The organism is Streptomyces sp. NPDC025784 (assembly GCF_055558435.1).
The window spans coordinates 229,030-401,846 of sequence record NZ_JBVHMN010000008.1; the positions used below are offsets into that span (position 1 = coordinate 229,030).

Annotated in this window: 148 protein-coding genes, 1 tRNA gene and 2 pseudogenes (1 of these 151 running past the window's edge); 54 read left to right on the forward strand and 97 right to left on the reverse strand. The window is 71.6% G+C overall.

Going from position 1 to position 172,817, the window contains the following annotated elements:
- A protein-coding gene (locus ACZ4IF_RS20135; protein WP_028801519.1) for a hypothetical protein crosses the window boundary here: on the reverse strand, positions 1-15 show its beginning. Its footprint begins 195 nt before the window's first position; 15 of the gene's 210 nt are visible here — the first part of the coding sequence; it begins with the start codon at positions 13-15; its stop codon lies off the left edge, out of view.
- A 199-nt stretch (positions 16-214) separates the two neighbouring features.
- Entirely contained in the window at positions 215-490 is a 276-nt protein-coding gene (locus ACZ4IF_RS20140; protein WP_028801520.1) for a hypothetical protein, read from the reverse strand.
- 196 nt (positions 491-686) lie between these two features.
- Here ACZ4IF_RS20140 and ACZ4IF_RS20145 point away from each other — a divergent pair, with 196 nt between their 5' ends.
- Complete coding sequence (locus tag ACZ4IF_RS20145; RefSeq protein ID WP_467564592.1) at positions 687-1,991, forward strand: serine/threonine-protein kinase; 1,305 nt, start codon at positions 687-689, stop codon at positions 1,989-1,991.
- A 77-nt stretch (positions 1,992-2,068) separates the two neighbouring features.
- Here ACZ4IF_RS20145 and ACZ4IF_RS20150 read toward each other — a convergent pair whose 3' ends face one another.
- The 9 genes from ACZ4IF_RS20150 to ACZ4IF_RS20190 all read right to left on the reverse strand — a co-directional run bounded on the left by ACZ4IF_RS20150 (position 2,069) and on the right by ACZ4IF_RS20190 (position 14,437).
- Complete coding sequence (locus ACZ4IF_RS20150) at positions 2,069-2,887, reverse strand: TrmH family RNA methyltransferase (protein ID WP_467564594.1); 819 nt, start codon at positions 2,885-2,887, stop codon at positions 2,069-2,071.
- A 64-nt stretch (positions 2,888-2,951) separates the two neighbouring features.
- On the reverse strand, positions 2,952-4,196 hold the full coding sequence (gene cobA, locus ACZ4IF_RS20155; protein ID WP_359503733.1) for a uroporphyrinogen-III C-methyltransferase: 1,245 nt from the start codon (positions 4,194-4,196) through the stop codon (positions 2,952-2,954).
- A 238-nt stretch (positions 4,197-4,434) separates the two neighbouring features.
- Positions 4,435-8,166 (reverse strand): nicotinate-nucleotide--dimethylbenzimidazole phosphoribosyltransferase, encoded by a 3,732-nt coding sequence (cobT, locus tag ACZ4IF_RS20160; protein ID WP_467564597.1) that lies wholly within the window; start codon positions 8,164-8,166, stop codon positions 4,435-4,437.
- 345 nt (positions 8,167-8,511) lie between these two features.
- Positions 8,512-9,723, reverse strand: coding sequence for a precorrin-6y C5,15-methyltransferase (decarboxylating) subunit CbiE (cbiE, locus tag ACZ4IF_RS20165; protein ID WP_467564599.1), 1,212 nt, complete (start codon positions 9,721-9,723; stop codon positions 8,512-8,514).
- Between the two features lie 136 nt (positions 9,724-9,859).
- On the reverse strand, positions 9,860-10,495 hold the full coding sequence (locus tag ACZ4IF_RS20170) for a GNAT family N-acetyltransferase (RefSeq protein WP_467564601.1): 636 nt from the start codon (positions 10,493-10,495) through the stop codon (positions 9,860-9,862).
- A 202-nt stretch (positions 10,496-10,697) separates the two neighbouring features.
- Positions 10,698-11,528, reverse strand: coding sequence for a MetQ/NlpA family ABC transporter substrate-binding protein (locus tag ACZ4IF_RS20175; RefSeq protein ID WP_467564603.1), 831 nt, complete (start codon positions 11,526-11,528; stop codon positions 10,698-10,700).
- Between the two features lie 117 nt (positions 11,529-11,645).
- The gene (locus ACZ4IF_RS20180) at positions 11,646-12,392 is read right to left on the reverse strand and encodes a methionine ABC transporter permease (RefSeq protein WP_467564605.1); all 747 of its coding nucleotides are present in this window, start codon (positions 12,390-12,392) and stop codon (positions 11,646-11,648) included.
- Positions 12,389-13,480: a methionine ABC transporter ATP-binding protein gene (locus ACZ4IF_RS20185; protein WP_345647519.1), complete on the reverse strand. Its 1,092-nt coding sequence runs from the start codon at positions 13,478-13,480 to the stop codon at positions 12,389-12,391. Before ACZ4IF_RS20185 ends, ACZ4IF_RS20180 begins: the two co-directional genes overlap by 4 nt.
- A gap of 315 nt (positions 13,481-13,795) precedes the next feature.
- On the reverse strand, positions 13,796-14,437 hold the full coding sequence (locus ACZ4IF_RS20190) for an HAD family hydrolase (protein WP_467564607.1): 642 nt from the start codon (positions 14,435-14,437) through the stop codon (positions 13,796-13,798).
- A gap of 69 nt (positions 14,438-14,506) precedes the next feature.
- Between ACZ4IF_RS20190 and ACZ4IF_RS20195 the strand changes: the two genes are divergently transcribed.
- Together ACZ4IF_RS20195 and ACZ4IF_RS20200 are read left to right on the forward strand one after the other, a co-directional pair.
- Positions 14,507-14,866 (forward strand): hypothetical protein, encoded by a 360-nt coding sequence (locus ACZ4IF_RS20195; RefSeq protein ID WP_467564609.1) that lies wholly within the window; start codon positions 14,507-14,509, stop codon positions 14,864-14,866.
- Position 14,867: 1 nt separating this feature from the next.
- On the forward strand, positions 14,868-15,350 hold the full coding sequence (locus tag ACZ4IF_RS20200) for a hypothetical protein (protein ID WP_467564611.1): 483 nt from the start codon (positions 14,868-14,870) through the stop codon (positions 15,348-15,350).
- A gap of 181 nt (positions 15,351-15,531) precedes the next feature.
- Here the strand turns inward: ACZ4IF_RS20200 and ACZ4IF_RS20205 are convergent, their stop codons facing one another.
- The 3 genes from ACZ4IF_RS20205 to ACZ4IF_RS20215 all read right to left on the reverse strand — a co-directional run bounded on the left by ACZ4IF_RS20205 (position 15,532) and on the right by ACZ4IF_RS20215 (position 17,826).
- Positions 15,532-16,035, reverse strand: coding sequence for a GNAT family N-acetyltransferase (locus ACZ4IF_RS20205; protein ID WP_467564613.1), 504 nt, complete (start codon positions 16,033-16,035; stop codon positions 15,532-15,534).
- 58 nt (positions 16,036-16,093) lie between these two features.
- Positions 16,094-16,588 (reverse strand): RNA polymerase sigma factor, encoded by a 495-nt coding sequence (locus ACZ4IF_RS20210; RefSeq protein WP_467564615.1) that lies wholly within the window; start codon positions 16,586-16,588, stop codon positions 16,094-16,096.
- Positions 16,589-16,662: 74 nt separating this feature from the next.
- On the reverse strand, positions 16,663-17,826 hold the full coding sequence (locus ACZ4IF_RS20215; protein WP_467564617.1) for a glycerophosphodiester phosphodiesterase: 1,164 nt from the start codon (positions 17,824-17,826) through the stop codon (positions 16,663-16,665).
- 409 nt (positions 17,827-18,235) lie between these two features.
- On the opposite strand from ACZ4IF_RS20215, the gene ACZ4IF_RS20220 reads away from it, so the two are divergent.
- Positions 18,236-18,907 carry a lysophospholipid acyltransferase family protein gene (locus tag ACZ4IF_RS20220; protein WP_467564619.1) on the forward strand — a complete coding sequence of 224 codons (672 nt, stop codon included), beginning with the start codon at positions 18,236-18,238 and terminating at the stop codon, positions 18,905-18,907.
- A gap of 80 nt (positions 18,908-18,987) precedes the next feature.
- Here ACZ4IF_RS20220 and ACZ4IF_RS20225 read toward each other — a convergent pair whose 3' ends face one another.
- The 5 genes from ACZ4IF_RS20225 to ACZ4IF_RS20245 all read right to left on the reverse strand — a co-directional run bounded on the left by ACZ4IF_RS20225 (position 18,988) and on the right by ACZ4IF_RS20245 (position 25,196).
- Positions 18,988-20,505, reverse strand: coding sequence for an MFS transporter (locus tag ACZ4IF_RS20225; protein WP_467564621.1), 1,518 nt, complete (start codon positions 20,503-20,505; stop codon positions 18,988-18,990).
- On the reverse strand, positions 20,502-21,053 hold the full coding sequence (locus ACZ4IF_RS20230) for a TetR/AcrR family transcriptional regulator (RefSeq protein WP_467564623.1): 552 nt from the start codon (positions 21,051-21,053) through the stop codon (positions 20,502-20,504). The genes ACZ4IF_RS20225 and ACZ4IF_RS20230 overlap by 4 nt, the downstream gene beginning before the upstream one ends.
- 86 nt (positions 21,054-21,139) lie before the next feature.
- Positions 21,140-22,111, reverse strand: a complete 972-nt coding sequence (locus ACZ4IF_RS20235) for an aldo/keto reductase (RefSeq protein WP_467564625.1) — start codon at positions 22,109-22,111, stop codon at positions 21,140-21,142.
- Between the two features lie 342 nt (positions 22,112-22,453).
- Entirely contained in the window at positions 22,454-23,893 is a 1,440-nt protein-coding gene (gene argH, locus ACZ4IF_RS20240; protein WP_467564627.1) for an argininosuccinate lyase, read from the reverse strand.
- Between the two features lie 109 nt (positions 23,894-24,002).
- Positions 24,003-25,196 (reverse strand): argininosuccinate synthase, encoded by a 1,194-nt coding sequence (locus ACZ4IF_RS20245; protein ID WP_095933104.1) that lies wholly within the window; start codon positions 25,194-25,196, stop codon positions 24,003-24,005.
- Between the two features lie 397 nt (positions 25,197-25,593).
- Between ACZ4IF_RS20245 and ACZ4IF_RS20250 the strand changes: the two genes are divergently transcribed.
- The 5 genes from ACZ4IF_RS20250 to ACZ4IF_RS20270 all read left to right on the forward strand — a co-directional run bounded on the left by ACZ4IF_RS20250 (position 25,594) and on the right by ACZ4IF_RS20270 (position 29,994).
- On the forward strand, positions 25,594-26,181 hold the full coding sequence (locus ACZ4IF_RS20250; RefSeq protein WP_359503707.1) for a pyridoxamine 5'-phosphate oxidase family protein: 588 nt from the start codon (positions 25,594-25,596) through the stop codon (positions 26,179-26,181).
- A gap of 3 nt (positions 26,182-26,184) precedes the next feature.
- Complete coding sequence (locus ACZ4IF_RS20255) at positions 26,185-26,874, forward strand: L,D-transpeptidase family protein (RefSeq protein WP_467564630.1); 690 nt, start codon at positions 26,185-26,187, stop codon at positions 26,872-26,874.
- A 193-nt stretch (positions 26,875-27,067) separates the two neighbouring features.
- Positions 27,068-28,405 (forward strand): ferredoxin reductase family protein, encoded by a 1,338-nt coding sequence (locus ACZ4IF_RS20260; protein ID WP_095933154.1) that lies wholly within the window; start codon positions 27,068-27,070, stop codon positions 28,403-28,405.
- Between the two features lie 19 nt (positions 28,406-28,424).
- Complete coding sequence (locus ACZ4IF_RS20265; protein ID WP_467564632.1) at positions 28,425-29,213, forward strand: FMN-binding protein; 789 nt, start codon at positions 28,425-28,427, stop codon at positions 29,211-29,213.
- Entirely contained in the window at positions 29,206-29,994 is a 789-nt protein-coding gene (locus ACZ4IF_RS20270) for an FAD:protein FMN transferase (protein WP_359503701.1), read from the forward strand. The genes ACZ4IF_RS20265 and ACZ4IF_RS20270 overlap by 8 nt, the downstream gene beginning before the upstream one ends.
- Before the next feature lie 191 nt (positions 29,995-30,185).
- On the opposite strand, the gene ACZ4IF_RS20275 is transcribed toward ACZ4IF_RS20270, so the two are convergent.
- The 6 genes from ACZ4IF_RS20275 to ACZ4IF_RS20300 form a co-directional block, all read right to left on the reverse strand.
- Positions 30,186-30,728 (reverse strand): arginine repressor, encoded by a 543-nt coding sequence (locus ACZ4IF_RS20275; protein ID WP_095933109.1) that lies wholly within the window; start codon positions 30,726-30,728, stop codon positions 30,186-30,188.
- 17 nt (positions 30,729-30,745) lie between these two features.
- A complete protein-coding gene (locus tag ACZ4IF_RS20280; RefSeq protein ID WP_345647566.1) occupies positions 30,746-31,945 on the reverse strand; it encodes an acetylornithine transaminase in 1,200 nt (399 codons plus the stop codon).
- On the reverse strand, positions 31,942-32,850 hold the full coding sequence (gene argB, locus ACZ4IF_RS20285; RefSeq protein ID WP_467564635.1) for an acetylglutamate kinase: 909 nt from the start codon (positions 32,848-32,850) through the stop codon (positions 31,942-31,944). The genes ACZ4IF_RS20280 and argB overlap by 4 nt, the downstream gene beginning before the upstream one ends.
- Complete coding sequence (gene argJ / locus ACZ4IF_RS20290; RefSeq protein WP_467564637.1) at positions 32,847-34,016, reverse strand: bifunctional glutamate N-acetyltransferase/amino-acid acetyltransferase ArgJ; 1,170 nt, start codon at positions 34,014-34,016, stop codon at positions 32,847-32,849. The genes argB and argJ overlap by 4 nt, the downstream gene beginning before the upstream one ends.
- On the reverse strand, positions 34,013-35,041 hold the full coding sequence (gene argC, locus ACZ4IF_RS20295) for an N-acetyl-gamma-glutamyl-phosphate reductase (RefSeq protein WP_467564639.1): 1,029 nt from the start codon (positions 35,039-35,041) through the stop codon (positions 34,013-34,015). Before argC ends, argJ begins: the two co-directional genes overlap by 4 nt.
- Before the next feature lie 203 nt (positions 35,042-35,244).
- Complete coding sequence (locus ACZ4IF_RS20300; protein ID WP_467564641.1) at positions 35,245-35,649, reverse strand: DUF5997 family protein; 405 nt, start codon at positions 35,647-35,649, stop codon at positions 35,245-35,247.
- Between the two features lie 85 nt (positions 35,650-35,734).
- Between ACZ4IF_RS20300 and ACZ4IF_RS20305 the strand changes: the two genes are divergently transcribed.
- From ACZ4IF_RS20305 to ACZ4IF_RS20315, 3 genes are all read left to right on the forward strand, one after another.
- The gene (locus tag ACZ4IF_RS20305) at positions 35,735-36,535 is read left to right on the forward strand and encodes a LysR family transcriptional regulator substrate-binding protein (RefSeq protein WP_467564643.1); all 801 of its coding nucleotides are present in this window, start codon (positions 35,735-35,737) and stop codon (positions 36,533-36,535) included.
- Positions 36,536-37,065: 530 nt separating this feature from the next.
- On the forward strand, positions 37,066-37,485 hold the full coding sequence (locus ACZ4IF_RS20310) for a MerR family transcriptional regulator (RefSeq protein WP_467564645.1): 420 nt from the start codon (positions 37,066-37,068) through the stop codon (positions 37,483-37,485).
- A complete protein-coding gene (locus ACZ4IF_RS20315; protein ID WP_467564647.1) occupies positions 37,482-37,919 on the forward strand; it encodes a carboxymuconolactone decarboxylase family protein in 438 nt (145 codons plus the stop codon). Before ACZ4IF_RS20310 ends, ACZ4IF_RS20315 begins: the two co-directional genes overlap by 4 nt.
- Here ACZ4IF_RS20315 and ACZ4IF_RS20320 read toward each other — a convergent pair.
- Positions 37,906-40,386, reverse strand: coding sequence for an alpha-L-arabinofuranosidase C-terminal domain-containing protein (locus ACZ4IF_RS20320; protein ID WP_467564649.1), 2,481 nt, complete (start codon positions 40,384-40,386; stop codon positions 37,906-37,908). The two genes, ACZ4IF_RS20315 and ACZ4IF_RS20320, sit on opposite strands and share 14 nt — an antisense overlap.
- 137 nt (positions 40,387-40,523) lie before the next feature.
- On the opposite strand from ACZ4IF_RS20320, the gene ACZ4IF_RS20325 reads away from it, so the two are divergent.
- The gene (locus tag ACZ4IF_RS20325; RefSeq protein WP_467564651.1) at positions 40,524-40,976 is read left to right on the forward strand and encodes a DUF6314 family protein; all 453 of its coding nucleotides are present in this window, start codon (positions 40,524-40,526) and stop codon (positions 40,974-40,976) included.
- Positions 40,977-41,082: 106 nt separating this feature from the next.
- Here ACZ4IF_RS20325 and ACZ4IF_RS20330 read toward each other — a convergent pair whose 3' ends face one another.
- From ACZ4IF_RS20330 to ACZ4IF_RS20340, 3 genes are all read right to left on the reverse strand, one after another.
- A complete protein-coding gene (locus ACZ4IF_RS20330) occupies positions 41,083-41,655 on the reverse strand; it encodes a histidine phosphatase family protein (protein WP_467564653.1) in 573 nt (190 codons plus the stop codon).
- Positions 41,656-41,717: 62 nt separating this feature from the next.
- A complete protein-coding gene (locus tag ACZ4IF_RS20335; RefSeq protein ID WP_467564655.1) occupies positions 41,718-42,155 on the reverse strand; it encodes a GNAT family N-acetyltransferase in 438 nt (145 codons plus the stop codon).
- A 118-nt stretch (positions 42,156-42,273) separates the two neighbouring features.
- Entirely contained in the window at positions 42,274-43,710 is a 1,437-nt protein-coding gene (locus tag ACZ4IF_RS20340) for an aminotransferase-like domain-containing protein (RefSeq protein ID WP_467564657.1), read from the reverse strand.
- Between ACZ4IF_RS20340 and ACZ4IF_RS20345 the strand changes: the two genes are divergently transcribed.
- Both ACZ4IF_RS20345 and ACZ4IF_RS20350 read left to right on the forward strand, forming a co-directional pair.
- Positions 43,709-44,869 (forward strand): DMT family transporter, encoded by a 1,161-nt coding sequence (locus ACZ4IF_RS20345; protein WP_467564659.1) that lies wholly within the window; start codon positions 43,709-43,711, stop codon positions 44,867-44,869. The genes ACZ4IF_RS20340 and ACZ4IF_RS20345 overlap by 2 nt on opposite strands.
- A 93-nt stretch (positions 44,870-44,962) precedes the next feature.
- On the forward strand, positions 44,963-45,166 hold the full coding sequence (locus tag ACZ4IF_RS20350; RefSeq protein ID WP_095933123.1) for a DUF1918 domain-containing protein: 204 nt from the start codon (positions 44,963-44,965) through the stop codon (positions 45,164-45,166).
- A gap of 21 nt (positions 45,167-45,187) precedes the next feature.
- Here the strand turns inward: ACZ4IF_RS20350 and ACZ4IF_RS20355 are convergent, their stop codons facing one another.
- Positions 45,188-46,468 carry a glycoside hydrolase family 10-like protein gene (locus tag ACZ4IF_RS20355; RefSeq protein WP_467564662.1) on the reverse strand — a complete coding sequence of 427 codons (1,281 nt, stop codon included), beginning with the start codon at positions 46,466-46,468 and terminating at the stop codon, positions 45,188-45,190.
- 169 nt (positions 46,469-46,637) lie between these two features.
- Here ACZ4IF_RS20355 and ACZ4IF_RS20360 point away from each other — a divergent pair, with 169 nt between their 5' ends.
- Together ACZ4IF_RS20360 and ACZ4IF_RS20365 are read left to right on the forward strand one after the other, a co-directional pair.
- A complete protein-coding gene (locus ACZ4IF_RS20360) occupies positions 46,638-47,498 on the forward strand; it encodes a 3-hydroxybutyryl-CoA dehydrogenase (RefSeq protein WP_345647611.1) in 861 nt (286 codons plus the stop codon).
- Between the two features lie 237 nt (positions 47,499-47,735).
- Entirely contained in the window at positions 47,736-47,993 is a 258-nt protein-coding gene (locus tag ACZ4IF_RS20365) for a hypothetical protein (protein WP_028801562.1), read from the forward strand.
- 26 nt (positions 47,994-48,019) lie between these two features.
- Here ACZ4IF_RS20365 and ACZ4IF_RS20370 read toward each other — a convergent pair whose 3' ends face one another.
- From ACZ4IF_RS20370 to infC, 10 genes are all read right to left on the reverse strand, one after another.
- Positions 48,020-48,565, reverse strand: a complete 546-nt coding sequence (locus ACZ4IF_RS20370) for an NUDIX hydrolase (RefSeq protein WP_095933127.1) — start codon at positions 48,563-48,565, stop codon at positions 48,020-48,022.
- 117 nt (positions 48,566-48,682) lie between these two features.
- Positions 48,683-50,023: a transcriptional regulator gene (locus ACZ4IF_RS20375; RefSeq protein WP_359498144.1), complete on the reverse strand. Its 1,341-nt coding sequence runs from the start codon at positions 50,021-50,023 to the stop codon at positions 48,683-48,685.
- 252 nt (positions 50,024-50,275) lie between these two features.
- Positions 50,276-51,271 (reverse strand): PP2C family protein-serine/threonine phosphatase, encoded by a 996-nt coding sequence (locus ACZ4IF_RS20380; RefSeq protein ID WP_467564815.1) that lies wholly within the window; start codon positions 51,269-51,271, stop codon positions 50,276-50,278.
- A 434-nt stretch (positions 51,272-51,705) separates the two neighbouring features.
- On the reverse strand, positions 51,706-54,210 hold the full coding sequence (gene pheT, locus ACZ4IF_RS20385; protein WP_467564665.1) for a phenylalanine--tRNA ligase subunit beta: 2,505 nt from the start codon (positions 54,208-54,210) through the stop codon (positions 51,706-51,708).
- Entirely contained in the window at positions 54,210-55,334 is a 1,125-nt protein-coding gene (gene pheS, locus ACZ4IF_RS20390; RefSeq protein WP_467564667.1) for a phenylalanine--tRNA ligase subunit alpha, read from the reverse strand. Before pheS ends, pheT begins: the two co-directional genes overlap by 1 nt.
- 180 nt (positions 55,335-55,514) lie before the next feature.
- The gene (locus tag ACZ4IF_RS20395) at positions 55,515-56,687 is read right to left on the reverse strand and encodes a sensor histidine kinase (protein WP_467564669.1); all 1,173 of its coding nucleotides are present in this window, start codon (positions 56,685-56,687) and stop codon (positions 55,515-55,517) included.
- 51 nt (positions 56,688-56,738) lie between these two features.
- Complete coding sequence (locus ACZ4IF_RS20400; RefSeq protein WP_467564671.1) at positions 56,739-57,599, reverse strand: TrmH family RNA methyltransferase; 861 nt, start codon at positions 57,597-57,599, stop codon at positions 56,739-56,741.
- A gap of 200 nt (positions 57,600-57,799) precedes the next feature.
- A complete protein-coding gene (rplT, locus tag ACZ4IF_RS20405) occupies positions 57,800-58,183 on the reverse strand; it encodes a 50S ribosomal protein L20 (RefSeq protein ID WP_018103794.1) in 384 nt (127 codons plus the stop codon).
- A 97-nt stretch (positions 58,184-58,280) separates the two neighbouring features.
- Entirely contained in the window at positions 58,281-58,475 is a 195-nt protein-coding gene (gene rpmI / locus ACZ4IF_RS20410) for a 50S ribosomal protein L35 (protein WP_007829094.1), read from the reverse strand.
- A 152-nt stretch (positions 58,476-58,627) separates the two neighbouring features.
- The gene (gene infC, locus ACZ4IF_RS20415) at positions 58,628-59,326 is read right to left on the reverse strand and encodes a translation initiation factor IF-3 (RefSeq protein WP_467564817.1); all 699 of its coding nucleotides are present in this window, start codon (positions 59,324-59,326) and stop codon (positions 58,628-58,630) included.
- Between the two features lie 368 nt (positions 59,327-59,694).
- Here infC and ACZ4IF_RS20420 point away from each other — a divergent pair, with 368 nt between their 5' ends.
- A complete protein-coding gene (locus ACZ4IF_RS20420; protein WP_028801570.1) occupies positions 59,695-60,051 on the forward strand; it encodes a DUF1844 domain-containing protein in 357 nt (118 codons plus the stop codon).
- 7 nt (positions 60,052-60,058) lie between these two features.
- Here ACZ4IF_RS20420 and ACZ4IF_RS20425 read toward each other — a convergent pair whose 3' ends face one another.
- The gene (locus ACZ4IF_RS20425; protein WP_095933134.1) at positions 60,059-60,790 is read right to left on the reverse strand and encodes an SseB family protein; all 732 of its coding nucleotides are present in this window, start codon (positions 60,788-60,790) and stop codon (positions 60,059-60,061) included.
- A gap of 148 nt (positions 60,791-60,938) precedes the next feature.
- Here ACZ4IF_RS20425 and ACZ4IF_RS20430 point away from each other — a divergent pair, with 148 nt between their 5' ends.
- Positions 60,939-61,907: a serine hydrolase gene (locus ACZ4IF_RS20430; protein WP_467564674.1), complete on the forward strand. Its 969-nt coding sequence runs from the start codon at positions 60,939-60,941 to the stop codon at positions 61,905-61,907.
- Between the two features lie 238 nt (positions 61,908-62,145).
- On the opposite strand, the gene mycP is transcribed toward ACZ4IF_RS20430, so the two are convergent.
- Complete coding sequence (gene mycP / locus ACZ4IF_RS20435; protein ID WP_467564676.1) at positions 62,146-63,372, reverse strand: type VII secretion-associated serine protease mycosin; 1,227 nt, start codon at positions 63,370-63,372, stop codon at positions 62,146-62,148.
- Complete coding sequence (locus ACZ4IF_RS20440; protein WP_467564678.1) at positions 63,369-65,402, reverse strand: hypothetical protein; 2,034 nt, start codon at positions 65,400-65,402, stop codon at positions 63,369-63,371. Before ACZ4IF_RS20440 ends, mycP begins: the two co-directional genes overlap by 4 nt.
- A gap of 270 nt (positions 65,403-65,672) precedes the next feature.
- Here ACZ4IF_RS20440 and ACZ4IF_RS20445 point away from each other — a divergent pair, with 270 nt between their 5' ends.
- Positions 65,673-66,875 carry an amino acid deaminase/aldolase gene (locus ACZ4IF_RS20445; RefSeq protein ID WP_467564681.1) on the forward strand — a complete coding sequence of 401 codons (1,203 nt, stop codon included), beginning with the start codon at positions 65,673-65,675 and terminating at the stop codon, positions 66,873-66,875.
- 31 nt (positions 66,876-66,906) lie between these two features.
- Here the strand turns inward: ACZ4IF_RS20445 and ACZ4IF_RS20450 are convergent, their stop codons facing one another.
- Genes ACZ4IF_RS20450 through ACZ4IF_RS20470 form a run of 5 tightly spaced genes read right to left on the reverse strand, consistent with a single transcriptional unit; the run spans position 66,907 to position 72,684 of the window.
- A complete protein-coding gene (locus ACZ4IF_RS20450; protein WP_467564683.1) occupies positions 66,907-67,824 on the reverse strand; it encodes a DUF2510 domain-containing protein in 918 nt (305 codons plus the stop codon).
- A 29-nt stretch (positions 67,825-67,853) separates the two neighbouring features.
- Positions 67,854-69,110, reverse strand: a complete 1,257-nt coding sequence (locus ACZ4IF_RS20455) for an HAD family hydrolase (RefSeq protein ID WP_467564685.1) — start codon at positions 69,108-69,110, stop codon at positions 67,854-67,856.
- A 27-nt stretch (positions 69,111-69,137) separates the two neighbouring features.
- Complete coding sequence (locus ACZ4IF_RS20460; RefSeq protein WP_467564687.1) at positions 69,138-69,929, reverse strand: 3-oxoacyl-ACP reductase; 792 nt, start codon at positions 69,927-69,929, stop codon at positions 69,138-69,140.
- Complete coding sequence (locus ACZ4IF_RS20465) at positions 69,926-71,305, reverse strand: aldehyde dehydrogenase family protein (RefSeq protein ID WP_467564689.1); 1,380 nt, start codon at positions 71,303-71,305, stop codon at positions 69,926-69,928. The genes ACZ4IF_RS20460 and ACZ4IF_RS20465 overlap by 4 nt, the downstream gene beginning before the upstream one ends.
- A gap of 8 nt (positions 71,306-71,313) precedes the next feature.
- Positions 71,314-72,684, reverse strand: coding sequence for a glutamine synthetase family protein (locus tag ACZ4IF_RS20470; protein ID WP_095933161.1), 1,371 nt, complete (start codon positions 72,682-72,684; stop codon positions 71,314-71,316).
- Positions 72,685-72,761: 77 nt separating this feature from the next.
- On the opposite strand from ACZ4IF_RS20470, the gene ACZ4IF_RS20475 reads away from it, so the two are divergent.
- The gene (locus ACZ4IF_RS20475; protein ID WP_467564691.1) at positions 72,762-73,532 is read left to right on the forward strand and encodes a FadR/GntR family transcriptional regulator; all 771 of its coding nucleotides are present in this window, start codon (positions 72,762-72,764) and stop codon (positions 73,530-73,532) included.
- Between the two features lie 97 nt (positions 73,533-73,629).
- Positions 73,630-74,352: a gamma-glutamyl-gamma-aminobutyrate hydrolase family protein gene (locus ACZ4IF_RS20480; protein ID WP_467564692.1), complete on the forward strand. Its 723-nt coding sequence runs from the start codon at positions 73,630-73,632 to the stop codon at positions 74,350-74,352.
- 418 nt (positions 74,353-74,770) lie between these two features.
- Here ACZ4IF_RS20480 and ACZ4IF_RS20485 read toward each other — a convergent pair whose 3' ends face one another.
- A complete protein-coding gene (locus ACZ4IF_RS20485; protein ID WP_467564693.1) occupies positions 74,771-75,742 on the reverse strand; it encodes a LysR family transcriptional regulator in 972 nt (323 codons plus the stop codon).
- A 70-nt stretch (positions 75,743-75,812) separates the two neighbouring features.
- Here ACZ4IF_RS20485 and ACZ4IF_RS20490 point away from each other — a divergent pair, with 70 nt between their 5' ends.
- Positions 75,813-76,946 carry a TDT family transporter gene (locus tag ACZ4IF_RS20490; protein WP_467564695.1) on the forward strand — a complete coding sequence of 378 codons (1,134 nt, stop codon included), beginning with the start codon at positions 75,813-75,815 and terminating at the stop codon, positions 76,944-76,946.
- Here ACZ4IF_RS20490 and ACZ4IF_RS20495 read toward each other — a convergent pair.
- The 4 genes from ACZ4IF_RS20495 to ACZ4IF_RS20510 form a co-directional block, all read right to left on the reverse strand.
- Positions 76,915-77,736: a helical backbone metal receptor gene (locus tag ACZ4IF_RS20495; protein ID WP_467564697.1), complete on the reverse strand. Its 822-nt coding sequence runs from the start codon at positions 77,734-77,736 to the stop codon at positions 76,915-76,917. The genes ACZ4IF_RS20490 and ACZ4IF_RS20495 overlap by 32 nt on opposite strands.
- A gap of 51 nt (positions 77,737-77,787) precedes the next feature.
- Positions 77,788-78,369: a helix-turn-helix domain-containing protein gene (locus ACZ4IF_RS20500; RefSeq protein ID WP_345647674.1), complete on the reverse strand. Its 582-nt coding sequence runs from the start codon at positions 78,367-78,369 to the stop codon at positions 77,788-77,790.
- Between the two features lie 836 nt (positions 78,370-79,205).
- Entirely contained in the window at positions 79,206-81,815 is a 2,610-nt protein-coding gene (locus ACZ4IF_RS20505; protein WP_467564699.1) for an ABC transporter permease/substrate binding protein, read from the reverse strand.
- Positions 81,808-82,905, reverse strand: coding sequence for a quaternary amine ABC transporter ATP-binding protein (locus ACZ4IF_RS20510; RefSeq protein ID WP_467564701.1), 1,098 nt, complete (start codon positions 82,903-82,905; stop codon positions 81,808-81,810). The genes ACZ4IF_RS20505 and ACZ4IF_RS20510 overlap by 8 nt, the downstream gene beginning before the upstream one ends.
- 181 nt (positions 82,906-83,086) lie before the next feature.
- On the opposite strand from ACZ4IF_RS20510, the gene ACZ4IF_RS20515 reads away from it, so the two are divergent.
- Both ACZ4IF_RS20515 and ACZ4IF_RS20520 read left to right on the forward strand, forming a co-directional pair.
- Positions 83,087-84,025 carry a 5'-3' exonuclease gene (locus tag ACZ4IF_RS20515; RefSeq protein ID WP_467564819.1) on the forward strand — a complete coding sequence of 313 codons (939 nt, stop codon included), beginning with the start codon at positions 83,087-83,089 and terminating at the stop codon, positions 84,023-84,025.
- 101 nt (positions 84,026-84,126) lie between these two features.
- Positions 84,127-84,963, forward strand: a complete 837-nt coding sequence (locus ACZ4IF_RS20520) for a siderophore-interacting protein (RefSeq protein WP_467564704.1) — start codon at positions 84,127-84,129, stop codon at positions 84,961-84,963.
- 145 nt (positions 84,964-85,108) lie between these two features.
- On the opposite strand, the gene ACZ4IF_RS20525 is transcribed toward ACZ4IF_RS20520, so the two are convergent.
- From ACZ4IF_RS20525 to ACZ4IF_RS20535, 3 genes are all read right to left on the reverse strand, one after another.
- The gene (locus ACZ4IF_RS20525) at positions 85,109-85,885 is read right to left on the reverse strand and encodes an ABC transporter permease (RefSeq protein WP_467564706.1); all 777 of its coding nucleotides are present in this window, start codon (positions 85,883-85,885) and stop codon (positions 85,109-85,111) included.
- Complete coding sequence (locus ACZ4IF_RS20530) at positions 85,882-86,898, reverse strand: ATP-binding cassette domain-containing protein (protein WP_467564708.1); 1,017 nt, start codon at positions 86,896-86,898, stop codon at positions 85,882-85,884. Before ACZ4IF_RS20530 ends, ACZ4IF_RS20525 begins: the two co-directional genes overlap by 4 nt.
- A gap of 184 nt (positions 86,899-87,082) precedes the next feature.
- On the reverse strand, positions 87,083-87,733 hold the full coding sequence (locus tag ACZ4IF_RS20535) for a PadR family transcriptional regulator (protein WP_467564710.1): 651 nt from the start codon (positions 87,731-87,733) through the stop codon (positions 87,083-87,085).
- Positions 87,734-87,984: 251 nt separating this feature from the next.
- Between ACZ4IF_RS20535 and ACZ4IF_RS20540 the strand changes: the two genes are divergently transcribed.
- Positions 87,985-89,535, forward strand: coding sequence for an amino acid permease (locus ACZ4IF_RS20540; RefSeq protein ID WP_359498060.1), 1,551 nt, complete (start codon positions 87,985-87,987; stop codon positions 89,533-89,535).
- Between the two features lie 4 nt (positions 89,536-89,539).
- Positions 89,540-90,514 (forward strand): RluA family pseudouridine synthase, encoded by a 975-nt coding sequence (locus ACZ4IF_RS20545; RefSeq protein ID WP_467564712.1) that lies wholly within the window; start codon positions 89,540-89,542, stop codon positions 90,512-90,514.
- 117 nt (positions 90,515-90,631) lie between these two features.
- Here the strand turns inward: ACZ4IF_RS20545 and ACZ4IF_RS20550 are convergent, their stop codons facing one another.
- From ACZ4IF_RS20550 to ACZ4IF_RS20575, 6 genes are all read right to left on the reverse strand, one after another.
- Entirely contained in the window at positions 90,632-92,098 is a 1,467-nt protein-coding gene (locus tag ACZ4IF_RS20550) for a cytochrome P450 (protein WP_467564714.1), read from the reverse strand.
- Between the two features lie 80 nt (positions 92,099-92,178).
- Positions 92,179-92,799, reverse strand: a complete 621-nt coding sequence (locus tag ACZ4IF_RS20555; protein WP_359498054.1) for a GTP-binding protein — start codon at positions 92,797-92,799, stop codon at positions 92,179-92,181.
- Positions 92,780-93,232, reverse strand: coding sequence for a DUF742 domain-containing protein (locus ACZ4IF_RS20560; RefSeq protein ID WP_467564717.1), 453 nt, complete (start codon positions 93,230-93,232; stop codon positions 92,780-92,782). The genes ACZ4IF_RS20555 and ACZ4IF_RS20560 overlap by 20 nt, the downstream gene beginning before the upstream one ends.
- The gene (locus tag ACZ4IF_RS20565; protein ID WP_345647711.1) at positions 93,229-93,636 is read right to left on the reverse strand and encodes a roadblock/LC7 domain-containing protein; all 408 of its coding nucleotides are present in this window, start codon (positions 93,634-93,636) and stop codon (positions 93,229-93,231) included. Before ACZ4IF_RS20565 ends, ACZ4IF_RS20560 begins: the two co-directional genes overlap by 4 nt.
- Positions 93,633-95,222, reverse strand: a complete 1,590-nt coding sequence (locus ACZ4IF_RS20570) for an ATP-binding protein (RefSeq protein ID WP_467564719.1) — start codon at positions 95,220-95,222, stop codon at positions 93,633-93,635. The genes ACZ4IF_RS20565 and ACZ4IF_RS20570 overlap by 4 nt, the downstream gene beginning before the upstream one ends.
- Positions 95,223-95,677: 455 nt before the next feature.
- Positions 95,678-96,325, reverse strand: coding sequence for a TetR/AcrR family transcriptional regulator (locus ACZ4IF_RS20575; RefSeq protein ID WP_467564721.1), 648 nt, complete (start codon positions 96,323-96,325; stop codon positions 95,678-95,680).
- 158 nt (positions 96,326-96,483) lie between these two features.
- Here ACZ4IF_RS20575 and ACZ4IF_RS20580 point away from each other — a divergent pair, with 158 nt between their 5' ends.
- From ACZ4IF_RS20580 to atzF, 4 genes and pseudogenes are all read left to right on the forward strand, one after another.
- Positions 96,484-97,308 carry an urea amidolyase associated protein UAAP1 gene (locus tag ACZ4IF_RS20580; protein WP_467564723.1) on the forward strand — a complete coding sequence of 275 codons (825 nt, stop codon included), beginning with the start codon at positions 96,484-96,486 and terminating at the stop codon, positions 97,306-97,308.
- Positions 97,305-97,904: an urea amidolyase associated protein UAAP2 gene (locus ACZ4IF_RS20585; protein WP_467564725.1), complete on the forward strand. Its 600-nt coding sequence runs from the start codon at positions 97,305-97,307 to the stop codon at positions 97,902-97,904. Before ACZ4IF_RS20580 ends, ACZ4IF_RS20585 begins: the two co-directional genes overlap by 4 nt.
- Positions 97,901-101,416 (forward strand): 5-oxoprolinase/urea amidolyase family protein, encoded by a 3,516-nt coding sequence (locus ACZ4IF_RS20590; protein ID WP_467564727.1) that lies wholly within the window; start codon positions 97,901-97,903, stop codon positions 101,414-101,416. The genes ACZ4IF_RS20585 and ACZ4IF_RS20590 overlap by 4 nt, the downstream gene beginning before the upstream one ends.
- Positions 101,417-101,456: 40 nt before the next feature.
- Positions 101,457-103,121, forward strand: a pseudogene (gene atzF / locus ACZ4IF_RS20595) (allophanate hydrolase); the annotation flags it as partial.
- Positions 103,122-103,371: 250 nt separating this feature from the next.
- Here atzF and ACZ4IF_RS20600 read toward each other — a convergent pair.
- From ACZ4IF_RS20600 to ACZ4IF_RS20655, 12 genes are all read right to left on the reverse strand, one after another.
- Positions 103,372-106,230: a DEAD/DEAH box helicase gene (locus tag ACZ4IF_RS20600; protein WP_467564729.1), complete on the reverse strand. Its 2,859-nt coding sequence runs from the start codon at positions 106,228-106,230 to the stop codon at positions 103,372-103,374.
- Between the two features lie 40 nt (positions 106,231-106,270).
- Positions 106,271-107,161 (reverse strand): diacylglycerol kinase, encoded by an 891-nt coding sequence (locus tag ACZ4IF_RS20605; RefSeq protein ID WP_467564731.1) that lies wholly within the window; start codon positions 107,159-107,161, stop codon positions 106,271-106,273.
- A 30-nt stretch (positions 107,162-107,191) separates the two neighbouring features.
- A complete protein-coding gene (tatC, locus tag ACZ4IF_RS20610; RefSeq protein WP_467564733.1) occupies positions 107,192-108,139 on the reverse strand; it encodes a twin-arginine translocase subunit TatC in 948 nt (315 codons plus the stop codon).
- A 47-nt stretch (positions 108,140-108,186) separates the two neighbouring features.
- Positions 108,187-108,471 carry a Sec-independent protein translocase subunit TatA gene (tatA, locus tag ACZ4IF_RS20615; RefSeq protein WP_028801604.1) on the reverse strand — a complete coding sequence of 95 codons (285 nt, stop codon included), beginning with the start codon at positions 108,469-108,471 and terminating at the stop codon, positions 108,187-108,189.
- A gap of 238 nt (positions 108,472-108,709) precedes the next feature.
- The gene (locus tag ACZ4IF_RS20620) at positions 108,710-108,904 is read right to left on the reverse strand and encodes a hypothetical protein (protein WP_345647741.1); all 195 of its coding nucleotides are present in this window, start codon (positions 108,902-108,904) and stop codon (positions 108,710-108,712) included.
- A gap of 19 nt (positions 108,905-108,923) precedes the next feature.
- Complete coding sequence (locus tag ACZ4IF_RS20625; protein WP_425589241.1) at positions 108,924-109,184, reverse strand: hypothetical protein; 261 nt, start codon at positions 109,182-109,184, stop codon at positions 108,924-108,926.
- Between the two features lie 65 nt (positions 109,185-109,249).
- A complete protein-coding gene (locus ACZ4IF_RS20630) occupies positions 109,250-110,275 on the reverse strand; it encodes a helix-turn-helix transcriptional regulator (RefSeq protein WP_095933190.1) in 1,026 nt (341 codons plus the stop codon).
- A 16-nt stretch (positions 110,276-110,291) separates the two neighbouring features.
- On the reverse strand, positions 110,292-111,245 hold the full coding sequence (locus ACZ4IF_RS20635; protein WP_345647749.1) for a helix-turn-helix transcriptional regulator: 954 nt from the start codon (positions 111,243-111,245) through the stop codon (positions 110,292-110,294).
- A gap of 124 nt (positions 111,246-111,369) precedes the next feature.
- A complete protein-coding gene (locus tag ACZ4IF_RS20640) occupies positions 111,370-111,741 on the reverse strand; it encodes an FKBP-type peptidyl-prolyl cis-trans isomerase (RefSeq protein ID WP_028801609.1) in 372 nt (123 codons plus the stop codon).
- A 69-nt stretch (positions 111,742-111,810) separates the two neighbouring features.
- Positions 111,811-112,812 carry an FKBP-type peptidyl-prolyl cis-trans isomerase gene (locus ACZ4IF_RS20645; protein WP_467564737.1) on the reverse strand — a complete coding sequence of 334 codons (1,002 nt, stop codon included), beginning with the start codon at positions 112,810-112,812 and terminating at the stop codon, positions 111,811-111,813.
- Positions 112,813-112,941: 129 nt separating this feature from the next.
- The gene (pafA, locus tag ACZ4IF_RS20650) at positions 112,942-114,303 is read right to left on the reverse strand and encodes a Pup--protein ligase (protein ID WP_062672158.1); all 1,362 of its coding nucleotides are present in this window, start codon (positions 114,301-114,303) and stop codon (positions 112,942-112,944) included.
- Between the two features lie 9 nt (positions 114,304-114,312).
- Positions 114,313-115,572 carry an MFS transporter gene (locus tag ACZ4IF_RS20655; protein WP_467564740.1) on the reverse strand — a complete coding sequence of 420 codons (1,260 nt, stop codon included), beginning with the start codon at positions 115,570-115,572 and terminating at the stop codon, positions 114,313-114,315.
- A gap of 107 nt (positions 115,573-115,679) precedes the next feature.
- On the opposite strand from ACZ4IF_RS20655, the gene ACZ4IF_RS20660 reads away from it, so the two are divergent.
- The gene (locus ACZ4IF_RS20660; protein WP_467564742.1) at positions 115,680-116,699 is read left to right on the forward strand and encodes a LacI family DNA-binding transcriptional regulator; all 1,020 of its coding nucleotides are present in this window, start codon (positions 115,680-115,682) and stop codon (positions 116,697-116,699) included.
- A gap of 99 nt (positions 116,700-116,798) precedes the next feature.
- Here the strand turns inward: ACZ4IF_RS20660 and prcA are convergent, their stop codons facing one another.
- From prcA to arc, 5 genes are all read right to left on the reverse strand, one after another.
- Positions 116,799-117,548: a proteasome subunit alpha gene (gene prcA / locus ACZ4IF_RS20665; RefSeq protein ID WP_359492492.1), complete on the reverse strand. Its 750-nt coding sequence runs from the start codon at positions 117,546-117,548 to the stop codon at positions 116,799-116,801.
- A 57-nt stretch (positions 117,549-117,605) separates the two neighbouring features.
- Positions 117,606-118,451: a proteasome subunit beta gene (gene prcB, locus ACZ4IF_RS20670; protein WP_467564744.1), complete on the reverse strand. Its 846-nt coding sequence runs from the start codon at positions 118,449-118,451 to the stop codon at positions 117,606-117,608.
- Positions 118,452-118,598: 147 nt separating this feature from the next.
- On the reverse strand, positions 118,599-118,817 hold the full coding sequence (locus ACZ4IF_RS20675) for a ubiquitin-like protein Pup (protein ID WP_028801616.1): 219 nt from the start codon (positions 118,815-118,817) through the stop codon (positions 118,599-118,601).
- 156 nt (positions 118,818-118,973) lie between these two features.
- Entirely contained in the window at positions 118,974-120,485 is a 1,512-nt protein-coding gene (dop, locus tag ACZ4IF_RS20680; protein WP_345647765.1) for a depupylase/deamidase Dop, read from the reverse strand.
- Between the two features lie 234 nt (positions 120,486-120,719).
- Positions 120,720-122,486 (reverse strand): proteasome ATPase, encoded by a 1,767-nt coding sequence (arc, locus tag ACZ4IF_RS20685; RefSeq protein ID WP_095933197.1) that lies wholly within the window; start codon positions 122,484-122,486, stop codon positions 120,720-120,722.
- A gap of 254 nt (positions 122,487-122,740) precedes the next feature.
- Here arc and ACZ4IF_RS20690 point away from each other — a divergent pair, with 254 nt between their 5' ends.
- Entirely contained in the window at positions 122,741-123,046 is a 306-nt protein-coding gene (locus ACZ4IF_RS20690; RefSeq protein WP_359492495.1) for a ferredoxin, read from the forward strand.
- 127 nt (positions 123,047-123,173) lie between these two features.
- Here ACZ4IF_RS20690 and ACZ4IF_RS20695 read toward each other — a convergent pair whose 3' ends face one another.
- The 3 genes from ACZ4IF_RS20695 to ACZ4IF_RS20705 all read right to left on the reverse strand — a co-directional run bounded on the left by ACZ4IF_RS20695 (position 123,174) and on the right by ACZ4IF_RS20705 (position 126,407).
- Positions 123,174-123,749: a hypothetical protein gene (locus tag ACZ4IF_RS20695; RefSeq protein ID WP_467564748.1), complete on the reverse strand. Its 576-nt coding sequence runs from the start codon at positions 123,747-123,749 to the stop codon at positions 123,174-123,176.
- 191 nt (positions 123,750-123,940) lie between these two features.
- Positions 123,941-124,843, reverse strand: coding sequence for a tRNA (adenine-N1)-methyltransferase (locus tag ACZ4IF_RS20700; RefSeq protein ID WP_028801621.1), 903 nt, complete (start codon positions 124,841-124,843; stop codon positions 123,941-123,943).
- Positions 124,844-124,958: 115 nt separating this feature from the next.
- Positions 124,959-126,407, reverse strand: a complete 1,449-nt coding sequence (locus ACZ4IF_RS20705; RefSeq protein WP_467564821.1) for a site-2 protease family protein — start codon at positions 126,405-126,407, stop codon at positions 124,959-124,961.
- 568 nt (positions 126,408-126,975) lie between these two features.
- Between ACZ4IF_RS20705 and ACZ4IF_RS20710 the strand changes: the two genes are divergently transcribed.
- Positions 126,976-127,884, forward strand: a complete 909-nt coding sequence (locus tag ACZ4IF_RS20710) for a RecB family exonuclease (protein ID WP_095933202.1) — start codon at positions 126,976-126,978, stop codon at positions 127,882-127,884.
- A 14-nt stretch (positions 127,885-127,898) separates the two neighbouring features.
- Positions 127,899-128,570 carry a response regulator gene (locus ACZ4IF_RS20715; protein WP_010988071.1) on the forward strand — a complete coding sequence of 224 codons (672 nt, stop codon included), beginning with the start codon at positions 127,899-127,901 and terminating at the stop codon, positions 128,568-128,570.
- A gap of 131 nt (positions 128,571-128,701) precedes the next feature.
- Here ACZ4IF_RS20715 and ACZ4IF_RS20720 read toward each other — a convergent pair whose 3' ends face one another.
- The 4 genes from ACZ4IF_RS20720 to metH form a co-directional block, all read right to left on the reverse strand.
- Positions 128,702-130,285: an ABC transporter substrate-binding protein gene (locus tag ACZ4IF_RS20720; protein ID WP_467564751.1), complete on the reverse strand. Its 1,584-nt coding sequence runs from the start codon at positions 130,283-130,285 to the stop codon at positions 128,702-128,704.
- A gap of 67 nt (positions 130,286-130,352) precedes the next feature.
- Positions 130,353-131,957 (reverse strand): ABC transporter substrate-binding protein, encoded by a 1,605-nt coding sequence (locus tag ACZ4IF_RS20725; RefSeq protein ID WP_467564753.1) that lies wholly within the window; start codon positions 131,955-131,957, stop codon positions 130,353-130,355.
- A 627-nt stretch (positions 131,958-132,584) separates the two neighbouring features.
- Complete coding sequence (locus tag ACZ4IF_RS20730; RefSeq protein WP_028801627.1) at positions 132,585-133,286, reverse strand: HAD family hydrolase; 702 nt, start codon at positions 133,284-133,286, stop codon at positions 132,585-132,587.
- 141 nt (positions 133,287-133,427) lie between these two features.
- On the reverse strand, positions 133,428-136,955 hold the full coding sequence (metH, locus tag ACZ4IF_RS20735) for a methionine synthase (protein WP_467564756.1): 3,528 nt from the start codon (positions 136,953-136,955) through the stop codon (positions 133,428-133,430).
- A gap of 269 nt (positions 136,956-137,224) precedes the next feature.
- On the opposite strand from metH, the gene ACZ4IF_RS20740 reads away from it, so the two are divergent.
- The 9 genes and pseudogenes from ACZ4IF_RS20740 (at position 137,225) to ACZ4IF_RS20780 (ending at position 149,200) form a co-directional block, all read left to right on the forward strand.
- Positions 137,225-137,989: an IclR family transcriptional regulator gene (locus ACZ4IF_RS20740; RefSeq protein ID WP_467564758.1), complete on the forward strand. Its 765-nt coding sequence runs from the start codon at positions 137,225-137,227 to the stop codon at positions 137,987-137,989.
- Positions 137,990-138,854: 865 nt separating this feature from the next.
- Complete coding sequence (locus ACZ4IF_RS20745) at positions 138,855-139,649, forward strand: MIP/aquaporin family protein (protein WP_028801630.1); 795 nt, start codon at positions 138,855-138,857, stop codon at positions 139,647-139,649.
- Between the two features lie 141 nt (positions 139,650-139,790).
- The gene (glpK, locus tag ACZ4IF_RS20750; RefSeq protein ID WP_467564761.1) at positions 139,791-141,329 is read left to right on the forward strand and encodes a glycerol kinase GlpK; all 1,539 of its coding nucleotides are present in this window, start codon (positions 139,791-139,793) and stop codon (positions 141,327-141,329) included.
- Positions 141,330-141,337: 8 nt separating this feature from the next.
- Entirely contained in the window at positions 141,338-142,954 is a 1,617-nt protein-coding gene (locus ACZ4IF_RS20755; RefSeq protein ID WP_467564763.1) for a glycerol-3-phosphate dehydrogenase/oxidase, read from the forward strand.
- Between the two features lie 199 nt (positions 142,955-143,153).
- A pseudogene (locus tag ACZ4IF_RS20760) lies at positions 143,154-144,210 on the forward strand (LLM class flavin-dependent oxidoreductase).
- A 139-nt stretch (positions 144,211-144,349) separates the two neighbouring features.
- Positions 144,350-145,021, forward strand: a complete 672-nt coding sequence (locus tag ACZ4IF_RS20765; RefSeq protein WP_028801633.1) for a FadR/GntR family transcriptional regulator — start codon at positions 144,350-144,352, stop codon at positions 145,019-145,021.
- Positions 145,022-145,211: 190 nt separating this feature from the next.
- Positions 145,212-146,339, forward strand: coding sequence for a PAC2 family protein (locus ACZ4IF_RS20770; protein ID WP_467564766.1), 1,128 nt, complete (start codon positions 145,212-145,214; stop codon positions 146,337-146,339).
- Positions 146,340-146,775: 436 nt separating this feature from the next.
- The gene (locus tag ACZ4IF_RS20775; protein WP_467564768.1) at positions 146,776-148,527 is read left to right on the forward strand and encodes a S8 family peptidase; all 1,752 of its coding nucleotides are present in this window, start codon (positions 146,776-146,778) and stop codon (positions 148,525-148,527) included.
- A 55-nt stretch (positions 148,528-148,582) separates the two neighbouring features.
- Positions 148,583-149,200 carry a hypothetical protein gene (locus ACZ4IF_RS20780; RefSeq protein ID WP_467564770.1) on the forward strand — a complete coding sequence of 206 codons (618 nt, stop codon included), beginning with the start codon at positions 148,583-148,585 and terminating at the stop codon, positions 149,198-149,200.
- A 90-nt stretch (positions 149,201-149,290) separates the two neighbouring features.
- Here ACZ4IF_RS20780 and mshC read toward each other — a convergent pair whose 3' ends face one another.
- From mshC to ACZ4IF_RS20800, 4 genes are all read right to left on the reverse strand, one after another.
- Positions 149,291-150,520 carry a cysteine--1-D-myo-inosityl 2-amino-2-deoxy-alpha-D-glucopyranoside ligase gene (mshC, locus tag ACZ4IF_RS20785; protein ID WP_467564772.1) on the reverse strand — a complete coding sequence of 410 codons (1,230 nt, stop codon included), beginning with the start codon at positions 150,518-150,520 and terminating at the stop codon, positions 149,291-149,293.
- A gap of 95 nt (positions 150,521-150,615) precedes the next feature.
- Entirely contained in the window at positions 150,616-151,434 is an 819-nt protein-coding gene (locus ACZ4IF_RS20790) for an SCO1664 family protein (RefSeq protein ID WP_359492525.1), read from the reverse strand.
- Positions 151,398-151,988: a DUF3090 domain-containing protein gene (locus tag ACZ4IF_RS20795; RefSeq protein WP_467564774.1), complete on the reverse strand. Its 591-nt coding sequence runs from the start codon at positions 151,986-151,988 to the stop codon at positions 151,398-151,400. The genes ACZ4IF_RS20790 and ACZ4IF_RS20795 overlap by 37 nt, the downstream gene beginning before the upstream one ends.
- Positions 151,989-152,108: 120 nt before the next feature.
- The gene (locus tag ACZ4IF_RS20800) at positions 152,109-152,795 is read right to left on the reverse strand and encodes a histidine phosphatase family protein (RefSeq protein WP_095933215.1); all 687 of its coding nucleotides are present in this window, start codon (positions 152,793-152,795) and stop codon (positions 152,109-152,111) included.
- Between the two features lie 97 nt (positions 152,796-152,892).
- On the opposite strand from ACZ4IF_RS20800, the gene corA reads away from it, so the two are divergent.
- A complete protein-coding gene (gene corA, locus ACZ4IF_RS20805) occupies positions 152,893-153,891 on the forward strand; it encodes a magnesium/cobalt transporter CorA (RefSeq protein WP_467564776.1) in 999 nt (332 codons plus the stop codon).
- 27 nt (positions 153,892-153,918) lie between these two features.
- Here the strand turns inward: corA and ACZ4IF_RS20810 are convergent, their stop codons facing one another.
- Both ACZ4IF_RS20810 and ACZ4IF_RS20815 read right to left on the reverse strand, forming a co-directional pair.
- Positions 153,919-154,707, reverse strand: coding sequence for a ferritin-like domain-containing protein (locus ACZ4IF_RS20810; RefSeq protein WP_467564778.1), 789 nt, complete (start codon positions 154,705-154,707; stop codon positions 153,919-153,921).
- Positions 154,708-154,932: 225 nt separating this feature from the next.
- Positions 154,933-155,988, reverse strand: coding sequence for an LLM class F420-dependent oxidoreductase (locus tag ACZ4IF_RS20815; protein WP_426681895.1), 1,056 nt, complete (start codon positions 155,986-155,988; stop codon positions 154,933-154,935).
- Positions 155,989-156,140: 152 nt separating this feature from the next.
- On the opposite strand from ACZ4IF_RS20815, the gene ACZ4IF_RS20820 reads away from it, so the two are divergent.
- Both ACZ4IF_RS20820 and ACZ4IF_RS20825 read left to right on the forward strand, forming a co-directional pair.
- On the forward strand, positions 156,141-157,124 hold the full coding sequence (locus ACZ4IF_RS20820) for an aldo/keto reductase (protein WP_467564781.1): 984 nt from the start codon (positions 156,141-156,143) through the stop codon (positions 157,122-157,124).
- Positions 157,121-159,424: a helix-hairpin-helix domain-containing protein gene (locus ACZ4IF_RS20825; protein ID WP_467564783.1), complete on the forward strand. Its 2,304-nt coding sequence runs from the start codon at positions 157,121-157,123 to the stop codon at positions 159,422-159,424. The genes ACZ4IF_RS20820 and ACZ4IF_RS20825 overlap by 4 nt, the downstream gene beginning before the upstream one ends.
- Before the next feature lie 131 nt (positions 159,425-159,555).
- On the opposite strand, the gene ACZ4IF_RS20830 is transcribed toward ACZ4IF_RS20825, so the two are convergent.
- On the reverse strand, positions 159,556-160,242 hold the full coding sequence (locus ACZ4IF_RS20830) for a hypothetical protein (protein ID WP_467564785.1): 687 nt from the start codon (positions 160,240-160,242) through the stop codon (positions 159,556-159,558).
- A 47-nt stretch (positions 160,243-160,289) separates the two neighbouring features.
- Between ACZ4IF_RS20830 and ACZ4IF_RS20835 the strand changes: the two genes are divergently transcribed.
- Entirely contained in the window at positions 160,290-160,478 is a 189-nt protein-coding gene (locus ACZ4IF_RS20835) for a DUF5703 family protein (RefSeq protein ID WP_028801646.1), read from the forward strand.
- A gap of 123 nt (positions 160,479-160,601) precedes the next feature.
- Here the strand turns inward: ACZ4IF_RS20835 and ACZ4IF_RS20840 are convergent, their stop codons facing one another.
- The 3 genes from ACZ4IF_RS20840 to ACZ4IF_RS20850 form a co-directional block, all read right to left on the reverse strand.
- Entirely contained in the window at positions 160,602-161,429 is an 828-nt protein-coding gene (locus ACZ4IF_RS20840; protein WP_467564787.1) for a chaplin, read from the reverse strand.
- Between the two features lie 164 nt (positions 161,430-161,593).
- A complete protein-coding gene (gene chpH / locus ACZ4IF_RS20845; protein ID WP_028801648.1) occupies positions 161,594-161,827 on the reverse strand; it encodes a chaplin ChpH in 234 nt (77 codons plus the stop codon).
- 157 nt (positions 161,828-161,984) lie between these two features.
- Positions 161,985-163,310, reverse strand: a complete 1,326-nt coding sequence (locus ACZ4IF_RS20850; RefSeq protein ID WP_345647843.1) for a M20/M25/M40 family metallo-hydrolase — start codon at positions 163,308-163,310, stop codon at positions 161,985-161,987.
- 187 nt (positions 163,311-163,497) lie between these two features.
- On the opposite strand from ACZ4IF_RS20850, the gene ACZ4IF_RS20855 reads away from it, so the two are divergent.
- The 4 genes from ACZ4IF_RS20855 to ACZ4IF_RS20870 all read left to right on the forward strand — a co-directional run bounded on the left by ACZ4IF_RS20855 (position 163,498) and on the right by ACZ4IF_RS20870 (position 169,632).
- Positions 163,498-163,582 (forward strand) — tRNA-Leu (locus ACZ4IF_RS20855).
- 328 nt (positions 163,583-163,910) lie between these two features.
- Positions 163,911-167,786, forward strand: coding sequence for a Pls/PosA family non-ribosomal peptide synthetase (locus ACZ4IF_RS20860; RefSeq protein ID WP_467564789.1), 3,876 nt, complete (start codon positions 163,911-163,913; stop codon positions 167,784-167,786).
- A 77-nt stretch (positions 167,787-167,863) separates the two neighbouring features.
- A complete protein-coding gene (locus ACZ4IF_RS20865; protein WP_467564791.1) occupies positions 167,864-169,243 on the forward strand; it encodes a M1 family metallopeptidase in 1,380 nt (459 codons plus the stop codon).
- Positions 169,244-169,257: 14 nt separating this feature from the next.
- Complete coding sequence (locus ACZ4IF_RS20870) at positions 169,258-169,632, forward strand: YchJ family protein (RefSeq protein WP_345647850.1); 375 nt, start codon at positions 169,258-169,260, stop codon at positions 169,630-169,632.
- A 133-nt stretch (positions 169,633-169,765) separates the two neighbouring features.
- Here ACZ4IF_RS20870 and ACZ4IF_RS20875 read toward each other — a convergent pair whose 3' ends face one another.
- Positions 169,766-170,467, reverse strand: a complete 702-nt coding sequence (locus tag ACZ4IF_RS20875) for a FadR/GntR family transcriptional regulator (protein WP_095933227.1) — start codon at positions 170,465-170,467, stop codon at positions 169,766-169,768.
- 130 nt (positions 170,468-170,597) lie between these two features.
- Between ACZ4IF_RS20875 and ACZ4IF_RS20880 the strand changes: the two genes are divergently transcribed.
- Both ACZ4IF_RS20880 and ACZ4IF_RS20885 read left to right on the forward strand, forming a co-directional pair.
- Positions 170,598-171,122 (forward strand): gluconokinase, encoded by a 525-nt coding sequence (locus tag ACZ4IF_RS20880; RefSeq protein WP_467564794.1) that lies wholly within the window; start codon positions 170,598-170,600, stop codon positions 171,120-171,122.
- A 200-nt stretch (positions 171,123-171,322) separates the two neighbouring features.
- Positions 171,323-172,720, forward strand: coding sequence for a GntP family permease (locus ACZ4IF_RS20885; RefSeq protein ID WP_467564796.1), 1,398 nt, complete (start codon positions 171,323-171,325; stop codon positions 172,718-172,720).
- Positions 172,721-172,817: the final 97 nt, after the last annotated feature.

The following is a 172,817-nucleotide window of genomic DNA, read 5'->3' on the forward strand; positions in this document are numbered from 1 at the left end:
TGCCGTGTGGGCCATGGTCCCTCTCCTGACCGAATTTCTGTTGTGCTTGGCAGCGGCGGGCGTCTGACCTCGGGGGACGAGTGCTGCACCCGCCGCTTGACCTCAAATCTAGGGGCGCGGCACCCAGGGGTCGTCATGCCTTCGTACCGATTGCCGGGCCTCCCGGAGGATGAGCGATGACCTGCGGTGTACTCCCCAGGGTGGAGATGAGGACCTAGGACTCAGGGTCTTCCCCGAGGGGACGTCCGGTCTGCCCCGACTGTTCCGAGCTGTCCTCCCTGGGGACCGGCTGCTCCACCAGAGCCAGCACCCGGGTCGCCATGAAGCGGGCGGTACGCACCACCGATCCGCTTCGGGTGACTTCGCTCACTTCCACCACACCTCGGCGTACCGCCGTCTCCACCCGGCGGCCCGCCCTGCTCGCCACCACCTCGTACGTACGCGTCGTGTCACCGGCGTCCACGACTATCTCCACACGGTCACCCTTCACGGGCCCAATCCCCCTTCTGCGACGGACGGTTGGGATCACGGGCAGCCCAAAGCGGTGCTGCCCGCAAGCTCCCTGACCACCCTTCAAGTTTCCCACCCGGCACTGACAATCGATCGGGCCGAGAGGGCGCGGCCTCTGCGCGCACCCGGCCGCGGAAACGTAAGCTGTGGCTCGTCAAACGGACAGGGCAGCGGGGATGGACATGGCGATGATGCGCCTGAGGCGCGAGGACCCGCGTGTCGTCGGCTCGTTCAGGCTTCACAGGCGGCTCGGCGCGGGCGGGATGGGCGTTGTCTACCTGGGCTCCGACCGGCGTGGCCAGCGGGTCGCACTGAAGGTGATCCGGCCGGATCTGGCGGAGGACCAGGAGTTCCGGTCGCGTTTCGCCCGCGAGGTCTCGGCGGCCCGGCGCATCAGGGGCGGCTGTACGGCACGGCTCGTCGCCGCCGACCTGGAGGCGGACCGCCCCTGGTTCGCCACCCAGTACGTGCCCGGCCCCTCGCTGCACGACAAGGTCGCCGAAGAGGGCCCGATGGCGGCCGCGGACGTCGCCGCCGTGGGCGCCGCGCTGTCCGAGGGTCTCGTCGCCGTGCACGAGGCCGGTGTCGTGCACCGCGACCTCAAGCCGTCCAACATCCTGCTGTCCCCGAAGGGGCCGCGGATCATCGATTTCGGCATCGCCTGGGCGACGGGCGCCAGCACGCTCACGCACGTCGGCACGGCGGTCGGGTCCCCCGGTTTCCTCGCCCCCGAACAGGTGCGCGGCGCCGCGGTCACCCCGGCCACCGACGTCTTCGCGCTGGGCGCCACCCTGGCCTACGCCGCGACCTCCGACTCACCCTTCGGTCACGGCAGTTCCGAAGTGATGCTCTACCGGGTGGTGCACGAGGAGCCCCATCTCCAGGGTGTCCCGGACGCCTTGGCCCCGCTGGTCAGGGCCTGTCTGGCGAAGGACCCCGAGGAGCGGCCCAGCACGCTCCAACTGTCCCTGCGGCTCAAGGAGATCGCGGCCCGCGAGGCCCAGGGGATGCCGGACGCGCGGCCGCCCGCGCCCCGCACGGACCCCGACCGGCCGACCGGCCGCCTGGCGGAGCAGTACGCCGAGCAGCGCACCCAGCGCCGTACACAGGGCACTCCCCCGCCGCGCACCGGTGGCACGAACGGCGGCTCCCGGTCGGGCGCGCGGCCGACGCCCGTGCGGAACACCGGCCGCTCGGGGGCCAGGCCCGGCCCGCGCAGCGGTGCCGGGCGCCCCGCGCCCCGGACCACCGGCACCGGCAGGCGGCCCGCCAACCCGCGGCTGCTGCGCCAGCGGCTGTTCGTGTTCGTCGTCGTGACCCTGCTCGTGGCGCTGGGCATCGCGGCGGCGCAGGGCTGCCAGGGGCCCGCCCGGGGCCTGGACGGCGACGGCGGGCGCAAGGACGTACGGCAGGAGCAGGCGTCACCCCCGGCACTGTCCGCCACAGGGGCCACGGCCGAGCGGTACCACGAGGGCGTCTGACCGGTGCGGCGCGCTGTCGAGGAGTGACGGCGGGCCGCACCACGGTCAGGCGCGAACGTCCGGTGGGTCCGAGGGCGTCAGACCTGGGGGCGGCCCGTGGCCACCGCGTAGAAGGCGACGGCCGCCGCGGCGCCCACGTTGAGGGAGTCGACGCCGTGGGCCATCGGGATGCGGACCCACTCGTCGGCGGCCATCAGGGCCTTCGTGGACAGTCCGTCGCCCTCCGCGCCGAGCATCAGGGCGACCCGGTCCATACGGTGGGGGGCGGCCTCGTCGAGGGACCTGGCCTTCTCGTCCGGGGTGAGCGCGAGCAGCGTGAAGCCCGCGTCGCGCACCGTCTCCAGACCCTTGGGCCAGGAGTCGAGGCGGGCGTACGGGACGGAGAAGACGGCACCCATCGAGACCTTCACGGACCGCCGGTACAGCGGGTCCGCGCAGTCCGGCGAGAGCAGGACCGCGTCCATGCCGAGGGCGGCGGCGGAGCGGAAGATCGCGCCGATGTTGGTGTGGTCGTTGACCGACTCCATGACGACGACGCGGCGCGCCGACCGGAGCAGTTCCTCGGCCGTCGGCAGCGGCTTGCGCTGCATGGAGGCGAGCGCGCCGCGGTGCACGTGGTAGCCGGTGACCTGCTCGGCGAGCTCCGGGCTGACCGCGTACACGGGTGCCGGGAGCTCGTCGATGACGTCGCGCATGACGTCGACCCACTTCGCGGACAGGAGCATCGAGCGCATCTCGTACCCGGCGTCCTTGGCCCGTCTGATGACCTTCTCGCCCTCGGCGATGAACAGACCTTCCGCGGGTTCGCGCTTGCGGCGCAGCTCCACGTCCGTGAGGCCCGTGTAGTCGCTCAGACGCGGGTCGTCGGGGTTCTCGACGGTGATGAGATCGGCCACAGGGTGATACTGCCTTGTCCTGGGTTCGGTGCCAACGGCTGGGAACGGGTTGGGTTACCCGTGGTTACTCGGATGTCTTCGGGGAGCTCTGCACGCCCACGTTCACGACCTCTCCGACGACGATCACCGCCGGGGGCTTCACGTCCTGCTCGCGGACGGTCTCGGCGACGGTGGCCAGGGTCGCGTCGACGCGGCGCTGCGCGGCGGTCGTGCCCTCCTGGACCAGGGCGACGGGGGTGTCGGCCGGCTTGCCGTGCGCGACGAGGGTCTCGGCGATCCGGCCGATCTTGTCGACACCCATGAGGATCACGAGGGTGCCGGTCAGCTTGGCCAGGGACGGCCAGTCGACCAGGGAGCGCTCGTCGTCGGGGGCCACATGCCCGCTGACCACGGTGAACTCGTGGGCGACACCGCGGTGCGTGACGGGGATGCCGGCCGCGCCCGGCACCGAGATCGAGCTGGAGATGCCGGGGACGACCGTGCAGGCGATGCCTTCCTCGGCCAGCGCCTGCGCCTCCTCCATTCCGCGGCCGAAGACGAACGGGTCACCGCCCTTGAGCCGGACCACGGACTTGCCCTGCTTGGCGTGCTCGATCAGCGCGTTGTTGATCGCCTCCTGCGCCATGTAGCGGCCGTAGGGGATCTTCGCAGCGTCGATCACCTCGACGTGCGGCGGAAGTTCGGCGAGCAGGTCGCGGGGGCCCAGCCGGTCCGCGATGACCACATCGGCCTCGGCGAGCAGCCGACGGCCGCGGACGGTGATCAGGTCCGGGTCGCCGGGGCCGCCGCCGACCAGGGCCACGCCCGGCGTGCGGGTCCGGTGGTGCGGCGCGACCAGGGTGCCGTCGCGCAGGCCCTCGACCACGGCGTCCCGGATCGCGGCGGTGTGGCGGGGGTCGCGGCCCCGGGCGTCCGTCGTGAGGACGGCGACCGTGACGCCTTCGCTGTGGCCCGTCGCCGGGGTCCAGGCGGTCGCCGCGTCCGCGTCGTCCGAGCGGACGCACCACACGCGGTGCCGCTCGGCCTCGGCCGAGGCGGCCGTGTTCGCCCCGTGGTCGCTCGTGGCGATCAGCGCGTACCAGGCGTCGGCGAGGTCGCCGTCCTCGTACGGTCGCCGCGTCCACGCGATCTCGCCCGCGTCGGCCATCGCCTCGACGGACGGGGTCGCCTGCGGGGACACGAGATGGACGTCCGCGCCTGCCGCGATGAGCGCCGGGAGACGGCGTTGGGCCACCTGACCGCCGCCGAGGACGACTACGCGGCGGCCGGCGAGGCGGAGGCCTACGGGGTAGGCGGGGTGTTCGGCCATGGGAGGTGCGGCTCCTCGTGCAGAGCGGTGCGGGGTGAGGCCGCTGCGGCGTTGGAGTGGCCCCTGACGTGCGGATTTTATGGTGCGGGCCGGTGAGCGGCGGGGGCGGGTGGGATTTTTCACCTGCCCCGCCGCTCCTCGGACCTCGGGACCGCGCCCGGGGCTCCGCAGGTGCGGACGGGCGCGTGGTGGTGTCCGGGCGCTTCACTCGATGCACCCGGACAGCACCGCCGATCGCCTACTTCTCAGTTACTCCCGCGGAGTCGAACGTCGCCACTTCGTGCATCGCGCGCGCCGCGCTCTGCACGACCGGCAGGGCGAGCAGGGCGCCGGTGCCCTCGCCGAGGCGCAGGTCCAGGTCGACCAGCGGGCGCAGGCCCAGCTTGTTCAGGGCGGCCACATGGCCCGGCTCGGCGCTGCGGTGACCCGCGATGCAGGCGGCGAGGACCTCGGGGGCGATGGCACGGGCCACCAGGGCGGCGGCGCCGGCGCTGACGCCGTCCAGGATGACCGGCGTACGCAGGGACGCGCCGCCGAGGAGCAGCCCGACCATCGCGGCGTGTTCGAGCCCTCCGAGGGCCGCGAGCACACCGATGGGGTCGGCCGGGTCCGGCTGGTGGAGCTCGATGGCGCGGCGCACGACCTCGGTCTTGCGGGCCAGGGTCTCGTCGTTGATGCCGGTGCCGCGGCCGGTCACCTCGGAGGGGTCGGTGTCCGTGAACACCGAGATGAGGGCGGCGGACGCGGTGGTGTTGGCGATGCCCATCTCGCCGGTGAGCAGCGCCTTGTTGCCGGCCGCCACCAGGTCGCGGGCCGTCTCGATGCCCACCTCGATGGCGGCGACAACCTCCTCGCGGGTCATCGCGGGGCCCGTCGTCATGTCGGCGGTGCCCGCGCGGACCTTGCGGGGCAGCAGGCCCGGCGTGGCCGGCAGGTCGGAGGCGACGCCCACGTCGATGACGCAGACCTCGGCACCCACCTGGTTGGCGAACGCGTTGCAGACCGCTCCGCCGCCCAGGAAGTTGGCCACCATCTGCCCCGTGACCTCCTGCGGCCAGGGGGTGACGCCCTGCGCGTGCACGCCGTGGTCGCCCGCGAAGATGGCGACGGCGGCCGGCTCCGGGATGGGCGGCGGGCACATCCGGGACAGGCCCGACAGCTGCGCGGAGATGATCTCCAGCATGCCGAGCGCGCCCGCGGGCTTGGTCATCCGCTTCTGGCGCTCCCACGCCTCGCCGAGCGCCTTGGCGTCCAGGGGGCGGATGTTGGAGACGGTCTCGGCGAGCAGGTCGTGCGGCTCCTCGCCGGGCAGCGCGCGACGGCCGTAGGTCTCCTCGTGGACGACCCAGGACAGCGGGCGGCGCTTGGACCAGCCGGCCTGCATCAGCTCGGGCTCGTCCGGGAACTCGTCGACGTAGCCGACGCACAGGTAGGCGACGACTTCGAGGTGCTCCGGCAGGCCGAGGGCGCGGACCATCTCGCGCTCGTCGAAGAAGCTGACCCAGCCGACGCCGAGGCCCTCGGCGCGGGCGGCGAGCCAGAGGTTCTCGACCGCGAGCGCGGAGGAGTACGGGGCCATCTGCGGCTGCGTGTGGCGGCCCAGGGTGTGGCGGCCGCCGCGGGTCGGGTCTGCGGTGACGACGATGTTCACCGGGGTGTCGAGGATGGCCTCGATCTTCAGTTCCTTGAACTGCTTGGCGCGCCCCTTGGGCAGCGACTTCGCGTACGCCTCGCGCTGACGGGCCGCCAGTTCGTGCATCGCGCGCCGGGTGTCGGCGGAACGGATGACGACGAAGTCCCACGGCTGGGAGTGACCGACGGAGGGTGCGGTGTGCGCGGCCTCCAGGACGCGCAGCAGCACGTCGTGCGGGATGGGGTCGTTGCGGAAGCCGTTGCGGATGTCGCGGCGTTCGCGCATCACGCGGAGCACCGCCTCGCGCTCGGCATCGTCGTAGCCGGGGGCCGCCGGACCGGTGGACTCTCGTACGTCTTCCACTGCGGCCGTGCTCTCTTCCTGGTCGGCGACCTGGGTGTCCAGGTCGTCCGCTTGCTGTGCGACTACGGGCTCCGGGTCCGCGGTGGGCGGCTCGGGTTCGGCGGTGGGTGCCTCGGCCGGAGCGTCGGCCCCGGTCCCGGGCTCGCCCTCGCGGGGCGCCGGCACGACGACCGGAGCGACCGTCTCCGGCTCGGCGGCGGGGGCCTCGGCGAGGTCCGCGGCGGCTTCCTCCACCGGCGCGGGCGCGGGTGCGACCACGATCATCTCGTCGGCCGGTTCCTCGGCCGCGGGCTGCTCCTCCTCGGGCAGCGGCGGCACGGTCATGGCGTGCGGCGGGGTCGGGGCCAGGTGCGGGGTCGTCGGCACGGTGCCCTCCACGGGCACGAACTGGCCGAGCGTGTGGTCCTCCTGGGCCTCCGGCGGGGTGGCGAGCGGGAGTCCGGCGCCACCGGTGCTCTCGCCGGAGAGGTACGGCTCCCCGTGCGGCCGGCCGGCCGACGCCCCGGGGGTCTGCCCGTGCGCGGCCACACCCACCGGAACACCATGCAGCGACTCGGCGGGCTCGCCCTGCGCGAACACGGCGGGGTCCTCGAACTGCTGGGCCGCGACGGCTTCGAGGCCGGGGACCGGCTGCCCGTGCGAGGCGTCGGCGGAGAGCGCGTGCTGCACGGCCTCGGGGGCGTGCGCGACAGCCGGCGGGAACGTCTGCGCGGCCTCGGCCTGGGCGGCGATGTCCGCGTACTGGACGGCCTGTTCCGGGTCGTGGACGGCAGGAGTCCCGAGCTGACCGGCCTGGGCCACCGGGTCGGCCACCGGCGCCTGGCCCTGCGGCGGCGCCTGATGCACCGCGTCGGCGGGCGTGAAGTCCTGGACGGGGGTGCCCTGGGCGGGCGTGAAGTGCTCGCCCTCGGACGGAAGCAGGCCGGGCACGGCGATGTGGACGCCGTCGGTGTGCCCCGTCTCCTGCGGCACCGGCGGGAGGAGCGGTGCGTCCGTGGCGGGGAAGGCCACCGGCTCGGGAGCCTGCGCGACGCGCGGGTCCTGGACGCGCGGGTCCTGCGGGGCCGAGGCGTCCTCGGCGTGGTGCGTCTGCGCGGCCGGCGGCGCCATGTGCGGCTCCTGCGGCCCGTCGGCGACGGGTGCCTGCGCGTCCGGCACGTCCTGGGCGGCCGGCGCACCGTCCACGGCCTGGACGGCGTCCGGGGCCTGGATCTGGACGGGAAGCTCGACGGCGTCCGGCACGGGGGCCTCGGCGGTCTCCGGCATCTGGCCCTGTGCCGGAACCTGGGCCTCGGGGGCCTGCTCGAACCCGGGCGCCAGGGCGCCTTCGGCGGCCTGCGGGGCCCGGGGCACCCCGGTGCCCGGCACGGCCTCCGGGACCGGCACCTGCGCCGCCTCCGGGACGACCGTTTCTGTGGCGCCCGCCTCCGGGGCCACCGGTGGAGCGCCCCACGGAACCGCGCCCTGCGGCGGGGTCTCGCCCAGTTGCGGGACGTCGAGGTACTCGGGCCCGACCGTCGGCGGACCGGCGTGCCGGACGGACGGGGCGGGAGCGGAGGGAGCCATGGGGTTCACCGGGGAACCCGCGGGCCCGCGGTCGGCCAGCGAGCGCACCGGGCTCGCGGAGACGTCAGGGGTGGGCGGTCCGAGATGCAGCGGGCGGCGCGGGGTCACCGGCTGCGGGGCGGGCCCCGGCTCCTGTGCGCGGACGGCCCCGAGGTCGACCGCGCCGCTGTCCCGGCCGGCAGCCTCGTGCGGGCCGGGTTCGTGGACGAAGGGCATGGGCGCCGGGGGCGCCACTTCGTTGCCCCACGCGCCCTGCGCTCCCGGCATCAGGAGCAGGTCGTCGTCCTCGGCGGGGGTCTCGGAGGGGTCGAGGTAGGTGTACGCGCCCGGCGCGGAGACGCCCGGCTGCTCCACCATGCCTGCGCTCTCCGGCAGCCCGTCGCCCGGGACCTGGCCGGTGTCGGTCATGCGTACCCCTCGCCCATCGGTTAGTGCTTCCAAGTCCAGCTCGCCCGGAACGGCGCACCGACCGCCCCACAGTGAAGAACGAGCGTGCGTGCCCAGCGGCACGAACGACCGGCCAACAAAGACGACAAAGCCATTAACTGGCATTGTCCCGGTCGTTCCGCCCTCGCGACAGCGTGATCCGCGAGTGCCCGCTGTGGACTGCGCCACGTTGCGCGCCCTCCGGCTCTGCCGTACCACACACGCCTCAAAACGGGCGCGTTTTCCGGACATTGACCCACGAAAGGCTGATCACCCGGGAGCGGTACAACGATCGGCCAGCCTACCGCGCGCAGTACGACAACAGGATCACGGGGCGCGATCCGGCAGACGGCCGCTGAGCAGGAACGCGACGCTCCGTTCCTTCTCCGTCCAGGCCCTCGTGTCGAGTTCGACGGACTGGATGAGCGCGCACTCGACCTCGTAACCGTGTTCGGTCAGGTCCCTGCCGACGAGTTCGGCGTCGTCACGGGTCGCGGCATGCGTCACGATGCGCTGGGGACGCCGGTCGGCGACGGCCGAGACGACCGCCGCTCCCCCGCCACCGACGCGTACTACGTCGGGTTCGGGAAGGTTCTCCAGGACGTGCGGGGCGGTCCCGTGCACGATCTGCATCTGGACGCCGAAGCGGCGGGCGGAACCCTCGGTGCGCGCGCAGGCGCCCGGACTGCGGTCGACCGCGATGACGGCGGCGCCGGTGCGCGCGGCCTCGGTGGCGAAGGCTCCGCTGCCACAACCGATGTCCCAGACGAGGTCGCCGACGCGCGGTCCCAGACGGGCGAGTTGGGCGGCACGGAGCAGATCCGTTTCGCCTTCGCCGAGCGCGCCGCCGTACGCCGCGGCGGGCAGCCCCCAGCCGCGCAGTCCCTGGGCGGGGTCGCGTCCGGCGATCCAGCCGCCGTCCTCCGCCGCGGCCACGAAGCCGCCGATGACGATGACGACGTTGGGGTCGCGCCAGGTGTGGTCGGCGGCCTTGTCCGAGGTCAGGATCGTGACCTGTTCGCGGGCCGTACCGAGTTCCTCGCAGATGACGAAGGTGCGGTGCACCCCTTCGAGGAGCAGGCCGAGTTCGGCGGGCCCGGCGCCCGGCGAGGTGAGTACGGCGACCTTGGTGTGGGCTCGACACACATTCACCGCGCGTCGCAGGGTGCGGGGGTGTGCGACGACCACCTGAGCGTCGTCCCAGGGCATGCCGGCCCGCGCGAATGCGGCGGCCACCGAGGAGACGGCGGGCACCACTTCGACCTCCAGGCCGAACTCGGGGGCCCGCAGGGTCCGTACGACGCCGAAGAAGCCCGGGTCGCCGTCGGCGAGGACCACGGCGGTGCCCCGGTGGTTCGCGATCCGGCGGGCGGCCAGGGCGACGCTGCCGAGGCGGATGCGCTCGGCGGCCCCGGGGACTTCGGGCAGCCCCAGATGGTGGGCCGCGCCGGCCACCAGCGTCGCGGCGCCGAGGGCGGAGCGCGCCGCGGCGGTCAGCGGCGAGCCGTCCCAGCCGATCACCGTGACCCGGTCGGCCATCGTCGTCAGTCTCCAGAGGGTCTTCGCAGGTAGTCGGGCAGCCCGAGAGCGGGCTCCGTGAGGGTACCTGGTGCGCCTGGGCGGGCGCCGCGAGGGTCCGGGCCGGTGTGAGCGGTCCCGGGGTCCGGGGCCTCCGTCAGTTCCAGTCGGAGAACGACGTGAACCCGCCGGCGTCGGCGAGCTGATCGACCACGCCTTCGAGGTCCTCCGGCAGCAGGCTCCACACGATGAAGTCGGTACGGACGTCGGCCCAGCCGTCGTCCGTCCGCACGTGCACTATGCAGGCGTTGCGCAGGACGCCCTCGCTGATGCAGCCGATCTTCTGGGCGACCTGCTGGGACGCGGTGTTGTCGGCCGCGGTGCGGATCTCGATGCGCTCGAACTTCTGGTCGCCGAACAGCCATTGGGCGGTGGCGAGCGCCGCCTCGGAGGCGTAGCCCTCGCCGCGGGCCCAGGGCGCGATGATGTACGACAGCTCGGTGGAGCGGATGTGCCAGTTCGTCTTGCCGAGCTGGACGATGCCGACGAGGCGCTGGGTGAGGAACTCCGTGACGGCGAGGTCGAGGCCGCGACCCGCGGCGCGTTCGGCGGGCGCGTACTCGGTGACCCAGTTGCGGGCCCCGTCCTCGCTGAAGGGCTGCGGCACATCGGTCCAGGCCGCGACCTGCTCGTCGTTCATCATCTCGGCCAGCGCGGGGACGTCGTCCTCGTCGAGGGGACGCAGCACCAACCGCTCCGTGCTGATGGAGATGTTGGGGAAGGTGCTCGTCATGCGCCGCTCCGTAACCGTCGGGAACTTCGGGCCTTCAAAACCGTCGGGCCTGCTGAACTGCCCAGCATGCAGCATGAAAGCACTGAACCGCACCACGGGGTCCACCCCGGGCAGGGAGTGGACCCCGTGCGGTGACGGAGGGGCCGGACGACGGGGGACGGCTCGGGGGCCGTCCCCCTGGCGCGGCGGCCGTGCGGGACGACTAGAACGACGGCAGGACGGAGCCGGCGTACTTGTCCTCGATGAACTTCTTGACCTCGGGCGAGGTGAGGAGCTTGGCGAGCTTCTCGACGCGCGGGTCCTTCTCGTTGCCCTGCTTCACGGCGAGAACGTTGTTGTACGCGTTGTTCTTCGTGGACTCCAGGGCGAGGGCGTCCTTGGCGGGCGAGAGACCGGCACCGATGGCGTAGTTGCCGTTGATCACCGCGGCGTCGACGTCCTTCAGGGAGCGCGGGGTCTGGGCCGCCTCGATCTCCTTGAACTGAAGGTCCTTCGGGTTCTTCGCGATGTCCTGCGGGGTCGCGGTGCCCTCCGAGCCGCTCTTGAGCGTGATGATGCCGCTGGCCGCGAGGAAGCGGAGGGCTCGCGCCTCGTTGTCGGCGTCGTTCGGGAGGGCGACGGTGCCGCCCTTCTTCAGGTCGTCGGCCTTCTCGACCTTCTCGGAGTAGAGGCCGAGGGGCTCCAGGTGGACCGTCGCGACCGAGGCGAGGTGCGTACCGTTCTTCTTGTTGAAGTCTTCCAGGTACGGCTGGGTCTGGAAGTAGTTGGCGTCCACGGACCCGTCCTCGGTCGCCGTGTTCGGCGTGACATAGTCGGTGAACTCCTTGACCTCCAGCTTGAGGCCGGCCTTCTTCGCCAGGTGGTCCTTGACGTACTCGAGGATCTCGGCGTGCGGCACGGGAGTGGCCGCGACGACGAGGGGATCGGACGCCTTGGCCTTGGTGTCGGCCTTGTCGGAGCCGCAGGCGGTCAGACCCAGGGTGAGGGCGCCGGTGGCGAGGACAGCTGCGGTGATCTTGGTGGTGTTACGCACGAAAAGTGCCTTTCTCCATGGGTGGTGCAACCCGCCGGGTGGGACGGGGAGTCGGGGTTGCGGCGGCTCCTGGCCGGCATGCGCCGGCCGGGCCGCCGGGGGGCGGGACGTCCGGTGTCAGCGGGTCTTGGTGGGCGTGGCGCCGACCGGGCCGCCGGGCAGGAACCCGGCGAGGACACGGAAGCGGAGCGGCTCGCCGCCCTTGCCCGCGCGGCGGTGCAGGACGCGGGCACCGGAGTCGCCCGCGAACTGGATGACGGCGATGGCGACGGCGAGGACGGCGACGATGAGCCACATCAGTTCGGACTCGAAGCGCTGGTAGCCGTACCGGATCGCGAGGTCGCCGAGGCCGCCCGCGCCGACGGTGCCGGCCATCGCCGAGTAGCCGATGATGGCGACGACCGTGGTCGTGGTGGCCGAGATCAGCGACGGCAGGGACTCGGGCACGAGCACCTTGCGGACGACGGTCCAGGTGTTGCCGCCCATCGACTGCACGGCTTCGACCAGACCGCCGTCGACCTCACGCACGGACGTCTCGACGAGCCGCGCGAAGAACGGGATGGCGCCTACGGCGAGCGGCACGATGGCGGCCTCGCGGCCGATGGTCGTACCGACGACCCAGCGGGTGAAGGACATCAGAGCGACCATCAGGATGATGAAGGGCATCGAGCGGACGATGTTCACGACCTGCCCGATGACCTTGTTCGCGACGGTGTTCTGCACCAGGCCGCCGCGGTCCGTGAGAACCAGCAGGACACCCAGCGGAAGGCCGGCGAGGACGGCGATCAGCGTGGACCAGCCGACCATGTAGAGCGTGTCCCAACACGCCTGGGACAGCAGCGGCTGCATCTCGGACCAGGTCACTTGGCACCTTCCTCGACCAGTACGGGCTCCTGGCCCAGGACGTCGATCTGCAGACCCTGCTCGCGGAGGAAGCCGATCGGTACGACGTTGTCCTCGTAGCGGCCGGGCAGTTCGATGCGCATACGGCCGACCTGCTTGCCGCCGACGGTGTCCATCGCGGCGCCGAGGATCGAGATGTCGATGTTGTACGTACGGGCGAGCTGCGAGACGACGGGCTGGGTGGCCGCCTCGCCGTGGAAGGTGACGTCGATGACGGTGCGGTCGTCGCCGGAGGCGTCGCCGCTGACCGGGAAGAGCGCGGAGGCGAGCTCGGAGCCGGGCGTGGCGAGCAGTTCGCTGACGGTCCCGGACTCGACGATCCTGCCCTTCTCCATGAGCGCGGCGGAGTCGCAGATGCTCTTGACGACGTCCATCTCGTGGGTGATGAGCAGGACGGTCAGGCCCAGTTGCCGGTTCAGGTCGCGCAGCAGCTGGAGGATGGAGCGGGTGGTCTCCGGGTCGAGGGCGCTGGTCGCCTCGTCGGACAGGAGCACCTTGGGGTCGCCGGCGAGGGCACGGGCGATGCCGACGCGCTGCTTCTGGCCGCCGGAGAGCTGCGCCGGGTAGGCCTTGGCCTTGTCGGAGAGGCCGACCAGGTCGAGGAGTTCGAGTGCCTTGCGGCTGCGTTCCCTGCCGGAGACGCCGAGGATCTCGAGCGGCAGCTCGATGTTGTCCTGGACGGTGCGCGAGGACAGCAGGTTGAAGTGCTGGAAGACCATGCCGATGCCGCTGCGCGCCTGGCGCAGTTCCTTGCCTGCGCGGGGGCCGCGGCCGGCGAGCGCGGTGAGGTCCTGTCCGGCGACGGTGACCGTGCCGGAGGTGGGGCGCTCCAGGAGGTTGACGCAGCGGATGAGCGAGGACTTGCCGGCGCCGGACTGGCCGATGACGCCGTACACCTCGCCTTCGCGGACGTGCAGATCGACGCCGTCGAGGGCGACGACCTCTCGGCCGCGCGAACGGTAGACCTTGGTGAGGCCCGTTGTCGTGATCACTGGGGTTTCCGTCACTGTCGAGTGCAGGGCGTGGGTGTGCGCCGGGCACGGGTGCATGCGGTGGGGAACGCGGCACGGTTCTCGCGATGGCGAAGGAACCGGAAGGAGAACGTGTGCGCGGGGCAGCCGGTGTCACGTACGCGGTACGGACACGGCGCGGCGGTCTCGCTTCGGGGCGCGAGACCAGGCGGTGGTGCGGGGGCCCTCTAGAAGGCGCACATTCGACACATACAACGAGCACCGGGCGTCATGGTCGCCTCGGTCGCAAGGATGCGGCTGCTCGTCGTGGTCATGGATGCAAGTAAAGCAGACCCACAGGCGGGGCCTGCCACCGCTGTCCGAATAGCGGACAGCGGTGGACACGTCGTTCCGTCAGGCGGAGATCTCCACGCCGTGGTCGGTGACCAGTACGGACAAGGCGGAGAGGTCCTCGACCACCAGGTCGGCGTCCAGCTCGTGGGCGCGGTGCGTTGTGGTCAATGCCACTGTCGTCATTCCGGCCGCGCGGCCGGCCTGGAGACCGGCCGGGGCGTCCTCGAAGACGACGCAGCGCGCCGGGTCGACGCCCAGCTCACGGGCCGCGAGGAGGTAGGGCTCGGGGTCGGGCTTGCCGCGGGTGATGTCGTCCGCGGCGATCATCGTCTTGGGGCGGATGCCGACCTCTTCGAGCCGGGCCTCGGCCAGCCGGCGGGTGGCCGAGGTGACCACGGCCCAGCGCTCGGCGGGCAGTGCGTCGAGCAGCGCGAGGGTTCCGGGCAGCGCCACGACCCCGCCGGGCACGTCCTCGACCTCCAGCTGTTCGATGCGCGCGAGGGCCTCGGGCACGATGCCGGCGGGCAGCAGGTCGGCGGCTATCTCGACGGCGGGGCGGCCGTGCAGCTCGATCCGGGCGAAGTCGTCAGCCGTGATGCCGTACTCCGTCGCCCATCGCGTCCAGCAGCGGTTCACCGACTCGAGGGATGAGACGAGCGTTCCGTCGTTGTCGAACAGGAGGGCATCAGCATGGATCTTCATGCCGTCGACCCTACGGGGCACCCCGGGGGCGAGCGCATCGGGCCTTTTGGCCCGTAATAGGGTCACGGCATGCTTGATGCCCTGACGGTCGCCACCGCCGTCGCCGCGCTCGCGCTCGCCGCCTGGTGCGGCTGGGCCGCCTACCGTGATCAGCCCACCAAGGACTGGCACTTCATCGGCATGGCCGTGGTGTCGCTGCTCGCCGTGGTCCAGCTGGTGATCGGCATCGTCCAGCTGGCCCGCGGCGAGAAGCCGGAGCAGGGCACGACGATCTTCGTGGCGTACCTGCTCGGCGCCTTCGCGTGCGTTCCGGCCGCGGGCTTCATGTCGCTCGCGGAGCGCACCCGCTGGGGTTCGGTCACGGTGGCGGCCGGCGGTGTGGTCCTCGCCGTCCTCGAGGTGCGGCTCTATGACATCTGGGGAGGCTGAGATGACGGCCACGGACGAGAACGGGATCGTGCCCGGCGGGACGGGCGTGCCGGACGGGACGCCGAAGAAGCGGACACGGCTCATCAGCGGCCCCGGAATGCTGCTGCTGTGGCTGTACGGCGTGATGGTCGTCGGCGCCGTCTCGCGGTCCGCCGTGCAGATCTCCACGGAGTTCGGCAAGGCACCGCTGGCCTACTCGCTGTCCGCGGTGGCGGGTGTCGTCTACGGCTTCATCACGTACTCGCTGGTGCGCGGCGGCGAGACGGCCCGCAGGGCGGCGCTGGTGTGCTGTGCCGCCGAGCTCGCGGGCGTGCTGATCGTGGGGACCTGGACGCTGGTGGAGCCCTCCGCCTTCCCCGACGCCACGGTGTGGTCGGACTACGGGATGGGCTATCTGTTCATTCCGGTGCTGCTGCCGCTGTCGGCGATGTACTGGCTGCGCAAGGCCCGCACGGCGACCCGGCCCGACGCTGAACAGGCCTGACGCTGAACCGGCCTGAGCGTGACCGCTGAACCCGGTCGGCCGCCGAGTCCGACAAGCCGCACGGCCACGGGGGGCGGGCGCACCGGAGAGCCGACCCGTTGCCCTCCCGAGTCGCGGTGACACCCGGCCGTTCGCGGGTGGGCCCGCGGTGGCCCCGGTCGGCGACCGGGGCCGGAGCCGGTCAGGCGCTGGTCGCGTACGCGCTCGCGTCGGCGCCCTTCGCCAGTGTCACCAGCGTGAGCCGCTCGTCGACGCGCTCGGTGGAGACGGGCGCGTAACCGTGCTTGCGGTACAGGCGCAGATTGCGGTCGCTGCGGTGCCCGGTGAAGAGCTGGAAGGACTTGGCCGCGCCGTCCGCGCCGAGCTGTGTCTCGATCGCGGCGAGCAGCCGTCCGCCGAGCCCGTGCCGCTGCATGCGCGGGTGGACGATGAGCTTGTTGATGCGGGCCGTGCCGTCGTCGTCCACCGCGCCGCGGACGGAGGCCACCACCTCCGCCCCGAGCCGCGCCACGAGGACGGTGCCGCCGGCGAGTTCCGCCCTGAGGGAGTCGAGCGGCTGGGTGAGCGGCTCGATTCCGTAGTCGCCGTAGAGCTCGGCCTCGCTCTGGTAGCAGAGGTACTGCAGCTTGAGGATCTGTTCGGCGTCCTCTTCGGTCGCCGCCGAGATGGTCACGCTCATGCCCATGTGTGCATGCCTCCCGCTCACCTGTTCCACCGGTAGTCCCTCACTCCTATCCCCGCCGTCAGCGAGCCGCAACCTCCACCGTCAGCAATCGCCGCAGACATCCCAGGCATCTGGAACGTTCCGGGCCCAGACTGCCCTGTGAGATACCCAACTCCCCCGCGATCTCCCGGTATGTGAGGTCTTTCGGCGAGAGCAGCGCCGCCATGAGGCTCGGGCAGCGGCCCGGCAGCCGGCGCACCGCCTCGTGCAGCGCGCGCCGTCGTTCGGACGTCATCGCCTGCTGCTCGGGCCCGGGCCCGCCGAGGTCCGCGGGCTCGGCGGAGAAGGGCTGCTCGACACGGGCCGTGCGACGGCTGCGGCGGGCCTCGGAGCGCACGGCGCGGCGCAGCCAGCCCTGCGGGTCCTCGGGCGGACCGCCCGCGTCGAGGCGCTCCAGCAGGCGGAGCCAGACGGCCTGTTCGAGGTCTCCCTGCTCGGCGCCGGAGGCGTACGCCTCGGCCGAGGCCTCGGCGGCGAGGAGCGGGCGCAGGGTGGAAACCATCTCGTGGGTCATGTGCGGCACGACGCGGCCGCCCCGGCGTCAGGTTGCCGGGGCGGCCGTCTGTCACCCCATCCAGGGTGACCGGGTCATCCGTTGACGAAGTCGGCGCGGGCCAGCAGCGCGGTGTCCGCGTTGTCGGAGAAGACGCCGTCGATGCCTGTCGCGAAGTACGTCTTGAAAGCACCGAACGCGTCGCCGTAGGCGGTCGGATCGGTGCCCTTCCGGAAGTTCGCGGGGAGGAAGGGGTTCTCGTTGCGCATGGTGTAGGGGTGCAGGATCAGGCCCGCCTGGTGCGCGTCGGCGACGAGCGTGGTCGGCGTGGTGAGGTTGCCGCTGGCGTCCTTGGGGATGACCAGGTCGAGCGTGGGGCCGATGCCCTGCGCGTACGAGGCGATCCACTTCAGCCCCTCGGGTTCGACCAGGTCGGCGACCGTGCGTGGGTCGCCCGCCTCGACGAAGTCCCAAGGGCGGCTGCTCGCGCCGGACAGCAGCACGACGAGCGGGTTGTCGACCAGCTTGTCCAGCCGCTGCATGCTGCTCGGCTCGAAGGACTGGAGGATGACCGGCGCGTTCTTCCCGTCCTTGCCGTACTTGCGCAGCAGCTTGGCGACCCGCTCCTCCAGCCCGAGACCGAGCTTGCGGAAGTAGGTGGGGTGCTTGGTCTCGGGATAGATCCAGACCTGCCTGCCGCGCTTGCGGGTCTGCTCGTCCTGCCAGCGGAGCACCTCCTCGAAGGTCGGTATCTCCCAGCGGCCGTCGTAGAGCGTGTTGTGCGGACGGTTGGCGGGGATGCGCTCGACGGCCCGCAGCGTCTTCAGCTCGGCGAGGGTGAAGTCCTCGGTGAACCAGCCGGTGGTGGCGACGCCGTCGAGCGTCTTCGTGGTCTTGCGGTCGGCGAACTCGGGATGTGCCGCGACGTCCGTCGTCCCGCCGATCTCCGGTTCGTGCCGGCACACGAGGTGGCCGTCCTTGGTGGGCACCAGGTCGCCCGCCTCGACGACGTCGGCGCCCATGTCGAGGGCCAGCTGGTACGAGCCGAAGGTGTGCTCCGGCCGGTAACCACTCGCCCCGCGATGTCCGATGACGGTCGGTTTGGGCAGGCTCCGGTAGCCGCCCGAGCCGTGCCGCCCGTCCGCTCTCGCCGTGCCCGTCGCGCCGAGGACGGCTCCGCCCGCCCCGAGCACCGCCGCACCGAGCAGCGCGCGCCGCGCCGTGCCCCGTCCCTGTCCGTCCGACTCCTGCGCCACCATGAGCGCTCCTCCCGCTGTAGGGCCCCGCCTGTCGAAAGCGGGACGATCGTAGGTGCCGCGGTGTGACCGGAGGGAGGCCTGCGGTCGAACACGTGGGTGACCCTGGATGTCGTACGGGAAGCGGAAGATGACGGTCCGTCGGCTTCGCGGCGGCAGCGGCGGGTAGGCGGGAGGGCAGTGGCGGACGACGGCCGACCGCGACACGTTCACTCGTTCGCCGCCGCGACGCGCGATGTCCGTCACATCGTGTCGACCGCGTGACAGCCGCCCGCTGAGGCGGCACCGCAGGTAAACAGGTGTCAACAGTGCGTATCCACTCGGTGAACCCGATGTGCAATCACCGGGTGGCCGCGAGTATCGTCCTCACCTGCACAGACTTCATACCGATCCCTTGACACCGGAGGGCCCGTTGTCCCGCTTCGCGCTCATCAAGGCAGTGCTCGGACCGATCATGCGCCTGATGTTCCGCCCACGGGTGGAAGGCGTGGAGAACATCCCGGGCGAGGGCCCGGTGATCCTGGCCGGCAACCACCTCACGTTCATCGACTCGATGATCATGCCGCTGTTCTGCGACCGTCAGGTCTTCTTCATCGGCAAGGACGAGTACGTCACCGGCAAGGGCATCAAGGGCAAGGTGATGGCCTGGTTCTTCACCGGCGTCGGCATGATCCCGGTCGACCGCGACGGCGGCCGCGGCGGTGTCGCGGCGCTGATGACCGGCCGCCGGGTGCTGGAGGAGGGCAAGGTCTTCAGCATCTACCCGGAGGGCACCCGCTCCCCCGACGGCCGGCTCTACCGGGGACGCACGGGCATCGCCCGTCTGACCCTGATGACCGGCGCTCCCGTCGTCCCCTTCGCCATCATCGGCACCGACAAGATCCAGCCGGGCGGCGCCGGCATCCCGCGCCCGGGACGCGTCACGGTCCGCTTCGGCGAAGCCATGGAGTTCTCTCGGTACGACGGTATGGACCGTGACCGCTACGTCCTGCGGGCGGTGACCGACTCCGTGATGGCCGAGGTCATGCGGCTGTCCGGCCAGGAGTACGTGGACATGTACGCCACGAAGGCGAAGGCCGCCTGACGCCTCGCACGAGGCACCGCGAATCTCACGGGTGAGCCCCGGCCGGCGACTGCCGGCCGGGGCTCACCCGTTTCGTACGGTCATGCCTCCAGCTTCTGCCCGCGCAGCAGGAACCACGCGGCCACCGCCGTGGCGAGCAGCACCAGCGCTCCGGCGCCCGCCGCGATCGCGAGGCCGTCGACGAACGCGGTACGGGCCGAGTCCATCAGGGCCGCCGCGGTGTCCGCGGGCAGCTCCGCGGCCGACTCGACGGCGCCGCCGAGCGATTCGTGAGCCGCGGCCGGTGTGCCCGCGGGGCCCGCGAAGCCGGCGTAGACGCTCGTCACGATGGAGCCGAGCAGGGCGATGCCCAGTGCGGCGCCGAGTTCGTACGCCGTCTCGGAGACCGCGGAGGCGGCACCCGCCTCCTCCTTCGGGACGCTGGAGAGGATGACGTCGGCGGTGACGGTGAAGGAGAAGCCCGCACCGACGCCGACCACCAGCAGGGCGGTACCCAGCAGTGGATAGCCGGTCGACTGGCTCAGCAGGGTCAGCGAGCCCAGCGCCAGACCCACCGCGGCGAGACCACCGGAGACCACGGCGCGCACCGAGAAACGCCGGGCGACGCTGCCCGCGACCAGACCGGCCGCGACCGCGCCCACAGCGGCCGGGATCTCGGCGAGCCCGGCCTCGAACGGCCCCCTGCCCTGCACGAGTTGCAGGTACTGGGAGAGGAAGAAGACGAGCCCGGACATCCCGAGGACGGTCAGCAGGTCGGCGAGCACGGCTCCCGAGAAGCCGCGGTTGCGGAACAGCCTGACGTCCAGCAGCGGTGCGGGCAGGGTGAGCTGGCGGCGCACGAACCAGTAGAGGGCGGCGGCCCCCAGCAGGCCCGCGCCGGCCGGCTCCGGGGAGAGCCCGTGCGCGGCGGCCTCCTTGACGGCGTAGACGACGCCGATCACACCGACGAGCGAGAGGACGACGCTGGACAGGTCCCAGGGCCCGTGGTCCGGGTTCCTCGACTCGGGCAGCAGCTTGATGCCGACGAGGACGAGGACGACCATCACCGGCAGGTTGATGAGGAAGACGGAGCCCCACCAGAAGTGTTCGAGCAGGAACCCGCCGACGACGGGGCCGACCGCCGTACCGGCGGAGGCCGTCGCACCCCAGATGCCGACGGCGAGGCTGCGCTCGCGCGGGTCGTGGAAGAGGTTGCGGATCAGGGCCAGCGTGGCGGGCATCAGGGTCGCGCCCGCGACACCGAGGAGGGCCCGCGCCAGGATCATCATCTCCGGCGTCGTGGCGTAGGCGTTGAGCACCGATATCAGGCCGAACACCGTGGCACCGACGAGCAGCAGCCTCTTGCGGCCGATGCGGTCGCCGAGGCTGCCCATGGAGACGAGCAGTCCGGCGATGACGAAGGAGTAGACGTCGCCGATCCACAGGAGCTGGGTGCCCGAGGGCCTCAGGTCCTCGCTGATGTACGGGGTGGCCAGGCCGAGGACGGTCGCGTCGACGGCCACCAGCAGCACGGCCAGGACGAGGACGCAGAGCGCGAGCCAGCGGCCCGGACGCTTCTCCGCCTCCGCCGTGAACGCCGGCTGCAGGGTGCTGGTCATGGTTCCTCTCTCCGTAGTGCGCCGCCGAGCAGCAGCTCGGCGATCATGTGGTGGAAGTCCTTGGCGGCGACCCGGCCCTCGGCCACGGCCCAGGCCGCCGAGGCCATGAGTCCGTAGAGCGCTTCGGTGAGCCAGGCCGGGGTGAGGTCGATGCGGAACTCGCCGCTGTCCTGGCCGCGCCGGAACAGCGCGGCGATACGGGCGTCGAGCCGGGCCCAGCCCTCGTTCTGTCCGTCGCCCTCGAAGAGCTGGTTCTCGGTGTAGAGGAAGGCGAGCAGGCCTGCCGCCGTCTCGAGCTCCTTCACCAGGCGGCTCACGGCCTCCCGAGCGGTGCCCTCGCCGAGGCGTGCGGCGTCCAGGGCTGCCTCGCACTCGGCGATGCCGAGCGACTCCAGCGCGCGCACGAGCGCGTCCCGGCCCGCGAATTGGCGGTGCAGGGTGGCCCGGCTGATCCCGGCCGCCTTGGCGACCTCGTCCATGGTGGCGGTGGATTTGCGGGTGAGCAGGGCGGCTGCACTGCGCAGCACGTGTTCACGGTCGACGGCCATGAGACAAGGATAGCGCATATGAGACACGAGCGTCTCATTAAGTATGTGAGCGTCTCACCGATGTGTGCGGGTGGGACGCCTGCCGCTCAGTGCCAGGGCAGCCGGCCGCGCCGCTCCCAGTACGCCTGCGGGCCCTCGACGAGTTCGTCGAGGCGGGCGAGCTGGTCGTCGTCGAGGTCGACGACCGCGGCGTGCAGGTTCGACGCGAGCTGGTTCGCGGTGACCGCGCCGGAGAGGACGACCCCGGCCCAGGGCTGCCGCAGGACCCAGGCGAGGGCGACGGCGTCCGTGCCCAGGGAGGCCTCGGCCGCGACGGCCTTCAGCTCCTCCGGCGCGTTCGGGTCGGCCAGCCGGCCGTTCCCCAGGCCCTCCTTGACGATCACCGTCAGCCCCGCGTCGTGGGCCTCGGCGAGCGCGGGGGCGGCGGAGGTCTCCAGCATGTTGTACGTCGACTGGACGGTACGGAAGAGGGGCTCGCCGTCGACCGTCACGGCGAGCGCGGCGCGGATGGCGTCCGCCTGGGCCGGCCCGCTGGTGGAGAAGCCGACGGTGATGCCCGCCGCGGCGGCCTCGGCCAGCCCGGCGTGCAGCTCTTTGTCGGTGAGGGCCGGACTGTCCGGGGTCACCGAGTGGATCTGGTAGAGGTCGAGCCGGTCACCGAGCAGCTCGGCGGTCTCCGCGCGCTGACGCTCGTACGTCGCCGCGCTGTGGTCCTTCACCTCGTGGCTCTCGGCCTCGATGGTCCAGCCCGCCGTGTAGGTGTAGCCCCATTTGCTGCCGACCACGACGTCGTCGGCGTTCGGCCGCTCGTTCAGCCACTCGGCGAGGAACTCCTCCGAACGGCCGTAGGAGCGGGCGACGTCGAAATAGCGCACGCCCTGCGCGTAGGCGGCGTCGAGGAGCTCGTGGGTGCGGGCGCGCAGCACGTCGACGCTGCGCACGGAGGGCAGGTCGGCCTCACGGCCGAGGTTGATGTAGCCGGGGCGGCCCACGGCGGCGAGCCCCAGACCGATGTGGCAGGTGGGAGTCGTCGCAGTGGCGAGACGGGCGAAGGACATCGCTGGCTCCGTTTCGGTCGGCTCCGGTACGGCTCATGACCAACGTAACCGCGATGACGGTGCTTCACGCGTGGGTCGGGCCGCGAATGCCGTGCGGCGGCCCCGCGAGGGCGCGCCCTGGGCGCCGCCTCCGCGGGATACGCGCGCGGCCCGCGACCGGCGCACGCGCACGGGGTCACCGAAGAGGGGTCACCGAAGGGCCTATCTCGCGCGGCCCGCTGACACCCGTACGGGTTCCGGCGAACGGCACGCGCCGCGGTGTCCGCGAACCCCCGTACGAGGCAAGGTGAACGGCACGCGCGCGTGGGGCTCCGTGAACCCCACGCGCGCGTGCCGACCGTCTCAGTCCTGCTTCGCGTCCTTCGCCGTCGCCCACGCGTGCTGGGCCGCCACGTCCGCCTTGACCTCGGCGAGCTGGACGGCGACCGCCTCGGGTGCCGTACCGCCGCGGCCGTTGCGGGAGGCGAGGGCGCCCGGGACGTTCAGGACGGAGCGCACCTCGGGAGTGAGGTGGGCGGAGATCTTCGCGAACTGCTCGTCGGTCAGGCCGTCCAGCTCCTTACCCTCGGCCTCGGCGACCTTCACGCACTCGCCGGCGACCTCGTGCGCGACCCGGAAGGGGACGCCCTGCTTGACCAGCCACTCGGCGATGTCGGTGGCGAGCGAGAAGCCGGCCGGGGCCAGCTCCTCCATGCGCTCGCGGTGGACGGTGAGCGTGGCCATCATGCCGGTGAAGGCGGGGAGCAGGACCTCCAGCTGGTCGCAGGAGTCGAACACCGGCTCCTTGTCCTCCTGGAGGTCGCGGTTGTACGCGAGCGGGAGGGCCTTGAGGGTCGCCATCAGGCCGGTCAGGTTGCCGATCAGACGGCCCGACTTGCCGCGCGCCAGCTCGGCGATGTCCGGGTTCTTCTTCTGCGGCATGATCGACGAGCCGGTCGAGAACGCGTCGTGGAGGGTGACGAAGGAGAACTCCTTCGTGTTCCAGATGATGACCTCCTCGGCGATCCGGGAGAGGTTCACGCCGATCATCGCGGTGATGAACGCGAACTCCGCCACGAAGTCGCGGGAGGCCGTGCCGTCGATGGAGTTGGCGGCGCTGCCGTGCTCGAAGCCGAGGTCCTTCGCCACCGCCTCCGGGTCCAGGCCGAGGGAGGAGCCGGCCAGGGCGCCGGAGCCGTAGGGCGACACGGCCGTCCGCTCGTCCCACTGGCGCAGCCGCTCCGCGTCCCGGGAGAGGGACTGGACGTGGGCGAGGACGTGGTGCGCGAAGAGGACCGGCTGGGCGTGCTGGAGGTGGGTGCGGCCGGGCATGGCCACGTCCGGGTGGGCCTCCGCCAGGCCGACCAGCGCGTCCTGGAGCTCGGCGACGAGTCCGCCGATGATCCGGGCGTGGTCGCGCAGGTACATGCGGAAGAGGGTCGCGACCTGGTCGTTGCGGGAGCGGCCGGCGCGCAGCTTGCCGCCGAGATCGGGGCCGAGGCGCTCCAGCAGGCCGCGCTCCAGGGCGGTGTGCACGTCCTCGTCGGCGATGGTGCCGACGAACGAGCCGTCGGCGACGTCGGCCTCCAGCCGGTCGAGCCCCGCGATCATGCGCGTGAGCTCGTCCTCGGTGAGCAGGCCCGCCTGGTTCAGCACGCGCGCGTGGGCACGCGAACCGGCGATGTCGTACGGCGCGAGACGCCAGTCGAAGTGGACCGACGCGGACAGCTTGGCCAGGGCCTCGGCGGGACCGTCGGCGAAACGGCCGCCCCAGAGCCGAACGTCACCGCTGTTGCTGCTCACTTGCGTTGCTCCTCGGAAGGTCTGGATGTGCCGCCGCCTCCCCACCCAGGAGTGAGGAGGCGGTTGTCAGGCTAGTGCGTGTGAGGTGTCTCGCAGGCCGTGCCGGGCCCTAACCGAGGTCCCGCTTCGCGGCGATCTTCGACGACAGGCTGTAGATGTCGATGAAGCCCTTGGCCGCGGCCTGGTCGAAGGTGTCGCCCGTGTCGTACGTCGCGAGGTTGAAGTCGTAGAGCGACGACTCGGAACGCCGGCCGGTGACGACGGCGCGACCGCCGTGCAGGGTCATCCGGACGTCGCCGTTGACGTGCTGGTTGGCCTCGTCGATGAAGCCGTCCAGGGCGCGCTTGAGCGGGGAGAACCACTGGCCGTCATAGACCAGTTCGCCCCAGCGCTGCTCGACCTGCCGCTTGTAGCGGGCCAGTTCACGCTCGACGGTGACGTTCTCCAGCTCCTGGTGGGCGGTGATCAGGGCGATCGCGCCCGGGGCCTCGTACACCTCGCGGGACTTGATGCCCACGAGCCGGTCCTCGACCATGTCGATCCGGCCGATGCCCTGGGCGCCGGCGCGCTCGTTGAGCTGCTGGATGGCCTGCAGGACGCTGACGGCCTTGCCGTCGATGGCGACCGGGACGCCGTGCTTGAAGGTGATGATCACCTCGTCGGCCTCGCGGACCTCGGCCGGGTTCGAGGTGTACTCGTAGATGTCCTCGATCGGCGCGTTCCAGATGTCCTCCAGGAAGCCCGTCTCCACGGCACGCCCGAAGACGTTCTGGTCGATGGAGTACGGGGACTTCTTGGTGGTGGCGATCGGGAGCTGCTTCTCCTCGCAGAAGGCGATCGCCTTGTCCCGGGTCATCGCGTAGTCACGGACCGGGGCGATGCACTTGAGGTCGGGGGCGAGGGCGACGATGCCGGCCTCGAAGCGGACCTGGTCGTTGCCCTTGCCGGTGCAGCCGTGGGCGACCGTGCTGGCGCCGTGCTTCTGGGCGGCGGCGACCAGGTGCTTGACGATGGTCGGCCGCGAGAGGGCGGAGACCAGCGGGTAGCGGTCCATGTAGAGAGCGTTGGCCTTGATCGCCGGGAGGCAGTACTCGTCGGCGAACTCGTCCTTGGCGTCGGCGACCTCGGCCTCGACGGCACCGCAGGCGAGCGCGCGCTTGCGGATGACGTCCAGGTCCTCGCCGCCCTGGCCGACGTCCACGGCAACGGCGATGACCTCGGCGCCCGTCTCCTCGGCGATCCAGCCGATGGCGACGGAGGTGTCCAGGCCGCCCGAGTAGGCGAGTACGACGCGCTCGGTCACGGGTTTCTCCTCACAGTGCATTCGCTGACATGCATGAGTATGCAGGACTCTGCATGGTTCGTCAATCCGAGTGGGCCGGGCATGCCGGGCCGGACGGCAGGGGCAACCCGCCGGGGATGCCGGAAGGCCAGGTCAGCCGGGCATGCGCGGGGTGACGACCCCACAGTGGGGACGTGACGGGATGCGCCGCACGGGTGATGACCCGGACCCGTCGGACCCGGCGCCCCGGCGCCGGCCACAGGCGCCACGTGGCGATGACCGGCGGCGCGTCCGCCGTGGCGTTGTCCGGAGCGGTGATCGCCGGCTCCACGCTCGCGGGGGAGGCGCCCGGTCGCGGGCCATCGGAACGCGCAATTCCCTTAGACAGACGAAAGACTTTCCCCGATAATCGTTAGACATGGGAAAGACCTATGAGCGCATCGACGGCCGCCTGCGCACCTTCATCGAGGCGCAGCCCCTCTTCTTCACCGCGACCGCGCCCCTGTCCGGGGACGGCACGATCAATCTCTCCCCCAAGGGCCTCAGCGGATCGTTCGCCGTCCTCGACGAGCTGACCGTGGCCTATCTGGACTTCGCGGGCAGCAACGCCGAGACCATCGCGCACCTGCGCGAGAACGGCCGTATCACCCTCATGTGGTGCGCCTTCCAGGGGCCGCCGAACATCGTCCGGGTGCACGGCCACGGCGAACCGGTCTTCCGCGACGACCCGCGCTTCGGCGAACTGCTCGGGCACTTCCCGGACATCGACCCGGCCTCGCACGGCCTGCGCGCGATCATCGTGGTGAGCGCCGAGCTCGTCCGGGACACCTGCGGCTACGCGGTGCCCTTCATGGAGTACGAGTCGGACCGCGATCTGCACGGGAAGCGCTTCGCCCGCGAGGACGACGCCTCGCTGAGCGCGTACTTCACCAAGAAGGAGCACATCGCGAGCAGCCTCGACGGCCTTCCCGGACTGCCGTTGCCGCTGCCGCCCAGTACGTTCTGAATCATGCGCCTCGGAGCCGTCGCCCTCGCGTCCGTGTCCCTTCTCGCCATGGCTCCGGGCGGTCCGCCGCCCCTGCCCGACCGGATGACGGACACGGGCGGCGGCACCCAGCTGATCACCGCCGAGGCGTCCCGCGCCGACGCCACGTCGGGCACGCTCACCTGGTGGGACCTGCGCGACGGGCACTGGGTGAAGTCCGGTTCGGCGGCGGCCCGCTTCGGCGCGAAGGGGCTGACCGAGGGCGCATCACGCCGCCAGGGCACGAACACCACCCCCACGGGGCTGTACGACCTCCCCTACGCCTTCGGCATCGGGCCCGCGCCCGGCGGGACACGGGCCCCTTACCGCCGGGTGCACCAGGGCTCCTGGTGGTGCCAGGACAACGACTCCCGCTCGTACAACCGCTGGACCGAGCCGCGCCCCGCCGACTGCCGCGCCGCCGAGTCCGAGCACCTGATCGCGTACACGACGCAGTACGAGCACGCCTTCGTGATCGGCTTCAACTACGCGCGGCCCGTGCGCGGGCGCGGCGCCGGAATCTTCCTGCACGTCAATGGGCGCGGCGCGACCGCCGGTTGTGTGTCCGTGTCCCGGGAGGCGATGCGGCACGTGCTCGCGTGGGCCGATCCGGCGCGACACCCGCACATCGCGATCGGAACGGCGGACGGCCCCACGGCGATCACCAAGTACTAGTGCCGCGGCACGGGCACCGGCGGCACGGGGCTCCGGGCTGTGGTCGGCACGTCCTCGGCGGTCCGCTGAACACACAGCGGCCGTGGGCCGTATCTCTGGGCCAGGGAGCCACTCCCCTCGCCCCGTCCCCACGGACGCACACGGAGGAACCGTGTCCACGATCGCCGGTGGTCGCGCCGCGCGGCGCCAGACCATGCGCCGAATCCGCCCACGCCGCTCGCCCGCCGTCCCCTTGCTCGTCGCCGTCTGGGCGGGTGCGGCAGGTGTCGTCTGGCTGTGGTGGAACAACACCCCGTCCATCGCGGACGACAACAGCAGGATCCTGAACGCGGGCCGGATCACCGGGCTGCTCGCCGGCTATCTGATGGCACTGGTGGTGCTCCAGATGGCCCGAGTGCCCGCCCTGGAGCGGCGGGTGGGCTCGGACCGGGTCGCCCGCTGGCACGCCATGAGCGGCCGCTACACGATCTGCCTGGTCCTCGCCCACCTCTTCCTCACGATGTGGGGCTACGCCCTGCAGTCGGGCAAGGGGCTCGGCGGGATCGTGCAGCAGACGGTCGACTCCGTCAACCAGCTGCCCGACATGGGCAAGGCGGCCATCGGCACGGGCCTGCTGGTGCTCATCGCGTTCATCTCGATCGGCGGTGTCCGCCGCCTGATCCCGTACGACACCTGGTACCACGTCCACCTGCTGACGTACGCGGCCGTGTTCCTGACGTTCTGGCACCAGCTCTCCACCGGCAACGACTTCGCCGTCGAGCCGACCGCGAAGACCGTCTGGTACGGGCTGTACGGGTCGGTGACCGCGCTCGTGCTCTGGTACCGGATCCTGGCGCCGATCCGCCTCAACCTGAAGCACCGGCTGCGGGTCGAGGCGGTGATCGAGGAGACGCCCGGGATCGTGTCGGTGCTGATCAGCGGGCGCAAGCTGCACCGGATGGGTGCGGAGGCGGGACAGTTCTTCCGCTGGCGCTTCCTGGCGCCCGGGATGCGGCTGAGCTCCCACCCGTACTCGCTGTCCGCGGCGCCCCGGCCCACCATGCTGCGCATCACCGTGAAGGCGATCGGCGACCACAGCGAGGCGCTGCGCGACCTGGAGCCCGGCACCCGGGTGTGGGCCGAGGGCCCGTACGGGGCGCTGACGGCGTCCAGGCGCAGCCGCGGCAAGGTGCTCCTGGTGGCGGGCGGTGTCGGCATCACGCCGATGCGGGCGCTGTTCGAGACGCTGCCCGGCGCGTCCGGCGACCTGACGCTCCTGTACCGGGCCAACAGCACGCAGGACCTGGCCCTGTGGGACGAGCTCGCCGCCATCGCCAAGGAGCGCGGAGCCCGCCTGATGTACGCGGTGAACAGTCCCGAGGGTGAGCGTCCGGACATCTCGCCGGACAGCCTGCGCCGGAAACTGCCGGACATCGAGCGCCACGACGTGTTCCTGTGCGGGCCGCCCGGCTTCGCACAGCAGGTCTACGAAGCACTGCGCGGGGCGGGCGTTCCCGCCCGCCGCATCCATCACGAGTCGTTCGAGATGTGAGCGACGGGAGTCAGGAGCGATGAAGAAGAGTCACCCCATTCGGCGTGCCGTGCTCGCCACCGCCGCCACCGTGTCCGGGATCGTCCTGCTGCTGTCGCTGAAGCCCGCGTCCGACCCGGCCTCCGCGTCGGCGGCGGGCGGCCCGGCACCGCAGCAGAGCGCCGCGGCCCAGGAATCGCCCCAGGGAGGTGCCTCGAACGCACAGTCCGGCAGCGTCACCGGAGACGTGGTGAAGACGCAGTACGGGCCCGTCCAGGTCCGCATCACCATGAACGGCGGGAAGATCACCGAGGCCGAGGCCGTGCAGGCGCCGAGCGGCGGGACCAGCGACCAGAAGACCGAGCTGGCCGTGCCCAGGCTCAACCGGGCGACGGTGGCGGCACAGAGCGCGGACATCGACGTGGTCTCCGGAGCCACCTACACCAGCGGCGGCTACAAGCAGTCACTCCAGTCCGCCCTGGACAAGGCGAGGACCGCGGGCGGCGGAGCGGCGTCCACGCCGTCCTCCCCCGCCGGCGGCGGTGCGGCGACGCAGGCGAAGACGGTCACCGGAGACGTGGCGAAGACCCAGTACGGGCCCGTCCAGGTCCGTATCACGGTGAGCGGCGGGAAGATCACCAAGTCGGAGGCCGTGCAGGCCCCGAGCGGCGGACGCAGCAGCGAGGTGACGAACGATGCCGTACCGAAGCTCGACCAGGAGGCCGTCGCCGCAGGCAGCGCGGACATCGACGCGGTCTCCGGAGCCACCTACACCAGCGGCGGCTACAAGGAATCCCTCCAGTCCGCCCTGGACAAGGCCGGTGGCTGAGCCGGCCGAGGCTCCGCCCGCGCTGCGCCATGCCGAGGAGGTCATGGGCACGGTCTTCTCCTTCGACGTACGGGGAGGCGAGCCGCAGGCCGTGCGGACGGCACTGGAGGAGGCGGTCGCCGGACTCCACCGGGTGGACGAGGTGTTCAGCACCTACCGCGACGACAGCCAGATCACCCGGCTCGTACGCGGTGAGCTGAGCGTCGAGGAGTGCGACCCGGAGGTGGCCGAGGTGCTCGGCCTCGGCGCGGAGGCGGAGCGCCTGAGCGACGGCTGGTTCAGCACGACGTACGAGGGACAGCTGGATCCGACGGGGATCGTCAAGGGCTGGGCCACCGAGCGTGCGGCGGAGCGTCTCGTCGCGGCCGGGGCGAGCGGGGTGAGTGTCAACGGCGGCGGTGACGTCCAGCTGTTCGGCGTTCCCGGGCCGCACCGCCCGTGGCGGGTCGGGGTGTCGGACCCGTTGCGGCCCGGGTCGCTCGCCGCGGTGGTCTCCGCGGCCGGCGCCGCTGAGCTGGCCGTGGCCACGTCCGGGACCGCCGAGCGCGGCGCCCACATCGTCGATCCGCGCACCGGCAAGTCCGCCGTCACCGATCTCGTCGCGGTGACCGTGGTGGGCCCCCGGCTCACCTGGGTGGACGCCTGGGCCACGGCGGCCTTCGCGATGGGCTCGCGGCAGGCTCTGGACTGGCTGGAATCGCTCCCCGACATCGAGGCGCTGCTCATCACGGCGGGCGACGAGGTCAGGTGCACGGGCGGTCTCGCCCACCGCCTGGGGTGAGCAGAGGGGCCCGCGGGCCGCACGGCCCGGCGCCGCGTGGGCGTACCGACCGCCCGCGGCCGGGATCACGAACGTGGGAAGCGGGGGGGGGGCCCCGGGGCGGGGGGGCCCCCCCCCGGGCCCCCCCCCCCCCCCCGGGGCGGGGGGGGGGGGCCCCCCCGCCCCGGGGCCCCCCCCCCGCTTCCCACGGATCAGTGCCCGTTGCCGTTCTGGGCCAGCCGCAGCAGGTGGTCGGCCAGTGCCTGACCGCCCGTGGGGTTGCGGCTGATCAGGAGCAGCGTGTCGTCACCGGCGATGGTGCCGAGGATGTCGTGCAGTTCGGCCTGGTCGATCGCGGAGGCCAGGAACTGTGCGGCCCCCGGCGGGGTGCGCAGGACCACGAGGTTCGCGGACGCCTCCGCGGAGATCAGCAGCTCCGCGGAGAGGCGCCGCATCCGCTCCTCCTTCGCCGACTCGCCCAGCGGGGCGCGCGGGGTGCGGAAACCGCCCTCGCTCGGCACCGCGTAGATGAGGTCGCCGTCGTTGTTGCGGATCTTCACCGCGTTCAGCTCGTCCAGGTCCCGGGAGAGCGTCGCCTGGGTGACGCTCAGTCCGTCGTCGGCGAGGAGTTTCGCCAACTGGCTCTGCGAGCGCACCGGTTGCCGGTTGAGGATGTCCACGATCCGGCGGTGGCGTGCGGTGCGGGTCTGCGGCACGGCAGGCCCGACGGGCTCGTGGTCGTGCGCCTGACTCATCGTCGTCGTCCCATTTCTCAGGATCCGTCCCCGTTGGCTGCGTCGAGGACGCCGGGAAGGGCCTGGAGAAACGCCTCCACCTCGTCGTCGCCGAGGTTCAGCGGCGGCATCAGCCGTACGACATCGGGGGCGGGCGCGTTCACCAGGAAACCGGCGTCCTGAGCCGCCTGCTGCACCTGAGGCGCGAGCGGCTCGGTGAGCACGATACCCAGGAGCAGCCCCGCACCTCGGACATGGTCGACCAACGGGTGGCCCAGGGACTCGATCGAGCCGCGCAGCTTCTCGCCCTGCCGCTTCACGTTGTCGAGCAGGCCCTCGCCCGCGATCGTGTCGAGCACGGCGAGCCCGGCGGCGCAGACGACCGGGTTGCCGCCGAAGGTCGTGCCGTGGTGGCCGGGCTTGAGCAGGGCGGCGGCCCGGCCGAAGGCGACGGTGGCGCCCAGGGGCAGCCCGCCGCCGAGGCCCTTGGCGAGCGTGACGACGTCGGGCAGGACGCCCTCGTGGGCCTGGTACTCGAACCAGTGGCCGGTCCGTCCGATGCCGGTCTGCACCTCGTCGAGGACGAGGAGGGCTCCGGTGGCGGCGGTGATGGCGCGGGCGGCCTTGAGGTAGCCGGCGGGCGGCACGACGACGCCGTTCTCGCCCTGGACGGGCTCGATGATCACCAGCGCGGTGTCCTCGGTGACCGCTTCGGCGAGTGCCTGAGCGTCGCCGTACGGGACGTGCGTGACGTCGCCGGGCAGCGGCAGGAAGGGCTCCTGTTTGGCCGGCTGCCCGGTGAGCGCGAGGGCGCCCATGGTCCGGCCGTGGAAGCCGCCCGTGGTGGCGACCATGTGGGTGCGGCCGGTGAGCCGGCCGATCTTGAAGGCGCCCTCGTTGGCCTCGGCGCCCGAGTTGCAGAAGTAGACCTTGCCGTCGCGGCCGAAGAGCTGGAGGAGCCGTTCGGCGAGGGCGACGGGCGGTTCGGCGATGAACAGGTTGGAGACGTGGCCGAGGGAGGCGATCTGCCTGCCGACGGCCTCGACGACCGCGGGGTGGGCGTGGCCGAGCGCGTTGACCGCGATGCCGCCGACGAAGTCGACGTACTGCTTGCCGTCGGCGTCCCAGAGCTTCGCGCCCTCGCCGCGCACCAGGGGCAGCCGCGGGGTTCCGTAGTTGTCCATCAGCGCGCCCTGCCACCGCTGGGTGAGTTCGGCGTTCGTCGCGTTGCCGGTCATACGGCGTCCCCCTCTGCGTCGGGCACGACCATCGTGCCGATGCCCTCGTCGGTGAAGATCTCCAGCAGGATCGAGTGCTGGACCCGGCCGTCGATGACGCGGGCCGTGTTGACGCCGTGGCGGACGGCGTGCAGACAGCCCTGCATCTTCGGCACCATGCCGCTGGCCAGCTCGGGCAGCAGTTTCTCCAGCTGGGAGGCGGTGAGGCGGCTGATCACCTCGTCGCTGTCGGGCCAGTCCTCGTAGAGACCCTCGACGTCCGTGAGGACCATGAGGGTTTCGGCGCCAAGTGCCGCAGCGAGAGCCGCAGCCGCCGTATCAGCATTGACGTTGTAGACATGTCCGTCGTCCTGGGAGCGGGCGATCGAGGAGACGACCGGGATCCGGCCGTCGGCGAGCAGCGCCTCGATGGCACCCGTGTCGATGTCGGTGATCTCGCCGACCCGTCCGATGTCGACGCGTTCGCCGTCGATCTCGGGCCGGTGCTTGGTGGCGGTGATGGTGTGGGCGTCCTCGCCGGTCAGTCCGACCGCGAGCGGTCCGTGCTGGTTGAGCAGTCCGACGAGCTCGCGCTGCACCTGTCCGGCGAGCACCATCCGTACGACGTCCATGGCGTCCTCGGTGGTGACGCGCAGGCCGGCCTTGAACTCGCTGACGATGCCGTGCCGGTCGAGAGCGGCGCTGATCTGCGGGCCGCCGCCGTGCACCACGACGGGCTTGAGGCCCGCGTGCCGCAGGAAGACGACGTCCTGGGCGAAGGCGGCCTTCAGCTCGCCGTCGACCATGGCGTTGCCGCCGAACTTGATGACGACGGTCTTGCCGTGGTGCCGGGTCAGCCAGGGCAGCGCCTCGATGAGGGTCTGCGCCTTGGGCAGGGCGGTGTGTTTCCGGGTCAAGTTCGTCATGAGGAGTACGCGCTGTTCTCGTGGACGTAGTCGGCGGTGAGGTCGTTGGTCCAGATCGTGGCGGTCTCGGCGCCCGCGGCCAGGTCGGCGACGATGTGGACCTCGCGGTAGCGCATGTCGACGAGTTCGCGGTCCTCGCCCACGCCGCCGTTCTTGCAGACCCAGACGCCGTTGATGGCGACGTTCAGCTGCTCGGGTTCGAATGCGGCGCCGGTGGTGCCGATCGCGGACAGCACCCGGCCCCAGTTGGGGTCCTCGCCGTGGATCGCGCACTTGAGGAGGTTGTTGCGGGCGATCGAGCGGCCCACCTCGACGGCGTCGGCCTCGCTCGCCGCGTTCACCACCTCGACCTTGATGTCCTTGCTGGCGCCTTCCGCGTCGCGGATGAGCTGCTGGCCGAGGTCGTCGCAGACGGTGCGGACGGCCTCGGCGAACGCCGCGTGGCCGGGGGTGACGCCGGAGGCACCGGAGGCGAGCAGCAGCACCGTGTCGTTGGTGGACATGCAGCCGTCGGAGTCGACCCGGTCGAAGGTGACCCGGGTCGCGTCGCGCAGCGCCTGGTCCAGCGTCCGACTGTCGACGTCCGCGTCCGTGGTGAGGACGACGAGCATGGTGGCGAGTCCGGGGGCGAGCATGCCCGCGCCCTTGGCCATGCCGCCCACGGTCCAGCCGTCCTTCGTCACCACGGACGTCTTGTGGACGGTGTCGGTGGTCTTGATGGCGATGGCGGCCTTCTCGCCGCCGTGCGCGCTGAGCTGGGCGACGGCCTGGTCGACGCCCGGGAGCAGCTTGTCCATGGGCAGCAGGACGCCGATCAGGCCGGTCGAGCACACGGCGACCGTGCCCGCGCCCACCTCGCCGGTGCCCGCCGCGGTGAGGGACTCGGCGACCTTCTCGGCGGTGGCGTGCGTGTCCTGGAAGCCCTTCGGTCCGGTGCACGCGTTGGCGCCCCCGGAGTTGAGGACGACGGCGGTCAGCTCGCCGCTGCTGAGGACCTGCTGCGACCAGAGCACCGGCGCGGCCTTCACACGGTTCGAGGTGAAGACGCCCGCGGCGGCGCGGCGCGGACCGTCGTTGACCACGAGGGCCAGGTCCGGATTGCCGTTCTCCTTGATCCCGGCGGCGATGCCCGCCGCCTGGAATCCCTTGGCTGCCGTGACGCTCACGGTGCGACTCCGATCGTGGAAAGCCCTGTGGTCTCGTCGAGGCCTAGGGCGATGTTCATGCTCTGGACGGCACCGCCCGCGGTGCCCTTGGTCAGGTTGTCGATGGCGCTGATCGCGATGATGCGGTGCGCGGCGGCGTCATACGCGACCTGGATCTGAACGGCGTTGGAACCGTGGACGGACGCAGTGGCGGGCCACTGCCCCTCGGGCAGCAGGTGCACGAACGGCTCGTCGGCGAACGCCTTCTCGTACGCGGCCCGCACGGACTCGGCGGTGACGCCGTCCCGCGCCTTGGCGCTGCACGTGGCGAGGATGCCGCGGGGCATCGGCGCGAGGGTGGGCGTGAAGGAGACGGTGACCGGCTCGCCCGCCGCCCCGCCGAGGTTCTGGATCATCTCGGGGGTGTGCCGGTGGACGCCGCCGACGCCGTACGGCGACATGGAGCCCATGACCTCGCTGCCGAGGAGGTGCGTCTTGGGCGCCTTGCCGGCACCGGACGTGCCGGACGCGGCGACGATCACGGCCTCGGGCTCGGCGAGCCCGGCCGCGTACGCCGGGAAGAGTGCGAGCGTGGCGGCCGTGGGGTAGCAACCGGGCACCGCGATGCGCTTGGACCCCTCCAGCGCAGCGCGGGCACCCGGCAGTTCGGGGAGGCCGTAGGGCCAGGTCCCGGCGTGCGCGGAGCCGTAGAACCGTTCCCAGTCGGCCGGGTCCTTCAGCCGGAAGTCGGCACCCATGTCGACCACGAGGACGTCCGGGCCGAGCTGCTCGGCGACGGCGGCGGACTGTCCGTGCGGGAGGGCGAGGAACACGACGTCGTGACCGCCGAGCACCTCGGTCGTGGTCTCCTGCAGCACGCGGTCCGCGAGCGGCAGCAGATGCGGCTGGAGCGCGCCCAGGCGCTGGCCCGCGTTGGAGTTGCCGGTCAGGGCGCCGATCTCGATGCCGGGGTGCACGAGGAGCAGGCGCAGCAGTTCTCCGCCCGCGTACCCGCTCGCTCCCGCCACTGCCGCTCGTACCGTCATGGAACCCTCCTCTTGGATGGCATGACTATACGTATCGATGCACGTTTATGCAATCCACTGCATGAATACGCGCGCTCTATTCATGCTCATGACAATCGTTGGGCCCGGAATCGCGTCGACACACTCGGGGCACGGCGCGAGGCGTGCCCCGACGACGGGACGGGGCGCGCCGCCGCCCCGGCGACGGCGACGGACCAGGAACGTTAGTCGCGGGCTCCCGCGGCGCGGGCCGCCTGCTCCGCCTTCTTCTCCTTGATCCGGGCGGCCTCCTTGCGGACGTCCGCCTGCGTGGCGCGCTCGCGCCGCAGCCACTCCGGGTCCTCCGCCTTCAGCGCCTCGATCTGCTCGGTGGTGAGCGCCTCGGTGACCCCGCCCCGGGCGAGCCCGGCGATGGAGACACCCAGCCTGGACGCGACCACGGGCCGCGGGTGCGGGCCGTCACGGCGCAGGTCACGCAGCCACTGCGGAGGGTCGGCCTGCAGCGCACTCAGCTCGGCACGCGAGACGACACCCTCCCGGAACTCGGCGGGGGTGGCCTCGAGGTACACACCCAGCTTCTTGGCCGCGGTGGCGGGCTTCATCGTCTGGGTGGTCTGGTGCGACGTCATGCGTCAAGGGTAACGAGCGTGCGAGGCGCCACCGACCAGGACCTCCGCCCGCCGCCGCGGCCCTCACGACCGGTAGCCTGACGAGGTGACTGGCTCCGAAGCACCCCCCTCGTTCCGGCTCGCCTACGTTCCGGGGGTCACACCCGCCAAGTGGGTGCGGATCTGGAACGAGCGGCTTCCCGACATCCCCCTGACCCTGGTCGCGGTGACGGCCGCCGAGGCGTTCGGGCTGCTGCGCGGCGGGGGCGCCGACGCGGGCTTCGTCCGCCTGCCGGTCGACCGGGCCGATCTCAGCGCGATCCCTCTCTACACCGAGACCACGGTGGTCGTGGTCCCCAAGGACCACGTCGTGGCGGCCGTCGACGAGGTCACCACGGAGGATCTCGCCGACGACATCGTGCTGCACCCCCTGGACGACACCCTCGAATGGGAGCGTCTGCCCGGGAAGCCGGCCTTCGAGCGGCCGGCCACCACGTTGGACGCCGTCGAGCTGGTGGCGGCGGGCATCGGCGTCCTCGTCGTGCCGCAGTCGCTCGCCCGTCTTCACCACCGCAAGGACCTCACCTACCGGCCGGTCACGGACGCGCCGGAGTCGCGCGTCGCCCTGTCCTGGCCCGCGGACGGGACCACCGACATGGTGGAGGACTTCATCGGGATCGTCCGCGGCCGCACCGTGAACAGCTCGCGCGGGCGCACTCCGGCCGCCGCCCGGCCGAAGGCCGAGCCCGCCGCCAAGACGTCGCCCAAGCGGTCCGGCACCGGGAGCGGCTCGCGGCAGAAGTCCACGGGCGGCACGTCGGGCGGGCAGGGCCGGCGCGGCGGCGCGCAGGGCGGGGCGGGCGCGAAGGGCGGGGCACGGCGGGGCAAGCCGCGCCGCCGCTCCTGACCCGGGCGGTCGCGCACACCGTTCGTCCAGCGGCAGTCGCGGGCGGCGGCCGTACGAGGCGGGGTGTGCCGCCTACGGCGGACGCGGGGGCGGCGTAGGCCGCCGATGACGGACGCGGGGGCGGCGTAGGCCGCCGATGACGGACGCGGGGACGGCGTAGGCCGCCGATGACGGACGCGGGGACGGCGTAGGCCGCCGATGACGGACGCGGGGGCGGCGTAGGCCGCCGATGACGGACGCGGGGACGCGGGATGCCGCCGACGGCGCGGTGGTTCGCCGCTTTCGGCGCCCGCGCACAGAGGGGGCCGACGCCGAGCACCTGCCCGCAGCGGCTCGACGCCTACGGCGCGAACACCAAGACGGCCGGTGCCGAGCACCCGTCGGAGCGGCTCGACGCCTACGGCGCGAACTCGCAGAGGGCTGGTGCCCAGCACTCGCCCCCCCCGTCCCGGAGCCTCGCGACCGGCCCGTCGGAAGTGATCGCCGACGGCGCTTGACCTGGAGCGTGCTCCAGGTTCTACGGTCTTGTCATGACCAGCGGACAGCCCCTTCCGGGCGGCCAGGAGCCGACGCTCACGATCTCAGAGGTCGTGGAGCGCACCGGCCTCTCGCACGACACGCTGCGGTACTACGAGAAGGCCGGCCTCATCGAACGGGTCGGCCGGACCACCGGGAACCAGCGGCGCTACGCGGCGGCCGACCTGGCCTGGCTGGAGTTCCTGATCCGGCTGCGCGGGACGGGCATGTCGATCGCGGACATGCAGCGGTTCGCCGAGCTGCGCTCGCGGGGCGGGACCACCGTCCCCGACCGGCTGACGATGCTCCGCGCGCACCGCGCCGACCTCGCGGAGCGCATGCGCGCGCTGCGCCGCAACGCGGCCGCCCTCGACGACAAGATCGACCACTACGAACGGCTGCTCGACCAGCCGGGAACGGACGACGAGACATGAGCGACGCCACCACCCGCGAAGAGCGTTTCGAGCACGGCATGGACGTCCTGAAGCGGGTCGACGGCGAGGTCGGGCAGCGGGTCGTCGACTCGCTCTCCGACATCAGCCCCGAACTCGGCCACCAGATCGTCGCGTGGGCCTTCGGCGAAATCTACGACCGGCCCGGACTCGTCGCGCGTGACCGCCAGTTGGTGACGCTCGGCATGCTCACCGCTCTCGGCGGCTGCGAGCCCCAGCTCGAAGTGCACGTCAACGCCTCGCTGAACGTCGGGCTTTCGCCCGAGCAGATCGTGGAGGCGATGCTGCACTCGGTGGTGTACTGCGGGATACCGAAGGCGCTGAACGCGACGCTGGTCGCGAAGAAGGTGTTCGCCGAGCGTGGGCTGCTGCCCGTCGGGCAGCGGCCCACGCCGGCCGCCGCTACCTCTGCCTGATCCGCAGGAAGGTGACGGAGCTCGCCGGGAAGGTGTACGTGAACCTGCCGGCGACCCCTTCGAGGGTGGACGTCACCGGAGCGACCGGTGTGGCCGTCTCCGTGTTCACCGCCTCGGGCGCGGCGGCGAGGGTGGTCACCCGGGCCTTGGCGGCGACCTTCGCGCCACCGAGGTCGATCGCCGTACGGGCGGCCGCCGCCTGGGCGTTGACCACCTTGACGACGAGGTCGCCGCTCTTCGCGTCACGCGTGACGACCTGGCGGAACGGCTCGGCGGGCTTGTCGTCGGTGAAGCTCCCCCACTCCTGGCCGTCCAGGTAGAGGGTCACCTGGCGTCCGCGGATCTTGATGTCGATGTCGTAGGCGCGGCCCGTCTCGATCGAGCCGGGCTTGGAGATCAGCGACGACTTGCCACCGTCCACGGCCTGTTCGACGGCGGAGGTGGTGTTGTTCCAGCCGCCCAGGTTCCACCAGTAGTAGTTCCCGGTGTCCTTGACGCCGAAGGCGACGAGGAAGCCCTCCTTGCCGGACTTCTTGGTGGCCCTCACGTGCAGGTCGTAGTCGTGCCAGGCCGGATCGCCCGCCGTGACCATGGTGTTCTCGGCGGCCACGTCGGTCTGCACGTACTGCCCGTCCTGCACGCTCCAGCTGCCGCCGCCCGTGTGGGTCCACTGCGAGGCGTCGCCGCCGAAGTCGTCGCCGAGCAGCGTGCCGCCGTCGGCCCCGGTGACCAACACGTCGTCGTACGCCGCCGTGGTCGCCCAGGTCGACAGGCCGACGGCGCCCGACAGGGGTCCGTTCAGCGCGGGTGTGCCGGTGGCGGTCGACGGTACGACGCGGTCGCCGACGTTGTTCATGAAGAGCTTCTGCACCTCGTAGTCGGCCGAACCCCAGGATGCGTGGTTGTTGAACCAGATCATGTCCGGACGCCACTGCACGTAGTCCTCGTTGGCGAGCAGCGGGGCGTACGAGGCGAGCTTCACGACGTCCGCGTTGCGCTCCAGGCCGGTCATGTACGCGGCTTCGGAGAGGGCGTTCTTGAAGGTGTTGCCGCCGGAGGCGTACTCGCCGAGGAAGACCTTCGGGCCGTTCCTGTCGTAGGAGTCGTAGCGGTCGTTGTTCTGCAGGAACCACTGCGGGCTGTTGTAGTAGTGCTCGTCGACCATGTCGACGTTCGCGTCCCTGTTGAGCTGCCAGGCCGTGTCGAAGATGCTTCCGGAGTCGTCGGGGCCCGCGTTCGAGATCACGGTGACGTCGGGGTACGCGGCCTCGACGGCGGTGCGGAACTTCTCGAATCGGGTGAAGAACTCGCGGGGCAGGTTCTCCTCGTTGCCCACTTCCAGGTGGGTGAGGTGGAAGGACTCGGGGTGGCCCATGCGGGCGCGTCGCGCGCCCCACTCGCTCGTCACCGGCCCGTTGGCGAACTCGATGAGATCCAGGGTGTCCTGGATGTGCCGCTGGAGCAGGGCGTCGTCGTCGACGGCCTTGTTCTGGCCGCAGCCGGTGACGAGTGCGGGCACCACGGGCAGCGGCAGCGCGCCGATGTCCTCGGCGAACTGGAAGTACTCGTAGTAGCCGAGTCCGTAACTCTGGTTGTAGCCCCAGAAGTTGGCGTTGGTGGCGCGCTGCTCGACCGGGCCGACGGTGTCCTTCCACTGGTACGCGCGTTTGCGCTGGTAGCCGGACGCCTCGTCGTACCCCTGCATGCTGCCGGTGTTGACGAGGCAGCCGCCCGGGAAACGCACGAAACCCGGGTGGAGGGCGGCGATCTTCTCGGCGAGGTCCTTGCGCAGGCCGTGCCCCTTGTAGGTGTCCCGGGGCAGCAGCGAGATCATGTCCAGCGCGACGGCGCCCTCGGCCCCGACGGTGAGGCGGCCGGTGGTGGTGGTGCGGTCGGGTGTGAACCGCGCCCGGTACCGGGCCCAGCCGCCGCGCACCGTGAGCCGGCGGGCCTCGGCGAGCGTGCCCTCGGCGTCCCGCAACGTCACGGTGAGGGGGGTGCTCACGTCGGCGCGGGCCCGGACGGAGAAGTCGTACGCCTTGCCGCTCTCGACCCTGATGCCGGTGTTGTAGCCCGCGTTGGTGACGGACGAGCCGCCGTCCAGGGCGAGGTAGGTGCGGTTGCGGGCGCCGAGGCGTCCGTCGTCGCTGACGGCGCGGGCGGCGCCGGAGACGGTCCACGAGGTGAGTGGCGTGTAGGAGGAGTTGTCCGCGGTGCTGTACTCGAACGACCGGTTCTGCACGAGCTCGGGGTAGAGGCCGCCGTCCGCGGCGCGGTTGATGTCCTCGAAGAAGACGCCGTACATGGTGTCGTCGATCTTCGCGCCGGACCGCTCGGGGTGCACGGTGATCGCGTAGTCGGTGACGTCGTCCGCGGCGGCTCGCGCCGGTCCCGGGGCGACGGTGGAGGCCACCAGGAGGGCGGTGGCGGTGAGTGCGAGTCTCCAGCGGGTGCGGGTGAGTGACATGAATACTCCGCGGCTCTGAGGTGTGGAGTTGTTCGAAATATCGCACGTCGATCAGTACTTCGAACGGCAAGATAGGGAGGGGGCAGGAGCGCGTCAATGGGCCGCGCGGCATCGCACGGGACGGAGAGCGGGACATCATGGGCGAGTTCTGGCCAGTGCCGGACGTGCTCTCGTACCTGGCCGGGAACTGGCGGGTGAGGCGCACCGTGCGCGACCTCGCGAGCGGCGCGGAGGGACACTTCACCGGCATGACGGTTTTCGGACCGCCGGAGGGTGCGGAACACGCGGGGCTGCTGCACCACGAGTCGGGCACGTTCACCTGGCAGGGCGTCGCCCGGCCCGCCGAGCGGACGCTGCGGTTCCTGCCGGGGGCGGTCCCGGCTGCCGCCTTCGTGCGGTTCTCCGACGGCCGTCCCTTCCACGACCTGGATCTGACGACCGGCCGGCACATCGCCGACCATCCCTGCTCGGCCGACCTCTACCGGGGCGAGTTCTCGGTGTACTCGGAGGACCGCTGGCGCACGGTGTGGCGGGTCGGGGGGCCGGCCAAGGACCTGGTGCTGACCACGGACTACGCGCGCGGGGACTGACCGGCCGGGGTCGGGGAGCCGGGGCGCGACGGACGGACGGGGTCGGCGGACACACGTGAACGCCGGGATCCCCTGCCCGGAGGCGGTGTGCGCGCCGCACGCGTCGCTACGCCGCCTCCAGGCGCATGTTCCAGCGGCGGTTGTTGCCGGTGAGGGTGACGGTCGACAGGGGGCGCACGTCGATGTTCCAGTACGTCGACGGCTGGGCCTTGAGCGCGTAGACGAGGGCGGCGCGCACCACCGACGGCTCCGCCACCGCGACGATGCGGCTCCCGTCGTCGACGGGCCGGGTGTCGAGCCATCCGCCGACGCGCTGGATGAAGCTCAGCAGCGACTCGCCGCCGTGCGGGGCCGAGCGCGGGTCGGTGAGCCAGGCGTCCACGGCGTCGGGCTCGCGGGCCATCGCCTCGCCGAGCGTGAAGCCGCGCCACCGGCCCATGTCGCAGTCGCGCAGCGCGAGCTGCACGAGGGGCGCGTAGCCGAGGGCGTCGCCGGTGGCCCTGCTGCGAGGGGTCGGCGAGCAGTAGCGCAGCTCGGACGCCGCCAGAGGCACCAGCCCGGCGGCCGAACGCTGCACCTCGTCCCAACCCGCCTGGTCCAACGGCCTGTCGTCCTCGAAGCGCTCCGCGAGCAGCGAGGAGCTGCGCGCGGCGGCGACGAACGTGACCCGAAGATGCATGGGCAGATCGTGGAACGCGGGACTCCGCAGGTCAAGGGCCGTTACGCAAGGTATACGCGGACTTACCGAAGCATGAGCGTCATCCACTGGTCCGGCCGGTCGAGCGGCGTGAAACCCAGCTTCTCGTAGACGCCGTGCGCGTCGTGCGTGGCGAGCAGGACGCGGCGCAGCGCCAGCGGGCCGAGGTGGTCGCGGACCGCTGCGACCAGCGCGGTGCCCAGTCCCCTGCCGCGCGCCGAGGGGGCGACGTAGACGTCGCAGAGCCACGCGAAGGTGGCCTCGTCGGTCACCACCCGGGCGTAGGCGACCTGCTCGCCGGACGCCTCCTCGTACACACCGAAGTCGAGCGACCCCGCGATCGCGCGGTCCTGCTTCTCTCGGGGGCGGCCGAGCGCCCAGTACGCGTCCGCGGCCAGCCACCGGTGGACACGGTCGACGTCGATCCGGGCGGTGTCGGCGGATATCTCGTAGCCCTCGGGGAGGGGGTGCACATCGCTCATGGCGGGGAGGGCCGCAGTCACGGGCCCGGGGCGTCGAGCCGTTTTCGTCGCTCCGCCCGGTTGCCCGGAGACCGCCGAGGGTCCGTTCCACCCGGTCGGCGCGGGCCCGCGCCGGCGGTCAGCCGAGCACCTCGTCGCAGGCGGCCCGGAGCCTGCGCACGCCCTCGGCGATCTCCTCCGCGTTCGCGACCGCCGCGAAGCTCAACCGGAGGTGCGCGGCGGGGGGTTCGGCGCTGAAGTAGGGACGGCCGGGCGTGACGGCCACGCCGCTGCGCAGGGCCGCGGCGACCAGCGTGGCCTCGTCCGTGCCGTCCGGCAGCCGCAGCCAGAGGTGGTAGCCGCCGGACGGGACGTGGGGCAGGGCGAGTTCGGGCAGTCGCAGCCGCAGCGCGGCGGTCATCGTGTCGCGGCGCGCCTTCAGCTCGGCCGACAGGGAGCGCAGATGACGCGGCCAGGCGGGCGAGCCGACGAGTTCGAGCGCGGCCTCCTGGAACGGGCGCGGCACGAAGAAGCTGTCGACGATCTGGATGGCGCGCAGCCGCTCCAGGACCGGACCGCGCGCCACGAGCGCGGCGACCCGGAAGCTCGGCGAGGTCGCCTTGGTCAGGGACCCGACGTGCACGACGACCCCGTCGGGGTCCTCGGCGGCCATCGGGCGCGGCAGCGGACCGCTGTCCTCGTGCACGAGGCGCCGCACGAAGTCGTCCTCGACGACGAAGGCGCCGGCGTCGCGCGCGATGCGCACCACCTCGCCCCGGCGCTCGGGGGCGAGGACGGCTCCGGTCGGGTTCTGGAACAGCGGCTGGCAGACGAAGACCCGCGCGCCGGTCGCGGCGAAGGCGTCGGCGAGCAGGGCGGGCTTCACGCCGTCGGCGTCGACGGGCACCGGCACGGGCCGCAGCCCGGCCGCGCGGGCGATCGCCAGCATGCCCGGATACGTGGGTGACTCGACGAGCACGGGCGCGCCGGGCGGTGCGAGCGCGCGCAGGGCGGTGGTCAGCGCCGACTGACCGCCCGCGGTGACGAGCACCTCGGCCGCGGTGATCGTGCCGCCGATGCCCCGCGCGAACCATTCGCGCAGGTCCGCGAGTCCCTCCATGGGCGGCCGCGACCAGGCGCCGGGGCGGCGCCCCGCCCGGGACAGGGCCGCGCCCATCGCCCGCTCGGGCTGGAGCGAGGGGTGCAGATAGCCGCCGTTGAACTCGACGACGCCGGGGGCCGGGGCGTCCAGGGAGACCAGGACTCCGGACGCGTCCACCGTGCGCGGTACGAGTTCGGCGGCCGCGTCGGCACTGAGCGCCACCTCCTGCCAGGAGGTGTCCCCGGTGGGCTCGACAGCGACGCGCGGCCGGGCGCGGAACGCCCCCGCGCCGGGGCGGGTGACGACGAGTCCTTCGGCGGCGAGCTGTGCCAGTGCCCGTGACACGGTCACCGGGCTGACGCGGAACCGCTCGACCAGCGCGCGACTCGACGGCAGCTTTCCACCTGGCGAGTAGCGGTCGAGTTCTCGCCGCAGCTGATTCGCCAGCTCGGCCACACTGCTACGCTCTTGCATGAGAGCACAGGATAGCGCTACTGCCGAAACCCCGATAGCGGTCACCACCGCCGGGGCCGGCACCGCCGGAGACGGCCACGAGACCCCGGACAGCGGCGCCGCGACCGCCCGGGACGACCGCCCCGCCGGTCCCGTCGCCACGGCACGCACCATCGCCACCGTCGAAAGCACCTGCGCCGGCACCGTCACCGCCCGGAGCACGTCCGCCGCGGGCCGCGATCAGGTGCCGGGCCGCACCGACGCCCACCGCACGCCCACGGACGGCAGCGCACCCACCGCCGACAGCGGAGCCGGCCGCGCGATCCGCCGCGCCGGCACCCTCCAGGCAGCCCTCGGCGTCACCGCCTTCTCCCTCACCTTTCCGGCCACCGCCTGGGGCCTGGAGGGCTTCGGCCCCTGGTCCCTGGTCGCCGTCCGCAGCGTGCTGGCGGCGGTGATCGCCGGCGGCTGCCTGGTGGCGCTGCGAGTGCCGTTGCCGGGCCGTCGGCACTGGGCGGGGCTCGCCGTCGTGGCAGCGGGCGTCGTGCTCGGCTTCCCCCTGCTGACGACGCTCGCCCTGGAGACCTCGACCACCGCGCACGCCGCCGTGGTGGTGGGGCTGCTGCCACTGACGACGGCGCTGTTCTCCACGCTGCGCACCGGCGCGCGGCCCTCACGGATGTTCTGGATCGCGGCCCTCGCGGGAGCGGCGGCGGTGATCGCGTTCACCGTGCAGCAGAGCGGCGGCGCCCTGACCGGGGCGGACGCCTATCTCTTCGGCGCGCTGCTGGTCTGCGCGGCGGGCTACACGGAGGGCGGCCGGCTCGCCCGGGTCATGCCGGGCTGGCAGGTCATCGGCTGGGCGCTGGTCCTGTGCCTGCCGCTCACCGTGCCGGGCATGCTGGTCGCGCTGTCCCACGAGCCGGTCCGGCTGACCGCGCACAGCGTGACGGGTCTGCTGTGGGTGGCGGCCGGTTCGCAGTTCCTCGGTATGGTCGTCTGGTACCGGGGCATGGCGTCCATCGGGATTCCGAAGGCCAGCCAGTTGCAGCTGGCGCAGCCGCTGCTCACACTGGTGTGGTCGGTACTGCTCCTGGGCGAGCAGCTCACACCGGCCGCACCCCTGACGGCCGCCGCCGTTCTGGTCTGCATCGCGCTCACCCAGCGGGCGCGGAGCTGACCGGCACGCACGGGCCGGTCCAACCGGCGCCACCAGCCGTAGACTTGCGGCCACGGACCGCACACTCCCGTACACGACGAGGAGACCGTTCAGATGCGTGCAAACAAGGGCGACCAGCTTGTGCAGCACGGCAGGGTTGTCGGTCAGCACGACAAGGTCGCGGAGATCACCGAGGTGATGGGAGCGCAGGGCGCTCCCCCGTACCGCGTGCGATTCGAGGACGGGCACGAGGCCGTGTGCTCACCGGGCCCCGACTCCGAGATCCGCCACAAGGACATGAGGCAGCAAAGGACCTGAGGCAGCAGCGACGATCGGCTCTCAGACCCGGCGCGCTCGGCGCGGAGGTGTCGCCGGCCGCTGGTAGTGGTCGGCGACGACCCGCGCCATCGCGCCGATGCGGTCGGAGCCTGCCTCCGTCGCCGAGAAGAAGGCGTGCCCTCGCACCTCGGCGCAGTCACCGGCGAGGGTGAGGTGCCGGGAGAGTTCGGCCGGGTCCCGCCAGGCTTCGGGCTGCCCCGGTGCGCCGGCCTTGTACAGCGCCTCTCCGACGTAGAGCCGCACGCGCGTGCCCCGGGTGACGTCCGCCCACCAGGGCAGCAGCTCGGCGTAGTCCGCGTCGGCGAAGCCGATGTTCCAGTAGAGCTGGGGACAGATGTAGTCGATCCACTGCTCCTCGACCCACTTCCTGGTGTCGGCGTGCAGGTCGTCGTACGTCTGGATGTGGGCCGTCGTCGACGATCCGAGCGGGTCGGTCGTCATGTTGCGCCACACCCCGAAGGGGCTGATCCCGAAGCTCGCGGCGGGCCGGGCACACGCGAGGGCCTCGGACATCTCCCGCACCAGCCGGTCGATGTTGTGACGCCGCCAGGAGGCCCGGTCCGCGAAGCCGACGCCGTGTTCCGCGTACGCCGCGTCGTCGTCGAAGGCCTCGCCGTCGACCGGATACGGATAGAAGTAGTCGTCCCAGTGGACGGCGTCGACCGGGTATCTGCGCACCGCGTCGAGCATCGCCTCCTGCACGAAGGCCCGGACCTGCGGCAGTCCGGGGTTGTAGTAGAGCCGCCCGCCGTACGGCACGATCCAGTCGGGGTGTCTGCGGGCGGGGTGCGCGGGGGCCAGCCGGGCGGGGTCGGTGTGATTCGCGACGCGGTACGGGTTGAACCAGGCGTGCAGCTCCAGACCTCGTAGGTGCGCCTCGCGGACCGCGGTGTCCAGCGGGTCCCAGCCGGGGTCCTGACCCTGGACGCCGGTGAGTACCTCGGACCACGGCTCGTACGGCGAGGGCCACAACGCGTCCGCCGCGGGGCGCACCTGGAACATCACCGTGTTCAGCCTCAGCCGTACGGCCGTGTCGAGACGGTCGAGGAGCTCGGCGCGCTGCTGGTCGCTGCTCAGTCCGCCGCGCGAGGGCCAGTCGCGGTTGGAGACCGTGGCCAGCCACAGGCCGCGGAACTCGCCCGCCGTCCGGCGAGGCCGCGTCGGAGCCGGCCTCGGGACCGGGGCGGGGTCCGGGCCTGCCGCGGCGTCCCCCTGGGCCGCCAGCCCCGACAGTGCCCCCACCGCGGTCGCCGCGAACGCCCGGCGTGACAACAGCCCCATCTCCGCGTCCCTTCACGCACCCGGTCCGCGCCGTCACGGACCGCCATTTCGCCCCAGGATGCCGGACCCCGGCGATCGATCATCGATACTTGGCGGTAACGTGCACGTTCGGAGCAGGCACCGAAACACGGACGTCCTGCCGGCCGTGCAGATCAGCGAAGGGGACGATGTGACCGACATCGAACGCGTCGGAGTGGTGGGCTGCGGGCAGATGGGTGCGGGCATTGCCGAGGTGTGCGCCCGCGCCGGTCTGGACGTCAAGGTCGCCGAGACCACCGGCGAAGCCCTGGAGATCGGCCGTACCCGGCTCTTCAACTCCCTCTCCAAGGCCGCCGAGCGCGGGAAGATCTCCGAGGAGGAGCTCAAGGCCACCCAGGACCGGCTCAGCTTCACCACGGACCTCGGCGAGTTCGCCGACCGCGACCTGGTGATCGAGGCCGTCGTCGAGAACGAGCAGGTCAAGACCGAGATCTTCCAGGTCCTCGACCAGGTGGTGACACGGCCCGACGCGATCCTGGCCTCCAACACCTCCTCGATTCCGCTGGTGAAGCTCGCGGTCGCCACCTCGCGGCCCGACCAGGTCATCGGCATCCACTTCTTCAACCCGGCGCCGGTCCAGAAGCTCGTCGAGCTGATCCCGGCGCTGACCACCTCCGAGGGCACCCTCAGCCGAGCCCAGCTGTTCGCCGAGAAGGCGGTCGGCAAGCACGCCATCCGCGCCCAGGACCGCTCGGGCTTCGTGGTCAACGCGCTGCTCATCCCGTACCTCCTGTCGGCGATCCGGATGTTCGAGTCGGGGATCGCGAGCCGCGAGGACATCGACAACGGCATGGAGCTCGGCTGCGCCCACCCGATGGGCCCGCTCAAGCTGTCCGACCTGATCGGCCTCGACACGGTCGCCTCGGTCGCCCACTCGATGTACGAGGAGTACAAGGAGCCGCTGTACGCCGCTCCCCCGCTGCTCCAGCGCATGGTGGACGCGGGTCGCCTGGGCCGGAAGTCGGGATCGGGCTTCTACACCTACGCCTGACACGGACTGCACGGTCCACGGCCGACACCCCTGGCCGACTACGGATCGTGAGCTGATCACGAGCATCGGCTCGCGCGGGCCCGGCACCCTTTTCGGTGCCGGGCCCGCGCCATTCACACACCGTGTGCGCGCCGGGCCCGCATATGCCCGTCGCACACGCTCCCCACGCGTCCACCAGGCGAGTTGACTTTCCGTGCGCAGGTAAGGGATGGCACGACTACGGAAAGGAGCGGACTCGTGACCGCCGACCCCGAGCATCCCGTGGTCCCAGGGGAACTCGCAGAGTTACGCCGGTCCCTCGAAGTGGGGCTCACTCGCATAGAGGGGGGACTGGCACTGCTCACTCAGCGCGACGACCAGACCGCCAAGGATCTCGACGACCTGAGCGCACGGGTCGTCGCCCTCGAACACACCCGCTGGCCACTGCCCACCCTCGCCGTCCTCGCGGCCGTGGGCGCGCTGGCCGTGGCGGTCTGGCAGGCTCTGGGCCACTAGGTCCCCGGACGCCGTGGGGGGACGGATCAGGGCAAGGCGTCCTGCCCGAGCCTGAGATGGTGCAGAAGGAGCAGTGCGGCAGCCATGTTGGCGGCCGGGACCTCGCCGCGGGCGACCATGTCGGGGACGAGCTTCAGGGGAACCCATTCCCGACGGTCGGACTCGAAGTCGTCCACGGGGTGTCCGATGTACGCACCCTCGTCGGCCCAGAAGATGTGGTGCCGGGCGTCGGTGAGCCCGTTGGAGGGCTCGACGCTCATCAGATGCCTCAGGGGTCCCGGCCGCCAGCCGGTCTCCTCCTCCAGTTCGCGGGCCGCCGCGACGGCGATGTCCTCGCCGTCCTCGACGACACCCGCAGCAAGCTCCCATCCCCAGCTGTCGGTGATGAAGCGGTGCCGCCACAGGAGCAGCACTTCGTTGGCCTCATTCACCACAGTGGCCACGGCCACGGGCCGCAGCCGTATCAAAAAGTGATCGAGGTGCCGACCGTCCGGCAGCTCGACATCTGCGAGATTGACGCTGAACCAGCGGTTTGCGTACACAGTTTGTTCGTTCTGTTTCGTCCACTGCACGGTTCTGCCACCTTCCGCCGAGTAGATGGCAATATCGCAGCAGGAGCGTCCTGACAGCAGGCTCACAGCGGTCGGGGCACGGTGCAGCGGCGGTCGAACCTTTTCCTGGCGCCTTCCCTACAGCGGTACGCGCAATGCCCCGTCGATGAGCTCGGCGGCCTCGGCCGTGCCCGCGCAGCCGCTGCGCACCAGGTGCTCGCGCACCGCGCGCAGTCTGTCGCGCAGCCGCTGGGACTCCATTCCCCGCGCCTGTTCGGCCATTTGAACGGCGGTGGCCACCGCCTTGTCGGCGTTGCCCTGGCGCAGCTCGATCTGGCTGAGCATCGCCAGCCGGTGCACCCGCCCCCGGTCGTGCGCCGGGTTGTCCACGGCGGCCGCGGCGTGCTCCCCCGCCGCCACCAGGTCGCCGAGGCTGAGCAGGGCCTCCGCCACCTGCACGTTGACCAGGCCCGGCTGAACATAGCCGGTCTCGTCCGGTTCGTACCCGCGCCGGATGCGCTCGGCGGCCTGCTCGGCACGCCGTATGCAGGACAGCGCGCTGCTGCCGTCGCCGAGGTGTGCGTACGCCTTGGCCTGCATCGCGTAGAGGTCGGAGGCGAGCGCCGGCGTGATGTGCCGCCCGGCGGCGCGCAGCGCGGCCTCGGCGAAGGCCACCGCCTGCCGGTACTCGCGCATGAACAACGACTGGTTGACCAGCAGGGCTATGACGTAGGCCCCGAGTCCCCTGTCCCCGCTGGCCTTCGCCAGGCGCAGCGCCTGGTGGAAGTAGCGCTGGGCGAGTCCGTGCGCGTCGGAGTCGTAGGCGCAGATGCCCGCGATGGCGACCAGGCCGCCCGTGGCACGGTGCAACTGACGGCCGGTGGCATCGGTGTAGCTGCCGCGCAGCAGCGGCGCCGTCTCGGAGTTGAGGAACCCGACGATCCGGGTGCGGGTCGCGATGCCGCCCGCCTTGCGGTACATCTGCTCGTAGTGGGCGCGGGCCGCCCGCAGCATGTCGATGTCCGCCATGCTGACGCGGTGCCGTCCACCGCGCGAGACGTCCACGTCCTCGGGCGGGTTCTCCCACTCCCACACCGGCATCACGGCGGGCGTACCGGTGACGGCGGGCGCGCCGAGTATGTGCGGGCGCTGCTGCTCGTCGGAGCGCCACAGGGCGGTGGCCCGCTCCACGAAGCCGGACAGCGAGGTGCCGTGCGCGGTGGCCGGTTCACCGGGCACGCCCAGTCCGATGTCGTCGAGCGTGACGGGCCGGTGCAGCCGGCCCGCGAGCACCTCGCAGATCAGGTCGGGTACCTGGCCACGGGGGCGCTGCCCCTTCAACCAGCGCGCCACGGCCGTGTGTTCGTACCGCAGCGCCAGTCCACGTGCTCTGCCCGCCTGATTGACATGGGCGGCGAGTCCCGCGTGCGAGATGCCGGCCTCGTCGAGTATCGCGTCGAGCAGTGTGTTGGGCTGCATGGAGGCCCCCCGGGTGGCTCGGTGCCGTCAGACTAGTGCGTCCGCTTTCACACGGGGTGTGAAAGGAATGCCCGTATCCGGGCAGTGCGCGCGCTGTCGCAGAGCGTTTCTGGCCGGTTGACTGAAATGCCTCGCAAGAGGCCGGCCGGGCCGCCGGCTCCCCCTCGTACAGTGCGGCGGCCCGCTTCCGCGCCGTCCGCCCAGCTGCCTGCCCGACACTCCGTGGCGGGGCGGACGGCGCACGCCGCGGCGTCAGGTCACCTGCTGGGCGACGGAGGCGCCCTGTTGCACAGGCACACGTCGGCGGTCGTTGCGCAGCACGAGCAACGCGACGTCGTCGGCGGGCGTTCCGCCGGCATGGCGCAGGACCCGGGCGAGCACACCACGCAGGACGGATCGGGGTGAGGCGGACTGGACACGGACCACGTCGGCGAGCACGGCCTGCAACGGGAAGAAGCGGCCGTGCCCGTCGCGCGCGTCCTCCACCCCGTCGGTGTACAGGAAGAGCCCTTCCCCGGGCAGCAGTCGGCCGCAGTGCTCGGCGGGCAGCTCGGCCGGCAGCGGGAACGGCCCGAGCGGCGGCAGGGGTTCAGCCGTGGACAGCCGTTCGACGTGACCGGACGCACCCGCCCGTTCCGTGTGGCTGCGCAGCAGATACGGCCAGGGATGGCCGCAGTTGAGGGCGTACATGTCGCCGTCTCGGCGGATCTCCAGCAGCAGCACGGTGACGAACTCCTCGGCGACCGGACTGTCCGGATCGGTCCCGGCCGAGGGGTGCTCGGCGCGGGCCCGCTCACGCAGATACCGGGCCAGCGCGCGTTCCAGCCGCTGGAGGACGGAGCCGAGTTCGGGCTCGTCGTGCACGGCCTCGCGGAAGCTGCCGAGGACGGCGGCGACGGTTCCGATGGCACCGATGCCGTGGCCCCGGACGTCGCCCATGACGATCCGTACCCCGTGCTCGGTGGCGATCACCTCGTACAGGTCGCCGCCCACGTTCGCGCCGCGGTCGGCGGACAGTTGTGCCGCCGCGACGTTCAGCCCGTCGATATGCGAGGGCAGGGGGCGCAACAGCACGTTCTGGGCGGCGCCCGCGACCTTGCGGATCTGCCGCAGCTCTCGCAGCAGCGCGCCCCTGACGTGCAGTATCAGGCCCGTGCCCACCGCGAAGAAGACCGCGCTGGTGACGATCCGAGCGCCCAGCCCGTCCTCCTGCGCGAGCGGGCAGGCCATCTTGTACGTGATCGCCATCGCGCCCCACACGGTGGGCAGCCCCAGGCTCAGCACCCGGCGCAGCGGGCGTCGCCCGTCGCGGCGGACCGTCGTCCCGGGGCCCGGGTACGCGACACGCCCCCGGCCGATCCGGGGCCCTCTTCGCCGCACGGCCCGGGTGAGTCCGGCTCGCAGTCCGTCGCCTCTGCCCCGCGACCCCAGGCCCGCCCGGGCCGGCACCCGCGAATGCGTCCGGGGCTTCGCCCTGCGGGGAGCCCCAGCCTTGATACGGATCACGCCGATTGGCCCCCCAATAGGCCCTGACAGCACGGAAGGCCTCCGAGAGACCGGTCCGATTCTTTCGACCGCATGCCCCGATCGGGCCAGATCGCCCGGAGTTGTCACCCCAAAGAGTGAGGGGTACATCCGGACTACCGGATGTACCCCTCATCACGCCTTCGACTGTGCCGGGCTCACGCCCCGCGCAGCACCGCCCCGGTGCGCTCGGCCGCCAGGGCGACGGCCGCGTCGCGGGCCGCGGAGGCCTCGTCGACGGTCAGGGTGCGGTCGGTGGCACGGAACCGCAGCGCGTAGGCGAGGGACTTCTTGTCCCCGCCGAGCTGCTCGCTCTCGTAGACGTCGAAGAGCCGGATGGACTCCAGGAGCTCACCCGCGCCCTCGCGCAGCGCGGCCTCGACGTCGGCGTGCGGGATCTCGCGGGAGACCACCAGCGCGACGTCCTGCGTGGCGACCGGGAAGGTGGAGATCTTCGGGCCCTTGGGCAGGCCCGCGCTCGCCTCCTCCAGCGCGTCCAGGTCCAGCTCCATCGCACAGGTGCGCGGGGCCAGGCCCAGGGTCTTCAGAACGCCCGGGTGCAGCTCACCGGCGTAGCCGATGACCTTCTCGGCGCCGTCGACGAGCACGGCGAGCTCGGCGCAGCGGCCCGGGTGCCACGGCCCGTACTGGCCGGAGCGGACGAGGAGTTCGGTCCCCGCCTCACGGGCCAGGATGCGCGCGGCCTCGACGGCGTCCGCCCAGTCGGCAGGGCGGCCCCTGCCCCACCAGCCGGCCTGCTCGCGGGCGCCCGCGAGGACCACGGCGGCGTGCCGGGGCTGGAAGGGCAGCGCGGCGGTGAGCGACGCGATCTCCTCGTCGGTGGGACGGCGGTCGACCGGCAGCCGTCCCGCGACGCGCAGCTCCCGCTGCGGGTGGAAGACCAGACCGGTCTCGAAGAGCGCCAGGTCGTGGCTGCCGCGGCCGTCGTTGCGGCGCAGCGCGCCGAGCAGGCCCGGCAGCAGCGTCGTACGGAGCGCGGGCTCCTCGTCGGAGAGCGGGTTGACCAGCTTGACGACCTTGCGCTTCGGGTCGTCGGCGGCGAGGCCGAACTGGTCGAAGACGTGCTCGCCGATGAACGGGTAGTTCAGCGCCTCGACGTATCCGGCACCCGCCAGGGCGCGGCCGATACGGCGGTGCAGGCGCTGCCGGCCGGTGAGGCCGAGGCCCGCCGGGGGCTTGGGCAGCGTGGAGGGCAGGTTCTCGTAGCCCTCCAGCCGGATGACCTCTTCGGCCAGGTCGTTCGGGTCGGTCAGGTCGGGCCGCCAGGACGGCACGGTGACGATCAGCTCGTCCTGTCCGTAGACGTCGCAGCCGACCTGCTGGAGACGGCGGACGACGGTCTCGCGGCCGTAGTCGACGCCCGCGACCTTGTCCGGGTGGTTCGCCGGGATGGTGATGGTGTGCGGCGCGGACGGCGCGATGACCTCGGTGACGCCGGCGTCGGCGGTACCCCCGGCCAGCAGCACGAGCAGGTCGACGGTCCGCTGGGCCGCGGCGGACGCGGCCTGCGGGTCGACACCGCGCTCGAAGCGCTTGGACGCCTCGGAGGCCAGCTTGTGACGGCGGGCCGTCCGCGCGATCGAGATCGCGTCGAAGTGCGCGGCCTCGACGACGACCTCGGTGGTGGTGCCCTCGGTGTCGTCGATCTCCGTGTTGGCGCCGCCCATCACGCCCGCGAGGCCGATGGGACCGCGGTCGTCGGTGATCACCAGGTCCTCGGCGTCGAGGGTGCGCTTGACGCCGTCGAGGGTGGTGAGCTTCTCGCCCTGCTCGGCGCGGCGCACACCGATCGCGCCCTGGACGCGGGAGCGGTCGTAGGCGTGCAGGGGCTGGCCGAGCTCCAGCATCACGTAGTTGGTGATGTCGACGGCGAGCGAGATCGGGCGCATGCCCGCCTTCTGCAGGCGGCGCCGGAGCCAGATCGGGGAGCGGGCCTCGGGGTCGAGACCGGTCACCGTGCGCGCCGTGAAGCGGTCGCAGCCGGCCGGGTCGCCGACCTGCACCGGGTAGCCGAACGCGTTCGGGGCCGGTACGTCGAGGAGCGCCGGGTCGCGCAGCGGCAGGCCGTACGCGATGGCGGCCTCGCGGGCGATGCCGCGCAGCGAGAGGCAGTAGCCGCGGTCGGGGGTGACCGCGATGTCGAGGACCTCGTCGACGAGCTGGAGCAGCTCGATCGCGTCGGTGCCGACCTCGACCTCGGGCGGCAGCACGATGATGCCGCCGCTGCCGTCGTCGCCCATGCCCAGCTCGTCGCCGGAGCAGATCATGCCGTGCGAGGTCTTGCCGTACGTCTTGCGCGCGGCGATCGCGAAGTTGCCGGGCAGGACGGCGCCCGGCAGCACCACGACGACCTTGTCGCCGACCGCGAAGTTGCGGGCGCCGCAGACGATCTCCTGGGGCTCACCGGTGCCGTTGGCCGTGCCGACGTCGACGGTGCAGAAGCGGATGGGCTTCTTGAAGCCCTCCAGCTCCTCGATGGTCAGCACCTGGCCGACGACGAGGGGGCCCTTGAGGTCGGCGCCGAGCTGCTCGACGGTCTCGACCTCCAGGCCTGCCGAAATGAGCTTGGCCTGGACGTCGCGCCCGGTCTCCGTCGCCGGCAGGTCGACGTACTCCCGCAGCCAAGAAAGCGGGACCCGCATCAGATCTCCATCCCGAACGGCCGGGTGAACCGGACGTCACCCTCGACCATGTCTCGCATGTCTTCGACGTTGTGGCGGAACATCAGCATCCGCTCGATGCCGAACCCGAAGGCGAATCCGCTGTACTTCACCGGGTCGACGCCGCAGGCGACAAGCACCCGCGGGTTGACCATGCCGCAGCCGCCGAGCTCGATCCAGCCCTCGGAGGAGCAGGTCCGGCAGGGGCGGTCGGGGTTGCCGACGGACTCGCCCTTGCAGACGTAGCAGAGCATGTCCATCTCGGCGGACGGCTCGGTGAAGGGGAAGTAGTTCGGGCGCAGCCGGGTCTTCATGTCCGAGCCGAAGAGCGACTGGACCATGTGGTCCAGGGTGCCCTTGAGGTCGGCCATGGTCAGGCCCTCGTCGATGGCCAGCAGCTCGATCTGGTGGAAGACCGGGGTGTGCGTGGCGTCGAGCTCGTCCGTGCGGTACACGCGGCCGGGGCAGACGATGTAGACGGGCGGCTCACGGTCGAGCATGGCGCGGGCCTGCACGGGCGAGGTGTGCGTCCGCAGGACGACACCGGACTCGCCGTGGTCACCCTTCGGGCCCTCGACGAAGAAGGTGTCCTGCATCTGCCGGGCCGGGTGGTCCGGGCCGAAGTTCAGGGCGTCGAAGTTGAACCACTCCGCCTCGACCTCGGGGCCCTCGGCGACCTCGTATCCCATGGACACGAAGACGTCGGCGACCCGCTCCATCATGGTGGTCAGCGGGTGGCGGGCGCCGGCCGGCACGCGGTCGTAGGGCAGTGTGACGTCCACCGCCTCCTCGACCAGGACGCGGGCGTCGCGCTCGGCCTCCAGCTCGGTCTGGCGTGCGGCGAGGGCCTTGTTCACGGCGCCGCGGGCCTGGCCCACGCGCTTGCCGGCGTCGGCCTTGGCGTGCGGGGGCAGGGCGCCGATCTCGCGGTTGGCGAGGGCCAGCGGCGAGGTGCCGCCGGTGTGGGCGACCTTGGCCTCCTGGAGCGCGTCGAGGTCACCGGCGGCCGCGAAGGCGGCGAGCGCCTCGTCCCGCATGCGCTCGATCTCTTCCGGTTTCAAGGCCTCGACCTCTACAGGGTCGTACGACTTATTCGGTGCCGACATCTCTTCCCGTGCTTCCGGTTGGCTGGCTGAGGGTCCCCGTCCCGACTCGGGGGACGCGTCGTCCCTGAAACGGGGACGCAAAGGTGCCAAAGGCCGAGTCTAACGGGGTGGGAGACAGCCTTGGACGCGCAGTCCAAGGGGTGGCTCCCTCATGCGTGCGCCCGTGGGGCCTCTTCGGCGTCAGAGGAGATGCGCCGGGGTGCCCACGGGCAACGTAAATCGGAACTCGGCGCCGCCGCCGGGGGCGCGGCCGACCGTGATGCTGCCGCCGTGGGCCTCGACGATGCCCTTGACGATGTAGAGCCCGAGGCCGGTGCCGCCGCGCTTGCTGCCCCGCCAGAAGCGGGTGAAGACGCGGTTCATGGACTCCTCCGGGATGCCGGTGCCCTCGTCGCTCACCGTGACCGACGTGGCGGTGTTCTCGCCGTCCTCCCGCTCGTGCGGGGACACCGAGGGTGCCAGATCAATGGTGACGGTTCCCTCGCCGTGCCGCACGGCATTTTCGAGCAGGTTGCTGAGCACCTGGTCGATCTTGTCCGGGTCGGCCCACAGGGCGGGCAGCGGCTGCTCGATGCGCAGCAGGAAGCGGTCGGCCGACTGGCCCGAGGCGACGTACGCCTGGATGTGCCGGCCGACGGCCGCGCCGATGTCGACGGGCTGGCGGCGCACCTCGAGACGGCCTGAGTCGATGCGGGAGATGTCGAGCAGTTCGGCGATGAGCCGGGTGACCCGGTTCGCGTCGGCGTCGACCGTCTCCAGCATGAGTTTCTTCTGGTCGTCCGTGAACCTCTCCCACTTCGCCAGCAGCGTCGCGGTGAAGCCCTTGACGGAGGTCAGCGGCGAACGCAGCTCGTGGGCGACCGTCGCGATCAGTTCGGCGTGGCTGCGCTCGGTGCGGCGGCGGGCCTCGGTGTCACGGAGGGAGACGACGACGCGGTGCACCGGGCCGGTGGGGCGCGTCCGCACGTAGCGCGCGGAGACGAGGACCTCGCGCGCCCCGGGCAGCAGCAGATTGCGCTCGGGCTGGGCGTTGCGGATCGCGAGACCGCCGTACGGGTCGGTCAGCTGCCACCACCTGCGGCCCTCCAGGTCCTCCAGCGGGAGCACCGTGTCGAGTCTGCGTCCGAGGGCGTCGGCGGAGGGGACCGCGGTGATCCGGGCCGCGGCGGCGTTGAAGCAGATCACCACGCCGTGCTCGTCGGCCACGACGAGCCCGTCGGGCAGGTCGTCGGGGTCGATGCCGAGGTCGGCCGGGACACGTCCGGTGGTGGGGTCGCCGTGCCGGGACGTGGGTGTGCCGCGCACCTCCCGTGCTCGCGGCGCCTTCTGCGCACCGCTCGTGCCGACACTCATCCCCGTACCCCACCTCTCGTCTGGCGCAGGGCCCCCGAGCCCGTCACCCTACTAGCTGTCGGTGACGGAGCGGCACCCTCCGGAGGCGCGCTGTGCACGGGCGGACGCGTAGAGACATACGGCGGCGGCCGTGGCGAGGTTCAGGCTCTCGGCCTTTCCGTGGATGGGTACGCGCACGACGGCGTCGGCCAGCGCCCGGGTCTCCTCCGGAAGCCCCCAGGCCTCGTTCCCGAACACCCAGGCGGTGGGGCCGCCCATGGTGCCCTTGTCCAGTTCGTCGTCGAGGTCGTCGTCGCCCGCGCCGTCCGCGGCGAGGATCCGCACCCCGGCGTCCTTGAGGCCCTGCACGGCCCGCTCCACGGGCACGCCGACCGCGACGGGGAGATGGAACAGCGAGCCGACCGAGGCGCGCACGGCCTTGGGGTTGTACAGGTCCACGGAGGCGTCGGTCAGGACGACGGCCTCGGCGCCGGCGGCGTCGGCGCACCGCAGCACGGTGCCGGCGTTCCCGGGGTCCCGGACGTGGGCGAGGACGGCGACGAGCCTGGGCCGGGCTTCGAGGATGTCCTCGAAGGGGGTGTCGAGGAACCGGCAGACGCCGACGAGTCCCTGCGGGGTCACGGTCGTGGAGATGTCGGCGATCACCGTCTCGTCCGCGAGGTGCACACGGGCGCCGGCGTCCCGGGCCTCACCGATGATGTCGGCGTACCGCTCCGCCGCCTCGACGGTCGCGAAGAGTTCCACGAGGGTGGCCGGACCGTGCGCCCGGTGGGCCGCCGCCTCCCGTACCGCCTGCGGGCCCTCGGCGAGGAACAGCTGCTCCTTGCCCCGGAAGTTCCGCTTGGCCAGCCGCCGCGCGGCCAGGACGCGGGGCGAACGCGGGGAGATCAGCTCGGGGGCGGCAAAGGGCATGGGCTCACCTTCGGAAGTTCACGGGTACTTGTCGGGCGCGGGCCCGCGGTCGACGGGTACGTGCCGGGATGCGGGCCGCCGTGCGCACGGCATGTCCGGCCGCCGGCGCGCACGGTCCGCCGCCCGTCCGGACGCAGCAGGACCCGCAGGCCTCGGGCCTGCGGGTCCTCCGGTCGCACCGGCCTAGAGCCGGTGCAGCGTCACGCGGCCTTCGGCGCGTTGACGTCCGACGGCAGCGCCTTCTGCGCGACCTCGACGAGCGCGGCGAACGCGTTGGCGTCGTTGACGGCCAGCTCAGCGAGGATCTTGCGGTCCACCTCGATGTTGGCGGCCTTCAGACCCTGGATGAGGCGGTTGTACGTCATGCCGTTCTGGCGGGCCGCAGCGTTGATGCGCTGGATCCACAGCTGACGGAAGTCGCCCTTGCGCTTCTTGCGGTCGTTGTAGTTGTAGACCAGCGAGTGGGTGACCTGCTCCTTGGCCTTGCGGTACAGGCGCGAACGCTGACCGCGGTATCCGGAGGCCTGCTCCAGGATCGCCCGGCGCTTCTTGTGGGCGTTGACTGCCCGCTTGACGCGTGCCACTTTGTTTAACTCCTTGTAGCGGGGCCGTGGTGGTCGTCACACGGCCCGAAATCGATTGGGTCCCGGTCCAGACGCGCGGCGCCGAGGCGCCGGTACGTCACTTGCCGAGAAGCTTCTTGATCTTCTTGGCGTCGCCCGGGGCCATCTCGGCGTTGCCGGTGAGGCGACGCGTCAGACGGGACGACTTGTGCTCGAGCAGGTGGCGCTTGCCGGCGCGCTCACGGAGCACCTTGCCGGAGCCGGTGACCTTGAAGCGCTTGCTGGCACCGCTGTGCGACTTGTTCTTCGGCATAGCGCCGTTATCTCCTCGTCAGTGGCGTTCCGGTGCCCGGTCGTGAAACCGGGCACGATGGAACGTCATATGTATCGATTGACATCCCCGGACTGCTGTCCCGGACGCCTCGGACTCCCGTCCTGAGCACTCCCGGGGCGTGGGTCCTGGGATCAGGCCTCGGCGGAAGCCTCGGCCGGAGCCTCGACCGCAGTCTCGGTCTCGGTCTCGGTCTCGGTCTCGACCTCGGCGGCGTTCTGCGAGCGACCGGGGTTGGCCTTCGCTTCCGCCTTGCGGGCCGCCTGGGCCTCACGGGCCTCGGCCATCGCCTCGGTCTTCTTCTTGTGCGGACCGAGAACCATGATCATGTTCCGGCCGTCCTGCTTCGGGTTCGACTCGACGAAACCGAGGTCCTGGACGTCCTCCGCGAGACGCTGCAGCAGTCGGTAGCCCAGCTCGGGCCGGGACTGCTCGCGACCACGGAACATGATCGTGATCTTGACCTTGTCGCCCTGCTTGAGGAACCGGACGACGTGACCCTTCTTCGTGTCATAGTCGTGCGGGTCGATCTTCGGCCGGAGCTTCATCTCCTTGATGACCGTGTGCGCCTGGTTCTTGCGCGCCTCACGGGCCTTCATGGCCGACTCGTACTTGAACTTCCCGTAGTCCATGAGCTTGCAGACGGGCGGGCGAGCGTTCGCCGCCACCTCGACCAGGTCGAGGTCGTACTCCTGAGCAAGCTCAAGGGCCTTGGCAAGCGGAACAATCCCGACCTGCTCGCCGCTGGGACCGACAAGTCGCACTTCGGGAACGCGAATCCGGTCGTTGATGCGGGGCTCGGCGCTGATGGATCCTCCTCGGTAGCACCACACGGCGGTCTGGCGGACAGCCGCGTATGTCTCTGATGACACGTGGACCAACCACCGCGGGGCATGAAAAATGCCCCGGGACGGTACACAGGCGGGGCTCCATGACTACCGGAGCACCGCCGCGGTGAACCGCGGGGCGCACTATCGGGCGACTCCACCGTCCGTACGGAACGGTGGTGGCCGCCTGACCGGGTGACCCGCCGCCCCGGAGGGCGGTCAGGTGGGAGATCGGAGCCTCCACTTGTGGGTCGAGCACATACGTGTCCGACCGGTCGTTACACAAGGTTAGCAGCTCCCCGGAGCCCGCGCTAACCGGGCGTCTCGGACTCCCCCGCGCGGACGGCCGCGCACCTGGGCCTATCGTGTCAGGTATGAGTGACACCCCTCCCCAGACCCCCGACTACGACACCATGGCCCGCGACATCGCCGAGGTCCCGGCGGTCGAGGTGATCGTGACGGTCGCCGTGAACCTGATGAGCGCCGCCGCCGTGAAGCTCGGTCTGACCGAGGAGGGGGACGAGCACAAGGACCTGGACGAGGCGCGCAAGCTGGTCACCGCGCTGGCCGGGCTGCTCGACGCGAGCGCGACCGAGATCAGCTCGTTCCACGCGGCGCCCCTGCGCGACGGTCTGAAGTCGCTCCAGCTGGCGTTCCGCGAGGCGTCGATCGTCCCGGACGAGCCGGGCCAGGGCCCGGGCGAGAAGTACACGGGCCCGGTCTACGGCTGACCTTCACTCACCGACGTACGTACAGGGGCTCGCCCGGCGGCGTCGCCTCGGCCGGCAGCAGCGCCAGGTCGAGGCCGCGCACCAGGCGGGCCCTCAGTGTCTCGTCGGCCGCGAGCCGCTCGGCGACGGAGCGGGCCGCCTCGGCCGGGGCGGCGGACGGGTCGAGCACGAGGGCGAGGGTGCCGTCGGCGCGGCCGGGCCCGAGGTGGGCGCGCAGGACCAGCGGCTCGGCGGCGACCGCGGCCCGCACCGCGGCCACGACGGCCGGGTCGGCGAGCGGGTCGGTCGAGGTGCGCCCCTCGGCGAGCGCGAGCAGCGCCGGGCCCGTCAGCTCGTAGGGCACGGGACCCGCCATGTCCAGGACGATCGTGTCGGCCTTCTCGTGCGCGGCGGCCTGCAGCGCCTGGTGCAGGGGTACGGCGACAGGGCGGGCCGCGGGGTCCCAGCGGGCCAGCGACTCGGTGGACGTGAAGGCGGGCAGCGCCGTGCGGTGGCCGGCCTTCAGGGTCGGCACCGCCATGTCGCTGGTCTTCTCGTGACGCAGTCCGTTCTCGTCCTCCTCGACCTCGCCGAGTACGGCCACCACGGGCACGAGCAGCCGGGCGCCCTTGAGCGCCTCCAGGACGGGCCCGACGGCGGTGCGGTCCTCGGCCCAGGCCGCTAGCGCCGCGCTGAGCTTCGGGTCGGCGCTGCCGTCGTCGTCGGAGAAGCCGGAGTCGGGAATGTTCTTGTTCGCCACGGTCCTGACCCTATCGGGGTGATGCTGCTGCGCTTGTGCGGCCCCGGTAACCCGGCGGTGACGCGGCTCATGCGTTTCTCAGCCTTCCCTGACACACATCTCACATGCGTCTAACCACGGGCACAGCCCCGGCGCCCAGCATCGCGGGATGGACCGTCACAGAGCCCGAGGGCGCCGCGCCCGCACCGCCCGACGCACGCCGCTGCTGTCCGCCCTGGTGGCCTCCGCCGTACTGGTGGGCGGCACCGCGGCCGGCACCTTCTACATGAAGGCCCAGGCGCACGACGGCTCCGGGCCCGTATCGTCGCCCGGGTCCCCGGCGGCGTCCTCGGCGTCGCCCGCCGTCAGCGAGGAGGCGTCGGTGGAACCCGTGGCGGAGCCCTCGGTCGATCGTGAGGCGCTGCTCGCCGCGGCGATGAAGTCGGTGGCGGCGGAGGGTGGGGCGAAGGTGTCGGTCGCGGTCCTCGACCTCACGTCCGGCGAGAGCTCCGTGTACGGGGACGGCTCCTTCGACACCGCGAGCATCGTGAAGGTCGACATCCTGGCGGCGCTGCTGCTCCAGGTCCAGGACGCGGACCGGCATCTCACGGCGCAGGAGAAGGCGTACGCCACCGCGATGATCGAGAACAGCGACAACGCGGCTGCGTCCGCGCTGTGGGACGAGATCGGGCGGGCGGACGGCCTGGACTCCGCGAACGCCCGCTTCGGCCTGTCCGGCACACAGGGCGGCGACGGCGCGCTGTGGGGGCTGACGCAGACCACGGCGAACGATCAACTCACCCTGCTCCGTCAGGTGTTCGGCGTCGGCGACGCCGAGCTCTCGAGGAGTTCGCGCGCCTATGTGCAGGGGCTCATGGGCGGTGTCGCGGCCGGCCAGCACTGGGGGGTGTCGGCGGTGGCGGACGGCTCCGCGTGGGCCCTGAAGAACGGGTGGCTGGCGCGCAGCACGACCGGGCTGTGGGACATCAACAGCATCGGGCGGGTCACCGCCGACGGACGCTCCTACCTGGTGGCGACCCTGTCGAACGGCAACTCCACGCAGGCGAAGGGGATTTCGCTGGTGGAGGCGGCGGCGCGGGCGGCGGTGTCGGCGTTCCGGGACACGGACGCGGGCTGAGACCCCGGTTTCGCTCGGGGCGCCACGGGGGGCATGCGCCGCGACACCCGTACCGCCCGCACGGCTTGCCCGAGGCCCACGGTGGCCGACCGGGCCTGCCGGTGAGCTCCGGAAGGACCGGTTCAGTTCGGGGCCCGCCGTCAGGCGCGGGCGCCGGGCGCCACCGGGCCGGCCCGGGTCCCGCGATCACGCGTGTGCCGCTGGGGGCCGCCGTACCCGCCCAGGTCCCGTCGTCCGGCTAGGCGTCGCCGTACCGGCCCGGGTCACGGCGGCCGCGCCACAGCACGACCGCCGCCGCCAGCAGGGCCGCGCCGATGCCGCCCGCGAGCGGGCCCGCCCAGCCCGAGGAGTCTCCGTCGCCCTGGGCGGCGTCGGGACCCGAGCCGAAGTACTTCCCGCCGTACGCCTCCGAGTGGAGCCCTTCGGGCTTGAGCCGGCCACCCGCCTTGATGGCGGCGGCGGGGTCGACGAAACCGAACCCGCGGGAGTCGTCGTGGCCGCCGGCCGGGGCGTTCCGGGCGGTGTCCTCCAGGAGCTGTTTGATCTGCGCCGGGGACAGACCGGGGTGGGCCGCCTTGATGAGCGCGACCGCGCCCGAGACGAAGGCGGACGCCGCGCTCGTGCCCCAGCCCTCGTAGTAGCGGTCGTCGGGGTCGGCGATGACGACGTCGACGCCGGGCGCGCTCACCGTGGCGTACCAGCGGCGGGTGGAGAAGGAGGCGCGGGTGCCGTAGCGGTCCACGGCGGTCGCCGCGATCACACCCGGGTAGGCGGCCGGGTAGGAGATGCGGTCGCCCTTCTCGCCCCCGTTGCCGGCCGAGGCGACGACCACGGCGCCCTTGCGCAGGGCGTACTGGACGGCCTCGTCCTCCGCCGGTTCGGGGTGGGCGGACTTGGAGTCGTCGCCGAGGGAGAGGTTGATGACGTCGGCGCCGTGGTCGGTGGCCCAGCGGATGCCTTCGGCGAGTGCGTTGCCGCGGGTGTTGCGGGCCTTCGTCCGGGCGGAGTCGCCGTCCTCCAGGATGACGCGGACCGGGAGGACCTTCGCCTCCGGGGCGATGCCCATGACTCCGTCGTCGTCGCCCGGCCCGTGACCGTGCCCGGCGATGATGCCCGCCATGGCCGTGCCGTGCCTGGCCCACGCCCGGTCGCCGCGGCTCGCGCCGAAGCCGACCATGTCCCTGCCGGTGAGGACGTTCCCGTCGAGGTCCGGGTGCCGGGCGTCGACGCCCGTGTCGAGGACGGCGACGGTGATGCCCTTGCCCTTGGTGGTCCGCCAGGCCTCCTGGGTGTGCATCGCGTCCAGGGCCCACTGCTTGGCGCGTATGCCGTCGGCGTACGCCGTGGTGGACGGCACCAGGGCGAGGGAGCCGGCCAGCAGGACACCGAGCAGCCCGGCCCGGCGGGTCGCCCCGGTCGGGCGGGCCCGCCCCGCGGTGCGGGCCGGTCCGGCCTTGCGGATCATGACGGCTTCTCCGTGACCGAGGTGACGGTCTTGCGGAAGCCCCGCTCGACACGGTCGGCGAGGCCCTGGGCCTCGTGGCCGAGGCCCGCCTGAGCCGGGGTCGTGGTCGCGCCGGGCTCGATGGCGTCCTCGGCCGCCTGCGGCGTGGTGACGGCACGGCCGTCCGCGAAACCGGAGACGGCGTAGACCACGACGGGGGCGTCGGTCAGCACCGACACCGTCCAGGAGGCGCGCTGGGCGTTGCGGAAGTGGTCGGCGACGGTTCCCTCGGCGGCGTACGGGCGGGGCATCAGGTCGGTGCGGCGCTCCAGGCCCTCCTTCTCGAAGCGGGCCTTGAGGGAGGTCATCGCCGCCGCGTCCGCCTTGGTGAACAGCAGGCCGACGGTGGTGACGTGGCTGCGGGTGGCGTCCGTGTAGGTGGCGCGCAGCAGCCGCAGACAGCCGACCGGGGCGAGGGCCTTGCGCAGGAGCGGGTCGAAGGCGTCCTTGCAGCCGGTGTCCGGCGCGACGGCGATCCGGGTCCAGACGCGGTCGGCGCCTCCGGGGCCGGCTCCGTCCCCCCGCACGGTGGGCGGGAAGAGCCGGTCCACGGGCACGCTGTGCCACAGGTCGCCGGCTGAAGCGAACGCGTCGCCCGAGCCCTCGCCGTCGGTGCCGCCGGTGAGCCAACTGCCCGTCGCCGCGCCGCCGATGAGCCCGACTCCGAGGACGACGCAGGCCGCGGCGGCCACGATGCGGGGGCGGGTCCTGCCGCCGCGGGAGGCGGGCGGACGCATGCCGGTCCCGTCGTGGGTGTCCGGTTCGGCGAACGAGACGAAGGGGCGCTCCGCTCCCGGGGTGCGCGACGGGGGTACCGGGGCGCGGGGCGGGGTGTGCGGGGGCGCGGCCGGCTCCTGGGCCGGGACGGGCCGCAGCCGCCTGGTCGTCTCCGTGCTGTTCTCCTCGGGCGGGCCGGTGCGCGGCGGTACGCCGGGCCGGGCGGGGCCGGGTGTGACCGGAGGAGCGTCCGGGAAGCGGGCGGAGGCGGGGGGCGGCGGCGGGGTGACGGTGCCCGGCCGGCGCGCGGCGGGCAGGCCGGACGCCGTGCCGGTGGAATTCTCCGCGTCCCGCTCGGGTGCCCCGGCGGGACGGGCGGGCCCGTCCCCGGGCCCGTGGGCCGGAGTACCGGGCCGGCGCGGCGACTGGTCACCGGGGGTGCCGGTGCCGTGCGCCGCCACGTCGGTGGACGGGGCGAAGAAGTCGTACGAGCTTGGTGGCGACGGCACCCGCGCAGCGCTTCCGGCCCGTGGCACAGCGCCGGCGCCCGTGGAAGGGGGTTCCACCGGGCGGGGCGGGAATGCGGGTCCGTCGGCGGGTCGGGGTGGGGTGAGCCGCGGCGGGGCCGCCGTGTCCGGCTGCGCGCCCGCACGCAGCGACGGGAACGCCGGAGCGCCGTCGGGCAACGGGTCCGCCGCGCGGGGCGGCGTGGTGTCCTGTACGAACCGGTCCTGCCGGTGGCGTGCCGGGGTGTGCCCGGCGGGGGCGCCGGTGGGACGCGGCGGCACCTGACGCTGCGGGTCGGACGCGGCCGGGCGGCCGGACGTCCCGGCACGGAAATCGGTCCGACGCGGCGGCACCTGACGCTCAGGGTCCGCCGGGGTGTCGCCGGTGGGACGCGGCGGCACCTGACGCTGCGGGTACGCGGCCGGGCGGCCGGACGTCCCGGCACGGAAATCGGTCCGACGCGGCGGCACCTGACGCTCAGGGTCCGCCGGGGTGTCGCCGGTGGGACGCGGCGGCACCTGACGCTGCGGGTCGGACGCGGCCGGGCGGCCGGACGTCTCCGTGCGGAAATCGGGCGCGGGACCCGCCTCCCGGGACTCCTCGCGGACCGGGGGCCGCGGCGGGGCCGTCCCCTCCGCGGTGGCCGACGGGGTCTGCGCGGCCTGCTCCGGGAGGACGTCCGGGGACGGCGGCGACGCGGCCGGGGACGACTGCGGCGGGGTCGTCGGGCGCGGAGGGATGGAGGCGCGACGCGCTTCCGTGCTCATGCACCCCCCGTTTCCTCGTACCCGGGCAATCGGTCCGCCGCGGAGCTCGGCGGGGCCGTGTCGTGTCTGCGCAAGCCCGCCACGGGCACGCATACCCGCACCGGTGGACCGTCACCCCGGGCAGGGCCCGCCGGGGCAAGGTCGTTCCTCCCTGCGTGCGCGTCACTCTACGGGTTGACGCGCGTCCGGAGGGAACCAGTCCGGGGCCCCGGGGCATCTGCCCGGAACGTCCCCCTACCCTGCGGTAATCGAGTCTGGCAGGCTTCGGACATGACTGCCCGCGCCGCAGACCGGGCCCGGTACGACCGGGCCACCGCTCACCTCGACGCGCCTGTCGCGATCGTGGACCTGGAGGCCTTCGACGCGAACGCGGAGGACCTCGTCCGCAGGGCCGGGGGCAAGCCGATCCGTGTCGCGAGCAAGTCCGTCCGCTGCCGCGCCCTCCTGGAACGCGTCCTGGGCCGGGACGGCTTCGCGGGCATCATGTCGTTCACCCTCGCCGAGTCGCTGTGGCTCGCGCGCTCCGGCTTCGACGACGTGCTTCTGGCCTACCCGTCGGCGGACCGCGGGGCCTTCGCCGAGCTGGCCGGCGACCCGAAGCTCGCCGCCGCGGTGACCGTCATGATCGACGACCCGGCCCAGCTGGCCCTGATCGACGAGGCCCGGCAGGGCGGCACCGAAGTCGTGCGTGTCTGCCTGGAGTTGGACACGTCCCTCAAGCTGCTCGGCGGGCGGGTCCGGGTGGGGGCCCTGCGCTCGCCGCTGCACTCCCCGGCCCAGGTCGCCGATCTGGCCCGCGCCGTCGCCCGGCGGCCCGGGTTCCGGCTCGTCGGGATCATGGCGTACGAGGGGCACATCGCGGGCGTGGGCGACGCCGTCGACGGGCGGCCGCTGCGGTCACGCGCGATCCGGCTGATGCAGGCCACCGCACGCAAGGAACTGGCCCGGCGGCGCTCCGAGGTCGTCCGGGCCGTGCGGGCGGTGGCACCGGACCTCGAATTCGTCAACGGCGGAGGCACGGGCAGTGTCCAGCACACGGCCGCGGAGGACTCGGTCACGGAGATCGCGGCGGGGTCCGGGCTGTACGTGCCGCGGTTGTTCGACAACTACACGTCCTTCAGCGGGCGTCCGGCCGCGCTGTTCGCTCAGCCCGTCGTCCGCAGGCCGGGCGTGGGGATCGTGACAGTCCTCGGCGGCGGCTACCCGGCCTCGGGGGCTCCGGGCGCCGACCGGCTTCCGGTCCCCCATCTGCCGGAGGGACTGAGGTACGACCCTCAGGAGGGTCCCGGTGAGGTGCAGACGCCCCTGATCGGCGCGCCCGCGGACGACCTGCTGATCGGCGACAAGGTGTGGTTCCGGCACGCCAAGGCCGGCGAGCTGTGCGAGCGGTTCGACACGCTGCACCTCGTGGAGGGCGAGGCGGTGACGGCCGCGGTCCCGACGTACCGGGGCGAAGGGCACACCTTCCTCTAGGCCGGTCCCACGTCGACCCTCCGGGCCGGTCTCACGTCGACGGTCCGATGCTGCTGCCCACTCCCCCGCCGGTGCCCGAGTCGCCGACCGGGCGGATGCCCTCGGTGATCCTGTCCATGTCGGCGAGGGGCGGTCCGTCGGGGCCCGCGTCGAAGGCGAAGCGGACGATGACGAGGGACTCCGAGCCGACGCTGGACGGAAAGGCCAGCGACTCGACGTACCCTCCCGGCCCCACACCGGTCCTGACGCGCCAGCGCACGAAGTAGCCCGCCCGCCCCGCGACGGCGACCTGGCCCGACTTCACCACCTGGTGGGAGGTGATGCCGCGGTAGGGCCTGCTGTCGACCAGGTCGCGGTCGTACGAGGCGTCCGCCGCGTCCTCGATGTCCCGCTCGGCGAGGATCTTCGGGGACTTCTCGTCGTTGGCCGTGACCGTGCGCGACAGGACCCGGCCGTGGCGGCAGAGGCCGGGGTCCCCCGGGCAGTCGTAGGTGCCCGGCGTCGTCATCACCATGTCGTCCTCGGCGACGTACTGGGGCCGGACCCAGCCGTCGAGCAACGGCAGGGTGATGCCGTTGAGTTCGTCCACGACCTTGGACGGGTCCTCGGACGGGCTCGCGGAGGCGGAGGCCGACGGTGAGCCTGTTCCGGTGGCGGGTGCCGGGGCGGTCGGCGTGGTCTTCGTGGCCGCCTCCCCCTTCCCGTCGTCCTTGCGGAGGAGCACGGCGCCGGTGGCGATCGACGCGACGAGGACCGCTCCGGCCGCGGTCAGCGCGACGGCCTTGGCCCGGCCGGAGCCCCCGTTCCCGGACGCTGCCGGGGGTGCCGGGGGCTGCGTGGGGACTTCGGGCTGGCGCCGGTGGTCGGTCCACGCGGTTCCGTCCCACCAGCGCTCGACGAGCGGGTACGACGGGTCGCGGTACCAGCCGGGCGGAGGTGTCATGCTCATCCCGGCACTCTAGGACGTGGCTCTGAAGATCAGTACACGGTGTCCGTCCGGTCGGGCACGACGGAGCCGTCCGGTCTGCGTACGGGGCCGCGGCCGCCGTCCGGCGCGTTGTAGGCGGTCGTCGCACACGGGTAGGCGTCCGGCTTGCGGGGCAGTGGCTCGATGAACATCGGGTTGACCACCCAGCGGCCGTCGCCGTCGTCGTAAGCCCGGCACATCAGTTCGCTCTTGTTGCGGTTGAGGACCAGGTGGGCGCCGGTGGCGTCGCCGACGAAGGTGACGTCGGTGTCGGCGTCGCCGCCCGCGACGACGGGGCGGTGGCGGGCGTCCTGCCGCTGCCAGGCGGCGGCTCCGCGCACTCCGTAGATCTCCTGGTTGATCCAGCAGCGTTTGCCGTCGATGTACGGGATGGCCCCGCCCCTGCTCGCGGGGACGCCGCCGCAGCCCTCGTTGCGGGTGGTGATCCGGCCGTGGCGGTCGAGGACGGAGCGGATCGCGAGGGTGTGCCGGGCGTCGACCCCGACTCCGCGGGACCAGACCTCGGTGACGGGTTCGGAGCCCGCCGAGACGATGTACACGTCGAATCCGGCCCGTTGCAGGGTGCGGATCAGGTCGCGCTGCTGGTCGTAGTAGCGGACGTACGCGGGAACGGTGCGGGTGCCGACCCGCTGCACCGAGCCGACGGGGGCCGCGAGGGCGCGCTCGCGTGCGCGACGGGCGTAGGAGGAGAGTTCCGCGGGGGTGCGACCGGCGAAGAGCTGGGGCACCCATGCGTACTGGGGCACCGTGCGCCGGTGGTTCCAGGTGCCGGCGAAGGCCGGGGCCCCGCTCACGGTGGTGCCGCTCTCGCGGATCTGGAGGATCTCGTCGGCGCAGCGGGGGTTGGTGGAGGTTCTCAGGGGGGCGCCCGCGCCCGAGCCGCACGCGGCGGTGAGGGCCTCGTCGGCGGCTGCGGTGAGCCAGGCGCTGGTGTCCTTCCAGCGGGCCGGGCGCAGGAGTTCGTCGTGGGTGAGGGCCCAGACGAGGGTGGCGTCCGTGACGTCGTTCTTGGTGATCGTGTTGTCCCAGTCGAAGGCGGCGACCGGGCGGCTGTCCCGGGGGCGGCCGGCGCAGGTGCCGTGGGCGTCGATCACCTGTTGCAGACGGGCGCGGTTGTCTCCGTACCAAGTGCCGGACAGCCGTGGGCAGTCGGCGCTGCCCGTCGTGGCCGGGGCGGCGACGGGGGCGGTGGGCGCGGCCGCCAGGGCGGCGGCCGCTGCCAGGGTCCACACGAGGAGGTGTCGCATATGACGTGGACCGTACACCTTTGCCCGCTACAGGGGCGTCACGTACGCGCCCGAGATCCCGCCGTCGACCAGGAAGTCGGTGGCGTTGACGAACGAGGAGTCGTCGCTGGCGAGGAACGCGACCGCCGCCGCGATCTCGTCCGCCTCCGCGAACCGTCCTACGGGGATGTGCACCAGCCGCCGCGCGGCCCGTTCCGGGTCCTTGGCGAACAGCTCCTGGAGCAGCGGGGTGTTGACCGGTCCGGGGCACAGGGCGTTGACCCGGATGCCCTCCCTGGCGAACTGCACGCCCAGTTCGCGGGACATGGCCAGCACACCGCCCTTGGAGGCGGTGTAGGAGATCTGCGAGGTCGCCGCGCCCATCCGGGCGACGAAGGACGCCGTGTTGATGATGGAGCCCCTGCCCTGGCGCCGCATGTAGGGGATGGCCGCCTTGCAGCACAGGTACACGGAGGTGAGGTTGACCTCCTGGACGCGCTTCCAGGCCTCCAGTCCGGTCTCCAGGATGGAGTCGTCGTCGGGCGGCGAGATGCCGGCGTTGTTGAAGGCGACGTCGACCGAGCCGTACGTGTCGTACGCCGTCTTGAAGAGCGCCTCGACCTGTTCCGGGTCGGTGACGTCGACCTTGACGAAGGTGCCGCCGACCTCCTCGGCGGCGGCCTTGCCGCGCTGTTCGTCGACGTCGCCGCAGACGACGCGCGCGCCCTCGGAGGCCAGTCGGCGCGTGGTGGCGAGGCCGATCCCGCTGCCGGCGCCGGTGATGACGGCGGTACGGCCGACCAGACGGCGGCAGATGTTTCCCTCGGTGGCTTCGGTCACTGTGCGGGGCCCTCCGTACTGATGAAGACGTTCTTGGTTTCGGTGAAGGCGGTGAGCGCGTCCGGGCCCAGCTCGCGGCCGATCCCCGACTGCTTGAAGCCGCCGAAGGGGGTCCAGTAGCGGACGCTGGAGTGGGAGTTGACGGAGAGGTTCCCGGCGCGGACGGCGCCCGAGACCCGCAGTGCCCGGCCGATGTCCCGGCTCCAGACGGACCCGGCGAGACCGTACGGCGTGTCGTTGGCGAGCCGGACGGCGTCCGCCTCGTCCTCGAAGGGGATGACCACGGCGACCGGGCCGAAGACCTCCTCGACGGCGACACGGGCGTCGGGCGCGACGTCGGTGAGCACGGTGGGCGGGAACCAGAAACCGGGTCCCTCCGGGGCCTTGCCGCGGATGCCGGGCGCGTCGGCGTCGACGTAGGAGCGCACGCGTTCCAGCTGCGCCCGGGAGATCAGCGGGCCCATCTGTGTCTGCTCGTCGGCGGGGTCGCCGACCCGGACGGACTCGATCGCGGGGGCGAGCAGGTCGAGGAAGCGGTCGTGCACCGAGCGCTGGACGAGGATGCGGGTGCGGGCGCAGCAGTCCTGGCCGGAGTTGTCGAGGAAGGACATGGGCGCGGCGGCAGCGGCGGCCTCGACGTCCGCGTCGGCGAAGACGATGTTGGGGCTCTTGCCGCCGAGTTCGAGGGTGACGCGCTTGAGGAGGGCGGAGCCCTTCGCCAGCACCTGCTTGCCCACGGCCGTCGACCCGGTGAAGACGATCTTGGCGACGCCCGGATGCTCGACGAGGGCGTTGCCCGCGACGGGTCCGGCGCCCGGCAGCACCTGGAAGAGGTGCTCGGGAAGCCCTGCCTCCAGGGCGAGTTCGGCCAGCCGCAGGGCGGTGAGCGGTGTCGTCTCGGCGGGCTTGAGGATCACCGCGTTGCCCGCGGCGAGGGCCGGTGCGGTGCCCCAGGCGGCGATCGGCATGGGGAAGTTCCAGGGCGCGACGACACCGACGACGCCGAGCGGTTCGAGCAGGGTGACGTCGAGGCCGCCGGGGACCGGGATCTGACGGCCGGTCAGCCGCTCCACTCCCCCGGCCGCGTAGTCGAGCAGGTCGCGCACGTTGCCCGCCTCCCAGCGGGCGTTGCCGAGGGTGTGGCCGGCCTCGCGGACCTCCAGCCGGGCCAGTTCCTCGATGTGCCCGTCGACGACGGACGCGAAGCGGCGCAGCAGCCGGGCGCGGTCGGCGGGCGCGAGCGCCGCCCATGCCCGCTGGGCGTGTGCGGCCCGCGCGACGGCGGCGTCCACGTCGTCCGCGGTGGCGGCCGGGACGGTGGCGACGACCTCCTCGGTGGCCGGGTTGAGGACGCGGAGTTCGTGCTCGTTCGACAAGAGGGGCCTCACATGCGTTCGAAGGAGCGGCGCAGCTCCCAGTCGGTCACCGCGGCGTCGAAGGCGTCCAGTTCGACGCGTGCCATGTTGCGGTAGTGCGCGACCACCTCGTCGCCGAAGGCGGCCTTGGCGATGGGGCTGTTCTCCCAGAGCTCGGCGGCCTCGCGCAGGGTGGTGGGCACGTGCTCGTACTCGGCGGCGTACGCGTTGCCCGCGCACGCCTCGGGGAGCTCCAGCTGCTGCTCGATGCCGTACAGGCCGGCCGCGACCAGACCGGCGACCGCCAGGTGCGGGTTGACGTCGCCTCCCGGCAGGCGGTTCTCGAAGCGCGTCGACCGGCCGTGGCCGACGACACGGAGCGCGCAGGTGCGGTTGTCGTGGCCCCAGGCGACGGCGGTCGGCGCGAAGGAGCCCGGCTGGAACCGCTTGTAGGAGTTGATGTTGGGGGCGTAGAGGAGCGAGAAGTCGCGCAGGGCGGCGAGCTGCCCGGCGAGGAAGTGCCGCATGACCGGCGACATCCCGTCGGGGTCCCGGTCGGAGCCCGCCATGACGTTCCTGCCGTCGGCGTCCGCGAGCGAGAGGTGGATGTGGCAGGAGTTGCCCTCGCGTTCGTTGTACTTGGCCATGAACGTGAGCGAGACGCCCTCCTGGGAGGCGATCTCCTTGGCGCCGGTCTTGTAGATCGCGTGCTGGTCGCAGGTGACGAGGGCCTCGTCGTACTTGAAGGCGATCTCGTGCTGGCCGGGGTTGCATTCGCCCTTCGCGGACTCCACGGTGAGGCCGGCGCCCTGCATCTCGTTGCGGATGCGGCGGAGCAGGGGCTCGATGCGCCCGGTGCCGAGGACCGAGTAGTCGATGTTGTACTGGTTGGCCGGGGTCAGGCCGCGGTAGTGGGCGTCCCAGGCCTGCTCGTAGGTGTCCTTGAAGACGATGAACTCGAGCTCCGTGCCGACCTGGGCGGTGTAGCCGAGTTCCGCCAGGCGGTCGAGCTGGCGGCGCAGGATCTGGCGGGGCGCGGCGACGACCGGTGAGCCGTCGTTCCAGGCGAGGTCGGCGATGAGCAGGGCGGTGCCCGCGTTCCACGGGACGCGGCGCAGGGTACCGAGGTCGGGGCGCATCGCGAAGTCGCCGTAGCCGCGGTCCCAGGAGGACATGTCGTATCCGTCGACCGTGTTCATCTCGGTGTCGACGGCGAGGAGGTAGTTGCAGCCCTCCGTGCCGTGGTGCAGGACCTCGTCGAGGAAGAAGCGCGCGGCGAACCGCTTGCCCTGGAGTCGCCCCTGCATGTCGGGGAAGGCCAGGACGACCGTGTCGATCTCGCCGCCCGCGACGAGGGTGTGCAGTTCCTCTACGCCGAGCGGGGGTGTGCGGTCTGCCACCGGAAAAGCCTCCTTGGGTCAGCCGAGAGCCATAAGGTATTGCCGAGAACCATTGCTTGGGAAGGGGGCACGACCGGATGGCGCAGGCGAGTCCAGACAGCGGCCCGGGGCGCGGTCCGGGCCGCGCCGCGAGGGGTCCGGGCGACGGGCTGACGGCCGTGCTGCGGCCGGTGCGGGCGGGCAACGGCTTCGAGGAGGCGCTGGAGCAGATCCTCCAGGTCGTCCGGCTGGGCCTGGTGCCCGGCGGCGAACGGCTGCCCGCCGAACGGGACCTGGCGGAACGGCTCGGGATCAGCCGCGTCACCCTGCGCGAGGTCCTCAAGGTGCTCCAGGACCAGGGCCTCGTCGAGTCACGGCGCGGCCGGTACGGCGGCACGTTCGTGCTGCCGCGCTCGCAGGCCCCGGGCGAGCAGGAGCTGCGGCGCCGGGTCGCCGCGGTCGACATCGAGGACGTGCTGCGCTTCCGCGAGGTCCTGGAGGTGGGAGCCGCCGGACTGTGCGCCGCGCACGGGCTCGACGGCGAGCGGGCGAAGCGGCTGCGCGAGGCGCTCGCCCGCACGAACGACGCTCCGCTGACCGAGTACCGACGGCTGGACACGGGGCTCCACCTCACCCTCGCGCAGCTGTGCGGTTCGCCGTCGCTGGCGGCCCAGTACGCGGCCGTGCGCGCCTCCGTCAACGACCTTCTCGACTGCATCCCCCTGCTGGTGCGCAACCTGGAGCACTCCCAGCACCAGCACACGGCACTGGTCGAGGCCGTGCTCGACGGGGACGCGGACGGCGCGCGGGAGATGATGCGGGAGCACTGCGCGGGGACGGCGGCGCTGCTGCGGGGGTTCCTCGCGTGAGCCGGACACGACGCGCACCCGTCCGCCTTGGCGTCCCGCGTCCCGCAAAGGTATGGATGCGTTCCATTGATCGGGGATCGATGCGAGGGAGAGCCGCGTGGACAGGCCGCTGATCGGCGTCAGCACGTATCTGGACGGGGCCCGCTGGGGTGTGTGGGAACTGGAGGCCGCGCTGCTGCCCGCCGGGTATCCGCGGCTCGTGCAGCGGGCCGGCGGGCTCGCCGTGATGCTGCCGCCGGACGATCCGGACCGGGCCGCCGCGGCCGTGGCCCGCCTCGACGGGGTGGTCGTCGCCGGCGGGCCGGACGTCGACCCGGGGTGCTACGGCGCCGAGCGGTCGCCGCGCACGGGGCCGCCGGCGCCCGCGCGCGATGCGTGGGAACTGGCCCTGATCCGGGCCGCGTTGGCGTCCGGCACCCCGCTGCTCGGCATCTGCCGCGGCATGCAGCTGCTGAACGTCGCCCTCGGGGGCACACTCGTCCAGCACATCGACGGGCACACCCAGGCCGTCGGGGTCTTCGGGCGGCACGAGGTGACGCCCGTACCCGGGACGCTGTACGCCGGTGTCGTGCCGGAGGCTTCGGCCGTGCCCACCTATCACCACCAGGCGGTGGAACGGCTCGGCGAAGGACTGCTCGCCTCGGCGCACGCCGCGGACGGGACGGTGGAGGCCGTCGAACTCCCCGGGCCCGGGTGGGTCCTCGGGGTGCAGTGGCATCCGGAGATGGGCGAGGACGTGCGGGTGATGAGGGCGCTGGTCGGGGCGGCGTGCCGGCACGCCCCCCGGGGGCTCCGCACCCAGACCCGCGGATCGACCTGAACGACCTCGTCCTCGAAGGCCGGACGGGCTGGATTTCCAGCCCGGCGCCGGAAATCCAGCCCCGCCGCGATGGAGGAGCGGGGTGCGGGGCGGAGCTCCGGGGCAGGACGGGTGGACCGGGGGACCCTCGGCGACGGGACGGGCGGAACGCCGGCGGCGGGACGGGCGGTACCCCGGTACGGGATGGGCGGTACCCCCGCGGCGGGACGGGCGGAGCCCCGGTACGGGATGGGCGGTACCTCGGCGGCCGGACGGGCGGAGCCCCGGTACGGGACCGGCGAGACCCCGGTACGGGACCGGCGGGACCCCGGCGGCAGGACGGGCGAAGCCCCGGGGACGGGACCGGCGGGACCCCGGCGGCAGGACGGGCGGAGCCCCGGGGACGGGACGGCAGGGGCGGCGGGGCGAGGGCCGGTCGTCAGCGGGCGGCGCGGGTCAGGGACAGGAGATCCCGGGCCGGGCCGGTGGGGCGGTGGCCGGTGGGCCAGACCGCGCGCAGGGCACGGTCGAGCCGGACGTCGGCGAGCTCCACCGTGACCAGCCGACGGGCGGACAGTTCCTCCCCGAGCGCGAGCTCGCTGAGGACGGCGGGCCCGGCCCCACTGACCGCGGACGCCTTGACCGCGGTGGTGGAGGACAGCTCGATCAACGGCCGGGCGAGCCCTCCGAGCGCCGCGTCGAGCACCTGCCGCGTACCCGACCCCTCCTCCCGCAGGATGAGCGGCGTCGCCGCGAGCTCGCCCGCGGACAGCGGTGCCCGTCGCCGCGCCCACGGGTGCCCGGGCGCCGTGACGACGATCAGCCGGTCCCGCGCGACGACCACCGAGTCGAGGCCCACCGGAACCGACAGCCCTTCGACGAAGCCGAGGTCGGCCTCGCCCGCGAGGAGCCGCTCCGCGACGGCGGCGGAATTGCCGGCCAGGAGCGACACCGCCGTGTCGGGGCGCTGCGCACGCAGCGCGATCAGCCAGCCGGGGAGCAGGTATTCGGCGATGGTCATGCTCGCGGCCACCCGGAGCCGGGAGTCCCGCCGGTCACGCAGGGCCTGCGCCCCGGCGTCGAACGCCTCGGCCGCCTCCACCACCCGCCGGGCCCAGTCGGTGACGAGCGCGCCCTCGTCGGTGAGCCGCGAGCCGCGGGGTGAACGGTCGACGAGGGCCACCCCGAGCCGGCGCTCCATGGAGCGGATACGGCTGCTGGCCGCGGGCTGGGTGATGCCCAGTTCACGCGCCGCGCGCCCGAGGCTGCCGAGCCGCGCCACGGCGAGCAGCAGTTCCAGCGCGCCGAGGTCCGGCACCCGGTGCGCGATGCCGCTGCCGGCCGTCTCTTCGCCTCTGCCCGCGGCCGCTTCGTGCTCGGTGTTGCCGGTCGTCGATTCCGTCCTGCTCATAAACCCAGCTTATGCCCTCATAGAACGGTGCTCCCTGGTGGGGAGGCCTTCGGCGCGGGACGGTGGAGCCATGGTCACCGCTGCCCAGCCCCTCGCCGTCCGCACATCGGGATCCCCTCGCACGGCCGGAACCCCCCGCGCCGCCACCGTGCGGCACCTGGGGCCGAACTGGTACGCCTCGGTGATGGGCACGGCCATCGTGGCCACGGCGGGCGCCGGACTTCCCGGGCACGTGCCGGGCCTCGGAGCCGCGTGCGCCGCCGTGTGGGCGCTGTCGTTCGCGATGCTCGTGACACTGCTCGCCGCCCGCGCGGTGCACTGGACCCGTCACCGCGACCAGGCCCGCGCCCATCTCCTCGACCCGGCCATGGCGCCCTTCTACGGCTGTCTCGCCATGGCACTGCTGGCCGTCGGCGGCGGGGCGCTGGTCGTCGGCCAGGACTGGATCGGACAGCGGGCCGCGCTCGCGCTGGACGTCGTCCTGTTCACCGTCGGCACGGTGGTGGGGCTGCTGGCCGCGGTGGCCGTCCCGTACCTGATGGTCGTGCGGCACCGCATCGAGCCCGGACAGGCCACACCGGTGTGGCTGCTGCCGCTCGTCGCGCCGATGGTCTCCGCCGCACTCGGCCCGCTGCTCGTGCCGCATCTGCCGGCCGGGCAGGCCCGCCAGACCCTGCTGCTCGGCTGCCTCGCGATGTTCGGGCTGAGCCTGCTGGCCACGTTCCTGGTACTTCCGATGATCTTCGCGCGACTCGTCACGGCGGGCCCGCTGCCCCTCGCGCTCACCCCGACCCTGTTCCTGGTGCTGGGACCGCTGGGTCAATCCACCACGGCGACGGGCAAGTTCGCCGACGTCGCCCCGGGGGTCATGCACGCCCCGTACGACCAGGGATTCGGCCTCCTCGCCGTCCTCTACGGGGTTCCCGTGACCGGCTTCGCACTCCTGTGGCTCGGGCTCGCCGGCGCGATGGTGCTGCGGGCCCGCCGCCGGGGCATGGGCTTCGCGATGACCTGGTGGGCGTTCACCTTCCCGGTCGGGACGTGCGTGACCGGCGCCGAGGGGCTGGCCCGGCACACCGGCCTGCTCGCCTTCGACGGCCTGGCGGTCGCCCTGTACGCGCTGCTCGTGGCCACGTGGGCGGTGGCGGCCGGGTGCACGGTCCGTGGGCTGGTCAGCGGCGAGCTGCTCGCAGCGCCGCGCTGAGCACGCCGGGCGCCTCCGCGAGCGAGGGGCCGTACCAGGTCAGCATGCGGCCGTCGACGAGCGCGCAGGGCAGGCCCTCGAAGGCCTCGGGTCCGTCGTCCGCGGTGAAGCGGTACGGCTCGTCGGGCAGGACGACGAGATCAGCCCCCGCTGCCCTGAGGTCGGGGAGCGGCACACGGGGGTAGCGGTCCGTGTGGCCGGCGTAGGCGTTGTCCACACCCAGTCGTGCCAGGACGTCGCCGGCGAAGGTGTCCCGGCCGAGGACCATCCAGGGCCGCCGCCAGACCGGCACGATCGCGGTCGTGCGGCGGGCCGGTTCCGGCAGCTGCGTCCAGGCCGCCTCGGCCTCGTCGAGCCAGCGCGGGCGTGTTCCGGGGCGGCAGGCGTCCAGCACGCGGGCCAGTTCGCGGAAGGCTCCCGGCACGTCGCGCACCTCGGTGACCAGCACCTCGATCCCGGCCTCGCGCAGGGCGGTCAGATCGGGTTCCCGGTTCTCCTCCTCGTTGGCGACCACCAGGTCGGGGGCGAGCCGCACGATCCGGCCGACGTCCGGGTTCTTGGTGCCGCCGACGCGCACGACGTCGAGGTCCACGGGTCGGCTGCACCAGTCGGTCGCACCGACCAGGGCACCGGGCACGGAGAGGGCCACGGCCTCGGTGAGCGAGGGTACGAGCGACACGACACGCGGCGGGGTGCGGCCGGACGGTGGAACGGCGGACCGTTCGTCGGCAGGCGTGGACGCCGGTGTGGGGGCGGACGTGCGGACGGTGTCACCGGAGGTGCCGGACATGGCGTCAGTATCGCAGCGGGCCGCGGCACGTGCGGCCGCCGCCCGGCGGGGTCAGCGCTTGCCGGAGCTGCGGCGGTCCTCGACCGCGTCGATGTGGTCGGCGACCTCGACGACGACGACCCGGGTGTCCGGCACCGTCGCCCGCCAGCGGTGGCGCACCCCGCCCGTCAGGTAGAGCGTGTCGCCGCGTCCGAGGCGATGTGCGCGCCCCTCCGCCTCGACCTCCACGGCGCCGTCGGCGACGAACATCAACTTGTCGTTGCGGTGCTGGAGTTCGCGTCCCTCTTCGTGGTCGCCGGTGAACTCCGTGGCGTGCATCTGGTGGTGACCGCGTACCAGGGGGCGCACCTGGGCCTCGGGGGTGAACTCCGCGCCCACGTCGGCGCGCACGACGTCGACGCTGCACGCCGGGTCGGCCGCGGCGAGCAACTCGACGGCGGTGGTGCCGAGCGCGTCGGCGACCCGCTCCAGGGAACTCCTGCTGGGCCGGGCGCGTTCGTTCTCGACCTGGCTGAGGAAGGGGACCGACAGGCCGCTGCGCTCGGCCACGACGGCGAGGGTGAGCCGCAGTGCCCGGCGTCGCCGCCGGACGGCCGCGCCCACCCGAAGGGGCTGATCTTTGTGGTCGCCCATCGCTCCGGCTCCCTCCCTTGCGTCATCGGTCCGATACGGATGCCACGGTCCGCCGGTTCGACGGGCCACTACTTCTGATGAGTTGTTTGCACCCTACGCATGTTCGGCAAACCGTTTCATGCACCCGTCACATCGCTGTCACATCGATGCAGGGCCAGGGTTACAGTTCGCGCCATCGGACGCGTTGCCCCGACCCGTCCGGCACGCACCCGCCGCACGGGACGAAATCGCTGGCCGGTGGGGCCGGATGGCCCGGCGGGGCGCGTGGCTGGTCTGCTGCGGGTCCGGCGGGACCGGACCGGCGCCGTGGGGGCGACGGTTCTCCGGCAGGCTCGCCCAGCCGCGGGATCGTAGGCACGGGTGCGAGGGGTTCCGCAACGCTCGCCGTACGAGCGCGCATCGGCCAACTCGGCTTCCGTACAGGCTGGTTCGGGACGTCGGGCGACGTCCGGAGCGCCGGCGCCCCTCGGAGGCCGAGGGCCGGCCGGGAGGGCGAGCGGACGCCCGTGGCGCGGCTGGTGAAGTCACCTCTTGGGCACGCGAGTTGACGGCCCGTCGAGTGGGTCGGCGCTGCGGGGTCCGAGGTGGCGGCACAGGCGATGCGGTTGTCCGGATCTTTCTCGTACGCCAGTACGCCACTGCCGCCGCCGTCGGGCGCGAGTACGGGCCCGCGTCCAGCCGGGGCCGGAGTCGGAGGCGGCGCGTTCATTCGCGCCCTTGGCGCGCGTCCGCCGACGGCGCGAGGCCGGGAACGAGGACGGGGTGGCCTTCGGCACGGGTCCCGTGCGAGGAAGACCACCCCTGGGTGGATCACATCCGGTGGACGACCGGTGGAACTACTGCGGCGTCATCCGCCCCACCATGTCCGGGTGCTCCTTGAGCCACGCGGCGACGGCGTCCTCCTCGTGCCCCTGTCCGCGCTGCTTGATCTGGCTCTCCAGGCTGCCGAGTTCGTCCTCGGTCATCCGGAAGTTCTTGATCCACTCGGTGAGCTGCGGGTACTGGTCCGGGAACTTCTCGCTGGAGATGGTCCGGATCGTGTTGCCCTCCCCGAACAGCTTCTTGTCGTCCGCGAGCTTGGTGAGCTCGTACTCGCTGTAGGCCCAGTGCGGCGACCACAGGACGACGGCGACGGGCTCCTTCTTGGCGTACGCGCGCTTCAGCTCGGCCAGCATCGCGGGCGTGGAGCCGTCGACGACCTTGTACTCCTTGTCGAGGCCGTACCCCGGAAGCACCTTGTTCTTGAGGAGGTTCATCTCGCCGGTGCCCGGCTCGATGCCGATGATCTTCCCGCCGAAGGTGCCGGACTTCCCCTTGAGGTCGGCGAGGGACTTGACGTCCTTCACGTACGACGGCACCGCGATCTCCAGCGACGTCGGCCGGTACCAGGTGCCGAGGTCCTTGAGGTCGTCCTTGTGCTGGTCCCAGTAGTTGGCCTGGGCGTACGGCAGCCACGCGTCGAAGTTGAGGTCGATGTCGCCGGAGGCCAGGCCCGTGTAGACGGGACCGACGTCCATCTGCTTGAGGTTCAGCGTGTAGCCGCGACGGGCCAGCACGTTCTTCCACAGGTAGGTGACGGCGACGTCCTCGTCCCAGGGGAACCAGGCGACGTCCAGCGGGCGCTTCGCCTCGGCCGGGGCTGCCGCGCTCTTGACCGGCGCCAGCTTGTCGACGACACCCGGGTTCTTCTTCAGCCAGGCGCGCACCGCGTCCTGCTGCTTGCCCTTGCCCGCCTTGTTGATCTCCGCTTCCAGACTCGTGAGCTGCTGCTCGCTCATCCTGAAGTTCTTGAGCCACTGGCCGACGACCGGGTTGTCCTGGGCGAAGCCCTTGCGGGAGAGGGTGTGCACCCCGTCACCCTTGCCCCAGGCGCCCTTCGGGTCCTTGAGCTTCTTCAGCTTGTAGTCGCTGTAGGCCCAGTGCGGCGACCAGAGGGTGACCACGACGGGCTCCTGCTTGGCGTACGCGCGCTTCAGCTCGGCCAGCATCGCGGGCGTCGAGCTGTCGACGACCTTGTACTCCTTGTCGAGGCCGTACTCCTTGAGCACCTTGCTCTTGAGCAGGCTCATCATCCCGGCGCTGGACTCGATACCGGTGATCTTGCCGCCGAACCGGCCGGCCTTGCCCTGGAGGTCCGCCAGGGAGTCGACGTCCTTCATGTAGGCGGGCACGGTGAGCTCCAGGGAGGTCGGGCCGTACCAGGAGCCCAGGTCGTCGAGCTGCTTGCCGTACTTCTTCCAGTACTGCTCGTGCGTGGTCGGCAGCCAGGAGTCCGTCTCGAAGTCGATGTCGCCCTGGGCGAGGGAGGTGTAGAGCGGGCCCGCGTCGAACTGCTTGGCGTCGACCTGGAATCCGCGCTGTTCGAGGACCTCCTTCCACAGGAAGGTGGAGGCGACGCCCTCGTCCCACGGGATGTAGCCGATGGTGACCTTCTTGCCCTGTCCGACGTTCTTGCCGTCGGCCGCGGTGGACTCGCTCGCCCCGCCGCCGAAGACGCTCATGCCGCCCGCGACGAGCGCGAGCACGACGACGCCGACCACGGCCACCGCGGGCCGGGGACGGTAGGACCAGATCTTCAGGCCCTGCGCGGCACGCAGCTTGGCGGCCGCACGGCGGCCCAGCGGCGAGACCTGGCTGCCGAGCGAGCTGGTCATGCGGTCGAGGTAGATCGCCAGGATCACGATGGCGACACCGGCCTCGGAGCCGAGACCGACGTTCAGCTGGCCGATGGCCTCGTTCACGTCGCCGCCGAGGCCGCCCGTGCCGACCATGCCCGCGATGGCGGCCATGGACAGGCCCAGCATGATGACCTGGTTGACGCCCGCCATGACGGTGGGCAGCGCGAGGGGCAGCTGGATGCGCAGCAGCGTGCTGCGCGGTGTGGTGCCGAACGCGTCGGCGGCCTCGACGAGTTCCTTGTCGACCTGGCGGATGCCCAGCTCGGTCATGCGGACGCCGGGGGCCAGCGCGAAGATCAGTGTGGCCACGATGCCGGCGGGGCCGCCGGTGCCGAAGAACAGGATCGCCGGGATGAGGTAGATCATCGCGGGCAGCGTCTGCATGAAGTCGAGCACCGGCCGCACCAGGCCGCTGACCCGGTCGGAGCGTGCCGCCCAGATGCCTACCGGCACGGAGATCACGAGTGCGATGAGCGTCGACACGAGGACGAGCGACAGGGTTACCATCGCGTCCTCCCACAGGCCGAGGGAGTCGATGAAGGCGAATCCCGCGAAGGCGAGTACACCGGCGGAGGCGCCGCGCAGCCAGAAGGCGACGACCGCGAAGATGCCGGCGAGGAGGAGCGGCTGAGGAGCCTGGAGGACGGCGTTGATGCCGTCGTAGGCGCCCTCGAAGACGACCTTGAAGAAGTCGAAGAGCCACGCCATGTGGTGCAGCAGCCAGTCGACCGCGTCGTTGACCCAGTCGCCGAAGGGAATCCTAGGCATCGGCCTGCACCGCCTTGTTCAGCTTGCCGTCGCCGTCACGCGGGGTGACGCAGGGCTGAGGCGCCCCCTGCTCGTCGCCGAGGAAGCCGACCAGCCGCTGCCGGGGCACGACGCCGACGAGGTCGCGCTTCTTGTCGACCACGGCGACCGGGTGCGACAGCCTGGCGCTGATGGCGCACAGGTCCACGAAGGAGGTGTCGGGCGTGGCGGTCTCGCAGGAGCAGTCCGCCTCGTCGCCGCGTACGTCGGTGTCCATGACGGCTCCCGCGGTCAGGACGCGCGAGCGGTCGACGTCCTGGATGAAGGAGGCGACGTAGTCGTTGGCCGGGCGGACCAGGATGTCCTCGGCGGTCCCGATCTGGACGATACGGCCGTCACGCATGACGGCGATCCGGTCGCCCAGCCGCATCGCCTCGTTGAGGTCGTGCGTGATGAACACGATGGTCTTCTTGAGCTTGCGCTGGAGCTCGATCAGCTGGTCCTGCATGTCGCGGCGGATCAGCGGGTCGAGCGCGCTGAAGGACTCGTCCATCAGCAGCAGGTCGGCGTCGGTGGCGAGCGCGCGGGCGAGGCCGACGCGCTGCTGCATGCCTCCGGAGAGTTCGTCGGGCCAGGACTTCTCCCAGCCCGCGAGGCCCGCGAGTTCGAGTGCCTCGGTGGCCCGCTTCCGGCGTTCGGCGGTCGGCACGCCCTGGACCTCCAGGCCGTAGGCGGCGTTCTCCAGGACACTGCGGTGCGGGAAGAGAGCGAAGTGCTGGAAGACCATGCTGATCTTCTTCGAACGGACCTCGCGCAGCTCACGGGCGCTGAGTTCGGTGAGGTCCTGGCCGTCGAAGCGTACGTGTCCCGCGGTGGGCTCCAGCAGTCCGTTCAGCATGCGCAGGAGCGTGGACTTGCCGGATCCGGACAGGCCCATGACGACGAAGATCTGGCCGGGCTCCACCGTGAAGGATGCGTCGATGACCGCGGCGGTGGTGCCGTCGGCCCGCAGCTCCTCGCGGTCGGTCCCCTCGCGGAGCCGCTCCACGGCCTCTTTCGGTCGTCTGCCGAACACCTTGTGCAGATGTTCGGCTTCTAGCCTGGATGACACGTGTACCTCTCGTTCGCCCGGTTGGAACGGTCCGCACGGCCGCACGGCCGCACGGCCTGTGCGGTTGAAAGCGCAACCGACTTCGCTCAGAGGCGGCGCCTGCCCCCGCTTACGCGGAGCAAACACGAGAGTGGCCCACGTCACCGCCGGTGCCACGGCACTGTCGGTGGCGTACGGCATGATGCGGAGCGTGACAGAGCAGACGCGACGACTCATGCTTCTCGACACCGCCTCGCTGTATTTCCGCGCCTATTTCGGTGTCCCGGAATCCGTGAAGGCCCCGGACGGCACACCGGTCAACGCCGTGCGCGGGCTGCTGGAATTCATCGACCGCCTCGTCAAGGACCACCGCCCCGACGCCCTGGTGGCGTGCATGGACGCCGACTGGCGCCCGCAGTGGCGGGTCGACCTCATCCCGTCCTACAAGGCCCACCGGGTGGCCGAGGAGCACGAGGGAGGTCCGGACGAGGAGGAAGTCCCGGACACGCTGTCACCGCAGGTCCCGGTCATCGAGGCCGTCCTGGACGCGCTCGGCATCGCCCGCGTGGGCGTCGAGGGGTACGAGGCGGACGACGTGATCGGCACGTTCGCCGGCCGCGCCACCGGCCCGGTCGACATCGTCACCGGCGACCGCGACCTGTACCAACTCGTCGACGACAAGAGGGGCGTTCGCGTCCTGTATCCCCTGAAGGGCGTCGGCACGCTCCAGCTCACCGACGAGTCGTGGCTGCGTGAGAAGTACGGCGTGGACGGCGCCGGATATGCGGATCTGGCGCTGCTGCGCGGCGACCCGAGCGACGGTCTGCCGGGCGTGCCGGGCATCGGCGAGAAGACGGCCGCCAAGCTGCTCGCCGAGTTCGGCGACCTCGCCGGGATCATGGCCGCCGTCGACGACCCGACGTCCCGGCTGACGCCGTCGCAGCGCAAGCGCCTCGACGAGTCGCGTCCGTATGTCGCGGTGGCGCCCAAGGTGGTCCGGGTCGCGGGCGATGTGCCTCTGCCGGACGTGGACACCACACTGCCGCACGCGCCGCGGGATCCGGCCGCCCTGGACGCGCTGGCCACGCGCTGGGGTCTGGGCGGCTCGCTCCAGCGACTGCTCTCCACCCTGCACGCATAGCCGAACTCTTCCGGCATGAGTGATACCGCCCCACGCATAGGTGACGCAGAGAAGAGGGTGCTAACTTAGGTAAACCTAAGCATGTGATCCAGGAGGCCGTCATGGCAGAACGCCCCGCACGCAAGCCCCGGAAGCCCCACTCCGCGCAGGTCGTGCGGACGGAGCGGCTGAGCCCGCACATGCAGCGTGTCGTGCTGGGCGGCGACGGTCTGGCCGACTTCACCGCGGGTTCCTGCACCGATCACTATGTGAAGCTTCTGTTCGGCCCCGAGGGCGTCACGTATCCCGAACCGTTCGACATGGAGCGCGTCCGGGCGGAGTTCCCGCGCGAGCAGTGGCCCGTGACCCGGACGTACACGGTGCGGGCGTGGGACCCCGAACACCGCGAGCTGACCCTGGACTTCGTGGTGCACGGCGACGAGGGGCTGGCGGGGCCCTGGGCGCTGCGGGCCCGGCCGGGCGAGGTCGTCCGGTTCATGGGTCCCGGTGGCGCCTACGCCCCCGACGCGGACGCCGACTGGCATCTTCTGGCCGGTGACGAGAGCGCGCTGCCCGCGATCGCGACCGCCCTGGAGGCGCTGCCCGACGGCGCCGTGGCGCACGCCTTCGTAGAGGTCGCGGGACCGGAGGAGGAGCAGAAGATCGACTCCGACGTGGAGGTCGTCTGGCTGCACCGCGGAAACCGGCCGATCGGCGAGGCGCTGGTGGAGGCGGTTCGCGCGCTGGAGTTCCCGGCGGGTCGGATGCAGGCGTTCGTGCACGGCGAGGCGGGCTTCGTGAAGGAGCTGCGCCGGATGCTGCGCGTCGAGCGCGAGATCCCGCGCGAGGACCTGTCGATCTCCGGCTATTGGCGCCTCGGCCACAACGAGGACGGCTGGCAGGCGTCGAAGCGCGAGTGGAACGCACAGGTGGAGGCCGAGCAGGAGGCGTCCGCGTAACCCGCACGGGGCGGCCACGCACACGTGACCGCCCCGGTGAGCACCGGCGGGCACCGGTGGCCACGGGTGGGACCGGTTCGGCCTTCGCCCGGCTCGCCCGGTGCACGCTGCCGCACCGACCGCCGCCCTTAGCCCTTAGCCCTTCCTACACCGACCGCTGGTACGAGCGGAACGTGCGGATCGACAGCCACACCGACACCACCGCCAGCGCGAGCAGACCGCCTCCCCTGCCGAACACGTCGCTCCAGTCGGGGTGTTCGGACAGTGCCGAGCGGCCCGCGACCATCGCCCAGTCGAGCGGGTTGAAGTCGGCGATGTGCCGCATCCAGCCGGGCATCCCGGACGGGGCCATGAAGGCGCTGGACAGGAACGTCAGCGGCAGCAGCAGGAAGGTGTTGATGCCGATGATCGACTCCCGCTCCCGGACCAGCATGCCGAGCGCGTTGGACAGTGCCCCGAAGACCGTGCCGAGCAGCACCGAGGCGACGACCAGGACCGCGACGCCACCGAGGCCGCCCGGATAGTCGGCGCCGCCGAGCAGCCCGAGCAGCACGATGACGACCGACTGGAGCGCGGTCACCACGCCGTTGTTGACGACGTTGCCGTTCATCAGGGCCGCACGGCTCACGGGTGTCGTGAGGAACCGGTCGAGGGTGCCGCGCTGGATCTCGTCGAGCGTGGTCATGCCCGCCCACATGTTGGAGCTGAGCGCGCTCATCACGACGACCCCGGGCACGAGGTAGTCGAGGTACGAGGTGGTGCCGAAGCCGCCGAGCTCGACGACCTTCTTGAAGAGACTGCCGAACAGGAACAGCCAGACCACCGGCTGGATCAGAGTGATCAGCAGGTACGCGGGCTGCCGTACGAACACCATGAGCTGACGCTGGGTCATGTACCAGGTCTGGGAGACGGCGGTGCTCATCGCACACCTCCGGCGACGGCGAGGTCCTGGGCGGACTCGGCGTCCGCCTCGGAGTAACGGCGGCCCGCGTAGCGCAGGTAGACGTCGTCGAGCGAGGGACGGGCCACGGTGGCGGAGGCGACACCGACCCCGGCGCGCTCCAGCGTGCCCAGCAGGGCCGGCACCGCGCCGGCACCGTCGTCGGCGCGGACGCTGACGCGCCGGCCGTCGAACAGCGCCTCGTGCACGCCCGGCAGCGCGGTGAGGGCTCCGCTCAGCAGCGTACGGCCGTCTTCACCGACGGCCTCCCGCAGCTCCACGTGGACGGCGTCACCGCGCAGTTCGCCCTTCAGGCCGTCGGGGGTGCCCTCGACGACGACCCGGCCGCGGTCGACGATCGCGATGCGCTCGGCGAGCCGGTCGGCCTCTTCGAGGTGGTGCGTGGTGAGCAGGACGGTCAGTCCCTCGTCGCCCGCGAGCCGGGCGATCTCGTCCCACATCGCGGTGCGCGCCTGTGGGTCGAGTCCGGTGGTCGGCTCGTCCAGGAAGAGCACCTCGGGGCGGTGGACGAGCCCCAGGGCCACGTCCAGACGGCGGCGCATGCCTCCCGAGTAGGTCTTGACCTGGCGTTTCGCCGCGTCGGCGAGAGTGAAGCGGTCCAGCAGTTCGTCCACGCGACGGCTCAGCGCCGCGCCCTTGAGGCCGTACAGCCTGCCCTGGAGCCGGAGGTTCTCCCGGCCGGTGGCCACCGGGTCGGCTCCGGAGTTCTGGGCGACCACGCCGATCGCACGGCGCACCCGGTCCGGGTGGCGCCGCACGTCGTGGCCCGCGACGGTGGCGGAGCCCGAGTCGGGGCGGGCCAGGGTGGTGAGGATCTTGACCGTGGTGGACTTGCCGGCGCCGTTCGGACCGAGGAGTCCGAGCACGGTTCCGGTCGCGACGGTGACGTCCATGCCGCTGAGCGCGGTGACGTCGCCCGGGTAGGTCTTGGTCAGTCGGCGCGCCTCGATGGCGGGCGCGCGGGTGGTACTCATGTCGACGGCTCTCCTGAGTGAGCGGTGATCTCGGGCAGGGCCGAGCCGATCCGCGTGAAGAGCACCGGGCTATCCTGGGTGTGCCGCACCTCGATGGCCCGGTCTGCCGCACGGCGGAGCCGGTTCGGGGTTCGAGACCCTGGCGGGGCTGCTGCAACAGCTCTGCCGGGGTCTGTTTTCTCGGTTACTTTCCTTCGAGGCCGCCGCCCTCCGGATCCTGGAACTCCGGCGGAGCCTCACCCGTTTCGAGGAAGGTCCGCCATTCCTTGACGCCGGGGAACGTGCCGTCCTTGATCTCGGTGAGGAAGCCGCGGACCCAGACGGCCTGCGCCTCGATCATGTGCAGTTGGTACTCGGACTCGACGAGGAAGAGCCGGGGCAGTGTCTCGGACAGCTTCGCCAGGCCGCCGCGCAGGCACGCGGCCTGCACCTCCAGCATGGTGAGCCGCTCCGCGAGCAGCCGCGCCACCTCGTCGGGGTGCAGCACGCACATCAGGGAGAGCGCGGCCTCGAAGATCGGATACTCCCGCGCCGGGACGGCGAGCAGGTCCGACAGCCACTCCATGGCCTCTTCGCGTCCGGCGTCCGTGATGCCGTACAGGGTGCGCTCGGGCCGGTTGCCCTCCCGCTGCACCTCGGCGACCTCGACGAACCCGTGCTTCTCCAGGTTCTGCACGACGGTGTAGAGCGAGCCGTAGTTGATCTTCAGGCTGGCGTCCTTGCCGCGTCGGCGCAGGGTCTGGGCGATCTCGTACGGATGCATCGGCCGCTCGGTGAGCAGCACCATCACAGCGAGGGCGAGCGGGTTGCCGAGCTTCCGGCGTTTGGCCGCCACGGCATCCACCCCCTTCGCCCCGACGGTCGCCAACCGTCGCAACTCGTCACCGAATATCCGTGGCCGAACATATCGCGACCACCGCGAGTCGTCAATACACACGATGTATCGCGTTCTGTGGATCCCCGCAAGGGCGTGAGGAGTTAGGTGCGCCCCGGACACGGACGCGTGACGCCGGCGAAACAGCCCGTCCCTAATTTCTGTCGCTCGACAGGAATCCTCGCGCCGCTGTGCGAAAGCAGGTTGCCGCCATGACGAGCACCGCCCCCGCCGACGTCCGCCCCGACCCGCCGCGGCCCGACGGGGCCACGGGTCTCGCCGAGTTCGGCTACCGCCAGGAGCTGCACCGCAGCCTCGGCCGGTACGCCTCGTTCGCCGCCGGCTTCTCCTTCATCTCGGTCCTCACGACCGTCTTCCAGTTCTTCGCCTTCGGGTACGCGTTCGGCGGCCCGGTCTTCTTCTGGACGTGGCCGGCCGTGCTCGTGGGCCAGTTGGCGGTCGCCGCCTGCTTCGCGGAACTGGCCGCGCGCTACCCCCTCTCGGGCGCGATCTACCAGTGGTCGTCCCGGCTGTCGAACCTGTCCTTCGGCTGGTTCGCCGGCTGGATCATGGTGATCGGGCAGATCGTGGTGGTGGCCGCGGCGGCCCTCGCGCTCCAGATGGTGCTGCCCGCGATCTGGTCGGGCTTCCAGCTGGTGGGCGACGACCCGGCACCCACCAGCGCCGACGGCGCCGCCAACGCGGCCGTCCTCGGCGTGATCCTGCTGACCCTCACCACCCTCGTCAACGTCGTCGACAACCGCGTGATGTCGGCCGTCAACCGGATCGGGGTGACCGCCGAGATCATCGGCGCGGTCCTGATCATCGTGCTGCTGTTCACCCACTCCGAGCGCTCCCCCGGCATCACGTTCCACACCGGCGAGGGCGGCACCGGCCTCTTCGGCGCCCTGATGGTCGGCTCGTTCATGGCCGCGTACGTGATGATCGGTTTCGACAGCGCGGGCGAGATGAGCGAGGAGACCCACAACCCCCGCCGTACCGCGCCGCGTACGATCCTCACCGCACTCGGCGCGGCCGGCCTGCTCGGCGGTCTGATCGTCCTCGGCGGGCTGCTGGCCGCGCCCAGCCTCACCGACGGCCGCCTCGGCGTGGACGGTCTGAGCTACGTCCTGACCAGCAGCCTCGGCGACGGGGTCGGGCGCGCGCTGCTCGCCGACGTGGCGGTGGCCGTCGCGGTGGCCACCCTGGCCATCCAGACGGCCGCCTGCCGCATGCTCTTCTCGATGGCGCGCGACGGACAGCTGCCCTTCTCCGGCCGGCTCGCCAGGGTCGCCCCGCGCACCGGCATGCCCGGTGCGCCCGCCCTCGTCGTCGGTGTCCTCGCGGCCGCGCTGCTGCTGCTGAACTTCGCCTCGCCGGATGCGTTCCTGGCGATCGGCACGACCTGCATCGTGATGCTGTACCTGGCGTACGCGATGGTGACCGGGCCGCTGCTGGTGCGCCGGCTGCGCGGCGGGTTCGGGGCGGGCGGCACCGACGAGACCGGCGCCCCGCTCTTCTCCCTCGGACGCTGGGGCGTCCCCGTGAACGTCCTCGCCCTGCTCTACGGCCTCTTCATGACCGTCAACCTCGCCTGGCCGCGGGCCGCCGTGTACGACCCGGCGGGCGGACACTGGTACTTCCGCTGGTTCACCCTGCTGTTCCTCGGAGTGACGGTGCTCGCGGGTGCGGTGTACCGCGCGTACCGGGTGCGGGCGACGGTCACCGAGGCTCCCGAGGTGGTACCGGCCTCGTACGCTTGACCAGGTGAGACGCAAGCCCCGGATTCCGCCCTCCCCCCTCCCGCAGCGCGACGGGGTCGACCCCGTACGGGTCAGGCTGCCGTGGGACGGGGGCTGGGCCACCGTCCGGGACCATCTGGTCGAGCGGCTCTCGGCGGGGACCGGGGTGATCGACGCGATGATCGGCGCGGGGCTCATCGTCGGGGAGGACGCGCAGCCCGTGACCGCCGACGCCGCGTACGTGCCGGGGATGTTCGTGTGGTTCCACCGGGAGCTGCCCGCCGAGGAGCCGGTGCCCTTCGCCCTCGACGTGGTGTATCGCGACGAGCACATCGTGGTGGCGGACAAGCCGCACTTCCTGGCCACCACCCCGCGCGGCAGTCATGTGGCCCAGACCGCGCTCGCCCGGCTGCGGCGCGAGCTGGAGCTGCCCGCGCTCGGGGCCGCACACCGACTGGACCGGCTCACGGCCGGGCTCGTGCTGTTCACCGTGCGCCCCGGGGAACGCGGCGCGTACCAGACGCTGTTCCGCGACAAGCTGGTCCGCAAGGAGTACGAGGCCGTGGCGCCGTACTCCCCCGGTCTCGCGCTGCCGCGGACGGTCCGCAGCCGGATCGTGAAGGAACGCGGGGTGCTGGCCGCCCGTGAGGTGCCCGGCGAGCCGAACGCCGTCAGCGGGATCGAACTGCTGGAACGGCGCGGCGCGCTGGGCCGCTATCGGCTCACGCCCAGCACGGGGCAGACCCATCAGCTCCGTGTGCACATGAACGCGCTGGGCGTGCCGATCCTCGGCGATCCGCTCTACCCCGTGGTGACCGGCCCGGTGCCGGCCGGCGACTTCAGCCGTCCGCTCCAACTACTGGCGCGCGTCCTGGAGTTCACCGATCCGGTCACGGGGCGGGAGCACCGGTTCACCAGTGCGCGGGACCTGGAGGCCTGGACGTCGTACGAGGCGTGGGCCGGGGCGGACGGGGCCGCGTCGCATCCTGCCGGGCCCTGATCCGGAGCCGGCCCGGAGCCGGCGGAGCCGCCCATCGCCGCCCGCGCCCGGCCCGACCGGCGGCCGGCCATGCCCGGCGCGGGCGACGGCCGGCCACCACTGTGCGGTGCCGTTCGGTCAGTAGCCGCGCCACCAGCGCAGGAAGCGCTGCCAGGCGCCGAGGCGGGCGGCGGGCTCGGGCGTCGGCGGGGCCTGCGGGGCCACCGGCTGCGGCGCGGGACTCGGCTCCGACGCCTCGGTCGTGACCTGCCAGTTCGGCCGCTGACGGGGCAGCGCGTTGACCGAGGGCCGCTGCATGACGTCCTGCGGCGGCCGCGGTGCGAACGTCACCGGCAGCTCCACGAGGTGACGCGACGACATCGACGCCCGCCAGCGCAACTCGTCCTCCTTGCAGTCCAGTTCGGTGTCCGGCAGCCGCAGCAGCAGCGCGTCGACGCCGACATCGGCGATGGCACGGCCGATGTCCTGTCCCGGGCACTCGTGGGGACCGCCGCCGAAGGCGAGGTGGGAGCGGTTGCCCTGCATGTTGGCGGCGAGGTCGGGGCGTACCCGCGGGTCGACGTTGCCCGGGGCGATGCCGAAGAGCAGTCCGTCGCCCTTGCGGATGCGCCGGCCGCCCAGCTCCGTCTCCTGCTTGGCGAAGTAGCCGAGGACCGCGCTGAACGGCGGCTCGTCCCACAGGGACTGCTCGACGGCCTCCGGCACCGTCATCTGCCCGCCGTTGAGCTGGGCACGGAAGCGCGGGTCGGTGAGGACCATGCGCAGCACGTTGGCGATGAGGTTGGCGGTCGCCTCGTAGGCGGCGAGCAGGACGAGGCGCAGGTGCTGGGCGACCTCGTCGTCGGTGAGCCTCGCCGGGTGGTTGATGAGGTGGCTGGTGAAGTCCTCCTCGGGGTTGGCGCGCCGCCGCAGGGTGTGCTGGGTCAGCACGCTCATGACGTACTCGTTGCTGGCGATCGCGGTCTCGGTGCCCTTGAGGAGGTCGCGGGCGGCGTGCACCATGCGGTCGTTGTAGTCCTCGGGCATGCCGAGGATCTCGCACAGCACGGACATCGGCAGGTGCTCGGCGAACTGCCCGACCAGGTCGGCCTTCCCGAGCTCGCAGAACTCGTTGACCAGGCGCTGCGTCGCTCGGTTGATGTAACGCCGCAGACTGCGGAAGTCGATGGTCGACATGGCGCCGGTGACGGCTCCGCGCAGCCGCAGGTGCTCGTCGCCCTCGGCGTGGGAGCAGATGGGCTGCCAGGCGATGTGCGGCGCGAGCGGATGGTCGGCGCCCGCGGTGCCGTCCTGGACGGCGGTCCACAGCCTGCTGTCGCGCGCGTAGTGCTGGGGCGTGCTCACCATGTGCAGGTTCTCGCCGTGGCCGAGCACCACCCAGATCGGTACGTCGTTGTGGAGCAGCACGGGGGCCACGGCGCCGTGTTCCGCGCGGAGTTTCTCGTAGAGGGCTCCCAGGTCCTCCGCTTCGGGTCCGTACAGGCGGTGCAGCCCGCCGGGGCCGAGGCCGTGGGCGGGGCAGCCGGGCGGCGGTCCGAGCGTGGGGTCGTCCGTACCGGTCGGGGAGTGGGATTCAGACGTCACGGTGATCGCTCCGAAACTGAGGGGGATCCGGGTCTTGGGGAGTGGCAGAAGGGGTGTGCGGCGCCGTCGTCGAGATCGCGTCAGACCCGCGCCGAGGTGATCGCCAGGGAGTGCAGGAAGCGCATCAGCGTCATCAGGGTGTCCCGGCTGGAGGCCCTGCGGCGCGCGTCGCACTTCACGATCGGGATCTCCTCGGGCAGGTCGAGCGCCGTCCGCAGGTCCTCGATCGGGTAGCCGGGGGCGTCGGGGAAGTCGTTTATCGCCACGACGAACGGCACGCCGCGCTCCTCCAGGCGGCCGATGACGTCGAAGCTGACCTCCAGACGGCGGGTGTCGATGAGCACCACGGCGCCGAGGGCTCCCTCGAAAAGGCCGTTCCACAGGAACCAGAAGCGCTCCTGTCCGGGCGTGCCGAAAAGGTAGAGCACCAGCTGGTCCGTGATGGAGATGCGGCCGAAGTCCATGGCGACGGTGGTGGCCGTCTTGCTCTCGGAGCCGTAGTTGTCGTCGACGCCGATGCCGGCCTGCGTCATGGTCTCCTCGGTGGTCAGCGGTTTGATCTCGCTGACGGAACCCACCATGGTCGTCTTGCCGACCCCGAAGCCGCCCACGATCACGATCTTCACCGCGGCCTGTGCCGTGTGCGGCAGATGGTCCTCGGCGCGAGGGCCCGTGATGGTGTCAGAGCTTTTGAAGTCCATGCATCACCGCTTCGAGGAGGGAACGGTCGGGCAGCGCCGAGCGGACGATCGGGGCGCGCGCGTGTACCAGTTCGGCCGCCAGCATCTCGGTGAGCAGGACGGTCACCACGCTGAACGGCAGGTTGAGATAGGCCGAGAGCTCGGCCACGGACAGGGGGGCCTGGCAGAGCCGCAGCAGCGCGGACTGCTCCGGCTGGGCGACGGGGGGTGACGCGTCGGCGCGCGCCACGACCAGGGTGACCAGGTCGAGTTCGGCCCGGTCACCGCCCTCGCCGCCACCCGTGAGCACGTACAGGCGCTCCGGGTTCTTCGACTTTCCCTCGCCCTCCTCGTCCGTGCCCTCCGCGCCTTCCTGGACGTGGGGGGACTCCGGTGTCGGGGGATCCGGGGCCTCTTCCTTGGGATGGCGCCGCCGGCGCTGCGGAGGAGTCATACGGTCTGCCCGTTGCGCCGCGGCGGGCTGGTGAGATGGGCGCCGATCCGGACGACGAGGTCACGCATGCGGTTGCTCATCAGTCCGGGCTCCGCGGTCTGGTTGGCGAGGACCGCGAGGTAGGCGTTGGGTCCGGCGGACATCAGATAGAAGTAGCCCCCGTTGATCTCGATGATGACCATGCGCATCCGGCCGTCGCTGTTGGGGATCTCGCTCGCGACGGCTCCGGCCAGGCTCTGCAGACCCGCGCAGGCCGCGGCGACGCGGTCCGCGGCGTCCGGCTCGCCGCCGTAGCGGGCGATGCGCAGTCCGTCGGCCGAGAGCACCACGATCTGCCGGATGCCCGGTACGCCGTCGGCGAGCTCCTTGAGCATCCAGTCGAAGTTGGCTCGCTGCTGGATCACTTGAGGTCCCCCTCGTCGTCGGCCTCGGCAGGGGCCGCCTGGTTGTTCATCGTGAATGCGGTCGGGTCCGGGTCACCCTTGAGGCCGTTCATGAACGCTTCGACCCACAGGCCGGGTTCGGGCTCCTTCTCCTGCGGCTCGGGCTCCCGCGCCCAGGCGGGAGCAGCCGCCGCGGCGGCCTCGGCGGCCTCGGCCTCGGCCCGGGCCTCGGCGATCCGCTGGCTGAGCGGAACCTTGACACGGCTGCGGCGCTGCGGCAGCCCGTTGGGGGTCCATTCGGTGACCACGGGCACGTCGTCGTCGTGGGACCCGTCGTTCGAGGAGGGGATGCGCGGTCCGGTGGTCGGCTTGCGCTTCTTCGGCTTGCGCGCCGGTCCCTCCACACCGCCGGTGTCGATGCCCGCGGTGGAGTTCACCCCGACGCCGTGCGCGAGACCGGGGGCGAAGTCGTTGGTGAGCATGTCGCGCGGGGCGACGAGGACGGCGCGGACACCGCCGTAGGCGGACTGCCGCAGCGAGACCTGCATGTTGTACATCTGGGCGAGTCGTCCGACGACCGCCATGCCGAGCCGGGGGGCCTGGCCCATCACGTTCGGGTCGACGCCGGCCGCGGCCAGCCGGAGCAGTTCCTCGATCTTGCCGCGGGCCTCGTCGCTGAGGCTGACACCGCCGTCCTCGATCTCGACGGCGATGCCGGTCTGCACCTCGATGGCGGTGACGTGCACCTTGGTGTGCGGGGGCGAGTAGCGCGTGGCGTTGTCGAGGAGTTCGGCGAGCGCGTGGATGATCGGTTCGACGTGTTCGCCCTTGACGGCGATGTCGACGATGTTGTGCAGCTCGATGCGGCGGTATTCGAGGATCCGTGACATCGCGCCGCGCAGCACGCTGAACAGCGGTACGGCGTTGGGCCACTGGCGGCTGGGACGGCCGCCGCCGAGCACGGCGATGGAGTCGGCGAGGCGGCCGATCAGCGCGGTGCCGTGGTCGATGCGCAGCAGGTCGTCGAAGACCTCGGGGTTGCGCCCGTGGTCCTCCTCCATCTCGCGCAGTTCGTTGTTCTGCTGGTGGACGATGGCCTGGACGCGCCGGGCGATGTTGACGAAGGAGCGCTGCGCGGCGTCGCGCATCGACTCCTCGACGTCGATGGCCTTGAGCACCTTCTTCAGGAGCGCACGCTGCGACGCGGGGATGTCGGCGTACTCCGGGTTGTCACGGTCCAGGGTGCGGACCACCTCCGCGGGTGAGTCACCGCCGTGCAACCGGTCCAGCGCGGTCGGCAGGACGTCCTCGGAGAGGCGCACGATCTCCTGGTCGTGGGCGGCGATGCGCTGTTCCAGCAAGGCGGAGCGCTGCGCGAACTCGGCGCGCAGATCACGGGCGACGCGGCCGCGGCGTACGGCCTCGGCGCCGATCGCGATGACCAGCAGTGTGGCGATGCCGCCGCACACACCGACGGCTGGTCGCGCCGACTCCGTCACCAAGGCGACGGCGGCGCCGCTTACCGCTGCCATCAGTATGGCCGGCAGCAACAGGACGCGCGCGTAGGGAAGTTCACGGCCACCGGGAGGCGATTGAACACTCACCATGTATGCCCTCTGAGACAGGTCGACTGGGGGTGGGGAGGTTTGTGGGGGAAAATGCACGGATCAAACTGAATCTTCGGAACTTTTGGGAACAAGCGCCCGAATACATCTCAACTCGGTGCGCTGCGGGCGAGCTTAGTCCGACCGGATCATCGCTGTGTCATATTCAGCAAGCACCTGAATTCGCCCTCGCGACAGGAGTACCCTCGGCTCCATTTGCACGCTGCGGCTTCATTCGTACACGGTGTGTAACGGTGTACGGGCATGTGAAATCCACACCTCGACCAGGTGAAATCGCCGTCGGAGGCGGAACCCTGGAGGAGATCCGGAAGGTGCGGAAGGGGGCAGCGGCGGGCTCCGACCGGCACCCGGGCGACACGCACCGCTCAGGCTCGGGCCGGCACCCGAGCGACACGCACCGCTCAGGCTCCGGCCGGCACCCGAGCGACACGCACCGCTCAGGCTCCGGCCGGTACCCCGGCGATGCGCAGTGCCGCGTCCGCGGTCGCCTCCGCGAAGGTCGACACCGGCCGGTCCGGATCGGAGCGGTGCACGAGGATGACACCCTCGATCAGACCGAACAGCAGATCCGTCCGAAGATCGAGCTCGCTCTTCGCGAGCGCTCCCCCGGCTGCCGTCGCGGCCAGCAACTGCCGGTAGGCGTCCTTGAGTTCGGCCCGCACGGCATGGAAGCCGGCGAACCGCTCGGCCCGCACCTCGGGCAGCAGATAGAGACCGCCCAGGTTGTACGGCCCGCCGCAGAGGAGCGCCACGTCGGTGCGGCAGAGCTCCCACAGCCGGCCCTCGGCCGGCGCGGCGTCGTCCGCGAGGAGTTCACGGGCGAGGGTCAGCGAGGGCGTGACCGTGGACTCCAGGAGCTCGGCGAGCAGCTCCTCCTTGCCCGACACGTAGTGGTACATGGACGCCTGGCGCATGCCGGCACGCTCGGCGACGGCCCGGGTGGTCGTGGCCGCGTATCCGCGTGTGGTGAACAACTCGGCCGCGGCGGCGAGCAGTTCGTCGCGCGGCGACAGACCGCTGTCCGGCCGCTGCGCGGCGCGCGGCCTGCCGACCCGCCGCCCGCCGGGCGCGTCTGCTGTTCCCATGCGTTCGATCCTCGCACAGTGCACCGCCCGGCGATCTCCGGACGATCCCGGTGAGGGATCGGTAACCGGGCGGCAACAGCCGGGCAATGCCCGGGACCCGGCCCGCCCCTAATTTCTGTCGCGCGACAGAAATGACACCCGGAGCCGGAGGTCCCGCGATGGCGACAACGACCACTTACGGAGCCCGCGCCCATGCGCGCGCCCAGGAGGGCACGCGCACCGAGGCCATGCCCGTCGTCCCGGCGAGCGCCTGGCCCGCCCCGCCCTGCGAGGCGGGCCACCTGGTGTGGGCCGAGACGGTGGCGGGCGGCAACTACACGCACAAGGTGCTGGCGCGCGGCACCGAGATGCGGCTGACCGACCTGGCCGGCGACGCCTGCGCGCACCTCCTGCTCCATGTCGCCGGCCGTCCCTGGGAACGGCTCAACGTGGCGGACACCGTCAAGGTCCAGTGGAACGCCTACCTCGGCGAGGGGCAGTTGCTGCTGTCCGACCAGGGCCGGGTGCTGGCCTCGGTGGTCACCGACACCTCGAGGCGCCACGACGCCCTGTGCGGCACGTCCACCCTGCTGCGCAACACCGAGCGGTACGGGGACGGGACACCGCAGTCCGCCTCCCCGGCCGGCCGTGAGCTGTTCAAGCTGGCCGCCGCGAAGAACGGACTCGCCCCGGGTGATCTGCCGCCCTCGCTGTCGTTCTTCCAGGGGGTGGAGGTGGGCGACGACGGTTCGCTGCACTTCACCGGCTCGTCCGGACCCGGCGGGAGCGTGACGCTGCGCGCCGAGCAGGACGTGACCGTGCTGATCGCGAACGTGCCGCACCCGGCCGACCCCCGCCCACGGTACGTGAGCGGCCCGCTGGAGGTGCTCGCCTGGCGGGCGGCGCCGACCGAGCCGGGCGACCCGCTGTGGGAGGCCACACCCGAGGGCCGCCGCGCCTTCCTGAACACCGCCGAATTCCTCGCCGCGAGGGGGCTCGCATGAGCACGACCGTCGTTCCCGCCCGAGCCGCCTGGTCGGCCGTCGTCCGCTCCGGCGAGACGCTCACCATCACCGATCTGCACGGCAACCAGGCCGTCGACTTCCTGCTGTACGACGCCGCGGACACCGCCGTGCGCTACAGCGCGCCCGACACGATCCACGCGCAGGGCAACATCTTCCTGACCACCGGAAGCGTCCTGATGTCGAACGAGTACACACCGCTGATGACCGTCGTCGACGACGAAGTGGGCCGGCACGACACGGTCGGCGGCGCCTGCTCCAAGGAGTCGAACACCCTCAGGTACGGGCACCACACCTGGTCCCAGCACGCGTGCGTGGACAACTTCCTGGCGGAGGGCGCCCGTTACGGCCTCGGCAAGCGGGACCTCGTCTCGAACGTCAACTGGTACATGAACGTGCCGGTCGAGAAGGACGGCACGCTCGGCATCGTCGACGGCATCTCGGCCCCCGGACTCAGGGTGACCCTGCGCGCCGAGCGCGACGTGATCGTCCTGGTCTCCAACTGCCCGCAGATCAACAACCCCTGCAACGGCTTCGAGCCGACCGCCGTGGAGATGACCGTCGGGGCGGCGCGATGACCTTCGACACGCTTCTCGTCGCCAACCGCGGGGAGATCGCGGTACGCATCATCCGCACGGCGCGCGAACTCGGCCTGCGCACCGTCGCGGTGTACTCCGACGCCGACCGCGGCGCGCCCCACGTCCGGCTCGCCGACGAGGCGGTACGACTGGGGCCAGCACCCGCCAAGGAGTCGTACCTCGACGCCGACCTCGTCCTGAAGGCGGCCAAGGACACCGGCGCCGGCGCCGTCCACCCCGGGTACGGCTTCCTCTCCGAGGACGCCTCCTTCGCCCGCCGCTGCGAGGACGCCGGAATCGTCTTCGTGGGCCCGACGCCGGAGCAGCTGGAACTGTTCGGGGCGAAGCACACGGCCCGCGCGGCGGCCCGGGCCGCGGGGGTACCGCTGGCACCCGGCACCGGCCTGCTGGACTCCGTCGGGGAGGCGCTCGACGCGGCCTCCCTGATCGGCTATCCCGTGATGCTCAAGGCCACCGGCGGTGGCGGCGGAATCGGCATGTCGGCATGTCGTTCCGCCGGCGAACTGACCGAGGCCTGGGAGCGGGTGCAGCGCGTCGTCTCGGCGTCCTTCTCCTCCGCCGGCCTCTTCCTGGAGCGCCTCGTCGAGGACGCCCGCCATGTCGAGGTGCAGGTCTTCGGCGACGGTGCGGGCCACGTCGTCACCCTCGGCGACCGGGACTGCTCGCTCCAGCGCCGCAACCAGAAGGTCCTGGAGGAGGCGCCCGCCCCGGGACTCCCGCCGCGGGTGCGCGACCGGCTCGCCGCCGGCGCCCGAGACCTGTGCGCGAGCGTCGGTTACCGCTCGGCCGGCACGGTCGAGTTCGTGTACGACGCCGCCCGCGAGGAGGCGTACTTCCTGGAGGTGAACACCCGCCTCCAGGTGGAGCACCCGGTGACCGAGGAGGTCCTCGGCATTGACCTCGTGGCCTGGATGCTGCGGCTGGCACGCGGCGAGTCGGACGTCGTGCGGGACCCGGGGCCGCCCCGCGGTCACGCCGTCGAGGCGCGGGTGTACGCCGAGGACCCCTCCCGCGGTCACCGGCCGAGCGCGGGCCTGCTGACCCGGGTCGAGTTCCCCGGCGGCGTCCGGGTGGACGGCTGGGTCGAGACGGGCACCGAGGTGACCACGTCGTACGATCCGATGCTCGCGAAGGTGATCGCCCGCGGTCCGGACCGTGCGCAGGCCCTGCGACGGCTCGACGAGGCACTCGCCCGCACCCGGATCGACGGCATCGAGACGAACCTGGGCCTGGTGCGGGCAGCGCTCGCGGAGCCGTCCTTCCGGGCGGCGGCGCACTCGACGGCGACGCTGGCCGGCGTCACCGACCCGACGCCGCGCATCGAGGTGGTGTCCGGCGGAACGCTCACCACCGTGCAGGACTGGCCGGGCCGTACCGGTCACTGGCAGGTCGGCGTACCCCCGTGCGGGCCCATGGACGACCTGTCGTTCCGGCTGGGCAACCGGGCGCTCGGCAACCACGAAGGCGCGCCGGGCCTCGAATGCACGCTGCGAGGACCGTCGCTGAGGTTCACCCACGCCACCACGGTGTGCGTCACGGGCGCCCCCGCCGCGGTCACCGTGGACGGCACGGCGGTCGCCCAGTGGGAGCCGGTGACGGTGCCCGCCGGGGCCGTGCTGGACGTCGGTGCCCCCGACGAGCACGGGCTGCGGACCTATGTGCTGTTCGCGGGCGGCGGTCTGGACGTGCCCCTGTTCCTCGGCAGCGCGGCCACCTTCACGCTCGGCCGGTTCGGCGGGCACGGCGGGCGGACGCTGCGCACCGGCGACGTGCTGCACGGCGGCTCGGTGGTGTCCGGAACACCGGTTCCGGCCGCCGACCGGCCGGTCCTCGGCTCGCGATGGCAGGTCGGCGCGCTCGAAGGCCCGCACGCCGCACCCGAGTTCTTCACCGAGGACGACATCCGCGACTTCTACGCCGCCGACTGGAAGGTCCACTTCAACTCGGCACGGACGGGGGTGCGGCTGGTCGGACCGAAGCCCCGCTGGGCGCGCAAGGACGGCGGCGAGGCGGGCCTGCACCCGTCGAACATCCACGACACGCCGTATTCGGTGGGCGCCGTCGACTACACGGGCGACATGCCGGTGTTGCTCGGCCCCGACGGCCCCTCGCTGGGCGGCTTCGTCTGCCCGGCGACCGTCGTCAGCGGCGAACGCTGGAAGCTCGGGCAGCTCCGCCCGGGAGACACGGTGCGCTTCACCCCGCTCGCCGAGGACGGCTCGGTGCGCCCGGCGATCGTGGACGGCGGCGTGCTCGCGCGGGACGGCGATGTGACCTTCCGCCGCAGCGGCGACGACAACCTGCTGGTCGAGTTCGGTCCCGCGCAGCTGGACCTGGCCCTGCGGATGCGGGCGCACGCGCTGATGGAGGCGGTCGCCGCGGCCGGGATCGACGGTGTCACGGATCTGACACCGGGCATCCGCTCGCTGCAGATCCAGACGGACCCGGGCAGGCTGCCGCAGCGTGAACTCCTCGCCACCGTGCGGGAGATCACGCGGACGCTGCCGGCCGGGGACCAGCTGACCGTGCCGTCCCGGACGGTCCACCTCCCGCTGTCCTGGGACGACCCGGCGACCCGTGAGGCGATCGCCCGCTACATGGCGGGGGTCCGCGACGACGCGCCCTGGTGCCCGTGGAACATCGAGTTCATCCGCCGGGTGAACGGCCTGGACTCGGTCGCCGACGTCTACCGCACGGTCTTCGACGCGGAGTACCTCGTCCTGGGCCTCGGGGACGTGTACCTGGGCGCGCCGGTCGCGACGCCGCTCGACCCGCGCCACCGGCTGGTCACCACCAAGTACAACCCGGCGCGTACCTGGACCGCCGAGAACTCGGTCGGCATCGGCGGGGCCTACCTCTGCGTCTACGGCATGGAGGGGCCCGGCGGCTATCAGTTCGTGGGGCGCACCACCCAGGTGTGGTCGGCCTGGCAGCAGCGTGGCGCGTTCGAGCCGGGCTCACCGTGGCTGCTGCGCTTCTTCGACCGCATCAAGTGGTACCCCGTCGAGGCGGACGAACTGCTCGAACTCCGGGCGGACATCGTCTCGGGCCGGTTCGTCCCCCGCGTCGAGGAGGGCGAGTTCTCGCTCGCCGGCCATCAGGCCTTCCTCGCCGAGCACGCCGAGTCCATCGCGGAGTTCCGGGCCCGGCAGGGCGCGGCGTTCGCGGCGGAACGGGACGCGTGGGAGGCGGCGGGCGAGTTCGCCCGCGCCGATGCGGCGTCCGCCCCGGCGGCCCCCGCGGCGGAGGTCCCCGTGCCGGAGGGCGGCCGTCTGGTCGAGGCCGAGTTCGCCGCGTCCGTCTGGCAGCTGAACGTCCGCCCTGGCGACACGGTGACCGCCGGTCAGCCGCTGCTGGCCCTGGAAGCCATGAAGATGGAGTCGCGGATACCCGCGCCGATGGACGGCCTGGTCCACGAGGTACTCACCAGGCCGGGCGACCAGGTGGAGGCGGGCACCGCGTTGCTGATCCTGGCTCCGCACGAGTCGTAGCACCACCGCCCGTACCGCCGTACCTCCAGCGCAAGGAGCACCGATGTCCGCCGTGACCAGGGTCCGCATGGCATACGCCCGCATCGAGGCGACGGACCGCCCGGAGATCTGGATCGACCTCCGCCCCCGCGCGGAGGCCGAGGAAGAGGCCCGAGGGATCGACGAGCGCGTGGCCGCGGGCGAGCGGCTGCCGCTCGCGGGCCGCCTGTTCGCGGTCAAGGGGAACATCGACGTCGGGGGCCTGCCGACCACCGCGGGGTGCCCGGCCTACGCGTACACCCCGGAGGTGGACGCCCCGGTCGTCGCCCGGCTGCGCGCCGTCGGCGCGATCGTGCTCGGCACCACGAACCTGGACCAGTTCGCCACCGGCCTGGTCGGCACCCGCTCCCCTTACGGTGCCGTCCGGGGTGCGCTGGCCCCGGACCGCGTCAGCGGCGGCTCCAGTTCGGGTTCGGCCGTCGCGGTGGCCCTGGGCATCGCCGACTTCGCCCTCGGCACGGACACCGCGGGCTCGGGCCGTGTCCCCGCCGCGTTCAACGGCATCGTCGGACTCAAGCCGACCCGGGGTCTGGTCCCCACGGCCGGGGTCGTCCCGGCCTGTGCCTCGCTGGACTGCGTGACCGTGTTCGCCCGTACCCTGCCGGAGGCCGAGCGGGTGCTCGCCCAGATGGCGTCCCCGCCGGGCCGCGACCTGCCGGCTCTCCCCCAGCGGCTCCCCGGCCCGTGGCGGATCGCCGTACCGCCGACCCCGCAGCTGGGCGACCTCGACGAGGGGTGGGCGCAGGCGTACGAGGCGGCCGTCGAGCGGCTCGTCGCGGCGGGCGCGGAGGTGTCCACGCTCGATCTCACCGCGTTCACCGAGGCCGCCGAGATGCTCTACGGCGGTGCGTTCGTCGCCGAGCGCTACGCCGCTGTCGGGAGCTTTGTCGACAAGTTGCTGAGCGAGGGCGGCGCGGGGCTCGACCCGACCGTCGCCGGGATCATCACCCGCTCCCGGGACATCCCGGCCCACCAGGTGTACGCGGACCAGGAGCGGCTGGACGTGCTACGGGCCCGGGCGCTCGCCGAGCTCGGCGACGCGGACGCCCTGCTGCTGCCGACCGCGCCCGGCCACCCCACCCTCGCCGAGGTCGCCGCCGACCCGCTCGGCGCCAACGCCCGGCTCGGCCGCTTCACCAACTCGACGAACCTCTTCGACCTGGCGGCCGTCGCCGTACCGGCCGGTCCCACTCCCTCCGGTGGGCCGTTCGGTGTGATGCTGATCGGCCGCGCGTTCACCGACGAGCGCCTCGCGCACATCGCCCGGTTGCTCCAGCCGCTGCTGAGGATCGCCGTGGTCGGCGCGCATCTGTCCGGTCAGCCGCTGAACCCGCAGCTGCTGTCCCTGGGCGCCGAACTGGAGCGGACGACGACCACGGCACCCGTCTACCGCCTGTACGCGCTGTCCACGACCCCGCCCAAGCCCGGGCTCGTCCATGTCGGCCCCGAGGAGGGCGGGGCCGTCGAGACCGAGGTGTGGCGGCTTCCCGCGGAGGGGCTCGGCCGGCTGCTCGACGCGCTGCCCCGGCCGATGGCGCTGGGCCGGGTGGAGCTGGCCGACGGCAGCGACGTCCCGGGCTTCCTCTGCGAACCGGCCGCGCTCGAAGGCGCCCAGGACATCACGGACCTTGGGGGCTGGCGCGCCCACCTGCGCGCCGAGGACTGATCCCCTGGCCGCCCACGGTCGGCCGGGTGCCGCTCACCGGGGAGCCTGCGCCCGAGGACGCGTCGCGCCGCCTCCCGTCCGGGACCGGACTGCCTTGAACCGACGCCCGGGGAAGTGCGCCGCCGCCCGGTGCGGAAGGCGGCGCGCCCTGCGGGGGCTCCGCGGCGGGCCGCCGTCGACATGTCCCGGCGGGGCCGCCTGTCATCCGGCCCCGCCGGACGCACCCCGGCGGGGAGCGCCCGGCCCGGTCTCAGCCCACCGAGGAGTAGGCCACGACCCCGCGCAGCAGGGCGTCGACCGCCTTGCGCGCGTTCTTCGCGACCGTCGAACCCTCCGCGCCGGCGGGCGCCGCGGCGGCGATCTGCCCCAGGACGTCGATGACCTGCTTGCACCAGCGCACGAAGTCGCCCGCGGGCATCTCCGCCTCGCGCAGCACCTCGTCGAGTCCCTTGCCGGAGGCCCACTCGTAGGCGGCCCAGGCGAAGCCCAGGTCCGGCTCGCGCTGGCCCACGCCCTCCGTCTGGGTGATCCGGAACTCCTCCTCCAGGGCGTCGAGCCGGCCCCAGATGCGCACCATCTCGCCGAGCGCGGCCTTCGCCTTGCCGGACGGCACCTTGGGCGCCATCGCGTCGTCGGCGACCCGGGACTCGTACACCAACGCCGATACGCAGGCGGCGAGTTCGGCGGGGTCGAGTCCCTCCCAGACCCCGGCGCGCAGGCATTCGCTGGCGAGCAGGTCCAGTTCGCCGTAGAGCCGGGCGAGCCGCTTTCCGTGTTCGGTGACGTCGTCGCCGCGCAGATAGTCCAGCTCGGTCAGCAGGGCCACGATCCGGTCGAAGGTGCGGGCGATGGTGTTCGTCCGGCCCTCGATGCGGCGCTCCAGCTGCGAGGTGTCGCGCAGCAGCCGGTGGTAGCGCTCGGCCCAACGGGCGTGGTCCTCACGGTCGTTGCACCCGTGGCAGGGGTGGGCGCGGATCTCCGTGCGCAGCCGGGAGATCTCGCGGTCGTCGGCCGCCTGCGAGCGCTTCTTGCGGTGCCGGTCGGGGACGATGTGCCCCGCCTTCGTGCGCAGTGCCGACGCGAGGTCGCGTCGGGACTGCGGCGAGCGCGGGTTGAAGGACTTCGGGATGCGCATCCGCTCCAGCGCCTCGACCGGCACCGGGAAGTCCATGGCGGCCAGCCGCTTGACCTGGCGCTCGGACGTGAGGACCAGGGGACGCGGGCCGTCGTGCTGCTCGAAGCCGCGGTGGCCGTTCGACCGGCCCGCGGGCAGGCCGGGGTCCAGGACCAGTGCCAGGCCCGCGTACTTCCCGGTGGGCACGTGGATCACGTCGCCGGGCTTGAGCTTCTCCAGCGCGACCGCCGCCTCGGCCCGACGCTGCACCGCGCCCTGCCGGGCCAGGTCGGTCTCACGGTCCTTGAGCTCGCGGCGCAGCCGCATGTACGAGTCGAAGTCCCCGAGGTGGCAGGTCATGGACTCCTTGTAGCCCTCGAGTCCCTCCTCGTTGCGCTGGACCTGCCGGGAGATCCCGACGACCGACTTGTCGGCCTGGAACTGCGCGAAGGACGTCTCCAGGAGCTCCCGCGAGCGGTGCCGCCCGAACTGCTCGACCAGGTTCACCGCCATGTTGTACGACGGCTTGAAGCTGGAGCGCAGCGGATAGGTGCGGGTGCCGGCGAGGCCCGCCAGGTGCTCGGGGCTGAAGCCGCGCTGCCACAGCACGACCGCGTGGCCCTCGACATCGATGCCGCGGCGCCCGGCGCGGCCGGTGAGCTGGGTGTACTCGCCGGGTGTGATGTCGGCGTGCTGCTCGCCGTTCCACTTGACGAGTTTCTCCAACACCACCGAGCGGGCGGGCATGTTGATGCCGAGTGCGAGGGTCTCCGTCGCGAAGACGGCCTTGACCAGGCCCTGTACGAAGAGTTCCTCGACGACCTCCTTGAACGTGGGCAGCATGCCCGCGTGGTGGGCCGCGATGCCGCGCTCCAGGCCCTCCAGCCATTCGTAGTAGCCGAGGACGTGCAGGTCTTCCCTCGGGATGGTGGAGGTGCGCTCCTCCACGATGGCGCGGACCTTGGCGCGTGCGTCGTCGTCGTTCAGCCGCAGGCCTGCGTACAGGCACTGCTGGACGGCGGCCTCGCAGGCCGCGCGACTGAAGATGAAGGTGATGGCGGGCAGCAGGCCCTCGGAGTCGAGCCGCTCGATGACCTCGGGGCGGCCCGGCGTCCAGATGCGGGAGCGCTGTCTGCGCTCCCGCTCACGGTCGGCCTCGCGCATCGCCCGGCCCCGCCTGCGGTCCTGGTACGACGGCCGGCTGGCCTCCATGCGCGCCATCCGCGTGAGGTCGGGGTTGACGGCCTTCTTCTGGCCCTCGCCCTCCTCGAAGAGGTCGTGCATCCGGCGCCCGGCCAGCACGTGCTGGAACAGGGGCACGGGTCGGTGCTCGGAGACGATCACCTGGGTGTCGCCGCGGACGGTGTCCAGCCAGTCGCCGAACTCCTCCGCGTTCGACACGGTCGCGGAGAGCGACACCAGCGTCACGGACTCCGGGAGGTGGATGATCACTTCTTCCCAGACGGCGCCGCGGAAGCGGTCGGAGAGGTAGTGCACCTCGTCCATGACGACATAGCCGAGTCCGAGGAGGGTCTGCGAGCCCGCGTACAGCATGTTGCGCAGCACCTCGGTGGTCATGACGACCACCGGCGCCCCGGAATTGACGCTGTTGTCCCCGGTGAGCAGACCGACCTTGTCCGTGCCGTAACGGCGGCACAGGTCGGCGTACTTCTGGTTCGAGAGCGCCTTGATCGGGGTCGTGTAGAAGCACTTCTTGCCCTGCTGGAGGGCGAGATGGACGGCGAACTCGCCGACGATCGTCTTGCCGGAGCCGGTGGGCGCGGCCACGAGCACACCCTTGCCCGCTTCGAGGGCCTGGCAGGCCTCGATCTGGAAGGGGTCGAGGCCGAAGTCGTACATCTCGCGGAAGGAGGCGAGCGCGGTGGCCTGCTCGGCAGCGCGCCTGCGTGCTGCCGCGTACCGCTCGGCCGGTGAGAGGTCCTCTGTCATCGTGCTTTCGAGACTACCGGGCGGCACTGACAACACGACGATCAATATCCGGATCAGATGCTGTGAGACAAGAGGTCCCCGCAGCTCAGGCGAGCACCACCCGCACCGCCGCCGGGATGCACTCCGCGGTCAGCGGCAGCGGCCCGAGCGGCTCCCCGTCCGCGTACCCGGTGATGCCCTCGGCGAGCAGTTCGACCTTCGCGGCCCGGTGCACGCTCACCACCGGATGATCGAGGTGCGTGCCCTTGTAGACCTTCGGGAACACCTTGAGCAGCGTCGTCCGGCTGCAGTCACCGACGACGGTGACGTCGAACAGCCCGTCCTCCAGGTCCGCGTCCGCGCAGATCCTCATGCCGCCGCCGTACGACGATCCGTTGCCGACCGCCACGAGCGTCGCCTCGATCTCCCGGGCCTCGCCGTCGTCGAGCGTGATCCGGAACGGGAAGGGCTTGAAGGCGGCGAGCTCGGCGAGGATCGCGAGGTCGTACTTGAAGCGGCCGGCGGGCAGGCGCATGCGGTTGCCGCGGTCGTTGACGCGGGAGTCGAAGCCCGAGGCGAGGACCGTGCCGAACCACGTGCCGTTCACCCGGCCCAGGTCGATGTCGCGCAGCCGCGACGCCTTCAGGGACTCGGCGATCCGCCGGCCCGCCGCTGCGGGGTCCTGGACGGGCAGGTCCAGGGCGCGCGCGAAGTCGTTGCCGGTGCCGACGGCGATCAGACCGAGCGGGGTGCGGGTTCCGGCGACCGCTTGGAGGGCGAGGCTCACCATGCCGTCGCCGCCGACCGCTATGAGCGCGTCGGTGCCGCTCTCGACGGCGGCACGCGCCTGCGCGAGGGCGTCGCGCGGATTCTCGCCGAGGACCGTACGGACGGTGAATCCCGCCGCCCGGAGAGCCGAAGCGGCCGGCTGCGCCGCTCGGGCGCCCCGGCCGCGTCCCGCGGTGGGATTGACGAAGAGGGTGATCTCGCTGGCCACAGGGTGACCCTACGAGGTCGACGGGCTTCGTCAGGTCACGTCGTCATAACCGTTCACCCGGTCCGTACCCGCCTGCTCCGGCAGGGCCCGGCTGGCCGACACGGATTCGACCGCGCCGATGTCCTCGGGCGTCAGGTCGAGGGCGGAGGCCTCGTCGTCGCCCGGTCCCTCGGCCTCGCGGCGCTTCTTGCGCCGGTCGTTGAGGAGCGAGAAGACGACGGCCCCGAAGTACAGGATCCAGATCGGCCCGGCGAGCGCCAGCATCGTCAGCGGGTCGGTGCTGGGGGTGGCGAGCGCCGCGAAGACGGTGATGCCCATGATCATGCCGCGCCACCAGCCGAGCATCCGCTTGCCGGTGAGGACGCCCGTGAGGTTGAGCATGACCAGCAGCAGGGGCAGCTCGAACGACAGGCCGAAGACGACCACCATGCGCGTCACGAGGTCGAGCAGGTCGTCGAGCGGCAGCAGGTTGCTGACGCCGTTCGGCGTGAAGTCGATCAGCACCTTCGCCGTGGTGGGCAGCACCTTGTACGCGAAGAAGGCGCCGCCGAAGAACAGCGGGACGCCGGTCCCGACGAAGGCGTACGCGTACTTCCTCTCGTTCTTGTGCAGGCCCGGCGCGACGAACGCCCAGAGCTGGTAGAGCCAGACCGGCGAGGCGAGCACGACACCCGCCATCAGGGAGACCTTCAGCGCCAGGGTGAACGGGGCCAGCAGACCGTTGATGGTGATCTGCGCGCACTGGTCGCCCTTGGGCATCTTCGCCAGCTCGGCGAACGTCTTCGGACACCCGACCGAGTCCAGGACCGGCTTGGTGAAGAAGTTGATGATGTCGTTGTAGTAGAAGGCGGCGACGACCGTGACCAGGACGATGGCCAGCATCGCCTTCGCGAGCCGGTTCCTCAGCTCACGAAGGTGCTCCGCGAGGGGCATCCGCCCCTCGGGATCCTTCTCCGTGTTGCGGGCAGACTTGAGCAACCCACGTTCCCATCTCGTGCAGCGGGCCGGACGTCACCGGCCCTGCGTCAGCGCTTGGTCGTGTCCGTGGGCTCGCTGACCGGACGGGAGCTGGTCACGTCGCCGGGCGCGGCCTGGATCGTGCGCTGAGCCGGGGGCTGCTCGTCGGTGTTCGGCGGGCCCGCCGGAGCAGGGTTGCTGCCCTCGTCCTTCATCGCCTTGGCCTCGCTCTTGAGGATCCGGGCGGACTTGCCGAGGGAGCGCGCCATGTCCGGAAGCTTCTTCGCGCCGAACAACAGGATGATGACGACGAGGATGAGAATGATCTCGGGAGCTCCGAGCCTTCCGAACATAAGTCTTTACCTTCTCACCGAGGCTGCATGGTCGGGGTGCTGTGCGATCGGCCGGACATGTGTCCGATCGTCGTGCTGACAGCGATCGTAACGCTCAGGGGTGAACGCGCGGCAATCCCTGTGCGTACTCCCAGTTCGCGACCCGCGCCTCGTTCTTCGGGCCACGACCAGCAGCGTACCTGTCGTTGCCCGAAAGGTGACAGGGCGAAAGCCCCTCGAAACGCATCACACCCACGTCTTACAGTGCGTCGACCGAGCTCGCGGCGCGTGCGGCGGCCGTCTCCAGTTCCTCGGCGGCCCCTCCGATCCGGCGCGCGGACTCGGAGACCTGGCGGCCCAGACGCTCCGCTTCCACAAAGACACGGACGGCGAGGACGCCGAGCACGGCGATTCCCAGGAACCCCGCAGCGATCGCAAACATCGGCCAGAACATGACGTCGACCCTAGAGGTTCTAGACGGTGGAGTGCAGACGCAGGGTGCGCACCCCGCCCCCGGTGAGCAGCTCGACGATGCGCTCCCCCGCCGGCTTGCGGACGGCCGAGCCGCACTCGGGGCAGGTGAAGGAGTAGAAGGTGGTGCGGCTGCTCGCGCCGATGGCCAGGCGCAGGGCGCCGGCCCCGAGCTCGAAGCCCGCCCGGCAGTCGGGACAGGCGGCCTTGAACATCACCTCGACCACCCTTCGCATCCCCGCGAAGGCCGTCACGGCCGACATCTCGGGCGCGCCGGTCCGGTGCGCCACGGTCGCCTTCTCCTGCCCGCCAGACTTCGACGACGTGCTCAAAGCTCCTGCTCCTGCCTGTCGTACGGCCCGTCCTGAACCCCTCGCGGCGCGTCGAGCCCGTCGTAGGCCGCGAGCGCGTCGCGGGCCGCCTGACGGGCGCTGTCCGCGAGGCCCTGCGGCGACACGATCCGGCCGTCGCGGCCCAGACGCAGTGCCAGCCGCCGCAGCGACGCCGGATCGGGGGTCCGCAGGGTGATACGCAGCCCGCCGTCCGGAAGCTCATCCGCACTGTCGTGCGGGTAGTACTCGGCGACCCAGCGCCCGCCCGGACCGACCTCGACGACCACCTCGGGGTCCTCCGCGGCGGGCTGCACAAGCCCCTCGGAGAGGTCCCTGAGCTCGATCTCGGGCGGCGCCGACGGCTCGTCCAGGATGCGGATCTCGGCGACCCGGTCGAGCCGGAAGGTGCGGCGCGCCTCGGAGCGGCGGCACCAGGCCTCCACGTAGGTGTGACCGACGCTGACCAGCCGGATCGGGTCGATCTCGCGCTCGGAGAGCTCGTCTCGCGACGGCGAGTAGTAGCGGATCCACAGCCGGCGACGCTCGGAGATCGCCCGGTCGACGTCCGCGAAGACCCCGCCCTCGGACTCGAAGGTCACCGACAGGCGGGAGCTCGCGCCCGCCGCCTCACCCGAGGCGGCCTCCACCTTGGCGGTGGCGCGCAGCAGCGCCTGCCGGTCGCCCTCGCGCAGGCCGGGCAGGGTGGCCACCGCGCGGGCCGCCACGAGCAGCGCGGTCGCCTCGTCGGCGGCGATACGCAGCGGCTCCGCGACGTCGTCCGGGTTGTGCCACCAGATGCGGTCGCCGTCGGTGTCGATGTCCAGCAGGTCGCCGCCGCGGAAGCTGGTCCCGCACAGGGGCAGCACGTCGAGGTCGGAGATCAGCTCGTCCTCGGTGATCCCGAAGGCACGCGCGACGTCGCCGACGCGCGCGCCGGGACGCTCGCGCAGATAGGTCACCAGGGAGAGCATCCGCCGGGTCTGGTCGATCGCGTTCGCGGGCCTGGCCGGTTTTCCTGCCACTTTCTTACGTTCCCCCTCAGCCCTTGGCCACGGCGCGCAGCCGGTCCACGACGTCGGCCCGCAGCTCCGCGGGCTCCAGGACCACCACGTCGGGCCCGAACTCGACGAGCCAGGCGTCCAGGCCGTGCCCGTACGGAATCTCCAACTCGTCCCAGCCGTCGCCCAGTTCCCGTACGGAGACCGCCTTGGCGCGCAGCGGGTAGCCGGCGCCGGTCCGCAGCCGGATCAGCGCGGAGCGGTCGGCGATCTCCCCCGCCCAGCCCGCGACGGTCTCACGCACGGTGACGACGTCGGGCACCTCGGCCGTGAAGCGTCCGGCGCGGGTGCGGACCCGGCCGGTGATCCGGGAGAGCCGGAAGACGCGCTCGGCACCGCGGTCGCGGTCCCAGCCGGCCAGGTACCAGTGGCCGCGCCAGCATTCGAGGGCCCACGGCTCGACCTGGCGGGACTCCGGGTGTGCCGCGGTGGCCTTGCGGTAGTCGAAGACGACCGGGCGGCGGTCGCGGCACGCGAGCATCAGGGGCTCGAAGGCCGCCTCGTGGACGGGGATGTGCGGCTCCAGGGCGCCATGGGCCTCGTAAGGGTCCACGTCCTCGGGCAGTCCGGCGGCGCGCAGCTTCTGCAGGGCCCCGCTCGCCGCACCGGCCAGCCGGGCCTGCTGCCAGACCTTGGCGGCAAGGCCGAGGGCGGCGGCCTCCTCGGCGTCGAGCGTGATGGGCGGCAGCCGGTTGCTGTCCCGGCGGGCGAGGTAGCCGACCTCGCCGTCGAGGTTCTCCACCGTCTCGATGACCAGGCCGAGTTCGCGCAGATCGTCCTTGTCGCGCTCGAACATTCTGTTGAAGGAGTCGTCCGAGCTCGCTTCGAGGTAGGCCTCGATGGACTCGCGCAGCTCTCGCTTGCTCAGCGGCCGGCGTGTCCCGAGCAGACACAGCGCCAGGTTCATCAGCCGCTCGGCCTTGGCAATGGCCATCGACGCCCTTCCCTATGGTGCTTCCGATCGTCGACCGTACCGCCCCGGGGTGTCGTGGCAAAAGCCGAGGGCCCATGCCTGTACAGGCATGGGCCCCAGGTGATCGGGTCCGGTCGCCGGACGATCAGACCGCGACCAGGTCCACGACGAAGATCAGCGTCTCGCCGGGCTTGATCGCCGGCGTCGGGCTCTGGTTGCCGTAGGCGAGGTGGGCCGGAATGGTCAGCTGGCGACGGCCGCCGACCTTCATGCCCTGCACGCCCTGGTCCCAGCCCTTGATGACGCGGCCGCCGCCGAGCGGGAAGCGGAACGGCGTCCCGCGGTTCCAGCTGGCGTCGAACTCCTCGCCGGTGCTGAAGGCGACACCCACGTAGTGGACGGTGACGTTCTGGCCCGCCTGGGCCACCTCTCCGTCACCCTCCCAGATGTCCTTGATCTCGAGGTCCGCCGGGGGCTCGCCGCCCGGGAAGTCGATCTCGGGCTTCTCGATGCTCACGTCTTTGGCTCCTGCTTGTTCGCTTGGTTGCCTTACGGCAACACCGACAGTCTCACATCCCTGGGAGGGTTACATCTTCGCCAGGATGTCGACGGAGAAGACCAGAGTGGAGTCCTTCTTGATGCCGCTGCCGCTCGGCGGGTTGTCGCCGTAGCCGAGGCTCGGCGGGACGACGATGAGGACGCGGCTGCCGACCTTCTTGCCCGTCAGGCCCTGGGCCCAGCCCTTGACGACCTGCTGCAGGGAGAACGAGGTCAGCTGACCCCGGCCGTAGGTCGAGTCGAACTCCTTGCCGCCGTCCCAGAGCACGCCCTTGTACTGCACCAGCACGCTGCTGTCGGCCTGGACCTCCTCGCCGTCGCCCTCGATGACGTAGTTCGCCACGAGCTTGGTGGGCGCGGCGGCCTTGGGCACCTCGATGGAGGGCGCCTTGCCGTCGGTGTTGGTGCCGACCTTCGGGAGGTTCGCGTCCGTCTGGGGGACGTCCTTGCCCTTGGCGGAGCTCTTCGCGTTGAAGGTCTGCTGGATGTCGACCACGAACACCAGCGTGTCGGTGCCCTTGATGCCCGCCTGGGTGTTGCCCTGCTTGCCGTAGCCCCAGGTCGGCGGGACGGCCATCTCGACGCGGCTGCCCGCCTTCTTGCCGACCAGGCCGTACCGCCAGCCGTCGATGATGCCGCCCTGCGCCAGCTGGATGACCAGCGGCGTCTTGCGGTCGTAGGAGTTGTCGAAGACCTTCGCCGTGTCCCAGATCTGGCCGAGGTAATTGGCCTGGATGTAGTCGTTCTCGGCGACTGTCTGGCCGTTGCCCGCGATGACCGTGCGGACGGCGAGGTTCTCCGACGGCTTGCCGGTGCCCTTGGCGACGGTCGGCTTCTCGTCGAACTTCGTGCCGGCGGTGATGCCGGGCAGCGGACCGTCGACGATCTTCGGCGGCGGCGCTGCGGAGGCGGAGCCCGAAGGAGAGGGGCTGGCACTGGACTTCGCCGTGTCTGACTTGCCGTCGTCACCGCATCCGGCGAGTGTGACCAATCCAGCGGGTACGGCGAGAAGGAGTGAGCGTCGGCGCACGGTGGGGGCCTCGTATCGGTCGATCTTGGTTGATGGCGTGCGCGCAACTCTACGACGTGAGAAGGGCGCCGTACGGAAAACGTACGGCGCCCCGCGTTGCGTTCCGGAATCACTTTCGGAACATGCGGCTCACATTCCCGCGATCAGCTTCTCCACCCGGTCGTCGACGGAGCGGAACGGGTCCTTGCACAACACGGTGCGCTGCGCCTGGTCGTTCAGCTTCAGGTGGACCCAGTCGACCGTGAAATCGCGGCGCTGTTCCTGGGCGCGCCGGATGAAGTCGCCGCGCAGTCGCGCCCGAGTGGTCTGCGGCGGTACGGACTTGCCCTCGAAGATCTTCAAGTCGTTGCAGATCCGGGTGGCTTGCCCCTTCTTCTCCAGCAGGTAGTACAGGCCTCGGCGACGGTGGATGTCGTGGTAGGCGAGGTCTATCTGCGCGACCCTGGGGTGAGACATCGTCATGTTGTGCTTGGCGCGGTACCGCTCGATGAGCTTGTACTTCATCACCCAGTCGATCTCGGTGCCGATCCGGTCGAGGTCCTCGGCCTCGATCGCGTCCAGCGTGCGGCCCCACAGCTCCAGGACCTGCTCGACCGTCCCGGTGCGGATGCCGCGGCGCTCGCAGAAGTCCACGGCCTTCTCGTAGTACTCGCGCTGCACTTCGAGGGCGGATGCCTCCCGCCCGCTGGCCAGGCGCACCTTGCGGCGGCCGGTGATGTCGTGGCTGACCTCGCGGATCGCCCGGATCGGGTTCTCCAGGGTGAGGTCGCGCATCACGGTGCCCGCCTCGATCATGCGCAGCACGAGGTCCGTGGCCCCCACCTTCAGGAGCATCGTCGTCTCGGACATGTTCGAGTCGCCGACGATGACGTGCAGGCGGCGGTAGCGCTCGGCGTCCGCGTGCGGCTCGTCCCGGGTGTTGATGATGGGACGCGAGCGGGTCGTCGCGGAGCTGACGCCCTCCCAGATGTGCTCGGCCCGCTGGCTGACGCAGTACACGGCGCCGCGCGGGGTCTGGAGCACCTTGCCCGCACCGCACAGCAGCTGCCTCGTGACCAGGAACGGGATGAGGATGTCCGCGAGCCGGGAGAACTCCCCGTGCCGGGCCACCAGGTAGTTCTCGTGGCAGCCGTAGGAGTTGCCCGCCGAGTCGGTGTTGTTCTTGAACAGATAGACGTCGCCCGCGATTCCTTCCTCGTGCAGGCGTCGTTCGGCATCGACCAGGAGTCCTTCGAGAATGCGCTCGCCGGCCTTGTCGTGGGTGACGAGTTCCGTCACGTTGTCACATTCGGGTGTCGCGTATTCCGGATGTGATCCCACGTCGAGATAGAGGCGGGCACCGTTCCGCAGAAAGACATTGCTGCTGCGGCCCCATGACACGACACGGCGGAAGAGGTACCGCGCCACCTCGTCGGGAGACAGGCGCCGCTGTCCCCTGAACGTACACGTGACGCCGTACTCGTTCTCCAGCCCGAAAATGCGGCGGTCCATGACTGAACATTACGCCCGATCCTCCGAGCTGAAACGGGGTTCGACGGCACGGTTTGGATCATTTTCCGATGAGACCGCAACGACCGCACCCCGTCCGGCAGCTGCGAGGACCCGCCCCGTGGCCAGCAGAACCACCAGTGCGGCGGCCCCGGCGGCACTCGGCACGGCGAAGCCCCACACGGCCCCGCCCCGCTCGACCACGGGGCCCGTCAGGCCCGTTCCGACCGACGCGCCGACGGTGAACGTGGTCACGAGCCAGGAGAACGCCTCCGTGACCGTCCCCTTCGGTGCGTGCCGGTCGACCAGGACGAAGGCGCAGGCGATGCAGGGCGCGAGGAAGACGCCGGCGAGGGTGGTGAGCGCGGTCATGGCGACGGGGCCCGGCACCAGCGTGAGGGGCAGGTAACACACCGCCAGGAGGGCCACGAGCCCGCGCAGTCGCCGCTCCGGCGCGCCGCCCCACTGCCGCATGCCGTACACGGTGCCGCCGAATAGTGCGCCGAGGCCGATGCCGGCCATCAGCCAGCCGTACACCGCGTCCCCGCCGTGGTCGTCGGCGTACGACACGGCGGCCACGGTGATGGAGCCCAGGGCCACCCCGATGCACAGGAAGGCGGCGAGCAGGGCCAGCAGGCCCGCGGAGCGCAGCGCGCCGAGCCAGTGCGCCTCGCGCGGGGCCGAGCGCCATGCGCGCGAGGGCGGCGAGACGACCACGGAGAGCGCGCCGAGCACCCCGATGACGTTCAGGACGAGCAGCGCGGCCTGGGCGGACCAGAGCGCCACGCACAACGTCACGAGCAGCGGTCCGACGGTGAACATGACCTCCTGCGCCACCGCGTCCATGGCGTACGCGGTGTGCACCTGCTCCTCCCTGCGCAGCACGGAGGGCCACAGCGCCCGCAGACCGCCCTCCAGGGGCGGCGTGAACAGTCCGGCGACGGCCATGGAGACATGGGCGAGCGGCAGCGGCTCCGTGCCCGCGAAGGCGAAGACGCCCATTCCGAGGGCCGACACGAGCGCGGCGGGCAGCTGGACGCGGGGCTGGCCGTGCAGGTCCACCAGGCGCCCGAGCAGGGGCTGCCCCACGGCGTTGGCCACGCCGTACACGGCGGCCAGCGCGCCGGCCAGGCTGTAGGTACCGCCCTCGGCGCGGACGAAGAGCACCACGGCGATGGCGGCGGTGGCGTTCGGCAGTCGCCCGACCAGGGTGCCGACGAGGAGCCGTGCGGCGTGCCTCGCCCTGAGGATCTCCAGGTATCCGGCGGCCATGCCCTGCCCTTCCGTCGTGCGTGACGTTTGAGGTTTTACGTATAACGTCGTCTTCCATACGTACCATGTGCGCTGACCGGGAGTCCAGACGAGGGAGCAGGTCGACGGTGGCACGAGGTAGCACGCGCCCCACGAGCCGGGACGTCGCCCAGGCCGCCGGAGTGTCCCAGGCCGCGGTCTCCCTGGTGCTCGGCGAGAAGTGGCGCGGCCGGGTCTCCGAGGCTACGGCGGAACGCGTCCGGGCGGCGGCCCAGGAGCTCGGTTACCGCCCGAACCTCGCGGCCCGCAATCTGCGCCTGGGCCGCACCCGCACCGTCCTCCTGGTCGTCCCGGCGCTCACCACGGAATTCTTCGCGGGCGTCTACACCGGTGCGGCCCGGGTGGCGGCCGCGCACGGCTTCGGCGTGGTCCTGTACCCCTCCCCCGAGGGCATCGGCCCCGCCCGGGACCCCTTCGGCTCGGCGGCGGCCGCGCTGGACGGCGTGATCGCCTCGTCCATGGCCGCGGACGCGCTCTCCGCGTTCCGCGGCGACCAGCTCCCGCTCGTGATGCTCGACAGCGATCCGGCGGGCAGCCTCGGCGCGGCCACGGTCAATCTCGACATCGCGGACGGGGTACGGCAGGTCGCCGATCACCTGCTCGCCCTGGGGCACCGCCGCTTTCTGCACCTCGCGGCCGACATCGCCTCGTGGACCTTCGAGGTGCGCGCACGGGAGCTGGCCGCGCGTCTCGCCGCGGTCCCCGGGACCGAGCTGCGCACGACACGGGCCCCGATCTCCATCGAGGGCGCCCTGACCGCCGCGGCGGCCGCGCTCACCACCGATCCCCGGCCCACCGCGCTGGTCTGCGACGACGACAAACTGGCGGCCGGTGCCTACAAGGCGGCACGGCGCCTGGGGCTGCGTGTCCCGGACGACCTCTCCATCACGGGCCTGGACGATCTGGCCCTGGCCCGCGCCATCGATCCCGAGCTGACGACCGTACGGCTGGACGCCGAGCTCTTCGGGGAACGGGGCATGGAGGCCCTCCTGGCGGTCCTGGAGGGCCGGACTCCCCCTCAAGGCGACATCCCGGTCACTCTCGTCGTACGGGGCTCCACGGCCCCGCCAGGCGCTCCAGCCACCTGAGCGGGCCCGCACCGGCACCCCCGAGCCCCTCCGGCACAGCGGCGCGCCCCGGCCGAACGGGCGGCCGGGGCGCGCGGAGCACTGCGGAAGAAGCCGAGGTCACTCCTCGTCTTCGGCCGACTCCTCGGCCTCCGTGGCGGTGGTGGCGCCGCCCGCCTCCAGCAGGCGGGCGAGCTGACGTCCGACGATCCGCTTGAACTTGCGCTGCTGCGGGCGGGTGCGGTCCAGCACCGCGACCTCCAGGCGCTCCGCGGGGATCTCCCGCTCACCGCCGTTCGGTTCGCGGGACAGCGACTGCACGGCCAGCTTCAGGGCCTCCGCCAGCGTCATGCCGTCCTGGTGACGCTGGTCCAGATAGCTGCTGATCTGCTCGGCATTGCCGCCGACGGCGACCGAGCCGTGCTCGTCGACGATGGATCCGTCGTGGGGCAGCCGGTAGATCTGGTCGCCCTCGGGCGTCTCGCCCACCTCGGCGACGACGAGCTCCACCTCGTACGGCTTCTCGGCCGCGCTGGAGAAGATCGTGCCCAGGGTCTGGGCGTACACGTTGGCGAGACCGCGGGCGGTCACGTCGTCACGGTCGTAGGTGTAACCGCGCAGGTCGGCATAGCGGACGCCGCCGATCCGGAGGTTCTCGTACTCGTTGTACTTGCCGGCGGCGGCGAAGCCGATCCGGTCGTAGATCTCGCTGAACTTGTGCAGTGCGCGGGACGGGTTCTCACCGACGAACACGATGCCGTCGGCGTACTGCAGCACGACCAGGCTGCGGCCGCGGGCGATGCCCTTGCGGGCGTATTCCGCCCGGTCGGCCATGGCCTGCTGGGGTGAGACGTAGAACGGCGTCGACACCGGTTATCCATCCCTTTCTGTCGAAGTCACTGGATCACCTTGATAAAGAGGCCGGGCTCAGAGCAGTGCGGCCCGCGGGCCGTCGGGCTGCTCCAGACGCCGCTCCAGGATCGAGCGGGCGATCTCGGAGGACTCCTCGTCGGTGAGCCGGCGGAAGCCGTCCTCGGTGATCACGGTGACGATGGGGTAGATCCGGCGGGCGACATCGGGACCACCGGTCGCCGAGTCGTCGTCTGCCGCGTCGTACAGGGCCTGGACGACCAGGGTCGTGGCCTGCTCCTCGGTCAGGTCCTTGCCGTAGAGCTTCTTCATGGCACCGCGCGCGAAGATCGAGCCGGAGCCGGTGGCGGCGTACCCATGCTCCTCGGAGCGGCCGCCGGTGACGTCGTAGGAGAAGATGCGCCCCTTGCCGCGGTCCACGTCGAACCCGGCGAAGAGCGGCACCACGGCGAGGCCCTGCATGGCCATGCCGAGGTTGGAACGAATCATCGTGGAGAGGCGGTTCGCCTTGCCCTCCAGGGAGAGCTGGGCGCCTTCCACCTTCTCGAAGTGCTCCAGCTCCAGCTGGAACAGCTTCACCATCTCGACGGCCAGACCGGCCGTGCCCGCGATGCCCACCGCCGAGTACTCGTCGGCCGGGAAGACCTTCTCGATGTCGCGCTGTGCGATGACATTGCCCATGGTCGCGCGCCGGTCACCGGCGAGGACCACACCGCCGGGGAACGTGGCGGCGACGATGGTGGTGCCGTGCGGGGCCTCGATCACGCCCTGGGTGGGCGGCAGCTGCCGCATACCAGGGAGCATGTCCGGCTGGTGCTCGGCCAGGAAGTCCATGAACGAGGACGAGCCGGGCGTCAGGAAGGCAGCCGGCAGACGCCCGGTGCTGCGAGGGTTGGCTTCCACGCGATTCCTTCCACGTAGGCTGCGGCCCGACGTGGACGGCCGAGCCGATCATCAAATCTGTGCACGGACCATACCCGCGCGTACGCCGGTCATCCGTCCCGGCGCCGACCTAATGGATCAGACCGGCCCCGGGACGGACAACTGGCGCTACTCCCCGCCCTTTTGGACGAAGGAACGCACGAAGTCCTCGGCGTTCTCCTCGAGGACGTCGTCGATCTCGTCCAGTACGGAGTCGACGTCGTCCGACAGCTTCTCCTGGCGCTCCTTGAGGTCGTCGGAGGCCTGCGCGTCCTGCGCCTGCTCCTCGACCTCCTCGGTGGAGCGCGTCGCCTTCTGCTGTCCGCCGCCGGTGTCCTTGGTCGCCATAACCCTCACCCCGCTCGGTTCGACGTTCTTGATCAGACCCTACAAGCAGGGTCCGACATCGGCCCCGCAGTTGCTACAACGTACGGGGGCCACCTCGATGATTCCCGTGCGCCGGGTTTTCCACCCTGTCCGGCCCCTCCCCGCACGGGCGGCCGGTCAGCCGCCGGACAGCACCCTGACCAGGTCCTCGGCCGTGCGACAGCGGTCCAGGAGCTCCTTGACGTGATTACGCGTTCCGCGAAGCGGCTCCAGGGTTGGGACGCGCTGGAGCGAGTCCCGGCCCGGCAGATCGAAGATCACGGAGTCCCAGGACGCGGCCGCCACGTCGTCCGCGTACTGCTCCAGGCAGCGCCCGCGGAAGTACGCGCGGGTGTCCTCCGGCGGCTTCGTACGCGCCCGGTCGACCTCGGCCTCGTCCAGCAGGCGCTTCATGCGTCCACGGGCCGCCAGGCGGTTGTACAGGCCCTTCTCGGCGCGCACGTCCGCGTACTGGAGGTCGAGGAGGTGGAGCTTGGCGGCGTCCCAGTCCAGGCCGTCACGGCGCCGGTAGCCCTCCATGAGCTCCCGCTTGGCGACCCAGTCGAGCTCTCCGGCGAGGCTCATCGGATCGTTCTCCAGGCGGTTCAGGGTGTCCTCCCAGCGCAGCAGGACGTCCTTGGTCTGCTCGTCGGCGTCCGCCCCGAACCGTTCCTCCACGTACTTCCGGGACAGCTCGAAGTACTCCATCTGCAACTGGACGGCGGTGAGTGTCCGGCCGCTGCGGAGCGTGACGAGCCGCTTGAGCGTCGGGTCGTGGGAGACCTGGTGGAGGGTGCGTACGGGCTGGTCGACGGCGAGGTCCACGGCGATGAAGCCGTCCTCGATCATGGACAGGACCAGGGCCGTCGTGCCCAGCTTGAGGTAGGTCGAGATCTCGGACAGGTTCGCGTCGCCGATGATCACGTGGAGCCGGCGGTACTTCTCCGCGTCCGCGTGCGGCTCGTCGCGGGTGTTGATGATCGGGCGCTTCAGGGTCGTCTCCAGACCCACCTCGACCTCGAAGTAGTCGGCGCGCTGACTGAGCTGGAAGCCGTGCTCGTGCCCGTCCTGGCCGATGCCGACGCGGCCCGCTCCGGTGACGACCTGGCGCGAGACGAAGAAGGGCGTCAGGTGGCGCACGATGTCCGAGAAGGGGGTCTCCCGCTTCATCAGGTAGTTCTCGTGCGTGCCGTAGGAGGCGCCCTTGTTGTCGGTGTTGTTCTTGTAGAGGTGGATCGGCTGGGCGCCCGGGAGCTGGGCGGCCCGCTCGGCGGCCTCGGCCATGATGCGCTCGCCGGCCTTGTCCCAGAGGACCGCGTCGCGCGGGTTCGTGACCTCGGGAGCGCTGTACTCGGGGTGCGCGTGGTCCACGTACAGCCGCGCGCCGTTGGTGAGGATGACATTGGCCAGGCCGATGTCCTCGTCGGTGAGCTGGCTGGCGTCGGCGGCCTCCCTGGCGAGGTCGAAGCCTCGCGCGTCCCGCAGCGGATTCTCCTCCTCGAAGTCCCAGCGGGCGCGGCGCGCCCGGTGCATCGCCGCCGCGTAAGCGTTGACGATCTGGGACGAGGTGAGCATGGCATTGGCGTTGGGGTGGCCGGGGACGGAGATCCCGTACTCCGTCTCGATGCCCATTACTCGCCGTACGGTCATGCGGCCCTCCTTGCCCGGCGGCGCCCTCGGTCGGGGGCGCTGCTCAAGTACCGCTGGCGCTCCGGTGCGTGTGCGGTGCCCGTCCCCGCACTGCGCGACTCGGCGGTACGAAAGAGCCTAGAACGCCTCTGCGCTGGTGGGGAGATCATTTGCGTCATTGCTGTGCTCCAGCCGTGACCCGCAAAACAGTCGGCTGCGGGTACCCATGAAGGGCACCCGCAGCCGCCCTGTCTTTTACAGGTACTGACCGGTGTTGGCCACCGTGTCGATGGAGCGTCCGGTGTCCGCGCCCTGCTTTCCGGTGATGAGGGTACGGATGTACACGATCCGTTCGCCCTTCTTTCCGGAGATCCGGGCCCAGTCGTCCGGGTTCGTCGTGTTCGGCAGGTCCTCGTTCTCCTTGAACTCGTCCACGCAGGCCTGGAGGAGGTGGGAGACCCTGAGACCCTTCTGGTTGTGTTCGAGGAAGTCCTTGATCGCCATCTTCTTGGCTCGGCCCACGATGTTCTCGATCATGGCGCCGGAATTGAAGTCCTTGAAGTACAGGACTTCCTTGTCACCGTTGGCGTAGGTGACCTCCAGGAAGCGGTTCTCCTCGGTTTCGGCGTACATCTGTTCCACGGCGGTCTGGATCATGCCGTGGACGGTGGCCGCCTTGTCGCCGCCGTGCTCCCCGACGTCCTCGGAATGCAGCGGGAGGCGCTGGGTGAGGTACTTCCCGAAGATGTCCTTCGCCGCCTCGGCGTCCGGACGCTCGATCTTGATCTTCACGTCGAGCCGGCCGGGCCGCAGGATGGCGGGGTCGATCATGTCCTCGCGGTTCGAGGCGCCGATCACCACCACGTTCTGCAGGCCCTCAACACCGTCGATCTCGGCGAGCAGCTGCGGGACGATGGTGTTCTCCACGTCCGAGCTGACACCCGAGCCACGGGTGCGGAAGAGGGATTCCATCTCGTCGAAGAAGACGATGACGGGCGTGCCCTCGCTGGCCTTCTCCCGAGCACGCTGGAAGACGAGGCGGATCTGCCGCTCGGTCTCACCGACGTACTTGTTCAGGAGCTCGGGGCCCTTGATGTTGAGGAAGAAGCTCTTGCCGGTGGCCTGACCGGTCACCTCGGCGACCTTCTTCGCCAGCGAGTTGGCGACGGCCTTGGCGATGAGCGTCTTGCCGCATCCGGGAGGCCCGTACAGCAGGACACCCTTCGGTGGCCGCAGCTCGTGCTCCTTGAAGAGGTCGGGGTAGAGGTACGGGAGCTCGACCGCGTCGCGGATCATCTCGATCTGGTTGCCCAGGCCGCCGATCTGCTCGTAGCCGATGTCAGGGACCTCTTCGAGGACGAGTTCCTCGACCTCGCTCTTCGGGACGACCTCGTAGACATAGCCGGAACGGGGTTCGAGCAGCAGGGCGTCGCCGGGACGGATGGTGACGTCCAGCAGCGGCTCGGCGAGCCGCACCACCCGCTCCTCGTCGGTGTGCCCCACCACGAGGGCGCGCTCGCCGTCCTCCAGGATCTCCTTGAGGGTGACGATGTCGCCGACGCTCTCGTACTCCATGGCCTCGACCACGTTGAGGGCTTCGTTGAGCATCACTTCCTGGCCACGCCTGAGCTCGTCGAGCTCCACGCTGGGGCTGACGTTCACCCGGAGCTTGCGGCCCCCGGTGAAGATGTCCGCCGTGCCGTCCTCGTTCGCCGTGAGGAAGACACCGAAGCCCGCCGGCGGCTGTGCCAGCCGGTCGACCTCCTCCTTGAGGGCCACGATCTGGTCGCGGGCCTCACGGAGCGTGTTCGCGAGTCGCTCGTTCTGTGCGGACACGCCGGCCAGGTTGGTCTGCAGCTCGACGATCCGCTCTTCGAGAATCCTCGTGTGACGCGGAGAGTCGGCGAGCTTGCGTCGCAGGACGGCGATCTCCTGCTCAAGGTAGGCAATCTGTCCGGCGGGGTCATCGGACCCCCGTCCCGGGCGGATGCCGCGGTTCATGTCGTCGTCGTGGGCTGCCACGGTCCTCACCTCCTCCAAGGGGAGCTGGACGCTTCCAGACCCTACCTGGGTGGGTGTCGATTGAAACCCCTAGATCACAAAGACTGTCGGGGTGTGTCCGATCTTCACCCTTGCGCTCTCCCTCACGCCAGGGGAATACCCACCCAACATGATTGGGAAGCGGACGGAGGTAGGGTCGAAGCGTTCAACACCCGTCAGAGCTGGCCCGACTTGCAGCCACTTCGGGTCGCTCGACGTAGGAAACGGCAGGAGAAATGACCGTGCAGCAGGAGGCCGGGGTAAACGGCGAGGCGCTTGAGGTCTGGATCGATCAGGACCTCTGTACCGGCGACGGGATCTGCGCCCAGTACGCTCCGGAGGTCTTTGAGCTGGACATCGACGGGCTGGCGTACGTGAAGAGTCCCGAGGACGAGCTGCTCCAGGCCCCCGGCGCCACAACGCCCGTGCCGCTGCCGCTTCTGCGCGACGTGCAGGACTCCGTGAAGGAGTGTCCCGGCGAGTGCATCCACGTACGTCGGGTTTCGGACAGGGTCGAGGTCTACGGCCCCGACGCGGAGTGACCTCACGGCCACCTTCGGTCACCGGCTGTACGCCGTCTCACACCCCCCGCTCCGCGGGGGGTGTTCTTTTTTGTTCGGAACCGGTCGGGGTCACGACGGGACGACGCCGGGACTACACGGAGTGTGCTCACACACTCCGTGCTTCGGACGGGGTGGAGCGGACGAAAGCGCCGCCCTTCCACTGCCACTTGGCGAGGTCCTTCACGTCCGGACAGCAACTCGGTACGTCGGTCGAGGAGTAGCCGAGCAGGGTCGCGGTGACCGCCCGGTCGCGCACCGCGAAGTCCGTGACGCTCAACCGGTCCTTGGGATCGACCAGGGTGGCCACGACTCGGGGCTTCTTCTGGCCCGTGCCCTGGGTGAGGACGTAGACGCCACTGGGCGGGGTGCCCGAGCCGGCGTCGCAGCGGACGACGGCCACGGTCTCCGGGCGGCCGTCGCCGTCGAGGTCGCCGGACGCCTTCTTCTGGACGAGGGCCTTGGCCGGGCCGCACTCGATCGGGAAGGCGACGCCGGTCGGGTCGGGGGCCGCCGCCGGGGCCGCCGCGGTCCTGACGCCCGGGCCCGGCTGGGCCGCTGTCGCGGAGTCGGGCTGCAGGACGGAGGAGAACGCGACCACACCGGCGATGGCGGTGGCCGTGGCGACCCACTGGATGGGGCTGGTGTGCGTGTGTGCCAGTTCCGGGACGGCGGATTGCTGCACTAGGAGTGTCTCCCGTGAGGGCTGTGCCGGTGGGGGTGTCCCGCATGGTGCCACACGTCACACCGTGGTGGAACGGCGGGGTCGGTACTTCTGGCTGCGTGTCAACAGAAAAGGGCCGTGGCCGAGTTCCCGGGCGCTCCCGGGAACTCGGCCACGTTCGTGGTGCGTTGGGCGGGTGTGTACCGCTCGCGTCAGCGGGCGGCTCCACCGTCGGCGTTGGGGCCGGCGTAGTCCTCGCCGTAGGCGCCCTTGGCGGGGCGGCGGCGGCGCATGGGCGGCTCGACGCCGTCCGCGAGGCGGCGGGCGGTGAGCAGGAAGCCGGTGTGGCCGATCATCCTGTGGTCCGGGCGGACGGCCAGGCCCTCGATGTGCCAGTTGCGGATCATCGACTCCCAGGCCGTCGGCTCGTTGAAGCAGCCGATCTCGCGGATGGACTCGACGGTCCGCGCGAGCTGGGTGGTGGTCGCGACGTAGCAGCAGAGGATGCCGCCGGGGACGAGCGCCTTGGAGACGGCCTCCAGGCACTCCCAGGGGGCGAGCATGTCGAGGATGACACGGTCGACGTCCGTGTCGGACAGGTTGTCCTGGAGGTCGCCGACGGTGAGCTGCCAGGCGGGGTGCGGGCCGCCGAAGTAGCGCTCCACGTTCTGCTGGGCGATCTCGGCGAAGTCCTCGCGGCGCTCGTAGGAGTGCAGCATGCCCTGGTCGCCGATGGCACGCAGCAGGAAGCTGCTGAGCGAGCCGGAGCCGACCCCCGCCTCCACGACGCGTGCGCCGGGGAAGATGTCGGCGAAGGCCAGGATCTGCCCCGCGTCCTTGGGGTAGACCACGGCGGCGCCGCGGGGCATGGACAGGACGTAGTCGGGGAGCAGGGGGCGCAGCGCGAGATAGGCGACGTTCCCCGTGGTGCGGACAACGCTGCCCTCGGGAGCGCCGATCAGCTCGTCGTGCGGGAAGGAACCCTTGTGGGTGTGGAAGTTCTTCCCCGCTTCGAGCGTGAACGTGTAGTGGCGGCCCTTGGGGTCGGTCAGCTGAACCTGGTCCCCGACCTTGAAGGGCCCGCGCCTGCGGGCGGCACCGGTCGGTTCGGACATGTGAACAGCCTACCGGTCCCGGCGGGGGCCACCGACCAGCCCGAGGGAGACGGTGCATGACCCTCGGGGGCTTCGTTCGGATCAGGCCGCGCCGATCCGAACGAAACGAAACCCCCTAGGAGGGGTGCCGCGCCATCGCCTTCACGAAGGCGCGCTCCACGTCCGCGGCCGACAGCACTCCGTAGATCTCGCCGGACTCCTCGACCACCAGGTACTCGGTGGCCGGCGTCGCGCGGAGCACGTCCAGGAGCTCCTCGCCGGCGAGCTCGGCGGACACCCGCATCCCGTCGGTCAGGTCCTGGGCGAGGCCGCTGACCGCGACCCAGGGCCGGCGGTGCTCCGGTACGCCGACGATGGCCGCCTCGCGGACGAGGGAGAGCGGTTCGCCGTCGGCGTCGACCACGACCAGGGCGCGGGCGCCGACCTCGTTGGCGCGGCGCAGCGCCTCCGAGAGCGGGGTGTCGGTCTCCACCGGGACCGCGCGCCGGGTGAGCGAGCGGGCGCGCAGCTCGGGCAGGTGCTCGCGCAGGCGGGCCATCCGCAGACTGTTGCCCGCGCCGGTCCAGATGATCGCGGCGAGGATCGCGGCGAGCAGGGCGTCGGTGACGGTGTCCATGCCGCCGATGTCGTCCGGGGCGTCTCCGATCATTCCGGACTGGGTGAGCAGGGGAAGCCCGATCAGTACGGAGACGGCGAGGGCCCGGCCGAACCAGGCGGCGGCGACGGTGCCGCTCATCGGCTTGCCGGTGAGCTTCCACACCACGGCGCGGAGCATGCGGCCGCCGTCGAGGGGCAGGCCGGGCAGCAGGTTGAAGGCCGCGACGATGAGGTTGGAGATCATCAGCCCGGCGAGCAGGACGCCCGGTACCGTGCCCGGTTCGACGGTCTGCATGGCCAGGTAGAAGACGCCGGACAGGACGAGCGAGAGCAGCGGGCCGACGAAGGCCAGTACGAACTCCCGGCCCGGGGTCTCGGCCTCCTTCTCGATCTCCGACACCCCGCCGAAGAACTGGAGCTGGATCCGGCGCACCGGCAGCTTGAAGCGGAGGGCGGCGACGGTGTGGGCCAGCTCGTGGACCAGTACGGACGCGTAGAAGGCGACGGCGAAGAAGAGGGAGACCAGGTAGCGGGCGGCGCCGAGCTCCGGCAGCACGCGGTCGAGCTGGCCGCCGAACACCCAGGTGATCAACGCGGCCACGAGGAACCAGCTCGGCGCGACGTACACCGGGACCCCGAAGGGCCGCCCCATCAGCAGTCCGCCGCCGGGCTCCCGGCCGCGCCGCGGGGGCTGTCCCCCGCCGCCCTCCGACCGTGCGCGGGTCCGGGCCTCTCCCACCGGGGCGGCGGACGCGGACGTCGGGTGCTCCCGCGGCTCGGCGGTCCCGGCCGGCTTCGTCAGGATGCTCGTGGGGGCGTCGTCGGAGCCGTCGCCGTCGGACGGCGCCTCGCGTACCGGGCCCGACGGGGCGCGGGCTCCGTCGGGAACTTCGGTGACAGTGTCGCGCTCGGACGGGTCGGAGGTGTGGCCGGCCGGCTCGGAGCTGTCGGTGCGGGAGCGCTTCACGGACCCCTCGGAGTCGTCCCCGGCACCGCGCGGGGCACTCCCGGCGACCTCGTCGTCCGTGCCGTGCGAGGCACCGCCGGTGGCACCGTCCCCGGCGCTCCCGTGCGACGTGTCCGAGGCGGACGCGCGGGCTCCCGGGCCGCCGTTCGCCGCCGTGTCGGCGCCGGGGGCGCCGGAGGGGGGCCGGGGCTCGTCGTCGCCCGGCGCCGCGGGCTCCGGCCCGCCGTGCGGGTCGGACCCTGCCGGTCCGGGGCGCGGGGCGTCCGCGGCCGGAACCGGGGAGGCCTGGGGCCTCTCGTGGCGCTCGGTCGCTTCGTCGGTACGCGGCTGCCCGCTCCCGCCGCTCTCGTCCACGATGTCCCCTCGTTCGAAGCGTCCCCCGCCCCGGTCCTGCGGAACGGGAGGGTCTCTGGTCGATGGTATGCGGCCGTCGCGATGCGTTCCGCCCCGGCACCCCCTCCGTTTTCCGTGCCTTCGCCCGCACCCGGGCCCTCTGCCGTCACGGCCGTCCGCGTCACGGCCGCGCGCGGGTGCGGCACTGTCAGTGGCGGGCCGTAAGGTCTTCGTCATGGAAACCAGCACCGAGGGCACGGGGACGGGCGCCGACAGCCCCGCGGGCCCGGCCGCCGCGCCGCCCGCGTCGCTTTCGCCCTCGCGCGCCAGTGACTTCATGCAGTGTCCGCTGCTGTACCGGTTCCGGGTGATCGACCGGCTGCCCGAGAAGCCGAGCGAGGCGGCGACGCGCGGCACGCTGGTGCACGCCGTGCTGGAGCGGCTCTTCGACGCCCCGGCGGTCGACCGGACCGCGCCACGCGCCAAGTCGCTGATCCCGGGTCAGTGGGACCGGCTGCGGGAGACCAAGCCGGAGGTCGCGGAGCTGTTCGCCGACGACCCGGAGGGCGAGCGGCTGGCCCGCTGGCTCGGCGAGGCCGAGCAGTTGGTGGAGCGCTGGTTCACGCTGGAGGACCCGACCCGGCTGGAGCCCGCCGAGCGGGAGCTGTTCGTCGAGGCGCGGCTGGACTCCGGGCTGAAGCTGCGCGGCATCATCGACCGCGTCGACGTGGCGCCCACCGGCGACGTCCGGATCGTCGACTACAAGACGGGCAAGGCCCCCCGCCCCGAGTACGCGGAGGGCGCCCTGTTCCAGATGAAGTTCTACGCCCTGGTGGTGTGGCGGCTGAAGCAGGTGGTCCCGCGCCGGCTCCAGCTCGTCTACCTCGGCAGCGGTGACGTGCTGACGTACGACCCGGTGATCGCGGACCTGGAGCGCGTCGAGCGCAAGCTGCTGGCCCTGTGGGACGCGATCCGGCAGGCCACCGAGACGGGCGACTGGCGGCCGCGGCCGACCAAGCTCTGCGGCTGGTGCGACCACCAGGCGGTGTGTCCGGAATTCGGCGGTACTCCCCCGCCGTATCCGCTCCCCGTCAGGGCGCCGCAGTCCGGTGGCACCGAGCAGGGCAGAATGGGGCCGGACTAGCGAAGGAGACTTACGTGGCCATCCGCGTCCTACTGGTCGACGACCAGCCGCTGCTGCGCACCGGCTTCCGGATGATCCTGGAGGCGGAGCAGGACCTCGCGGTCGTCGGCGAGGCCGGAGACGGCCTCCAGGCCCTCGACCAGGTCCGTGCCCTGCAGCCCGATGTGGTTCTGATGGACATCCGTATGCCGCGGATGGACGGTGTCGAGGCGACCCGGCAGATCACCGGTCCCGGCCGGGACGGTCCGGCGAAGGTCCTCGTGCTGACGACGTTCGACCTCGACGAGTACGTGGTGGAGGCGTTGCGCGCGGGCGCCAGCGGCTTCCTCCTCAAGGACGCCCCGGCCAATGAGCTGGTGCAGGCGATCCGGGTGGTCGCGGCCGGTGAGGCGATGCTCGCGCCGAGCATCACGCGCCGCCTGCTCGACAAGTACGCGGGCCATCTGCCGTCGGGCGACGAGCCGGTGCCGGACACCCTGCACACGCTGACCGAGCGGGAGGTCGAGGTGCTGAAGCTGGTGGCCCGCGGCCTGTCGAACGCGGAGATCGCCGCCGACCTGTTCGTCAGCGAGACCACGGTCAAGACGCATGTGGGCCATGTCCTGACCAAGCTGGGGCTCCGCGACCGGGTGCAGGCCGCGGTGTACGCGTACGAGAGCGGGCTGGTGCGCCCCGGCGCGCAGTAGGGCCCGCACACCTGGAGCGGCGCGCAGGCGGCCGCACCTGGACGGGACGAAGGGCGCCCCCTCCGGAGAGATCCGGAGGTGGCGCCCTTCGTCGTCCGCGCGGGCCGCGCACGGCCGGCCGCCCGGCGCGGTCAGCCCTTGCTGATCTCCCAGAAGCGGAAGACGGTCGAGGCGTCGAGGCAGTACTCCAGGCCGTAGACGTTGTCGCGGACGACGGCGTACTGCTTGGCCTGCCAGATCGGGATCATGGGCAGCTCGTCGGCCACCACGTCCTGGAGTTTGCCGTAGTCGGCGTCGGTGGAGGCGCGGTCGCTCTCGGCCGCCGTCTTCGGGATGAGGTGCCCGGTGATGGTGCTGTTGGTGAAGTTGTTGCTCAGCACGTTGCCCTTGCCGAAGAAGGGGGCGGTGAAGTTGTCCGGGTCCGGGTAGTCCGGCACCCAGCCCTTCACGTACACGCCGTACTTGCCCTTGGCGACGTCCTTCTCGTACTGGTCGTACGGGACGGACTTCACGGTCGCGTCGAACAGCCCGCTGGCGTCGAGCTGCTTGGCGATCGCGGCGAACTCCTGGTCGGTGGCCGGTCCGTAGCGCGAGGGCGTCGACCAGAGGGTGAGGCGCACCTTGCCGGTGATGCCCTCGGCGCGCAGCGCTGCCTCGGCCTTGGACTTCGACGGGCGGGCGCCGTAGGTGTCGAAGAAGGACGTGTTGTGGCCGGTGATGCCCGCCGGGATGATCGAGTAGAGGGGCGTCGCCGTGTCCTCGTAGACCTTGGTGACCAGGGCCTCACGGTCGAGGAGGTAGGCGATGGCCTTGCGCACGCCCAGCTTGCCGGTGATCGGGTCGTCCATGTTGAAGACGAGGTGCTGGACTTCGGCGCTGTTGCCCTCGACGACGTTGATGCCCATGCCGGTCGAGGTGTCGCCCTCGATGTCCGCGATGTCCTTGGCGGAGAGGCCTCGGTAGGCGAGGTCGATCTGGTCGCTCAGCAGCGCGTTCTTCAGGGCGGCCTGGTCGCCGTGGAAGAACTTGAGCGTGACACCGGAGTTGTTGACCTCGGCGTTGCCCCGGTAGCCGTCGTTGACGGAGAAGACGGCCTTGTCCTTGCTGAACGAGTCCAGCTTGTACGGGCCCGAGCCCACGGCCTGGTCGTCCTTGCGCAGTCCGTCCGAGGAGTACTGCCGGTGGTCGACGATCGAGCCCGCGCCGGAGGCGATCTTGCTCGGGAAGGTGGCGTCGGCGTACTTGAGGTGGAAGACGACGGTCTTCTCGTCCGGGGTCTGCACCGAGCCGAGCATGGGGAACATGATCGCCGGTCCGGCCGCGTCGTCGATCTTCAGCAGGCGGTCGAAGGAGTACTTCACGTCCTTCGAGGTGAGCGCGTCGCCGTTGCTGAACTTCAGCCCGTCGCGCAGCGTGCACTTGTAGACGGTGGTCGCCGTGTCGGTGAAGGCGCAGTCCTTGGCCGCCTCGGGCTCCGGTTCGGTGCCGCCCTTGGGGAAGCTCAGCAACGACTGGAACACGTTGTTGAACAACAGCCAGGAGCCGGGGTCGTAGCCGGATGCGGGGTCGGTCGCCAGGACGTCGTCCGACATTCCCATGACGATGGCGGAGCCTTCGTCCGAGGAGCCGCCCGTGTCCGAGCCGCATCCGGTGAGAACGCCGACGGCCAGCCCCGTCGCTATGGACAGAACCGGCCACTTCTTGCGCATGTTCACGTGCATGAGCCTTGTCGTCGGGTCCCGGCGCCCCGGGGCCGTGAAGGCCCCGGGGCGGGGAGGTCTGTCAGCCGCTCACGCCTCGGCCGAGCTCCCACAGCTGGAGCGTCGAGGAGGAGTTGAGCGCCCACTCCGAACCGGTGATGTCGTCCCGGGTCGCGATGTACTGCTTACCCTGCCACAGCGGCAGCACGGGCACATCGTTGGCCACGATGTCCTGGATCTCGGTGAGACTCTTCGACGCGGTGAGGCGGTCCGCCTCGCGCCGGGACTCCGGGATCAGGTTGTTGTTGACCTGGCTGTTCGTGTACGGCGAGCCGAGGAAGTTGTCCTTGTCGAGGAACGGCGCCAGGTAGTTGTCGGCGTCCGGGAAGTCGGGGAACCAACCCATGCCGTAGACGTCGTAGTCGCCCGCCTTCTCGGCCGGACGGAACTTGTCCCAGGTCGTGCCGGCGATGCTGACGTCGAACAGACCGCTGTCGTTCAGCTGCTTCTTCAGCACCTGGAACTCGGGCTTGGTGGCCGCACCGTAGTGGTCCGTCGTGTAGTGCAGGGTGAGCTTGACCGGGGTGGTGATGCCGGCCTTGGTCAGCGTCGACTTGGCCTTGCCGACGCTCGGGTCCCCGTACTTGTTGAAGAACGAGTTGGAGTGACCGGTGATGGTCGCCGGGACGAGCGAGTAGAGCGGCTCGGCCTGGGAGCCGTACACCTTGGCGACGAGCTCGCCGCGGTTGACGATCTGCGCCATGGCCTGGCGGACGGCCCGGGTCTTCACCGCAGGGGCGTCGGTGTTGAAGGCCAGGTAGCGGATTTCCAGACCCGGCATCTCGTTGAGGTCGATGTCGCTGTCGGTGGCGGTGCCGAGCTTGTTGATCTGGTCGGGCGTCATCGAGCGGGTCATCAGGTCGATGTCGCCCTTCTCGAGCGCTGCGCCCATGGCGTCGGCGCTGTCGAAGGAGCGCATCTCGACCTTGGAGTTCTTCACCGTCAGCTGCCCCTTGTAGTTGGGGTTCTTGGTGAAGACGGCCTTGACGAGCTTGTCGCCCTTGACCTCGGACTCCAGGGTGTACGGGCCGGAACCGTCCACGGCGAAACCGTCGCGGAGCTTGTTCTTCTCGTAGTCCTTGGCGCTCACGATGCCGGCGACCGGCGTCGACAGCTTGAACGGGAAGGTGGCGTCCGCCGTCTTGAGGTGGAAGATCACCTCTCGGTCGCCCCGCGTCTCGACGGTGTCGATCGTGGACAGCAGCGCGAACACGCCGCTGTCGGCCTTGATGGACCGGGCGCGGTCGATCGAGAACTTGACGTCCTTGGCGGTGATGCTGTCGCCGTTCGCGAACTTCAGGCCCTCGCGGAGCGTGCAGCTGTAACGCTCGTTGCCGGTGTCCGTGAAGCCGCACTTCTCGGCGGCCTCGGGCTCGGGCTCGCCGTCGCCGCGCGGCTGGATCATCAGCGTCTGCACGGTCTGACGAAGGATGTTCCAGGTACCGACGTCGTAGGCGTAGGCCGGGTCGACCGGAGCCGGCGCTTCCTTCGATTCGGTGAACACGTCCGTGGTACCGACAACGATGGCATCGCCGCTGTTGCTGCCGCTGTCGGACCCACCACACGCGGCGAGCACAGGGGCGAGCAGGCCGACCACGGCCGGCAGCACCAAAGTCTTGCGGTTCATGCTCGAAGTTCTCCAGAGCTGTAGATTCCACGGGCCCGCGGGCGAGGGTGTGCGGCGGGTCACGGGGATACGGCGATGTTCTCGCGATGAGATTAGTCCGCACCAGCACGACCGCCCGCAGGTACCGGAGTTGAGCCCCCATCACGCTGCGAAACCGGGCGCGGACGCACCGATAACCCGACAGCGGAAGGTTTAGTGCAGCATTCCACCAATCGGGACACAAGGGCGCGCCGACCACCCCGAATTGGCGGATGGCGGCATATGGGGGGCCGGTTGTCGACCCCCTGGAAAGTGACGAACGTCACAGCATCAACTGGGTTGGCGAGTACCGGAATTCAGCCATCCGGTCGGGAAATGCATGACCCGGGGAGCCTCCCTCGGGCCACTTCGGAGGTCCGTGTGGGCTTCCTGTGGGATCCCTGTGGGGCTCCTCAGGCAATTCCATGGATTCGACCCCACGCGCTCGCCGATTCGGGTAAACACGCTCGGTGGCGCGCATTCACACACTGAGTGATTCGATCGCGCCCACTCCGACCCCGGGAGCGGTACGCAGGGTGTTCCCCTTTCGCACGCAGGGTGATTCCGCTTCCGTGCCGACGCATCCGTTCCGCACGGTCGGTGCACGGGTCAGTGCATGTGCGTCATCAGGCCGTGGAGAAAAGGCAGGTCCACCTGTTCGAGCGAGTTGACCACGGTGCGTCCGGCGGCCGGTGCGATCGGCGCGACCGAGGGGACCGCCACCACCCGGCAGCCCGCGGCCTCGGCGGCCGCGACACCCGTCGCGGTGTCCTCCACGACGGCGCATCGAGCCGGGTCCGCGCCGAGCCCCGCGGCCGCGAGCAGATACGGGTCGGGGAACGGCTTGGTCCGCTCCACCTCGTCGCCCGCGACGCTCAGGGCGAAGTACTGGGGGCCCAGGGAGCCCAGGATGCGGTCGATGATCCGGCGGTGCGAGGCGGAGACCAGGGCGGTGGGGATCTCGTGGGCCGCCAGCTCGGCGAGCAGCCTGGCCGCGCCCGGCATCAGCGGCAGTGAGTGGCCGATACGGTCCTCGAACCCGTCGTTCAGCAGGACGGTCAGCTCGGCGAGGGGGATGTCGGCTCCGGTGGCCTCGATGAGGAAACCGGCGCTGCGGGTCATCGGACCGCCGACCACCACATGGCGCCAGGACTCGTCGAGCGTGTGACCGAGTGCCTTGAAGACCTCGACCTCCACGTCCCACCAGAAGCCCTCGGTGTCCACCAGGGTGCCGTCCATGTCGAGGAGCACGGCCTGCAGGGCGGAGCCTTCGGCCGTACGGGTACCGAGCGCGGGAACCGTACTGGTCATCCGGGCGCACCTCCTTGAGGGACGATCAGGCCGGCCACCCCTTTTGGGCAAAGGGACAGCCGGCCTGCAGTGGACCGACCAGTGTACGACTTATCCGATCAGTGCGCGTTGCGACGCGCGGCGGTGTGCCGCGCGGCACACTCAGCGGGCGTTGAAGTACTTCGCCTCCGGGTGGTGGATGACGATGGCGTCCGTCGACTGCTCCGGGTGCAGCTGGAACTCCTCGGACAGGTGGACGCCGATGCGCTCCGGCTCCAGCAGACGGGCGATCTTGCCCCGGTCCTCCAGGTCGGGGCAGGCCCCGTAGCCGAGCGAGAAGCGGGCCCCGCGGTACTTGAGGTCGAACATGTCCTCGATGGCGGCCGGGTCCTCGCCGGCGAAGCCGAGCTCGGACCGTACGCGCGCGTGCCAGTACTCGGCGAGCGCCTCGGCCAGCTGCACGGACAGGCCGTGCAGTTCGAGGTAGTCGCGGTAGGAGTTGGACTCGAAGAGCTTGGCGGTCTCCTCGCCGATGCGCGAGCCCACGGTGACGACCTGGAGGCCCACGACATCCGTCTCACCGGACTCCTCCGGGCGGAAGAAGTCGGCCAGACACAGGCGGCGGCCGCGGCGCTGGCGGGGGAAGGTGAACCGGGTCCGCTCGTTGCCCCGCTCGTCCAGGATGATCAGGTCGTCGTCCTTGGACACGCACGGGAAGTAGCCGTGGACCACCGCCGCTTCCAGCAGGTTCTCGGTCTGGAGCCGGTCCAGCAGTCCGCGCAGCCGCGGCCTGCCCTCGGTCTCGACCAGTTCCTCGTACGTCGGCCCGTCGCCCGTGCGGGCCTGCTTGAGGCCCCACTGCCCCTTGAACAGGGCGCCCTCGTCCAGCCAGGAGGCGTACTCCTTGAGCTGGATCCCCTTGATGACGCGGGTCCCCCAGAACGGCGGCGTCGGCACCGGGTTGTCGACGGCGACGTCGGAGCGGACGTGGCCCTCCTCGGGCCGCTCCTCGACGACCGTGTTCGCCGCGGCCCGCACCCGGCGCTGCTTCAGCTCGGGCAGCGCCGCGCCGGGCACCCCGCGCTTCACGCCGATCAGCGCGTCCATCAGGCGCAGGCCCTCGAAGGCGTCCCGGGCGTAGCGCACTTCGCCCTCGTAGATCTCGTGCAGGTCCTGCTCGACGTACGCCCTGGTCAGGGCGGCACCGCCGAGGATCACCGGGTAGTCGGCGGACAGGCCCCGCTGGTTCAGCTCCTCCAGGTTCTCCTTCATGATCACCGTGGACTTGACCAGGAGCCCGGACATGCCGATGACGTCGGCGCGGTGCTCCTCGGCCGCCTCCAGGATCGCGGAGACCGGCTGCTTGATGCCGAGGTTGACGACGTTGTAGCCGTTGTTGGACAGGATGATGTCGACGAGGTTCTTGCCGATGTCGTGGACGTCGCCGCGCACGGTGGCCAGCACGATGGTGCCCTTGCCCTCGGCGTCGGACTTCTCCATGTGCGGTTCGAGGAAGGCGACGGCCGACTTCATGACCTCGGCGGACTGGAGCACGAAGGGCAGCTGCATCTGGCCGGAGCCGAACAGCTCACCGACGACCTTCATGCCGTCGAGCAGTGTCTCGTTGACGATGTCCAGGGCGGGGCGGTCCGTCAGCGCCTCGTCGAGGTCGGCTTCCAGACCGTTCTTCTCGCCGTCGATGATGCGCCGCTTGAGCCGCTCGTCCAGCGGCAGCGCGGCCAGTTCCTCCGCCTTGCCCGCCTTCAGCGACTTCGTGGTGGCGCCCTCGAAGAGGGCCATCAGCTTCTGCAGCGGGTCGTAGTCCTCGGCACGCCGGTCGTAGATGAGGTCGAGGGCGGTCTTGACCTGCTCGTCGTCGAACCGGGCGATCGGCAGGATCTTGGACGCGTGGACGATCGCCGAGTCGAGGCCCGCCTTGACGCACTCGTCGAGGAAGACCGAGTTGAGCAGGATGCGGGCGGCCGGGTTGAGCCCGAACGAGATGTTGGACAGGCCCAGCGTGGTCTGCACGTCCGGGCGGCGGCGCTTGAGCTCGCGGATCGCCTCGATCGTCGCGATGCCGTCGCCCCGGGACTCCTCCTGGCCGGTGCAGATCGTGAAGGTGAGGCAGTCGATGAGGATGTCGGACTCGTGGATGCCCCAGTTGGCCGTCAGGTCCTCGATGAGCCGCTCGGCGATCGCCACCTTGGTCTCGACGGTGCGGGCCTGCCCCTCCTCGTCGATGGTCAGCGCGATCAGCGCGGCTCCGTGTTCCTGCGCCAGCCGGGTGACCTTGGCGAAGCGGGACTCGGGGCCGTCGCCGTCCTCGTAGTTGACCGAGTTGATGACCGCGCGGCCGCCCAGCTTCTCCAGGCCGGCGCGGATCACGTCCACCTCGGTGGAGTCGAGGACGATCGGCAGCGTGGACGCGGTGGCGAAGCGCCCGGCCAGCTCCTCCATGTCCGAGACGCCGTCGCGGCCCACGTAGTCGACGCACAGGTCGAGCATGTGCGCGCCCTCGCGGATCTGGTCGCGGGCCATCTCCACGCAGTCGTCCCAGCGGCCTTCCAGCATGGCCTCGCGGAACTTCTTGGAGCCGTTGGCGTTGGTGCGCTCGCCGATCGCCATGTACGCGGTGTCCTGGCGGAAGGGCACGGTCTGGTAGAGGGAGGCCGCGCCGGGCTCCGGCTGCGGGCGACGCTCGCCGGGCCGGGCCTCGCGGACCCGCTCGACCAGCTGGCGCAGGTGCTCGGGGGTGGTACCGCAGCAGCCGCCGACCAGGGACAGGCCGTAGTCGCGTACGAAGGTCTCCTGCGCGTCGGCCAGTCCCTCGGGGCCGAGCGGGAAGTGCGCGCCGTCCTTGGTGAGGACGGGCAGGCCGGCGTTCGGCATGCACAGCAGGGGGATACGGGAGTGGCGGGTGAGGTAGCGCAGATGCTCGCTCATCTCCGCGGGGCCGGTCGAGCAGTTCAGGCCGATCATGTCGATGCCGAGCGGCTCAAGCGCGGTGAGCGCCGCGCCGATCTCGGAGCCCAGCAGCATCGTGCCGGTCGTCTCGAAGGCCATCGAGCACAGCAGCGGCAGGTTCGCTCCGGTCGCGTCCATCGCCCGGCGCGCGCCCAGCAGCGAGGCCTTGGTCTGCAGGAGGTCCTGGGTGGTCTCCACGATCAGGGCGTCGGCACCGCCGGCGATCAGGCCCTCGGCGTTCGCCTGGAAGCCGTCGCGCAGCGTGGTGTAGGAGACGTGACCGAGCGTGGGCAGCTTGGTGCCCGGGCCGATCGAGCCGAGCACCCAGCGCTGACGGCCGTCGCGGGCGCCGAACTCGTCGGCGACCTCACGCGCGAGCCGGGCACCCGCCTCGGACAGTTCCTGGACGCGGTCGGCGATGTCGTACTCGGCCATCGCCGAGTGGTTCGCGCCGAAGGTGTTCGTCTCGACGCAGTCGACGCCCACCTCGAAGTAGGCCTCGTGGACGGAGCGGACGATGTCGGGGCGCGTGAGGTTCAGGATCTCGTTGCAGCCTTCGAGGTTCTCGAAGTCCTCCAGCGTGGGGTCCTGCGCCTGGAGCATCGTGCCCATCGCGCCGTCTGCCACCACGACACGGGTGGCCAGCGCCTCCCGGAGGGCGTCGGTTCGCCTCCGGCTCTCGGAGAGATCGGACGAAAGGGACGGGTTCGGCAACGAGGCCATGAAGGTGCTCCCTGGAGTGCGACGGCTGTCGGCTTTGCGCTTCCCATGGAAGGCGCACGCCGTCAGGGTAGCCCGGAGCGCCGTTGGAGGGTCAGGGGCGTCCACGGGGCGGACGGGTGTGGCGCGCGGGGCGGGGGTGCGGGCACGGACCGAACATGTGACGAGCACCCATTAGCGGGAGATCGGCAACGACCGGTAGTGTTCGACATTGCCGAACGGCGGCAGTGAGTTGCGCGCCGACGGTCGAAGGGGACGGAGGCAGCACGGCGATGGCACGGAACATCCAGTCGCTCGAACGGGCGGCGGCGATGCTGCGGCTGCTCGCGGGCGGCGAGCGGCAGCTGGGCCTGTCGGACATCGCCTCGTCGCTGGGCCTGGCCAAGGGTACGGCCCACGGCATACTGCGGACCCTCCAGCAGGAGGGGTTCGTCGAGCAGGACACGGCCTCCGGGCGCTATCAGCTCGGCGCGGAGCTGCTGCGGCTGGGCACCACGTACCTGGACGTGCACGAACTGCGGGCGCGCGCGCTGGTGTGGACCGACGACCTCGCCCGCTCCAGCGGGGAGAGCGTCTATCTGGGTGTGCTGCACCAGCAGGGCGTGCTGATCGTGCACCACGTGTTCCGGCCCGACGACAGCCGTCAGGTCCTGGAGGTCGGGGCCATGCAACCGCTGCACTCCACGGCCCTGGGCAAGGTCCTGTCGGCATACGACCCGGTGGCGCACAGCGAGGTACTGGAGGCCGAGCGCAAGACGTTCACGCCGCGTACCGTCAGCGAGCTCGACCAGTTCGAGGGCGTGCTCGACATGACCCGGGCGCGCGGGTACGCCGAGGACGTCGAGGAGACCTGGACGGGGGTCGCCTCGATCGCCGCGCCCATCCACAACAGGCGGCGGATGCCTGTGGGAGCGGTGGGCATCACCGGTGCGGTGGAACGGGTCTGCAAGGATGGCGAGCTGCGGCCGGACCTGATCGCGGCGGTACGGGACTGTGCGCGTGCGGTGTCCCGGGACCTGGGCGCCGGCCGCTTCTGACGCCCACGCGGCCCCCGGAACCTCTGCGTTCCGGGGGCCCGTGCTTTTGGCGCCGCGCACAGCGCCCGGCACACCCGCCCCGGGGCCGCCGGCGCACGCGCCTGCGACCCCGCGCGGGCCGAGCGCGCCGCCCCCACGGAGCCGCGGGGCAGCCCCGCCAGGGGCGCGGGGAACGGCGCGAGCAACCCACCACAACCCGCACCCGCCCACGAACCACCCCAGGCACACGCGACCGCGCCCCCACGCGGGCCGAGCGCGCCGTTCCCCGCACCCCCGATGGGGCGCCCCCCCTCCCCCACAGCACCGGCCCGCCAGGCGCCCGACACGGGCGCGGGGAACGGCGCGAGCAACCCACGACAATCCGCACCCGCCCACGAACCACCCCAGGCAGACGCGACCGCGCCCCACGGGGGCTGAGCGCGCCGTTCCCCGCGCCCCTGAAGGGGCGCCTTCCTCCCCCGCAGCGCCGGCCCGCCAGGGGGCGAGGAACCCGCCACAGGCCACACCCGCCCAGGAACCACCCCCGGCACCCGCGCCCGCGGCCCCGCAAGGGCCGAGCGCGCAGAAACACCGACCACCAAGCGGAGCGCAAAGTGCCCGGTCGGACGCGGTGCGGAGCCCCTTCAAGATCGATAGCCCGCATCGATCAATAACGATCGAGTTTTCGATACCAGAGCTCTTGACGGGGCGCTTACACGAGAGCAAGACTCCCGTCCATCGGTCGGCATTGTCGAACACCTACCGGCAATACGCGCTAGAGTGTGGCAACGCCAAGGGCCGGCATCGCTCTCATTCCCCGAGAGCACGAACCACCGGAGGGACCCGGGGTTCGGCTTCCCCTGGACGAAGGACAAAGGAGTCGCGGGTGTCCAGCTCCGACATCTTCATCGGCGAGACCATCGGTACCGCCGTACTCATCCTGCTGGGCGGCGGCGTCTGCGCCGCCGTCACACTGAAGGCCTCCAAGGCGCGCAACGCCGGATGGCTCGCCATCACCTTCGGGTGGGGCTTCGCGGTCCTCACCGCGGTCTACATCTCGGCGCCCCTCTCCGGCGCGCACCTGAACCCGGCCGTGACGCTCGCGCTCGCGATCAAGGACAACGACTTCAGCAACGTCGCCACCTACTTCGCCGGACAGATGCTCGGCGCGATGATCGGTGCCGCACTGGTCTGGGCGGCCTACTACGGCCAGTTCCACGCGCACCTCACCGACCGCGAGATCGTCGGCGGTCCGGGCGCGCAGGCCACCAAGACCAAGGCCGTCGAGGCCCAGGAGACCGGCGCGGGCCCCGTGCTCGGCGTCTTCTCCACCGGCCCCGAGATCCGCAACGTGGTGCAGAACCTCGCCACGGAGATCATCGGCACCGTCGTGCTCGTCCTCGCGGTCCTCACCCAGGGCCTGAACGACAACGGCAACGGCCTGGGCACCCTCGGCGCCCTGATCACCGCGCTCGTGGTGGTGAGCATCGGCCTCTCCCTGGGCGGGCCCACGGGCTACGCGATCAACCCGGCCCGTGACCTCGGTCCGCGCATCGTGCACGCCCTGCTCCCCCTGCCCAACAAGGGCGGTTCCGACTGGAGCTACGCCTGGATCCCGATCGCCGGTCCGCTCATCGGCGGCGCGATCGCGGCAGGCATATACAACGTCGCCTTCGCTTAAGAGGACAGCCTGTAAGCGCACAGCTTGAGCAAGGCTCGGAGCACCCGCTCGCAAGCCCGCAAGCCGTACTGCACCACAGCACCGCTTGAAGCACCGCGCCGTAGAAAAGCCCCTCTCATACGGAACTTCCAGGAGCACACCGTGACCGACGCACACACCGCCGGCCCCTTCATCGCCGCGATCGACCAGGGGACTACCTCGTCCCGCTGCATCGTCTTCGACCGCGACGGACGCATCGTCTCCGTCGACCAGAAGGAGCACGAGCAGATCTTCCCGAAGCCGGGCTGGGTCGAGCACAACGCCGCCGAGATCTGGACCAACGTCCAGGAGGTCGTCGCCGGGGCCATCGAGAAGGCCGGCATCACCCGCGACGACATCAAGGCCATCGGCATCACCAACCAGCGTGAGACCACGCTGCTCTGGGACAAGAACACCGGTGAGCCCGTCCACAACGCCCTCGTCTGGCAGGACACCCGCACCGACGCGCTCTGCAAGGAACTCGGCCGCAACGTCGGCCAGGACCGCTTCCGCCGCGAGACCGGCCTGCCGCTCGCGTCGTACTTCGCCGGCCCCAAGGCCCGCTGGCTGCTCGACAACGTCGAGGGCCTGCGGGAGCGCGCCGAGGCCGGGGACATCCTCTTCGGCACCATGGACACCTGGGTCATCTGGAACCTGACCGGCGGTGTCAACGGCGGCAAGCACGTCACCGACGTGACCAACGCCTCGCGCACCATGCTGATGAACCTGCACACCATGCAGTGGGACGAGAAGATCGCCGAGTCCATCGGCGTCCCGCTGGCGATGCTGCCGGAGATCCGTTCCTCCGCCGAGGTGTACGGCGAGATCACCGGCGGGAAGCTCGGCGATCTGCTCGGTGGCATCCCCGTCGCCTCCGCGCTCGGCGACCAGCAGGCGGCCCTGTTCGGCCAGACCTGCTTCTCCGAGGGCGAGGCCAAGTCCACGTACGGCACCGGCACCTTCATGCTGATGAACACCGGTGACAAGATCATCAACTCGTACAGCGGACTGCTGACCACCGTGGGCTACCGGATCGGCGACGAGGCGCCGGTCTACGCCCTGGAGGGCTCCATCGCCGTCACCGGTTCGCTGGTGCAGTGGATGCGGGACCAGATGGGCCTCATCAAGTCCGCCGCCGAGATCGAGACCCTCGCCTCCTCGGTCGAGGACAACGGCGGCGCCTACTTCGTGCCGGCCTTCTCCGGTCTGTTCGCCCCGTACTGGCGCTCCGACGCCCGCGGTGTGATCGCCGGCCTGACCCGGTACGTCACCAAGGCGCACATCGCGCGCGCCGTCCTGGAGGCCACCGCCTGGCAGACCCGTGAGATCACCGACGCCATGACGAAGGACTCCGGCGTCGAGCTCGCGGCCCTCAAGGTCGACGGCGGCATGACCTCCAACAACCTGCTGATGCAGACCCTGGCCGACGTCCTGGACGCCCCCGTGGTGCGCCCGATGGTCGCCGAGACCACCTGCCTCGGCGCTGCCTACGCCGCCGGTCTCGCCGTCGGCTTCTGGTCCAACACCGAGGACCTGCGCGCCAACTGGCGCCGGGCCGCGGAGTGGACCCCGAACATGGCCGCGGAGACCCGCGACCGTGAGTACAAGAGCTGGCTCAAGGCCGTCGAGCGGACCATGGGCTGGATCGAGGACGAGGAGTAAGAACCCGCATGACCAGTCAAGCCACCCTGCAGTCCGTGCCTGCCCTCGGTACGCACCCGGCCTCCGGCTCGAACCCGAGCCGCGCCGAGACCCGGGAGCAGCTCTCCAAGGCGACGTACGACCTCCTCGTCATCGGCGGCGGCATCCTGGGCATCTCCACCGCCTGGCACGCCGCGCAGTCCGGGCTGCGGGTGGCTCTGGTGGACGCCGGCGACTTCGCCGCCGCCACCTCCTCCGCCTCCTCCAAGCTTCTCCACGGCGGCCTGCGCTACCTGCAGACCGGCGCGGTGAAGCTGGTGGCGGAGAACCACTTCGAGCGCCGTGCGGTCTCCCGCCAGGTGGCCCCCCACCTGGCGAATCCGCTCACGTTCTACCTCCCCGTGTACAAGGGCGGGCCGCACGGCGCCGCGAAGCTCGGGGCGGGCGTCTTCGCCTACTCCGCGCTCTCCGGATTCGGTGACGGCGTGGGCCATCTGCTGAGCCCCTCGAAGGCCGCGCAGGACGTGCCCGAGCTGCGCACCGACAACCTCAAGGCCGTCGCCGTCTACGGCGACGACCAGATGAACGACTCCCGGATGGCCCTGATGACGGTCCGCGCGGCCGTCGAGTCGGGTGCCGTCGTCCTCAACCACGCCGAGGTCACCGGCCTGCGCTTCACCAAGGGCCGGGTCACCGGCGCCGACCTCAAGGACCGGCTGTCCGGCGACGAGTTCGGCGTGAACGCCCGTCTCGTGCTCAACGCCACCGGCCCCTGGGTCGACCACCTGCGCAGGATGGAGGACCCGAACGCGGCTCCGTCCATCCGGCTCTCGAAGGGCGCGCACCTGGTCCTCAAGCGCACCTCCCCCTGGAAGGCCGCGCTCGCCACGCCCATCGACAAGTACCGCATCACCTTCGCCCTCCCCTGGGAGGACATGCTGCTCCTCGGCACCACCGACGAGGAGTACGAGGGCGACCCGGCCGAGGTCGCCGTCACCGAGAAGGACATATCCCAGATCCTGGACGAGGCCGCCTTCTCCATCCGCGACCAGCAGCTGTCCCGGGACCTGATCACCTACTCGTTCGCCGGTCTGCGAGTGCTCCCGGGCGGCCCCGGTGACACCTCGAAGGCCAAGCGCGAGACGGTCGTCACGGAGGGCCGGGGCGGGATGCTGTCCGTCGCGGGCGGCAAGTGGACGACCTTCCGGCACATCGGCCGTACGGTCATGAAGAAGCTGGAGTCGCTGCCGGGCCACCCGCTCGGCGAGGACTTCGAGCCGATCTCCGAACTGCCGAAGAAGCTTCCGCTGCCGGGTGTCGCCAACCCGCGCGCCGTGGCCCACCGGCTGCTCGTGGACGGACCGGCGCCCGGCCCGCGCATGGCGGCCGACACCGCCAAGCACCTGGCCACGCACTACGGTTCGCTGGCCTTCGACATCGCCCGTCTGGCGAACGAGAACCCCGAACTCGGCGAGCGCGTCCACCCGGACGCTCCGGAGATCCTCGCCCAGGTCGTCTACGCCCGTGACAACGAGTGGGCGGAGACGGCGGACGACGTGCTGCGACGGCGGACGACGCTGACGATCCGCGGTCTCGCCACGGACGAGGTCCGGGGCAAGGTGCAGGACCTGCTCGACGAGAAGTAGGCGTCTGCTCGGTCCGAAGGGGCGGCTCCCACGGGGGAGAGCCGCCCCTTCGGCGTGTCCGACGCACGGGAGACATGACCCGAGAGGGCCCCGGCAGCGCTGGCACACCGCACACATACGCCCGCAATGTCCCGCGGCGAGAGTGGGAGGATGCCTCCGGTTCCCCTCCGGGCCGGGGCGGCCTCGCCGAAGGGACGCCATGAAGTTCCAAGTACTCACGATCATCGGGCACTCCCCGCACCCCCTGAGCGGTGATCTCCCCTCCCCCGCCGACCGGTTGGCGCAGGTCGTCGACGTCGGGACGGCGGCGGAACGCCTGGGGTACGACGCCTTCGCGGTCGGCGAACGGCACGCGGGAGCCTTTCTGTCGTCCGCCCCGACCGTGGTCCTGGGCGCGCTCGCGGCCCGGACGCACCGCATCAGGCTGCTCACGGGCGTCACCGTCGTCGCGATCCTCGACCCCGTGCGCGTCGCGGAGGACTACGCGACGCTCGACCAGCTCTCCCGGGGCCGCATCGAGCTGGTGGTCGGCAAGGGCGCGGAGGCCGGGCACTTCGACCTGTTCGGCCTCGCGGAGGAGCGGCAGTGGGACCTCCAGAAGGAGAAGTACGAGCTGCTGCGCCGGCTGTGGAGCGAGGAGAACGTCGACTGGGAAGGCGAGTTCAGGACCCCTCTGAAGAACGTGACCACCGTGCCGCCCCTACGCCGGACCGCCGCGTGTCTGGCACGGTTCGGCGACCTCCCTCAACTCCCCCGAACTGGCGGCGCGGCACGGCGATCCCCTGTTCACCGCCAACGCGATCCAGCCACGCGCCGCGTACGCCCGGCTGATCGACCACTACCGGGAACGCTTCGAGGCCCACGGGCACGATCCGGCACACGCGCATGTCGCGGCCGGCTCGGGCGGGCTGCTCGTCGCGGACACGCACGAGCAGGCCGTCGCGCGCTACAAGGACCTCTATGAGGCCAGGGTGCGCCAGTCCTTCCGTCCGCACCTGGAGGGCCGGGCGGGCTACAACACGCCGTTCCGCACCATCGAGGACGCCCTCGCGGACGGACCCCAGCTCATCGGCTCGCCCCAGCGGATCATCGACAAGATCCTCGGTTACCACGCGGTGTACCGGCACGACCTCCAGTCGATCACCGTGGACGCCTTCGGGCAGTCGACGGCGGAACAGGTCGAGACGCTGGACCGGTTCGCGCGGGAGATCGCACCGGTGGTGCGCAGGGAGGCGCCGAGCACCCTGTGGGGGTAGGCGGTCCGCGGTGGAGCCGTCCCGTCGCGCGGGTGCGCCCGGTGCCTCGGTTTTCGTCCCGTTCAGCCTGCTGAAACCCCATAATGAGGCCGAGACATCGGATGTCTGAACGGCATTCTGAGGACCAGGGAGGCCCGGCATGGCAGTCACCGACGAGGCGATCGAGAAGATCAAGGGAATGATCGTCTCCGGCGCGCTGCGTCCCGGCGACCGACTGCCGAAGGAGAGCGAGCTCGCAGCCGAACTGGGGCTGTCGCGCAACTCCCTGCGGGAGGCGGTGCGCGCGCTCTCGCTGATCCGCATCCTGGACGTACGGCAGGGCGACGGCACCTATGTGACCAGCCTGGACCCCCAGCTCCTGCTGGAGGCGCTGAGCTTCGTCGTCGACTTCCACCGCGACGACACGGTCCTCGAATTCCTCGCCGTGCGCCGCATCCTGGAGCCGGCCGCCACGGCCATGGCGGCCACCCGCATCGGCGAGCAGCAATTGGACGCGCTGACCGCCCAGCTGGACGCCCTCGGCGCGGCGCCCTCGGTGGAGGAGCTCGTCGCCTGCGACCTGGAGTTCCACCGGGGCATCGTGCAGACCTCCGGCAACTCGGTGCTGTGCTCCCTCCTCGACGGCCTCTCGGGGCCCACCACCCGGGCCCGGATCTGGCGCGGCCTGACCCAGGAGGACGCGGTCAGCCGCACCCTGCACGAGCACCGCGCGATCCTGTCCGCCCTGCGCGACCGGGACGCGGAGGCCGCCAGGTCGTGGGCGACGGTGCACATCGCGAGCGTGGAGCAGTGGCTGCGCTCGACGCTCTAGCCCCGTCCGCCGGCCCTCCCGGGACAGCTCGGATGACTGCGGGGCGGCGCGAGGCGGCGATCACGGGTGTTTCCGGCCCCCGGGCGGGGCAGTGATCCGTTCACTCCCCCGTGCAAGGGGGCTGCGGTGGGCCCCTCGGCACGCCGTAAGGTTGGGGCGTACGCGAGGGCACGTCGGAAGGAGGCGCTGGGTGATCGAGCTGGAGGGGGTTCCCGAGCTGATCGACCCAGTCATGGTGGCCGCGTTCGAAGGCTGGAACGACGCCGGCGACGCCGCCTCCACGGCTGTCGCGCATCTGGACAAGGAGTGGAAGGGCGAGGTCTTCGCGGCGCTGGACGCCGAGGACTACTACGACTTCCAGGTGAACCGTCCCACGGTGTGGCTGGACGCCGGTGTCCGCAAGATCACCTGGCCGACCACGCGCCTGTCGGTGGTCCGGGTCGGTGGCGAGAAGCCGCGCGACCTGGTGCTGGTCCGCGGCATCGAGCCGTCGATGCGGTGGCGCTCGTTCTGCAACGAACTCCTCGGTTTCGCGCACGAGCTGGGCGTGGAGCTGGTGGTCATCCTGGGCGCACTGCTCGGTGACACCCCGCACACACGTCCGGTGCCGGTCAGCGGGGTCACCTCGGACCCCGACCTGGCCCGCACGATGGACCTGGAGGAGACCAAGTACGAGGGCCCCACGGGCATCGTCGGCATCCTCCAGGAGGCGTGCACGCACGCGGGCGTCCCCGCGGTGTCGCTGTGGGCGGCCGTGCCGCACTACGTCTCGCAGCCCCCCAACCCGAAGGCGACGCTGGCCCTCCTCAACCGCCTGGAGGACCTCATCGACCTGCGCATCCCGCTGGGCGAACTGCCCGAGGACGCGCGGGCCTGGCAGCTGGGCGTGGACCAGCTGGCCGCCGAGGACAGCGAGGTCGCGGAGTACGTGCAGACGCTGGAGGAGGCCCGGGACACCGCCGAGCTGCCGGAGGCCTCGGGCGAGGCGATCGCCCGCGAGTTCGAGCGCTATCTGCGCCGGCGGGACGGCGGCGGTCCGACGGCTCAGGCCGGCGGTCACGCCACGGAGGGCGGCGAGTCCGCGTTCCTGCGGGACGGCACCGCCGGCCGCACCCGGCCGCCGAAGCCGCTGCGTCCGGACACGGACACGGACGCGGACGCGGGCCCCGCTACGGACTCCACCGCGGACACCGGCCCGGAATCGGGATCCGCCGGGGACTCCGGCCCGGCGTCCGATGCGGACTCGGCCGCTGAAACCGGTCCGGACGCGGGCAGGGACACGGACGGCGACCCGTCCGAGGACTCCTCGGAGGACTGACCGTCCCCGGGGGCTGAGGCCCCCGCACGACCGGCCAGGAGGGGCGGTGCGCATCAGGCGCACCGCCCCTCGGTCGTCCCCGGATGCGCCCACGGCACAGTTACCCCTGCCACCACGGCAGTTGCCGTACACCTCGACAGCCTTTGGCCGGATTGCGACGGGACAGCTGTTTCCAGGCAGATTGCACAGGTTTCCCAATTCAACTTGTTTTCAAACCAAGTTGGCGAAGACGGGGTGGACGAGTCGCCGTGGGCGTGCCAGGTTGTGCCCCGAAGACGCGGACCGGGGACGGGACACGGCAACGCGTCGCCCCGCGACAGCGGACGGCACCGGGCAGGACGGCGGCCCGCGGCACGGCACCGCACAGGACAGCGCACTGCACCGCACAGCACACGCAGGGACCGGCACCCGCAGGGATCGAAGGGAGCGGTACGCGATGACCGACCAGGTACAGCCGGCGCAGGGCCCGGGGACCTCCGGGCCGGGGCCCGACGGAGCGGGATTCACCTACCGAGGAGCCGAGCAGGAGCTGATCGTCGTCGCACGTCCCGAGGCCCGGCTCCGTGCCCGGGCCGAGGGCGTCCGCTCGGCGGTGGGCGCCGACGTCTCGGCCCTCAACATGTTCCTCAGCGACGAACAGCTCGCCCTGGAGCCGCTGTTCGGCAGCGAGGACCGGCTGCACCAGCAGTCCGTGGCACCGGGCGCCGAGAGCGGCCCCGACCTCGCGCTGTTCTACCGGGTGCGCGGCGGCGCGAGCCGGGCCCAGGAACTGCGCTCGCGGATCGCGGCGCTGCCGGAGATCGACACGGCCTACGTGAAGCCCGGTGCCGTTCCCGCCTCGGCGGGCCCGGCCGGGTGGACCGACGACAGCACGGACGAGAGCCGCCGGCTGAAGGAAGGGGCGCCCGTCACCCCCGACTTCACCAGCCGTCAGGGCTATCTGCGTCCGGCGCCCGAGGGCATCGACGCGTACTGGGCCTGGCAGCGGCCGGGCGGCACGGGGCAGGGCGTGACGGTGATCGACGTGGAAGGTGCCTGGCAGCTCGGGCACGAGGACCTGGCGGCGAAGCTCGCCGGAGTCGTCGTCGGCACCCCGTTGCAGGATGTGGCCTGGCGCAACCACGGCACCGCCGTCATCGGGGTGATCGGCGGCGACCGCAACGAGCACGGCGTCACCGGCATCGTGCCCGACGCGGTGACGGCCGCCGCGTCCTTCCAGCCCGGCGGCACCGCGGCGGCGATCCACGCGGCGGCCGACCGGCTCGGCCCCGGCGACGTCCTGCTGGTCGAACTGCACGCCCCGGGGCCGCGGTTCGACTTCGAGCAACGCGACGACCAACGCGGCTACATCGCCATCGAATGGTGGCCGGACGACTTCGCGGCCATCCGGTACGCGACCGCCAAGGGCGTCCTCGTGGTGGCGGCCGCGGGCAACGGCGGCGAGTCGCTCGACGACGCGCTGTACGAGCGCCGCCCCGCCGAATTCCCGGAGTGGTGGCGCAATCCGTTCAACCCCTCCAACCCGTCCTCCGGCGCGGTCCTGGTCGGCGCGGGCGCGCCGCCGCCCGGCACGCACGGCCGTGACCACGGCCCGGACCGTTCACGGCTCGCGTTCTCCAACTACGGTGCGCGCGTGGACGCGCAGGGCTGGGGACGTGAGGTGACGACCACCGGCGGCTTCTGGGACCGGCCCGGCGATCTGCAGGGCGGCGCCGAGGAGATCGCCTGGTACACGGACACCTTCTCCGGGACCTCCTCCGCCTCCCCGGTGGTGGTCGGCGCCCTGGCCGCGCTGCAGGGCATGCTCAAGGCGGCGGGCCAGGAGCCGATGTCCCCGGAGCGTGCCCGCGCGGTGCTGCGGGCCACAGGTTCCCCGCAGCAGGACGCACCGGGCCGGCCCGCCTCCCAGCGGATCGGCAGCCGGCCGGACATCAAGGCGGCGGTCACCCATCTGCTGCCGGAGGCGGTCGGCTCGGGTCAGGCCGAGCGGTACTGGGACGAGCTGCTGCCGTATCCGCGCGAAGTCCCGCCCAGGCTCCGGCTGTACGTGGCGGGCGCATGGCGCAACCTGAACGACCCGTCCCCCGAGATCCGCCAGGCGGTGCACTCCGCCTTCGCGGGGGGACGGCCCGACGTACGTGTCTGGTTCTCGGACGACGAGATCGTCGGCCTGGTGGTCACGGGCTGACGGCATCCGACCACTGCTCACACACGCTCGACCAATGAGGGAAGGTGGCACCCGTATGAGCACCACCCCGCAGATGAGCCAGCTGGGACAGCAGCACGGGCAGCAGGGCCCGAGCACGGCTCCCCCGCAGCAGTTCGGACCGCAGCAGAGCATGGGCCAGCAGCCCTTCGGCCCGCAGCAGAGCATGGGCCAGCAGCAGCCCTTCGGCCCGCAGATGCAGCAGCCGTACGGGCCGCAGGGCATCGGCCAGCAGATCCAGCAGCCGTACGCCCAGCAGGGCATCGGCCAGCAGATCCCGCAGCAGCACATTCCGTCGCACCTGCAGCAGCAGCTCCAGCAGCTCGGCCAGCAGCAGCCGTTCCAGCAGCTGCTCCAGCAGCTCGGCGGGCAGCAGGCGCAGCAGCCGGGGCAGCCGCTCGTGCTGCCGAGCGCCGTCGAGCGGGCGGCGCTGGTGAGCGGCATCGCCACGAAGTTCTGGGACGTCGTCACCCCGCTGCCGGGGCAGCCGTCGATCCTCTACCTGTACATCGACAACGCCTGGCGCCAGCTGGTGAACCCGAACCAGGTGACGCATGACGAGGTCCAGGAGGCCTTCGCCTTCGGGCAGCAGGTCATCGGGATCTACGACTCCGGCACCGGCACCCTGCAGGCCGTCATCGTCAACAGGCAGTAGCACGGCCGGCAACGGGGGACGGCTCCACGCACAGGGCGCCGGGCGGATCGATCCGCCCGGCGCCCGACCGCGTTCGGGGTGCGGGAACCGTTACAGCGCCACTCCCAGGAGGGCGTCCACGGCACGGGACACGACGCCGGGGGCGCCCTCGTCCGTGCCGCCCGACTCGTGCTGGCGCGCGGCCCAGCGGTCGACCGCGGCGAGCGCGGCCGGCGCGTCCAGGTCGTTCGCGAGGGCCTCGCGGATCTCCTCGACGAGCGCGTCGGCGGACGGCCCGTCGGGGCGGGAGACCGCGGAGCGCCAGTTCTCCAGGCGCGCGACGGCGGTCTCCAGGACGGCGTCCGTCCACTCCCAGTCGGCGCGGTAGTGGTGCGCGAGCAGTGCGAGGCGGATGGCGGCCGGGTCGACCCCGTCGCGCCGGAGCGCGGACACGAAGACGAGGTTGCCCTTGGACTTCGACATCTTCTCGCCGTCGAGCGCGACCATGCCGGCGTGCACGTACGCCTTGGCCATCGGGAACTCGCCGGTCAGCACCTGGGCGTGCGAGGCCCCCATCTCGTGGTGCGGGAAGGCGAGGTCGGAGCCGCCGCCCTGGACGTCGAAGCCCATGCCGAGGTGGTCGAGGGCGATGGCGACGCACTCGATGTGCCAGCCGGGCCGGCCGCGGCCCAGCGAGCCGCCGTCCCAGCTCGGCTCGCCCTCGCGGGCGGTCATCCAGAGCATCGGGTCGAGCGGGTTCTTCTTGCCCGGACGGTCCGGGTCACCGCCGCGCTCGGCGGAGAGCAGCCGCATGGCCGCGGCGTCGAGGCGGGACACCTTGCCGAAGTGCGGGTCGGACTCGACGGAGAAGTACACGTCGCCTTCGAGCTCGTAGGCCGCGCCGGCGTCCCGCAACCGCTCCACGAGCGGCACGATGCCGGGTATCGCCTCGACGGCGCCTATGTAGTGCCGCGGCGGCAGCATCCGCAGGGCGGTCATGTCCTCGCGGAAGAGTGCGGTCTCCTGCTCGGCGAGCCCCACCCAGTCGACGCCGTCGCGCTGCGCCCGCTCGAGGAGCGGGTCGTCGACGTCGGTCACGTTCTGGACGTAGTGAACCTGCCGCTTGGTGTCGAGCCACACGCGCTGAACGAGGTCGAACGCGTTGTAGGTCGCCGCGTGACCCATGTGGGTCGCGTCGTACGGCGTGATGCCGCATACGTAGATACGGGCGACGGGACCGGGGTCGAGGGTGACGAGCCCACCGGTCGCGGTGTCGTGGATCCGGAGGTCGCGGCCCTCACCAGGCAGGGCGGGGACCTCAGAAGCGGGCCAGGCATGCATGTCATGAGCCTAACCGGACGGAAGTTCCGTATACGAACCGGCCAGCGACTGATGGCTCGGAAGGCGCTCTTGCGCCGCGACCCGAACGTGTGCCGCTACACCGGCGGCCACGGGATCGCGGGCCATTCCCCGCCCGGTTCCGGGTGTTTCCCCGAGGCGAGCAGTTCCTCCACGCGTGCGCGTGTGGCGTCGGTCTCGTTCACGGTGATGAGTTCCGCCAGCCGGGTGGCCAGCGGCGCCCCGGGCAGCAGTCCGTCGCGGAGCGCGACGAGCACGTCGACCGCCTCCGCCGTCAGGGGCTCCCCGGCCCACCCCCACAGCAGGGTGCGCAGCTTGTTCTCGGCGTTGAAGGTGACCCCGTGGTCGATGCCGTAGAGGCGGCCCTCCCCGGCGGGCAGCAGGTGTCCGCCCTTGCGGTCCGCGTTGTTGATCACGGCGTCGAGGACGGCGAGCCGTCGCAGCCGGTCGTCGTCGGCGTGCACCAGCAGCGCCGTGCGCCCCTCGCCCACCTCGGCGAGGCCGATGGCCTTCCAGCCGTCGTCGGGCTCCTCGCCGTCCACCAGGGCGAGCAGCTCGGTCTCGGGGGCGGCCTCGATCCACAGCTGGCACATGCCCTCGCCGTACGGTCCGTCGCGCAGCACGGTGGGCGGCACGAGCCCCCAGCCGGTCGCCTCGGAGACCTCGTACGCCGCGACCTCGCGCTGCGCGAGCGTGCCGTCGGGGAAGTCCCACAGGGGACGCTCCCCGGCGACGGGCTTGTAGACGCAGAACGCGTCGCGTCCCTCGTACGACACGGAGCAGTACAGGACCGCGTTCGAGGCTTCACGGATCTGTCCGCGCACCTTCAGCTCGCCCTTGGCGAGCAGCTCGGCCGTGGTCACGCTCCGCGGCGGTATCCGTTCTGGCGCGGACATACGTGTCCTTCCGGGTCGAGCGGGAGGCTGCAGAGCGGGCAGGGGGGCCGGCCCGCGTTGACGACGTCGAGAGCGCGCTTGGCGAAGGCGCGGGCCTGTGCTCCGCTGAGCCGGACCCGGAGCATCGGCGGACCGTTCTCCTCGTCCTGGAGGAGCCGTTCCTCGGCCTCCGCGAGGTCCTCCTCGGAGTCCGCGTCCAGCTCGACCAGGGCCTGGGCCTCGACGATCATGCGCTGTTCGTCACCGTCCCAGGCCAGCGCCATGGTGCCGACGCGGAACTCCTCCTCGACGGGGGTGTCGAGGGGGGCGGTGTCGGACACCTCGGTCGGGGCCATGGCCGGCACGGGCGCGCTGCCCCCGGTCCGGCGTACGACCTCGTCGAGGAGCTCGTCCATGCGCTCGGCGAGCGCCGCGACCTGGGTCTTCTCCAGAGCCACGCTGGTCACCCGGTGGCCTGAGGAAGCCTGCAGGAAGAAGGTACGGCGCCCGGGCAACCCGACCGTACCGGCCACGAAACGGTCCGGGGGGTCGTAGAGGAACACCTGACGGGACACGTCCTGTCTCCATTGGATCGGCATGCGGACCGGCTGACTGCGCCGGCCCGCATCGGCTGCTGAGAACCTGCTGACAACTACTGTGCTGCTTCGACCGCTTCACCCTACTGCGGCCGACGATCACGGTGCGCCCGCACCGCCCCCCACCGGAGCGTCGCCGCCCGGGGGCTCCTCGCGCGGCGCCAGGGAGGCGAAGTCGCCGGTGTCCCCGAGGCGCACGAGGAAGGGCCTCAGCCGTGTGTAGCGGATCGCGGTGATCGAACACGGTTCGACAGAGATCCGCTGGAAGAGGTCGAGGTGAAGCCCGAGTGCGTCGGCGACGAGGGACTTGATGATGTCGCCGTGCGAGCACATCAGGTAGACGGCGTCCCCGCCGTGGTCGCGCTCCACGCGCGCGTTCCACTCGCGGACCGCCTCGGCGGCCCTCGTCTGCATGGCCCGCATGGACTCGCCGCCGGGGAACGCCGCCGCCGAGGGGTGCGCCTGGACGACCTCCATCAGCGGCTCGTCCTTCAGCTCGGCGAGCTTGCGGCCGGACCAGTCTCCGTAGTGGGCCTCCCCGATGCGCTCCTCGGTGTGCGCGCGCAGCCCGGGGCGGGCGTCGAGCAGCGGCTGGATCGTCTCCTGGCAGCGCTGGAGGGGGCTGGAGACGACCTCGGAGATCGGCAGCCCGGCGAGCCGGCCGGGCAGCGCCGCGGCCTGCTGGGCGCCGCGTTCGTCGAGGGCGACGCCGGGCGTCCACCCGGCGAGCAGTCCCGCGGTGTTGGCGGTGGAACGTCCGTGCCGGACGAGGATCAGCGTGGGCATGCGGCCCAGGGTAGACGGGCACCCGGGCGACCGGTCCGGGCCGGGCGGGACGGCGCCCGGAGTGCGGCGCGCCCTCGGCGGCGGGAGAATACGCTCCGTGATCGTCGACTGTGCCATCTACCGTCACGGGCGGCGGACGGAGGATCCCGAGGACCTGTCCGACGCCCTGGCGGAGGCCCGCGCCGAGGGCGACGCCTTCGTGTGGATCGGGCTGCACGAGCCGACGGAGAAGGAGTTCGACCTCGTCACGAACGAGTTCGGGCTGCACCCGCTGGCCGTCGAGGACGCGCTGAAGGCGCACCAGCGGCCCAAGCTGGAGGTGTACGACGACTCCCTGTTCATCGTCCTCAAGCCGGTCTTCTACGAGCCGGACAGTGACGAGGTGTCCACCGGCGAGGTCATGGTCTTCATCGGTGACGCCTTCGTGGTGACGGTCAGGCACGGCAAGAGCTCACCGCTGGCCGCCCTGCGTCGGCGGCTGGAGTCGGAACCCGAGGTGCTGCGCAAGGGGCCCACGACGGTGCTCTACTCGATCGCGGACGTCACGGTCGATCACTATCTGGACGTGGCGACCGAACTGGGGACCGACCTGGAGGAGCTGGAGGCGGAGGTCTTCTCGCCGACCGGCGGCGACTCACGGAACACCGCGTCCAGGATCTACCGGTTCAAGCGGCAGATCCTGGAGTTCCGCCGCGCCACGGTGCCGCTCGCGATGCCGCTGACCCGGCTGTCCGGAGGGGGCTCGTACAGCACGGGAGTGCCTTTCGTGAACGAGACGGCGCAGCCCTTCTTCCGCGACGTCAACGACCATCTGATGCGGGTGAACGAGACCGTGGAGGGCCTGGACCGGCTGGTCTCCGACATCCTCGCGGCGCATCTCGCGCAGATGGGCGTGCGGCAGAACGACGACATGCGGAAGATCTCGGCCTGGGCGGCCATGGCCGCGGTCCCCACCCTCATCGCGGGGATCTACGGGATGAACTTCGACCACATGCCCGAGCTGCACTGGCTCCTGTCGTATCCCGCGGTGATTCTGGGGATGGTCGTTCTGGAGGTCCTGCTGTACCGGACCTTCAAACGGCGGGGCTGGATGTAGGACGCGGTACGGCCGTGCGGCCCGGACTCAGGCGAATTCCGGGGCAGTCGTGGCGGGGCCGCCGAGCGCGTCGCGCCGCTCGGGCATCTTCAGGGAGACCATCCGGCGCCATCCGGCCAGCCGCTCGTACGCGTAGACGGCGTGGATGCCGACGGCGAGCACCGCGGCCCTGGCCCTGGACCAGCCGAGGATGCGCCCCATGTGGGCCATCACGGCGAGGCTGACGTCGCGGTAGATGCGGATCTCGGCGAGGGCGCACTGGCGCAGCACACGCTGGATGGCCCGGCCGTGTCCCGCGTACGCGAAGCGCAGCAGCTCCTCGTGGCAGTAGGCGAGGTGGTTGTCCTCGTCGTTGGAGATCATCTTCACCGCGCGGCCGATGTCGGGGTGGTCGGCGAAGTGCTTGCGCAGCAGCTGCATCTGCTCGGAGGCGCGCTGCTCGGTGACCCGGCTGTGGGCGAGGTAGGTGACGATGTCCTGCACGGTGAGGGGCCGGTCGCCCTTGAGCTTCTCGTGGGCGAGACCGATGCCGTGCCGCTCCAGGAGCATGGTGTAGTCGGTGTCGGGCGGCACCGCCACGGGCTGCAGACCGCGCTTCTTCATCAGCGCGTCGAAGATCCTGCCGTGCTTGTCCTCGTCGGCGCCGTGCCGGGCGATCTTGGGCGCGAGCTCGCGCTGCTCGCGCGGGACCAGTGCTGCGATCCGCCCGTTCTCCCATCCCCCCTGCGATTCCCCGCTGGCGGCGATGGAGCAGAAGAGCCGGAACGACTCGTCGTTGTCGAGGATCTCCTCGAAGAGACTCTTGGCCGAAAGCATCTCTGACACCTCTCTGCAGGGCTCCGCAGAAAACGAGTCAAATGGGATGCCAGGAGTGCGGCAACCGATGTGTCGGACAAATCCGCCAAACGACGGACGGCCGGGGTGGCACAGGCGCGTAACCAAGGGGGTGGCGGCGCGTTGTTCCTTGTGACGGCCGTGGCGGGGTAGACCCCCGAGCCCCCACCACGGCCGCAGAACTTTCCGGCGCCCGGCGCCGTCCCGCTACGCGAGCCCGGCCCGCTCCAGCGCCTCGGAACCGGCGCGCAGCGAGGCGAGCCGGTCCTCCAGCGTGAAGCCCGCGGGAGCCAGCGTGAGCGTGGTGACCCCGGCCGCGGCGTAGGCCTTCATCCGGTCGGCGATGCGGTCGACGGAGCCGAGCAGGGTGGTCTGGTCGATCAGCGCGTGCGGGATGGCGGCGGCGGCGCCCTCCTTGTCGCCGGACAGGTACTTGTCCTGGATCTCGGCGGCTTCCTTCTCGTAGCCCATGCGCTGGGCGAGCTGGTTGTAGAAGTTCTGCTTGCGGCTGCCCATGCCGCCCACGTACAGCGCCGTGTAGGGGCGGAACATGTCGGCGAGCGCCGTCACGTTCTTGTCGTCACCGAGGGCGAGCGGCAGCGTCGGGCAGACGTCGAAGCCGTCCATCGTCTTCCCGGCCTTCTCCCGGCCCGCGCGCAGATGCCTGATCGCGGTGTCCTCCAGGTGCTCGGCGGAGGGGAAGATCAGCAGCGCGCCGTCCGCGATCTCACCGGTCTGCTCAAGGTTCTTCGGGCCGATCGCGGCGATGTACAGCGGGATGTGCTCGCGCTCCGGGTGGACGGTCAGCTTGAGCGGCTTGCCCGGGCCGCCGGGCAGCGGCAGGGTCCAGTGCTCGCCTTCGTAGGAGAGCCGCTCCCGCGTCATCGCGCGGCGCACGATCTCCACGTACTCGCGGGTGCGCGCCAGCGGCTTGTCGAACTTGACGCCGTACCAGCCCTCGGAGACCTGCGGTCCGGAGACGCCGAGGCCGAGGCGGAACCGGCCGCCGGAGAGCGAGTCGAGGGTCGCGGCGGTCATCGCGGTCATCGCGGGCTGGCGCGCCGGGATCTGGAAGATGGCCGAACCGACGTCGATCCGCTCGGTCTGCGCGGCGACCCAGCTGAGCACGGTGGCCGCGTCGGAGCCGTAGGCCTCGGCCGCCCAGCAGACGGAGTATCCGAGCCGGTCGGCCTCCTGGGCCACGGCGAGATTGTCCGCGTCCATTCCGGCGCCCCAGTAGCCGAGGTTGATCCCGAGCTGCATGGCCGATTCCCCTTACCGATCAGTAACGTCCCTTGTGCCGGAGACCCTAGCGCGCTGCCGGGCGGCGCGGCAGGCACGGGTCGCGGTCCCACCGGTCCCGGTTGTCCACAGGGCCCCCACGCCGTGAGTTCCGGACAGTAATGTCGGCGTCCATGGAGCAGAGGCATCTCGGCCGTACCGGCCTGCGTGTGTCCCGGATCGGACTCGGCACCCTGACGTGGGGCCGGGACACCGACGAGCATGACGCCGCGGACCTCTTGAAGGCGTTCTGGGAAGCGGGCGGGACCCTCGTCGACACCGCGGACGTGTACGGCGACGGGGAGGCGGAGTATCTCCTCGGGCGCCTCATAGAAGGGCTCGTGCCGCGCCGGGACCTGGTCATCTCGACGAAGGCGGGGAGCGTACCCGACCCGTACCGCCGCTTCGACGGGTCGCGCGGCCATCTGCTGTCCGCCCTCGACGCGTCCCTCGCGCGCCTGGGCACGGACTACGTGGACCTGTGGCACGTCCACGCGTACGACCCCGACACCCCCCTCGAGGAGACCCTTCAAGCCCTCGACATGGCGGTCAGCAGCGGCCGTGCGCGCTACGCGGGCGTGTCCAACTTCTGCGGCTGGCAGCTCGCCAAGGCGGCGACGTGGCAGCTCGCGGCGCCGGGCGCGCGCACGCGGCTGGCCGGCACGCAGATGGAGTACTCCCTCCTCCAGCGGGGCGTCGAGCGCGAGGTGCTGCCCGCCGCCCTCGACCTGGGCGTCGGCCTGCTGCCCTCCTCGCCGCTCGGCCGGGGTGTGCTCACCGGCAAGTACCGGGGCGGGACACCGTCGGACTCCCGGGGCGGCTCCGAGCACCTCGCCCCGTTCGTGGCTCCCTACCTGGACGACACCGCGAGCAGCATCGTCGACGCGGTGACCACCGCGGCGGACGGCCTCGCTGTGACACCGCTCCAGGTCGCCCTCGCCTGGGTGCGCGACCGGCCCGGCGTGGCAGCGCCCATCGTCGGCGCACGCAACGCGCAGCAGCTCACGGCCGCGTTGTCAGTGGAGACCCTTAGTCTTCCTGACGAGATCTGCCGGGCGCTCGACGACGTGTCGGCACCGGTGCACCACTATCCCGATCACGACTGGAGCACGCTGTGAGCACGGAGCCCGAGACCACGGAGGACACCGGGCCGGGGACGCCGGGCGCGGACACGGCCGCCGACACCCCGCAAGCCGGCGGCGACGACGCCGACGCCGGGGCCACCGGGCAGGAGACGGACGCTCCCTCCGAGGACGGGGCAGGGGACGGCGACGCCGCCGGACGCGGGGACGACACCGAGCCCTCCGCGGAGGGGGACGCCGCGAGCTCCGCGGACGACGGGGGCGGTGCCGAGGGCGCCACGGCCTCCGGGGACGCGCCGCAGCTGTCCGAGGCCGAGGCCGAACTGGCGGCCCAGCGCGTGGAGCGGGAGCGGATCGAGCGGCGGAAGGCCGAGAAGCAGGGGCCGGTCGAGGCCGGGGGCAAGCTCAGCGGGAAGGCCGCGGACCTGCTCGCCGCGGTCCGGGCGGTGGAGAGCGGCGAGAAGCCCGTGGCCGGTGCGTTCCACGATCCGGAGCCCGCGCCGCGCAGGGTCGTCGTCCCGGAGCCGGAGCGGCGGCCCCAGCCCGTGACCGCGTCGGCCATCGTGCCCGCGGCCGCCGCGCCGGAGGCCGTGGCGGCCGTGCGTGCCGTACTGACCGCCGCCGGTGCGCCCGACACCCTCGCGCCGCAGGTCGCCGCCGCCCTGGGCGAGGACGCCGACGGGCAGCTGCGCGAGGACCCGTGGCAGCTGCTCCGGGTCGCCGGGGTGCGGCCCGAGCAGGCCGACGGGTTCGCCCGCGCGCTGCTCGGCGCCGAGTGCGGCCCCGAGGACGAGCGGCGCGGCCGGGCGCTGACCGTGTGGCTCCTGGAGCAGGCGGCCCTCGCCGGGCACACCGCCCTCGACGCATCGGCCCTGGCCGCGGCGCTCACCCAGCGCTCCGTGCCGGACCCGGACGCGTCCGTGCAGAGCACCCTCGCGGAGGGCGAGGCCCTGGTGTTCCAGGACGCCCTCGACACGACGGCCCCCTCCAGGGAGGACACGGAGGAGGCCGAGGAACGCCCGGTCCGCGTCCTCATCGGCCTGGAGCGGTACGCGCTGGCGGAGGAGAGCCTCGCCGACGGCCTCGCCCGGGTGATGAACTCCCTGCCCAAGGACGACGGTCCCACCGCCGGCTGGGAGGAGGCCGCCACGTCGGCGCCACGCTCCGCGGCGGAGCTGATCCGCGCGGTCGCGGGCCACGGCCTGGTGCTCCACACCGGCGGCGACGCCTCCGGGGCCGAGGTCGCGACGCTGCTGCACGCGGTACGGAGTCTCGGCCTGCGCGGCTGGGCCGCCACGCACACCCCGGACGGCCGCGGGCGCCTCGCATCCCGGGCGGCCGAGGACGGCCTCCGGGACGGACCCGAGGGGGCACCGGACCTCCACGTCGCCACTGTCGCCGGGCTTCTGTCCGGCGCCGAGGGCCCGGGCCGGGACGCCGACGGCGCCCTGGACCTCGATCTCCTCGTCGTCATGGACGCGCCGCAGCTGGACGTCGAGACGGCGGCCGTGCTCGCCGAGTCACTGCCGGACGGGGCACGGCTCGTGCTGAGCGGGGACCCGGGCGTGCTGTGGTCGGCGGGACCCGGCCGGGTCTTCGCGGATCTCGTCGCCGCCCGCGTCTGTCCGGCGGTCGCCTCGCGCACACCGGACCCCGGGCCCATCGGCGAGCTGGTCTCCGGCATCGGGATCGGTGAGCTCCTCCAGGTGGAGGCGCCGGGCAAGGAGGTCGTGATCGTCCCGGTGCGCGACGCGGGCGAAGCGGTGCACCGGACCGTGCAGCTGGTCGCGGACTCGGTGCCGCGGGCCATCGGCATCCCGGCCGAGCAGACGCAGGTGATCACGCCGGGACACGGCGGCGCCGTCGGCACGCGCGCGCTGAACGCCGCGCTCAAGGAGCGGCTGAACCCGGGCCCCGGCCGTTTCGGCGGCTTCGACCCCGGTGACCGGATCGCCTACTCCCCCGCATCGGGCCGTTCGGTGCCCGGGCACGTGGTGAAGGCCGATGCCGAGGGACTGCACCTGGAGTGCGCAGGTGTCCCCGTCGTCGTACCGAAGGAGCGGGTCGAGCAGTCCGTGCGGCACGGCTGGGCGCTCACGGCGCACCAGGCGGTGGGCACGACCTGGCCCGCCGCGGTCGTGGTGCTGCCCGGTGACGCGGCGCAGTCCCTGACCAGGCCCTGGGTGTACACGGCCTTCGGCCGGGCCGGGCGTCATCTGTCGGTGGTCCACGGGGTGGAGCAGGCCTTGCCGCGCGCGGTGGCCGAGGTCCCGCAGAAGCCGCGCACCACGCGGCTGCCGGCCCTGCTCAAGGCGCAGGTGCCCGCAGCCGGCTGACGGCTGCCCGGGAGGCACCACGGGCGGGCGCCACAGCGGGCTCCGGCCCCGCCCGCGTTCTCCGCACATGACAGTGGCGGCCACCGGCTCCGGTGACCGCCACTGTCACGTCTTCCCGTGCCGCGCCCGGCTCAGCGATCCGCGTCCAGCGGCTCCAGGTCCCCGCGGGGGCCGAGGCCGTCCTCCAGATCGTCGTCCGCCTCCTCGTCGAAGACCGCGCTGACGTCGAAACGGCAGACGACCCGCTGCGGGTCGGTCGACTCGAAGGGGGCCTCCAGCCACTCGCCGGGCTCCGAGGGTTCGTCCGCGGCGGTCACCCAGAGCGTGGAGTCGCCCTCTTCCAGGCCGAACTCCTTGTGCCGGGACGCGATCTCGTCCGGTTCGAACTCGCCGAAGAGGATCCCGAGAGCCCCGTGGACGGTGCCGGACGCCGCGTCGAAGCCGGCGTCCGCGGTGGCTCCGTCCTCCTCCACGGCCTCCACCCGCTGGGCCTGCGCCAGCAGCCGCTGCGGCTCCACCACCGCGTAGTCCCGGCGGATCAGCACGCTCAGCGCGTTCGGCTCCTCGGGGCCCGTGTACGGCGGCAGCGTGTCGTCGGTACCGGGGATCTCGAAGGGGGTGACCTCGTCGTAGCGGTCGTAGAGCAGTTCGTCGTACTCCTCGGCCGCGGCGGCCAGCTCGTTGAACGCCTCGTAGACGGCCGGGTCGTCCTCACCCGTCCTGCGCTCGACCGCGGCCAGGTGGCGGTCGAGCGCGGTCTTGACCGCCTCGGCGGCGGCGCGTACCTCGGCAGCGGTGGGCTGCGCAGCATCAGACATAGTGCAGACGCTATCCGTACCGGGCCCCAGCCCGCACAATAGATGCGATGCCGGAATACGAATTTGTCGACGTGTACGTACCTCGCGGGGTCTCCCGCAAGGAGACGACGCGTCTGCTGACGGACCATGCCGAGTACGGACACTGGGAGTTGGACCGCCTGAGCCTGCTGCGCGACGGCAGCCGCAAGGTGCGGCTGCGCCGGCGGATCATCCGCCAGGTGCGCGCCACATGGTGACGACGGGCGGCTGAAACGGAGCGGGCCCCGCCAGTGGCGGGGCCCGCTCCGTTCTCGACGCCACCGGGGAAGTGTGTGGCGTCGTGGTCACACCTGCACCGGTCGGCTCCGGCGGCCTTCGGGCTACGCCGCCGATCGTGCCCGGCGGTAGAGCACCGCACCGGCCAGCAGCGCGCCGGCGCCCGCGGGTACGACCACGCCGAGCGGCAGCTCACCGCCGGTGTGGGCGAGCATCCCGGCGCCATGGGGCTGGGTGACGGACTGCGCACCCGGCTGATCGACGTGCGAGGAACCGCCCGGGTGATGTCCTCCGGAGCCGGGCGGGGTGCCCGGGTTCCCCGGCTGGCCCGGCGTACCGGGCGTACCCGGGTTCCCCGGTGTGCCGGGACTTCCCGGCGTGCCGGGCCGGCCCGGGTGTCCGGGCGTACCGGGGTTTCCCGGATGCCCCGGCTGCCCGGGGGTGCCCGGAGGCGGCGTCTGGTGTCCGCCGCCGGGCGGGGTCGTGGAGTGTCCGCCGCCGGCGCACTCGTTGCCCGCCGCCGCGTTGCCCACTCCGACGACGTTCACGCTGTTCCCGCAGACGTTCACGGGAGCGTCGACCGGTACCTGGACGTGGTTGCCGGAGCCGACGCCCGGCGAGCCGACGGCGTGACCGTCGGCCCGGGAGCCGCCGGAGTGCGGGTTCCCGACCCCGTGCCCGCCGTTGCCGCCATGGTTGACGCATGTGTTGCCCACCGCCGGGTTGAGCACCCCGATGACGTTCACGGTGTTGCCGCAGACGTTCACCGGCGCGTGCACCGGCACCTGCACCGTGTTGCCCGACAGCACGCCGGGGGAGTTCGCGGTGGAGCCGTTCGCACCCGAGTCGGCGTGTGCGTAGCCGCCGGTGACGGCGAGTACGCCGCTCGCCGCCGCCACGGTCATCAGGCCCTTGCGGGTGACCTGTCGCATAGCTGTAATCCCTGCCTTAGCCGTTGGCTTGGAACGTCCGGAACGCGCACACACCCACCCGACGCGTGCGCGGAAGCCGGTCGGCCCCGGAGTGCATGGCGCGGACTCCGGGGCCGACGGGCTATGACCCTCACGAAGTGACCCTCATGGGGTGAGGCACGACGTCACTTGTTGACGCAGCTGTTACCGAAGGCGGGGTTCAGCAGCCCGATCACGGAGACCGTGTTGCCGCAGACGTTCACCGGGATGTGAACGGGCACCTGAATCACGTTGCCGGACACGACACCCGGGGAGTGCACGGCAGCACCCTGGGCACCCGAGTCGGCGACGGCCAGGCCCGCACCCGCGAGAACCAGACCACCAGTGGCAGCGGCAGCGGCGACGACCTTCTTGATCATTCTTCCTCCATTGTTGGCACATGCGATCCCAGCTTCGGTTCGCATCACGTGTAACGAGGAGGGAGTAATGGAGCTACGAGCTTATCGTCGGATTCACTCTTCTCAGTGGGGCCCGCACGCGCGGTCGATTACAGGAGTTTCGTTTTACCCGAGTAATTCAGGACGCGTCGATGAAGCGGTCGAGCACGCGCACACCGAACTGCAGGGCATCCACCGGGACCCGCTCGTCGACGCCGTGGAACATGCCCGCGAAGTCCAGCTCCGGCGGCAGCTTCAGCGGGGCGAAGCCGAAGCAGCGGATGCCGAGGTCGGCGAAGGACTTGGCATCGGTGCCGGCCGACAGCATGTACGGCACGGCGCGCGCGATCGGGTCCTCCGCGGACAGCGCGGTCTGCATGGCGTCGACGAGCGCGCCGTCGAAACCGGTCTCCAGCGCCTTGTCCGCGTGCACGTCCTCGCGCTTCACCCGCGGGCCGAGAATGCGGTCCAGGTCGGCGAGGAATTCCTCCTCGTACCCCGGCAGATAACGGCCGTCGACATGCGCGGTGGCCTGTCCCGGAATGACGTTGACCTTGTATCCGGCGCCCAGCTGGGTCGGATTGGCGGTGTTCTGGAGGGAGGCGCCGATGAGCTTGGCGATGCCGCCGAGCTTGGCCAGCGTCTCGTCCATGTTCTCGGGGTCGAGCTCGGTGCCGAGCGCGTCGCCGAGTTCGTCCAGGAAGTGCCGCAGCGTCTTGGTGACGCGGACCGGGAACCGGTGGCGGCCGAGCCGCCCGACGGCCTCGGACAGCTCGGTGATCGCGTTGTCCCTGTGGATCATCGAACCGTGACCGGCGGTGCCGTCCACGGTCAGCTTCATCCAGTGCATGCCCTTCTGGGCGGTCTCGACGAGGTAGAGCCGCAGCTTCTCGTTGACCGTGAAGGAGAAGCCGCCGACCTCGCCGATCGCCTCCGTGACGCCCTCGAAGAGGTCCGGGTGGTTGTCCACCAGGTGCCGCGCGCCCCACGTGCCCCCCGCCTCCTCGTCCGCGAGGAAGGCGAGGACGATGTCTCGGGGCGGCTTGCGCCCGGTGCGCAGCCGGTCACGCACGACGGCCAGCGTCATGGCGTCCATGTCCTTCATGTCGACCGCGCCGCGGCCCCACACCATCCCGTCGGCGATCTCGCCCGAGAAGGGGTGATGGGTCCAGTCCGTGGCGTTGGCCGGTACGACGTCGGTGTGGCCGTGGATGAGCAGCGCCGGCCGCGAGGGGTCCTCGCCCTCGATGCGGGCCACCGTGGAGGCGCGGCCCTTGTGCGACTCGAAGATCTGCGGTTCGAGCCCCACCTCGGCGAGCTTCTCGGCCACGTACTCGGCGGCCTTGCGCTCGCCCGGACCCGAGTGGTCGCCGTAGTTGCTGGTGTCGATCTGGATCAGCTCGCGACAGAGGTCGACGACCTCGTCCTGGCCGGAGACGCTCCTGGCCGTGTTCGACTCGCTCACGCTGCTTCCTCCCACTGTCACTGCTGGTGGTCTCCCTCATCCTCTCCCCGACCGCTTCCGGGCCCCAAGGCAGGACCCGGCCCGTCACACGCCGTTCACGCGACGACGGGGGGTGATCGGAGGCCCTCGAAAGCCTGGTAATGTTTCCTCTGTCGCCGCGAGGGAAACCCCGCACGACAGACACCTTGTCCGGGTGGCGGAATGGCAGACGCGCTAGCTTGAGGTGCTAGTGCCCTTTATCGGGCGTGGGGGTTCAAGTCCCCCCTCGGACACACAGGAAGAGCGAGGGCCGCGACCATCAGGTCGCGGCCCTCGCTCGTTGTGCCGATACCGTCGGCCCGCTCCTCGCTCCCCGTGTCCGGCGGGTTACGGACAGATGTGGGGCAGATCTCGTCACGGTGACGTATCGCCATGTCAGAGCCTCGGAAGCAGCGGTTCCGAGACCCCCGGAAGGCCTCCTCGCATGGCTGACGCCCAGGTCCGCGGCTAGCGTCGTACTAAAATTCCACGCTTGTTTGGAGCTGGACCGGAATATCCCCAGGCATACCTGCGGGCCCACCAGCGCCCCGGACTCTCCGGGAAACAACACGTGAGGACCCGATGGCAGCCCTCCAGCAAGACCCCGTGCTCGCGTTGTCGGACGACGAGGTGCGTGCGGAGTTCGGTGACCAGGCTCGCTTCTCCGCCTCCTCCGCCGCCTCGCCGCGCACGCTCGTCGACATCCTCGACGCCTCCGTACGGGCCCACCCCGACGAGCCGGCGCTCGACGACGGCCGGCGCTCGCTGACCTACCGCGCCCTGGCCGTCGAGGTCGAGGTCCTGCGCGGGCGGCTCGCCGCGGCCGGGGTCGGGCTCGGCGACCGGGTCGGTGTGCGGGTCCCCTCCGGCACCAACGATCTGTACATAGCCGTCCTCGCCGTGCTCGCCGCCGGTGCCGCGTACGTGCCGGTGGACGCGGAGGACCCGGACGAGCGGGCCGAGCTGGTCTTCGGCGAGGCGGAGGTGTGCGCGGTCGTGGGGGCCGGGCACGAGCTGACCGTCACCGGCGCCTCGGGCGCCCGCGCCGCCCGGCCGGGCGTCGAACACGACGCCTGGATCATCTTCACCTCCGGCTCGACCGGGAAGCCCAAGGGCGTCGCCGTCTCGCACCGCAGTGCCGCCGCGTTCGTGGACGCCGAGGCCGCGTTGTTCCTCACCGAGGACCCGATCGGCCCGGGCGACCGGGTGATGGCGGGTCTCTCCGTCGCCTTCGACGCCTCCTGCGAGGAGATGTGGCTGGCCTGGCGGTACGGCGCCTGTCTGGTGCCGGTGCCGCGCGCCCAGGTCCGCAGCGGCGCCGACCTCGGGCCCTGGCTGGTGGAGCAGGACATCACGGTCGTCTCGACCGTGCCCACGCTGGCCGCCCTGTGGGAGCCGGAGACCCTCAACGAGGTCCGGCTCCTGATCTTCGGCGGTGAGGCCTGCCCGCCCGAGCTCGCGCAGCGGCTCGTCACGGAGGGCCGGGAGGTCTGGAACACGTACGGGCCGACGGAGGCGACCGTGGTGGCCTGTGCCTCGCACATGAGCGGGGAGGAGCCGGTGCGGATCGGGCTTCCGCTGAACGGCTGGGAGCTGGCCGTCGTCGACGCGGACGAGGAGCTCGTGCCGATGGGCGGCAGCGGGCAGCTCGTCATCGGCGGGGTAGGGCTGGCCCGGTACCTGGACGCGGAGAAGGACGCCGAGAAGTACGCGCCGCTGGACGCGCTCGGCTGGGAGCGGGCGTACCGCAGCGGTGACCTGGTCAGGGCCGAGCCCGAGGGGCTGGTCTTCCTCGGCCGTGCCGACGAGCAGATCAAGCTCGGCGGGCGCCGGATCGAACTCGGCGAGGTGGACGCGGCGCTGCAGGCGCTGCCCGGTGTGGCCGGCGCGGCCGCGGCCGTGCGCACCGCGCGCGGCGGCAATCAGCTGCTGGTCGGCTATGTCGTCACCCAGGACGGCTGGGACCACGCGACCGCCGTGGAGAAGCTGCGGGCCGAGCTGCCCGCCGCCCTGGTCCCGCTGCTGGCCCCGGTCGCGGACCTGCCGACCCGCACCTCGGGCAAGGTAGACCGGGCGGCGCTCCCCTGGCCGCTGGAAGTCCTGGAGACCGGCGGTGCGCAGGAGGAGCTCTACGGCACCGAGGCCTGGCTCGCGGAGCAGTGGAGCGAGGTGCTCGGGATACCCGTGGGCAGTGGCTCCGACGACTTCTTCGCGATCGGCGGCGGCAGCCTGGCCGCCGCGCAGCTGACGACGAGGCTGCGCACCCGCTATCCGAGCGCCGCGGTGCTCGACATCTACGCGCAGCCCGTACTGCGCAAGCTCGCCCGGCGTCTTGAGAAGACCGCGCAGGAGGACGGCACCGCGCGCCTCGTGGCCCCGGTCCCGCTGCGGACGAAGGTGACGCAGCTCCTGCTGCTGGTTCCGCTGTTCACCGTCCTCGGGCTGCGCTGGACGGTGGCGCTGGCCGCGGTGGGGAACGTACTGCACTGGTTCGGTCCGTATCCGTGGGCGCCGGGCGCCTCGTGGTGGCTCGTCGCGGCGGGTACGGTCCTCTTCCTCAGCCCGCCGGGCCGGCTCGCGATCGCGGCGGGCGGGGCGCGGCTGCTGCTGCGCGGGGTCGGGCCGGGCCGGTACCCGCGGGGCGGGAGCGTCCATCTGCGGCTGTGGACGGCCGAGCGTCTCGCCGAGTTCAGCGGCGCGACCTCGCTCACCGGCTCGTGGCTGGAGCGGTACGCCCGCGCCCTGGGCGCCAAGGTCGGCAGGGACGTGGATCTGCACTCGCTGCCTCCGGTCACCGGCATGCTCAAGCTGGGCCGGGGGGCCGCCGTGGAGTCCGAAGTGGATCTGTCGGGGCACTGGCTGGACGGTGACCGGCTGGAGATCGGTGCGGTCAAGGTCGGTGCCGGGGCGGTGGTCGGGACGCGGAGCATGCTGTTCCCGGGCGCGCGGGTCGGCAAGCGTGCCGAGGTGGCCCCGGGTTCGGCGGTGGCCGGCCAGATCCCGACCGGGCAGCGCTGGGCCGGGGCGCCCGCGGTCAAGCTCGGCAAGGCGAAGCGCGCCTGGCCCAAGGAACGTCCGCAGCGCGGCACGGCGTGGCGTGCGATGTACGGGGCGACGGGGTTCGCGCTGAGCGGGCTGCCGGTGCTGGCGGGTGTGGCCGCGCTGCTGGTGGCCCGGGTGTTCGTGAGCGCGGACGCCGGACTGGGCGGCGCGCTGCGCGGGGCGGCGCTCGCCCTGGTCCCGTCCGCCCTCGCCTTCGGTTTCGCGTACGCGCTGCTGCTGCTGGTCTTCGTACGGCTGCTCAGCCTGGGGCTGCGGGAGGGCACGCACCCGACGCACAGCCGGGTCGGCTGGCAGGCGTGGACGGTCACCCAGCTGATGGACCGCTCGCGGGAGACGCTGTTCCCGCTGTACGCGGGGCTGATCACGCCGGTGTGGCTGCGGCTGCTCGGCATGCGGATCGGGCGGGGCGCCGAGGTGTCCACGGTGCTGGCGCTGCCGAGTCTGACCACGGTCGGCGAGGGCGCCTTCCTCGCGGACGACACGCTGACCGCTCCGTACGAGCTGGGCGGTGGCTGGATGCGGATCGGGCGGGCCGAGATCGGGCGCCGGGCGTTCCTCGGGAACTCCGGGATGACGGCGCCGGGCCGCAGCGTGCCCGACGGCGGCCTGGTCGGGGTGCTGTCGGCGACGCCGAAGAAGGCGAAGAAGGGCAGTTCGTATCTGGGGCTGCCGCCGGTGAAGCTGCCGCGCGCGGCGCACGACGGCGACCAGAGCCGTACCTACGACCCGCCCGCGCGGCTGCTGTGGGCGCGCGGTCTGGTGGAGCTGTGCCGGATCGTGCCCGTGCTCTGCTCGGCGGCGCTGGTCGCGCTGACGGTCGCGGCGTTGTGCGCGCTGGGTGCCTGGGCGCCGCTGTTCGGCGGTCTGGTGCTGCTGGGCGCGGGCGCCGTGGCCTGCCTGGTGTCGATCGTGGCGAAGTGGCTGCTCGTGGGGCGGCACCGGAGCGGTGAGCATCCGTTGTGGAGCGGCTTCGTGTGGCGCAACGAGCTGGCGGACACGTTCGTCGAGGTGGTGGCGGTGCCGTGGCTCGCCGGGTCGGTGCCGGGTACGCCGTTGATGACGGCGTGGCTGCGCGGGCTCGGCGCCCGGATCGGCAGGGGCACCTGGGTGGAGAGCTACTGGCTGCCGGAGACGGATCTGGTGTCGCTCGGGGACGCGTGCACGGTCAATCGGGGCTGTGTCCTGCAGACGCACCTCTTCCACGACCGGATCTTGCGGACGGATACTGTTGTCCTCCGTGAGGGCGCCACCCTGGGCCCGGGCGGAATCGTCCTTCCCGGCAGCACCATCGGGGCTCGCTCCACCCTGGGTCCGGCGTCGCTGGTGATGGCGGCGGAGTCCGTTCCCGACGAAACCCGCTGGCTGGGCAACCCGATCGAGGCATGGCGTTCCTGACGGACGTGACCGGATCGGAGACGAAGGGCGGTACAGCGGCACGTCGTACGAGCACAGGGCAGGGAGCAGACGCAGCAGTGAGCGTTCAGCAGACACCGGATTCGGACCCGTACTTCCCGGCCAACGGTGATCCCCGCTACCGGGCGCACCGGTACGAGCTCACGCTGGACTACCGCCCCGGCCCGAACCGGCTCTCCGGCACCGCGCGCATCAACGCCATAGCCGGCCGTGCCCCGCTCGCCGAATTCCAGCTGAACCTGGCCGACTTCCGGATCGGCCGGGTCCGGGTGGACGGCAAGGCGCCGCACTACACGCACCGGGGCGGCCGGCTGCGGATCCGGCCGCCGAAGCCGGTCCGGGCGGGGGCCGCGTTCACCGTGGAGGTCCACTGGTCGGGCAACCCCAAGCCGGTCAGCAGTCCCTGGGGCGGTCTCGGCTGGGAGGAGCTGGAGGACGGGGCGCTGGTGGCGAGCCAGCCGGTCGGCGCGCCGTCGTGGTACCCGTGCAACGACCGGCCTGCGGACAAGGCTTCGTACCAGATCTCGGTGACGACGCCGTCCGCGTACTCGGTGGTGGCGGGTGGGCGGCTGCTCACGCGGACGACGAGGGCGTCGACGACGACCTGGGTGTACGAGCAGTCGGCGCCCACCTCCAGCTATCTGGTCGGGCTGTCGGTCGGCAAGTACCAGACGGTGCTGCTGGGCGACCCGGGCCTGGGCGGTGTGCCGCAGTCGGGCCATCTGCCCGCGCACCTGCTGGCCGAGTTCTCCCGGGACTTCGCACGGCAGCCCGCGATGATGGAGCTGTTCGAGGAGCTCTTCGGGCCGTATCCGTTCGGCGAGTACGCGGTCGTCGTGACGGAGGAGGAACTGGACGTCCCGGTCGAGGCGCAGGGTCTGTCGATGTTCGGCGCCAACCACGTGGACGGGGCGCGGGGTTCGGAGCGGCTGGTGGCGCACGAGCTGGCGCACCAGTGGTTCGGCAACAGCGTGTCCATCGCGGACTGGCGGCACATCTGGCTGAACGAGGGTTTCGCCAAGTACGCGGAGTGGCTGTGGTCGGAGCGTTCGGGTGGCCGTACGGCGCACCAACTGGCCGCCGCCGCGCACCGGAAGCTGTCCGCGCAGCCCCAGGACCTGGTCCTCGCGAACCCGGGCCGCAAGCTGATGTTCGACGACCGGCTCTACGAGCGCGGCGGTCTGGCGCTGCACGCGGTCCGGCAGGCCCTGGGGGACGACGCGTTCTTCCGGATGCTGCGCCGCTGGGCCGCCGTGCACCGGGGAGGTGCGGTCACGACGACGACGTTCACCTCGCACGTCTCGCGCTACACGGCCGAGCCGCTCGACGAGTTGTTCACGGCGTGGCTGCACGAGAGGGCGCTTCCGCCGCTGCCGGTGCCCGGGGCGGCGATTCCGGCGCGGCCCGCCTACCCGCCGGGGAAGGCCGACTCGGCGTAGGCACAATGGCAGCCATGACGAGTCGTTCCTGCCCTTGCGGGCTTCCCGAGCCGTATGCGAAGTGCTGCGGGCGGTTCCATCGCGGTGAGGCCGCGGCACCGACCGCCGAGGCGCTCATGCGGTCGCGGTACTGCGCCTTCGTGAAGGAGGACGAGGGGTATCTGCTGCGGACCTGGCATCCGCGGACACGGCCGTCGCGGGTGGAGTTCGACCCCGGGATGCGCTGGACCGGTCTGGAGGTCCTCGCCACGGAGCAGGGTTCGGCGTTCCACGGCACCGGCACCGTCACCTTCCGGGCTTCCTACCGGGGTGGTTCGCTGCACGAGCGGAGCCGCTTCGAGCGGGTCGACGGCGCGTGGGTGTACGTGGACGGGGACTTCCAGGAGTAGGCGGCGGGGCAGAGTCGCCGTGGTGGCGGTACGGCGCCCGTGCCGCCACCACGAGGGCCGTGCCGGCGCCGGCACGGCACCCCCGCTGCCGCCACGGAGGCACGGTGACAGCGCCCGTGCCGCCGCACCGGGGTCACGGTGCCAGGATGTCGAGCTCCTGGAGCGCGCCGACGGTGATCTCGCGGGTGAGCTGCTCGGCGCGGGCCGCGTCGCCCTCCCGGACGGCCTCGGCGACCTGGACGTGCAGGGTGACGGCGGCCGGGTCCGGGTCCTCGAACATGACCTCGTGGTGCGTGCGACCAGCCAGGACCTCCGCGACGACGTCGCCGAGGCGTGCGAACATCTCGTTGCCCGACGCGCACAGGATCACCCGGTGGAAGGCGATGTCGTGGACGAGATACGCCTCCAGCTGATGACCGCGTGAGGTGGCGACCATGCCCAGGGCGCACTCGGTGAGCTCGGCGCACTGCTCGGCCGTCGCGTGCCGGGCGGCCAGGCCCGCGGCGACGGGTTCGACCGCGGAGCGCAGCACGGTGAGTGAACGCAGCTGGTGCGGGCGGTCGGCACCGGCCAGCCGCCAGCGGATGACCTCGGGGTCGTAGACGTTCCACTCGGCCTTGGGGCGGACGGTGACGCCGACGCGGCGGCGGGACTCGACGAGGTGCATGGATTCGAGCACCCGGACCGCCTCACGCATCACGGAGCGTGACACCTCGAAGCGCTGCGCCAGTTCGTCGGTGCGCAGCACGCTCCCCGGCGGATACTCGCCCGCCGTGATGGCCGGCCCGAGGGTCTCCAGTACATGTCCGTGCAGCCCCCGGCCCCGTGTGGTCATGGGGTCAGCGTACGAGGCAGGCGCCTCGAACAAAAAGTCAGACTTATACGTCACACACTCTTGAATTCGTCGTACCTAATAGGTTTCAGTGTCGTCGACATCAGATGTCGACGAAGACAGCGAGAGCACGATGCAGCAGACGCGTACCCCCCACGTCGTGGTGGTCATGGGCGTGGCAGGCACCGGGAAGACCACGATCGGTCCCCTGATCGCCGACCGGCTCGGCGTTCCGTACGCCGAGGGCGACGACTTCCACCCCGCGGCCAACATCGCCAAGATGTCGGCGGGAACGCCGCTGACCGACGAGGACCGGTGGCCCTGGCTGGACGCCATCGGCCGCTGGGCGCACGACCGGGCCGGGCTCGGCGGGGTGGTCAGCAGCTCGGCGCTCAAGCGCAGTTACCGGGACCGGCTGCGGGCGGCCGCCCCTGGAGTCGTCTTCGTCCACCTCACCGGTGACCGCAAGCTCATCGAGGACCGGATGTCGCACCGCCAGGGCCACTTCATGCCGACGGCGCTCCTGGACTCGCAGTTCGCCACCCTCCAGCCGCTGGAGGCGGACGAGGCGGGCGTCGGCGTGGACGTGTCCGGCAGCCCCGAAGAGATCACCGAGCGGGCCGTGGCCGCGCTGCGGGATCTCGACCTGCCCGCGTAGTCGAGCGCGGAGGCGACCCCGCCCCGCACCGCGTCGCCACCGGCACGGCGCAACCACGGACATGACGTGGCCACCGGTCCGGCCGGTCACGCGCCGGTGTCCGCGAAGCCCGCTGGCCGCGAAGCCCGTTCCCCCGTCCCCCCTCTCCCTCCCCACCCCGTCCCCCTTCCCGCGTACCTCACTCAAGCAAGGGATCAACCGTGACCAGACTCAGCGTCGAGATGCTGGCAGCGGACGCCGTCGAGCCGATCACCTCGGCGGGCCACGCTCAGCTGGGCATTGCCGTACTGACGGGCATCGCCGTCATCGTGCTGCTCATCACCAGGTTCAAGCTGCACGCGTTCCTGGCCCTGACCATCGGCTCGCTCGTCCTCGGTGCCGTCGCCGGGGCCCCGCTCGACAAAGTGATCATCAGTTTCACCGGCGGGCTCGGCTCGACCGTCGCCGGTGTGGGTGTCCTGATCGCGCTCGGCGCGATCCTCGGCAAGCTGCTCGCCGACTCCGGGGGCGCCGACCAGATCGTCGACACGATCCTCGCCAAGGCGGGCGGCCGCGCCATGCCGTGGGCCATGGTGCTCATCGCCTCCGTCATCGGCCTGCCGCTGTTCTTCGAGGTCGGCATCGTCCTGCTGATCCCGGTCGTGCTGATGGTCGCCAAGCGCGGCAACTACTCCCTGATGCGCATCGGCATCCCGGCGCTCGCCGGCCTGTCCGTGATGCACGGCCTGATCCCTCCGCACCCGGGCCCGCTCGTCGCGATCGACGCCGTCAAGGCCAACCTCGGCGTCACCCTCGCGCTCGGCGTCCTGGTCGCCATCCCCACGGTGATCGTCGCCGGTCCGGTCTTCTCCCGCTACGCGGCCCGCTGGGTGGACGTTCCGGCCCCCGACCGCATGATCCCGCAGCGCGCCTCCGAGGACCTGGAGAAGCGTCCCGGCTTCGGCGCCACCCTCGCCACGATGCTGCTGCCGGTCGTGCTGATGCTGGCCAAGGCCCTGGTCGACATCGTCGTGGACGACCCCACGCACATGGTCCAGCGCGTGTTCGACGTCATAGGCTCGCCGCTGATCGCCCTGCTCGCGGCCGTCATCGTCGGCATGTTCACGCTGGGCCGGGCCGCCGGGTTCACCAAGGAACGACTGTCGACGACCGTCGAGAAGTCCCTCGCCCCGATCGCCGGCATCCTGCTCATCGTGGGTGCGGGCGGCGGCTTCAAGCAGACGCTGATCGACTCCGGCGTGGGCCAGATGATCCTGGACATCTCCAAGGACTGGTCGATCCCCGCGCTGCTGCTGGCCTGGCTGATCGCGGTCGCGATCCGGCTCGCGACCGGCTCGGCCACCGTCGCCACCATCTCGGCGGCCGGACTCGTCGCCCCGCTCGCGGCCGACATGTCGACCACCCACGCCTCCCTCCTGGTGCTGGCGATCGGCGCGGGCTCGCTCTTCTTCAGCCACGTCAACGACGCCGGCTTCTGGCTGGTCAAGGAGTACTTCGGCCTGAGCGTCGGGCAGACCGTGAAGACCTGGTCGGTGATGGAGACGATCATCTCGGTGGTGGCCGGCGGCCTCGTGCTGCTGCTGTCCCTGGTGATCTAGCCCCAATGCCGTGTAGTTAGCGTTGGGCGTTGGGCGTCAAGGGGTGCGGGTGGTCAGGATGTCGATGCTGATGGTGGCCTTGTAGCTGGTCCTGTCG

Bases quoted from the DNA above. Each gene is read 5' to 3' on its own strand.
- ACZ4IF_RS20505 (WP_467564699.1), bottom strand. From the start codon at position 81,815: ATGCCTAGGATTCCCTTCGGCGACTGGGTCAACGACGCGGTCGACTGG.
- ACZ4IF_RS20375 (WP_359498144.1), bottom strand. From the start codon at position 50,023: ATGCAGCCCAACACACTGCTCGACGCGATACTCGACGAGGCCGGCATC.
- ACZ4IF_RS20345 (WP_467564659.1), top strand. From the start codon at position 43,709: ATGAGAGCACAGGATAGCGCTACTGCCGAAACCCCGATAGCGGTCACC.
- ACZ4IF_RS20620 (WP_345647741.1), bottom strand. From the start codon at position 108,904: ATGTTCTGGCCGATGTTTGCGATCGCTGCGGGGTTCCTGGGAATCGCC.
- ACZ4IF_RS20725 (WP_467564753.1), bottom strand. From the start codon at position 131,957: ATGAACCGCAAGACTTTGGTGCTGCCGGCCGTGGTCGGCCTGCTCGCC.
- pheT (WP_467564665.1), bottom strand. From the start codon at position 54,210: ATGCGGGTCCCGCTTTCTTGGCTGCGGGAGTACGTCGACCTGCCGGCG.
- ACZ4IF_RS20580 (WP_467564723.1), top strand. From the start codon at position 96,484: ATGGCGACAACGACCACTTACGGAGCCCGCGCCCATGCGCGCGCCCAG.
- chpH (WP_028801648.1), bottom strand. From the start codon at position 161,827: ATGATCAAGAAGGTCGTCGCCGCTGCCGCTGCCACTGGTGGTCTGGTT.
- ACZ4IF_RS20310 (WP_467564645.1), top strand. From the start codon at position 37,066: ATGACCAGCGGACAGCCCCTTCCGGGCGGCCAGGAGCCGACGCTCACG.
- rpmI (WP_007829094.1), bottom strand. From the start codon at position 58,475: ATGCCGAAGAACAAGTCGCACAGCGGTGCCAGCAAGCGCTTCAAGGTC.
- cobA (WP_359503733.1), bottom strand. From the start codon at position 4,196: ATGGCCGAACACCCCGCCTACCCCGTAGGCCTCCGCCTCGCCGGCCGC.
- cobT (WP_467564597.1), bottom strand. From the start codon at position 8,166: ATGACCGACACCGGCCAGGTCCCGGGCGACGGGCTGCCGGAGAGCGCA.
- ACZ4IF_RS20515 (WP_467564819.1), top strand. From the start codon at position 83,087: ATGCGGAGCGTGACAGAGCAGACGCGACGACTCATGCTTCTCGACACC.
- ACZ4IF_RS20870 (WP_345647850.1), top strand. From the start codon at position 169,258: ATGACGAGTCGTTCCTGCCCTTGCGGGCTTCCCGAGCCGTATGCGAAG.
- cbiE (WP_467564599.1), bottom strand. From the start codon at position 9,723: ATGGCCGACCGGGTCACGGTGATCGGCTGGGACGGCTCGCCGCTGACC.
- ACZ4IF_RS20490 (WP_467564695.1), top strand. From the start codon at position 75,813: ATGGTCACCGCTGCCCAGCCCCTCGCCGTCCGCACATCGGGATCCCCT.
- pafA (WP_062672158.1), bottom strand. From the start codon at position 114,303: ATGGACCGCCGCATTTTCGGGCTGGAGAACGAGTACGGCGTCACGTGT.
- mshC (WP_467564772.1), bottom strand. From the start codon at position 150,520: ATGCATGCCTGGCCCGCTTCTGAGGTCCCCGCCCTGCCTGGTGAGGGC.
- ACZ4IF_RS20195 (WP_467564609.1), top strand. From the start codon at position 14,507: ATGCTTGATGCCCTGACGGTCGCCACCGCCGTCGCCGCGCTCGCGCTC.
- ACZ4IF_RS20780 (WP_467564770.1), top strand. From the start codon at position 148,583: ATGAGCACCACCCCGCAGATGAGCCAGCTGGGACAGCAGCACGGGCAG.
- ACZ4IF_RS20875 (WP_095933227.1), bottom strand. From the start codon at position 170,467: ATGACCACACGGGGCCGGGGGCTGCACGGACATGTACTGGAGACCCTC.
- ACZ4IF_RS20830 (WP_467564785.1), bottom strand. From the start codon at position 160,242: ATGTCTGATGCTGCGCAGCCCACCGCTGCCGAGGTACGCGCCGCCGCC.
- ACZ4IF_RS20440 (WP_467564678.1), bottom strand. From the start codon at position 65,402: ATGAGCACGGAAGCGCGTCGCGCCTCCATCCCTCCGCGCCCGACGACC.
- ACZ4IF_RS20520 (WP_467564704.1), top strand. From the start codon at position 84,127: ATGGCAGAACGCCCCGCACGCAAGCCCCGGAAGCCCCACTCCGCGCAG.
- ACZ4IF_RS20340 (WP_467564657.1), bottom strand. From the start codon at position 43,710: ATGCAAGAGCGTAGCAGTGTGGCCGAGCTGGCGAATCAGCTGCGGCGA.
- ACZ4IF_RS20525 (WP_467564706.1), bottom strand. From the start codon at position 85,885: ATGAGCACCGCCGTCTCCCAGACCTGGTACATGACCCAGCGTCAGCTC.
- ACZ4IF_RS20400 (WP_467564671.1), bottom strand. From the start codon at position 57,599: ATGCCCTTTGCCGCCCCCGAGCTGATCTCCCCGCGTTCGCCCCGCGTC.
- ACZ4IF_RS20585 (WP_467564725.1), top strand. From the start codon at position 97,305: ATGAGCACGACCGTCGTTCCCGCCCGAGCCGCCTGGTCGGCCGTCGTC.
- ACZ4IF_RS20235 (WP_467564625.1), bottom strand. From the start codon at position 22,111: ATGTCCTTCGCCCGTCTCGCCACTGCGACGACTCCCACCTGCCACATC.
- ACZ4IF_RS20880 (WP_467564794.1), top strand. From the start codon at position 170,598: ATGCAGCAGACGCGTACCCCCCACGTCGTGGTGGTCATGGGCGTGGCA.
- ACZ4IF_RS20450 (WP_467564683.1), bottom strand. From the start codon at position 67,824: ATGAGCATGACACCTCCGCCCGGCTGGTACCGCGACCCGTCGTACCCG.
- ACZ4IF_RS20570 (WP_467564719.1), bottom strand. From the start codon at position 95,222: ATGGTGAGTGTTCAATCGCCTCCCGGTGGCCGTGAACTTCCCTACGCG.
- ACZ4IF_RS20380 (WP_467564815.1), bottom strand. From the start codon at position 51,271: ATGGCGATCACGTACAAGATGGCCTGCCCGCTCGCGCAGGAGGACGGG.
- ACZ4IF_RS20355 (WP_467564662.1), bottom strand. From the start codon at position 46,468: ATGGGGCTGTTGTCACGCCGGGCGTTCGCGGCGACCGCGGTGGGGGCA.
- ACZ4IF_RS20255 (WP_467564630.1), top strand. From the start codon at position 26,185: ATGCGCCTCGGAGCCGTCGCCCTCGCGTCCGTGTCCCTTCTCGCCATG.
- ACZ4IF_RS20215 (WP_467564617.1), bottom strand. From the start codon at position 17,826: ATGGTGGCGCAGGAGTCGGACGGACAGGGACGGGGCACGGCGCGGCGC.
- ACZ4IF_RS20555 (WP_359498054.1), bottom strand. From the start codon at position 92,799: ATGGACTTCAAAAGCTCTGACACCATCACGGGCCCTCGCGCCGAGGAC.
- ACZ4IF_RS20350 (WP_095933123.1), top strand. From the start codon at position 44,963: ATGCGTGCAAACAAGGGCGACCAGCTTGTGCAGCACGGCAGGGTTGTC.
- ACZ4IF_RS20500 (WP_345647674.1), bottom strand. From the start codon at position 78,369: ATGGGCGACCACAAAGATCAGCCCCTTCGGGTGGGCGCGGCCGTCCGG.
- ACZ4IF_RS20420 (WP_028801570.1), top strand. From the start codon at position 59,695: ATGAGTGACACCCCTCCCCAGACCCCCGACTACGACACCATGGCCCGC.
- ACZ4IF_RS20275 (WP_095933109.1), bottom strand. From the start codon at position 30,728: ATGAGTCAGGCGCACGACCACGAGCCCGTCGGGCCTGCCGTGCCGCAG.
- argB (WP_467564635.1), bottom strand. From the start codon at position 32,850: ATGACGAACTTGACCCGGAAACACACCGCCCTGCCCAAGGCGCAGACC.
- ACZ4IF_RS20265 (WP_467564632.1), top strand. From the start codon at position 28,425: ATGAAGAAGAGTCACCCCATTCGGCGTGCCGTGCTCGCCACCGCCGCC.
- ACZ4IF_RS20700 (WP_028801621.1), bottom strand. From the start codon at position 124,843: ATGTCCGAACCGACCGGTGCCGCCCGCAGGCGCGGGCCCTTCAAGGTC.
- ACZ4IF_RS20320 (WP_467564649.1), bottom strand. From the start codon at position 40,386: ATGTCACTCACCCGCACCCGCTGGAGACTCGCACTCACCGCCACCGCC.
- ACZ4IF_RS20590 (WP_467564727.1), top strand. From the start codon at position 97,901: ATGACCTTCGACACGCTTCTCGTCGCCAACCGCGGGGAGATCGCGGTA.
- ACZ4IF_RS20495 (WP_467564697.1), bottom strand. From the start codon at position 77,736: ATGTCCGGCACCTCCGGTGACACCGTCCGCACGTCCGCCCCCACACCG.
- ACZ4IF_RS20230 (WP_467564623.1), bottom strand. From the start codon at position 21,053: ATGGCCGTCGACCGTGAACACGTGCTGCGCAGTGCAGCCGCCCTGCTC.
- ACZ4IF_RS20315 (WP_467564647.1), top strand. From the start codon at position 37,482: ATGAGCGACGCCACCACCCGCGAAGAGCGTTTCGAGCACGGCATGGAC.
- pheS (WP_467564667.1), bottom strand. From the start codon at position 55,334: ATGTCGGCACCGAATAAGTCGTACGACCCTGTAGAGGTCGAGGCCTTG.
- ACZ4IF_RS20730 (WP_028801627.1), bottom strand. From the start codon at position 133,286: ATGACCAGTACGGTTCCCGCGCTCGGTACCCGTACGGCCGAAGGCTCC.
- ACZ4IF_RS20810 (WP_467564778.1), bottom strand. From the start codon at position 154,707: ATGCTTTCGGCCAAGAGTCTCTTCGAGGAGATCCTCGACAACGACGAG.
- ACZ4IF_RS20740 (WP_467564758.1), top strand. From the start codon at position 137,225: ATGGCACGGAACATCCAGTCGCTCGAACGGGCGGCGGCGATGCTGCGG.
- ACZ4IF_RS20835 (WP_028801646.1), top strand. From the start codon at position 160,290: ATGCCGGAATACGAATTTGTCGACGTGTACGTACCTCGCGGGGTCTCC.
- ACZ4IF_RS20190 (WP_467564607.1), bottom strand. From the start codon at position 14,437: ATGAAGATCCATGCTGATGCCCTCCTGTTCGACAACGACGGAACGCTC.
- ACZ4IF_RS20820 (WP_467564781.1), top strand. From the start codon at position 156,141: ATGGAGCAGAGGCATCTCGGCCGTACCGGCCTGCGTGTGTCCCGGATC.
- ACZ4IF_RS20395 (WP_467564669.1), bottom strand. From the start codon at position 56,687: ATGAGTGTCGGCACGAGCGGTGCGCAGAAGGCGCCGCGAGCACGGGAG.
- ACZ4IF_RS20710 (WP_095933202.1), top strand. From the start codon at position 126,976: ATGGAAACCAGCACCGAGGGCACGGGGACGGGCGCCGACAGCCCCGCG.
- ACZ4IF_RS20625 (WP_425589241.1), bottom strand. From the start codon at position 109,184: ATGTCGGCCGTGACGGCCTTCGCGGGGATGCGAAGGGTGGTCGAGGTG.
- ACZ4IF_RS20325 (WP_467564651.1), top strand. From the start codon at position 40,524: ATGGGCGAGTTCTGGCCAGTGCCGGACGTGCTCTCGTACCTGGCCGGG.
- ACZ4IF_RS20635 (WP_345647749.1), bottom strand. From the start codon at position 111,245: ATGGCCATTGCCAAGGCCGAGCGGCTGATGAACCTGGCGCTGTGTCTG.
- metH (WP_467564756.1), bottom strand. From the start codon at position 136,955: ATGGCCTCGTTGCCGAACCCGTCCCTTTCGTCCGATCTCTCCGAGAGC.
- ACZ4IF_RS20790 (WP_359492525.1), bottom strand. From the start codon at position 151,434: ATGTCCGCGCCAGAACGGATACCGCCGCGGAGCGTGACCACGGCCGAG.
- ACZ4IF_RS20210 (WP_467564615.1), bottom strand. From the start codon at position 16,588: ATGACCCACGAGATGGTTTCCACCCTGCGCCCGCTCCTCGCCGCCGAG.
- ACZ4IF_RS20815 (WP_426681895.1), bottom strand. From the start codon at position 155,988: ATGCAGCTCGGGATCAACCTCGGCTACTGGGGCGCCGGAATGGACGCG.
- ACZ4IF_RS20800 (WP_095933215.1), bottom strand. From the start codon at position 152,795: ATGCCCACGCTGATCCTCGTCCGGCACGGACGTTCCACCGCCAACACC.
- ACZ4IF_RS20330 (WP_467564653.1), bottom strand. From the start codon at position 41,655: ATGCATCTTCGGGTCACGTTCGTCGCCGCCGCGCGCAGCTCCTCGCTG.
- ACZ4IF_RS20655 (WP_467564740.1), bottom strand. From the start codon at position 115,572: ATGGCCGCCGGATACCTGGAGATCCTCAGGGCGAGGCACGCCGCACGG.
- ACZ4IF_RS20335 (WP_467564655.1), bottom strand. From the start codon at position 42,155: ATGAGCGATGTGCACCCCCTCCCCGAGGGCTACGAGATATCCGCCGAC.
- ACZ4IF_RS20675 (WP_028801616.1), bottom strand. From the start codon at position 118,817: ATGGCGACCAAGGACACCGGCGGCGGACAGCAGAAGGCGACGCGCTCC.
- ACZ4IF_RS20250 (WP_359503707.1), top strand. From the start codon at position 25,594: ATGGGAAAGACCTATGAGCGCATCGACGGCCGCCTGCGCACCTTCATC.
- ACZ4IF_RS20455 (WP_467564685.1), bottom strand. From the start codon at position 69,110: ATGCGACACCTCCTCGTGTGGACCCTGGCAGCGGCCGCCGCCCTGGCG.
- ACZ4IF_RS20200 (WP_467564611.1), top strand. From the start codon at position 14,868: ATGACGGCCACGGACGAGAACGGGATCGTGCCCGGCGGGACGGGCGTG.
- ACZ4IF_RS20690 (WP_359492495.1), top strand. From the start codon at position 122,741: ATGACCGTGCAGCAGGAGGCCGGGGTAAACGGCGAGGCGCTTGAGGTC.
- ACZ4IF_RS20300 (WP_467564641.1), bottom strand. From the start codon at position 35,649: ATGACGTCGCACCAGACCACCCAGACGATGAAGCCCGCCACCGCGGCC.
- ACZ4IF_RS20540 (WP_359498060.1), top strand. From the start codon at position 87,985: ATGACGAGCACCGCCCCCGCCGACGTCCGCCCCGACCCGCCGCGGCCC.
- ACZ4IF_RS20560 (WP_467564717.1), bottom strand. From the start codon at position 93,232: ATGACTCCTCCGCAGCGCCGGCGGCGCCATCCCAAGGAAGAGGCCCCG.
- ACZ4IF_RS20485 (WP_467564693.1), bottom strand. From the start codon at position 75,742: ATGAGCAGGACGGAATCGACGACCGGCAACACCGAGCACGAAGCGGCC.
- argC (WP_467564639.1), bottom strand. From the start codon at position 35,041: ATGACGGTACGAGCGGCAGTGGCGGGAGCGAGCGGGTACGCGGGCGGA.
- mycP (WP_467564676.1), bottom strand. From the start codon at position 63,372: ATGATCCGCAAGGCCGGACCGGCCCGCACCGCGGGGCGGGCCCGCCCG.
- ACZ4IF_RS20840 (WP_467564787.1), bottom strand. From the start codon at position 161,429: ATGCGACAGGTCACCCGCAAGGGCCTGATGACCGTGGCGGCGGCGAGC.
- ACZ4IF_RS20530 (WP_467564708.1), bottom strand. From the start codon at position 86,898: ATGAGTACCACCCGCGCGCCCGCCATCGAGGCGCGCCGACTGACCAAG.
- tatA (WP_028801604.1), bottom strand. From the start codon at position 108,471: ATGTTCGGAAGGCTCGGAGCTCCCGAGATCATTCTCATCCTCGTCGTC.
- ACZ4IF_RS20575 (WP_467564721.1), bottom strand. From the start codon at position 96,325: ATGGGAACAGCAGACGCGCCCGGCGGGCGGCGGGTCGGCAGGCCGCGC.
- ACZ4IF_RS20445 (WP_467564681.1), top strand. From the start codon at position 65,673: ATGACTGCCCGCGCCGCAGACCGGGCCCGGTACGACCGGGCCACCGCT.
- ACZ4IF_RS20765 (WP_028801633.1), top strand. From the start codon at position 144,350: ATGGCAGTCACCGACGAGGCGATCGAGAAGATCAAGGGAATGATCGTC.
- ACZ4IF_RS20170 (WP_467564601.1), bottom strand. From the start codon at position 10,495: ATGACGAGCACCTTCCCCAACATCTCCATCAGCACGGAGCGGTTGGTG.
- ACZ4IF_RS20205 (WP_467564613.1), bottom strand. From the start codon at position 16,035: ATGGGCATGAGCGTGACCATCTCGGCGGCGACCGAAGAGGACGCCGAA.
- ACZ4IF_RS20185 (WP_345647519.1), bottom strand. From the start codon at position 13,480: ATGCACCCGTGCCCGGCGCACACCCACGCCCTGCACTCGACAGTGACG.
- ACZ4IF_RS20860 (WP_467564789.1), top strand. From the start codon at position 163,911: ATGGCAGCCCTCCAGCAAGACCCCGTGCTCGCGTTGTCGGACGACGAG.
- dop (WP_345647765.1), bottom strand. From the start codon at position 120,485: ATGACCGTACGGCGAGTAATGGGCATCGAGACGGAGTACGGGATCTCC.
- ACZ4IF_RS20260 (WP_095933154.1), top strand. From the start codon at position 27,068: ATGCGCCGAATCCGCCCACGCCGCTCGCCCGCCGTCCCCTTGCTCGTC.
- ACZ4IF_RS20430 (WP_467564674.1), top strand. From the start codon at position 60,939: ATGGACCGTCACAGAGCCCGAGGGCGCCGCGCCCGCACCGCCCGACGC.
- ACZ4IF_RS20775 (WP_467564768.1), top strand. From the start codon at position 146,776: ATGACCGACCAGGTACAGCCGGCGCAGGGCCCGGGGACCTCCGGGCCG.
- ACZ4IF_RS20280 (WP_345647566.1), bottom strand. From the start codon at position 31,945: ATGACCGGCAACGCGACGAACGCCGAACTCACCCAGCGGTGGCAGGGC.
- ACZ4IF_RS20475 (WP_467564691.1), top strand. From the start codon at position 72,762: ATGGCGCAGGCGAGTCCAGACAGCGGCCCGGGGCGCGGTCCGGGCCGC.
- ACZ4IF_RS20755 (WP_467564763.1), top strand. From the start codon at position 141,338: ATGACCAGTCAAGCCACCCTGCAGTCCGTGCCTGCCCTCGGTACGCAC.
- ACZ4IF_RS20225 (WP_467564621.1), bottom strand. From the start codon at position 20,505: ATGACCAGCACCCTGCAGCCGGCGTTCACGGCGGAGGCGGAGAAGCGT.
- ACZ4IF_RS20145 (WP_467564592.1), top strand. From the start codon at position 687: ATGGACATGGCGATGATGCGCCTGAGGCGCGAGGACCCGCGTGTCGTC.